Consider the following 227,982-nt stretch of genomic DNA (forward strand, 5'->3'; position numbering starts at 1 on the left):
ACGCTGATCTGCCCGGGGCACCTCGCCGGAGCCCCGCTGCTCACCTTCACCGCTCCCGAGCCGTCGTCGGCAGTACGGTGCCGGCCACCCGCGCCGATCTACCTCGGCATGATCGCCCGGGGGCTGCGCGAGTCGTACGGCTGGTCGGCAGAGCGGATCGCCGGCTACCTGGCACAGCGACCCGGGGTCGCCGAAGGCTGGACGCCCGGCGCCGTCGCGGCCCTGGTCACCGACGCGCTCACCGCCGACTGACCGGCGCTTCCGCACAACCGTGACGGGCCGCGCGGGTCGCGCCGAGCGCCCGGCTCGACCGGTCGGCGTTCGGATGAGAGGCTGTCGGAGAGCGGCGACCCCCGATGCGCCGCCATCCACGATCGACACTTCCGACGGCGTCGGTCGGCGACCCGGTCGACCCACAGGCCAGGCACCGCACACGCGCCGATTCTCACGAGGAGTCCCATGTCCATACCCGGGATGCGTCGGGCCGCCGCCGGCCTGACCGCGCTCGCGGTGGCAGCGCTCGGCGCGGTCGCCACCACCCCCGAGCAGGCGGACGCGCGACCGAAGCCGGTCGACGTCACACTGCTGGCACTCAACGACTTCCACGGCAACCTCGAACCGCCGAGCGGGTCCAGCGGCACGATCGCCGGGCAGACCGCGGGCGGCGTCGAATACCTCGCGACCCACCTGGCCGAGCTGCGCGCCGCCGCCAAGAAGAAGAACACCATCACCGTCGCCGCCGGTGACCTGATCGGCGCGTCTCCGCTGCTCTCGGCCGCGTTCCACGACGAGCCCACCATCGAGGCGCTGAGCATGGCCGGGCTGGACTACGCAAGCGTCGGCAACCACGAGTTCGACGAGGGCGCCGCCGAGCTGCTGCGGATCCAGAACGGCGGCTGCCACCCGGTGGACGGCTGCGCCGACGGGACCCCGTACCGGGGCGCCGGCTTCAAGTACCTGTCCGCCAACGCCTTCAAGACCGCCACCGGCAAGCCGCTGCTGGCGCCGTACGCGATCCACAAGGTGCAGGGCGTCAAGGTCGGCTTCATCGGGATGACCCTGGAGGGCACCCCGGAGATCGTCAGCCAGCAGGGCGTCGCCGGCCTCACCTTCGCCGACGAGGCCGACACCGCCAACCGGTACGCCCGTGAGCTGCGGCGCAAGGGCGTCGAGGCGATCGTCGTGCTGCTGCACGAGGGAGGCACCCAGGCCGCCACAGGCGGCATCAACGACTGCGTCGGCATGACCGGGCCCATCGTGGACATCGCCAACCGGATGGACCCGTCGATCGACGTGGTGGTCAGCGGCCACACCCACCAGGCGTACAACTGCGACATCAACGGCAAGCTGGTCACCAGCGCCAGCTCGTTCGGTCGCCTTGTCACCGACATCGACCTGAAGATCGACCGTCACTCCGGTGACATCATCTCCGCCAAGGCGGAGAACATGGTGGTCACCCGCGACGTCGCCAAGGACCCGAAGCAGACCGCCCTCATCGACCGCTACAAGACGGTGCTCGGCCCGGTCGCCGGCCGCCAGGTCGGCGAGACCACAACGGCGATCACCCGGAGCCAGGAAACCCTCTTCGGTACGACGATGGGTGAGTCACCACTGGGCAACCTGATCGCCGACGCGCAACTCGCCGCCACCGACGACGAGCAGAACGCTGTCGCCGCCTTCATGAACCCCGGTGGAGTCCGGGCCGACCTCGACGCCGGCCCGGTCACCTACGAGGAGGCGTTCACAGTGCAGCCGTTCGCCAACAACCTCGTGACACTGGACCTGACCGGCGCGCAGCTCTACTGCGTACTGGAGCAGCAGTTCGTCACCGGCCGGACGCTGTACCCGTCGTCGACAGTCGGCTACGTCGTCGACCCGGCCGGCACCACCGGCACCGTCGCCGACCCGTGCGCCGGCACCCGCGTGGTCCGGGGCAGCCTCACCATCGGCGGCACCGCCGTCGACACGGCCGCCACGTACCGGGTCACGGTGAACAACTTCCTGGCCGGCGGCGGTGACGGTTTCAGCGCCCTCACCGGCGGGACGAACCTGGTCACCGGCCAGATCGACCTGGACGCGTTCGTGGCGTACCTGACCGCGCAGTCGCCGGTCTCCGCCCCGACGCTCGACCGCATCCGCACCACCGCCGAGGTCCCCGCCGCCTGACGGCTGGCCTCTCGACAGTCGGGCCCTGGAGCAGCAGCTCCAGGGCCCGACCCGTCCCTGCGCCTGCTCCTGCCCGGCGTGCTCGTCGGGTCGTGCTCGATCCTGGTTTTTGTGGTCTCGACCTGGTGTGCAGGCCACTACAACCAGGATCGAGTCTGATCGTTCGGGGAGGGAGCGCTTGTCGTACCTCGGAAAGGTCGGCCGGCGGGGCGCGGCGGCTGTCGGTGTGCTCTGCCATGCTGGCTCGGTGAGTGTGACCTGGCGGCATCTGCCCGCATCGGCCCGTGAGATCGCCAACGCGGCCGGCGAAGCCGTCGCTGCAGTCCAGCAGCGCGACGCCGCGACGTACGAGGTGGCGGTCGAGCGGCTGACCGGTGCGGACCGGTCCGGCCTGGTGCTCGGCGTCGTCGTCCGGTTGCTGCTGGAGCAGACCCATCCGGACGGGCTCGACGGTGACGACGTCCGTCAGGTGCTGGAACGCTGCGTTCGCTCGGCGGCCGAATGGCGCGCCGACGTCGATCCGCACGTGGTGCTGGTGCTCCTCGCCGGGGCGCTCGGCGTGTACGACCCGGGCGACGACGACAACCCGCCCGGCCCGGCGGCGGTCGCCCGACACGCCCCGCTGCTCATCGCCGACCTGCTGTCGGCCTCCGGCCAGCCGATCGACGGCTATCTGGCTGCCGCGTTCGTCGAGATCGAGCGCACCGAACGGCACGACTGACCGGCAGGGGCACGCGGGGATTCCGCGCATGGGGAACACTGGCCGGCATGGCTGACCAGAGCGATGCGAAAATCGCGCTGCATTACTACCTTCAGCAGACTCGCGAAAACCTGATCTGGAAGCTTGACGGGCTCAGCGAACGCGAAGCCAGGCTGCCCCGCACCGCGACCGGCAACAACCTGCTGGGTGTGATCAAGCACTGCCTCAATGTCGAGGCCGGGTACTTCGGGCCCACCTTCGGACGCGAATTCCCCACCCCCGAGGAACTGGTTCCCCTGCAGGCGTTCGACGAGGACCCACAGGCAGACTGGTACGCGCGGGAGGACGAGACGAAGGACGGGCTTGTCGACCTGTATCGCCGTGTCGGGGCGTTCGCCGACCAGACGATCCAGGAGTTGCCGCTCGACGCGCCGGGGCACGTGTCGTGGTGGCCGCCCGAAGCACAGGCCGTGACGCTGCAGAGGGTCATCATCCACGTGACGTGCGACCTCGCCCGTCACGCCGGGCACGCCGACATCATGCGCGAGCAGCACGACACGACGATCGGCATGCGGCGGGAGAACTTCGGTGTCCCCGACGGCTATGACTGGACGGCGTACGTCACCAAGCTGACGAAGCTCGCCGACCAGTTCGAATAACCTCACGGGAAAACACCAGAGGGCACATCCATGGATCGGATGTGCCCTCTTAGCCTCTGGTTGCCCGCCCCCACCTCGCCCGCATCACGGACGCCAGTACCAGTTCTGCCGTACGTACAGGCGGGTCAGCCCGGCGCCCAGCATGTTGTTGAGAGACGGGTTGACCTGACCCTCGCCCGGCTGCACGACCTCCGTGACCACGTACCGGCAGCCGAGTGCGCGGGCCTGTACCAGGCGGGCGGCGATGAGCGCCCCCTGACCGCCGCGCCGCCGGTATCCAGGCAGGATGGCACCGGAGTTCAGCGACGCGACCTCGTCGTTGACGTAGAGGGCACCGCCACCGACGACGGTGTCGTCGGACAGGGCGGCGTACAGGTGGAAGTCGGGCTTCTCGGCACTCGCCTTCAACATGCCGGCGAGGCCGTCGTGTGGCATGCCGAAGGCGGTGAGGATGGACCGGCCCCACGCGTCGGCGAGGTCGGCGGTGACCGGGACGATGCCCAGGTCGGTCTTGCCCTTGATCACGACGTCCTCGATAGGGGCGGCGAGCTTGGCGATCCGGCCACCGGGCTGCAGTCCGTGCGCCGCACAGATGTCGGCCCAGTCAGTTGGCAGTACCTCGGGGGCGATCTGGAGCACCGCCACGGGTGCCCGCTCTGCGCGGTAGATGCCGATGATCTCGTCTATCAGGTCGGCGGTGACCGGTTCGGTGAATCCGAAGCCGAGAGCCTTGTTCCAGTAGCTGGTCACGTCGTTGCGCATGGAGAGCACGACGCCGCCGCCCACCCGGTGCGTGGTGATCCCGAGCAGCTCACGGTCGGCGGCCGGGGTGCCGGTCTCGTAGTCGCTCCCGACGCCGGCAGCCTCCGCTTCGGCGACTACGCGCAACGCTGGCTGAGCAACCGCAACGACGAGAGGGCGACCGTCGCCCGCGATGCCTCGATCATGGGCAATCACGTCGTGCCGAGGTGGGGTGCAGTACCGCTGGTGACGATCGATCACTCGCCCGTTCAGGAGTGGGTGACCAAGCTGGGGAGCGCCGAAAACGAATCAAGGCCCCTCGGTGGAGGGGCCTTGACCTGCTGTTACCTCTGGTCGGGGTGGCCGGATTCGAACCGACGACCTCTTCGTCCCGAACGAAGCGCGCTACCAAGCTGCGCCACACCCCGAGGCGTGCCGACAAATAGTAGCCCACCCGCCCCGATGGTCAAACTCGGTACCCCCGCTCCCGGAGCAGCCAAGATCCGCGCAACTTCAGGGATCTAGTGGCCTCGTGGCGCCCGGAGGGCACTACATCCCGGAAGTTGTGCGGATCTTGAAAGGCAGGCGGGACGAAGAGCCAGGGTCAGCGGGGGATCAGCGTGAGGATGCTTGCTTCCGGGGGGCAGGCGAAGCGGATCGGGGCGGTCGGGTGGGTGCCGAGGCCGGCGGAGACGTGCAGCCAGGAGTCCGAGCCGGGCCACCGGTGCAGCCCTCGCGCCATCGAGCGGGGCAGGCCGCAGTTGGTCACCAGCGCTCCGTACCCGGGCACGCAGACCTGCCCGCCGTGGGTGTGCCCGGCCAGCAGGAGCCCGAAGCGGTCGGCGGCCATCTGGTCGAGGACCCGCGGCTCGGGCGAGTGCGACAGCGCGATGGACAGGTCGGCCGAGGAGGAGACCTCGCCGGCCACCGAGGGATAGTCGTCCCGGTCGATGTGGGGGTCGTCCACGCCGACGAGGTCGATCTGGCGGCCGCCGGCTTTGATTGTGGTCCGGGCGTTGTTGAGGTCGGCCCAGCCGGCGCCAGTGAACACCTGCCGCAGCTCCTCGTAGGGGAGTTCGGCGCCTTCGGTGTACTCCCGGTCGGGCAGGAAGTAGGTGAACGGGTTCTTCAGCACCGGGCCTGTGTAGTCGTTGGAGCCGAACACGAACGCCCCTGGATAGTCCAGCAGCGGTTGCATGGCCCGCAGCACACCGGGCACCGAGTCCGGGTGCGCCATGTTGTCGCCGGTCACCACCACCAGGTCGGGGTCGAGGGCGGCCAGTGACGCCACCCAGCGCTGCTTGCGTGCCTGGTCGGGCATCATGTGCAGGTCCGACAGATGCAGCACGCGCAGCGGCTCCGAGTCGGCAGGCAGCACCGGCACGTCGTACCGCCGCAGTGTGAACATGTTGCGCTCGATGAGCGACGCGTACGCGAGGGTTGCCGCGCCGATCGTGGCGGTTCCGGCGGCGAGCCGGAATAGTGTGCGCTTTCGCATGGCGTTCAGGGTAGTTTCACCGTCCATGAGCACGCTGAAGGACCGCCTCACTGCCGACATGCGTTCCGCGCTTAAGGCGCGCGACGAGCTGACCACCTCCACGCTGCGGATGGCTCTGGCCGCCGTTGGCACCGCCGAGGTCGCTGGCAAGGCCAAGCGTGAGCTCACCGACGACGAGGTGCTCGCGGTGCTCACCAAGGAGGCCAAGAAGCGTCGGGAGGCGGCCACCGCCTTCGCCGACGCGGGCCGCACCGAGCAGGCCGCGAAGGAGACCGCCGAGGGCGAGGTGCTGGACCGCTACCTGCCCAAGCAGCTCTCCGATGCCGAGCTGACCGAGCTGGTCTCGGGGGCGCTCGCTGCGGGCGGCTTCACCGGCAAGGCCCAGATGGGCCCGGCGATGAAGGCGGCCCAGGCCGCTGTGGCCGGCCAGGCCGAGGGTGGCCGGGTGGCCGCCGAGGTACGTCGTCAGCTCGGCCTCTGACAGGTCCGCGCGTCAGCCGGATGGCTCAGCGATAGTCCGTACACGCGAACGGGCGGCACCCCGAGGGGTACCGCCCGTTCGCGTGTTCTACCTGGCGTCTCAGCCGCCCGGACGGCCGCCGCCGGGTCGACCGGGCCCGTTACCCGGCCCGCCGGGCTGCCCCGGCGTGGTCGTGCCCGGTGAGGTGCCGCCGCCACTGCTGACGTCGATGGACACCACACCGCCCTTGATCTGGCGGTTGCCCGGGTTGGTGCCGGCGGCGGTGCCCGCCGGGCAGCTCGAGGTCACCTTCGTGTCGGAGACGACGGGCAGGAAGCCAGCGCCCTTGAGTCGGGACTTGGCGGTCTCGATCGGCTGGCACTTGACGTCGGGGATGCTGCGCTGGTCGCCTTCGGAGATCTTCTGACCGGGCGGCTCGAAGTTGATCCGCGGCTTGCCCTTCATGGCGTCCCGCAGCGTCTCGTACACCGGCGGGTTGATGCCGTCCCGCTCCTTGTGCTTCATCTTGACGTTGGTCTGCGGCCAGTCCGGGTCGGCCATGATGCCGGCCACCGAGTACTGCTTGGTCATGGCGACCAGGGCGGCGGTCTTCTCCGAGTCGGTGGTGCCGGACTTGCCGGCCACCGGCGCGTCGACGAAGCCCTTCACGTTGCCGGCGGTGCGACTGCTGCCGCACTTGCTGGTCTTCGAGTTGTCGCCGACCGGGCAGCGGGCGGCGTCCACTGCGGCGCGGGCCACGTCGGTGCTGAACCGCTTCTCGCAGCGCGGGTTGGCGATGTCGAGCTTGTTGCCCTCCGGGTCGCGGATCTCCTGCACCGGGATCGGCTCGCAGTACTTGCCGTCAGCGGCGAGGGTGGCGTACGCGTTGGCCAGGTCGAGCGGGGTGACCGACGAGACGCCGAGGGTGAACGCTCCCCAGTCGTGGGCGGCCGCCTTGTTGTTGGCCCACTCGTTTTCCCTGCTGACCCGGAAGTTGATACCGGCCCGCTTGGCGGCGTCGACCACGTTCTCCGCGCCCACCTGCTGCTGAAGCGGCACGAAGTAGGTGTTCACCGACTGCGCGAAGGCGCTCCACATGTTCTGCATTCCGCCGGCCTTCAGGCCGGAGTTGGTCGGGCAGTACTTGTTGGTGCCCGGGCAGGCGGCGCTGCTGCCCGCCTCGACGATGTACTCCGACTTGAACTGCTGCGGCGCGTTGAACGGGTAGCTGAGCGGGATGCCCTTCTCCAGCGCGGCCAGGATGCTGAAGATCTTGAACGTCGAGCCGGCCTGGTAGCCGGTGATGCCGTCGCCGCCGGTGAGCAGCGGGTTGACGGTCGCCGGGTAGTTGCCCCGGATCTTCTTCTTGCTCTTGGCGGGATCGCTGGAGATCTTGTTCTTCGGGTTCTTCGGGTCGTCGAGCTTGAACTGCCTGTTGACGGCGAGCGCGCGGACCCGACCGGTGCCGGGCTCGACCACCGCGACCATTGCGGCTTCCTTGCTGTTCTCGCTCTTGGCCTTGCGGACCGCCTTGTCCGCACCCTTCTGCGCCTGGACGTCGATCGACGTGACGACTGTGTAGCCACCGCTCTTGAGCCGGCGCTCACGGTCGTACGACGTCGAGCCGAACGTCTCCTGCTGCATCCACCAGCGGTAGAAGTAGTCGCAGAAGAAGCCCCAGCTGTTGACGTTGGCGGCGACGCAGCCGTTCGGGGTGCGCCGGTCCTTCACGACCAGCTTGGTCGCCTTGGCCGCGTCGGCCTCCTGCTGGGTGATGGCCTTGGTCTTGACCATGTTGTCGATGACGTAGTTGCGCCGGTCCAGCGCGAGCGGGTAACCCGCCTTGGTGGTCGGGTCGTTGGTCGTCGGAGCCTTGACCATGCCGGCCAGCAGCGCCGCTTCCTCGATCTTGAGCTTGCTCGGCGGCTTGCCGAAGTAGACCTGGCTGGCGGCGTAGATGCCGTACGCGCCGTTGCCGAACGAGGCGAGGTTGAGGTAGCGGGTCAGGATCTCGTCCTTGGAGAACTCCTTGTCGACCTGCAGGGCCAGCCGCATCTCGCGGAGCTTGCGGGCGCTGGTGTCCTCGGTCGCGGCGACCACGTCGGCCGGGTGGGTGGCCGAGTAGGCGATGGCCAGCCGGACGTACTGCATCGTCAGCGTCGAGGCGCCCTGACGGCCGGCGCTCTCGTTCTGGTTGTTGACGAACGCGCGGGCGACACCGTTGATGTCGACGCCGTTGTGCTTGTAGAAGTCGTGGTCCTCGGCCGCGATGATGGCCTTCTGCATCGGCTGGGAGATGTCGGCGAGCTTCACGTCGCGGCGGTTCTCGTCGTACATCGTCGCGAGCGGTGTCTTGCCGTCCGACGCAAGCAGATAGCTGATCTGTGGCGCGCGGGCCACAGTCAACTCAGTGGGCAGGGCGCCGAATGTCTCGGCGCCGGCCTTCGCGGCAAGGCCGGACATCGCCACCGCGGGGAAGGCCGCCGCAGCGACCACCACGCCAGCCAACAGGCCACATACGAGCAGCGATGCGGCATTGGTCAGCACATTGTGGTCACGTTTCCGCATCCAGGTCACCTCGACAGGGTACGCGAGTAGGGAACGAGGGGCGCTGGGGCGTTCTTTCCCCATTTCCTGCGTGCGCTGCCCTCGTTGTGCTAAACGCATGACCCCCCGTACGAGGTTGCGTGTGACCTGGCGTGAGTCTCCTCCGATTGGAGGGAACGGCGCAGCGTTTTCACGGACCTCGGCGGGGTAACCGGCGGTCGAAGGCCCGGGAAGCCGGGAGTGTCCGGAATGATGGATTTCGCCGACAACGTTGCGTAATCGGTCGACTACAGAGCATGATGATGGCGGCGACAGCGCCACATGTCGTTCGTGCCGCCTTGGGGAAGGCAGGCCGGGCGACCGGGGGGAATTGCCGGCTGCCGTGCAACGAGGTCGGTAGGTATGCAAGGGGGGACGTGTACACATGGGCATGATCACTGACTGGCCGTCGCTGGCGGCGTGTCAGAACGGGGACCCGGACGCGTTGTTCGTACAGGGCGCCGAACAGAACGTGGCGAAGCGGATCTGCCGGAGCTGCCCAGTTCGGTACGAGTGCCTGGCCGACGCGCTGGACAACCGGATCGAGTTCGGTGTGTGGGGCGGCATGACCGAACGCGAACGCCGCGCGCTGCTGCGTCGTCACCCGCAGGTGACGAGTTGGCGCAAGATGTTCGAGGCGGCGATGAAGAAGAACAGCAAGGACAAGGCCGCCAAGGACAAAATCCTGGTCAGCGCGGCCAACTGACGCCGGTCACGGCCGGCTGATCGCCGCGCCGATCGTTCGTAGCCCGTCGACGTCGTGCACGTCGGCGGGCTGCGCCGTCACCGACACCGTGGGCACCCCGGGGAACGCCTCGGTGAACCGTGCGGCGACCTGCTGCTCGCGTACCGCCTGGCGGGCCAGCGCGGCGTGCGCCCGCAGCACGTCGGCGGTGGCCTCGTGCCCTCCCAGCTCGGTCAGCCGCTCCGCGGCGGCCCGGCTCTGCTCCGCGTCCAACTCCGGAACCGCCGGCCGGTGCACCCGGTTGAGCACCAGCCCGGCCAGCGGCATCTTCTCCTCCCGCAGCCGGCCCGCGAAGTAGGCGGCCTCCCGGACCGCGTCCGGCTCCGGGGCCGCCACCAGCACGAAGGCCGTCTCCCGTGCCTGCAGGATGCGGTACGTCTGCTCGGCGCGCTGCCGGAAGCCCCCGAACATCGAATCCAGGGCGGCCACGAAGCCGGACAGGTCGGTGAGCAGCTGCGCGCCGAGCACCTTCTGCACCACCTTCGAGAACATGCCGAACGAGGCCGTGACCAGGCTGAACATGCTCCGCCCGCCGGTGCGTGCCGGTGCCAGCAGAAGCCGCAGCATCCGGCCGTCGAGGAAACGGGAGAGCCGTGCCGGCGCGTCCAGGAAATCCAACGCCGAGCGGGACGGCGGGGTGTCGACCACGATCAGGTCCCACTCGCCCCGGGCGTGCAGCTGGCCCAGCTTCTCCATCGCCATGTATTCCTGCGTGCCGGCGAACGTCGAACTCATGGCCTGGTAGAAGGGGTTCGCGAAGATCTCCGCGGCCTTCGCCGGATCGGTGTGCTGAAGCACCACGTCGTCGAAGGTGCGCTTCATGTCCAGCATCATGGCGTGCAGCTCGCCGCCGCTGGCCTCGACGTCGATCCCCTTGACCTGGCGGGGCGTGTTGTCCAGCTCCGTCAGGCCCAGCGACTGGGCAAGCCGGCGGGCCGGGTCGATGGTGAGCACCACCGTTCGCCGCCCATGCTGCTCGGCGGCCCGCAGCGCCAGCGCCGCGGCAGTGGTCGTCTTACCCACCCCGCCGGCACCGCAGCACACGATGATCCGCACGCCGGGGTCGGCGAGGATCTGGTCGACGTCCAGCTGCGGCGCCGCGTCTTCGGAAGGCACCAATCGAGCGTATCGGGCCGGCTGGGTCCGTGCGCCTGTGCCGACGTGAGGTGCGCGTCAATCCGCCTGCACGAGGGCCTGCGCCAGGGTGGTGAGTCCGGCCCGGTCGACCCCCTCGGGCAACAGTGGCAACTCGACGATCGGGAGCCCCAGCTCCACCAGCTCGGCCCGCAGCGAATCCTCAAGCTCCCGCCGAATGGCCTGGTCACGTGCCTCGTCGTGCAGGCCAGCGACGATCTCCCGATCGGTCGGCAACCCGGCGGCGGCCAGTCCGCGCTTCAACTCCGCAGGGCTGACCGCCCGGCCGGCCGGCAGCGGCGGGCGGGTGCCGTTGACGATCACCTTGCCGACCCCGAAGCCGAGCGAGGTGAGGTCGGCGATGGCGTCCACCGTCTCCTGCACCGGCATCTCCTCCAGCAGCGTGACCACGTGCACCGCAGTGATCGGGGAGCGCAGCAGCGCGGCGACCCCCTCGCTCTGGGTCTTGATCGGGCCGACCTTTGCCAGTCGGGCCGTCTCGGCGGTGACGTTGAGGAAACGGCCGATCCGCCCGGTCGGCGGAGCGTCGAGCACCACCGCGTCGTACACGCGTCGTTGCCCCGAGGTGCGGGTGGTGGCCTCCTTCACCTTGCCGGTGAGCAGCACGTCCCGCAGGCCCGGGGCGATGGTGGTGGCGAAGTCGATCGCACCGAGCTTGCGCAGCGCCCGTCCCGCGGCACCCAGCTTGTAGAACATGTCGAGGTATTCGAGCAGGGCTTCCTCGGCGTCCACCGCGAGTGCTCGCACCTCACCGCCGCCGGGCACGTCGGTGAGGTGTCGCTCCTCGTACGGCAGCGGGTCGATGCCGAAGAGTTGGGCGATGCCCTGCCGGCCCTCGACCTCGACCAGCAGGGTGCGCCGGCCACCGGCGGCCAGCGCCATGGCCAGCGCCGCCGCCACGCTTGTCTTGCCGGTACCGCCCTTGCCGGTCACGACGTGGAGGCGGGCCGACCATCCGGTACCGGCCGGGTCGGACGGCCGCTCAGCTGCACGCACCCGTCGAGCCTATCCAGGCTCGGGGGTCAGGCGACCTCGCAGACCCACCAACCCGTCTTCTGCACCACAGTGAAACGCAGGTCCTGGTCGGCCACCTTCTCGTCGGCGGTGGTCATTGTGACGCGGGCGGAGACGGTCGCCCGGTCACCGGTCTGGTTGTCGACCTTCGGGGTGGTCCACTTGAAGCGCGGGTTCTGGTATTCGGCCGCGTACTTCTGCACCTCGGCCACCTTCGCGGCGATCTTCTTGTCGTCCCGGGAGGCGGCGCAGACGCGGTTGGCCGCCTTTGTGGCGTCGCGATCCTTGTAGACGGCGGTGAGGAACTCGTCGACGGCGACCGCCGGCTCCTTGGCGCCCTCGCCGGACTCGGCGTTGCGCAGGGTCAGGAACGTCACCACGCCGCCACCCACGCAGAGCACCATGATCACGACGAGAGCGATGGCAGCGATCAGCAGGCCACGCTTCTTCTTCGGCTCGGCCGAACCCGGGTAGGGCGGGTAGCCGGGCGGGGGCGGCGGGATCGCCCCCGGAGTCTCGGTCCCGACTGCGCCCGGTGCCTGCGTCGCCGGGTCGCCCGTCGGGCTGCCGAACGGCGGGGCGCTTGCGAACGGCGGGGCACTCGCGGGCTGGTTGGCGCTGTCGGGCTGGCCGGGCAGACCCGCCGGCGCGGGCACACCTGCCGACGCGGGCAGCGCCGCCGGGGTGGGCTGTGCGGGAAGAGCGAGCGGGCCGGGCTGCGAGGTGCTCCCCGGCTGCGCGGTGCCGGCCGGCTGGCCGGGCACTGTGGGTGCGCCGGGCTGCGGGGGGACGGCTGGATCGCCGGGTTGACCGGCGGGATCCGGGTGGCCCGCCGGGAGGGCGCGCGGGCCGGTCTGGTCACCGCTGGGCGGTTGGGTCATCTCGTTCCCCCGAGTGTGCGGCGCCCGGCCGCCACCCCGGGCGCCGAGCGTGATCGAGCGGGCGGCCGGGCGCTGCTCGCGACCGTCCGACGGGAAGGGTAGCGGTCAACCACCGTGTTGGTGTCGCCCGTATCGCGCCGCCCGGAGCGTGGATTTTGGCCAGTGGGCGACAGGGCGGACACCGTTGGGTCACTGCATACGATCTGTCGTATATGTGACTTTCGGGCTTGATGTGCGCGTCCTGTTGGCGGGACCGCCCCCACGCACCTACGTTCGTCCCGGTGCGGGGGCCGGAGAGGATGGCCGGGCCGGCCGGAGGCGTCACCCGAGAGGTACCACCGGAGGAAGTGCATGCGCGACGCGGACAACATCCCTCGCACCCAGTTTCCGGCCAACGACCGGCTGCGCCGATCCGGGTCGATGGGCGAGGCTGCCGGTGGACCGTTCGGCAACCCGCCGGTCAACGAGCGGTCGTACCGTCGGGTTCCGGAACCGCCCGAGGTGGTGCGCACGCCGAGCCGACCCGTCGAGCGGCGGGACGACGACGAGCCGGGCTTCGTCATCCACCTGCCGATCCGGGTGGCCGACCTGGGAGCGGCGACAACGCTTGCCGGTCGCGTCGCCGTGTCCCTGGGGTTCCTGCCGGAGCTGGACGCGGGCGAGACCACGGTGTCGAACGCCGACGACCAGAACAACAGGCACCGCGTCTTCTGCGACCTGCTGCAACCCGACCGGTCGCGGTGCCCCCAGAGGTACGGGCACGAAGGCCCCTGCGGGGAGTTGCCGGCACCGCCCGAACAGCGCACCGCACCTCGCCCGGCGAGCGGACCGTAGGCTGTACCTCGACGCCGTCCGCACCGAGAGGGAGCCCTCCAGCGATGCAGAAGTGGGAATACTCCACGGTCCCGCTGCTGGTCCACGCGACCAAGCAGATCCTCGACAACTGGGGTGAGGACGGGTGGGAACTCGTCGCAGTGGTCCCCGGCCCGAACCCGGACCAGCTGGTGGCCTACCTGAAGCGGCCCAAGGCATGAGCAACGGCCCGCACGCGAAGCTCGCCGAGTTGGGGCTCGAACTCCCCGAGGTGGTGCCGCCGGTGGCCAGCTACGTGCCGGCCGTGCAGTCCGGGCAGCACGTGTACGTCTCTGGCCAGCTGCCGATCGCCGAGGGCAAGCTGCTGGCGACGGGCAAGGTCGGCGCCGGTATCTCGGCCGAGCAGGCCAAGGACCTGGCCCAGCGCTGCGCGCTCAACGCCTTGGCCGCCGTCGACTCGCTTGTCGGCCTGGAGAACGTGGTCAAGGTGGTCAAGGTGACCGGTTTCGTGGCCTCCGCGCCCGGCTTCACCGGCCAGCCCGCCGTGATCAACGGTGCCTCCGACCTGCTCGGCACCGTCTTCGGTGAGGCAGGCCGCCACGCCCGCAGCGCGGTAGGCGTGGCCGAACTCCCCCTGGACGCCCCGGTCGAGGTAGAAGTCATAGTCGAGGTCGCCTGACCCGCCCCGCGATCTTGCACTTGGTGCCCGGATCAAAGCCCTGAAGAGGGACGAATCAGGGTCCGAAAGTGCAAGATCGCGGAGGGTGGCGAGCCGGGTCGTACGATCGCAGCCATGAGCGGGCACATGACGGCACCGGCGGCGGCACTCGCCGCTGAGTTGCCGGACTGGGTGACGCTGCTGCGTGCGCCCAATCCGGGGCCGATGACCCTCGACGGCACCAACACCTGGGTGCTGCGCGCGGCACCGGGCGAGCCGGCAGTGGTGATCGACCCCGGGCCGGCCGACGAGGGGCACCTGGCCGCGATCGCCGCCGCCGGCCCCGTCGGGCTCGTGCTGATCACCCACGGGCACCCGGACCACACCGAGGGCTCGGCCCGGCTGAGCGAACTCCTCGGCGGGGCGGCGCACGTCCTGGCCGTCGACCCGGCGCACACCATCGGCGGTGAACCCCTCACCGAGCCGGCCGAGCACCTGGGCGGCTTCGGCCTCGACATCCGCCTGCTGAGCACCCCCGGGCACACCGCCGACTCGGCCTGCTTCCTGGTGGAGCACGCCGACGAGCAGGTGGTGCTCACCGGCGACACCATTCTCGGCCGGGGCACCACAGTGGTGGCGCACCCGGACGGTCACCTCGGCAACTATCTGGGCAGCCTGGAGTTGCTGTCGACGTACCGGGGAATCACGGCGCTGCCCGGGCACGGCCCGGCGCTCGCCGACTGCGGCGCGGCGGCCGACTTCTACCTCGCCCACCGGCGGGCCCGGCTCGACCAGGTCCGGGAGGCGGTCGCCGCCGGTGCCCGCACGCCCGACGACGTGGTCGCCGCGGTCTACGCGGACGTGGACCGCTCGCTCTGGTGGGCGGCCGGCTGGTCGGTCCGTGCCCAGTTGGAGTATCTGGGTGTCGACACCGGGGAATCCGAGCCGGGGGTCAGTGGGTTGGAGCACATGTGACCTGCCCCGTGTGTGGAACCGTCGCCGTTCCAGGCGCGCGGTTCTGCCACAACTGCGGAGCCGCGCTGCCGGCCGCCGCGACGTTGCCGGCGGCCGAGCGTCGGGTGGTAACGGTGCTCTTCGGCGACCTGTCCGAATTCACCTCCTGGTCGGAGGATCTCGATCCGGAGCGGGTCGGCGCGGTGACCGACCGGGTGCTCGCCTCCCTCGCGGGGGCGGTGAAGACGTTCGGCGGGCACGTCGACAAGCTGACCGGCGACGGGATCATGGCGGTCTTCGGGGCGCCGGTGGCACACGAGGACGACGCCGAGCGGGCCGTCCGGGCCGCCCTCTCCATGCAGCGGGCCGTCCGCCGCGTGCTCGACGACGAGCGGGGCGGCGGTGCGCCGCTCGGGCTGCGGGTCGGGCTGAACACCGGTGACGTCATCGCCGGCATCCAGGCCGCGATCGAATACACGGTCATCGGCGACACTGTGAACACCGCCGCCCGACTGGCCGACGCCGCCGCTGTCGGTGCCGTCTACGCCGGTGGTCGTACCGCCGCCGCCACCAGGCACGTGGCCTCCTGGCGGGCGCTGCGCCCGCTGCGGCTCAAGGGCAAGCGTGAGCCCGTCGAGGCGTACGAGCTGCTGGGTCTGCTCGACGCGCCGGGCACCCGGTCGGGTCTCGGTGACGAGGCGCCCTACGTGGGCCGGGAGACCGAGATCGGCCGGGTCGCCGGCCGGCTCGCCGAGGTGATCGACCAGGGAGACCCCCGGGTGCTGCTGATGACTGCCGAGGCGGGCATCGGCAAGTCCCGGTTCGCCGCCGAGGTCGAACGCCTCGCCGCCGGATACGACGTGGGCGCCGGCAGGTACGCGGCGCACACAGGAGCCCGGGTGCTCTCGGTGCGCTGCGCCGCCTTCGGTGAGCGCCGCCGGCTCGCGCCGCTCGCCGACCTGGTCCGCGCCGCCGTCGGCCTGCCCAGTGACGCGTCCACAGCGCTCACCCGTCCTGCGGTCGAGGAGCGGCTGCGCCGGCTCGGCCAGCGGCTCGCCCGAGCCGGCGCCGAACAACCGCCGATCGTCACCGACCAACTGCTGGCACTGCTCGGCTATGCCGAACTCCCCGCGCACACCGGCACCGACAACGGCGAGTGGGGCAGTGCCGCTGCCACGGCGGCCGATGCCGAGGCGGTGCCGAACGCCGTCGCCGACCTGCTCAGCGGCCTCGCCTCGGAGGCGCCGCTGGTGATCGTGGTGGACGACCTGCACGACGCCACCGCCGAGACGATCCGTGCGCTCGGGCTGGCCCTGTCCCGTCTCACCGGCCCGGTCCTCGTGCTGCTGCTCGGCCGCCCCGAGCTGGTCCGTACCGCGGGTGCGCTGACCCGCGTCGCGGACGCCGAGGTGCACTCCCTGCCGCCGCTGCGCGGAGCCGACGCGGCCCGGTTGCTCACCAGCTATCTCGGCGGCGGGAAACTGCCCCAGACCGACACCGACAGGCTGCTGGCCACCGCCCAGGGCAACCCGTTCTACCTGGCCGAGCTTGTCACCCTGCTGATCGAGCGCGGTGCCCTCACGACAGTCGAACCGGGTCGCGGTGTCCGACCAGCCCCCGGCGAGCGGGACCAGAGCTCGACCGCGAGCTGGCGGCTGGTGCCCGGTTCGCTGGGCAGCCGGCTGCTGTCCCGCGATCTCGCGGCGGTGCTCGCCGCGCGTATCGACGCGCTGCCACCGGGCGCCCGTTCGGTGCTGCGGGACGCCGCGGTGGTCGGTGACACGGTGCCCGAGGGCGCGTTGGAGGCGCTGCTCGACAAGCGCGCCGGCCGCGACGGGCGGCCCTCGGCCGTGGTCGCCGTGGAACTCGACCGGGCGGTGGAGGAGCTGCTGCAACGCCGGATGCTGCACCGCACCCGCACCGGCTACGCGTTCGCCACCCCGCTCATGCGGGAGGCCGCGTACGCCGGTGTGAGCAAGGCGGAGCTGGCTGAGCGGCACGCCGCGCTTGCCCAGTGGGCGGCACCCGAGAACAACGCCGCGACAGCGACCCTGGGCGGGTTCACCGACGAGGCCCGGGACGACTTCGTGGCGATGCACGTCGAGCGGGCCGCCCGGCTTTCCGATGCGGTGAAGCTGCGCCCGGACGCCCCGGCCCGCGCCGTGGCCCCGCTCGGGGTCGCCGCGCTCGGCCGGGCCGCCCGCCGGTCGCTGTCCGCCGGGGAGCCGGCGCTCGCCGTCGAGTACGCCGAACGCGCCACCGAACTGGCCCGCGACGGCGTGCCGGCGGCCGATCGGGTGGTGCACGCCAGGGCGCTGCTCCAGATCGGTCGGGCCGTCGACGCGCTCGCCTACGCCGAGAAGATCGCTGCGAACGCCGGGGAGGAGGCCACCCGGGTCAGCGCCCTGCTGCTCGCCGGGCAGGCCCAGCAGACCCTCGGTGACCAGGGGCGGGCGGTGACCGCCTGGCAGGAGGCGCTACAGGTGGCCACTGCCGCCGGGCTGCCCACGTTGCGGGCGTCCGCGATGCGCCGGCTCGGCATGGCCGACTTCGTGGGCGGACGGTTGAGTCAGGCGAGCAGCCGGCTGGCTGCCGCGTACCAGGTCAGTCTCGGTGCGCAGGACCGGCGCGGGCAGGCGTGGTCGTTGCAGAACCTGGCGTGGGTGACCACCACCCGGGGTGACTTCGCCGGCACCGACGCGGTGCTCGGCCGGGCTGCTCGGTTGTTCGCCGAGCTGAAGGACCCGTACGGGCGGGCCTGGCTGCGGGGCACCACGGCGTTCGCCCGGCTGCTTGCCGGAAGGCTGCGCGAGGCGTGTCGCATGGCGCAGGTGTTCCTGCCCTTCGGGGAGCGGGTCGGGGAGGCGTGGGCGGTGGGCACCCTGCGGGCGGTGGCGGCGTACGCCACTGCCGAGCTGGGTGAGCTGGCCGAGGCGGACCAGGGGGCACGCCGGGCGTACCGCGAGTTCGCCGCCGCGTCCGACGACTGGGGTCGCGGGTTCGCGCTTGTGGTCCGGGCTGTTGTGGCGCGGGGCCTGGGCGAGCCGGAACACGCTGCCGATCTGCTCACCGACGCCCTGGCGGACGCCGAGCGGACCTCGCACCCGCTGCTCACCGGGATGGCTGGCACGTTGCGGGGGTTCGTGGCACTGGACATGGGCGACTGGGAGACTGCCGAGCGGGCGGCGCGCGGGGTGCTGACGGCCGTCGAACCGCACAACCCGCAGGCGCCGGCGCAGGTCGCGCCCCGGGTGCTGCTGGCCACCGCCCGGCTGGCCGCCGGCGACCCGGCGACTGCCGTCGGGCTGCTCGCGCCCGTGGCGACCACCGCCGCGAACGCGCCGTCGTTGCTGTTCTCCCGCCGTCAGACGATGGCCCGGTACGCGTCGGCGCTGCTCGCCCACGGTCAGCGGGAGCAGGCGTTGGACTGGGCCCAGCGTGCGGTCACGGTGCCTGCCGAGGACGTCCGCAGTCAGGTGATCGCGGCCGGCGTGCTGGCGGAGACGCTGGCGGCCTGCGGTCGGCAGGTGGAGGCTTTGTCCTGTGCGGACGAGGCGGTCCGTCTGGCGTACGCCACCGAGCAGCGCAGTGAACGCGCCGCCGCCGACGCCCTGCGGGCCAGGATCGCCGCTCAGGTCTAGCCATCGCCGCTTCCCGTCCGGTTCTGCCGGTTCCGGGGATGTGGTTGTCGGAGCGACCGGCTAGCGTGTCACCACCGTGCGCCGGTCCACAGTGAAGCCGTCGCCGTGCCGGGGAGGGCCATCATGAAGTTGCCGCGTTCCATCGCGGGCTGGACCATCGCTGTCTTCGGTGTGCTGGCGTTGCTGATGGGTGCGGTCGGGCTGCTCTGGCCGGAGGCGCTGCTGAGCATGCTCGGGCTGGAGGTGCCGTCGACCCGTACGGCCGGCGACCACACGGGCACGTTCCTGCTGGCGTCCTCGATGGCGTCGTTCAACATGGGCGTCTACTACCTGCTCGCCACTGTCACCGAGTGGCGGGCGTTCTACCGCTTCACAGTGGTCTTCCGGCTGGTCACCTTCACCGTGTTCACCATCGCCGTGCTCGCCGACATCGCCCCGGACCGGTTCTTCGGGGTTGCCGCCTGGGAGGGCCTGGGTGCACTGGCCACCGCGATCGGCCTGCGCGTCGACGCCCGCCGAAGTGCAGCCGGTGCCGCTTCGGCGGACGCGGCGCGCTGAGCCGCCGGCCGGGTTGGGTATTTTCGAGCAGTGACCGACACCCCGACCGGCCGTTCGCGGGTGCCGATCGTGCCCGGCCTGACCGATTTACGAGTTTTTGCCCGGGGCGGGTACGCGACCGTCTACCAGGCCACCCAGATCTCGGTGGGGCGTGAGGTCGCCGTCAAGGTGGAGAACCGCACGCTTGACAGCGAGCGCGACCAGGCCCGGTTCCTGCGTGAGGCGCGGGCCGCCGGGCGGATGTCGTCCCACCCGCACGTGGTGGACCTCTTCGATGTCGGGGTCACCGTCGACCAGCACCCCTACCTGATCATGGAGTTGTGCGACGGGTCGTACGCCGAGCGGATGCGTACCTCGCCGCTCGGCGCTGTGGAGGCCCGCGATCTCGGCATCAAGATCGCCGACGCGCTGGCCCACTCGCACGCGGCAGGGGTGTTGCACCGCGACGTCAAGCCGGCAAACATCCTCTACTCGCACTTCAACTCGGCGGTGCTCGCCGACTTCGGGCTGGCCGTGCTCGCGGAACACCGGGATCCCACAGTCACCCTTGAGGTGCTCACCCCGGCGTACGCGCCACCGGAGATGTTCAGCCACAGCCCACCGTCGCCGGCCGTCGACGTGTACGCGCTCTGCGCCACCCTCTACGCGGTGATGCACGGCCGGCCGCCCCGCTGGCAGTCCGAGCGCAACCCAAGCCTGGTCACTGTGCTGGAGATGTTCAACCAGCAGATCCCCAGCCTGCCCGGCGTACCGGACGAGCTGATCGACGTGCTGCGCGCCGGCATGGCCAACGACCCGGCCGAGCGGCCCTCCGCCCTCGAACTGCACGACCTGCTCACCCACCTGCCGTTCGGCTCGCCGCCGAAACCGGTCAGCGGCGCCCCGATCAGCGGGAGCCCGATCAGCGGCGGCCCGATCAGCGGCGGCGCGGCGCGGCCCGGCCCGTACGTCGCCGGCCAGCCGATACCTCGGCCGCCGGTCGAGGAAACCCAACCCACTGCACCCGACAGCCGGCGCTGGCGGCGGCGCTGGTTCCTCGGTGGCGCGGGAGTGCTCGCGCTCGCCGCCTCGGCGACCACCGGGGCGTGGGTGGCAAGCAGCGCCCCGCCGCCCAGCCCGTCTCCCCAGGTCACCCAGGTCGGAGCCCCGGCGACCGGCGCGCTGCCCGGTTGCACGACGGGTGCCGGTGCGCCGGCGGCCCTGCCCAGCGGTGCCCGGTGCCTGCCCCAACTGGAGTGCTTCGGTCCGATCCGGATCCGCGGCGACCGGGCCGAGGCCGTCCGGGTTCCCTGCGATGCCCGGCACACCTGGGAGACGTACGCCGAGGGGATCCTGCCGGTGTCGCTCGTCGGCGCCCCCCACCACGAGGTGGTCAGCGCCGAGCCCGTCCGGCAGGTGTGCGGCGCGACGACCTTCCGCGTGACCACCGGTATCAACGAGGCGACCGGATGGCGCCTGGAGGTGCTGCCGCCGGTGGACGGCAGCGTCGACCGGACCTACCGGTGCCTTGCCGGGCGGGGCGTCGACGCGCTCGCCGGCCCCACACTCACCGGTCGCTGAAGCCGCTGGGCGTCCCGCGTCGGTCCCGCACCGCGCGCAACGCGGCCCGGCTGTCCAGGGCGTCGAGAGTGTCGGCGTCGATCCCGTACGGCATCAACTCCGCGGGCCCGGCCGACCGGTCCGGCGGCTCCGGCTCGTCGTGCTGCCGGGCGGCGGACACGGCCACCCCGGCGATGATCGTCAGCAGTACGACGAGCAGCGCGAGGACCACGCCGAGGAGATCCTGACGGCGCCACACGACCAGTAGGACCAGCAAAACGAGGGCGCCCAGCGCGGCGACCGCCGCCACTATGCGCGGGTCGGGCCTGACCAGTCGATTCACCCCCCAAGCATGCCTTGACCTGGCCGGCTGTCAACCGGAGATGGCATTCCGCCGCGTCGATCTGGCCGGTTGGCCCGACATGGGCGGGCCGGACCGACACGCGGTGGGCCCGGGTCGCTACTCCCGGTGCCCTGCTCGCCGTGTCGAAGCCGGCCCGCGCCCGCCGCGGAGTTGATCTAGTAGGACTTGTCCTGGCCCAGGACGTGCTGGGCCACGAAGTTGAGGATCATCTCGCGGCTGACCGGGGCGATCCGACCCGCCCGGACCGCGCCGAGCAGGGTCGCGATCCCGTACTCGGTGGTCATTCCGGCCCCGCCGAGAGCCTGGACGGCGGTGTCCACGGCGAGCGCGGCGGCCTCCCCGGCGGCGTACTTGGCCATGTTGCCGGACACGCCCGCCTCCAGGTCGCGGCCGGCGTCGTACAGGGTGGCCGCCTTCTGGATCATCAGGCGAGCCAACTCCACCTGCACGGCCGCGTGCGCCAGCGGGTGCGACACGCCCTGGTGGGAGCCGATGGTCCGGCCGCCCCAGACCTTGCGGGTGGCTGTGTAGTCGGTGGCCCGCTCGATGGCGTACCGGCCGGTGCCGGCGCCCATCGCGGCCACCGTGATCCGCTCCGGGTTGAGCCCGGCGAAGAGCGCCGGCAGTCCGGCGTCCAGCGATCCGCCGAGCAGCGCGTCGGCGGGCAGCCGTACGTCGTCCAGGTAGAGCAGGAACTGGTTCTCCGGGGACAGGATCTCCATGTCCAGTTTGGACCGGGTCAGCCCGGGGGCATCGGTCGGCACGAGGAACAGCGCCGGCTTCAGCTTGCCGGTGGACGAATCCTCAGTACGGGCCACCACCAGGACGTGGCCTGCCTCGTCCACACCGGAGATGTAGCACTTGCGGCCGGATAGCAGCCAGTCGTCGCCGTCGCGGCGGGCCACCGTGGCGAGCCTGTGGAAGTTGGAGCCTGCCTCCGGCTCGGTGATCGCGAAGACGATCTTCTCGGAGCCGTCGGCGAGACCGGGCAGGTGCCGCTTGCGCTGCTCCTCGGTGCCGTGCCGGTGGAGCACCGTGGCCGCGATGGCGGGGGACACCACGAGCAACAGCAGCGGGCAACCGGCCGCCGCCAGCTCCTCGCAGACGATTGCCAGCTCGGTGATGCCACCGCCACCGCCGCCGTACTCGGTGGGGATGTTGACCCCCAGGTAGCCGAGCTGGCCGGCCTCGGCCCACAGCTCGGTGGTGTGCTCGCCGGACTTGGCCTTCTCCACGAAGTAGCTGTGGCCGTACCGGCGGCCCAACGCCCGCACGGCGTCGCGCAACTGGTCCTGCTCGGGGGTGAGGTCGAAGCTCATCGGGGGTCCTCCTCGGGGTTCGACGGCGCGGGGTCGACGCCGTCGATGACAGCCAGCACGGCACCGGTGCGCACCTGACCGCCGGCGGGCACCGGCAGCTCGGCGACGACACCGTCGGTCGGGGCGAGCACGGGATGTTCCAGCTTCATCGCTTCCAGCGTGAGCAGCAGGTCGCCGGCCGCGACCCGCTGGCCGACCTCGACGTGCACCTGGGTCACCGCGCCGGGCAGCGGCGCGAGCAACGACCCGGCCGCAAGCTGCGCCGTGGGCAGCGGGAAACGCGGCAGCTCGGTGAGGCTCGCCGACCCGTCGGGGCCGTCCACGAAGACCTCCGATCCCACCCGGTGTACGCGGTACGCGCCCCGCACACCGTCGACGTCGAGCACCACCCGGTCCGGGGTGGCCTCGACCAGTGCCACAGCGGGAGGGTCGGTGTTGGCGGGATCGGTCGACCATTCGGCGAGCCCGCCCCGGCGGTCCAGCCGGTAGCGGACCTCGATCTCGCCGTCCGGCCCGGTGAACCGGGCGACCTGCGGGACGGCAGGCACGTTGCGCCAGCCCGACGGCAGCCCGGCCAGCACCGTCGCGCCCGCACGGCGTCCAGCGGCCGACGCGAGCGCCGCAGCCAGCGCGGCAAGCGGCAGGCGGTCGGCGGGAAGCAGCGCCGTGAACACCTCCGGGTGCCGGTCCAGGAACCCGGTGTCGACGTCCGCCGCGCCGAACTCGGGGCTGCGCAGCACGCGGACCAGCAGATCCCGGTTCGTGGCCACACCGTGCAACTCGGCCCGCGCGAGCGCGCCCGCGAGAGCCCGGGCCGCCTCGGCGCGGGTGGGTGCCCAGGCGACAAGCTTCGCCAGCATCGAGTCGTAGTGGACGCCGACAACGGAACCGTCCACCACACCCGAGTCGAGCCGCAGACCCGCCCGCTGAAGACCACCGAACTCGCAGTCGACACCGGGGACGGCGAAGCGGTGCAGGACACCTGTCGCCGGGCGGAACCCCTGAGCCGGTTCCTCGGCGCAGAGGCGTACCTCGATGGCGCAGCCCTGCGCGGACGGAGACCTGGCCTCCTCCGGCAACGCCGCGCCCTCGGCGACAAGCAGTTGCAGCCGGACCAGGTCCAGCCCTCCGGCGGCGGTCAGCTCGGTGACCGGGTGCTCGACCTGGAGCCGGGTGTTCATCTCCAGGAAGTAGATCGCCCCGTCCGGCGCCAGCAGGAACTCGACAGTGCCAGCGCCCACGTAGTCGACAGCCCGGCCGGCCGCCACCGCCGCCTCGTGCAGGCGCTCCCGCACGTCCGCCGGAATGACCCCCGGTGCCTCCTCGACGATCTTCTGGTGTCGGCGCTGGATCGAGCATTCCCGGACACCGAGCGCGGCCACCGTCCCGTGCGTGTCACCGAAGATCTGCACCTCGACGTGCCGGCCGCGCTCGACGTACCGCTCGATGAAGACAGTGCCGTCGCCGAACGCCGCAGCCGCCTCGCGGCGCGCGGACGCCACGGCCTCGGCCAGCCCGGCGGTGTCCCGGACGATCCGCATGCCCCGGCCGCCGCCACCGGCGGACGCCTTCACCAGCACCGGGAAATCGGTGACGTCGGCGGCGTCGGTCCAGCTCGGCAGCATCGGCACGCCCGCCTCGGCGAGCAGCGACTTCGCCGCCAGCTTGTCGCCCATCGCGGCGATCACCTTGGCCGGCGGGCCCACCCAGGTCAGCCCCGCGTCGGTCACCGCCGCCGCGAACTCGGCGTTCTCGGCCAGGAAGCCGTAACCCGGGTGGACGGCGTCCGCGCCGCTGCGCCGGGCCGCGTCCAGGATCAGATCGACCCGCAGGTACGTCTCGGACGGCGTGTCACCGGGCAGCCGGACTGCCTGGTCGGCCTCGGCGACGAACGGCGCGTCGGCGTCCGCGTCCGAGTGCACGGCGACCGTCTCCACGCCGAGCGCCCGGCAGGTCGCGAAGACCCGGCGGGTGATCTCCCCCCGGTTGGCGACGAGCAATCGGTTGATCATTTTGGCTGAGCCTGCCTCTCGTTCGCCGGTGCGGGATTGCGGTTCGCTGCGTTCCTCATGCTCACGGGGCTACATCCGGAAGACGCCGAAGCCGTCGGCGCCCTTCACCTGTGCACTGTGGATCGCCGAGAGGCAGAGCCCGAGGACTGTACGGGTGTCGCGCGGGTCGATCACCCCGTCGTCGTAGAGCCGGCCGGAGAGGAACAGCGCGCCGGACTGCGACTCGATCTGCTGCTCGACCATCATCCGCATCGCCGCGTCGGACTCCTCGTCGTAGTCGCGCCCCCGCGCGGCAGCCGCCTGCCGGGCCACGATCGAGAGCACACCGGCGAGCTGCGCCGGACCCATCACCGCCGACTTCGCGTTCGGCCAGGTGAACAGGAACCTCGGGTCGTACGCGCGACCGCACATGCCGTAGTTGCCGGCCCCGTACGACGCGCCGAGGTTCACAGTCAGGTGCGGCACCGTCGAGTTGGACACCGCGTTGATCATCAGGGCGCCGTGCTTGATGATGCCGCGCTGCTCGTACTCAGTGCCCACCATGTAGCCGGTGGTGTTCTGGAGGAAGATCAGCGGGGTGTTCGAGGTGTTCGCGAGCTGGATGAACTGCGCCGCCTTCTGCGCCTCCTCGCTGAACAGCACACCCCGGGCGTTGGCAAGCACACCCACCGGGTAGCCGTGCAGCTCGCCCCAGCCGGTGACAAGCGCGTCCCCGTACGTCGGCTTGAACTCGTCGAAGTCGCTGCCGTCCAGGATCCGGGCCAGCACCTCGCGGGGATCGAACGGCACCTTCAGGTCGGCGCTGGCGATGCCGAGCAGCTCCTCCGGGTCGTACTTCGGTGGCTGCGGCACTGCCGTACGCGGCGACGGGCCGGACTTGTGCCAGTTGAGCCGGCGTACGCACTGCCGGGCCAACCGGATGCCGTCCCGCTCGTCGGAGGCCAGGTGATCGGCCAGCCCGGACGTGCCGGCGTGCATCGCCGCGCCACCAAGCGACTCGTCGTCGGTGACCTCACCGGTGGCCATCTTCACCAGCGGCGGCCCGGCAAGGTAGACCTGCGACCGGTCCCGAATCATGATCACGTGATCGGACATCCCCGGCACGTACGCGCCACCTGCAGTTGCGTTGCCGAAGACCACGCTGACAGTGGGGATCTTCGCCGCGGATAGCCGGGTCAGGTCGCGGAACACCCGCCCGCCCGGAATGAAGATCTCCGCCTGGGTCGGTAGGTCCGCGCCGGCCGACTCGACAAGGTTGACCATCGGCAGCCGGTTGGCGAGGGCGATCTCGCCGGCCCGCCGGGTCTTGGCGAGCGACCACGGGTTGACGGCGCCGCCGCGTACGGTCGGGTCGTTGGCCACGATCAGGCACTCCACGCCCTCGACCACGCCGATGCCGGTGACCACGCTGGCGCCCACCGGAAAGTCAGTGCCGTACGCCGCCACCGGCGACAGCTCCAGAAACGGGCTGTCCGCGTCGAGCAGCAGCTCGATCCGCTCCCGGGCCAGCAGCTTGCCCCGCTTGTGGTGCCGGGTCACGTACTTCTCGCCACCGCCCCCGCGGGCCTGATCCAGCGCCGCGTCCAACTCGGCGAGCCGCTCCAGCAGCGCTGCCCGGTTCGCCACGAAGCCTGGCGCTGACGGGTCGACCGAGGTGTCCAGTGTGGTCACAGGCCCATCCCCTTCACGATGATCTCATTCATGATCTCGGTGGCACCGCCGCCGATGCCGAGCAGCCGGGCGTCGCGGTAGTGCCGTTCCACCTCGGCGTCACGCATGTAGCCAAACCCTCCGTGCAGCTGCAATGCCTGGTCGACGACCTGGTCACAGGCGGCCACCGCCACGTTCTTGGCCATCGCCACCTCGGTCACCACCGGCTCGCCGGCCGCCACCCGGACCGCTACCTCGTGCACGTACGCCCGCGCCGCCTCGGCACGGGTGTGCATCTCGGCCAGCCGGTGCCGGACCACCTGCCGACTGGTCAACGGACGCCCGAAGGTCTCCCGGTCCCGGCACCAGCGCACGGCCAACTCGACGCAGCGCTGCGCTGTGGCGTACGCCTGGGTGGCGAGCGAAAGCCGTTCCGCGGCGAAGTTCTGCATGATCGCCAGGAAGCCGGTGTCCTCCTCGCCGATCCGGTTCGCCACCGGCACCCGCACGTCGACGAAGGACAGCTCGGCGGTGTCCGAGCAGTGCCAGCCCAGCTTCTCCAGTCGACGGCCGACGGTGAACCCAGGGCTGTCCTTGTCGATGACCAGCAGGGAGATCGAGCCGCTGCCGGGGAAACCGGTGCACACAGCAGTTGTCACGAAGTCGGCCCGATGCCCGCTGGTGATGTACGTCTTCGACCCGTTCACCAGGTAGTGGTCGCCGTCGCGGCGGGCTGTGGTGCGGATACCCGCCACGTCCGAACCGCCGTCCGGCTCGGTGATCGCCAACGCCCCGATCATCGTGCCGGCAAGCGTCGGCCGGACGTACCGCTGAACCAGGTCGTCGTCACCGGGCGTCGAGGTGCCGCCGAGCATGCCGCCCAGCGAGCCGCCGATGCCCACGCCTGCCGCCGCGACCATGTGCGGCAGCGCGATGCCGTGCGTGAACAGGGCCGCGATCAGGCCGGACGACCCGCCGGAGCGGATCACCTCCTCGGTCACGATTATCGAGTCGAGCAGGTCACCGCCGCTGCCACCGACCGACTCGGGGAAGCCGATGCCGAGCAGTCCGAGCTTCGCGGCGCTGGCGTGCAGCGCCCGGGGGACCTCGCCGGCCTTCTCCCAGTCGTCCAGGTGCGGCAGCACCTCCCGGGTCACGAACGACCGGGTCAGCTCGCGCAGTTGCCGCCGCTCCGGGGTGTCCACGATGCTCATGCCGCCGTCTCCCTGTCCGCTGCCGGGGGACCTGCCGGCACGCCCGCCGGCAGGTCGACGAGCCGGGAGCGCAGCAGCTCACCGAGCGCCTTGGCCTGCGGGTCGAACCGGGTGGACGCGGCCACACCCGCTCCGAGCAGGCCCTCGATCACGAAGTTGACAGCACGGAGGTTCGGCAGCTCGTACCGCCGCACCACAAGCGACGCCGTCTCCGGAAGCAGTTCCGCCAGCCGCTCGACGGTCAGCCAGCCGCGCAGCCACGCGTACCCGTCGTCGGAGCGTGCCCAGACACCAAGGTTGGCGTCGCCGCCCTTGTCCCCGGAGCGGGCACCGACCAGCTCTCCGAGCGCGCCTCGTCGGGTCGGGCCGTGGCCCGCCACCGCGTCGCCTGGCGAAGCCTCCCCATCCGGGGGCGGCGCGGGGACGGTGTGACTCGGGGGAGCGATCGGCACCCGCTCGCCTCCTGGCAGCACCGCCACGTGCGACACCTCGTCCTGCGGCACGGTGTCGGCGGTGAAGACCCCGTACGGTGTCGCGTCGCCCGGCAGGGTGGTGAGCGTGCAACCCGGGTACGACGCCAGGGCCAGCTCCACCGCGGCGGCCGAGAAGGCCCGCCCGGCCCGCGTCCGGTCGGTGTCGCGCAGGTGTACGTGGAGCAGGGCGCTTGCCGCCTCCGTGTCGACGGCGTCCGGGTGGTCGGTCCGGGCCAGTGTGAACTCCAGCCCTTCCTTGCCCACCGCCTCCACCATCTGCCCCCGGACCAGGGCCGCCTTGGCCTCGATGTCCAGCCCGCAGAGGACGAAGGTCATCGAGTTGCGGAAGCCGCCGAGGTTGTTGACGCCCACCTTCAGCGTCGCCGGCGGCGGAGTGCCCCGGACACCGGAGATGCGGACCCGGTCCGGCCCGTCGGGGCTCAGCCTCACCGAGTCCAGCCGGGTGACGACGTCCGGCCCCAGGTACGCCGGCCCGCCCACCTCGTAGAGCAGCTGTGCGGTGACCGTCTCCACGGTGACAGCACCGCCGGTGCCCTGGTGCTTCGTGAGCACCGCCGAGCCGTCCGGGTGCACCTCGGCGATCGGGAAACCGGGTCGGCGACCACCGTCGGGCAGCTCGGTGAAGAAGCTGAAGTTGCCGCCGGTGACCTGCGCGCCACACTCCAGGAGGTGCCCCGCGACGGTCGCCCCGGCCAGCTCGTCGAAGGCGTCGCGACCCCACCCGTACCGCGCGATGGCCGGACCGACCACAAGCGACGCGTCGGTCACCCGACCGGTGACCACGACGTCCGCCCCGGCGTCGAGGCAGGCGGCGATCCCGAACGCGCCGAGGTAGGCGTTCGCGGTAAGCGCGTCGGGCCGCTGGAGCGCGTCGCCCTCGACGTACCCGACCTTCACCGGCACGCCGAGCCGGCCGGCGAGGGTCTCGACGGCGGCTGCCAGGCCGGCCGGGTTGAGCCCGCCGGCGTTCGTCACGATCCGTACGCCCCGGTCGAGGGCCGTGCCGAGGCAGGTCTCCAACTGGCGCAGGAAGGTCTTGGCGTATCCCAGGTCGGGGTCGCGCAGCCGGTCGCGGCCGAGGATGAGCATTGTCAGCTCGGCCAGGTAGTCGCCGGTCAGCACGTCCAGGTCGCCGCCGTCGATCATCTCCTGCCAGGCGGTGAACCGGTCGCCGTAGAAGCCTGAGGCGTTGCCGATGCGGATCACGCGGCGGCTCCGTTCCGGCCGGCCGGCTCGCGGCCTGCGCCGGGCGGGCCGGCGAATGCCTGTGCCACGTCGAGCCACTCGTCGGCGACCGGGCCGGTGGCCAGGAGAGCGAGATCCGCGCGGTGCCGGCGCTGGGTGACGAGCAGGCAGAAGTCCCGGGCGGGACCGGTGAGCCGGTCGGCGGCGTCCGCCGGACCCCAGACCCACGTGTCGCCGTCGGGGCCGGCCAACTCGACCCGGACCGGCGCCGTCGGCACCGGTCGGCCCTGGGCGGCGAAGCCGTGCCCGAGGGTACGCACACCGAGGTGTGCCACGTGCCGGAGCCGGTCGGAGGCGGGGCGGACCACACCGAGCGCGTCGGCCACATCCTCGCCGTGCGCCCAGGTCTCCATCATCCGGGCGGTCGCCATGGAGGTGGCCGACATCCGGGTGCCGTACCACGGCACTTTTTCGCCGGCCGGGACCGCCGCGAGCGCGTCGGTGAGCGCGGCCCGGCCGGCCCTCCAGCGGGCGAGCAGGTCGTCGGGCGGAGCGAGGAACTCCTCCGCGCCGTCGTCGACCAGGCGGGACGGGTCCGGAGCGTTCATCACCGTCGCGTAGAACGCCTCGGCGTCGGTGGCGGCCAACACCGCCACGTGGTCGGTCCAGGCGAGGTGGGCGATCTGGTGGCCGATGCTCCAGCCGGGCGCCGGGGTCGGGCGTGCCCAGTCGACAGCCGGCAGCGGGGCCACCAGGGCGTCCAGGTGGGCGGACTCGTCGGCAAGATCCGCGAGCAGGTCGGTGAGGTCGACCATTGTGCCTCCGGTCGGTGCGGGCCGGTGCGGCCGGTGGTCAGGGCGTGAGCAGGGTGGCGAGCTGGCGCTTCCAGGTGACGAGGAGCGCGGTGCGGCGGGCCGAGTCGTCGCTGAGCAGGTTGGCCACGCCGAGCCCGCGGAGCAGGTCGAGGGTGGCCTGTACCGACTCCCGGACGCCGGGTCGGCGCTCGTCGACGCCGAGCAGCGAGACGGTGAGCCTGTGCATCTCCCGGCCGACCATCGCCTCAAGCGGCATCAGGGCGTCGCGAAGCTCCCGGTCGGTACGGGCGGCGACCCAGAGTTCGAGCGCGGCCACGAAGAGCGGCCCGGTGAACGCGGCGGCAAGCAGATCGATCACCCGGTCCAGCCGCTGCGGGCCGGCGGGCAACGCCTCCGCCTCGGTGCGCAACTCGTCGGCCCGGCGTTCGGCGAGGTGGGCGACAGCGGCGGTGACCAGGGCTGCCTTGGTGGGGTAGTGGTGCAGCTGAGCGCCCCGTGAGACACCGGCTCGGGCTGCGACGACGGTGGTCGTGGTGCCGGACCAGCCGTGCTCGATCAGGCAGTCGACCGTCGCCTCGAGCAGGCGGGCCTGGGTGGCGCGACTGCGCTCCTGCTGCGGGACGCGCGTCGATGCGGCGGACATGCGCCACAGCCTGCCGGCTCAGAAACAAACAGTCAAGACTGACTTTTTCTGTGCCAACTGGAGCGGGGCGGTGCGTCTGAGGCGCGCCTATGCGGGGTGTCTGTGTGGGGCGTCGGCGTGGGGCGCCTGGGTGGGGCGTCGGCGTGGGGCGCCTGGGTTGGGCACCTGCTGTAGAGCTGCCCCACGGATGGGGCAGGTGCCGACGTCACCGGCGGAGGGTGTGCCCTGCCTTCAGGCGAAGGTTCTGGTCGTCCTTGCCCACCCAGTCGTACTCAGGGGCCTGTCGGCCAGCGTGACCGGCCTGCCGTGGTCTCGAGGTGTCGGTGTTCACGACCTTTGGACACGACCGCATGGACTTGTGAGGGAGCCAGTCCGTCAACGGTTACTGGCGATGCTCCCGGCCATCTCGGCTGAATCGCGTCGCCCCAGATATGGGGCAGCTCTACAGGCAGCGAGGACCATTCCCTGTGCTCGACCTGCCCTTGAGCGTGGCCCGGCGACCCGTGGGCGGTGGCCCGTGGCCCGTTACCTGGTCGGGGCTGACCGGGTCAGCGGCCGTCGCGGGGGCCGAAGACGGCAAGCGCATCGGCGTCGCTGTGCTGGGAGCGCACGTACTCGTCGGCCCAGGCGGCAGCGTCGGGGAAGGCCGACTCGGCTGCTACCCGGGCGCAGGCCGCGTCCACGTCGAAGGCGGTACGGCGCAACTGCACGCCCGGCCCGAGCAGCGCCCACCAGGCGCCCACACCTCCGTACGGCATGCCGACGCTGCCCGGGTTGACCACCAGGCGGCGGTCGGCCAGCCGGGTGAACGGCATGTGGGTGTGGCCGCAGACCACTGTCGAAACCTCGGCCGGGAGGTCGGCGAAGACCTCCGCCCAGCGCTCCATCCGGGAGTCGACGAGCACGACCTCCTCGTCGTCGCGAGGTGTGGCGTGGCAGAACAGCGTCCGGCCGAGGCCGTCGATCTCCAGCGTCACCGTCGGCGGAAGCGCGGCGAGCCGGGCCGCCTGGTCGTCGCGGAGCTGCGCGGCGGCCCAGTTCGACACCTCGATCGACGCGGGCCGGCCGGCCCGCGCCTCGACCAGCTCGCGGTCGGCGTTGCCGCCCACCCAGCACGCGCGGTCGCCCAGGCCGGCGAGCACGTCAAGCACCTCGACCGGTTGCGGACCTGCCGCGATGTCGCCGGTGAGCACGATCAGGTCGGCGGTGGCGACGTCCGACTCGGCCAGCACGGCCTCCAGCGCGGGCAGCACCCCGTGGATGTCGGAGAGCACGGCGACACGGTTCAGCATGGCCCCACCCTCGCGCTGACGGCCCGCCGAGTCCAGGACTTCTGCGACGGGCAGACGACGTACCCGGACGTCAGGCACCTGGATGCGGCCACGCGTCGCGGCCCGGACCGCACGGGGCGGTCCGGGCCGGAAGGTCCGTCAATGCCGGGGCGTGCCCGGCGGTCGCTCAGACGCGGGCGCGGCGGGCCAGGCGCTCCGGGTCGAGGATGATGATGCTCTTGCCGTCCAGCCGCAGCCAGCCGCGCGAGGCGAAGTCGGCGAGTGCCTTGTTCACCGTCTCGCGGGAGGCGCCGACGAGCTGGGCGATCTCCTCCTGGGTGAGGTCGTGCGTCACCCGCAGGACGCCACCGTCGCGGGTGCCGAACCGGCCGGCCATCTGGAGCAGGTTCTTGGCGACCCGGCCCGGCACGTCCGTGAAGATCAGATCGGCCAGCGAGTCGTTGGTCCGGCGCAGTCGCCGCGCCAGCACCCGGAGCAGCTGCTCGGCGATTTCCGGGCGGTTGTTCAGCCACGGCCGCAGTGCCTGCTTGCGCAGCCGTACCAGCCGGGTGTCGGTCACCGCGGTGGCGGTCGCCGTCCGCGGACCCGGGTCGAAGAGCGACAGCTCACCGACCATGTCCGACGGCCCCATCACCGCGATCAGGTTCTGCCTGCCGTCAGCCGCACGGCGGCCAACCTTGATCTTCCCGGACAGCAGGATATAGAGACTGTCACCGGGCTCGCCCTCATTGAAGACGATCTCGCCCTTGCGGACCTCGATCGTCTCCATCTCCTTGGCGAGCGCCTCGGCAGCTTCCGGGTCGACACCCTGGAAGATCCCGCTGCGGGCCAGTACCTCATCCATCGCGCACCTCCGGTTGCGCGTGCCGTCCGTCGGCCGGGTCCGCCGTCCGCTGATCCCCTCGCGCGCCGCCAAGTCTAGGCGCACATGAGCATGAATCAGAGGTCGCCCCTGGAATCTTGAGCGGTGGGCGTAACCTGCCCGACGTGCTGACCGAGCCGACTCTGACCAGCCGCCCCGAGGACGGGCGGCATATTCCGCTGCTCGTCTGGCGCGCCGACGGCCCGCTGCGAGCGGTCAGCAGCGGCCCGCTCGGCGGTGGCATCGGCGTCCGGCACTGGGTGCTGAACGCGACAGTGCCCATGTCGTACGACCGGGATGACCCTGCCGCGCACCTGACCGCGCTCGCTGCGGACCTGGCCCTCGACGGACCCGGGGTCGGTCTGCTCACCGGCGTGGACGTGACCGAGGTGGTGGCCCGGACCGACACCGGTGTGCGGGCCTGGGCGACCGTCGGGCTCGGCACGCCGGTGCCCGCCGCCGCGCCGGCCGCCACCGCGCTCGCGCAGCACGTCGGCACCGTCAACATCGTGGTGTACGTGCCGGCGCGGCTCGCCGACTCCGCCCTGGTGAACGCCGTGGCCACCGCCACCGAGGCGAAGACCCAGGCGATAAGCGAGCTGGGACTGGCGGGAACCGGCACTCCCACCGACGCGGTCACAGTGCTCTGCCCGGTGGACGGGCCGGAGGCCGCGTACGGCGGGCCGCGCTCCACCTGGGGTGCCCCGCTGGCCCGAGCGGTCCACGCTGCGGTGCGTGCCGGCGGTGACCGGCCCGTCGTGCCCTGGTCAGACCGGCTGACGGGCTGAAATTCCGACCGATCGGCCCTCGTCTGCGAGTTTACGGGCCGGTAGCCTCGCGGACGATGTACGCTTCCGCCCCCCTCGCGCCCCGCCCACGCCGCCGCGTCGCCCTCGGCCTCGCCGCGCTGCTGGCCGCTCTTCTCGTAGCCGGCTGCGCCGAGACCGCAGAGGCCCCGGTCTGGCAGCCGGGCGTCGGCGGCGGTGGCACCGGAGCGCCGGTGACAACGGCCGGTCCGAAGGCCAGCGGTGACACCTCGGCACCCGGTGAGGACGCGATCTCGCTGTCCGCGACCGGCGACATCATCATGGGCAACGCGCCGAACCGGCTGCCCGCCGGTGGCGGTAAGGGCTTCTTCGACTCGGTGACCCGGGCACTCAAGGCGGACCTCGTCATGGGCAACCTGGAGGAGCCGCTGACCGTGGACACCGGCACCGGCAAGTGCGGCGCCAACTCGACGCGGTGCTTCCAGTTCCGGGCTCCGCCGGAGTACGCCGCCCACCTGCGTGACGCCGGCTTCAACCTGCTCAACCAGGCGAACAACCACGGCTACGACTACGGCCCGAAGGGCTACGAGAACACCCAGAAGGCGCTGGAGAAGTACGACCTGGAGCACACCGGCGCGCCGAACCAGATCACCGTGGTCGACGTCAAGGGCGTCAAGGTGGCGGTGGCCGGCTTCTCGTCGTACGTCTGGTCCAACAGCCTCGTCGACATCGCCAAGGCGAAGACTGTCGTCGCCAAGGCGGCCACCATGGCCGACCTGGTAGTGGTGCAGGTGCACATGGGCGGCGAGGGCGCGGACAAGACCCGGGTGAAGCCGGGCACCGAGATGTTCCTCGGCGAGAACCGGGGCGACCCGGTCAAGTTCTCGCGCGCCATGATCGACGCCGGTGCGGATCTGATCGTCGGACACGGGCCGCACGTGCTGCGCGGTATGGAGTTCTACAAGGGGCGCCTGATCGCCTACAGCCTGGGCAACTTCGCCGGTGGCGGCAACTCGCTGAGCAACGCCGGGCGCCTCGGCTGGGGCGGCGTGTTGAAGGTGTCGCTCAAGCCCGACGGCAGTTGGGCCGGCGGCACGTTCATCTCGACCTACATGAACTCCGCGGGCAAGCCGACGATGGACCCGGACGACAGGGGTCTGGGCCTGATCACCGAACTGAGCCGTACCGACTTCCCGAAGACCGGCGCCCGGTTCGACACCGACGGCAAGATCTCCGCGCCGACCGCCGGTTGACCCGAGCAGGAACGTCCGGGGGGCGACGTAGGCTGGCCGTCGTGACCAGTAGCCCTCCCGGTGCCAGCGAGACCGACCTCGGGCGCAAACGCCGTGCCCGCAAGGTCGGCCGGGTGCTGGCCGAGACGCACCCTGACGCGCACTGTGAGCTGGACCACTCCAATGCCCTGGAGTTGGCCGTCGCCACGATCCTCTCCGCGCAGTGCACCGACAAGAAGGTCAACGAGGTCACCCCGAAGCTCTTCGCCCGCTACCCGAGCGCAGCCGCGTACGCCGGCGCGGATCGGGGCGAGATGGAGGAGCTGATCCGGCCCACCGGCTTCTACCGAAACAAGACCGACTCGCTGCTCAAGCTCGGGCAGGCCCTTGTCGACAGGTACGACGGCCAGGTCCCCGGCCGCCTCGCCGACCTGGTGACGCTTCCCGGGATCGGTCGCAAGACCGCGAACGTCATCCTCGGCAACGCCTTCGACGTCCCCGGGATCACCGTCGACACGCACTTCCAACGGCTGGTCCACCGGTGGGGGCTGACCGCCGAGACCGACCCCGTCAAGATCGAGCACGCGATCGGCGCGCTGTACGAGAAGCGTGACTGGACGATGCTGTCGCACCGGATCATCTTTCACGGGCGACGGGTCTGTCACGCCCGCAAGCCCGCCTGTGGCGCGTGCACGCTCGCGAAGCTCTGCCCCTCGTACGGCACCGGCCCGACCGAGCCGGCTGCCGCAGCCAAGCTGCTCAAGGGCCCTCGGGCACGCGATCTGGCGGTGGCCGCCGGCGTCGACCCGGAGCTGGTGCCCGCCCAGGCGGTCGCTGCGGAGGTGCCGTGAACCGGCGTCTCGCCCTGCTCGCTGTGCCGCTGCTGCTCGCCGTCGCCGGCTGCACAAGTGGCACTACCGACGACAGCCCTGCGCCGAGGCCGGCCGCCGCCGAGCGCCCGTCGCCGTTCGAGGACTGCGCGGCGCTGAGCACGCCGCCCGGGGCCGGATCGCCCGGAGCCGGCACGACGAGCCCCGGTGCAACGGCCTCCGCGTCGCCGGCCTCTGGCGCGACGGCCGCTGCATCGCCTGGCTCGGGCACGACTGCCTCTGCATCGCCTGGCTCGGGCACGGCGGACTCCGCGTCGCCCGGCTCGGGCACGGTGGCGGCACCTGGCGGTGCGGTGCTGCCGGAGCTGACACTGGCCTGCTTCACCGGCGGCGCTCCGGTCGAGCTGCGGTCCGTCGCCGGCCCCGCCGTGATCAACATCTGGGCGTCCTGGTGTGGGCCGTGCCGCAAGGAGCTGCCCGCCTTCCAGCGACTCAGCGAACGCGCCAGCGGCCAGCTCCAGGTGGTCGGGGTCAACACCCGGGACAGCCGGCGCGGTGCCCAGTCCATCGGTGAGGACTACGGCGTACGGTTCCCGATCCTTGTGGACCAGGGCGACGCCCTGCAACGGGAGTTGAACCGCAACGCCTTCCCGCTGACCCTCTTCGTCGACGCCGACCGGCGGATCCGGCACATCGACGCCACGGGCGCGCTCGACGACGCCCAACTCGCCACGTTGGTCCGCAAGCACCTCGGCCTGAAGGTGTCGGCGTGACCCGTCGACCCCCCGAGTGGATCGAGCCGCTGCTGACCCGGCTGGGCACCGCCCGCGCGGAGGACTTCACCCGGCTGACCACCCCCGCCGAGGGTGGTCGGGAGAGCGCCGTGCTGGTGCTGCTCGGTGAGCAGCCCGGTGTGGGGCCCGACGTGCTGGTGCTGCAACGGGCCGCCAACCTGCGCAATCACGCAGGCCAGCCGGCCTTTCCCGGCGGCGCAGCCGACCCGGAGGACGCCGACGTACGCGCTACCGCGCTGCGCGAGGCGAACGAAGAGGTCGGCCTGGACCCGACAAGCGTGACAGTGCTGGCCGAGCTGCCGAAGCTGTGGATACCGGTGAGCGACTTCGTGGTCACCCCGGTGCTTGCCTGGTGGCACGATCCGCACCCGGTGCACCCTCGGGAACCTGCCGAGGTGGCGCACGTGGCCCGGTTGCCGGTAAGCGAACTTGTCGACCCGGCCAACCGGATGCGGGTGCGTCACTCCAGCGGTTGGATCGGCCCGGCGTTCTCGGCGCGCGGCATGCTCGTCTGGGGTTTCACCGCCGGGGTGCTTGCCACCCTGCTGGAGATGGGCGGCTGGGCCCGCCCGTGGCCGCGAAACCGGGTGGTGGACCTGCCGCCGACAGGGGTGACACCGGCGCCGTCGGCCGGCACCGACGAGGTCGACGAAACCGCCCTGCGCTGACCACGCGGTCACCTTCCGCAAGCGATGGTCATCTGGCGGGCGCACTGCCCGTACGCTTGACCCGTGTCCGTCGTGGATCTCGTCCTACTGCTGCTCATGCTCGTGTTCGCGATCAGCGGATACCGCCAGGGTTTCGTCATCGGCGTCACGTCGTTGTCCGGATTCTTCCTGGGTCTGCTCCTCGGCCTCCAGGTCGGCCCGCTGTTCGCCCGGCAGTTCGTGGATGCCGGCACCCGGGTGCTGGTCTCCCTGGTGGCGATCTTCGGACTGGCGGTGATCGGTCAGGCGCTCGCCGGCTGGCTCGGTTCGCACCTGCGCAAGACGATCACCAGCCAGGTTGGCAGGCGGATCGACGACGTCGGTGGGGCGTTCGTCTCACTGTTCGCTGTACTGCTGCTCGCCTGGCTGGTCGCCGTACCGCTCGGTTCGTCCTCGGTTCCCTGGCTCGCGGCCGCAGTGCGCAACAGCACCGTGATCACGGTGGTGAACGGGGTCCTGCCGGAGCAGGCACACCGGCTCTCCACGGCGCTCGAGGACACCGTAGACACCGACGGCTTCCCGGACGTCTTCGGTGACCTCGCGCCCACCCGGGCCCGGCAGGTCGACCCGCCCGACCCGGCGTTGGCCGGCTCCCAGGTGGTGGTCAACGGCCAGCGGTCGGTGGTCAAGGTGCTCGGTTCCGCGCCCAGTTGCTCGCGCCGCATCGAGGGCTCCGGTTTCGTCTACGCCGACGACCGGGTCATGACCAACGCGCACGTGGTCGCCGGCACCCGTTCGGTGGCGGTGGAGCTGGGCGGGGAGCGGTACGACGGTCAGGTGGTGGTCTACGACCCCAACCGGGACCTGGCAGTGCTGCTGGTGCCGGGGCTGCCCGGCCCGTCGATGCGGTTCGCCGCCGGAAACGCGGGCAGCGGCTCGGACGCCATCGTGCTGGGCTTTCCGCTCGACGGCCCGTACAACGCGCAGTCGGCGCGGATCCGGGACGTCGACAAGATCAAGGGACCGGACATCTACTCCTCCGGCGACGTCACCCGGGAGGTCTACACGATCCGGGCGCTTGTGCGCAGCGGCAACTCAGGCGGCCCGCTGCTCTCCGCCAACGGCCTGGTGCTCGGTGTGATCTTCGCGGCGGCAGCCGACGATCCCAACACGGGCTTCGCGGTGACCGCCGCCGAGGCTCGTCCGGTGGCGCTGGCCGGCGCCGAGCGCAACCGGGCCGTCTCCACCGGCGAGTGCACCTGAGCGGCGCGCGCCGGGTCAGGTACGTGCCGGGGTGGCGGCGGGGAGCTTCGCCCTGCCCCACTGCAGGGACCGGTCCAGCACCGCCCGCGCCATGATCAGGACGCAGGTGCCGCCGTTGACGAACGACGCGACCACGTCGCTCGGGTGGTGCATTCCCCGGTACATGCGGGTCAGCGCCACACCCAGCGGCACCAGCAGCAACGCCCACCAGGCGACCTTCGCGCCGGTGCTGCGGGCCCGCAACGCCATCAGCACGGCGATACCGACATAGAGGGCCACCGCTGCCGAGGTGTGCCCGGACGGGAAGCTGGACGTGGGCGGCGACGTGTCCATGTGCTCCACCGCCGGCCGCTGCCGGTCGATCGCCAGGGTGGTCAGCAGGAACACCAGCGCTTGGGCGGTCACCGCCGCGCACAGGAACAGCGGCTCCCGCCAGCGCTTCAGCCAGAGCCGCAGCGCCAGCGCCACCAGAACGGTGACCACGACGATCATCTGGGTGCTGGCCAGGGTGCTGAAAACCAGCGAGACGTCATTCCAACCGCCGGTGCGGTCGCCGGCGAGTTCCCGATTGACCGCGTCCTCCACGGTGAACGGCCAGGTCCTTGCGAACGCCCGGGTGACCAGCACCCCCAGCAGCACCATGACGCCGAGCAGGAGGGACACCGGCAGCAACACCCGCCGGATGATCTGGACCACGGTGTCGGACATGAGCCGGCCAGTACCCGCTCGGCTCCCTCGTCACGCCTCAGGTCGTTCCGGGTTGCCGCTCGACCTCCGGAGCGACGCCGTCGCGGGCCGGCCGGATCGACCGCAGGCCGGTCTGCGCCCGCCAACTCGTGAACGCGGCAGTGGTCGCCGCCACCACCGCAACGGCCAGCAGCCAGCCGCCGAGCACATCGCTGGTGAAGTGCACGCCGAGCGCGACCCTGCTCAACCCGGTCACCACGGTGACCAGCACGGCGGCGACCCAGAGCGCCACCCGCGACGCCGTCCGCCCGGCGTACGGCAGGAACAGCAGCAGCAGCACCCCGGCGGCGAGGGCGGCGTTGAGCGCATGCCCGGAGGGGAACGAGTAGCCGGCGGCCCGCGCCACCGGGTCGAGCAGCGACGGCCGGTCCCGGCCGACGAGGAGCTTGAGCAGCGGGCCCATCAACCCGCCGACCACCATCGTGGTGGTCACCCAGAGGGCCAGTCGCCGCGCCCTGCGGTGCAGCAGCCAGACCACCACCAGCAGGACGGCGACCCGCAGCGGCATGGGCGCGAACACCTCGGTCCAGATCCGCATCAGCGTGACCCAGGCCGGATGGTCGACCGCGTAACCGTGCAGCGCCTCGGTGACCGAAGTGTCCAGCCGGTGCAGCGGCGCCCAGGCCCCGAGCACCAGCAGCGCAAGCAGTGCGAATGGCACCAGCACCAGAAACGCCGCTGTCACCGCCAAGGTCAGCCGCAGACCCAGGGAGTGTTCCGGGTCGAGGCGGCGGCGCCGCCAGGACGGATGTCGGGCGGTGTCGGCGGTACCGGCGTCGGGCGCGCTCATGGAGTCGGTTCTACCCAGCCGGCCGGCCCGTCAGGCCTACCGTCGGCGACGATCAGTGGGTGCGCTGACGGAACCGGCGCACCATCAGGGCCGCGCCGGTGACCAGGGCGGCCAGCAGCACAGCTCCCGTCCACAGTTGCTCCGGCGGCGAGTCTTCGGCCAGACCCGCCGGTCGGGCCGTCCAGCCCGTCTGCTGCCGCGGGGCGGTGAATCCGAGGGGGTCGCTGCCGGCGCCCTCCACCGGGTCGTCGTCGGCGGTGCCCGGCGCCGGGCCGAAGCCGACCACACCCGGCGACGTCTGATCGTCGAGCGGATTGGCGGTCACCGGCGGCACCTGAGCGGTCAGCGCGGCCACCGGGTCGACCACCCCGTACCCGAAGCGGTCGTCGCGGCCGGTCGGGCCGAGGTCCCGGGCGGTGGCCAGCAACCGGTTGACCACCTCACCGGCGGGCATCTGTGGATAGCGGGACCGGACCAGCGCGGCGGTGGCCGCCACCAGGGGTGCGGCGAAGCTCGTGCCCTGCACCCGCCAGTAGCCCGTCGGAGGTCGGGCACCGACCAGGCCGGTCGCGGGGGCGGTGAGCACCGTCGCCCGACCGGTGATCGACCCGGACCACAGGTTGTCGCTGCCCCCGTCGAGGCCGGCGACCGCGATCACACCGGGCTCGCGGGCCGGGTACCAGACCTTCGAGTTGGTCGAGGTGGCCAGGTTGCCGGTGCAGGCGACCACCACCACGTCGCGGGCGAACGCGTAGTCGAGAGCCGCCGCCAAGGCCGGGCTGTCGCCGCTGCCACCGAGTGACAAGTTGATGACGCGGGCGCCGTTGTCGACAGCCCACCGGACCCCCTTGGCGACGATCAGCGCGTCGTCGTAGCGGTTGTCCTCGTCGAGAACCCGCACCGGCAGGATCCGGGCGTCCGGCGCAAGGCCTACCACGCCCCGCTTGTCGTCCTTGCGCCCGGCGATCAGGCCCGCGACGGTCGTGCCGTGCCCCACCGGGTCAGGGCCGGCGCCGCCTGCGGGACCAACCAGGTCCACACCGGTCAGCACCTGGCCGACCAGGTCAGGATGAGAGCCGTCCACTCCGGAGTCGACCACCGCGACTGTCACGCCCCGGCCGGTCGAGGTGCGCCAGGCCGTCTCGGCGCGCAACTCATCGAGCTGCCACTGCTCGTCGCGGACCTGGTCGGTGCGGGTGACGACATCGCCGGGAGCGAACGCCATCGGCGCGCCGGCGAGCTGTCCGCCGGCGGTGGAAGCCTCGACAGCCGCGGCGAAGGGCACGGCGGTCGGCGCCGCGACGGCGAGGGCCGCCACCACGCCGAGCAGCGCCCGGCCGGCGACCCGCCGGGCCGCAGCCGGACAGCTGTGCCGAACCCCAGTCACATCCCCAGCCATTCACCCCGACGGAACCATGACGATCGGAGATTACCGGTTTCCCCACCCGTCTCGGGAGGAACCGCGAAGACACGTCATGGCGGCGGCAGGTGGGCGAGCTGAACGAGGCGTACACCTTCCCGCCGGGTGACCAGCCGACCGCGGCCCGGCGGCAGCGGGCCCGGCCGCACCGGCCCGACGAGCGCGCCCTCGTCCGGACTGCCCGCCATCACCAGACCGGCTGTCGAGAGTTCCCGCAGCCGCTGCACGATCGGCTCGTACTGGGCCCGGCCCGCCCCGCCCGTGCGGCGGGCCAGCACCAGGTGCAGCCCGACGTCCCGGGCGTGTGGGAGGTGCTCCTCCAACGCCCGCAACGGGTTCGCCGGACCGGCCGCCACCAGGTCGTAGTCGTCGACGAGCACGAACAGCTCCGGCCCCGACCACCAGGACCTGTCGCGCAACTGCTGCGGAGTGACCTCCGGGCCGGCGGCCCGCCGCTCCAGATAGCCTGCCGCCGACTCGACCAGGTCGGCGGTGTGCGCCGCGGCGGTGCCGTACCCGATCAGGTGCGGCGTCTCGATCGCGTCCAGCAGGCTGCGCCGGTAGTCAACAAGGATCACCCGGGCCTCTTCGGGCGTGAACCGGGTGATGATCGAGGTGGCCAACGCCCGCAGGAACGAGGACTTGCCGCACTCCGCGTCGCCGAAGACCACGAAGTGCGGCTCGGTCGCGAAGTCGAGCAGCACCGGACGCAGGTCCGCCTCGGCGATCCCGATCGGCAGCCGCAGGCCGGTCGCCGCGGCGAGATCCAGTTCGGTGTACGGCAACACGGGCGGAAGGACCCGCACCCGGGGCGCCGCACTGCCGGTCCAACTGTCGGCGACCCGCTTGACCAGATCGGCGGTGTCCCCGCCCTCGGCGGTGAGCTGCGGCAGGGCGGTAAGGAAGTGCAGGCTCTCCGCCGTCACACCCCGCCCGGGCTGCTCCGGCACGTTCGCCGCCGCCCTCCGCGCCACAAGCGAATCCGCCGGGTCGCCCAGGCGCAGCTCCAGCCGGGAGCCGAACAGGTCCCGGATCGCCGGACGGAAATCCAGCCAGCGCAGTGCCGTGGCGACGACGTGCAGCCCGTACGACAGGCCGCGGGTGGCCAGGTCGGTGACCAGGGGTTCCAGGTCGTCGTACTCGCCACGGACGGTGCTCCAGCCGTCGATCACCAGGAACACGTCGCCGAACGGGTCGGCACCCGGCTGGCTCGCCGCGCCCACTGCTGCCCGACGCTGCCGGTACGCCGCCATCGACTCCACGCCCAGCTCGTCGAAGAGGCGCTCCCGCTCGGCCAACAACGTGGTCATCTCGCCGACGGTTCGCCGGACGGCGGTCGGGTCGGCGCGACCCGTCACCCCGCCCACGTGTGGCAGGTCCCGCAGTGCCGCCAGGCCACCGCCACCGAAGTCGAGGCAGTAGACCTGCACCTCGGCCGGGGTGTGGGTGAGCGCCAGCGCGCAGATCAACGTCCGCAGTGCTGTGGACTTGCCGCTCTGCGGTGCGCCGATCACCGCGAGATGCCCGGCCGCGCCGTCCAGCGCCAGCCAGAGCAGATCGCGGCGCTGCTCCAACGGACGGTCCACCACTGCCACCGGCACGCCGAGCGCGCCGTGCAGCTCGGGGTTGCCCACTGTGAGCCCGCGCGCCGGATCCACCTCGACCGGGCCGAGCAGTTCGTCAAGGGCGGGCGGCTCACCGAGCGGCGGAAGCCACACCTGGTGCGCTGGCGGACCCTGCCCGACGAGCCGGTCGACAAGCATGTCGAGCAGGGTCTCCCGGCTGCTCTCGTCCTCGGCCACCATGGGCAGCGCCAGAGTGGCCGGCTCCGGCAGCGGCACCGTGTGGGTGGTGAAGGTGAGCAGACGCGCACCCGCCCCGGCTACGGCACTCGCCGACGCGGCCCGACGACGGACCGCGCCGGAGACGTACGCGGCCTTGAACCGGGCCAGCGGGTCGGTGCCGGCGCGCAGGTAGCCGTGGCCCGGTGAGCGGGGCAGCTCGTGCGCGTCCGGCACGCCGAGGACCGTACGGGACTCCAGCGCGGAGAACGTGCGCAGCCCGATCCGGTACGACAGGTGGGTGTCGAGGCCGCGCAGCCGGCCCTCCTCCAGGCGCTGGCTGGCGAGCAGCAGGTGCACGCCGAGCGACCGACCCAACCGGCCGATCTGGACGAACAGGTCGATGAAGTCGGGCTTGGCGGAGAGCAGCTCGGAGAACTCGTCGCAGATCAGCAGCAGCGACGGCAGCGGGGCGAGCGGGGTGCCGGCGGCACGGGCACGCTCGTAGTCGCGCACGCTTGCGAAGTTGCCGGCCCGGCGCAGCAGCTCCTGCCGGCGTACCAGCTCGCCGTTGATCGCGTCGACCATCCGGTCGACAAGTGGCAACGCGTCGGCCAGGTTGGTGATCACCGCGGCGGTGTGCGGCAGTCTGCCGAACGGGGCGAAGGTGGCGCCACCCTTGAAGTCGACAAGGACGAAGTTGAGCTGCTCGGAGCTGTGCGTGGCCGCCAGCCCCAGCACCAGCGTGCGGAGCAGTTCGGACTTGCCGGAGCCGGTCGCACCGATGAGCAGGCCGTGCGGTCCCATCCCGTCCTGCGCGGACTCCTTGAGGTCCAACTCGATGGCACCCCCGTCGGCGCCCACCCCGATCGGCACCCGCAGGCGGTCCCGGGCCGAGCGGGGTGCCCAGCCCTGCTCGGCGGTGAAGCTCTCCGGGTCGCCGAGACCGAGCAGTTCCGGCAGGCCCAGCTCGGCCTGCAGCGGCGCGTCGGGACCGCGTGCCGTGCCGGCAAGCCGGAGCGGAGCCAACCGTCGGGCAACCGCCTCGGCATCGGTCAGATCGAGCTGATCGGCGACGCCCACCTCCGCATGACCCTCGATCGACAGGGAGTGCAGTCGCCGGCCGCGCAGCTCCAGCAGCAACGCGTACCTGTCGAGCAGTCGGGGTGGCGGGGTTTCCAGATCCAGAACGGTGACCGCGTCGATGCCGCCGTCGCCGGTCAGGTCGCTGGCACCGGTCAGGTCGCCGCCGTCGAGGACCACCACCACATGCGGGCCGTCGGTGGCCGTACCGGCCGGACTGAACCGGGAGCGGCTGGCCAGCACGTCACCGAGCAGCCGTTCCAGCTCGACCGCTGATGTGGTGACCAGCCGTACCGCGCCGAGCGCGTCGGTGCGGACGGGATGGTGGGCGTGCGGAAGCCACTTCACCCACTCCCACTCGGCTCGGCGTTCCGGCCCCGCGCAGATCGCGATAAGCAACTCGTCGGCGGCGTGGAAGACCGCCAACTGGGTCAGAACGGCCCGGACCAGGGACTGCGCCGCCGGGTCGCCGGTGTGCGGCCCGCTGGTAGCCGGCGTGCTGCCCGTACCGCTGCGCACGTGCACCCGGGCGAAGCTGCGCAACGACAGGGCCACCGGCAGTTCCGGCACCACCGAGTACGCGTCCAGGAACCGGCGCAGCGCACCGGCGGTCATCGGCTCCAGCTCCTCCAGCGGCCGGGTCACCGGTGGGACCAGCGGGGTGGCAAGGGTCTGCGGCCCGACGGCGACCCGTACGACCGCGAAGTCCGGGTCAGCGGGACGCCGCTCCCAGACCCGGTGGCTGTCCACTGTCGACCAGAGGCGGCACGGATCCGGGTGCCGGTAGTAGAGCCCTGCCCGCTGCTGCCCGGCCGTCTGTCGGACCCGGCGACGCAGGGTGGCCAGGTGGCGCAGGTACTCCCGGCGGGCAGCCATCATCTCCGACTTCTTCGGCATGCCCGAGGCGCTGCCCCAGGACGTCACGAGCATCGCCAGCGAGGAGAGCCCGAACATTCCGCCCACCACGTACGAGTAGGCGCCGCCACCTCGGCCGAACATCATCGCCATCGCGACTGTGCCGCCCAGCATGGGCAGCAGCATGAGCATCTGCTGCCAGCGTCCACCGGTGACCGCGGGGATCTCCGGCGGCGCCTCGACGGGCAGGTCACCGGCGGGGATCTCCGGTGCCGGCCGGCGCGGCGGTCGCTTGATGATGACCGTGGACACTCGGCCTCCTGACTGCGCTGGGTAACCCGAGCCTGGCTCATGGTAGGTAAAGTCCTGTCGTCCGCGCAGCCTCCGATCCCCCTCGATATGGAGATCAGTCGATGACAACAGGGCTGGCCCGCGTCACCATCAGTGCGCCGCAGCGTCGGGTGGACGTCGCACTGCCGGAGCAGACGCCGCTGGCGGAGTTGCTGCCCGACGTGCTTCGACACGCCGGTGAAGGCCTGGCCGACGACGGCGAGCGGCACGGCGGTTGGGTGCTGCGGCGCACCGACGGCGCGCTGCTGGCGACGGCTCAGGCGCTGCTGCCACAGGGCGTACGCGACGGTGAGGTGCTGCACCTCGTACCGGCCCACACGCACTGGCCCGAGCTTGAGTACGACGACGTGGTGGAGGCGATCGCCGACGGAGCCCGGCGTCGCGGCGGTGCCTGGTCACCTACCGCTACCCGGGTCGCCGGTCTGGCCGGCGCGGTAGTGCCGCTCGCCGTCGGGCTGTTCGCACTGCTCGTCAGCGGCCCGATGCTCCGCAGCGGCTGGCTCGCGGCGGCGATCGTGGCACTGCTGCTCACTGTTGCCGGCGCGGTCGCCTCCCGGGCCAACGGCGACGGCGCGGCCGGGGCGACACTCGGCGGGTACGCCCTGCCGTACTCGTTCGTCGCCGGTGCCCTCGCGGTCGGCTCGGGCGATCCGGTCGGGCCGCTGGGGCTGGCACGTTGGGTCGGCGCTCCCGAGTTGCTCGCCGGGTCGGTGGCGCTGCTGCTGGTGGCCCTGCTCGGGCTGCTCGGGGTGGCCAGTCGACTGCGGGTCTTCGTAGCCGGTGTCACCGTCGGCCTTGTCGGTGCCGGTGCGGCTCTCGGCGCGCTGCTGCTGACCCCGGCCGGCACGGCAGCGGTGCTGCTCAGCGCCCTGGCCTTCGCCGTCGGCGCGATCCCGCTGTTGGCGATCCGGTTGGGCAAGCTGCCGCTGCCGCCGATCACCCTGCCGGCGACCGCGTCCGGCGGCGAGCCGGAGCGGGCCCGGGACCTGCCGGATCGGGGCCGGGTGCACGCGGCCGTGGCCCGTACCGAGGAGATGCTCACCGGGATGCTGCTCGGGCACGCACTGCTCGTGGTTGCCGCGGCGGCGGTGCTCGGGACCGCCGGTGGTACGGCCGGCCGGGTGCTGGTGGCGGTGGTCTCGGCAGTGCTGCTGCTGCGGTCGCGCCTGTTCGTGGCGCTGCGGCACCGGGTGCCGACGGTGCTCGCCGGGCTGGCCGGCTACGCGGTGCTCGGCGTCGTACTCGTCGATCGGGCCGACGACACCGGGCGGCTGGCGCTGGCCGTGAGCGGTGCGGTGCTGGGCCTGGTGGCCGTGGCCGCCGGCACCGGATACGCCCGTCGGCCGGTCTCGCCGTACCTCGGAAGGGTCGCGGACCTCACCGACACGGCGCTCGTGGTCGCCGTGGTGCCGGTCGCCTGCGCGGTGCTCGACCTGTACGACAGGGCCCGAGGGCTGCTCGGCTGAGCGGCTCCCGGGCCCTGTGCGTAAGGGTGCGTCAGTGCAGCGTCTCGCCGCGCGCCTCAGCCTCGCGGGCACGCTGGTAAGAGGCGTGGATCTCGGCCTCGGCCTCGGTACGGCCGACCCAGGTCGCGCCCTCCACCGACTTGCCGGGCTCCAGGTCCTTGTAGACCTCGAAGAAGTGCTGGATCTCCAGCCGGTCGAACTCGCCCAGGTGGTGGATGTCGCGCAGGTGCTCCTGGCGGGGGTCCTCGTAGGGCACGCAGAGGACCTTGTCGTCCCCGCCCTTCTCATCGGTCATCCGGAACATGCCGATGGTGCGGCACCGGATCAGACAGCCCGGGAAGGTCGGTTCGGGGACCAGCACCAGGGCGTCGAGCGGGTCGCCGTCCTCGCCCAGGGTGCCCTCGATGAACCCGTAGTCGGCCGGGTACTGGGTGGACGTGAAGAGGGTGCGGTCCAGCCGGATCCGGCCGGTCGCGTGGTCCACCTCGTACTTGTTCCGGTGACCTTTGGGGATCTCAACCGTCACGTCGAAATCCATCTGCACGCTCCCTCGTCTGCCCACGCTGGCTAACGGAAACCACTGGCGGCTCCCCGGACAGGTGAATGCCCACCCGCCGACGCCGGCCGCCGCATAGTCTTCGGACCGAAGTAGTGTCACCCAAGCCGGTTTTCGCTGGGGGAGGAGGGGGTCGTGGGGAGGGAAGATTCACACTACCGCCCGGACGGGGGCGCTGCACGCGGTACCGGACGATCCGGCTCCGGCGGTGCCACCGGGCGTGTGCCGGTGCCCGAGGCCCACCTCCCGCAGCCTCCCGAACCGACATCTCCGGCACCGGGGTCGGTCCCCGATCGGCAGGCGCCCCTGCCGTGGAGCCCGCCCGGATCGGTGGCCGCCGGCCCGAACACCGGCCGCTTCCCGGTTCTCGGTGGCGACCGGCCCAGCGCCCCGGCGGCTGGCCGTGCCGTGGTGCCGACCAGTCCAGCCTCGGGGGGCAGCGCGCCGGCCTCGGGAGGCAGCGCGCCGGCCTCGGGTGGTGCCGCGCCAGCCTCGGGTGGTCCTGCCCAGGCCGGCCCTCCGCCTGCCGGTGATCGACCGCCCGCCCCCGGAGGCGTACCGCCGCTGGGCCCACCGATCTCCGCGCTTCCAGCTCCGGCCGGCGTCGAGCCGCCCACCACACCGGCCGGCCCGCGCCGCCGGGGACGGCTCCTGGCCGTGCTCGCCACGGTGCTGCTGATTGTGGTCGCCGGCGTCGGCGTGGTCGTGGCCCGACCTGGGCCGGTGGCCGGCTGGCTGGGCGAGGACGACGCGTCGACGCAGGTCGCGGCCGGCGCCACACCGGAACCCGACCCGTCGGAGGTGCTGGCCGGGCCGGACGCCAACGCTCCGCTGCCCACCCCGGACGGGGTCAAGGCCGCGCTGGGCCCGCTTGTCGGTGCCGCAGCCCTTGGTGACCGGGTGAACGTCTCGGTGGCCGACGTGACCTCCGGTCAGACACTTTTCGCCAAGGGCGCCGACGACGGGACGGTGCCCGCCTCGGTGACAAAGCTGGCGACCGGGGTGACAGTGCTTGCCGCCCGTGGCCCCGGTTACCGGATTCCCACCCGGGCCGTAGCCGGCGACAAGCCCGGCGAGGTGGTGCTCGTCGGCGGCGGTGACCCGACCCTCGCTGTGGACAAGAAGGGCTACTACCCGGGCGCGGCACGCCTTGACGACCTGGCCGCGCAGGTGCGTACCGCGCTCGGCGGCACGGCCCCGACGAGCGTCACCGTCGACGGGACGATCTACTCCGGCCCGGTGTACGGCCCCGGCTGGGACGCCGACATCCCCACCGGCGGCTACGGCGGTGCTGTCACCGCGTTGATGGCCGACGGTGCGCGGCGCGACCCGGGAGCCGACTCCGGTGGCGCCGAACGGGTCACCGAGCCGGACCTCGCCGCGGGCCGGTCGTTCGCCAAGCTGCTCGGAGTGCCCGCCGGCACCGTCAAGCGGGGTACGGCTCCGGCCCTTGCCGCTGCCGCGGGCGGCACCCCACCTCCCGGCACCGAGCTGGGTACGGTGCAGTCCCCGCCGTTGATCCGGCTGGTGGACATCATGATCAGCGAGAGTGACAACCTGCTGGCCGAGGCGCTCGCCCGTCAGGTGGCGCTGGCCCGCAGTCAGCCGGCCTCGTTCGACGGCGCCGCCGCCGCGATGGACGCGGAGGTGGCTGCGCTGGGCCTGCCCGCCGACGAGATCACCCTCTCCGACGGCAGCGGGCTGTCCCGCAGCAACCGGATCAGCCCTTCACTGCTCACCGACCTGATCCGGCTGGCCGCCAGCCCGGACCACCCGGAGTTGGCGGGTGTCTTCGGTGGCCTGCCGGTGGGCGGCTGGTCCGGCACCCTGGACGACCGCTACCGAGGCGCTCCCGGCACCGCCGCCGGAGCTGGCGCCGTCCGGGCCAAGACCGGCACGCTGACCGGCGTGCACGCCATCGCGGGCCTGGTCACCACGGCTGACGGTCGGCTGCTCACCTTCGCGGTGCTCACCGACAAGGTGCCCGGTGGCACGGACACCGCCCAACCGGCGCTGGACCGGATCGCCGCCGCGCTGGCGGGCTGCGGCTGCCGCTGACCGACCTGTCGAGAGCCGTCCACCGTCGCCGCTGACGCCTGTGAACGTCGAGTGCGGAAGCCCGCGACCGGCGTCTATCGCCGACGCGACCCCGGGCCGGGGTGTCGCGGCGCGGGTACGGTGGGTCCATGGCGCAGTTCGTGGACTGGGATCTGGCCGCTGCTACGGCGGGGGCGTTGAGCAAGTCGGGCCCTCGGGTGACGTACGCCGAGGCCACCGACGTGGTCGGCGACCTGCGTCGGCTTACCGACGAGGCGGCCGGGCACGTGGCCGACTACACGGGGCTACGGGCGCAGGTGGCGCATCCGCCGGTGCGGGTGGTGGACCGCCGGGACTGGGCGGCCACGAACATCGCGGGGCTGCGTGAGGTGATCACTCCGCTGGTCAGCCGCCTATCCGGTGACAAGCAGCCAGGTGTGCTGACCGAGGCCATCGGGTCCCGGCTCACCGGGGTGCAGGCCGGCACCGTGCTGGCCTACCTGTCCGGCCGGGTCCTCGGCCAGTACGAGGTCTTCTCCGCCGAACCGGGCCAGCTGCTGCTTGTCGCGCCGAACATCGTCGAGGTGGAGCGCAAGCTCGGCGCCGACCCGCGCGACTTCCGGCTCTGGGTGTGCCTGCACGAGGTCACCCACCGCACCCAGTTCACCGCCGTGCCGTGGATGCGTGGCTACTTCCTCGGCGAGGTGCAGGCGTTCGTGGACGCCTCGTCCAACGGCGGCGAGCACCTGGTGGAGCGGCTGCGGCGTGGCGTGGCGACGCTGTCCGAGGCGGTCCGCGATCCGGAGAGCCGCACCAGCGTGCTGGACATCGTGCAGACCCCGGGGCAGCGGGCCGTACTGGACCGGCTCACCGCGCTGATGACCCTGCTGGAGGGGCACGCCGAGTTCGTGATGGACGGCGTCGGCCCGCAGGTGATCCCGAGCGTGGAGCGGATCCGTGCGTCGTTCAACAGGCGTCGCGAGGCGGGCAATCCGCTGGAGAAGGCGATCCGCCGGCTGCTCGGGGTGGACGTCAAGATGCGCCAGTACGCCGAGGGCCGCAAGTTCGTGCACGGCGTGGTCGAGCGGGTCGGCATGGAGGGCTTCAACTCGATCTTCAACTCTCCGCTCACCCTGCCCCGGTTGTCGGAGCTTGGCGATCCGGACGCCTGGGTGGCGCGGGTGCACGGACCGGCCGGCCCCATCCCGGCCGCTGGCTGACCATCCGCAGGTGGCCGCGCTCGCCCCGCAGGTGGCCGCGATCCGGGTGGCGGTCCGCCGCGCGCTGAACGACCTGCCGCCCGGTGGTCCGGTGCTGGTGGCCTGTTCCGGTGGCGCCGACTCGCTCGCCCTGGCGGCGGCGACCGCCTTCGTGGCACCCCGGGTGGGCCGGTCCGCGGGGCTGGTGACCGTCGACCACGGCCTTCAGGCCGGCTCGGCGCAGCGGGCGGAGGCAGTGGCGGCCTGGGCACATGAGGTCGGCCTCGCTCCGGTGGCGGTGGCCCGGGTGGAGGTGGCCGGACGTCCGGGCGGCCCGGAGGCGGCAGCCCGGGAGGCCCGCTACCAGGCATTGACGGAGGCGGCTCGCGAGCACGGGGCTGTCGCGCTGCTCACCGGGCACACCCGGGACGACCAGGCGGAGACCGTGCTGCTCGCGCTGGCGCGGGGGGCCGGCCCGCGCGGGCTCGCCGGAATGCCGGCTCGACGGGACCTGGCCGGGGTGCCGCTGCTGCGCCCGCTGCTGGAGATCAGCCGGGAGCAGACCCGCGCCGCCTGTGCGGCGCTCGGCCTCGACACGTGGCAGGATCCGCACAACACCGACCCGTCGTACGCCCGCTCAAGGGTGCGGGCCGACCTGCTGCCGGCACTGGTACGGGCGCTCGGGCCGGGCGTGGTGGACAACCTCGCGCGTACCGCCCGGTTGGTGGCGGCGGACAACGCCGCGCTCGACGAGTTGGCGGTGGCGGCGCTGGCTGCGGCCCGGTGTACCGACGGTGGGCTCTCCGTGGCGGCGTTGGCGGGCCTGGTGCCCGCCGTGCGTGGCCGGGTGCTGCACACCTGGGCGCGGGAGTTGGGCGCCCTACCGGCTGCCCTGTCGTACCGGCACGTCAACGCGCTGGACGCTTTGGTCACCGAGTGGCACGGTCAGGGCCCTGTCGACCTGCCCGGAGGGATCCGGGTGCTGCGCCGCGCCGGCCGGCTGGCGCCGGTCGACCCCGCCTGACCGACCTCCTTTGCTCTGCTTCAACCGGCGCAACAGAAACGGCGCTCAACTGTTGCGTGGGTTGAAGCAGAGCAAAGGCTCTCCGAACCGTGCGCCGCCCGGCCTGCGTCACAGGCCCGCCCTGCCTGCCGGATCGTGCGTCGGGCCTGCGTCAGACGGTGTGCACGCGGTCCCGGAAGGTCGTCCGGTAGCTGTGCGGGGTGGCGCCGACGCGGCGGTTGAAGTGGTGGCGCAGCGCCGCCGCGTCGCCGAATCCGGCCCGGTCGGCCACCGCCTCCACGCTCAGCGGGGTCTCCTCCAGCAGCCGCCTGGCGAGCAGCACCCGCTGGTTGGTGAGCCAGTCGTGCGGGGTGGTGCCGGTCTCGGCGCGGAACCGGCGGGCGAACGTACGCGGGGCCATGCCGGCGCGCGCGGCCAACTCCTCGACGGTGATGGGGCGATCCAGGTGCCCCATGAGCCACTCCAGGACCGGCTCCAGGGTCGGCGCTTCGGGCACCCTCGGAATGGGCGCCTCGACGTACTGTGACTGCCCGCCGTCGCGGTGCGGCGGGACCACCATCCGGCGGGCCAGGCGGGTCGCGGTGGCCGAGCCGTGCTCCTGACGGACCAGGTGCAGGCAGGCGTCGATGCCGGCCGCGGTGCCGGCGCTTGTCAGCAGCCGACCGTCCTGGACGTATAGCGAGTTGCAGCGGACCCGGGCACGCGGGTGACGGTCCTGAAGCTCGTCGACGTACCGCCAGTGGGTGGTGCACTCGCGGTCGTCGAGCAGCCCGGCCTCGCCGAGCAGGAAGGCGCCGGAGCAGACGCTGAACAGGTGCGCTCCGCGTGCGTCGGCTCGCCGGAGCGCGTCCAGGACCGGGCCCGGAACGGTAGTGCCCTGGGCGTGCGCCGGTACGGCCACCAGGTCGGCGTCCTCAAGCGGCCCGAGGTCGGCGTTCGGGGTGAGGTGGAACCCGGCCGAGGTGCGTACGGGGGCGCCGTCCGGGCCGCACACGTCGAAGCGGTACGCGGGGAAACCGTCGGCGGTGCGGTCGGTGCCGAACACCTCCGCGAGCACTCCGAGCTCGAAGGGGGCGACCTGGTCCAGGACGAGGACGGCGACGGATCTGAGCATGTGACGAGGGTAACCCGAGCCGTGGCAGTAAATCGATGATCAGTGTCGTGACTGCCACTGTTCGGTAGGCGTGGGCCGTCGCAGACTTGACTCAGTCCGGTGCGCACCGGCGGCGAAAACGACAGCAAACACGCGAAAGTGAGCGCCGCCATGGAGTTCCTGTTCTTCCTCCTGTTCCTCGCCCTGCTCGTCGCCGCTTCGGCGGCCGGCCTCACTGCGGACAGCCGCGACTCGGCCGACTGGAAGCCCACTGAGGACGGCCGCCGGTGGCAGTCCCGTACCAGCTGATGCTTTTGATGCCCTTTGACCTGAAAATCCCGGGCGGGACCGCGCCGAAAGGTGCGGCCCCGCCGACGGAGGCCATGCGACGTACGGCAGGCTAGGAGACATGGCTGACGGCTCCTGGTACGACGCCGACATCGACCACGTGATCATCTCCGAGGCGCAGATCCGCGAGAAGACGGCGGAACTGGCCAAGCAGGTCTCCGCCGACTACGCCCACGTGGGTGACGGACTGCTGCTGGTCTGCGTGCTCAAGGGCGCGGTGATGTTCATGGCGGACTTCGCCCGGGCGTTGGGCCGCAACGGCCCCCCTGCCGAACTCGACTTCATGGCCATCTCCTCCTATGGCCAGGGCACCACCTCTTCCGGGGTGGTCCGCATCCTCAAGGACCTCGACCGGGACATCGCCGGCCGGCACGTCGTCGTCGTCGAGGACATCGTCGACTCCGGGCTGACGCTCTCCTGGCTGCTGCGCTACCTGGAGTCGCGCTCGGCGGCGAGCGTCGAGGTGGTCGCGCTGTTCCGCAAGCCGGACGCGGTCAAGGTGCCGGTCCCGGTCAAGTACGTCGGTTTCGACATCCCCACCGAGTTCGTGGTCGGGTACGGCCTGGACTTCGGCGAGCGCTACCGCGAGCTGCCGTACGTCGGGGTGCTCAAGCCCGAGGTCTACGCCCGGTCCTGAGGTCGGCCGGCCCGGTCCACCCGGGTTCGTGAGCGCAACTCGCATCGGTGTTCGTCAAGCCGACGTTCAGCGCGCTCTCAGTTCTTCCGGTTACCGTGGAGCCCGGTGGCGTGAAAAGTACCCTCGCGCCCGTCCCCTCGACCGCGTGACCGGGCGTTCGGGTGGTTCGGGCCGGAATTCCCGCCACGCCGGTTTCTGCCCGGGACCCGCCGTACGACCTCGGTGTGGGGCTGGCGAGGCCGCCCATGGTGCCCGCCGTCGATGGCGACGGTGCACCGAGTGCGGGGCTCGCGAGCTCACTCGTCGCGTACACGGTGTACCGTCGAATGACCGCGGCGCGGCAGTTTTCGCGCTTCGGGGTCGAGGCCGGCCCGCACGGCGGCTCCGGCCGCCGCTCACGCGGCGACACCATTCAGACGGTCAGGACGTCGATCAGGAGGATGCGGGCGCCTTGGCGCTCGACAACAGTATGGAACGTACGCGTTTCTTCCGCCGACCGGTGGTCTGGATCATCCTGGTCATCCTCGGCGCCGTTGTGCTCAGTCAGCTGTTCACCAGTGGTCCCAGCTACCACCGCGTGGACACTTCCGTTGCGCTCGACCAGCTCCACACCGCGAAGATCAATAAAGTCGTCTTCCAGGACAAGGAGCAGACGCTCCAGCTCGACCTGGCCGAGAAGACGAAGTTCGGCAAGACCGAGACCGACAAGATCGAGGCCCAGTTCCCGTACCAGGCTGGCGACCAGATCTGGAACGAGGTGTTGGACGCCAAGGCGGCCAACCGGGTCACCGGCCCGGCCGACGTCGAGGTCTCGTCGGACAGCATCTGGGTGAGCCTGCTGGTCAACCTGCTGCCCATCGCGCTGCTCGTGCTCCTGCTGCTGTTCTTCATGTCGCAGATGCAGGGCGGCGGCTCCCGGGTGCTCAACTTCGGCAAGTCCAAGGCGAAGATGATCACCAAGGACACACCGAAGACGACCTTCGCGGACGTCGCGGGTGCCGAGGAGGCCGTCGAGGAACTGCACGAGATCAAGGACTTCCTGCAGAACCCGGCGAAGTACCAGGCCCTGGGCGCCAAGATCCCGAAGGGCGTGCTGCTGTTCGGCCCGCCCGGAACCGGTAAGACGCTGCTGGCCCGCGCGGTCGCCGGCGAGGCCGGGGTGCCGTTCTACTCCATCTCCGGCTCCGACTTCGTCGAGATGTTCGTCGGTGTCGGCGCCAGCCGGGTCCGCGACCTCTTCGAGCAGGCCAAGGCGAACGCCCCGGCGATCGTCTTCGTCGACGAGATCGACGCCGTCGGCCGGCACCGTGGTGCCGGCATGGGTGGCGGCCACGACGAGCGCGAGCAGACGCTCAACCAGTTGCTCGTCGAGATGGACGGCTTCGACACCAAGGGCGGGGTCATTCTGATCGCGGCCACCAACCGGCCGGACATCCTCGACCCGGCGCTGCTGCGTCCCGGTCGGTTCGACAGGCAGATCCCGGTGGACGCCCCCGACATGGAGGGCCGCAAGGCCATCCTGCGGGTGCACGCCAAGGGCAAGCCGTTCACCCCCGACGTCGACCTCGACGCGGTGGCACGGCGTACCCCGGGCTTCAGCGGCGCCGACCTGGCCAACGTGATCAACGAGTCGGCCCTGCTCACCGCCCGCAAGGACCAGCGGGCGATCACCAACGACTCGCTGGAAGAGTCGATCGACCGCGTGATCGCCGGTCCGCAGCGACGGACCCGGGTGATGAGCGACCAGGAAAAGAAGATCACCGCGTACCACGAGGGTGGGCACGCGCTTGTCGCCTGGGCGCTGCCGCACGCCGCGCCGGTGCACAAGGTGACGATCCTGTCCCGTGGCCGCTCGCTGGGCCACACCCTGGTGCTACCGACCGAAGACAAGTACACCCAGACCCGGGCCGAAATGATCGACACCCTGGCGTACGCGCTGGGCGGCCGGGCCGCTGAGGAACTGGTCTTCCACGAGCCCACCACCGGCGCTGGCAACGACATCGAGAAGGCCACCCAACTGGCCCGCGCGATGATCACCCAGTACGGCATGAGCTCGAAGCTCGGTGCGATCAAGTACGGCACCAGCGGGGACGAGCCGTTCCTCGGCCGCAACATGGGCCACGAGCGGGACTACTCGGACTCCGTGGCCGCCGAGATCGACGGCGAGATGCGGGCACTGATCGAGCTGGCGCACGACGAGGCCTGGGAGATCCTGGTGGAATACCGGGACGTCCTGGACAACATCGTGCTCGAGCTGATGGAGAAGGAAACCCTCTCCACCGCCGACATGGCGCGGATCTGCGCCCGGGTGGTCAAGCGCCCGCCGCTGGCGCCGTACAACGGCTTCGGCAAGCGCCAGCCCTCCACCGAGCCGCCCGTGCTCACCCCCGCGGAAAAGGACGCGCTCAAGGCGCAGGCCCAGGCCGACGGCGCGCAGGCGTCCGTCGGTGGCGGCACACCGTCCAACAACTCGGACGGTACGCACTGAGCAACGACCCGACGGCCAGCTCCCCCAACCGGGAGCTGGCCGTCTCCGCGACCGAACCCGACGGCGACGACGCGTTGGACTACGTGGCCGCCCGACTGATCAGCGGCAGGCTCAGCGGCCGCCCGGTCGAGGACGCCATCGACCTCGGCCGGATCGAGAAGGCGGTCCGGGAGATCCTGATCGCTGTCGGCGAGGACCCGGATCGTGACGGGCTCCAGCAGACCCCGGCCCGGGTCGCACGCGCGTACGCCGAGCTCTTCGCCGGTCTTCGGGTCGACCCGGCGCAGGTCCTCAGCACCACGTTCGAGGCCAACCACGAAGAGCTCGTGATCGTCCGGGACATCGACGTGATGAGCCTCTGCGAGCACCACCTGCTGCCGTTCCGCGGCAGCGCGCACATCGGCTACATCCCCGGCCCGGACGGGCGGATCACCGGCCTGTCCAAGCTGGCCCGGCTGGTCGAGGTCTTCGCCCGCCGTCCGCAGGTGCAGGAACGCCTCACCGCGCAGGTCGCCGACCTGCTGATGAGCAAGCTCGCACCTCGGGGCGTCGTCGTGGTGCTGGAGTGCGAGCACATGTGCATGGCGATGCGCGGCATCCAGAAGTCCGGTGCCAAGACCATCACCTCGGCGGTGCGCGGCATCCTGCAGACGGACTCGAAGTCGCGGGCCGAGGCGATGGCCCTGATCATTCCCCGCTGACCCGTACGCTGCTGGTCGGCCGACCAACCCCGCTGTTCGCGGCCGGTCAGCCGGCCAGCAGGGCCAGCAGCAGACCCGCTGTCACCAACACCGCCGGCACCAGGCAGACAAGCGCGCCGAAGCGCGCAGTGCGGTCCAGTCGTTCACCGGGGCCGGCGCGGAACAACCTCCCGACGCCCACCCAACCGGCGACGAACGCGACCGCAGGCATCGGCAGCCCGCAGATCAACGCCGCCACACTTGCCGCGCCCGCCCCTGTCGACGCGTACACGATCACCTGGATCAGCGGCACGAGCAGCGCAAGCGGCCCGTACACCAGAAGGTTGCGTGCCCGCGCGGGCCAGGAACCCGGCCGGAACCCACGGCGGGCGGCCAGCGCCGCGTCCGCCGCCTCGGCCCGACCCCGCGCGGCCCGCAGCGCCGCCAACACGGCCGCCGGGCCGCCGGCCATCGACCGGGCCGCCTCGGTCAGCTCCGGCGGCGACGGCACCAGCGAGATCGCCGGCACGCCCAGCTCCCGCAGCCGCTCTTGCTGGCTCGCCAGCCCGGTGCGGACCACAGTCAGCTCCTCCCGGGCGGCCTCCGCCGAGCGGGCCTGCTCGCCGGCTGCCGCAGCCGCGCCGCGCCGCACCCCGTCCAGCTGACGCGCCGCCGCCAGGTACTCCGACCACGCGTTGGCGGGCTCCCCACCCGACCGCGCATCGTCCGGCCCGACCGTCCGCTGCCGGACCGGCCCGGTCACCGTCGCCTCCGCGCTCATCCCCGCACCTCCCGCGCGCACCGCCGGATCACCCCGCCTCGTCGGCGAACGGCACCAGCACCGTGCCCCGGTCGCCCGGACCGTCCCAGAGCGTCACCCGGTCGGGACGCGCCCGCCACTCCACCGGCCGGCCGAAGACGGCCGCGAGCTGCGCCGGCGGCACATCCAGCACCGCTACGGCGGCGAGCTTGTCCACCTCGCCGTCCGGCTCCAGCAGCGCGGCGAACGGCGGCACCGCCCGCCACCAGCCCAACAGGTGCCGGCCCGCAGGCGGGCCGTCCCGCAGCAGCGCACGCAGCCGATCCGCCGGCAGCTCCCGGGGACCGGGGCGATCCAACCCGAAGACCACGAGGTACGTCGGCAGCTCGTCGTCCGGATCCGCGAGCAGCGTCGGCAGGTCCACAATGCTGGCCGGATGACGATCGGCAAGCTCGGCCGTCAGCGTCTCCACAAGCGGCCGGGCACCCGGGTCCGGTGCCGCCAGCAGGAACCGCGCCGTGCCCGGCGGGTGGTGGGCCGCAGTGCTCCGGGCCGCCGTCGCCAGCAGCCCACCCGCCGCCGGACCCGACCCCAGCACCGCGAGGTTGCGGCCGGCCGCGGGCCCCAGCGGTACGGCAACAGTCGTGCGGGCCACGTCAACAGCCCGGCCGAGCAGGGCAGCCGGCCCGTGCGCCTGCCCCGCCAGTGCGGCCCGGTGCCGGGGATCGTTGCCCAGCAGTGGCCTCGCGTAGCCGGCGAACACCACGGGCGGGGCCGATCCCGCCGGCCGGGCGGCGAACAGTTCGTGCCGCAGCCGCTCCACCACCTCCGGATGGTCCTGCGGATCGGGGTGCCGGATCAGCCGCTCGTGGCCACGGATAGCGCCCCGAGGGCCGCCCAGCCCACCGGCGGTGTTCACCACCGCGCTGCCGACCGGTAGCCCTGCTGCCGAATCGTTCGTGGGCTCCAGCACCGGGCTGCCGCCCGGCAGCGCCACCCGTACCGGAAACTGCCCGAGCACCGAATCCCGGTGCCCGCCGTCCGAGCGGGCGCTCAACCCCAGCTCACCCGCCCCGGCAAGCACCAGGTGTACACCGTACGCCCGACCGGACCGGGCAAGCCCGTCCAACAGGGCGGCCACCTCGGCGGCCAGCCGGTCCCGCTCGGCGAAAACCGACGGCAGATTGTCCACCACACACACGATCCGTGGCAGCGGCCGGTGCTGGCGCAACTCGGCGAAGCGCTGACCACCCGCCCGCTCGGCCGCCTCCGTCCGGCGCCGCACCTCGGCCGTCAACTGTTCGAGCAGATCCCGCACGTACTCCCGGTCGGCAGCCATCGCCGCCGCCCGCACCTGCGGGATCCAGGACCGGTCCCGCTCGGTCTGGAGGAACTCCACGAAGGACTCACCGTCCCCGAGATCCACCAGATAGAGGGCGAGATCGTCCGGACCGTACCGGGCGGCAAGCCCGAGCAACGCCGTGGTCAGGAACGCCGCACGCCCCGCCTCGGACCGACCACTCACCAGCCAGTGCGGGGTCAGCTCCGTGAACCCCAGCGGCACCGGCCGACCCCCTGCATCACCGACCATCGTGGTCAGCCCGTCGGCCGAATCCGCCTCCCAGAGCAGCTCACCAGTCGCCGGCAGCAGATCCGCCAGCGCCAACCGGGAACCCGCCTCCACCTGCTCGGCCAGCCGCCTGCACACCGCGTCAACAAGGTCGGCCGGCGGGTCCGCCTCGACGAAGACAGGCGAGTTCAACCCACCCGGCGGCTCGGCACCGGGGCTCGCGAACGACGTCCCCGGCGGATCACCAAGCAGCGCGTACGCGTTGCGCAACACCAACGGAGTGGCCCGCGGCAGTGGCGCCCGAGCCGCGTACGGGCCGGCCGGAGGCCAACCCGTCACCACCAGGTGCAGCCCAGCGGCCGGACCCTGCTCCGCCAGCGCCTCGATCCGCGCCAGATCCGTCGGACCGGTCAGCTCCGGCAGCACCGCGATCACCAACAGCAGCGTCCGGTCGTGCCGGCGCCGCCCACTCGCCCCCGGGGCCACCCACTGCTCCGCCTCGGTCAGCACCGCGCGCAAGCCCGCCACGTCGACCGCAGGCGGCGGCAGCAGACCCGCATCGCCAAGCGCGCCGAACGGGCTGAGCACGGCACCCGTGGCATCCACCGAACGCACAAGCAGAGAACCCGCCGGCGCCGCACCAAGCAGCCGCAACAGCACGGCCCGCAGGAGCCCCGCCACCCGGGGTTCCCGGGCGTCGACGTCCACACTGAGGTGCCCCGCCCCGACCAGCGGTACCAGTGCGGGAAAACGGGCGTCGTCCAACGGCGCAGCCGTACCCACCCGCACGAACGGCGGCGGGCCGTCACCTGCCGGAGAATCCGCGGTCAGCGAATCCAGGGCGGTGCCCGACCAACCCGGAGCCAAGCGCTCGGCAACCACCCGTAGACGGTCGGCCAGCTCGTACTGGCGACGCTGATCAGCGGGGGCCGGGCGGGTCTCGTCGAGGATGCCTGCCGCGGCGGTCACGACAGCTGCGGCCCGGCGGTGCAGCGCTGCGGCGCGGTTCGTGCGTGCCTTCGGACCGGCCACCGCGTCCACCCCCTCTGCCCGAGGTTGGCAACCCCTCCCGAGCAGAGACGGTATCCCAGCCAGGGCCGCTCCACCGGGATGTGCCACGGCGGTGCGCCGGTGTTGTCGCGGATCTCACCAGTGGGCAGCGGTCCGTCACGATCCGCTCGATCTGAGGCATTGGCTCCGGAGCGTCCAGCCGTTAACGTCAGGAGGTGGAATCAGTGCAGCCCCCCGCCGGTTCCCAGGTCTCCCGCGTACCGGCCCAGCGGACACCGTCCGAGCAGTTGCCGCCGGCCCAGCCAGCGCCGACGCCGCAGCCGCCACGCCGCCGGTTGCGGACTGTGCTCATCGTGGTCGGAGGGGTGCTCGCACTGGTCGGCATGGGCGCTGCCATCACGGGTTTCGTCTGGTACAACCGGGCTGCTGCCCCGGACCGCAGCGCACCCGACGTGGTGGTGGACAACTATCTACGGGCCTTCCTCGTCGACCGCAACGACGTACGGGCGGACCAGTTCACCTGCAAGGACGGCGCGGACCTCCAGGCTTTGCGGGAGCTCCGTCTTGAAATGCAGCAGCGCGAGTCCAACTTCAACGTCACGGTGCGGGTCACGTGGGGACCGCTAACCAGAAACCCATCCGGTGACGGCGAGTCGGTCGGTACGACGCTCACCATTTCCGGCTCCGCGGATGGGGTCCCCAGGAGCAGCCGGCGGGAGGACTGGACGTTCGTGGTGATCGAAGATGATGAGGGCTGGCGTGTATGCGCTGGCGCCAAGGCGAGTTGACGTCACTCGATCCACAGCAGATGGACCGGAACCTCCAGGGTGGTGGGTGACTGGCCGCGCCAGGCCCAGCGGTACCACTCCACCTCGGGTGTGATCCGTACGCAGATGTCGCCCTCGGCGCCCGAGTAGGTCTCGGTGACCGCCCGCATGTCTCGATGTTCCACGCCGTCCTCGACGTGCACGACCCGGCGACCGGTGACCGCGTCCGCCTCGAAGATGGGGGTGGGCGACGGGTGGGACGGGCCGTCCAGTGACACCAGCCGGATCCCGGGTTCCCGGCTGCTGTCCGCCACGGGCCGCTCGCCCACCACCTCCACCCATACCCGCTCCACCGGCATCAGCGGCGCGAACACCTCGACCTGGTCGGCCTCGGCCCGGTACCACTCGTGCTCGGGGATCACCGGCACGTAGGTGCGTGCGCCCTGCACCACCCGGTCGTCGGCGCGCAGATCGCCTCGCCAGCCCAGCCCTGGCAGGCCGACTAGGACCCGCCGCCCGCGTAGCTCCACGGGCTCGGTAGCGGAGACGATGGCCAGCGGACGAGGCGGCCGAGGTGCCCAGTCGGGCTGGTCGGCGAAGGGGTCCGGCATTGGCCCGGTCATGCCCGTGGTGACCTCACTCCGCAGCGCGCAGCGGGGCACCCCGCTGCCGCATGAACGGAACCGGGTCGATCGCACCGCGGCTGGACCGGTCGTTGCGCCGGTGCACCTCGAAGTGCAGGTGCGGGCCGGACGAGTTGCCGCTGCTGCCGACCTGCCCGATGACCTCGCCCGCTGCCACGATCTGATCACGCGCGACGCGAGGGCGGGTCACCATGTGGCAGTACCTGGTGATGTAGCCGCCGGCATGCAGCATGTCGACAAACCATCCGCAGCCGCCCTTGCCGGGATAGCCGTCCACGTCACAGCTCTGCCGCCCTCGGTCGTCGGGGTCGCAACGGGCGACCAGCACCCGACCGGCGGCTGCGGCGCGGATATCGGTGCCCTTGGCCGCACCGATGTCCACCCCGTTGTGGCTGGGCCGCTCGGTGGTCCGGAAGCCGGAGCCGACGTCGCCGGGGATCGGCGCGGTCCAGCCGGAGGCGGCGATCTCACCACGCTCGGCGGCGTTGCAGACCGCCTTGCCGTTGATCTCGACGGTCCGGGCCGCACCGCCGGCCAGGGCATCCACGATCGTGCTGGCCAACTCCTCGTGCTTGGCGTACGCGTCCGGATATGCGCTGATCTGGACCTGCTGCGCCACCACGGTCAGCGGTCGGCGCTGCCAACTCCGTACCTTGACGAGTTTCTCGTAGAACTTCCGAGCCGTGTAGGCGGGATTCATCCGCTCGGCGACGGAGCCCCACCCCGGCCGTTGCTGGAAGAGGCCGAGCGAGTCGTGGTCGGCGCCCACACCTTCGTGCGGCAGGGCGAGAGACTCGGGTACGCCGGAGTTCGCGAGGTTGCGCAGTGCGGACTCCTGCATCGCGGTGGCCAGGGCGATCACCCAGCCACGCGAGGGCACTCCCATGTCCTGGCCGACCTTGATGATGATCGCGGCGTTACGGATCTGCGTGTCGCCGTACTCGGCAAACCGGGGCAGTTCCCCAGTGATGTCAACCGGCCGGACGGGGCCGCAGCCCCACCCGGCCAAGCTCTCCCCGTCCTCCGCTTCGCCGCCGAGCCCGCTGAGGAAGAACGCCGCCGTGCCGCCCGTGCAGCAGAGCAGGAGCAGCACACCGGTGAGAATGCTGGCGATCAGTCCGATCCGTATCGGCCGGCGGACGGCTGCCGAGGCACTGCCGGCGTTCATTGCCGCTCCCAGTCCAGGACGTCGACCAGCCAGCCGCCGTCGGCCATGACCAGCTCGAGCCGGAGCCGGCCGTTGTCGAGTGGCAGAAGCACCTCGACGAACGTCTCGGTGCCTGCCCGCATCGTCGACGTGCCGGTCACCTTCTCGGCCGGAACGCCGGCAGGCTCGGCACCGGCCAGCTTCTCGGTAAGCGTCGGCGTCGACAACGGCCGCAGCCCAGCGTGCCATTCCTCGGCGGTCATTCCGGGCCGGCCGAGCCAGGCCGCTGCGAACCGGTCGGCGGTCTGCTCAGGAGTACGGGCACCCACCGGGGTGACCGGCGACGGCGGTGCCTCGGTGGCGAGGACGCCATCGTCACCGGCCTTCGGGTCCACGGTGGTGATCGGCCGGCTCGGTCGGCTGCTCAGACCGTCCGTCGGGTCGAGCGGACCGGAGGCCAGACGGGCAACCCCGATCACGCCAAAGACGAGCACCGCGATCAGCAGCGCCACCCCCAGCCGGGACCGCAGCGCCCGGGTGAAGAGGAACTCCAGGGCACGTCGCATCGCTGTCACCGGGCCTCTGAACGCACCCGCGGTCCGGTGCGATCCGGCGCACGTTCGGTGGAGCCCGGCCGGTAGACCACGAACGACGGATTCTCGGCCGGCACGTCCGGTTCGGTCCAGGTCGCAGGCTGTCGCCGTCGAGGCTGGGGCGGAACCGGTCGACGCTTGCCGTCCGTCTCCGTTGTTGGCGTCTCGTCGGCGCGTTCCTGACCATCGGGCCGTGCGCTGCGGGTGCGTTGGCCCTCGGGCGGGGCGGCCGAGGTCGGCACCGGATCCTCCCTGCGTGCCTCCGGGCGCAGCCGGGTCTGCTCCGCGTCCGGCGACCGGCGGCGTCCACCCACCGGCTCCGCAGTACCCCCGGGCTCCGCTATGTCGAGCCGGGCCGCGACCCGCATGTCCCGGAAGAACCGGCGGTGCCAGGAGCCGGCCGAGCTGACCGCCTCGCTGCTGTCCTTGCCGCCCAGTTGGGTGATCCGTCGGTACGGCCGCAGCAGCAACCAACCGACCACTCCGCAGAGCCAGACCAGCACCACCTGGAGCCAGCCGGGCAAGGTGGGCGTACTCATGATCAGGTCGACCGCGAACAGGTAGATGGCCGCCCCGGTGCCGAAGATGGCGATGTTGAACACAGCGGCGACCACGGCGTTCGCAAGCCTTCGAAGGCCGGCGCTGGCTGGTCGGAGCAGCCCGACGGTGCCGAGGATGGGTGCCGCGATCACTGCCCACCGGAAGACAAGGAAGCCCAGTAGCACCAGCAGCGACGCGGTGAGATCGAACATGGCGAAGAGGATCGAGGCCAACACCGCGATGAAGCCCGCGCCGACCCGGTCCATGTCCCGGATTCCCTGGAGGTACTCGTACGCCTCCGGATCCTCGGTCTGGATCTGCTGGGCCACTCGCGCCCACTGCTGCTGCTTCGCCTTGATGGTCCCCTGCCGGGTAGCCGGGTTGGCGCGGAGCTTTTCGACCTCCTCCCACGACAGCGCCTTGGCGTCGTAGAGCGCAGGGCCGTACTTCCGCGCGGTCTCACTGTCGGCGGAGCCGAGCACCCCCCGTAGCCAATTCCGGTAGAGCATGGATTCGGTGGCAGTGTCGCTGGCCCGAACGGCGGGCGGCCGGTTGTCTTTGCAAGCTTCGGGATTGGGATCGTCGCACTGCTCCGGGGGCGTGTCTCGGGTTGCGGGACCCACTGCGTCGTGTACCACTCCCAGCGTGGTGACGAGCGTGCCGTCCGCGATGTTTGCCGACTTGACCGGCCAGGCGGCAAGCGCGGTGACCGCGACCATGACGAGCACAGCCCAGCCGGCGGTGGTCATCGCGTTGCTCATATCCGACTGACGGGACCGCCAGAGCAGGTAGAGCCCCACCACGCAGAGAGTGACGATGCCAAAGACGCTGAACACCTTCTGGTAGACAGCCTTGGTCGCCTGCTCGACCAGCGGATCCGCCCAGCCCCACATCGACCGCGGATCCCAGGCTCGCTCCCGGAGGGCGTTCGAGGCGCCGACGATCGCGGTGGCGACCATGAACTCGCCGTTCGCGACAGTGGTGGTGAACTTGTAATCGGGATGCAGGACCGACGACGCGCACCCGCCAGGGATGTCGTACGTCGGATAGCTGTATCCGGCGTAGCCGTAATCGCTGTAGAGCCCTTTCGGCCCGAGCTCCTTGGCGGAGTCCGGCCGGCCGGCGAACCAGCCGGCGAGGCCGGAGTCCGGGGTGCCGGGCGTCGGGGCGTTGCGGCAGGTGATCTCGTCCTCGCTGACCGCCTGGAGCTTTGCGACACAGGCCCGGAAGTCGGCCTGCCACTCCGGGGTCGTACACAGGTCGGCGCGGGCCTGGGCGACGGGCTGTGTGGCGGCGGACGGTGCGGCGGCGGCAGCCTCCGCGCCGATCAGCGGCCAGGAGAGGCTGGCCCCGGCCAGTACGCCGAGGGCGAGCAGGAACGACGCGATCCGTGCCCAGGCCCTCGCCATGTCACGCCTCCAGGTCCGGCAGGGGGATGCTCGGGAGCACTCCGGCCGCCGCGGCGATCGCGGCGGGCGTCGTGTCGAGGTGTTCCAGCAGGCCGTCGACGTACGAGACGTCGACCCGGACCTTCTGCACGCGGCCGTCGACGTCGCGCATCACGAACTCGCGGAAGCCGAGCCGGCTGGCCGAGTTGGTGTCGGCGGCGGAGAGCGAGGCGAGGGTGGCCTCGTACCCGTCGTTGACCGGTACCCGTAGCAGCCGCAGCGCCTCGGAGGCGATCTCGGCGTCCTCGGCGATCCGGCCGACGAAGACGGTGGAGACGAGGTTCTGCACGTCGAGGCCGAGGATGTCGCGGGGGTTCTGCGAGGCGACGAGCGCGGCGAGGTTCCACTTGCGGGAGTCGCGGGCGAGCCGGACGAGGAATGAACGCCCGGAGCGCCAGCCCTCCATGAAGTGCGCCTCGTCGAGACCGACGAGTTTGCGCGACGACATCGACCCGCCGTAGCAGCGGCGGACGGCGAGCCGGTGCGCGGTGTGCAGCATCGGCAGGGCGAGTGCCTCCTCGGCCGACCAGTACTCGCGTTCGATCTTGAGATCGGGCAGTCGTAGCCCGGCCATTGTGATGACCGTGAGCGCCGCGTCGGCACCGAGCAGGCCCTCCGGTGGCCTGCCGAAGAAGAGCATGGCCAACGGCATCTCGGCGGTGTCCAGCAGGAGGTTGGCCAGTTCCTTGCCGGCATCGTCGTCGAGCCGGCCGAGGCAGCTCACCACGTCGTCCAGGGTGGACGTCTCCTCGGCGGGGACCTGCCGGACCGCGTGCCGGAACAGGGTGGCGGTCGACGCCTCCCGGGCCACCTGCGGCGGCACCAACATCATGCAGATGTCCTGGACGAGCATCCGCCGCTCGGCGCGGGCGTTGGAGACCGCGATCTCGAACTCCCGGTCACCGGCGGCCCCGGCGGCGAACTCGCTGCGCAGGGGCGTGGGGATGAGCGAGTAGGGCGCCAGGGTGCCGTGCTCCGAACCGGTCAGGTTCAACACCCGGGAGTACGGCCGCAGCTCGGGCATGGCGCAGAGCCGAGCCAGTGGCCCGGACGGGTCGAGCAGGGTCACCTGGACGCCCCGGCGGGCGGCCAGATAACCCAGGGCGCCGAGCAGGGTCGACTTACCACCACCTGGTTCGGCCACGAAGACCGCGAGCCCGGAGCGTTCGCGGACCTCCATGGGGAAGTGCAGGTCGAGGAAGACAGGGCGGCGGCAGGTGCCGGCGGTCCGGCCGATCAGGTCGCCGCGCCTGTCGCCCACGTTGGACGCGGCCTGCGGGAGTGCGGCGGCGAGTAGCGGGACCGGCATCCGGCGGACGTAGCCGGTGTTGGCGATCGGCTCGCCGGGGATGAACTCGCGGGCCAGCCAGTCCTGGTTCTTCGGGTGCTGGAGCGAGATGCGCAGCTCGCGGGAGTAGAGCTGGATGAGCCGGCGGGCCCGCTCCAGGCATTCCTCCCTGGTCCGGCCGCCGACGGCGATCCGGTGCCAGCCGTGGGCGCGTGCCGAGTCGACGGGCAGCCCGGTGGTCATCTCGTCGCCGATCACCAGCGCCCGCTTGGCGAGCCGTTCCAGCTCGGGGGGCGCGTCGATGCCGTGCTCGGCGTAGTCGAGCTGCTGAGAGCGGATCATCCGCAGTCGGTGTTCGAGATTACGGAACGAGTCGCCGGAGCCGAGGATGTCGACCCGCGTGGAGATCTCCATGGGCCAGGGCAGCCGCTCGTGGAAGTGCAGCCAGGGCTCGTGCCGTTCGGGGATCTCCAGCGGTTCCATCCGACCGACGGCGAGCACCGCGACGTGTCGTTCCTCGCCGGTCATCCGGTTGACCAGCTTGAGAGTCGAGCCGTACGGGGTGCGGTAGCGCTCGACCTGCTCGGTGAGGGCGAGCAGGTCGCCGCGTTCCCAGTGCCCGTCGGTCACCGGGGAGAGCCGGCCCGGGGGCGCCATGCACAGCGCGACCGAGCGGTAGAGCAGCCACTCCAGCTCCTGGGCGGTGACCCGTCGGCCGCGCATGCCGAACGCGCCGAGCACCTCGTCGAACTGTTCGACGGTACGGCCCAGCTTGCGGCGTTCGCCCTCGGCGGTGCCCCGGCCGAACGTGCGCAGCAGCCGCTCGGTGAGCGAGTCGCCGAGTGAGCGCCGGGCGAAGGTGACGCCCAGGTAGGTCTGCCCCTCGGCGTGGTTGACCGCCATGAGGTGCCGTTGGGCGGCTACCAGGTGGTCGGCCCAGCCGGTGGTGCCGGGCACGTCGGCGAGCGGCGCGGGGGTGTGCGCGTCGATGGTGCGCGCCCACTCGTCGGCGGGGAAGGGCCGGGTGGTGCGGCGTAGGTGCAGCCGGAAGCCGGCCAGACCGGCGTACTGCTCGGAGATCGCCGACAGCAGTGCTTCCCGTTCGGCGTCGGGGCGGAAGGCCCAGCGGACCTCGGGCAGCCAATACCAGGCGGTGACCGTGTTGGGGGTGAAGGTCAGGTGGCCGGCGATCTCGGTGATGGCCAGCTCGACCGACGGATCCCGGTCGCCGAACTTGATCTTTGGTGCGCGGACGCGCGTCGGTCGGATCGGCTGGTCCGGGCGGTTCGCGGCGCGGCGTCGGGGCGTGGCGACCTCCCGGCCGGCCGGCTCGGTGCCGACGGATCCGGGTCGCTCCGCGTCGGGTTCGGGGGTGCGCCGCCTGGATCGCTCCAGTGCTGGCCGATCGGCAGTGACGGCCGGGCCCGCTGCCGTCGCCCGCTTCGATGGGCCTGCTGGTCGGTCGGACGGTGCCGTCGACCCGGCGGTCGGAATGGCGGCACCTGTCGCGCTGGTCGGGGCCGGCGTGTGCCCCGTGGCCGGCGCGGGCTCGTTCGGTGGGCGAAGCATGGGCAGCCGGTCGCCGGCCTGGTGCGGCACCCGGGACTCGACGGCCGGGCCGGCCGCGCCGCGCCGCGCTTCGACGGCATCTCCACGCCGCGCCTCAGCGGCAGCCCCGCGCCGCGCCGCGCCGGCATCTTCGCGCCGTGGCTCGACCGGACGGCCGTCGGGCTCGTCCTCGGGGGTCCACGGTGCTTCCAGATCGGGTGCGCGGTCGGGCACCCTCTGAGCCGGTCGGGTGGGCGCTGGCCCCAGGGCGGCGGGCTGCTGCGGAACCGCCGGCTGCTCCCGAACGGCGGGGCCGGCCGTCACGGCCCGCGCCGCACCGGGCCGGGCCGCGCCGAAGAGATCCAGGAACGGTGAGTCGATGTCGGCGTTCTCGCCGGCCGACACCTCGGCGGGCTCGGCGGGTGGCGTACGGCGGGTGACCGGCCGGGGAGCCTGGAAAACACCGACCGCCCCGTGACCAGGGGAGGTCACCAGCGCAGGATCGAGCGCCACCTCGTCCTCGGCGTCGGTGTAGTCGAATGACTGCGTACGGTGACCAGCCGGCACGGCCGGGCGGCCGGCCGGGGAACCCGGCGTGGAAGAGCGACTCATGCGGCAGCCTCACCCACAACGTGTGACAAACCCATCGGCGTACGCCCGGTCATGCCAGCTCCTCCCGGATCCTGATCCGGCTGCCGACCAGGCGTGGGTCACGCTGCTCGACCGCCGGCTCCCGGGTACGTCGCCAGTCGGTGAGCGCGGTGCGGATGACCACTCGCGCCGGCCGATCTGGGTCGACGTGCCGGAAGATGAACGACGTGGTCACGATGGCGAGCGCGATCTCCCAGGCCGGGAAGAGCTCGACCGTCAGCGTGAACAGCCAGTGGATGAACATGTAGAGGGGGACGAGCAGCATGAACAGCCCGTACTGGGCGTAGGGCAGGTGGACCGGAAGGGTGTAGCCGGGCGGCCCGAGGTAGACCAGGCGGGCCCGGTAGATGTCGTCGTCGGTGCGCAGCCGCATTTGGTGAACGCGCCTATTCGAAGATCAGATCGATCAGGTAATCGCCGACGAAGAACAGCGTGGCTGCGCCTGCGATGAAGGCCAGCCCGACGATGGCGATGGCGGAGCTCGTCAGCACCTTGGATATCTCGCCACGGCTGGCGCGGCCGATGAAGATGACGCCCAGCACGGCGAGCAGGATCGGCGCGATCTTGCTGGCGAAGAAGGTGACCACACCGTTGGTGTCGATCCCCTTCGGTGCCGGCTCGGCGAGCGGAGCCGACGCCAGGGTGGAGAGCGCGTGGGCGACGCCGGACGACGCCGTCTCCATGAGCTCAAAGGCGATCACTGGAACCTCCCCATATCGCGGCCGGCCGTGCCGCGGCGGTGCAGTAGCCAAGCCTGCGGGAAATGTGCTCACAGGGCGCAGCGAACTCGACCCTGTGTTCGTTACTCACCACGGAGAGTGGCGAGCTTTGGGCGGTTTTTCCCCGCTTCGGCCCTCCCTCCAGGCTTCGCCATCTCGATGCTGGCCAATTCCAAAGCGTACGGGCCGCCCCGGATTGCGACAAGCGCGAAGGGGCTGCCTGATTCTGCCCGGACGACCGATCGTACACCTGTTCCAATGCGCACGTCAGGGGTGGTGGTTCGGGGGATCACCCGGGCCGGAGGGCACCGCCGCCGCGACCGGTACCGTCTAGTCGTGACCGATCTGGTACGGGCTCCGGGCCCGGTGGTGATGGGCGTCCTCAACGTCACGCCGGACTCCTTCTCCGACGGCGGACGGTACGCCGACCTCGACGCGGCTGTCGGACATGGCGTCCGTCTGCGCGACGCCGGAGCGCACCTGGTCGACATCGGCGGCGAGTCGACACGCCCAGGTGCCGAGCGGATCGACGCGGCGACCGAGGCCGACCGGGTTCTGCCGGTCATCCGTGAGCTGGTCGCCGCCGGCGTGTCGGTCAGCATCGACACCAGCCGCGCCCGGGTGGCCGAGGCCGCGTTGGAAGCCGGCGCGGCGGTGGTCAACGACGTCTCCGGAGGGTTGGCCGACCCCGACATGGCCCGGGTGGTCCGGGACGCCGGCTGCCCCTGGGTGCTTATGCACTGGCGTGGCCACTCACGACAGATGCGCGAGCTGGCCAGCTACACCGACGTGGTTGCCGACGTCCGTGCCGAGTTGGGCAAGCGGATCGACGAGGCGCTCGCCGCGGGGGTGGCGGCGGACCGCATCGTCGTCGACCCCGGCCTCGGCTTCGCCAAGACGGCCACCCACAACTGGGAACTCAGCGCCCGCCTGCCGGAGCTGCTGGAGCTCGGGTACCCGCTGCTATTCGGTGCCAGCCGCAAGTCGTACCTCGGACGGCTGCTCGCCGCCGGGGACGGCACGCCGCGACCCACCGCGCAGCGGGAGGCGGCCACCGTCGCCACAAGCGTGCTGGCGGTTGCGGCGGGCGCCTGGGGAGTACGAGTGCACGACGTGCGGGCCACCGCCGACGCGCTGGCCGTCTGGGCCGCCACCGGCCGCCCGCGACTCGTCGCGACACAGACCAGCCACGGGCGGCCCGAATGAGCGGGTTCGGCGGAGCCCACGTGCCGCCGTGGCACCGACCGGTCGGATGGCCGGCCGGCGAGAGGGGAAGTGATGAGCGACCGCATCCAGCTGACCGGCCTGCGGGCGCGGGGCCGGCACGGGGTGTACGACTTCGAGCGGGCGCAGGGCCAGGACTTCGTGGTCGACGCCGTCCTGGAGTTGGACCTGGCCCCGGCAGCCGCCAGTGATGACGTCGCCGCGACGGTCCACTACGGCGAGTTGGCCGAGCGGCTGGTCGCGGTGGTGACCGGTGAGCCGGTCAACCTGATCGAGACACTCGCGGACCGGCTGCTCGCGGTCTGCCTGGCCGACGAGCGGGTCACCACCGCCACGGTCACCGTGCACAAGCCGGAGGCGCCGGTGCCGCACACGTTCACCGACGTGGCCGTCACCATGACCCGGAGACGTACCCCGTGACCCGGGCAGTGCTCTCTCTCGGCAGCAACCTGGGTGACCGGCTCGACCACCTGCGCACGGCCGTCGCCGCGCTCGGCGACGCGGTGCTGGTGGTGTCCGGCGTGTACGAGACTCCGCCGTGGGGAGACGCCGACCAGCCCGCGTACCTCAACGCGGTGCTGCTGGCCGAGGACGACGCCGCCACAGCGCGCGACTGGCTGGAGCGGGCGCGGGCCGCGGAGCGCGCGGCAGGCCGGGTCCGTGACCCGCAGCGGCGGTTCGGGCCGCGCACCCTCGACGTGGACGTGATCGCGGTCTGGGACGACGACGGCGAACCGGTGCTCAGCGACGACGAGGACCTGACCCTGCCGCACCCCCGGGCGCACCTGCGCGCGTTCGTGCTGCGGCCGTGGATCGACATCCAGCCGTACGGGCGGCTGCCCGGTCACGGCTGGCTGACAGACCTGCTCACCGCCGGTCCCGTCGCCGACGACGCGCTGGAACTGCGCCCCCGGCCGGAACTGGCGTTAGAGTCGACGGCATGACCGAGTGGAGCCGGCCGGCATGACGCAGGCGAAGACCCCACCACCGGGCGGGCCCGGCCAGGACCGGTCACGGATGGGCCCCACCCGCATCTCGACACTGGTCGTGGCGGCCCTGGCTGCGGCGGCGGTGGCCTGGCTGTTGATCAGCTCCTTCTACTACAGCAGCATCCCCGAACTGCCCTGGCTGCCGGTGGTGACACTTGCCGCGCTCGCGGTGCTGGAGGCGTATGCCGCCGTCAACACCCGGGGTCGCATCGACCGTAAGCCTGGCCGGGATCCGGTCAACCCGTTGCTGGTCGCCCGGTTCGTGGTGCTGGCGAAGGCGTCGGCGCTGGCCGGCGCCATCTTCGCCGGCTTCTACGCGGGCCTCACCGGATGGCTCTTCGTCGAGAACACCCGAGCCGCCACGGAGGATCGCCCGGCCGCAGCGGGCGGAATGCTGGCGTCGTTGGCGCTGGTCGGTGCCGCGCTCTGGCTGGAGCGTTCCTGCCGGGTACCGAAGCGGCCGGACGACGACCACGAGCCCGACCAGCGCGAGAGTCACCCAAACCAGCGCTGAGCCGAGGGGTTACGCCCGGCTCCGGGCGCGGGTACGGTGCCTGCGATCGGAGAGCAATGGCCGCCGCCGATCCGTCCGTGCGCGGGACCGAGGACGGCCGGCCACTGGGGAGGCGGCGCCATGGCGTACGAAGAATCGGGCCGGGACCGGCCGGTCGAACCCTCATCCGGGGTTCCCGCAGCCGTCCTGGAGAACGTTTTCGACGACCCCGCGCACGGTGAGCCCGGCCGGGACCGCCTCGGCGTGCACGTGGGTTGGGAGTTCCTGTTGCTGGCCGGCCTGGCAGCCCTGGGCTGGCTGCTCTGGCGGGCCGACCCGGACGTGTTGCGGGGCGCGGCCCTGCGCACCCTGCTTGTCAACGCGGTCGGGCTCGGCCTGCTCGCTCTATCCGCCGGTCTGAGCCTGCGTACCGCTGCCCCGAACCTGGCAGTGGGTCCGGTGGCGGTGGCCGCCGCGCTGCACTACGCGGAGCAGGGCGACCGGGGCCTGACGGCGTCAGTGGGGTCAGCCGCCGTGGTCGCCGCGCTGGGTGGGCTCGTCCTGGCGCTTGCCGTTGTGGTGTTGCAGGTACCCGGTTGGGCGGCGAGCCTGGCGGGGGCCGCCGCCGTGGTGGTGTACATCGAACGTCGTTCGGCACCGGTGCTGGTGCAGGGGGACTACGAGCCCACACGGTCGGCCGGCTACCTGTTCGCGGGCTTCGCCGCCGTCGCGGTCCTCGGCGGGGTGTTCGGTGCGATCCGGTCGATCCGCAAGCTGGTCGGCCGCTACCGGCCGGTCGCCGATCCGGCCCGCCGCCGGGGCGCGCTGGCCGCCGTGATCACCGCGTTCGCGCTGGTCTGCTCCACCGTGCTGGCCGCGCTCGCCGGCACGCTGCTGGCCGCCAACAACCCGGGGCCTGTGACACCCGATTCCGGACTGGACTGGACCCTGCTGGCGGTCGGGGTGTCCCTGCTGGGCGGCACCAGCGCGTACGGCCGCCGGGGTGGGGTGTTCGGCACCGTGCTTGCCGTCAGCCTTGTCACCGTCTTCCTGGCGTACGCGCCGGAGCGTGGCTGGACCGTGAGCCTCTGGGCGGTCGGCGGCGTGGCGTTCGGCGTCGGACTTGTGGTGACAAGGCTTGTCGAGACGTTCGGGCGGCCCCGGCCGGGCAACGTCGACAAGCTCGAGCCGGTCGGCGACGGCACGATCAGCACGGGCTGGACGATGGCCCGGTCACAGCCGGCCGACAACTGGCCCCCGACGTTGCCGACGCCACCCGCGCCGCAACCTGTCGACCCGTGGCGGGATCCGCGCTGGGAGGACGGCCCGCGCCGCTGGGACACCGACGACAGGTGAGCCACGCCGTCCGTCGAGCCGAAGCTGATCTCGACCGTTAGGCTCGGCGGCATGACCGACACACCTGCCGCCACCGCAGGCGGATCCTCGTTCGAAGAACTCGACGCGTTGTCCACCGAGGAACTACGGGAACGGGCGTTCGCCCTGGCCCGGGAGCGTCGCGACGTGGGTTTCTTCTGGTCGGTGCTGCGACACCTGCCGAACGCGGACGAGGCCACGGTGCTGGACGGCGCACCGAACTCGATCGGCCCGACCATCGACGAGGCGAACGCGCTGTGGCGGGAGCTGACCGGGCACGGCTACGAGGAGTCGGCGCCGCTGCTGCGGGCCGCCTTCATCGACTACCTGATGAAGCACTGAGCCGCTCGGTGCAGCCCAGGTCCACCCGACCGGCAGGTTCCGGGCCTGGGCGGATGAGAGGGCTCGTCAGCCGCTCCGGCCCGGTCAGCCGGTACGGGACGGCCGCAGGCACCGGGGCGCTCGCCGTCCTGCTGCTTGTCGGCATCTGCGGCAGCCCTGCGTACACAGGTTGGGCCGCCGACACGCTCAACAGCCCGGACTCGGCCGGCGGCTACTACCTCCGCCTCCTCGCGTGGCCGGCCTGGTCGGTGGACGCCGACGGGCAGGCCGGCGGGTTGTTCGCCGCCAACCTGCGGGCCGTCCTACTGGTGATCCTCGCCGTGGCGCTGCTGTATCTGCTGCCCGCCGCGCAGGTCGCCCGCGTGCCGGGCTCGATCAGCCAGTTCTTCTCCGGCTGGGCCGCGTACGTGCTCGCCGGTGGACTCGCCGCCGTGCTGGCGGCGCTGCTCGGCCCGGACCCGTCGATGCTCGGCGCGTTGCAGGGCGCCAGCGTGGGTGCCGGCTACGGCTTCCTCACCGGCTGGATCATCGGCACCGCCAGCCTCGGTGGTCGTGCCTGACCCGACCGGCGGTCGCTGCGGCAGTGCGCCGCTGCGGGTCAGCTCGTCGGGCGGCCGAGGTCGAGCAGACGCTGCCGGCTGAGCGCGCCGACCGGTCGGCCGCCGTCGGTCACCACGAGGTGGTCCCGTCCCGAGGTGAGCAGCACCGCCAGCGCGTCGTACGCGGTGCCGTCCAGTGGCACGGTGGGCAGATCGGTGTCGGCGTCGCCGGGCACCGGCTCCAACGCACCCCTGTCGAGCTGGGTGACCGCCAGCCGGCGGATGCCCCGGTCGGCGCCGACGAACTCGCTGACGAACGGGGTGGCAGGTGCGCCGAGCAGGGCGGCGGGCGTGTCGTACTGCTCCAGTTGCCCGCCCTCGGAGAGCACCGCGATCCGGTCGCCGAGCCGTACGGCCTCGTCAAGGTCGTGGGTGACAAGCACGATCGTCTTGCGGACCTCGGCCTGGAGGCGGAGGAACTCCTCCTGCAGTCGGGCCCGGACGATCGGGTCCACTGCCGAGAACGGTTCGTCCATCAGCAGCACCACCGGGTCGGCGGCGAGCGCGCGGGCCACGCCGACCCGCTGCCGCTGACCACCCGACAGCTCGTGCGGGTAGCGACCGCCGAACTGGGCCGGGTCCAACCCGACCAGGTCCAGCAACTCGTCGACCCGGGTCCGGGTCCGCTCGCGGGACCAGCGGAGCAGGCCCGGCACCGTGGCCACGTTCGCGCGTACCGTCTGGTGTGGAAAGAGGCCGACGTTCTGGATCACGTAGCCGATGCGGCGGCGCAGCCGCACCGGGTCGACGTCCGTGACGTCCTCGTCGCCGAGCATGATCCGCCCTGCGGTCGGCTCGATCAGGCGGTTGATCATGCGGAGGACTGTCGACTTGCCGCAGCCGGACGGCCCGATGAGCACCACCAGTTCGCCAGCCTTGACCTCCAGGCTGAGCTCACGGACGGCTTCGGTGCCGTTCGGGTAGCGCTTCTGGATGCCCTGCAGGGAGATCGATGCCGCGCGAGGGGAGCCGGCCACGCCGGGGGCCTCCGGGGTAACGTCCACGTATGTCCTTCCGCCTGAGCTACCGGGCAGACCCGGGTAACCCCTGGTTCTCCTGGCAGTACGTGCGGGACAACTCTGACACGATCGTCGCCGCCTTGCGTGAACACGCCTCCCTCACCGGGCGCGCGGTGCTTATCGCGGTGCTGATCGCCCTCCCGTTGTCGGTGCTCGCGTACTGGGTGCGCCCGCTGGCCGGCCCGATCCTCGGCATCACCGGCGTGATCTACACCATCCCGTCGCTCGCGCTGTTCGCGTTCATCGCGCCGTACCTGGGCACCGGCACCACGACAGTGCTCGTCGGCCTGGTCCTGTACGCGTTGCTGCTGATCGTCCGCAACGTGGTGGCCGGACTCAACCAGGTGCCACCTGAGGTCCGCGAGGCCGCCGAGGGCATGGGCTACGGCCGGTGGCGGCGGCTTTTCCGGATCGATCTGCCGCTGGCGATCCCGGGCATCCTGACCGGGCTGCGGCTGGCCACCGTCTCGACTGTCGCGCTGGTCACCGTCGGGGTGCTGGTGGGGCATGGCGGCCTCGGCCAACTGATATTCGCGGGCTTCCAGAACAACCTCTACAAAGCCGAGATCATGACCGGCACGGTGCTCTGCGTGGCGCTCGCGGTGCTGCTGGACCTGCTGCTGGTGCTCATCGGCCGGCTCGTCACCCCCTGGTCCGCCCGGGGTGCCCGGTGAGCGCCGCGGCCAACCCGGTACGCCAGGCGGTGCTCTGGCTCAACGACCCGCTGAACTGGACCAACCCCGGCGGCATCCTGGACCGGCTCGGCGAGCACCTGACGATCTCCGCCCTGGCGGTGGCGCTCGGCTGCCTGGTGGCCTGGCCTGTCGGCCTGTGGCTCGGGCACGCCGGGCGGGGCGGCGGCCTCGTGGTGCTGGTGTCCAACGCCACACTGGCCATCCCCACCCTGGCGCTTCTGACCATCCTGCCGCTGACGTTCCTCGGCTTCGGCCGTACACCCGTGGTTGTGGCGTTGGCCGTCTTCGCGGTCCCGCCGCTGCTGGCAAACGCCTACACCGGCATACGTCAGGCGGACGCCGAGGCGCGCGACGCGGCCCGCGGAATGGGTCTGTCCGGCGGGCAGGTGCTGCGTCGGGTGGAGTTGCCGCTGGCGGTGCCGTACCTGGCCGCAGGCTTCCGCACCGCCGCCGTGCAGGTGATCGCCACGGCGGCGCTGGCGTCGTTCGTCAACGGTGGCGGCCTCGGCGAGATCATCCGCACCGGGTTCGGGCTGAGCATCGCGGCCGGCGGAGGTCAGATCCTGGCCGGTGGTGTGCTGGTGGCCGGGCTCGCGTTGCTTGCCGAGTTGCTCCTCGGCATCGTCGAACGGCTGGTCACCCCACGCCCGCTGCGGCGTGGGCGGCAGCGCGCCGGTCGGCCCCTGCCTGCCGACGCCACCGGCCGCGCCTGACGCCCGCTTGCCGGTGGCCCGTCCGAGTGAGCAGAAGGCGAAGCGGCGACCGCCGGCGGGACGTTCGGTGACGATGCGGTGACGATGCCCATTTCAGGTTGTCGGTCGGTTGCGGACCATGTTGGGTGGATAGTCGCGGGCGGCCGACAGTCAGGATCGCCCGTCGGACACGCGGCCGGCCCGGGACGGGTCGCGCCGGGACACGGAAGGCGGGCACATGCGCGCACGTACACGTCTGGCGATGGGCGCGATCGGCGCCGTCGCCGGAGCAGCGCTCCTCACCGGCTGCGGTGATGCCGGTTCGTCCGGCACCGACGCGCCGCAGACGAGCGCGTCCGGCGCAGGGTGCGCCCCGGTCGCCGGCCAGCAGCTCGTGGCGCTGGAGGACGACAAGAAGCTCCAGAACTCCGACAACGTCATTCCGGCGGTCAACACCAAGGTGGCCACCCCGGAGCTGATCGCCGCTCTGGACAAGGTCTCCGCGGCGCTCGACACTCCGAAGCTGGTCCAGCTCAACAAGGCCGTCGACGTCGACCGCAAGACTCCCAAGGTCGCTGCGGAGGAGTTCGCCGCCGCGAACAACATCACCGCGGGCATCGCCAAGGGCCCGGGCGGCGAGATCGTGGTCGGCGCCGCTAACTTCAGTGAGAGCCAGATCCTGGGCGAGCTGTACCGCGTCGCGCTCACCGCGGCCGGCTACCAGGTCAAGGTGCAGCAGATCGGTAACCGGGAGCTCTACGAGCCGGCGTTGGAGAAGGGCGAGGTCCAGGTCGTCCCGGAGTACGCGGCGACGATGGCCGAGTTCCTCAACACCAAGGCCAACGGCCCGAACGCCCAGCCGGTCTCCTCGCCCGACATCAACGCCACGGTGACGGCGCTCAAGGCCGAGGGTGACAAGGTGGGCCTCACGTTCGGTGCACCGGCCGCCGCGCAGGACCAGAACGCCTTCGCGGTGACCCAGGCGTTCGCCGACAAGTACGGCGTGCGGACCCTCTCCGAGTTCGCCACGAAGTGCTCGGGCAACGCCACTGTGCTGGGTGGCCCGCCGGAGTGCCAGCAGCGTCCGTTCTGCAAGCCGGGCCTGGAGAAGACGTACGGGCTCTCGGTGGGCTCGTTCTCCTCGCTGGACCAGGGCGGTCCGCTGACCAAGAACGCGCTGCGTGAGGGCAAGATCAGCGTTGGTCTGATCTTCTCGTCGGACGGTGCCTTCGCCACCAGCTGACGCACTTACGGCGTGCCGGCGACGCCCCCGTCCCACTCGGGCCGGGGGCGTTCTCCGTCCGGTAGGGCCCGTTCCATCTGGTGGAAATCGTCGGTAGGCTGCACATCCATGTCAGCCCCGGCCACCTCCGACGCCCGGCGTCAACCGCTGCTGCTGACCGTGCTCTTCTGGGCCGGCGTGGGCCTCGCCCCGCTGGCTGCGCTGATCCTGCTGGTCGCCGACGGTAACGGTCCTCTGCGCTTCGCGGCGGTACTCGCCATCCTGGCCGTGGTGTTGATCGGTCTCTCCATCGCGTTGCGGCCGGACAACGCTGGCGCCTCGGCGCGGGCCGACGAGTTGCTGGACGAGATCGAGGAGGTCCGGCGGGAACTACGCGCCGAGATCGTCGCCGCCGCCCAGCGCGGCAACCAGGCTCTCGACCAGGCGCAGCGTGCGCAGGAGGGCGTCGCTGCGGTCCGCCGTCGCCTCGACGCCACGGGTGCCGCCCTAGCCGGTGCCACCCCGGCGGCCGAACCCGCAGGCGCGGGCCGTGCGCGGGTGCCTGCCGCCGACCCCGTCGACCAGGCACCGCCCGCCCGCAGCCGGGCCTCGGTTCCCGCCGACGCGCCGGCCGCTCGGGCCCGGGTTTCGGTAGCGGACGACGCCCCCGCCCGCTGGGGCGGCCAGGAGCGCCCCGACGACGACGAGCCCGCGTACCGCAGCCGCGCCGCCGCGGACGCCGGCCCCGAGCAGCCCGCCGCCGGCCGGCACGGGGCAGAGCCGCGCACCGGGTACGGCTCGGTCCCCGGCCCCCGCGAGCATGACCGCCCCCGCGAGCATGAACGCCTCGAGCCGGCGCCCCGGCCGGTCGGTGTGGTCCGGCACACCGAGACGGTCCACGTCACCACCCGGCACACAGTTGTCGACGGCGGGCAGGCCGAGCCGGACGGCCGCTACGGCAGCGGGTACGCAGGCCAGTGGACCCCGCCGGCGCAGGAATGGACCCGGGGCGGTGGCGGCGCGCAGGGGCGTGCACGGTCGGCCGAGCACTCGTGGGGCGACCAGGAGAACCCCCGGCCCGCGTACGACGACGACCGCCCCCGTGCCGCCCCGGCCGCCTGGAACGCGGACGACCACGCCCGTCCCGCCGACGACCGTTCCTGGGGTGGGCAGCCGGTGACCCGTGGTGAGCCGGCCCGACCGGGCGTACGGGACGGCTGGGGACCGGCCCCGGAGGCGGCTCCCCGCCGCGACGAGCCGCAGTGGACCGATCCGCGCGACGCCTACGCCCAGCCGGAGGAACCCGCCTGGAGTGCCCGGTCGCAGCGCGACGACAGTGGCTGGACGCAGTCCCCCCAGCCGGGCCGGGCCGGTGCCGCGGCACCGCAGTCCGGTCCTCCCCTGCGGGCTGACGACACCGGCGAGTACTGGTCGCAGTTGCGTGCCGGCGATCGGTGGGCGGCCGTCCGCGACGACGAGCACGGCCGTGAGCTGCACGTCGGCGAGCGCCGGGCCGAGGTGCACGCAGACGGTACGGGCACCGAGTACCGGATGGCCGACCGCTGGGCCTCCGTCCGCCACGAGGACCCGAGCCGTCGCGAGGACCCACGCCGGCCGGACGACTCACGCTGGTCCGACGACTCACGCTGGCAGGACGACCCGCGCCGGCAGGACGACCCGCGCCGGGGCGAGCCGGCGGGACGGGCGGCGCTGCCGGCAGGTGGGGTGCCCGTCCCGGACGAGTGGCGCCCGCCCCGCCAGCGTGGCCACGAGCCGGAACCCGCACCCGAGCGGGCCGGTCGGCGGCGGGTCGACGAGCGGTACGGCTACCCGCCGCAGGACGACGTGCCACGCGCAGGTGGCGCCCCGGTCACCGACCGCTGGCGCTGACTCCGCAACCGCAAGCAGCCACAACGGCCGCCGGGTCACTTGTCGATGTCGCCGACCACAAAGAACATCGAGCCGAGGATCGCGATCAGATCCGGCACGAGGCAGCCGGGGAGCAGGGTGGCGAGCGCCTGCACGTTGGCGTACGACGCGGTGCGCAACTTCAACCGCCACGGCGTCTTCTCACCCCGGGACACCAGGTAGTAGCCGTTGATGCCGAGCGGGTTCTCGGTCCACGCGTACGTGTGGCCCTCCGGAGCCTTCAGCACCTTTGGCAGCCGGGTGTTGATCGGCCCGGTGAGCTGGTCCACCCGGGCCAGGCACTGCTCGGCGAGGTCCAGCGACGCGTACACCTGGTCGAGCAGCACCTCGAAGCGGGCGTGGCAGTCCCCGGCGGTCTTCGTCACCACCGGCACGTCCAGCTCGTCGTAGGCCAGGTAGGGGTCGTCGCGGCGGAGGTCCAGGTCGAGCCCGGAGGCCCTGGCCACCGGGCCGGACGCGCCGAACGCGGCGGCGTCGGCTGCGGACAGCACTCCCACGCCCACTGTGCGGGCCAGGAAGATCTCGTTGCGTCGGATCAGGTTGTCCAGGTCGGGCAGTCGTCGACGTACCTCGCCGATGGCCGCCCGTGCCCGCCCGGTCCAGCCGTAGGGCACCTCTTCCTTGAGGCCGCCCACCCTGTTGAACATGTAGTGGATCCGGCCGCCAGAGACCTCCTCCATCACCGCCTGGATGGTCTCCCGTTCCCGGAAGGCGTAGAACATCGGCGTGATCGCGCCGATCTCCAGCGGGTAGGAGCCGAGGAACATCAGGTGGTTGAGCACCCGGTTCAGCTCGGCGAGGGCCATCCGCAGCCAGGTGGCGCGCTCCGGCACCTCCATGCCCATGAGGCGTTCCACAGCGAGCACAACGCCCAGCTCGTTGGAGAACGCCGAAAGCCAGTCGTGCCTGTTGGCAAGCACGATGATCTGCCGGTAGTCGCGGACCTCGAAGAGCTTCTCGGCCCCCCGGTGCATGTAGCCGACGATCGGTTCGCAGGCGATCACCCGTTCGCCGTCCAGCACCAGCTTGAGCCGCAGCACGCCGTGCGTCGACGGGTGTTGCGGGCCGATGTTCAGCACCATGTCGGTACCGAGTTGTTCACCGCCGGTCCCGGCGACCAGGCCGGCCCCGGTGCCGACGGTCAGTTCACGGAGGTCCCCGGCGTCGGTGGTCATGCCCGTCATCGTGCCACGGCCGGCGCGAGCTCGATGCCGACCGGTTGGCGCAGCCACAAGTGCCCGCCGAGTCCGGCCGGGTCGGTCAGCTCGGCCACCGCCGACGCGGCGGCCAGCGCCCGCACGTACCCTGCCGGGTCGGTGCCGGCCAGGCTCAGCGGCGGTCGGCCGCCGTCGGCCCCGAGCGCCCGCAGCGCCTCGGACTGCGAGACCAGGGAGTACGCGCACAGAGCCACAGCCGCGCCAGCGGATGCGACGGAGTCCATTGCCACGTGCGCTGTCACATCGCTCGACCCGTCCGGCACCGGAGGCACCTGCCGCCCACCTCGATACCCGGTCAACGTCCCGTCCACCGGCCTGCTCTCCCGCAGGTGCCCGTAGTCGACAGCGACCGCGAGCCCACGTTCGATCTTCTGCACCGCTGCCGCCCAGGCTTCGTCCCTGCTCCTACCTATCTCTGCGCGTGCGTTGCCGTTGGGGGTTTCCGGGCAGCCCGGCCGGCTCCGGGCGGTCAGGCTTGATCCCTGCGCCGGCCGGGCTGGCCGGAAACCCGACTCGCTTCCGCTTGTCGCGTCGGTCCAGGTCGAGGCCGGATCCGGGTCGCTGTCCGCACCTGATGACGGTGGGTCCGAGGGCAGGGGCCACCACGTTGTCAGCCACTCAAGATCAGCAGTGCTGACCAGCTCACCAACCGTCTCGGCGCCGCTGTCCGGGTCGACCAGCACGTATCGCCAGCCATCCCCGGTGAGCGCCGCCACGTCGAGCGGAACGTTGTCCAACCACTCGGTAGCGATCAACAGTCCGGTTATCCCCGCCGGAATCTCGGACACCCACTCGATCTCTTCAGGCAGGTGCTCGGGTCGAGGTGCCAACTCGACAGCCGTGAACCGCACCCGCTCCGCGAGAGACGTACGAGCAGCGGCGAATGACGGATCGCCGGGTGACCGGCGGGCGGAGGCCGTGGAAGTCAGGGTTTCCGGGGAGCCCGCCCACGCAGGGATCAAGCCTGACCGCCCGGAGTGGGTGGGCTCCCCGGAAACCCCCACCGCAACCCCGACGGCCTCGACGAGCCTCTGCAGGGTGAGCAGCAGTTCTCCCCGCCCGGCGCCGACGTCGACCACGGAGAGCCGAGCAGGGTGGCCGAGAGCAGCGTCGACCTGCGAGAGAAGGCGCAGCAGAGCGGCTGCGAACGCCGGGGAGGCGTGCACGCTGGTGCGGAAGTGGTCGGCCGGGCCGGTGCCGGAGACGAAGAAGCCGCCCGGCCCGTAGAGGGCCCTGTCCATGGCGTCCCGCCAGCGGATCGACATCAGTTCACTCCGGGGTCAGGGTGCGTCACCGTGCCGACCCTACGACCTGAGGCGGTGAACGTTTTCACACATCCTGTTTGGGTTCTGCGGCGCGGGAGCATACTTGCGATCGACCGGTACCCCTTCTCGAGGACTGGATCGTCGCCATGAGCGCACCGTTGCGCCCGCGTCCGGCCGCCCAGCTTGGGCCCGCCGTGCCGTGGGATCGCGCCGTCACCGGCGCCCCCGCCACATCCCGCCTGCTGACCGTTGGCGTCGTCGGCGCCGGCCGGGTCGGTGCCGTGCTGGGCGCGGCCCTCGCCGCAGCCGGGCACCGGGTGGCAGCCGTCACGGGTGAATCAGGTGCCAGTCGCGCCCGGCTCGCCCTGCTGCTGCCCGAGGTGCCCCGCCGCCCGGCCGCCGCCGTCGCGCACGCCGCCGCCGACCTGCTGGTGATCGCCGTGCCGGACGACGCGTTGGCCGGGGTGGTCGCCGACCTCGCCGAGCGGGGCGCGCTGCGCCCGGGCCAGGTGGTCGCGCACACCTCCGGCGCGCACGGGCTGGCCGTGCTGGCCCCGGCCGCCGCGGTCGGCGCCCGCCTGCTCGCCCTGCACCCGGCAATGACCTTCACCGGTACGCCTGACGACCTGGCCCGCCTGGCCGGCATCTCGTACGGGGTGACCGCCCCGGCCGAGCTGCGCCCGTTGGCTGCCCGGCTGGTGGCCGACCTTGGTGGCGTGCCCGAGTGGGTGGCCGAGACGGACCGCCCGCTCTATCACGCCGCGCTGGCACACGGTGCGAACCACCTGGTGACCCTTGTGAACGAGGCGGCCGACCGGCTGCGTGACGCCGGGGTGTCCCGGCCGGAGAAGGTGCTCGCCCCGCTGCTGCGGGCAGCCCTGGAGAACGCGCTGCGGCTCGGTGACGACGCCCTGACGGGCCCGGTCTCCCGGGGCGACGCCGGCACTGTCGAGCGGCATCTGGCCCGGTTGGCGGCCACCGCACCGGAGTCCGTCCCGGCCTACCTGGCTTTGGCCCGGCGTACCGCCGATCGGGCGATCGCCGCAGGCCGGCTGCGGCCTGTGGACGCGCAGTCGCTGCTGGGCGTGCTGGCCGACAGCGATCGGGAGGTGGCGGCATGACGCAGCTTGTGCACACGCGGGCCGAGCTGGCCGAGGCGCGGGCCGCGCTGAAGGGCACCGTCGGCGTGGTGATGACCATGGGTGCCCTGCACTCCGGGCACGAGACGCTGCTGCGGGCCGCCCGGGAACGGGCCGACCACGTGCTGGTGACGATCTTCGTGAACCCGCTGCAGTTCGGGCCGAACGAGGACTTCGACCGCTATCCGCGCACCCTCGACACTGACCTGGAGGTGTGCCGGCGGGCGGGGGCCGATCTGGTGTTCGCCCCGTCGGTGGCGGACATGTACCCGGACGGTCAGCCCCGGGTGCGCCTCGATCCGGGGCCGCTCGGCGCGGAGCTGGAGGGCGCCAGTCGTCCCGGCTTCTTCCACGGTGTGCTCACCGTGGTGCTCAAGCTGCTCCAGCTCACCCGGCCCGACCTGACGTTCTTCGGTGAGAAGGACTATCAGCAGCTCACCCTGGTCCGGCGGATGACGCGGGATCTGGACGTGCCGGTCGAGGTGGTCGGCGTACCGACCGTGCGGGAGCCGGACGGCCTGGCGCTGTCCAGCCGCAACCGCTACCTGAGCGAGCCCGAGCGGGCTGCGGCGCTGAGCCTGTCCGCCGCGCTGCGTGCCGGTGCCCGGGCCGCCGACGACGGCCTGGACGCGGGGGCGGTGCTTACCGCCGCGCACGCCGCGTTCGGTGCCGGTACGCCCGGCGCTCAGCTCGACTACCTGGTGCTCACCGATCCCGAGCTGGAGCCGGGGCCAGTGTCCGGGCCGGCGCGACTGGTGATCGCCGCCTGGGTGGGAAGCACCCGGTTGATCGACAACGCGGCCGTCCACCTCGCCCCTCGCTCCTGACCCGGCCGCACCCCTCCACCACCTTTCGAAAGGCCAGCCCCGATGCTGCGGACCATGCTCAAGTCGAAGATCCACCGAGCCACTGTGACCCAGGCGGACCTGCACTACGTCGGCTCGGTGACGGTGGACGAGGACCTGCTCGACGCCGCCGACCTGCTCCCCGGCGAGCAGGTCGCGATCGTGGACATCACGAACGGCGCCCGGCTGGAAACGTACGTGATCCCGGGTGAGCGGGGCAGCGGCGTGATCGGTATCAATGGTGCCGCCGCCCACCTCGTGCACCCCGGTGACCTGGTCATCCTGATCTCGTACGGGCAGATGGACGACGCCGAGGCCCGGTCGTACCGGCCCCGGGTCGTGCACGTGGACGCCGACAACCGGGTGATCGAGTTGGGTGCCGACCCGGCTGCGGTGGCCCCGGGCACGGCCGGCGACCCGGTGCCCAGCCCGCTAGCCGTGTCCGGCGTCTGACCCCACGCGACGCGATTCCGGTCTGTCACCGGAAGGTCATTTCCGGTTACCCTTGGCACGCCGTCGGAAGACGGTCGGTGCTGGGGGAGGCCGCGATGCGCCGTGCCATGACGCCTGTGCTCGCCTCTGTCGTCGCGGCGGTGCTGCTGGTCGGCTGCGGTGCGTCCGGTGACCTGGACGGTGACCTGACCGACGACTGGGCGGCGTTGCCGCCGGCCACGGCGTTCACGCCGGCCGCCGGTGTGTGCCAGGCCGCCGACTTCACCGAGGTGGTCACCCTGGCCAGCTACCAGCCGATCGACTGCGCCGGCCCGCACCGGGTGGAGACCGCGCATGTGGGGGCGTTTCCGGTCGAGCGGGCCGCCGTCCCGGCCAACGGGTCGACCGAGTTGCGCGGCGCGTTCGCCGAGTGCGACACCAGGGCCTCCGCGTACGTGGGCGACGACTGGCGGGCCGGGCGGCTGCGGTTGTCGGTGGCGCTGCCGTCCGGGCCGGGTTGGGCGGCCGGCTCCCGTTGGTTCCGATGTGACCTCACCGAGTTGACCACTGTCGAGGCGGCGGCCACCGTGGTGGTCCGGTCGGGCAGTCTGCGGGACGCGCTGAAGGCGCCCTCCGGGCTGCGGTTGGGCTGCCAGCAGACCCGTGGCGGCGCGGGCAGAGGTGTGCAGACCCTGGTCCCGGTGGAGTGCGGCAAGCAGCACGATGCCGAGTTCGTCGGGGTGTGGCGTGCACCGGACCGGCCGTACCCGACCCGGGACGCCGACTGGGTGCCGCTCTACGACGGTTGCCGCAGCATCCTCGGCCGGTACGTCGGCGTTCCGGACGACGCCGACCTGCGGTTTCGCAGCGGCGTGGTGGTGCGGCCACCGGGTGCTGGCCGTTGGCGGGTCGGTGATCGAGGCGTCCGCTGCTACCTGTGGCTCAGCGACCGTACGGTGACCGCCTCACTGCGCGGCGCGGGCGCTGCCGGCCTGCCGGTCCGGACGAAGTGACAAGCGGGGCCGGTCGGCGCGGCGGGGCGACCGCCGGACGGGGTAGCCCAAACCACTTGTCCCGCCCCCGTCGCCCCCGGACGAGGATGGTTCGGGTTGACTGGGGGGATGGATTTTCCGACCGTCGATCTGCCGGCCCTGCCGCCGTTGCTTGCCGCGCCCGCGCCCGGCTGGGTGGAGACCACCGACGTGATCGTGGTGGGTTCCGGGGTGGCCGGGTTGACCGCCGCACTGCACCTGCGCGAGGCGGGTCTGCACGTCACGGTCGTGACCAAGGTCAACATTGATGACGGTTCGACGCGGTGGGCGCAGGGTGGCATCGCCGCCGTGCTCGACCCGGCCGACACCCCGGCGGCGCACGCCCGGGACACCGAGATCGCCGGGGTGGGGCTCTGCGACCCGGCGGCGGTCCGGGCGCTTGTCGAGGAGGGTCCGACCCGGCTGCGGGAGCTGATGCGGATCGGCGCCGAATTCGACCGCCACCCGGACGGCTCGCTGATGCTGACCCGTGAGGGTGGGCACCGGGCGGACCGGATCGTGCACGCCGGTGGCGACGCGACGGGCGCCGAGGTGCAGAGGGCGTTGCACGCGGCGGTGCAGCGCGACCCGTGGATCCGACTGGTGGAGCACGCCCTGGTGCTGGACCTGCTGCGGGCGCCCGGCGACGGCCCGGACGGCCTCGGCCCGGCCTGTGGGATCACCCTGCACGTGCTGGGCGAGGGCAGCGAGGACGGTGTCGGCGCGCTGCTGGCCCGGGCGGTGGTGCTCGCCACCGGCGGAATGGGGCAGGTCTTCGCGGCCACCACCAACCCGGCCGTGTCCACGGGTGACGGGGTGGCGTTGGCGATGCGGGCCGGCGCGGCGGTCACCGACATCGAGTTCGTCCAGTTCCACCCGACCGCCCTGATCACCCCGCCCGGCGCGGGGGTGCCCGGCGCCGGCCACGCGCAGCAGCCGCTGGTCTCCGAGGCGTTGCGCGGCGAGGGCGCGCACCTGGTGGACTCCGACGGCAAGCGGTTCATGGTGGGCCAGCACGAACTGGCCGAGTTGGCTCCCCGCGACGTCGTGGCCAAGGGCATCCACCGGGTGCTGCTGGCCAGCGGCGCCGACCATGTCTTCCTCGACGCCCGGCACCTGGGCGGGGCTTTCCTGGCCAGCCGGTTCCCGACAATCGTTGCGTCCTGCCTGGCGATCGGCGTGGACCCGGCCACCGACCTGATCCCTGTCGCGCCGGCCGCGCACTACGCCTCCGGCGGCGTCCGCACGGACCTGCGCGGTCGCACCTCCATCCCCGGCCTGTACGCCTGCGGCGAGGTCGCCTGCACCGGTGTGCACGGTGCCAACCGCCTGGCCAGCAACTCGCTGCTGGAGGGGCTGGTCTTCTCCCGGCGGATCGCCGACGACATCGCCGCCGGGCTACCCGAGCAGGCGCAACCGGCGAACGTCGGCGCGTGGCGCGGCAGTGCGGGCTGGCTGCTGCCGGCCGAAGCGACGCCGACCCTGCAACGGGCCATGACGCGGGGCGCCGGGGTGCTCCGCTCGGCCGCGACGCTGACCGGCACGGCGGGGACGCTTACCGAGTTGGGCACCGCCCGTGGTTGGTCGAGGACCGCCGACTGGGAGGCGACGAACCTGCTCACTGTGGCGTCGGCGCTGGTGGCCGCCGCGTACGCGCGCGCCGAGACGCGGGGATGTCACTGGCGGGAGGACTTCCCGACTGTCGACGAGCGGTGGCTGGGCCACCTGGTCGGGTCGGTCGGGAGGCAGGGCGGGTTGACGCAGCAATGGGAGGGGCGGCAGTGAGCGCGAGGAGTGAGCCGAGTTTGCGAGCCCCGCAGTCGCGAATGGAGACGGAAATGACGGAGTCGACGCAGGCGGCGTTGCGGGCGGCCGGACTGGATCCGGCGCAGGTGCGGCAGGTGATCGAGAACGCGCTCGTGGAGGACCTGGGACCGGATTTCCTCGACGTCACGAGCGTGGCGACGATCCCGGCTGAGCAGAGCGACACGGCCGACCTGGTGGCGCGAGCGGACGGTGTGCTGGCCGGGCTGGCCGTGGCCACCGCGGTGTTCGAGCTGGTCGGCGAGGTGAGCGCGTTCGGGCGTACCGTCGAGGTGTCGGAGCTGGCCCGCGACGGTGAGCGGGTGGCGCGCGGCGACGTGCTGGCGACGGTGACCGGCCCGACCCGGCTGCTGTTGACGGCCGAGCGGACGGCGCTCAACCTGCTCTGCCGGATGTCCGGGGTGGCCACCCACACCCGCGCCTGGGCGGACGCCCTGGCGGGCACCAAGGCGATGGTCCTGGACACCCGCAAGACGACGCCGGGCCTGCGGGCGCTGGAGAAGTACGCGGTGCGGGCCGGCGGGGGCACCAACAAGCGGATGGGCCTCTACGACGTCGCCATGATCAAGGACAACCACAAGCTGGCCGCCGGGAGCATCACCGCCGCGTACCGGCGGGTGCGGGAGGCGTTCCCGGAGGTGCCGGTGCAGGTCGAGGTGACATGCGTCGCCGAGGCTCTGGAGGCTGTGGAGGCCGGCGCGGACTTCCTGCTCTGCGACAACATGACGCCGGAGGCGCTGGCCGAGGCGGTGGCCGCCGTGGGCGACCGGGCGGAGCTGGAGGCCACCGGCGGGCTCACGCTGGAGGTGGCTGGCCGGTACGCGGCCACCGGCGTGGACTTCCTCTCGGTAGGTGCGCTCACACATTCGTCGCCGATCCTGGACATCGCGCTGGACCTGCGCTCCGAGTAGTTGTCTAGGCTGCGTGCGTGCTGCTCTGCATCGACATCGGAAACACAAACACCGTGCTGGCGACCTTCGACGGTGACAAGCTGGTGCACTCCTGGCGGATCAAGACCGATGCCCGCTCGACGGCGGACGAGCTGGGCCTGAAGTTCCGGGGTCTGCTCGCCGGGGACAACGTCGAGATCACCGGTGTGGCCGCCTGCTCCACGGTGCCGGCCGCTCTGCGGTCGCTGCGGACCATGCTCGGCCGCTACTACGCCGACGTGCCGAGCGTGATCGTCGAGCCCGGAGTACGGACGGGCGTGCAGTTGGCGATCGACAACCCGAAGGAGGTGGGCGCCGACCGGGTGGTGAACACGCTCGCCGCGTACACCCTCTACGGGGGGCCGTCGATCGTCGTGGACTTCGGCACGACCACCAACTTCGACGTGATCAGCGGTCGGGGCGAGTTCCTCGGTGGGGCGTTCGCCCCGGGCATCGAGATCTCCTTCGACGCGCTGGCAGCCCGGGCCGCCCAGCTGCGCAAGGTCGAGGCGACCAAGCCCCGCTCGGTGATCGGCAAGAACACCGTCGAGTGCCTCCAGTCCGGCCTGTACTTCGGCTTCGCCGGGCAGGTGGACCGGATCGTCGAGCGGATGACCGAGGAACTGGGCGAGGTGAAAGCCGTTATCGCCACCGGTGGCCTCGCCTCCCTGGTGATCAACGAGTGCCGCAGCATCACCCACCACGAGCCGATGATCACCCTGATCGGCCTGCGGATGGTCTACGACCGCAACCGCTGACCCCGCCGGGCGTCAGCGCCGCCGGGCGCGCAGGACCATCGTGCGGTACGGCAGGTCGACTGTCGCGCGCCCGACCAGGTCCGGATGGGTGGCGAAGAGTGCTCGCAGCTCCTCGTCGATCGCCGCCCGCTGTTCCGCCGGGGCGGTGAGCCAGTACGAGCGGGTGTGCAGCATGGCGACTATCTCATCCGGCGTGAGCGTGGCGCGGTGGGTGAACTCGCCCAGCTCGATCGCCCCGAAGGCGGAGCCGAAGTCGGTGTACCTCTCGATCACGTCGCCGGCGTTGTCCCCCAGACGGGCGATCCGTCCCAGTTCGGCGACCCAGCCCACCTGATCGTCCCGGAGGTTCCAGATGGGGGCGAACGTCCCGCCCGGTCGCAGCACCCGCGCGATCTCGGCGTGCGCCCGCTCCCTGTCGAACCAGTGGTACGCCTGCCCCACCACCACGGCGTCGGCGGATCCGTCGGGCAGCGGCACCGACTCGGCGCCGCCGGCCAACGCGGTGCTGCCCGGCGTGGCGGCGTCCAGCCGGGCGCGCATCTCCGGGTCCGGCTCGACAGGGGTCACCCGGTGGCCGAGTGCGAGCACCCTGCGCGTGAGGATGCCGGTTCCCGCACCCAGGTCGACGACCCGGGCGGAGCCGCTGAGCCCGTCCAGCGCCCACCGCACGGCTTCGATCGGATAGCGGGGCCGGAACCGGTCGTAGTCGGCTGCGGCCATACCGAACGAGAGTGCCTGAGTGTGATCCGCCATGGCGGGCAGGCTATCCGGTAACGGGCACCTGAGCGCTTGAGTACGCTCGGGCCTGACCCCCAGTAGTCTTCGTGACGAGGAAGCGTGCCGTGAGCGAGCAGAACGCCGTGCCAGTGGACCCCGCCGACGACCTTCCGGAGCAGATGAAGGTCCGCCGGGAGAAGCGGGACCGGATGCTCGCCGAGGGCGTCGAGCCGTACCCGATCGGTTTTCCCCGCACCAGCACGCTCGCCGAGATCCGCGCGAAGTACGCCGACCTGGCGACCGACACCGCGACCGGCGACCAGGCCTCCGTCACCGGCCGGGTGATCTTCGTACGCAACACCGGCAAGCTCTGCTTCGCCACCCTGCGCGACGGTGACGGCACCGAGTTGCAGGCGATGCTCTCCCTGGACCGGGTCGGGCCGGAGCGGCTGGAGGCGTGGAAGCGCCTGGTCGACCTCGGCGACCACGTCGGCGTGACCGGCGAGGTGATCACCAGCCGCCGGGGCGAGCTGTCAGTGCTTGCCGACAGCTGGGAGATGACCGCCAAGGCGCTGCGCCCGCTGCCGGTGGCCCACAAGCCGCTCTCCGAGGAGGCGCGGGTCCGGCAGCGTTACGTCGACCTGATCGTCCGGCCGCAGGCCCGGCAGATGGTCCGCACCCGTGCCGCAGCCGTACGCAGCCTCCGCGATTCACTGCACGGGCAGGGTTTCATCGAGGTGGAAACTCCGATGCTGCAACTGTTGCACGGTGGAGCGGCGGCCCGACCGTTCGTGACCCACAGCAATGCGTTGAGCACCGATCTGTATCTGCGAATCGCCCCGGAACTGTTTCTCAAGCGCGCAGTGGTCGGCGGCGTCGACCGCGTCTTCGAGATCAACCGCAACTTCCGTAATGAGGGTGTCGACTCTTCGCACTCGCCGGAGTTCGCGATGCTGGAGACGTACGAGGCGTACGGCGACTACGACACGATGGCCGAGTTGACGCGCAATCTCGTGCAGCAGGCGGCGATCGCGGTCGGCGGGTCGACGGTGGTGACCCACGCCGACGGACGCGAGTTCGACCTCGGCGGGGAGTGGCGCTCGGTGACACTGTTCGGAGTCCTTTCCGAAGCGCTCGGCGAGGAGGTCACGGTCCGCACCGAACGGTCCCGCCTCGTGGAGTACGCCGACAAGGTGGGATTGGCCGTGGACCCGAAGTGGGGTCCGGGCAAGCTGGCCGAGGAACTGTTCGAGGAACTGGTCGTACCCGGCCTGGAGGCGCCCACCTTCGTGCGGGACTACCCGGAGGAGACCAGCCCACTGACCCGGGCACACCGCAGCGAGCCGGGCCTGGCGGAGAAGTGGGACCTCTACGTCCTCGGCTTCGAACTGGGCACCGCGTACTCCGAGTTGGTCGACCCTGTGGTGCAGCGCGAGCGGCTGCTGGCCCAGGCGCAGCTCGCCGCCCGCGGCGACGACGAGGCGATGCGTCTCGACGAGGACTTTCTCCGGGCGATGGAGTACGGAATGCCGCCGGCGGGCGGTATGGGAATGGGAATCGACCGCCTGTTGATGGCCCTGACCGGCCTCGGAATTCGGGAAACCATCCTGTTCCCGTTGGTTCGCCCTGAGTAGTCTCAGCTGGCTCTCAGCGTGCCGTAACCGCATCCTATTGACGGGCCAAGCGGCGCACGGGTTATTGTGCTCTCGTTAGCAGGACGACCCTGCTCGAAAGGAATGTGGGACGTGGCCAAGCAAATCATTCACAAGCTGGTCGATGACCTGGACGGTGGGGACGCTGACGAGACCGTCAAGTTCGCGCTCGACGGCGTTCAGTACGAGATCGACCTGTCCGGTGCCAACGCCGCGAAATTGCGCGACGTATTCGCGCCGTACGTGGGTGCCGGCACCAAGGTGGGTCGCGGTGGCGTGGTCATCGGCGGTCGGGCTGCCCGCGGCAGGGGCGGCGCAACCGCTGACCGGGAGCAGAACAAGGCAATCCGGGAGTGGGCCAAGAAGGCCGGCAAGGACATCTCGGATCGGGGTCGTATCCCGCAGGAGATCGTCGACGAGTACCACGCCAAGCGCTGACCCGTTCAGCAATCGGTGGCCGCTGGCCGCCGCAGGGCGACACCGACGCCGGGCCGGAGATTCTCCGGGCCGGCGTCGCCGTCTCCGCGCTGTCCCCGGCCCCGGGAAGCTTTCGGGTCGGACCGGCGTTGTCCACAGCCGGTGGAGAAGATATCCACAGCCTGTGGACGACCTCCCACAGGGCCGCGTGCGGCGTTCGTCGCCGGTGCCGGCCCGCCCTCCGTGGGCCCCGGAGACGCTCCGAGGGCCCGGAGAAGGCTTCCGTCGCGCCGGTCGGATTTCGCTCTGCGCGTAGCGACAGGGGTACCGGAACACCTCCTGAGCGCGGACGGTTGTGCAAAACGACGCGGAACTGACCCAGACCAGAGACACACGACCTCAGCTGAGTCGGTCAGCGACGATAGAGTAAGGAGGCACGGACGCCCGTCTTGGACGTTCGCGCACCGGCCCCGCCAAGATCTTGACCATCAAGGCGCACGGCACGTGAGGAGCACGAGGGCATGTTCGAGCGGTTCACCGACCGAGCGCGACGGGTTGTCGTCCTGGCCCAAGAAGAGGCCCGGATGCTCAACCACAACTACATCGGTACGGAACACATCCTGCTGGGCCTGATCCACGAAGGTGAAGGCGTGGCAGCCAAGGCCCTGGAGAGCCTCGGCATCTCCCTGGAGGGCGTCCGTCAGCAGGTCGAGGAGATCATCGGCCAGGGCCAGCAGGCGCCGAGCGGGCACATCCCGTTCACGCCGCGGGCCAAGAAGGTGCTGGAGCTGTCGCTGCGCGAGGCGCTTCAGCTGGGGCACAACTACATCGGCACTGAGCACATCCTGCTCGGGCTGATCCGTGAGGGTGAGGGCGTCGCCGCCCAGGTGCTTGTGAAGCTCGGCGCCGACCTCAACCGGGTCCGCCAGCAGGTTATCCAGCTGCTGTCGGGCTACCAGGGCAAGGAGCCGGCCGCCGCTGGCGCCGCGCCGGGTGAGGCCGCGCCGTCGACCAGCCTGGTGCTGGACCAGTTCGGCCGTAACCTGACCCAGGCCGCCCGGGAGGGCAAGCTCGACCCGGTCATCGGGCGCGAGAAGGAAATCGAGCGGGTCATGCAGGTGCTGTCCCGCCGCACCAAGAACAACCCGGTCCTGATCGGTGAGCCCGGCGTCGGTAAGACCGCCGTGGTGGAGGGGCTGTCCCAGAAGATCATCAAGGGCGAGGTGCCCGAGACTCTGAAGGACAAGCAGCTCTACACGCTCGACCTCGGTGCGCTGGTCGCCGGTTCCCGCTACCGCGGTGACTTCGAGGAGCGCCTCAAGAAGGTGCTCAAGGAGATCCGTACGCGCGGCGACATCATCCTGTTCATCGACGAGATCCACACCCTGGTGGGTGCGGGTGCCGCCGAGGGCGCGATCGACGCGGCGAGCATCCTCAAGCCGATGCTGGCCCGTGGTGAGCTGCAGACCATCGGCGCCACGACGCTCGACGAATACCGCAAGCACCTGGAGAAGGACGCCGCGCTCGAGCGTCGTTTCCAGCCGATCCAGGTGGGTGAGCCGTCGCTGGCGCACACCATCGAGATCCTCAAGGGCCTGCGCGACCGTTACGAGGCGCACCACCGCGTCAGCATCACCGACGCCGCCCTCGTGGCCGCTGCCACCCTGGCCGACCGGTACATCTCCGACCGCTTCCTTCCGGACAAGGCGATCGACCTGATCGACGAGGCCGGCGCCCGGATGCGGATCCGTCGGATGACCGCGCCGCCAGACCTGCGTGACTTCGACGAGCGCATCGCCCAGGTGCGTCGTGACAAGGAGTCCGCGATCGACGCGCAGGACTTCGAGCGCGCCGCCCAGCTGCGTGACAAGGAGAAGCAGCTCCTCGGTCAGAAGGCGCAGCGGGAGAAGGAGTGGAAGGCCGGTGACCTGGACGTCGTCAGCGAGGTTGACGACGAGCAGATCGCCGAGGTTCTCGGCAACTGGACCGGCATCCCGGTCTACAAGCTGACCGAGGAGGAGACCTCGCGCCTGCTGCGCATGGAGGACGAGCTGCACAAGCGCGTCATCGGCCAGGAGGACGCGGTCAAGGCCGTCTCGAAGGCGATCCGGCGTACCCGGGCCGGCCTGAAGGACCCGAAGCGCCCCTCGGGCTCGTTCATCTTCGCCGGCCCGTCCGGTGTCGGTAAGACCGAGCTGTCCAAGGCGCTTGCCGAGTTCCTCTTCGGCAGCGAGGACGCCCTCATCCAGCTGGACATGTCCGAGTTCCACGACCGGTACACGGTGTCCCGGCTCGTGGGTGCCCCTCCCGGCTACGTCGGCTACGACGAGGGCGGGCAGCTGACCGAGAAGGTGCGACGTCGGCCGTTCTCGGTGGTCCTGTTCGACGAGATCGAGAAGGCCCACCCGGACGTGTTCAACACGCTCCTGCAGATCCTGGAAGACGGTCGGCTCACCGACGGTCAGGGTCGGATCGTGGACTTCAAGAACACGGTCATCATCCTGACCACCAACCTGGGCACCCGTGACGTGGCCAAGGCCGTGTCGCTGGGCTTCCAGCAGTCGGAGGACTCCGAGTCGACCTACGACCGGATGAAGCAGAAGGTCAACGACGAGCTCAAGCAGCACTTCCGGCCTGAGTTCCTCAACCGGATCGACGACACCATCGTCTTCCACCAGCTGCGTCAGACCGAGATCCTCTCGATCGTGGACATCATGATCCGGCGGATCGAGACCCAGCTGCACAACAAGGACATGGGTCTGGAGCTGACCGACAACGCCAAGAAGTACCTGGCTGCGAAGGGCTTCGACCCGGTGCTCGGTGCCCGTCCGCTTCGTCGCACGATCCAGCGCGACATCGAGGACAACCTGTCCGAGCGCATCCTGTTCAACGAGCTGACCCCCGGTCAGATCGTGGTTGTCGACTGCGAAGGCGACCCGAACGACATCGACAAGTCCAAGCTCGTCTTCCGGGGTGCGGAGAAGCCGGTCGAGGTTCCGGACGCCGTGCCGGCCGACCTCGGTGGCACCGCCGCCGCAGGCGCGGACGAGTAGTAGAACCAGCAGCAAGAGGCGGGGCCCCGGTGGCGAAAGCCACCGGGGCCCCGCCTTTTTCCGTACCCCCACAAGCCACACCTCGCGAACCCCGGTGCCACCCACCTGCCCGCCTGCCGTCCGCGCGCCCGCCTCACCCGCCCGCCCGCCAGGCCGACGCGCCCGCAAGATCGCGCATCATCCTGGATGTAGTGGTCTCCCTCGACGTCGAGGCCACTACATCCAGGATCGAGCGCGATCCCGGCCCGGCGCGGCGCGGCGCGGCGCGGGCATGAGCGCGCGCGACGGCCAGGGCCGCGATGTGCTGGGGGCAGGAGCGCGAGGTGCGGGGTGGTCAGGAGACGATTGGGGTGGTTGGGAGGGGTGGGCCGTCGCCGACGAGGCGGAAGGAGTCCGCGTCGACCGGTTCGACAAGTCCGTCCTGTACGAGCCCGGCCAGGGCGCGGGCGCGCTGCACGTCGTCCGTCCAGACCTGGTCCAGGCGCTGGTGCGGTACCGGCCCGGTGGCCTCCCGGAGCACGCCGAGCAGCAGTCCGCGTACCTGCCTGTCAGTGCCCGCGTACCGCTGGGGACGGCGGGTTGGGCCCGCCGGCTGCTCCTGCCCGGAGGCCCGCCACGCGCAGATCGACTCGACAGGGCAGGCCGGGCAGCGCGGCGACCGGGCGGTGCAGATCACCGCTCCCAGCTCCATGAACGCGGCGCTGGCGAGGGCCGCCGCGGCAGGCTCCGCTGGCAGCAGCTCCTCGGCGGCGACCAGGTCGGCCGGGCGGGTGACCGGTCCGGCGTCCGGTTCGCCGGCAACGGCCCGGCAGACCACCCGCCGTACGTTGGTGTCGACGACCGGATGCCGTTGGCCGTACGCGAACGCGGCCACGGCCCGCGCCGTGTACGTGCCCACGCCGGGCAGCGCCAGTAGTTGGTCCAGTCGGTCCGGCACCTGGCCGCCGTGCCGCTCCACGATCGCGACAGCGCATTCGCGCAGCCGGACGGCCCGACGGGGATAGCCGAGGCGTCCCCACATCCGGATGGCCTCGGCCGGTGTGTCCGCAGCGAGCGCGGCGGGCTCCGGCCAGCGGGCCAGCCAGGCGTGCCAGGCCGGCACGACCCGGACCACCGGGGTCTGCTGGAGCATCACCTCGCTGACGAGGATCGCCCACGGGGTGACGTCGGGTTGGCGCCACGGCAGGTCACGGGCGTGCTGCTGGAACCATCGGCTGACCAGAGCGGCGAAATCGGGTTGAGTCATGGCGTCGTCGATGATGTCACGCGATGTATTCCCGCTGAGTGGGCGGCTCGGGCGGGGTGTCGTCGGGGCGGCGGGCGGATCGGGCAGAATGCGCGGATGAACGAGCTCGCGATCACCGTCATCGGCCGGGACCGGCCGGGCATCGTTGCCGACGTCGCCGAGGTCCTGGCCCGTCTCGGCGCGAACCTCACCGACAGCACGATGACCCGGCTTCGGGGGCATTTCGCGATGACCCTCATCTGCACTGGGCCGGCCGCAGCCGAGGTCGAGGCGGCGTTGGTGGCGCTGACCGCCGAGGGCCAACTGCTGGCGACCGTACGTGCTGTCACGCCCGACGCCGAGGTCGCTCCGGTGGGGGAGCCGTACGTGATGGCGGTGCACGGGTCGGACCGGATGGGCATCGTTGCGGCCATGACCCGGGTGCTTGTGGACGCCGGTGGCAACGTCACGGATCTGAGCACCCGGTTGGCGGGTTCGCTCTACGTGGTGCTGGCTGAGGTCGAGTTGCCTGCTGGTGTCGCCGACACGCTTGTCGAGCGGCTGCAACGGACGGCCGTCGAGTTGGGCGTGGAGGTCACGCTCCGGCCGGCGGACCCGGACCTGTTGTGAGCGGCGAGCAGGGGCCGGTCACCGGCCCGGACGTCGAGGCGTACGCCGGCCTTTGTGGTTGGACACCGGAGGCGTTGGCCGTGCCGGGTGAGGTGCGGGCGGTGGTGTCCGCCCCGCACCCGGTGTTGAGCCAGGCCGGCGGCGATGTCGATCCGACGGCCGAGGAGACCGTCCGGTTGGCAGCCGACCTGGTCGCCACGATGCGGGTCTCGCCGGGCTGTGTGGGCTTGGCGGCGCCGCAGGTGGGTGTTGGTGCCCGGGTGTTCGCTGTCGATGTGACCGGGCATCCGAAGGCGGTCACCGTGCACGGCACGTTCGTGCTCTGCAACGCCCGGGTGGTCGAGGCGACCCGGTGGAAGGCGGGCCGTGAGGGGTGCATGTCGGTGCCCGATCTGACCGGGGACGTGAAGCGGGCCAGTCGACTGGTCGTGGAGGGTGAGCTGCCGGGCAGCGGCGCGACGGTCCGGCTGGTGACGGACGGTTTCGAGGCGCGGGCGTTGCAGCACGAGATCGACCACTGCGCGGGCCTGCTCTTCCTGGACCGGGTGGCTGGCGCGCATGCCGTCTACCAGCGGAAGGTCTACCTCTGAGCGGGACGTGGGCGACCGCAGTGTCCGTCCCTAGTGGATTGTTGGTGGGTCGTCGGGATGACGTTCCGGCGCGTCGCGTCGGGCTGGTGGGCGCGGCGCGGCTACGGTGGGGGGCATCATGCGTCTGACGGTCGGCCCCCTGCCACCCGCCGTGTACTGGCGGCGTCGCGCCGTCGTACTCGGAGCGGGGCTTCTCTTCCTGATTGTCCTGCTCTATTCCTGCACCGGTTCGGGTCGCTCGGGCGGTCGACAACCGGAGGCGGGGGCGACCCCGACGTCGACAGCGGGCCCGTCGGCTGGGAGCCCGGGGCCGGCCGGTCCCGTGCTGACCCCGCAGACGGGGGTGCCGCCGGCGTCGGAGTCGGCCGCTCCGGAGGCCTCGCAGCCGACCCCCGAGATCACCAGCAACAACCCGCCAGCGAACTCGGGCGGCTCGTCGGACGACGGCACCTGCACCGACGCGGAGATCAGCGTGACCTCGGTGGTGCGGTCGACCTCGGTGCAGCGCGGAACGGTCGTCGACCTCCAGTTGAAGATCAAGAACACGTCGGACCGTACGTGTAGCCGCAACGTCGGTGCCGACCTCCAGGAGATCTTCATCAAGTCCGGTGCCGAGAAGGTGTGGTCGTCGGACACCTGCGGCAAGGCCCAGGGGTCGGACGTGCAGTCCTTCACGCCCGGGTTCGAGCGCTCCTACCAGGTGGGCTGGAACGGGCGGGACGCCACAAGGTGCGACGGCAGCGGGCTGGCCGCAGGCCCGTTCCCGCCGGTCGGGACGTACCAGGTGTTCGCCAGGGTCGGCACCAAACTCAGCGCACCCGTGAAGCTCACCATCACCGGCTGAGCCGGATCAGACGTACCGCTCCAGGATGGATGCCTCGGCGAGCCGGGACAGCCCTTCGCGGACACCTCGGGCGCGGGCATCGCCCACGCCCTCGACGGCCTGCAGGTCCTCCACTGTGGCGCCCAGCAGCCGCTGGAGGCTGCCGAAGTGCAGCACCAGACGGTCGACAACGGCCACCGGCAGGCGGGGCACCTTGGCCAGCAACCGGAAGCCACGCGGGCTGACGGCGGCGTCCAGCGCGTCCGAGGCGGCCGGATAGCCGATCGCCTTGGCGACCGACACCAGATCGATCAGCTCGGTGGCACCGAGCAGATCCAACTCGACAAGCGCCTCGTCCAGCGTGCGGGACTTGCGGCCGACGGGCAGGTAGTCCCTGATGACGAGCGTCCGGTCGGCGTCCACACCGGCCATCAGCTCGTCGAGCTGGAGTGCGAGCAGCCGGCCGTCGGTGCCAAGCTCGACCACGTAGCCGGCGATCTCGTCGGCGATCCGGCGAACCATCTCCAGTCGCTGCACCACCGCCACCGCGTCCCGCACGGTGACCAGGTCCTCGATTTCGAGCGCCGACAGGGTGCCGGAGACCTCGTCCAGCCGAAGCTTGTAGCGCTCCAGGGTGGCAAGCGCCTGGTTGGCCCGCGACAGGATCGCCGCCGAGTCGTCGAGCACGTGCCGCTGACCGTTGACGTAGAGGCTGATGATCCGCATCGACTGGCTCACCGAGATGACCGGGTAGCCGGTCTGCCGGGCGACCCGCTCGGCGGTGCGGTGCCGGGTGCCCGACTCCTCGGTGGGGATGGACGGGTCTGGCATGAGGTGCACGGCCGCCCGGACGATGCGCGTGCCGTCACTGGAGAGCACCACGGCGCCGTCCATCTTGCACAGCTCGCGGACCCGGGTCGCGGAGAACTCCACGTCGAGGGGGAAGCCGCCGGTGCAGAGACCCTCGACGACCTTGTCGTAACCGAGCACGATGAGCGCGCCCGTACGCCCGCGCAGGATGCGCTCCAGCCCGTCCCGCAGCGCGGTGCCGGGTGCCATCAGGGCAAGGTTGGCGCGCAGCGGATCCCCGGCGCCCCCGGCAGCGGCGGACACGCTCACGCTGATCGGGCGGGCCGGTGAGCCCACGGCGCCGGTGCGGGCCTGGGGCGGTGGCCCGGCAGGCTTGGTGGTATCGCGGTCGATCGGCACGGGCACAGTCTACGGACTGCCGTGCGGTGGGTGCTGTCGTGGTTACTGTGATGTGTCACGATGCTGCCCCTTCCACGCATTTCCGCTTGCGCCGTCCCTGTCCGGTATAGCCGTCCGCGCCGACACGGTGTGTCACTCGGCGGACGCGCGGGCCGCGTGGTGCAGCGCCGAACGTACGTCAGTGACCTCGGTCACGCGCATCTGCTCGGGCCCGGCGCCGGTGCTGGCCGGGCCGCAACCCGGCGGCACCAGGGCGACCTTGAACCCGAGCCGTGCCGCCTCGGCGAGCCGGCGCGGCACCGCGCCCACCCGGCGCACCTCGCCGGTCAGGCCCACCTCGCCGATCGCCACGAGGTGCGGCGCGATGGCCAGGTTCAGACCGCCGGACGCCACCGCCAACGCGACGGCCAGGTCGGCCGCAGGCTCCACCACCCGGATGCCGCCCACGGTGGCCGCGAAGACCTCCCTGTCGTGCAGCGTCAACCGCTCGGTGCGCCGTTGCAGCACCGCGAGCACCATGGCCAGGCGGGCGGAGTCGAGGCCGGAGACCGTACGACGGGGCGAGCCGGCCACCGTCGCGCCGATCAGTGCCTGCACCTCGGTGACAAGCGCACGTCGCCCCTCCATCGCCACTGTCACGCAGGTGCCGGGGACGGGCTCGGAGTAGCGGGTCAGGAACAGGCCGGACGGGTCGGCCAGGCTGCTGATGCCGCCCTCGTGCATCTCGAAGCAGCCGACCTCGTCGGCGGCGCCGAACCGGTTCTTGACGCCGCGCACGAGCCGCAGCGAGGAGTGCTTGTCGCCCTCGAAGTGCAGCACCACGTCGACAAGGTGCTCCAGCACCCGTGGCCCGGCCACCTGGCCGTCCTTGGTGACGTGCCCGACCAGCACTGTGGCGATGCCCCGCTCCTTGGCGACCGAGACCAGCGCGGCGGTGACCGCGCGGACCTGCGTCACCCCACCGGGCACGCCCTCGGTGCCGGTTGTGGAGATGGTCTGCACCGAGTCGAGCACCAGCAGGCCCGGTTTGACCGCGTCGAGGTGCCCGAGCACCGAGGCCAGGTCACTCTCGGCCGCCAGGTAGAGCTTGTCGTGCAGCGTGCCCATCCGCTCGGCCCGCAGCCGCACCTGACTTACCGACTCTTCGCCACTGACCACCAGCGAGGGGCTGCCGGCGCCGACCGCCCACTGCTGCGCCACATCCAGCAGGAGGGTCGACTTGCCGACGCCGGGCTCCCCGGCGAGCAGCACCACAGCGCCGGGAACCAGCCCGCCACCGAGCACCCTGTCGAGCTCGCTCACGCCGGTGGGCCGGGCGCGGGCCGGAGCGGCGCTGATGGTCGCGATCGGCCGCGCCGGCTCGGCCGGTAGCCGGGAGCTGACCACCCGGCCGGAGACGGTCGGGCCGGTCACCGTGGACTCGACCACCGAGCCCCACTCGCCGCATTCCGGGCAGCGACCCACCCACTTGGGGGGCTGGTGGCCGCAGGCGTCGCACTCGTACGCCGGGCGCGGCTCGCGGGCGGCGGACCGACCGCGGGCGGCACCTGCCGTGCCGCCGCGCGGTGAGGTCGATCGGGAGGTGGTCACATCAGGACGCTAGCCGCCCGGTGCGACGAAAACACCCCGGCGTGGTGGTTCCCACGCCGGGGTGTTCGTCGATGTCAAAGCCTGTCACTCGTGGTCGGTGCCGCCCTCGTCGTAGCCACCCTCGCGCTCGATGATCGGCGAGGGAACCGGCGGGGCGGTGAACGGCACAGCGATCGGGGCGGGACCGGTCACGGTGTTGCCGTTGCCGAAGTCGAAGGTCACGAAGACGTTCTGCCCGCTGCGCAGCGCCTCCTTCAGGCCGACCAGCCGGAGCTGGCTGGTCGCCTCGGAGTTGAGCTGGAGGTAGCTCTGCGGGGCCAGCTCGATCCGGGCCGGCTGACCGGGGGCGGCGGGGCTGGCGGAACCGGACGCCCGCGCCGACTCCGGGGCGGAAGGCGTGGACGGGGCGGCCGAGGCCGACTCGGTGGCGGAGGGGGTGGCCGACGGGCTGGCCGTGCTGGATTCGGTTTCCGACGGGCTGGCGGAGGGCGAAGCCTCGGCCGACGGCGTGGCGCTTGCCGAGCCGCTCGAGATCACCACCTCGCGGGCGCTGTCGGTGGTGATCGTGACCGTCACGGTGCTCTTCGAGTCGTTGTAGATCACGGCGTTGAGCAGGGCGTCCTGGCCGGCCTGGTAGCCCTCGGTGCCCGGGTAGTCGACAAGCAGGCCACGAACCGCGTACGCGCCGTTGGCGGTCGTGAGGCTGACGCCCTGGACCGACGGTTCCTTCTCGGCCGTCTCGGCGATCTGACCGGTGCCGCATCCGGACACCAGCAGGCTGGCAGCCGCAATACCGGACAGCAACAGGGCCGCCCGCCGGGATCCCCTGATCGAGCGCGTCACGTCGGTCCTCCTCGTTGCGATCCCACCCGGCCGCACGCCGGGCACGGTGGCCATACCCGCGCAGACCGCGCTCCAGGGTAGTTGGAGCTGATCGAGGCCCGCACAGGGACCCGGCAATGCCACCTTCCCGGGTGTCCCTCACACCACCCGACCGCTCGCCACCAGGAGAACCACGTCGATGAGGGCCACGAGCATCACCGCCCGGAAAGCGGACACCGGCCGCCGGCCGGCGCGGGCCGCCGAGCGCCCGGCGTACCAGCTCAGGGGCGGCACCACGGCGGCCGTGGCGATCGCCGCCAGGCCGACCACCGACGGCGGCCCGGGTGGTCCCAGCACCAGGGCCGCGGTCGCGGCGAGGAGGAGGCCCGCCGCGGCTGCCCGGCTGCCCGCCGCGCCGAGCCGGTGCGGCAGGCCGCGTACCCCGGTCCGGGCGTCGTCGGCCAGGTCGGGCAGCACGTTGGCGAAGTGCGCGCCGGCCCCCAGGCACGCCGCCGCCACCAGCAGCCAGGCCGGCGGGGTGGGTTGGCCGGGCAGCCCCAGCACCACGAAGGCGGGCAGCGCGCCGAAGGAGACGGCGTACGGCACCACCGAGAAGGCGGTGGCCTTCAGCGGCCAGTCGTAGAGCAGCGCGGAGACCAGCGCGACAGTGAGCCAGAACGCCGCCGTGGCGTTCGTGGTCAGCGCCAGCAGCGGGCAGGCCACAGCGGCCACCGCCGCGGCCCAGGCCGTGGCGCGCCGGCCGACCGCGCCGGCGGCGACAGGCTTGTCGGTACGTCCCACAGTGGCGTCCCGCTCGGCGTCCAGCGCGTCGTTGGTCCAGCCGACGGCGAGCTGGCTGGCGAGTACGGCGAGCACCACCGAGACGATTCCGGCCGGGCGGTGCCCGACTCCCCAGGCGAGCAGACCGGCGACAGTGGTCACCGCGGCGGCCGGCTCCGGATGGCTCGCTCTGACCAGCCCTAACACCCTCGACGACATAAGGGAAGTCTGGTCGTTACCGAGCAGTCGTGCCACGCTCGGTCCCATGCGAGACGTGGCTGCGGCCGCGGCGTCCACCAGCTCCCGGGTGCTGCCGCCCAACGATCCGCGCCAGTACGACGACCTGGTCGACGAGTGGTGGCGGCCGGACGGGGCGTTCGCGATGCTGCACTGGTTGGCCGAGGCCCGCGCGGCGCTGGTGCCACCGGCTGACCGTCCGGGCGTGGTCCTCGTCGACCTGGGCTGCGGCGCCGGGCTGCTCGCGCCGCATCTGGCCGGCAAGGGTTACCGGCACATCGGTGTCGACCTGACCCGCTCGGCGCTGATGCAGGCAGCCGAGCACGGCGTACGGGTGGTGCAGGGCGACGCCACGGCGGTGCCGCTCCCCGACGGCTGCGCCGACGTGGTCTCGGCGGGTGAGCTGCTGGAGCATGTGCCGGCGTGGCGACAGGTGGTGGCCGAGGCGTGCCGGCTGCTGCGGCCGGGTGGCCTGCTGGTGCTGGACACACTCAACGACACGGCGCTGGCCCGGTTGGTCGCGGTACGGATCGGCGAGCGACTGCCGACGGTGCCGCGCGGCATCCACGATCCACGGTTGTTCGTGGACGCTCGTGAGCTGGTCGCCGAGTGCGCCAGGCACGGCGTCGAGTTGCGCGTGCAGGGCGTGCGGCCACAGGTCGGCGGTCTGGTCGCCTGGTTGTGGCGCCGCGTTCGGGCGACCCGGACGGCGGGTGTGGCGCCTGGCGGCCGTGCCCCGCGCATCGTGCCGATCCGGTCGACGGCCGTGTTGTACCAGGGCTGGGGTGTCCGTAACGGATAGTCGGTCCGTGGCGGGGGTAAGGACGCCGAGGAGGGGGCGATATGACGGTGCACGCGCTTGAGGCGGCCCGCCGGTTGGCGCCGCGGTTCGCCGCGCGGGCGGCGGAGCACGACCGGGACGGCTCCTTTCCGGTCGAGGACTTCCGTGACCTGCGTGAGGCCGGCCTGTTCGGCTTGATGGTGCCGCGCGCGCTCGGAGGTATGGGTGCCACCTTCGCCGAGTACGCGGCAGTGGCCACCGAGCTCGCCCGGGGCAATGGCGCTACCGCCCTGGTGTTCAACATGCACGCCTCGGTGACCGGCGCGCTGGGCGCGGTGACCGAGGAGTTGGCCGAGGCGCTCGGTGTGCCCGACGAGGCGTTGGCCGCCCGGGACCGGCTGCTCACGGCAGCCGCGCAGGGCTCCTGGTACGCGGTGGCGATGAGCGAGCGCGGCGCGGGGGCCCGGCTGTCCCAGTTGAGCACCGTCTACGAGGCGACCGACGACGGTTGGCGCCTCAAGGGCAGCAAGACCTTCTGCTCCGGCGCCGGGCACGCCGACGGTTATCTGGTGGCCGCGCGCAGTTCCGCCGACCAGTCGGTGGTCTCCCAGTTCCTGGTGCCGGCCGGCGATGGTCTGACCGTCGAGCCGACCTGGGACGCGCTCGGCATGCGTGCCACCTCGTCGCACGATCTGCACCTGGACGTCGCGGTGCCGGCCGACCGGCTGCTGGGCGGGGTGGAGGGGTTGGCCCTGGTGGTCGCCCAGTTGATGCCGCACTGGCTGGTGGCCAGCTATGCCGCCGTGTACGTGGGAGTGGCCCGCGCGTCGATCGACGCGGCTGCCGAGCATCTCAACGCCCGCAACCTGGCAAGCCTGCCTGCGGTACGGGTGCGGCTGGGCCGGGCGGACGCGGCCACGGCGGCGGCCGAACTGGTCGTGGCCGAGGCGGCCCGCAGGGTGGACGACGCGCCCGGTGACGCGGAGACCAACCGCTGGGTGTGGCGGGCGAAGCTGCTGGCGGGCACCACGGCTGCCGAGGTGGCCGCGTCGATGCTGGAGGCGGCAGGCACCTCGGCGACCCGGCGCGGCCATCCGTTGGAGCGGCTCTACCGGGACGCCCGCTGCGGCTCGCTGCACCCGGCCACGTCGGACGTCTGCGCCGACTGGTTGGGCATCGCCGCGTTGGGCGGCGACCCGGATCGTGACGGATCGGCGCCACGTTGGTGAGCCGGCTGTGCGGGTTCGGCGCGGGGGATGTGCCGGCCGAGGCGGCCGGTGGGACGGCAAGGGGGAGGACAGCGTCTGAGGAGAGGTGGGGATCGTGCCCGTACCAGTGATCGCGGGGCTCGGGACGGCGCATCCGCCGTCCGCTTCGCAGGCCGAATTGTGGGAGGGCTTCTTTTCCCGGCACTTCTCCGGCACCACCCGGTCGTTGGCCCAGCGGATCTTCGCGAACTCGGGTGTGACCCGGCGCCAGGCCGCGGTCAACCCCCTGTTGGAGGACGTCTCGGACTGGCCGACCGAGCGCCGGATGCGTCGCTACCAGGTGGAGGCGCTGCCGCTGGGCAAGGAGGCGGTGGGCCGGGCGTTGACGGCCGCCGGGATGGGCGCCGGCGACGTGGGCATGTTCATCGTCTGCTCCTGCACCGGGTACGCCACTCCGGGCCTGGACATCCTGCTCGCCCGGGACCTCGGCATGGCGGCGGACACCCAGCGGATGTTCGTCGGCCACATGGGCTGCTACGCGGCGCTGCCCGGACTGGGCGCGGCGAGTGACTTCGTCACGGCACGGGGCCGCTCGGCGCTGCTGTTGTGCGCGGAGCTGACCAGCCTGCACATCCAGCCGTCGAGCGCCCGGGTGGACACCCAGCAGATCGTCTCGCACGCGCTCTTCTCGGACGCCGCCGTGGCCGCCGTGGTGGTGCCGGGTGGCCCGGGGTACGCGTTACGTGAGGTCGCCTCGGTCACCGACACCTCGACGGCCGACCACATGACGTGGGACGTCACCGACGCCGGTTTCCGGATGGGGCTGTCGCCGAAGGTGCCGCAGGTGCTCTCCCGGCACGTACGCGCTCTGGTGGACGATCTGCTGGCCCGGCACGGTGGCACCATCTCCGACGTGGATGGTTGGGCCGTGCATCCGGGCGGTCCGCGGATCCTCAACGTGGTCGAGCGGGAACTGACCCTTCCGCCGCAGGCGCTGGCGGCGAGCAGGGCGACGCTCGACGAGCACGGCAACTGCTCCTCGCCGACCGTGCTGTTGATCCTGGACCGACTGGCGCGCGCGACGCCTGCGGCGAGGCGTGTCGTCATGCTTGCGTTCGGTCCCGGCCTCACCCTGTACGCCGCTCTGCTCGATCGACAGGACTGACCCTCCACGACCCGGCCGGTACGCTCAGCCGCATGGATTCGGGGGCGAACGATCGGGTGCGGTCGGCGGTGCTGGCCGGTGTTGCCGTGGCCGCCCTGGTGGTCGGTGGCTGGTGGTGGCAGGTCACCGCTCCTGAGCCGACGGCCGGTCCGGCTCGCCCGACGGCCGAGCCGAGCGTGGGGCCGTCCGTCAGCACCGCCGTGGAACGTGTCGTGGCCTCCGGGATGTCCGACGGGCCGGTGCGGGTGCGGATCGATCCCGAGACGGGCGAGGTCAGCGAGGTGCGGACCAGGCCGAGAGTGGTGATGGACCCGGCGACCGGCATGATCACTGACGTCGAGGGCCCGCCGGGCGACAGCTTCGGCACGGGTGACCTGCCGCTGTTCAAGGAGACGGTCTGGCGGGAACGGCGGGAGCTCACCCCGGGAGAGGCCGTGACCCGGCAGTCCGCCGACAATGGCGCCCGCCACCTGCTCCAGGTCCAGTGCACAAGGCGCGGCTCCCTGGCTGTGACGGTCACCGGCGCCCGGCTGGGCGGCCCGTCCCGCATCGTCTGCGACGGCACGATCGCCACGGCCGTGGTGGTTTCCGATGGCGGGCGGATCCGGGTGTCGCTGGTGTCGACGGCCGGGCAGCCCGTCGACGTCCAGGCGCAACTCGTCACGGTGCCCTGAGCGGGGCTCCGGTCACGGGGCGAGGGCGGCCAGCTCATCCTGGTACGTCTCGACCGGCCCGAGGTCGGGAAGCACCTGGGTCACCACGCCCGTGCGGTCGACAAGTAGCGCGGTGAGCGCGCCGGGTCGCCCCGGCTGACCCAGGAACGAGCGCAGCCCGCCAGCGGGGTCGGCCAACGTCCGGACTGATCCGCCGGCCTGCGGCGTGGCCGTGACCGAACGCCCGGCCACGGTGATCACGGCGACCCCGGCGGGGGCGGCAGCCGCAGCCTGGGCTACCCGTTCGGGGCAGGGGCAGCCGTCCACCAGGATGATCATGGCAGGAAGCAGGCCGCGCAGCGGCACGGGCGCCTGAGCGGCGTCGACGAGATCAAGCGCGGGCAGCGCCTGCCCGGTGACCGTCGCGGGTGGCAGGTACGGGCTCGGGCTCGGGGCCGGTCGGTCGGCGGTGCCCCGGGTTGCGCGCGGCCAGGTCACGGCCAGGAGGCCGGCGAGCGTGGTGAGCACCGCCACGAGCAGCACCAGCAGGGGGAGGGCGAAGGTCGGGTGCCCGGCGTGCTGGCCGGCGGCCTGGCGCAACTCGCGGCGGATCTGGGCTGCCTCGCCGGCGAGTGCCGACGCGTCGCCGGGGACCACGATGCGGCCCCACTCAGGTGGCAGGTCGGGCAGCCCGTCGGACGACCCGTGGCCCTCTGCATCCGGCTTGCCCATCGGACCCCCTGGAAGCGTCTCGAGAGCGGAGTGTGGCTCGTACTCAAGGGTCCCGCACCGGGGGCGCCTCCCGCTACATCTGGGCGGAGTCCCGCCGGGCGGGATACCATGGGAGGAGCGCATAGCCCTTGATCTCGGCGTTCCGTTCACCCGTACCGGGAGGTTATCCCACGGTTACGGAGAGTGTTCGAACCATCAGCTTGACTGCCTGTCAAGCTGAAGAAAGACCTCTCACAGGGCCCCTGAGCTGCGCCAACGGTCAGGACATCGGTGAGACATCGTTGCCTGAGCGTGTTACCCTAGACACAGCGAAAGGGGTTTCGAACCTATGGTTTTCAGTGTCGGCGAGACCGTTGTCTACCCCCACCACGGGGCCGCACTCATCGAGGCAATCGAGACTCGGGTCATCAAGGGCGAGCCTAAGCAATATCTCGTCCTGAGGGTCGCGCAGGGTGACCTGACGGTCCGGGTGCCGGCCGAGAACGCCGAGATCGTGGGTGTCCGCGAGGTGGTTGGCGAAGAGGGCCTCGGCAAGGTCTTCGACGTTCTCCGGGCTCCGCACACCGAGGAGCCGACCAACTGGTCGCGGCGTTACAAGGCCAACCTGGAAAAGCTGGCCTCCGGCAACCCGCTGAAGGTCGCCGAGGTCGTGCGCGACCTGTGGCGTCGGGAGCGGGAGCGGGGCCTTTCCGCGGGCGAGAAGCGGATGCTCGCCAAGGCCCGCGACATCCTCGTCGGCGAGGTCGCGCTGGCGGAGAAGAGCACCAAGGACGAGGCGGAGACGCTGCTCGACAAGGTGCTCACCGAGGCCTAGTCAACAGCATCGTCGTACCCACTTCGTAGCGAAGAAACCACCGAGGACCCCGACGTGACCGCGCAGCTCAATCCGCGCGGTGACGTCGCGGTCCTCGTGCCTGCGGCAGGCGCTGGCGTACGGCTCGGCCCCGGCCGACCCAAGGCGCTGCGCCTGCTAGCTGGCGAGCCGCTGCTGGTGCACGCCGTGCGTCGGCTGGCCGCAGCCGCGTCGGTGCACACGATCGTGGTGGCCGCGCCGCCAGCCGAGGTGGCGGCCGTGCGTGACCTGCTGGCCCCGGTGGCACCGGTGATCGTGGTGCCCGGCGGCGTCGAGCGGCAGGCGTCGGTGGCAGCCGCGCTGGCTGCCGTGCCCGACGGTCCGACGATCATCCTGGTGCACGACGCCGCCCGCGCGTTGACCCCGCCGGAGCTTGTCGAGTCCGTCGCGGCGGCCGTCCGCAGCGGCCGGGACGCCGTGATCCCCGTCCTGCCGGTCGTCGACACGATCAAAGAGGTCGGTGCCGGCGAGGTGGTGCTCGGCACCGTCGACCGGTCCGCCCTCCGTGCGGTGCAGACCCCGCAGGGCTTCCGCCGGGCCGTGCTCGCCGCCGCGCACGCCATCGGCGGCGACGCGCTCACCGACGATGCGGGGCTCGTCGAGAAGCAGGGCGTCGCGGTGAGCTGCGTGCCCGGCTCGGAGTACGCCCTGAAGATCACCCGCCCGTTCGACCTCGCGCTCGCGGAGCATCTGCTTGCCGCCGGCGGCTGACGCGTACCCTCGGATCATGATCGTTCCTCGGGTTGCCATCGGGACTGATGTACACGCGTTCGCGCCGGGCCGCCCCTGCTGGGTGGCCGGTCTGCTCTGGCCCGACCAGGACGGTCTCGCCGGGCACTCGGACGCGGACGTCGCCGCGCACGCTGCCTGCAACGCTCTGCTCTCCGCCGCCGGTCTGGGCGATCTGGGCGCCATCTTCGGGGTCGGGGAGCCGGAATGGGCGGACGCCTCAGGGGTGGCCCTGTTGACCGAGACGGCCCGCCGCGTACGCGCCGCCGGCCTGGAGATCGGCAACGTGTCCGTGCAGATCGTCGGCAACCGGCCCAAGATCGCCCGGCGTCGGGAGGAGGCCCAGCAGGTGCTCTCCGCCGCCGTGGGCGCGCCGGTCACCCTCTCGGCCGCGACGACCGACGGGCTCGGTTTCACAGGCCGTGAAGAAGGGCTGACAGGCATCGCGGTGGCCCTGGTGTACGACGCGCCAGCCGCCTAGGCTCGCCGCGATGTCCAGCGACCCCGCCCCCGACCGTTCCGCCGCCGACGGCTACCTCGATCGGGCTCAGCTTCTCGCCGAACTCGGCCGCCACGACGAGGCCGCCACCGAGCTGACCTATGGGCTCGCCCTGAAGCCGGCCGATCCGGAGGCGCTCACCATGCTGGCCCGGGTGCACCTGGCCGCGGGCCGGCCTGCGGACGCGCTCACCGCCGCCGACGCTGCCATTGCTGCCGCCCCGGAGGCGCTGCCACAGTTGGTGGTCCGGGCCATGGCGCTTGCCGACCTGGAGCGCTACGCCGAGTCCGCCGAGGCAGCCGACCGGCTGTTGGCGCTCGGCCCGGCCGACGCGTACGCCCAGCGCAGCGCGGCGGCGATCCTGGCCGACGCCCGCAACGGCCAGCCGGCGCTGAACGCGGCCTGGCGGGGGGTCGAGCTGGCACCCCAGGAGCCGCAGGCGCACCTGGTGCTCAGCCTGGTGGCCGCCCGGCTGGGGTTGTTCGACCTGGCCGAGCGCGCCTACGGCGAGGCGCTGCGGCTGGACCCGCGTCTCGCCGACGCCCGCCAGGACGTCGGTGTCCTCCGGTTGGAGCAGCGCCGCTGGTCGCAGGCATTGGAGCAGGTAGCCGAGGCAGTACCGGTCGGTCCCAGCCGGATGGATTCGGGCCGTACCGTCGCCCAGGGTCTGCACCGGCTGGTGCTCTACGGTGCCGGCTGGTCGCTCGTCGCGGCGGTGGTGGTGGCGTTCGCGGCCGCCGCGAACGGCGGGTTCTCGCGCATCGTCGCGGTCCTTGCCGCGCTCACCGGCGGCGTCGTGGTCTGGCAGCTCGCGGCGCGGCTGCCGGGCCTGACCCGGACCATCCTGCCCACCCTGCTGCATTCGGACCGGACGCTCGCCCTGGCGGTCTACGCGGTGGCCGCCGCGCCGGTGCTGCTGCTGGTGTACGCGATGGTCGGCTCGCCGTGGCCGCTGGTGCTGGCCATCGCCGTCACCACGATCGCCGAGTTCGCAGTGTTCACCCGCACCGCGATCCGGTGACTAGCCGCGACGCGCCCAGGTCCAGGCGTAGCCGTCGTCCTCGCAGTTGCGGGCCGCGTCGCAGAGGTCCAGCGGGCGGAACGTGTCGACCATGACGGCCAACTCGTCGAAGTAGTCCGCGCCGATGGACCGCTCGGCCGCACCCGGCTGGGGGCCGTGGGTGAACCCGGACGGGTGCAGCGAGATCGAGCCCTGCTCGATGCCGGAGCCGCGCCGCGCCTCGTAGTTGCCGCCGGTGTAGAAGAGCATCTCGTCGGAGTCGACGTTGTGGTGGTTGTAGGGCACCGGGATCGAGTCGGGGTGGTAGTCGACCTTGCGGGGCACGAACGAGCAGATGACGAAGTTGGGGCCCTGGAAGGTCTGGTGCACCGGCGGCGGCTGGTGGATGCGCCCGGTGATCGGCTCGAAGTCGTGGATGGAGAACGCCCACGGGTAGAGGTGCCCGTCCCAGCCGACCACGTCGAACGGGTGGTTGGCGTAGACGTAGCGGGTCCAACCGCGCCGGTGGCGGACCAGCACCTCGACCTCCTCGCCGTCGACGAGCAACGGCGCGTCCGGACCGCGGACGTCCCGCTCGCAGTACGGCGAGTGCTCCAGGAACTGCCCGCGTACGGAGAGGTAGCGCTTGGGCGGGCCGATGTGACCGGACGCCTCGACGGCGAGCAGTCGAACGGGCTGCTCGCCGGTGGGCACCAGCCGGTGGATGGTCGAGGTGGGGATCACGACGTAGTCGCCGGCCACCGCCTCCAGCACCCCGAACGGGGACTCGACCCGCAGCGTGCCCGCCTCGACGTAGAGGCAGTGGTCGCCGGTGGCGTCGCGGAACAGCGGCGACGGGCGGTCGGCGAGGACGTACCCGATGCGGACGTCGTCGTTGGCGAGCAGGTACTGCCGGCCGAGGATCGGGTCGGCGCTGCCGGCGTCGAGCTTGTGGGTGCGCAGGTGGCGGGGCTTGAGTGGCAGGTTGGGCGCCCGGGTGAAGGCGGGCGGGGTGAACTCGTCGGCGGCCAGGATCGCTGTGGGCGCGTGCCGGTGGTAGAGCAGGGACGAGTCGGACGAGAAGCCCTCCTGGCCCATCAGCTCCTCGGCGTAGAGGCTGCCGTCGGGCTGGCGGAACTGGGTGTGGCGCTTGCGCGGCACCTCGCCGACGCTGCGGTAGTACGGCATCTTCGCCTCCCGATAAGTCCCGTCCACCGGCCGAAGACGTCCGATAATCGGACGCTGTTGTCCGTTCCTTGTAGCGTCCCGTACATTCTTGTTCCGTGTCAACGCAGGTGCCCGCACTCCTCGACGGCCTGGTGGACGACGCTGCCGTCTTCCCGCCGGGCAGCGCCGAGCTTCACGACGCGCTGACCGCCCATCGCCGGCACCGCGCCGCCTGGTACGCGGATCTGGTCGGCCCACTGCTCGTCCCCGCCTCGACAGTCGCCGCCGGTGAGCTGAGCGGTGTCGTCGACCCGGGCGAAGGGCTGGTGATCGGCCTGATCGGTGACACCGGGATCGCGGCCCTGCCGTTCGCGCTCTCGTTCCTGCCACCGGACGGTGTCACGGCCCGTCAGGTGGAGGTGGCCGTCGCCAAGCGCGGTGAGGACCCGCTGCCCGGCATCGCCGAGCTGCTGCGGCTGACCGACGAGCTGCCGGGCGTCGAGGCCGTCTACGCCGAACTGCCGCTGACCTTCGGACTGATGGGCGCGCTCGACGCACTGGCCGCCGCCCGCGCCGACGGGGTGCCCATCGCCGCCAAGTTCCGCACCGGTGGCCTGGCCGCCGAACTCTTCCCCACCCCCGCCGAGCTGGCCGCCGTGATCTGCGCCTGCCGGGACCGGGAGCTGCCGTTCAAGCTCACCGCGGGGCTGCACCAGGCCGTCCGGCACCTCGACCCGGAGACCGGCTTCACCCACCACGGCTACGCCAACGTGCTGGCCGCGACGCTGGCAGCCGCCGCCGGGGAGAGCGTCGGTACGGTCGCCGAGCTGCTGACAGTGCTCGACCCGCGCCCGCTGCTGGAGCGCGCCACCGTGGGGCTTGACGCGCCGCGTCCACTCTGGGTCGGCTTCGGCTCGTGCAGCATCCTGGAACCACTTACCGATCTGATCCGGCTGGGGCTGGTGAACGGGGGCTACGACGCATGACCTGGGTGACAGGCGTTGACGGTTCGCCGTACGGGGTGACGAACCTGCCGTACGGGGTGTTCCGAACCGACGGGGGGCAGGCGCGCATCGGCGTACGGATCGGGTCGTGGGTGTTCGACCTGGCCGCAGCGGAGGCCGGTGAGCTGGTGCTGGCCGCCGGAGCGCTGGGTCGACCCACACTCAACGACTTCATGGCACTCGGTCGTCCCCAGTGGACGTCGGTGCGGCAGCGGATCACCGAGCTGCTGACCGACCCGGAGCACCGCGCCGCCGTGGAGCCGCTGCTGGTGCCCCTGGACGTGGTGGAGATGCTGCTCCCGTTCGAGGTGGCCGACTACGTCGACTTCTACTCGTCCGAGCACCACGCCTCGAACGTCGGGCAGATATTCCGCCCCGGCCAGCCACCGCTGCTGCCCAACTGGAAGCACCTGCCGATCGGCTACCACGGGCGGGCCGGCACCGTCGTCGTCTCCGGCACGCCGGTGGTCCGGCCCACCGGTCAGCGAGCGTCCGCCGAGGGTCCGGTCACCGGCCCGTCGGTACGCCTCGACATCGAGGCCGAGGTCGGCTTCGTGGTCGGCGTACCCAGCGATCTGGGCGCGCGGGTCTCCGTCGACGACTTCGCCGACCACGTGTTCGGTGTGGTGCTTGTCAACGACTGGTCGGCCCGGGACATCCAGGCGTGGGAGTACCAGCCTCTCGGCCCGTTCCTCGGCAAGTCGTTCGCCACCTCAGTCTCGGCCTGGGTGACGCCGCTGGACGCGCTGTCCGAAGCTTTCGTGCCGGCCCCCGACCAGGACCCGCCGGTGGCCGCCTACCTGCGCGACGTACCGCACCTGGGGCTGGACCTGCGCCTGGCCGTCGAGTGGAACGGGGAACGGGTAAGCGAGCCGCCGTTCGCCGGCATGTACTGGACGCCGGCACAGCAGTTGGCGCACCTCACCGTCAACGGCGCGTCAGTGCGAACCGGCGATCTGTACGCCTCGGGCACCGTCTCCGGCCCCGACCGTACGCAGGTCGGTTCGTTCCTGGAGCTGACCTGGGGTGGGGCGGAGCCGGCGAAGGTCGGCGTCGAAAGCCGCACCTTCCTCGCCGACGGCGACACGGTGACCATCACGGCCACGGCGCCCGGCCCGGACGGCACCACCATCGCTCTCGGCGAGGTCACCGGAACCATCCACCCGGCCCGCTGAGCGGCACCGGCAGCCTCGGCCCCGTTGCCTTGGTGGCTGGCGCGCTGCTGTCTGGCGCGCTGTGCGTGTGGCTTGGGCCTGTCCGCCGAGCTCCCTGTCACCCTGCCTCGGCTCCTTTGCTCTGCTTCACTCCACGCAACGCTTGCGGCCCTTTTCTGTTGCGTCAGTTGAAGCAGAGCAAAGGTGGGTGAGTGGCGCCTTCCTCCGCCCTGGCGGTGGTCCGATTCCCCGCCCATCGGGCCGTCTCGCCGATGCGACTCGTGATCGCACCGGCTGTGCGATCACCAAGCCTCGTTACCGCGTTGGGTGACGCGGATCATGTCGCCCCGCCGACCGGTACGTATCGGGTCTACGCCCTACCGCCGGCGGTGGGGCAACCCATCGCACACGGAGGTAACGACGATGCACGATCTTGCGGGAGCCATCTGGCGTACCAGCAGCCGCTCAAACGACCAGGGGCTCTGCGTGGAGGTGGCGGACAACCTGGTCGACGCCCTCGGCGTAGTCGGGGTTCGCGACTCCAAGGACCAGTCCGGTCCCACACTGGCAGTCAGCCCGCCGGGGTGGACAGCGTTCATCGGCGCCATCCGGGACGGTCGCTTCGACCGCTGACCGGCGCGCCGGTACCGGTCGACGACCGGTCCCAAGCGAATGCCGAAACGGACAGCGTGGCCTCCGGGTGGTGGAAATTCCGTCCCGGGGGCCTCGTCCGGCCCTCACCGCGCGTACCGTCGACGACACGGGAGGGTGGCATGTCGACGGTGACGGTTTCCGGTCTCATCGAGGCGCACGCTGTCGATGTCTGGCGTCTGCTGATCGACCTGCCCGGCCGGGCGGAGCGGCTTACCGTTGCCGGGCCGGTCGAGCTGCTCACCCCGGGTCCGTTCGGGCCGGGCACCGCCTGGCGTGAGGAGCGCGCCCAGCCGGGCGGCGGCACGCTCACCGAGGAGTTCCTGGTGGTGGAGGCGCTCGCTCCGCAGCGACTGGTGCTCTGCTCCTCCGGCGCGGGTGCCGACTACCGCATCACCTGGACTTTGCGGCCGGTCCGCCGTCGCCGCCGGGCTCGTACAGCGGTCACCATCACCCAGGAAGCGGTGCCGACCGACCCGTACGGCCGGGTGGTGGCGCTGCTGCTCGGCGGGCTCGCCGCACGGGCGGTGGAGGTGGCCCTCCGGCGTGATCTCGCCGACCTGGCCGTGGCGGCGCGGGCGACAGGCTCGGCCGAAGCCGCCTGACCGGCAGCCGGGCCGGGCGCCGGGCGCCGGCCTTTGGCAGCCGCGAGCCGAGAGCCGGCACCGCCCGCGCTCGGTGCGACCGTGCCGACCTGACCGGGGTTTGGCAGGTTCCGCTGGGTAGGGTGCCGGGCGGAGGTGCGGCATGGGGTTCCCGAGAGGTCGGCGACGGTTCGCGTTGGCTGTGGTGGCGTTGCTCGCCACGGCGGCCACCGCGGTCATCGTCCACCGGGTGCTCGCGCCGGCCGAGGTGAGCACGGTGGCGCGGGGTGAATATCCGGCGGCGGCCCAACCGGCCGCCGGCGTGATCGGCCGGCTGCCGGTCGCCCCGCTGATCGTGGACGAAAGACTGCGGGTGTACGCCGCGCACCGCCAGGTCTATGCCGATCGGCCGGTCGACGGACGGCACCGCACCAGCCCTTACTGGTCGTACCGGCGGTGGCCCGCGGAACTCACCGGGGTGGTGGCCACCGGCGGCACGGTGGTCAGCCGCTGGTCGGACGGCCAACTTGTCGCGCTGGACGCACCCACCGGGCGGGTGCTGTGGCGGGCCGACGGTCCGGTGCCCGCCAAGAGCGCGACTGTGGTGCGGCGGACCGGAGCCGCCACCGTTTGGGAGCCACGCGGGCTCTACCTCGCCGACCTTGCAGACGGTCGTACGGTGCTGGTGGCCACCGGCGACACCCAGGCGGGTGCCGTGGAGGTGGCCGGCGGACGGGTGCTGTGGCGGGTCGACCTGCCCGGCGGTTGCCGTCGTGACATCGGCACCACAGCGTCCGGACAGCTGATCGGCCTGGACGGCTGCGCCGGACCGGCCACAGTCGAGTTCCGGGACGCGGCGACGGGCGCGGTGGGTACGCGCTGGCGACCGCCGGGCGGCTCGGACGAGTTGGTGGCGACTCCGCTCGGTTGCCGTACCGGCCGTTCGGACTGTTCGGGGCTGCGGACCGCCGGGCCCGGGGATGCGGGAGGTCGGGGCTGGCTTCTGGGCGCTGGCGAGCCGCTTGCCGCTCCCGCGCTGGACCCGGCCGGTGCCACGCTTGTCGACGAGCAGGCTGTCGCAATTGTCGACGACGGGGTGGCGGTAGGTCGCTCGGCGCGCGACGGCAGCGAGTTGTGGCGGTCGCCGGCGCTCGGAGGGGCGCAAGTGCTCGCGGCGCAGCCCGGCCTGGTGCACCTGCTGACCGAGGCGAACGACCTGGTGACACTGGATCCGGCGACCGGCAGGCAGCTGTCCCGCTTTTCGATGAACGTCGGCTCCGATGGCACGGGCTGGGCGCCCGGTGCGGTGTCCGCCGAGGACGGCTACGTCGCTGTGGAGCGGCTCCGGAAGCCGGTCGATCCGGAGGGCGACGACCAGCGCTACTACCTGACGGCCGAAGCTGTGATCCTGGCCGCCGCCCGTCCCCGATAACCGAACCTCGCGGTGCTCTCACCGCCAGGCCGCGACGCGTCCCCGGCGCTGCCCGGCAGGGTGCCGGCGGACGCGGAACGCCAGCACGAGACCGGCGCTCAGCAGTACGACCACGATGCCCACACCGATGCTCCAGGCCGACACCACTCGGGACACGACGCTGGCGCGTGTGCCGACCTGACCGGGGTCGGGGAACTGGACCTGCACTGTGACGCTGCGCTTCACCAGGCCGCTCTCCAGGTTCACCTCGGCCTTCCACGGGCCGTTGGGCAGCTCGACCGGCAACCGGGCGACGACCTGCCCGGAGTGCCCCGGCGCCAGCGTGACGCCCTGCCCGATCGGGAACGGTCCGGCCCGGCTGCCGGCCGGCCCGTCGGTCAGGGTGATAGTGCCGGTGAGGTCGACGGCGCGCCCGCCGGTGTTGGTGACCTGGGCGGTGATCGACGGTTCGCCCTCCGGGCCACGGGCCGGGTGTACGTCGCCGATCGTGAAGTCGGAGGCCGGTTCGCCGCCGGGGCCGATGTCGAGATACATCCGGACGCCGACCCGGTGGACCTGGTTGATCTCGCCGGTGGCACTGGACGCAGGGGCGGTGGCCCTGGGCGCGGAGGCGGTGGCCGCCCAGAGCACGCCGTACCGCTCGCCGCGTGAGGCGTCCGGCGGCACAGTGATTGTCGCCCGAACCCGAGCTTCACCCCAGGGCTCCAGCGTGAACGCGGCGCGGTCGAGGGTGACCCAGGAGGTCAGCTCGTTGGCTTCGCGGTCCCCGCCGAACTGGAAAGCCGAATCGTTCAGGGTCGCCGCAGCCGGGTACACGTCGATGTGGCGGGTTCCGGCTGTTCGGTTGACGATCAGCAGTTGCCGTTTGATTGTCGTTCCCGGCGGTAGGTGGTCGACGATGTAGCGCAGCGCCCGGGGGTCGGTGCGGCGGTCGGTAGGGGCCTCCAGTAGACGGATCCCGATGCTGCCCTCGTCCGATGCCGGTTCGGCCGCGCCGGCCCGGGTCGACTGTCCCGGACCGGCGAGGCAGAACAGGGCGAGCGCGACCGCGATGGTCGACCGCCCCCGGCGGCTACGCCACCGAATGTGTCACCGTGCCGGTGTAGGTGCCCGCGATGTTGTCCAGCGGGACGTTGACCACCAGGGTGGGGTTCCAGGTTGCGCTGTTGCCGCCGGTCCCGCCGGAGTGGGTGAACGCGGTGAGCTGGGTGCCGCTGGACAGCGCCGCTGCGTCGCCGGTGGTGGCCTGCCCTGGCGTGAAGGTGCCGTTGCCGCTGGTCGCCGTCGCCGCGCCGGACCAGTAGTCGACCTCCTCGGGGAGGACCGTCTCGGCTGGGGAGCCGCCGCCGGCCTGGAAGACCGTGGCCGTCACCGAGGCGATCCAGGAGGCGTCGTCGGAGGCCCGGGAGTCGGTGACCGTCACGTCGCCGAGCTGGCCGGTGATGGTGCCACCGGGGGCGCCGGAGCCCAGATCGGCGGTGGTGGGCGCAACGACGTCGAGCGTGCCGGCGAGCACCTCGAAGGTGGTCGTCGTGGTGTCGTCGGGCGCGGCGGCGGCCGGCGCGGCGAGGAAGCCCACCATCGCGGCGGCGGCCGCTGCGGCGAGACAAGTCTTGGCTGTACGCACTGTTCGTTACCCCGTTCCTCGAAGTGAGCCGGCGTGCGTCCTCGGCACGACCGGCTTACTTCGGAAGTTAGGGCAGAAACTACGCAGAACTGCACAAACCACACTTATGTCGCATATCGGTCACTTGGTCAAGCTAGTGCCGTCTCCGCGACCGCGAGGAAGGCGTCGTTCTCGGCTGGCGTGCCGATGGTGACCCGGACCCCGTCGCCGGGGAACGGTCGGACGATCACGCCGCGCGCCTCGCACGACTTGCCGAAAGCCACGGCCCGGTCGCCCAGCGGCAGCCAGACGAAGTTGGCCTGGCTGGTCGGCACGTCCGGCACGAACTTGCGCAGTGCCTCGGTGACCCGGTCCCGTTCGGCGATGACCAGCGCGCAACGGCGCTCCATCTCGCTGACCTGGGTCAGCGCGGCGAGCGCCCCGGCCTGGGCGGCCGTGCTCGTGGAGAAGGGGGTCGCCACCTTGCGGATCGCCGACGCCACCGCCGGCTGGGCGACCAGCCAGCCGATCCGCAGCCCGGCCAGGCCCCACGCCTTGGACAGCGTGCGCAGCACCGCGACATTCGGCCGGTCCAGGTAGTCCAGGCCGTCCGGCACCTCGGGGTCGGTGACGAACTCCCGGTACGCCTCGTCGATGACCACCAGCACGTCGTCGGGCATCGCGTCGAGGAACCGGTCCAGCTCGGCTCGGCGTACCGCAGTGCCCGTGGGGTTGTTCGGGTTGCAGACCAGGACCATCCGGGTCCGGTCGGTCACCGCCGCGGCCATGGCCGCCAGGTCGTGCCCGTGCCCGGCGTCGTTGGGTACCCGCACGCTTGTGGCGCCGCTGGTCGCCGCGATGATCGGGTACGCCTCGAACGACCGCCACGAGTAGAGCACCTCGTCACCGGGCAGGCAGGTGGCCCGGACGAGGTGCTCGGCGAGCGCCACCGACCCGCAGCCGGTGGCGATCCGGTCGGCGTCCACCCCGTACCGCTCGGCGAGCGCGTCGCGCAGCGCCACGACGCCCATGTCCGGGTAGCGGTGCGAAGCGGTGATCGCCTCGGTGACCGCCTCGACGACGCCGGGCAGCGGCCCGTACGGCACCTCGTTGCTGGCCAGCTTGATCGCTTCCGGCAGGCCCAGTTCGCGAGCCAGGTCGGCGGGGCTGCGCCCGGGAACGTAGTTGGGCAGCGCGTCCAGGTCGGCGCGGGTCAGGCGCAGCGCCGGCTCGTGACGTCCGGGATCGGTCATGGGGTGTCTCCCGAGGGCTGGGGGTGGTCGTCAGGGGTGGCGGAATCGGTGCGGTCGGGGAGCTGCACGACCACCGTCTGCGCGCGCTTGTCGTGCAGCGCCTGGCGGAGCGGATGGTCGAAGAGCGGGGAGAGCGCGCCGATCAGTTGCAGCACCAGGCCGAGGCCAGCGCAGTACCAGAGCAGTGTGGGCAGGCCCATCGTGCTCCACCGGCTGAACGCCCGACCGAGGCCCAACGGTTGGTCGGCGGCGATCGGCACCGCACGGATCCGCATGACGCGTTTGCCGAAGGTCTGCCCGTTGGCGCCCATCGAGGGCACCTCGTACGCCAGCCAGAGCGCCGCGGCGATCATGACGATCACCAACTGGAGGAGCCCGGTCTGCTCGCTGATCGGCGGCATCCCCTCGGTGGAGGTGTTGCCTTCCAGGCCGCGCCGGAACGCCTCCCGCCAGTACGGCAGCATCTCGCTCAGCCACCGCCAGACGAACCAGCCGTTGACCACCGCGTTCAGGGCGAAGACGATGCCGAAGTCGATCAGCCGGGCGGTGAACCGGCGGCCGTAGCCGGCAAGCGGCAGCCCGTGCGGACGCGGCTCGGGTGGCCGGCCGGTCCAGCCGGCCGGCGCACCGGGCGGCGCCCAACCGGGAGGGCCGGCCTGCGGCGTCCAACCGGGCGGCGGGCCTGCCGGCGTCCAGCCCGGGGGGCCGGCCTGCGGAGGTGTCCAGCCGGGAGGGGCACCCTGCGGGGGCGTCCATCCCGACGGGCCGCCCTGCGGCGCCCAGCCGGGCGGGCCGGACGGTGGCGTCCAGCCTGAGCCCTGGCCGGCCTGCGGGTCGTGCCCAGGCTGCGGTGTCGTGCCAGGCGGCGGTGTCGCGCCGGGCTGTGATGTCGTGCCGGACTGCGGCGACCAGCCCTGCGCGCCGGTCACCTCGTTGGTCGCGGCGGGCGCGCCCTGGGTGGCCGGCACGGGAGGCGGCTCGACCGGGGGCGGCCCGTCCGGCGGGGTGGCGTCGACGGGGATGGGAGCGCCGAGCCAACCCTCACCGTCCCAGTAGCGCCGGGTTTCGGGGTCGGCGGGGTCGACGTACCAGCCGGGCTGCACGCTCACGCCGCCGCTCCGCTTCGCCGCGCGCCGGAGGTAGACGCCACGCTACTGAGCCTGATGGGTCGCTCGCTGTGCTCACTCACGAGGCAACCTTAACGACGACGGTTCCGGCGAACTTGTCGTGGAGGCACTGCTGCCAGGGCTTGTCCCAGAGCTGCCAGAATCCGTCCGCGTAGCTCACGCCCGGGATCAGCGTGGCCGCCAGGTACTGCACGAGCCACCGCCGGCCGGCCATCCGCCGGTCGAGCGTGCCGTTCGGATCGAGCGGCACCACACGCAGCTTCATGATCTTCTTGCCGAGCGTCTGGCCGCCGCGCTTGAGGTACTCCACGTGGTAGAGCCAGTAGATCCCGAGCAGTACGACGACCAGCGTGAACTGCAGCAGCAGGACCGGCAGGAAGAAGCCGGTGAGGAACGTGACAGGGGTGGGCTCCACGAGCGTGCCGTCCGGGTCGAGCTGGGTCATCTCGGTGAACATCCACCACCAGAGGGCGAGGAAGGCCGGCATGAACAGCACCATCGCCACGACGCTCGCCAGCGCCGTGTCGATGATCCAGGCGATCAGCCGGTCGCCGAAGCTGGCCAGCGGCTGCCCGGCCGGGCTGAGCGCCGGAGGGGCGACCGGCCACTGCGGCGGGTACCCGGGTGGGGCGTACTGCGGCGGCACGGCGTACCCGTGGGGGATCTGTCCAGGCTGCGGCGCGAAGCCGCCGGCGGCGGGCGGGGGCCCACCGGCCGGCGGCGTCGGGTACGTCGGAGGCTGCGTCACGCTCGCAAGTGTTACAGGTTGCCGCGCGCTTCCTGCTCCCGCTCGATTGCTTGAAATAGCGCCTTGAAGTTGCCCTTGCCGAAGCCGAGCGAGCCGTGCCGCTCGATCAGCTCGAAGAAGACTGTCGGACGGTCCTGCACCGGCTTGGTGAAGATCTGCAGCAGGTAGCCGTCCTCGTCGCGGTCGACCAGGATCTTGCGGGCCTTCAGCTCCTCGATCGGCACCCGGACGTTGCCGATGCGGGCGCGCAACTCCGGGTCCTCGTAGTACGAGTCAGGGGTGTCCAGGAACTCCACACCTGCGGCCCGCATCGCGTCGACGCTGGCCAGGATGTCGTTGGTGGCGACGGCGATGTGCTGGGCACCGGGGCCCTGGTAGAACTCCAGGTACTCGTCGATCTGCGACTTCTTGCGGGCGATGGCCGGCTCGTTGAGCGGGAACTTCACCTTGCGGGTGCCGTTCGCCACGACCTTGCTCATCAGCGCCGAGTAGTCGGTGGCGATGTCGTCGCCGATGAACTCCGCCATGTTGGAGAAGCCCATCACCCGCTTGTAGAACTCCACCCACTCGTCCATCCGGCCCAGCTCCACGTTGCCGACCACGTGGTCGACGGCCTGGAAGAAGCGCTTCGGCTGGAGGCCGGCGGCGATCATCGGCTGCCGGTCCACGATCGGGCCGCGCGCCACGAAGCCGGGCAGGAACGGGCCGGTGTAGCGGGACCTGTCGACGAGCGTGTGCCGGGTGTCGCCGTACGCGCCGATGGCGGCCATCCGGACGGTGCCGTGCTCGTCGCTCACCTCGTGCGGCTCGACGATGCCGGTGGCGCCCTGCGCGACGGCGTGCGCGTACGCGGCGTCGACGTCGGGCACCTCGAGCGCGATGTCGCTGACCCCGTCGCTGTGCCGGGCCACGTGCTCGGCGCCGTCTGCGTCGGGGCGCACCGCGCCGGTCAGCACGAACCGGGCCGAGCCGCTGGTCAGCACGTACTGGGCGTGGTCCCGGTAGCCCTGCTCGGGACCCCGGTACGCCACGCAGGTCATGCCGAACGCAGTGGAGTAGTAGTGCGCGGCCTGCTTGGCGTTGCCGACCAGGAAGTGCACGTGGTCGAGGCCCCGCACCGGGAACGGGTCGTGGCTGATGTCGTGGTCGACCGCGCCGACGAGCTGGTCGATGTCGACGTCCTCGGTCGACTGGGGTCGGTCGATCGCCTGGGTCATGGTGGCCTCCCTCGCGTACCGGCCGGCCTCGTGGGCCGCCGTGGTCTCTGTCTTGTGGCGAGGATCGCGGTGTGGGCCATGGCTGAGCAACCGTTGGGATAAATGCTGGTCAGGTTGCGCATTCGGTATGGTGTCAACCCATGAATGGTGAGCAGAATGTACAGCTCGACGTGCTCGACGTCCGCTTGATCGAACTGCTCACCGAGGAGCCGCGGATCGGCGTGCTGGAGTGCTCCCGCCGGCTCGGCGTCGCCCGGGGCACCGTGCAGGCCCGGCTCGACAAGCTCGTCGACAGGGCCGTCATCGGCGGCTTCGGGCCGGAGATCTCACCGGCGGCCATCGGGTTCGGGGTGACAAGCTTCGTCACCCTGGAGATCAGCCAGCGGCACGGCCACGACCCGGTCACCGCGCACCTCGCGGCGATCCCCGAGGTGCTGGAGGCGCACACCATCACCGGCTCCAGCGACGTGCTGTGCCGGATCGTGGCCCGCTCCAACACCGACCTCCAGCGGGTCATCGACCAGATCGTGTCCTCCGCCGGGATAACCCGCGCCTCGACGATCATCGCGCTGGCCGAGCAGATTCCCTACCGCACGCTTCCGCTGGTGCGCAGCGCCGTCCGCACCGACGGACGATCCACCACGTAACACCTCGACGCCCAGAAAGCGCGGCGACACGGCGGCGCGGGCGTACGGAAGATCCGTGATCGTGGCTACGGTGTGCGGTGTGGCGAAGGGGAGCGTGCGCGGTGGGCTGCTGGTCGGCCTCGCCGTGGTCGTGGCCCTCGCCGCCACGGGTGTGTGGAACCCTTTCCCGGCCGTGTGGGACTGGGTGGACCGCAGCGAACCCATCTCCGAGCCGGACGTCGTCTGGCAGCAGCGGGTCGGTGGCACCCCGCGCAGTGTGACGATCGCCGGTGACGCCGTCGTGGTCGAGCAACGTACCCGGGTCGAGGCCCGCAGCCTGGCCACCGGCACCCAGCTCTGGGAGCGCAAGGCCGACTGGTCGGCGGTCGCCGGCGGTGACCGGGACCCTGTCGTCGCAGTGGGCAAGCTCCTGGTCAAGGGGTACGAGCTGCTCGACCCGACCACCGGCGCGACCCGGCGACGCGACGACGACGCGGTGGCCGTGTGGACGTACCGCAACCTGCTGCTCGACGCCCGCTGCACGGATGCCACCGACTGCACCCTGAGCGCCTGGGACCCGCGCGGCACCAAGCCACTGTGGACGGCATTCCTGCCCGGGGTGCACAGCGGGCTGCTCGCCGACAACCCGGGCCTGCGGGGCACCCGCCGGCTGACCGCCACCCGCATCGACGACGGGGTGGCCGGGCCGGAGCCGGTGCCACCGCTGCTCGGCTTCCCGGTCGACGGCCGCGTGCACGTCGTGGACACCGCCACCGGACGGGTGCTCCAGAACGTCGAACCGGGTCGGGAGGAGCGGCTCTCCGTGGTGGGCGGCCGGATGCTGCGGATCGCCGCCCGATCCCAGGACGGCACCTGCTACTACGCCATCTCCGCCCGGGACCCGGCGACCGGGCAGGAGGCGTGGCAGCGGGCCGGGGTCAACCTGCGGACCGCCGACTCCGCAGGCTGCGTGCAGCGCGAGGACCCGCAGGGCGCCCGGAACGTACTGATCGGGGTCGGCGCGGACGGCCGCGAGGCGGTCATCGACGGGTACGACGGGCGGCTGCTCTGGGTCGGCGACGCGGCCACCAAGCTGATCGCTGTCGACGACCGCTACGCGGTGTTCCGCAGTGCCGACAAGCGCTCGGTGGTGTCCCGTGAGCTGGGCACCGACCGGGTTCTGTGGACCCGCTCCGCCAGCGCCAAGGCCGGCGCGGCGCTCACCCCGTACGCGGCGGTGCTCGGCGACGAGAAGCCGTCCCGCCTGGTCGCGGTGGACCCCCGCAGCGGTCGGGAGTTGGCAGTCCTGCGTACCTCCGCGAACGCCCTCGCGGTCGGCCCGCAAGGCATGATCATCGGTGAGGGGCGGGAGATCGGGTACGTCCGCTTCGGCGCCACCGGCGGCGGCCCCGCTCCACGGCCCGGCGACGGCGGCGTCCCCGGTCCGGGTGGCACCGGTCCGGGTGGCACCGGCCCCGGCGGGCCGGGCGACGACAGCACCTGCGGTCCGAAGCGGGAGCTCTGCCCCGACGGCAGCAAGGACGGCTGAGCCGGGCCCGTCGACCGGCCGTAAGGCGGGGTGAACGGCGGTGTGCCAGGGCCTCGTCGGAGCCCGATCGGCGCGGCGGATGAGAGCACCGTCCCAGCAGCAGCCCGGCGGGTGGGAATGATCGACCCGTCTGCCCTAGGCTTGCCGCTCATGAGCAGTGCCGCCGGATTCTCGTACGCCCCCCTCCTGCCGACCGGCCCCGACCAGACGGACTACCGCCTGATCACCGACGAGGGCGTGGACGTCGTGCACGGCCCGGGAGGCCGCCGGTTCCTCACCGTGGAGCCGGCCGCGCTCACCGCGCTGACCGCCGAGGCGATGCACGACATCGCACACTTCCTACGCCCGGCGCACCTGGCGCAGCTCCGCGCCATCATCGACGATCCGGCCGCGTCGCCGAACGACAGGTTCGTCGCGCTGGACCTGCTGCGCAACGCAAACATCGCCGCAGGTGGTGTCCTGCCGATGTGCCAGGACACCGGCACCGCCATCGTGATGGGCAAGCGCGGCCGGCACGTGCTCACCGACGGTACGGACGCCGAGGCGATCTCCCGAGGTGTCTACCAGGCGTACACCCGGCTGAACCTGCGCTACTCGCAGCTGGCCCCGCTGACCATGTGGGACGAGCGCAACACCGGCAGCAACCTGCCCGCGCAGGTGGAGCTGTACGCCGAGGACCCGGACGGGCACGCCGACGCGTACAAGTTCCTGTTCATGGCCAAGGGCGGCGGCTCGGCCAACAAGTCGTACCTCTACCAGGAGACGAAGGCGCTGCTCAACCCCACGCGGATGATGCAGTTCCTGGAGGAGAAGCTGCGGCTCATCGGCACTGCGGCGTGCCCGCCGTACCACCTGGCCGTCGTCATCGGCGGCACCTCCGCCGAGTACGCGCTGAAGACCGCGAAGTACGCCAGCGCCAAGTACCTCGACGCGCTGCCCACCTCCGGGTCGATGAGCGCGCACGGCTTCCGCGACCTGGAGCTGGAGGCGGAGGTGCTGGAGTTGACACGCAACTTCGGCATCGGCGCGCAGTTCGGCGGCCGGTACTTCTGCCACGACGTACGGGTGGTCCGGCTGCCCCGACACGGCGCTTCCTGCCCGGTGGCGATCGCCGTCTCCTGCTCGGCGGACCGTCAGGCCGTCGCCAAGATCACTCCGTCGGGTGTCTGGTTGGAGCGCCTGGAGACCGACCCGGCGCGTTTCCTGCCCGACGTCACCGACGACTCGCTCGACGCCGAGACGGTCGTCCGGGTCGACCTGAACCGGCCGATGGACGAGATCCGCGCCGAGCTGTCCAAGTACCCGGTGAAGACCCGGCTGTCCCTGTCCGGCCCGCTGGTGGTGGCCCGCGACATCGCACACGCCAAGATCGCCGAGCGGCTGGACGCGGGTGAGCCGATGCCGCAGTACCTGCGCGACCACGCGGTCTACTACGCTGGCCCGGCGAAGACCCCCGAGGGGTACGCGTCCGGCTCGTTCGGCCCGACCACCGCCGGCCGGATGGACGCCTACGTGGAGAAGTTCCAGGCCGCCGGCGGTTCACAGGTGATGCTGGCAAAGGGCAACCGGTCGGGCCAGGTGACCCGCTCCTGCCAGGAGCACGGCGGCTTCTATCTCGGCTCGATCGGCGGCCCGGCGGCCCGCCTCGCCCAGGACTGCATCCGGCACGTCGAGGTGCTGGAGTACGCCGAGTTGGGCATGGAGGCGGTCTGGAAGATCGAGGTGGAGGACTTCCCCGCCTTCATCGTTGTCGACGACAAGGGCAACGACTTCTTCGCCGAGGTCACCAAGCCGGTGCTCACCGTCGGCCGCCGCTGACCGACACGTACGCGAAAAGGGGGTGCCGGGCGATCCGCCCGGCACCCCCTGTGTCGTCGGTGCCCCACCGACATCGGTGCGCCCGCCCCGCTGGGGTTGGGCAGGCGCAACCGCCCCCGTCGGGCCCCGTCACCGACCACCTGAAGATCTTCCGGTAGGCCGCCCTCGATCCGCTCTCAGATCACTATCGCCGCCGCGGACAGGGTCAGTTCGGGCGAGGTCATCGACGCGCCGCCCGGCTCGGGTGTTGCCAGAACGCGACGGACTTTCCGTTGTCGCCCCCCGAACGACCTGGTACTGACTAGATCGACCGGCACCACGGCGATGGGAAAACGACCTGTGGACGTGCAATTTCTGGTCCTGGGACCGGTACGGGCCTTTGTGGATGGTCAGGAGTTGGACCTACCGCGGCGGCAGGTCCGGCTGCTGCTCGGTCTCCTGCTGCTCGAACCGGGCCAGCCGATTCCGGTGGACCGGCTGGCCCAACTTCTCACAGCGGACCGACACGTCTCGAACCCGAGGGGAACCGTGCAGACCGCCGCCGCCCGACTGCGCGGCTGCCTGGCCTCAGCCGGGTCCACGGCCCGACTGGTCCGGGAGGGCCAGAGCTACGCCCTGCTCACTGAGCCCGAGTCCATCGACGCCCAGCGCTTCCGGACCCTGGCGGACCGTGCCCGCCGTGAGCAGCTACCCGCCGACCGCGTCCGGTATGGACGGGAAGCCCTGGCGCTGTGGCGCGACGATCCGCTGGCGGACGTCGCCTCGGACGAGCTGCGACGCCGGGTCGGCCGGCCGTTGATCGAGATTCATCGGCAGCTCCTCGAACTGTGTGTGGCGGCGGACCTGGAGATGGGCCGCCACGAACAGGCGGTCATCGAGCTGACCAGGGTGACCGAGGCGCAGCCGCTCAACGAGCAGCTCGTCAAGTTGCTCATGCTCTCCCTCTACCGGTGCGGGCGTCGACAGGACGCGCTTGCGGCATACCGCCAGCATCGGGATTCGATCAACCGGGACCTGGGTCTCGATCCCGCCCCCGAGCTGCGGGACCTCGAGGTGGCGATCATCCGCGAAGACCCCGATCTCGACCTCCGGGCGAACCCGCCAGAGGAAACGGGGACCAGCCTGCCCGCCGCGCAGCCCTGCGACCAGTGTCTGGACGCGGAAGAGCAGATCCGGTTCGGGATCCTGGGCCCCCTGCACGTCGGTGGTGGCGAATCCACAGTCACCGCCGGTCGGGACCGGATCGTGCTCGCCATGCTGCTGCTACGTCCCGGTCGGATGGTGCCGGTGGAGGAGTTGGTCGACGCGGTCTGGGAGGAGCACCCGCCGGCCACTGCCCGAGCCCAGTTGCAGACCTGCGTGTCTCGGCTGCGGGGGCGCCTGGCCGAGCTGGGGATGGCACCGGAGACCATCGTCACCGACCCGGCCGGGTACGGCATCCGACTTGCCCCGGACGAACTCGACTCCGAGGTGTTCGCCAGTGACGTGGAGTCCGCGCGGAGCGCCGCCGCAGCCGGCCGGTTGAGCGAGGCGGCGAAGTGGTTCCGCTCGGCCCTGGCGCTCTGGCGCGGGCCGGCGCTCGCCGGCATCAGCTGCCGCAGCGTCCGCCGACGCGCGCAGACGCTTGACGAACAGCGCCTCACCGCCCTGGAGGAGTGCGTCGACATCGAGCTACGCCTCGGGCGGGCCCTGGAGCTGATCGACGAACTCACCGAGAGCGTCGATCAGCACCCGTCGCGGGAGCGACTGCGCGGCCAACTGATGCTCGCCCTGTCGTCGGCGGGCCGGCAGGCGGAGGCGTTGGCCGTCTACCGGGAGGGACGGCGGTTCTGCGCCGAGGAGTTGGGCATCGAGCCGGGCGCCGAGTTGCAGGCGCTGCACCAGCGCGTACTCGCCGGTGACCTGGCCCTGGCCAGGCAGGCCCCCCGGCTGGTCGGCCCGGTCCGCTCGCTGCCCCGGGCGATCGGCGACTTCACCGGCCGGCAGGAGACTGTGGCCCGCCTCGTGAAGGAGGTACGCGAAGGCGCCCGGATCCAGCTCATCGACGGCATGGCCGGCAGCGGCAAGACCACCCTCGCGGTGCACGTCGCCACCGCCCTCAGCGACGACTATCCCGACGCCCAGCTCTACATCGACCTGCACGGGCACAGCGAACGGACCCCGTTGACGCCGACTGCGGCGGCGGCCACGCTGCTGCGGCAGCTCGGTGTGCCAGCGGACCGGTTGCCGGGAAACCCGGAGGACCGGTTGGCGCTCTGGCGGACCGAGCTGACCGACCGGCGTGCGCTGGTGGTGTTGGACAATGCCGCCACCGCCGACCAGGTGGCGCCGCTGCTGCCCAACAGCTCGCAGTGCCTGACGCTGGTCACCAGCCGTCGTCGGCTCGTCGGGGTGGACGAGGGACGACCGTCGTCGCTTCCGGTGCTCGACCCCGACGAGGCTGTCGAACTGCTCGGGCGGGTGGCCGGCCCGGAGCGGGTCGCGGCAGAACCGGAGGCCGCGAACGAGGTGGTCCGCCGCTGCGGTCACCTGCCCCTGGCCATCCGGCTGGCCGGGGCCCGGTTGGCCCACCGCCCCCGTTGGCGGATCGCCGACCTGGCCGAGCGCCTGACCTCGCGGCCGGATCCGCTTGCCGAGTTCGAGGCGGGCGAACGGTCCGTCGGCCGCGCCTTCGCCCTGTCGTACGCGCAGGTGTCACCCGCCGCGCAGCGCACGTTCCGGCTGCTGGGCCTCTATCCCGGCGTACGGTTCGACGGCCTGGTAGCCGCAGCTCTCACGGAGTTGCCGGTGCCCGATGCGCAGGACCTGCTGGACGAGCTTGTCGACGCGAACCTGGTGGACGAGGTGGGGTCCGGCCGGTACCGACTGCACGACCTGGTGCGGGAGTACGCCCGCACGTTGGTCGCCGCACCGGAACGTGCGACCGAGCGGCGGGACGGCATCGAACGTCTGCTCGACCATCACCTCCAGGTCGGCGCGATGATCGCCCGGAAGAGGGAAATCTCCGCCACTTGGACCCTGATGTCACTGCCCGAGCCGGTCCGTGCGGACCTGGTCGCGTCGGCCGCCGAGCAGGGGCGAGCCTGGTTCGACGAGAACCTGGCCGAGTTGACCGGCCTGGTCCGGCTGGCGTACGCCGAGGGTTACCGCAGCCACTGTTGGCAGCTTGCCCGGGCCTGCTGGCACGCCCAGTACGACGGCGGCCACCTGGAGGAGTTGATCGAGACGCACACCTTCGGTCTGAGCGCCGCCGAGGAACTGGGCGACGACACGGGCACGCGAATCATGTTGAACTACCTCGCGTCGGGCTATTTCCGGATGGGCCACCTGTCGGAGTCGATCCGCCTCATGGAGCAGGCGGTCGGCGTGTACCGCAGACTCGGGTTGCGTCGCGAGGTGTGCAACGCCCTGGGCAATCTGGGCGCCGTGTACGGCCTGAACGGTGACTACCGCCGTAGCCGTGAGTGCTATGACGAATCGTTGGCGCTGGCGCGACGCCTACAGGCGATGGGGGAGCTCACCAGCGGGCTCAACAACCTGTCGGTCACCCTGCTGTACCACGGCCGGCTGGACGAGGCGCTGATCGTCTGCCGTCGGCACCTGTTCCTGACCCGGGTGACCGGCGACCTGCGCCACTTCGGCAGGGCCCTGGGGCACCTGGGCATGATCCGGCACCGGATGGGGGACGTGGAGCCGGCGCGTCGGTTACTGCGGCACGCGCTGCGCCTCAGGCGGCAGGAGGGTGCCCGGGTCGGCGAGGGTGAGGTGCTCAACGAGATCGCGATGATGGAACGCGAGGCCGGCCGGCCGGAGCGCGCCGCCGACCTGCACCGCAAGGCCCTGGTCGCGATGACCGAGGCGGGGGACCGGATCGAGCAGTGCACCTCGCGCAACCTGCTGGCCAGGGCGATCCTGGCGCAGGGCGACGCGACAAGCGCGCTCGACCTGTATCGGCGGGTGCTCGCGGACGCCACCGTGCTGGGCGCCCGCTACGTGCAGGCCCAGGCGCTCGTGGGTATCGCCCGCTGCGTGCGCGCCACCGACCCGGCGGCGGCCCGTACCCACCTGCTGCGGGCGCTTGCCCTGTTTGAACAGATCGAGTTGCCGGACCGGCACGAGGTGGAACGGCTGTTGGCCGAGCTGGGTTGAGGGCCGCGCCACTTTCCCTGCACACCGGCGGGTGGCGCGGCAGGATGGTATGCGTGACGACTCCAGAGGCGACCGGCTACCGAATCGAACGCGACTCGATGGGCGAGGTGGAGGTGCCCGCCGAGGCTCTGTGGCGGGCGCAGACCCAGCGCGCGGTGCAGAACTTCCCGATCTCCGGCCGAGGCATCGAGCCGGCGCAGATCAAGGCGCTCGCCCAGATCAAGGGTGCGGCGGCCGAGGTCAACGGCGAGCTTGGTGTGATCGACGCGAACGTGGCCTCCGCGATCTCCGCCGCCGCCGCGCACGTGGCCGACGGCGGCTACGACGACCAGTTCCCGATCGACGTGTTCCAGACCGGCTCCGGAACGTCGTCCAACATGAACGCCAACGAGGTGATCGCCACTCTGGCCAGCCGGGAGCTGGGCTCGCCGGTGCACCCGAACGACCACGTCAACGCATCCCAGTCCAGCAACGACGTGTTCCCGTCCTCGATCCACCTGGCCGCCACCCAGTTCATCGTGGAAGATCTGCTGCCGTCGCTGACCCACCTCGCCGAGACGCTTGAGGGCAAGGCGGCCGAGTTCGAGACTGTGGTCAAGGCGGGCCGTACCCACCTGATGGACGCCACGCCGGTCACCCTCGGGCAGGAGTTCGGCGGGTACGCGGCACAGGTCCGCTACGGCGTGCAGCGGCTGGAGGCGGCGCTGCCCCGGCTTGCCGAGCTTCCGTTGGGCGGCACCGCCGTGGGCACCGGGATCAACACCCCGCTGGGTTTCGCCGCCGCAGTCATCGAGAGGCTGCGCGCGTCGACAGGGCTGCCGCTGAGCGAGGCGCGCAACCACTTCGAGGCGCAGGGCGCCCGGGACGCGCTGGTCGAGACCTCGGGGCAGTTGCGCACCGTCGCCGTGGGCCTCTACAAGATCGCCAACGACATCCGTTGGATGGGCTCCGGCCCCCGCGCCGGCCTGCGGGAGCTGCGCATCCCCGACCTCCAGCCCGGCTCGTCGATCATGCCGGGCAAGGTCAACCCGGTGGTCGCCGAGGCCATGCGGCAGGTCTGCGCCCAGGTCATCGGCAACGACGCGACGGTCGGCTTCGCCGGCTCGCAGGGCGACTTCGAGCTGAACGTGATGCTCCCCGTGATGGGCCGCAACCTGCTGGAGTCGATCCGGCTGCTGGCCGCCGCGAGCCGGCTGTTCGCCGACCGTCTGGTGGCCGGCCTGGTCGCGGACGCCGAGGTCTGCCTGGCGTACGCCGAGGGGTCGCCGTCGATCGTCACCCCGCTCAACCGCCACCTGGGGTACGACGAGGCCGCGTCGATCGCCAAGGAGGCGCTGGCCAAGCAGACCTCCATCCGCGAGGTGGTGATCTCCCGAGGTCACGTCGACTCCGGCAAGCTCACTGAGACCCAGCTGGACGAGGCCCTCGACCTGCTCCGGATGACCCACCCCTGACCTGCGGGTCGCCGCGCGGTGCCGCCCAGGCGAGAAAGCGGGCGTAGAGCGCGGCGGGGTCCGGGCCGTCGTACGGGTTGAGCCGGTACAGATCGGCGGCCGCGTCGTACAGGACCGTGCACAGGTAGACGCTCAACGCGATCCGGTCGTGCGCGTACTCCTGCCGCAGTGTGAGCCGCGCGACCGGGCACGGCCAGGGTGCGGCGCAGACCCGGCAGAGCCAGAGTGGACGCAGCGGCAGGTGCTGCCGGCGCGGCGTAGCCGAGCGGTCGTCCGGTGCGCTCCGGGTCATGGTGCGGCCTCCCTTGGAGCCGAACGCCACCGTCAAGATCGCGCTCGATCCTGGATGTAGTGGTCTCCGCCCGCCAGGAGCCCACTACATCCACGATCGAGCACGCTCTTCCGGGGCCGGTCGGCGTGGTCTGGGGTGGGACCGCCCGACCGGGGAGCGGGCGGTCCCCTGCGGCGCCTACAGGCCCGGGGGACGGGGAGCGGTGCCGCACCTCACAGTCTGGTGATCGGGCGACTACGGTCGGAAGGGTTTGGTCGCGTCGTCGTAGTAGCCCTGTTTCGGGTGGTACCCGCCGCTGGCGGCCGACTGGAGTTGATCGTCGGCGGGGTGGAGGGCGGCAGGCATGGCCGATGGGCAGATGACGGCGGCGGCGTTCCTGATCGCGGAGCTTCGTCGGGCGCGAGCCCGGCGCGGTTGGAGTCAGGAGGAGCTGGCCAAGGCGGTCAACTACTCGGCGTCGATGGTCAGCGCCGTCGAGTTGGGCCAGCAACCGCCCACCGGCAAATACCTGGAACTCGTTGACCGTGCCCTGGACACCGGCGGCCTCTTCGGCCGCATGTCCACCGAGCTGGTCAGCCTGGACCGGGCCCAGCCGTGGCTGCGCGGCTGGCAGGCGATCCTTGAGCAGGCGCGCACGGTCCGGTGGTACGAGCCCCGCTACGTGCCCGGTCTCTTTCAGATGGAGGACTACGCGCGGGCGGTCTTCGAGGCGGGTGGCCTGCTCGACTCCGATGAGGTTGACCGGCGAGTGACCGACCGGATGAACCGTCAAGAAGTGCTGCACAGCGAGCGATCCCCACACATCGTGGCAGTGCTGGACGAGGCGGTGCTGCGCCGACGGGTGGGCGGGCGCAAGGTGATGCGCGAACAGACGCTGCATCTGGCGAGCATCGCCACCGGACACCCTCGGGTCAGGCTGCACGTGGTGCCGCGATCCGCAGAGGAGTATCCGGGGCTCGGTGGGCAATTTGCGCTCGCTGCCCTGCCAGACGGCACCGTACTGGCCTATCTGGACAGTCAGGTTCGGGGTCAGGAGCTGGATCGGCCTGCGGATCTCGCGCGGTTGCAACGGGTCTGGGAGGCTACCTTGGGGGAAGCCCTGCCCCCGCAGGCTTCCGTCGAGTTGATGAACGAGGTGGCCGAGTCATGGAGCTGATCGGCGCTGACTGGCGCAAGAGCAGCCGCAGCAACCAGGACGCCAACTGTGTCGAGGTGGCTACGAATCTGGGGGACGTGGTCGGGGTGCGTGACAGCAAGGACCCGGACGGACCCGTGCTCGCCGTCGACGCGTACTCCTGGCGGCTCTTCGTGGCGGCGATCCCGCGCTGACGCGACCGCCTGCCGCGCGGCGGTGGTCGGGTTTCCCCGCGCGGATCGCGCGGGTGGGCGGCGGCCCGGGTAATCGGCTCGACCTGCGTCGCGTCGCGGCGGGATGATCCGGTAATGGATGGCGATGGCCTGGAGGGTCCTGCGGGGACCGAGCGGTTGCGGTTCCGGCGGTTCACCGCGGCGGATGTGGATGCGCTTGTCGAGTTGGACAGCGATCCCGAGGTGATGCGGTTCCTTACCGGTGGCGTCGCCACACCGCTGGCCACGGTCCGGGACGAGCAGTTGCCGAGGCTGTTGGGCCAGTACGACAGGTACCCCGGGCTGGGCCGCTGGGCGGCGCTCGATCGGGCGAACGGCGAGTTCGTGGGGTGGTTCGCGCTCGACCCGTCGGCCGATGGTGACGAGGCGGAGTTGGGCTACCGGCTGCGTCGCGCGACGTGGGGGCGTGGCCTGGCCACCGAGGGTTCCCGGGCGCTGGTGCGGCACGCCTTCGACGTGGTCGGGGTGCGTCGGGTGTGGGCCGAGACGATGGCGGTGAACGACCGGTCCCGGCGGGTGCTGGCGAAGGCAGGGCTGCGCCACGTGCGCACCTTCCACGTGCAGTGGGACGACCCGATTCCGGGGACCGAGCACGGCGAGGTGGAGTACGAGTTGCGGGCGCAGGATTGGGCGGCGGCTCAGGGGCGGCCGGCGGCCCGACGGGCACGGTAGGCGGTCACCGCCGCCCGGTTGCCGCAGCCGGAGTCGCAGAACCGCCGCGACCGGTTGCGGGACAGGTCGACGACCACGTTGTCGCAGTCCGGGTATTCACAGATCCGCAGCCGGCTCAGCTCGCCCATCCGGACCAGGTCGGCGATCGCCATCGCCGCCTCCACTGCCATCCGGGACGCGAGCGGTGCGTCGCGGGGCACGGCGTGCAGATGGTACGGCTGGTCGTCGTGCTGGATGAGCTGCGGCAACGCGCGGTGTTCCAGCAGCAGGCTGTTGACCACGGCGACGACCTCGGGTGGCTCGGCGTACCAGATGCGGCGCAGGCGAGGGCGCAGGTCCCGGACGGCCAGCAACTCGGCGTCGTCGCACTCGTGCCGACCTGTGTAGGAGTGCCGTTCGAAGTAGTTGTTGAGAGCGGCGACGTCGGGCAGAAGTTCGCCCTCCCGCCCGTCGGTGTTGACGAGTGCTGCGGCAGAGATCAGCGAGTGTTCCGTGTCATGAGCGAATAGCAACTTGACTCCTGTCACAGGTGCCACTTAGCGTCATCAGCGCAAGGGTAGTTTGCTCATGACATCTTTGCCGTCCCGAGGAGAGCGAAATGCACCAACGACCCGCCGCGGGCGCCATGCTGGCGGTGCTCTCCGCGGTCACCTTCGCCACCTCGGGCACCTTCGCACGTTCGCTCATCGACGCCGGCTGGTCGGCCGAGGCCGCGGTGATCTGCCGGGTCGGCATCGCCGCCCTCGTGCTCGCGATCCCCGCCCTGCTGTCGCTGCGAGGCAAATGGCACGTGCTGCGCAGCAACCTCACAGCGGTCGGGATGTTCGGTCTGCTCGGGGTCGCCGTGGCCCAGGTGTGCTTCTTCAACGCCGTGCGCTACCTGCCAGTCGGCGTCGCGCTCCTGCTGGAGTACCTCGGCATCATCCTCGTCGTCGCGTGGATGTGGCTGCGGCACGGGCAGCGCCCCCGCCAGCTCACACTGATCGGCTCGGCGGCAGCCCTGTGCGGCCTGGCATTCGTGCTGGACGTCACCGGCAGCGGCACCTTCCACCCCGTGGGCGTGCTCTGGGGACTGGGCGCCGCAGTCGGCCTGGCCGGCTACTTCGTACTCGCCGGCCGCGCCGACCCCCGGCTGCCCTCCGTCGCCCTGGCCAGCGGCGGGATGGCCGTCGGCGCCGTCGCGCTGCTGCTTGTCGGGCTTACCGGCCTGCTGCCCCTGCACGCCACGTTCGGCGAGGTCACCTTCGCCGGACAGCGCACCAGTTGGCTGCTGCCCATCGCCGGGCTGTCACTGATCGCCGCCGTCGTCGCGTACCTCACCGGGGTCGCCGCCGCCCGCATCCTCGGCGCCCGGCTGGCGTCCTTCGTCGGGCTGACCGAGGTGCTCTTCGCTGTGCTTATCGCGTGGCTGTTCCTCAACGAACTGCCGACCGCCTGGCAGTTGTTCGGCGGCACGCTGATCATCGCCGGAGTCGCGCTGGTACGCCTCGACGAGCTGCGCGCAACGCCGCCGGCCCTACCCGTACCGCCCAGGCCCGCGCTGGCCGTCGACGGACGGTGAGGCGGTGTGTCGTGCCTGTCGCGCCTGGCCTCCGATTGCGGTGAGACAGTGGGCAGCGTGCTGACAACCGTGGTGTTCGACGCCGACGAAACACTGCTGGACCTGAGACCGGCGGTGACCGGCGGACTGATGGCAGTCCTCGACGACATGCGGCGGCGGACCCCGGCCGCAGCCAGCGTGACACTCGCGGAGTTGGAATCCGACTGGGGTGCGGTCTTCGGCGAGCTCAGCGCCGCCCCGGTGACGGAGATCCGCCGCGCCGCGTTGGCCCGATCGTTGGCCCGCGCCGGGCTTGACGACCACCTGGACGAGATCGCCGACCTCTTCTTCGCCCGCCGGTTCGCCCTCACCCGCCCCTACCCGGACGTACTGCCGGCGCTGGCCATGCTTCGCTCCCGGTACACGCTGGGCTTCGCCACGAACGGCAACAGCCGCGCCGAGCGTTGCGGGCTCGCCGGTGAGTTCACCTTCGAGGTGTACGCCCACGAGAACGGCCTACCCAAGAAACCCGCCCCGGAGTTCTACGCGGCGGTGGTAGCGGCGGCCGGCGTCCCGGCCAGTCAGATCGTGTACGTCGGTGACTCGTGGGTGCACGACGTCGTCGCACCTCGCACCGCCGGCCTCCGCTCGGTGTGGCTGAACCGTACCGGCCGGGCTCGTCCCGATGGATTCCCGCCCACCGCCGAAGTGTCGACGATGGCCGACCTGCCGGCGGTGCTCGCCGACCTGCCCGCGGTGGCGGGTGGCTCGCCTACGGTGCTCGCCGATCTGCCTGCGCTGCCGGTTGAAGCCGCCGGGCTTGCGGCTCTGACGGCCGATCGTCCAGCGATTTCCGTCGATCAGGATGGAGTGGCTGCCGACCTGGCCGGATCCGGCAGAGAATCACCGTCATGACGGACGCTCGTCTGGCGGAATCCCGCTAGGTGTTGTGTGATGACGCCACGTCCCTCAACGAGAGGATCCGATGTGGTGAGCAAGCGCTTCACCGTCGGCGCTGTCGCAACCGCGGCAGTGCTGGCGCTCACGGCAGCGGGACTGGGTGTACCAGCCAGTGCCGCGCCTACCAGCTCCCGAACCTTCACCGTCGTCGCCGAGGACGGTGTCGCGGCCGAGACGGCCGTCGCCGCCATCAAGGCAGCCGGTGGCACCGTGGTGTCCCGGTCCGACGAGGTCGGGATGTTCCAGGTGACCAGCGACCGGGCCGACTTCGCGGCCAAGGCGACCGCCGCCCCCGCGCTCGTTGGCGCCGCCGAGCAGAAGGCGATCGGCCGCAAGCCGAAGCTGGACCGCGTCGAGCAGGAACACCTGAACAGCGCCACCAGGGCCGCCGCCGGTAAGGCGGCCAAGAAGGGCGCCAAGCTGGACCCGCTCGACGACAAGCTCTGGGGCCTCAAGATGATCGGGGCCGACAAGGCCCGCAAGGTCGAGCCGGGTGACCGTCGGGTGACCGTCGGCGTACTGGACACCGGCGTCGACGCCAGCAACCCGGACATCGCGCCGAACTTCAACTGGGCGCTGTCGCGCAACTTCGCACCGGACCTGGTCGACATCGACGGTCCCTGCGAGGTCCCGAGCTGCCTCGACCCGGTCGGCACCGACGACGGCGGGCACGGCACCCACGTGGCGGGCACCATCGGTGCCGCCGCGAACGGCTTCGGCCTCTCCGGTGTCGCGCCGAACGTCTCGCTCGTCGAGCTGAAGGGTGGCCAGGACTCCGGCTACTTCTTCCTGGACCCGGTCGTCAACGCCCTGGTGCACGCAGGCCGGTCCGGCATCGACGTGGTCAACATGTCGTTCTACGTCGACCCGTGGCTCTTCAACTGCACCGCCAACCCGGCCGACTCCCCCGAGAACCAGGCGGCGCAGCGGGCCACCATCAAGGCCATGAAGCGGGCCCTGAACTTCGCCCACAACAACGGCGTCACCCTGGTCGGCGCGCTCGGCAACAGCAACATGGACCTGGGTGCGCCGCGCACCGACACCAGCAGCCCGAACTACGGTGACACCGCCCCGTACCCCCGGCCGATCGACAACAACAGCTGCTGGGACCTGCCCGTCGAAGGCCCGCACGTCATCGGGGTGTCGTCGGTCGGCCCGTCCGGTAAGAAGTCGGACTTCTCCAACTACGGCACCGAGCAGATCTCGGTGGCGGCACCGGGCGGCTGGTTCCGGGACGGCTTCGGCACCGACACGTTCCGCACCGACGCCAACATGATCCTCTCGACGTACCCGAAGCACGTGCTCCAGGAGGAAGGCTCGGTCGACGCCGACGGCAACATCGTCGCCGGTTTCGAAGAGTCGGTCTTCAAGCAGTGCAAGGCCAACGGCGAGTGCGGCTACTACACCTACCTCCAGGGCACCTCGATGGCGTCCCCGCACGCCGCCGGCGTCGCCGCGCTGATCGTCAGCCGGCACGGCAAGCCGGAGCGTCGCGGTGGCTTCGGCATGTCGCCGAACCTGGTCGAGCAGCACCTCTACCGGACGGCTGCGGAGCACGCCTGCCCCGAGCCGCGCCTCCAGCAGTACCGCAACGAGGGCCGGGACGAGACCTACGACGCGTACTGCGCCGGTGGGGTCAACTTCAACGGCTTCTACGGCTACGGGATCGTCGACGCCTACGCGGCGGTGAAGACCCCGCTCAAGCCGAACGCCCGCCCGTAACGCACCACGTCGGGGCCCGGAGACACCTGTCACCGGGCCCCGACCCGCGTCCCGGCGTGTTCCGGCGTGTGTCCGGCGTGGTCCGGCCCGTGGCCCGGGGTTGTCCAGCCCGTGCCGCGGTTGTCCGGGGCGGCCGGGCGCTTGATCGACTCGGCTTCCTGGAAACCGGGGTGTCGAGGCGAGTGGGATAGCCCGATTTCCAGGAACCCGTGATGCTCTTGGCCGGTCGGGGCGGTCGGGGCGGTGGCTCACCGGCGCCAACCGCGGGCGACCAGCGCAGCGCGTACCTCACGGAGCACCGCGGGGAACTCGACGTGCAACCGTCGGCTGGTCACGTGCAGTACCAGCCAGCCCGCCCCGACGAGTAGGTTCAGCCGGCGGCGGTCGCGGTGCAACTGTTCGGCGTCCGCATGCCACTGCCCGTCGTACTCGACAGCTACCTGGTATTCCGGCCAGGCCAGGTCGGGATGCAGGACGATCCCGTTGGGCAGGCGTACCGGATGTTGAACGGCCGGTCGCGGCAACCCGCCCAGCACCAGGCGGACTCGAAGTTGCGATTCCGGCGGGGATTGAGCCCCGCCGTCGGCCAGGCCGAAGATCCAGCGCGCCCGACGCGCACCGAAACGGTCCGCATTGTGGGCTGCCATCTCGGCAAGCGTGTCGCTGTCGGTCAGGCCCTGCCCGAGCATCGTGTCGACGATGGCTACCGCCCGGATCGGATCGAGCCACACTGCCGTCTCCCAGGCGGCCCGCCCCGGGTCGGAGCGGGGGATCGCACCTCGCTGCCCCCGGAACTCCCACCCCGGTGGGGAGTCGGCGACCGACGTGCCCGGCCTGCGGACGGGCTCCACCCTGGCGACGCTCATCCGCCTGTCGCCCGGCCCGGTTGCCCGCGTGTCGCCTGAGCTGACCCGCACCGCGCTGCCAGGTGTGGTTCCGGATCGCTCATCGGCACTGGTTTCGGGGGACGGAACGCCGACGTCGATGTGCACGCGGAGGCCGCGCTGGGCGCCGACCCGCAGCGGTCGGGGCACGAGGACGTGGACGTCGTCGGTGAAGGCGGCGGCGTGTTCGACACCGTGCAGGTAGGCGGCCGAGGGGCCACCAACGACCACCCCGGGAGGTAGCCGGAGAAGAACGGCGCGACAGGCAAGGGCGTGGTCGCGGTCCAGTCGTGCGTCGGCGTACACGTCGTGGCGCACCCGCACCCAGGCGGCGCTGCGCAGCTGATGTTCGGTGAGCAGGCCGTCCCGGACAGCGTCGGAGCCGCGGAAGACCTGCCAAGCCAGGGCATCGGGTCGATGTGGACGTGGTGGCATGACGAGCAGCCTGCCGACCGCCCGACGCCCACGGATACCCCTGTGGATAACCCGCCAGGCCGCCCGGCCGGCCCCTGTGGACGGCCGCCACGGCGTTCGCCGGCCGTGGTATGGCCGTCGGGCTGGAGATCGACTCGCCTTCCTGGAAATCGCGGTATCCGAGCGGCGGCGACAGCCCGATTTCCAGGAAGCCGAGTCGATCAACCGGCGGCGTCAGCGGCGGCGTCAGCGCAGGGCGGTCGAGATGGCGGTGGCGGCGGCGAGCACCTGCGGGCCGACCGTGTCGACGTCCAGCGGGGCGAGCGCGACCACCCCGACGCTCGCCTCAAGGCCTGGTACACCGAGTACCGGTGCTGCCACCCCGAACGCCCCGGACTGCAACTCGCCACTGCTGCTCACCGGCTCACTCGCCCCTGCCCGGCCTGCGAGGATCGCCCGACCCGCAGCGCCCCGGTCCAGTGGATGCCGTGCCCCGGTCCGGTACGCCACGTGGAACGACGTCCAACTCGGCTCGACCACTGCCAGGGCCACTCCGTCTCCGCCCTCGACCACTGTCAGGTGCGCGGTTGCCCCAGCCTGCTCGGCGAGCCGGCGCAGGGCGGGCAGCGCCCCCTCGGCGAGCAGTGGTTGGGCGCGGCGGGCAAGGTGCAGTACGCCGACACCGAGCCGGAGCCTGCCGTCGCTGTCGCGCCGCAGCATCCCGTGACCGATGAGCGGAGCCACCAGCCGGTAGACGGCCGCCCTTCCGATGCCGAGCCGGGTCGCCGCCTCGGTGACTGTCAGTCCGCCCGGCGCGTCGGCGACCAGGTACAGCAGCCGCAGCCCGCGGTCCAGCGTCTGCGCCGTCTCCCCGCCCCGCCCCGCGACCGTGCCGGCACGCCCAGCGACTGCCTCGGCCTGCCCAGGGCTGGTGGAGGTGGCGGATGGCTCACCGGGGTGTGCGGTCGGATCCACGCAGGCAGCGTACGACCCGGCACCGGCGGACCCGGACAGACACGGACGGCTACCCTTGTACGGTGACGCTACGCCTGTATGACACCGCCACCCGATCGGTGCGGGACTTCGTCCCGCGGGAAGCCGGCAAGGTGGGGGTCTACCTGTGTGGTCTCACTCTTCAGGCTCCGCCGCACATCGGCCACCTTCGCTCCGGCGTCAACTATGACGTGCTGCGCCGTTGGCTGCTGTCGGCAGGTTACGAGGTCACGTTCATCCGCAATGTGACCGACATCGACGACAAGATCCTGGTCAAGGCGGGGGAGCAGGGTCGGCCGTTCTGGTCGATCGCGTACGCGAACGAGCTGATCCTCGCCGAGTCGTACCGGGCGTTGAACGTGCTGGCGCCGACCTATGAGCCGCGCGCCACGGGGCACATCCCCGAGATGCACGAGCTGATCATGAAGTTGATCGCCGCCGGGCACGCGTACCCGGCGACCGACGGCTCCGGCGACGTCTACTTCGACGTGGCGTCCTGGCCGACCTACGGATCGTTGTCGGGTCAGTCCCCGGACGCTATGCAGTCGGCAGGTGACGCCCCCGACCGGGGTAAGCGGGACCCGCGTGACTTCGCGCTCTGGAAGGGCGCCAAGCCGGACGAGCCTGCGGATGCCTACTGGCCGTCGCCGTGGGGGCTGGGCCGCCCTGGCTGGCACATCGAGTGCTCGGCGATGTGCTGGCGCTACCTCGGCCCGGAGTTCGACATCCACGGCGGTGGACTGGACCTGACGTTCCCGCACCACGAGAACGAGATCGCCCAGTCCAAGGCTGCCGGGCTGCCGTTCGCCCGTTACTGGGTGCATCACGGGCTGCTCAGCATCGGCGGCGCCAAGATGGGCAAGTCCGCCGGCAACGCGCTGGGCCTGGCGTACGTGGAGTCGCTCGGGGTGCGGCCGGTCGAGCTGCGGTACTACTACGCCGCCGCCCACTACCGCTCGGTGATCGACTACTCGGAGGACTCGCTGCGCGAGGCGGCCACCGCGTACCGGCGGATCGAAGGTTTCGTGCAGCGGGCCGCCGAGCGGGTGGGCGCCGGGCAGCCCGGCGGACTTCCGGCCGGCTTCGTCGCGGCAATGGACGACGACCTCAACACCTCCGCCGCGCTTGCGGTGTTGCAGCAGCACCTCCGGGACGGCAACACCGCGCTGAGCGTCGGCGATGATGTGACCGTCCGCACCACGCTGGCCGAGGTACGGGCGATGCTGGATATCCTCGGCATCGACCCCCTCGACCCGGCGTGGACCGGTGGCGGCAGTTCGAACGATCTGCGCGCCGTGGTGGACTCCCTGATCGCGCTGGCCCTGGAGCAGCGCGCGCAGGCCCGGGGCCGCAAGGACTGGGCCGCCGCCGACGCGGTACGCGACCAGCTCAAGCTGGCCGGCGTGGCGGTCGAGGACACCCCCCAGGGCCCCCGTTGGACTATTGGAGAGCAGGACTGATGGCCGGCAACTCGCAGCGCCGTGGCCGGCGACTGACGCCGAAGGCGGGTGCCCCCAAGGGCTCCGGCGGCAAGAACAAGGACTCCCTGGCCGGGCGGGGCCGCACCCTGCCCGCCGACGAGCGGCCCTGGCACAAGGGTTATTCGGGCACCGAGAAGCTGCCGCAGCGCACCGCCTGGAAGCAGGACAAGGAGCGTCGCGCGGCGGCCGAGGAGGGGCGTGCCCCGAAGATCGGTCAGCCGGGCAGCAAGGACACCACCTGGGGCAAGGGCGGCGGTCGTGGCGTACCGGGCGGTCGGGGCGGTGCCGCCGGCCGAGGTGGCGCGGGCGGTCGCGGTGGTGCTGCCGGTCGTGGTGGCGCTCCCGGTCGGTCTGGCCCCCGGGTCGCGCCGGGCCGCAAGTCCAACCCGGCCAAGGACACGCCGGAGCTGCTGGTCGGGCGCAACCCGGTGCTGGAGGCGCTGCGCGCACAGGTGCCGGCGACGGCTCTGTACACGGCCCAGGGCATCGACATGGACGACCGGATCAACGAGATCATCCGGACGGCCGCCGACCGGGGCATCGCCATCCTGGACATCAGCCGGGCCGAGCTGGACCGGATGACCGGCGGGGTGCTGCACCAGGGCGTCGGATTGCAGGTGCCGCCGTTCGCGTACCAGTCTTTCGAGGACATGGTCGTCGCGGCCCTGGAGCAGCCGGCGCCGCTGCTGGTCGCGCTGGACGGGGTCACCGACCCGCGCAACCTGGGTGCGGTGATCCGTTCGGCCGCCGCGTTCGGCGCGCAGGGTGTCTTCGTACCCGAGCGGCGGGCCGCCGGTATCACGGCGACCGCCTGGCGGACCAGCGCCGGCGCGGCCGCGCGGGTGCCGGTGGCCCAGGTCACCAACCTGACCCGGTCGCTGAAGGCGTGCCGGGACGCCGGCTTCATGGTGGTCGGCCTGGACGCCGACGGCGACACCGACCTGTACGACCTGGAGGCCGCCGTCGGCCCGCTGGTGGTCGTGGTGGGCTCCGAAGGGCGCGGGTTGTCCCGGCTCGTCGGGGAGACCTGCGACCTGACCGTCAGCATCCCGATGATCTCCGAGGTGGAGTCACTAAACGCCAGCGTGGCCGCCGCGGTCACCCTCGCCGAGGTGGCCCGCCGCCGCTCGGTCGAGCTGTAACCACGCGGACGAGGCTCCTCCCGGTCCGCCGGGAGGAGCCTCGTCGCGTGTCCAGGCCCGGTAGGCCCAGGCGTCGGTACGACGAAAGGGGCGGTCCGCCGTAGCGGACCGCCCCCATCGGTACGGCGTTACGTCAGATCCGGCTGCCGGTGGCGGCGTGGAAGACGTGGCTGCGGCCGGTGCGCGGCTTGACGAACACGGTGTCACCCATGTTCGGCATGGTGCGCCGGTCGGTGCGGACGACGAAGCGCTCCGAGTTGCCACCCAGCGCGGCGTGCCCGTAGACGTTGGCGTCCGACCCGAGGTCCTCGACAAGCTCGACCACGACCGGCATGCCGCCCTCGGTCGGGCTGACCAGGTCGCAGTCCTCCGGGCGGAAGCCCACAGTCACCTTGCCGTCGCCGCCCTCGGCGCGGGCAGCGGCGACCTGCTCACGGCTCAGCGGGATGTGCAGCTCGGCGAACTCGGCGCCCTGCTCGTTCAGCGGAACGGTCTTGATGTTCATGGCGGGGGAGCCCATGAAGCCGGCGACGAACACGTTCGCCGGGGTGTCGTACAGCGCCCGGGGGGTGTCCACCTGCTGGAGAACACCGTCGAGCAGAACCGCAACCCGGTGACCCATGGTCATGGCCTCGACCTGGTCGTGCGTCACGTACACAGTGGTGACGCCCAGCTTGGCCTGCAACGACGCGATCTGGGTACGGGTCTGCACGCGCAGCTTGGCGTCGAGGTTCGACAGCGGCTCGTCCATGAGGAAGACCTGCGGCTCGCGGACGATCGCCCGGCCCATCGCGACACGCTGACGCTGACCACCGGAGAGCGCCTTCGGCTTACGGCTGAGGTACTCCTCCAACTGGAGCAGCCCGGCCGCCTCCTTGACCCGCCGGTCGATCTCCGACTTGGAGGTCTTGCGCAGCTTCAGGGCGAACGCCATGTTCTCGTACACCGTCATGTGCGGGTAGAGGGCGTAGTTCTGGAAGACCATCGCGATGTCGCGGGCCTTCGGGGGGAGGTGGGTGACGTCGCGCTGGTCGATGTGGATCGAGCCGGCGTCGACGTCCTCCAGACCGGCGAGCATCCGCAGGCTTGTGGACTTGCCACAACCGGACGGGCCGACGAGGACGAGGAACTCGCCGTCGCCGATTTCGAGGTCCAGCTCGTTGACGGCGGGACGCTCGGTGCCCGGGTAGATCCGGGACGCCTTGGAATAGGTGACCGTAGCCATGGTGAAGCGCTTCCTTTCACCGGCAGGAACGTGCCGGACGATCCGAGTGAAGGAGCGACCGGTACGAAGCCGTACCGGTCAGCGGACGTCGGGTCGCCACGAGGGTGGCTGATCGTCATCCGTGTCACTGCACCGTAAACGTGTTTAACCCCGCTGCCAAGATGGGGGGTCGCCGGAAGTGAGTCAGCGGTCAGGCATTCCGGTCACTCGGGCACGGTAGGACATCAATCGACACGTCCGATCGGCCACCTGGAGACGTACGGGCGTCGGGTTGTTGACGTTTCCCGTGCTCGGGAGCCCTCGCGAGCGGGATATCCGGACGGCAGTCGCTATGCTGACCTCGACGCACGCGCCCCTGTAGCTCAGCTGGCCAGAGCACTCGCCTTGTAAGCGAGATGTCGCCGGTTCGATCCCGGCCGGGGGCTCCAATTCCATCAGGCTTTTTCCGAGCGCCGCCGCCGCGCGGCGACGTAGCGGCGCATCTTCTCGGCAGTGCCGCAGTCGTCCATGCTGCACCAGCGGCGACTGCGGTTCTTGCTCTCATCGTGGAAGAGGAAGCGGCAGCCTCCGCAACCCTTGATCCGGTCCAGCGGCCCTGCGGTGAGCAGTTGGACCGCCGCATGCACCACCGGCCGGAGAGGTCGGGCAAGCGTCTGGTCATCTCGCCAGACCCACGCGAACGTGCTCCCGCCTTCGAGCTGTGCGTGGCTGAGGGCGTCCGCTTCGTCGTCCCGCAGCCGGGCCAGGGCGGCCGTGCTCGGTGCGCCTCCGGCGGCCAGCGATCGGAAGATTTCGTCGAGGTAGTCGCGGGTGTCAAGCGCTCGTGAAAAGGCAGCATGAGCGCCTTCTGGGTCGTTGCGTGACAGCCGGCGTAGCGCTGTCGCCTCAGTTTGGGTAAGGGTGCCCGCGTGCACGCCCCAGGCGACCAGTTCCGGATAGCCCGTGAGCACGTCGTCGTCCGAGGGCCCGACGGGTGGGCCGGTGCGGGTGTTGACGAAGTCCAGGGCGAGGTTGCCGCCCACCAGGTGCATCCGCGTCACGTCCTCGGCTGTTTCCATCAAAACCGACTTTACCAGTTGACCCTCATCGGAGGCATCGCTAGCTTGTTTCTAGTGTAAGGAACTTAGCCGGTAACAGTTGGAGGGGTGGATGGGCCGCTGGCGAGCAGTGGGGGCACTGATCGGCTTGTCCGGCGGGACGTTCCTCTACACCACAGCCGAGGCGCTGCCGATCGGCCTGCTGCTCCCGATGGCCGCGGACCTCGCCGTCACACCGTCGCAAGTGGGCATGCTCGTCACCGCGTACGGCGCGGTGGTGGTTGTCGCCTCGATTCCGTTGACGGCCCTGGCCAGGAGGATTCCTCGCCGACGACTGCTGTCGGCGCTCCTGGCCGGCTTCGTCGTCAGCACCGCGATCACTGTGTTCGCGAGTACGTTCGCGTTGCTGCTGGCGGCCAGGATGGCAACCGCTGCGACGCATGCGTTGTTCTGGGCCGTTGTGGTGCCGGCCGCTGCCGAGTTGTTCCGACCCGGGCTGCGCGGTCGGGTGGTGTCGATCGTGTTCGCCGGCGGCAGCGTCGCCCTGGTCATGGGGGTGCCTGCGGGCACCTGGCTCGGCGAACGCGCGGGCTGGCGGGTGTCGTTCCTGGCGGTGGCCGGGCTCGGCGCGGTCGTGCTCGTCGCGGTGGCGTCACTGCTGCCCTCCGCGCCGCCCGATCAGGGACACGCCGCCCGAGGTGCGACACCCGACGTCCGCCGCTTCTGGCTGCTGGTGGCCGTAGCGATCCTGACGACCGCAGGTGCCATCGCCGCCTACACCTACGTCGCCCTCTTCGTCACCGAGGTCAGCGGGTTCCCCGCCTCGGCGGTCGGGGTCATCCTGTTGGCGCGCGGTGTTGCCAGCGTGGTCGGGATCCTCGCTGTCGGAGCGGTAGTGGACCGCAACCCGTGGCTGGCCCTGGTCGCGACAGTCGCGCTGCAGTCGGTGGCACTGCTCGGGCTGTACGCGATCGGCCACCGCCCGGCGGCTGCGGTGGGCCTGCTCGCTCTGGCCGGACTGGCGTTCGCGGCATTCACAGCTGTGCTCGGTGGCGTCGTCCTCCAGGTGGCGCCAGGGCGCTCCGACCTCGCGGCCGCCACCGTTTCCGCCGCCGTGAACGTCGGCATTACCGGCGGCGCCCTGGTCGCCGGTCTCGCGCTGCCGGGCCACGGCGTGCGCAGCACGGTGCTGCTCGGCGCCCTGCTCGGCGTCGTCGCTCTGATGGTCATCGGTGCTGGCCTCACCGGGCGGGGTCGCCGCCGGCGCATACGCGCAGCAGCGCCGACTGCCGCAGCCCCAGTTCGGCTGACCGAGCTGTCCAGTCCTGGCGGTAGCCTGGGGTCGGGCAACGAGCCGAGCGGGACGGGGGTCCGATGAGTCGCGCGGTGGAGCAGTCGAACCGGGCGATGCTGCGCGCCAGGGACGCGATGGACCGGGCGTACGCCCAGCCGTTGGACATCCCGGCGTTGGCCCGGATCGCGCACGTGTCGGATGCCCACTTCATCCGGACGTTCCGGGCCACGTTCGGCGAGACTCCGCACCGCTACCTGCAACGTCGTCGGGTGGAGCGGGCGATGTCGCTGCTCGTGGAGACCGACCGGGACGTCACCGACATCTGTTACGCGGTCGGCTTCAGCAGCCTGGGCACGTTCAGCCGCACGTTCCGGCAGATCGTCGGGGAGTCACCCACGAGCTTCCGTCAACGGACGACACCGACAAACGTGCCGTCCTGCTTCACCAAGGCGTGGACCAGACCTGTCAGTTTTGGATAAGCAGCAGTTCAGGGGCGACCTCTACCGTCATGGGCATGACGATGAACGCGATCAGCCGCTCCCAGATCTACGTCCTGGACCAGGACGAGGCACTCGACTTCTACGTGAACAAGCTCGGCATGGAGGTCAACACCGACCAGGACCTCGGTTTCATGCGGTGGTTGACCGTCAACCTGCCCGGCGACCCGGAGCGGGAGATCCTGCTGGAGAAGCCGGGCCCGCCGGCACTGGACCCGGCCACCGCGGAGCAGGTCCGTGAGCTTCTCACCAAGGGCGCCCTGGGCGGATACCTCTTCATGACCACCGACGACGCCCGCAAGACACACGAGGATCTGGTGGCGAAGGGTGTCGAGATCACCGACGAGCCGACCGAGCGTCCGTACGGGATCGACTTCGGTATCCGGGACCCGTTCGGCAACCGGATCCGCATCGGCCAGATGTTCCCCCGATCGTAGGGGCGAGCCACAGCGGAGGGCGCGGGCGATCCCGCGCCCTCCGCTGTGTTGAGGTGTGGGCATGCGGACGCGGCTGCTGTACTTGACCCGACACGGCGAGCAGGATCTGACCGGGCCGGGCGAGCCGGACACCGGCCTGTCGGAGCGCGGTCGGCGGCAGGCCGCGTTGCTCGGCGAGCGGCTGCGGGGCCGCCCGTTCGCCGCCGTCCACCACGGGCCGCTGCTCCGGGCCGCGCAGACCGCCGAGCTGGTCGCGCAGTCGCTGCCCGGGGTCCCGGTGTACGCCACGGAGCTGGCCGGTGACCACCTGCCGCACGACACGGATCCGGCTGGCCTGCCGCAGGCGTACGCCGAATTCCTTGCCCGGTTCTCGGCGGCCGAGAGGGCCGACGGGCCGAAGGTGACGGCGGCGGCGGTGCGGCGGTTCGCCGGCCCGGTCAGCGCGGAGGCCGCCGGTGACGAACCGATTCGCGAGCTGGTCGTGACGCACAACTTCCTGATCGCCTGGCTGGTGCGGCACGCCCTCGACGCGCCGGAGCACCGGTGGCTGGGTTTGAACCTGCACAACGCGGGTCTGACCGTGATCCGGTACGGCCCGGCGGGGCCGCCGAGTCTGATCGCTGTCAACGACGTTGCCCACCTGCCTCTGGAGTTGCGGGGCACCGGCCTGCCGGTGGACTACCTGGTCTGAGTGTCGGTGGCGCGCAGCAGCAGTTCGACGAGCGCGCGAGTTGCCGGCGGCGGTGCGGGGTCGGCGGGGCAGTCGACGTACCCGGTCTCGATGGTGCCGACGGTCAGCCGGTAGCTGAAGGCGTCGGCGCAGCTGGTAGTGCTCGTTCCCTGGCGGGCCTCGGTGGTGAGCCGGGGGTCGGCGGCGAGCCCGCGTAGGCGGCCGAGGTCGGCGGGGGCGAGTTGGCCGGTGCGCCGGCTGCCGGCCCGGTCCACCGCAGTCCACCTGCCGTCCGGCTCGACTGTCACCTGGTCGCCGCGGCCGGCGAAGCCGCCGGAGCGGAACAGCAGCACGCGCGCGGTCGAGCTGTCGGTGGCGCCGGAGGCGGTCGGCGTGGGTGCCGAGGTGGCGGGGACAGCGGACGGCGGGGCGGCGGTGGCCGAGGTGCCGTCGGCGGTGGCCGACGGCTGGGCCTGGGGGGTGTCGGCCTGGTCGGTGCTGGTGCAGCCGACCAGGAAGGCGGCCAGGAGCGCGATCGTGGCACCGGCTGTCGAGGCGGGTCTCATGTCCGTCGGACGCGCGATGCCTGCCGTTGGTTCCCTTGTCAAGGCACTCATCCGTTCGGCCAATGTCGATGTCTGGGAACGGTTCAGCCCTTCTCTTTTCGTCAACACATGGCTATATCTACATGCGTGACTACCCCCGTCACACTCTTTCTCCTTCCAGGAGGGCACGTGAAACGATCCGTCGCCGCCGTCAGCGCAGCGCTGCTCACCAGCGGCCTGCTGACCTGTGTCGCCACCGCGGCACAAGCGGCCCCACCCACCGCCCCCGCGCCGGGCGCCTCCGCCGCGGCCCAGGCGGCGAGCGTCCTGCGAACGAACCCCGGCGCGGTCCAGGGTTCGAGCGCCGAGTCCTACCAGGTGCAGAGCACCAAGGTGGACGCCTCCGGCGCGGCGCACACCCGTTACACCCGGACCTACCAGGGCCTTCGGGTGTACGGCGGTGACTTCGTCATCCACACCGCGCCCAACGGCACCTACGCCGGCAGTTCGGTCGGACTCGCCGCACCGCTTACCGTCGCCACCACGGCCAAGGTCACCGCCGACGCGGCAAAGAAGGCCGCCCGCGCCGAATTCACCGGCAAGGCGGAATCGGTGGGCGCACCCGAGCTGTTCGTCGACGCCAGCTCCGGCAAGGGTCGGCTCGCCTGGGAAACTGTGGTCAGCGGCTGGCAGCCCGACGGGCAGACCCCGTCCCGGCTGCACGTCATCACCGATGCCGTCACCGGCGCGGCAGTGGGGTCGTACGACGAGATCGAGTCGGTGGTCGGCAGCGGCCAGGGCATCTACAGCGGCTCGGTAAGCATCGACACGACGCTCTCCGGCAGCACGTACCAGATGATCGACCCGTCGCACGGCAACGGCCGTACCTGCGACATGAACAACGGCACGTCCACCTGCACCACGTTCACCGACGCCGACAACGCCTGGGGCACCGGCGCCGCCTCCAACCGGCAGTCTGCCGCCGTGGACGCGCACTTCGGTGCCGCCAAGACGTTCGACTACTTCAAGAACGTGCACGGCCGCAACGGGATCTTCGGCAACGGCCAGGGCGTGCCCAGCCGCGTGCACTACGGCAACAACTACGTCAACGCCTTCTGGGACGGCGCCCAGATGACCTACGGCGACGGCTCGGGCAACTCCCGGCCGCTGGTGTCGCTGGACGTGGCCGGGCACGAGATGAGCCACGGCGTCACCGAGGCGCTTGCCGGCCTGGTCTACTCCGGCGAGTCCGGTGGCCTCAACGAGGCCACGAGCGACATCTTCGGCAACATGGTGGAGTTCTACGCCGCCGCGCCGAGCGACCCGGGCGACTACCAGGTCGGTGAGAAGATCAACATCAATGGCAACGGTACGCCGCTGCGCTACATGTACAACCCGTCGCTGGACGGCTCGTCCGACAGCTGCTGGTCCACCAGCACCCGGAACAAGGACGTGCACTACTCCTCCGGCGTCGCCAACCACTTCTTCTTCAACCTCGCCGAGGGCACGGGCGCCACGTCGTACGGCACCTCTCCGGTCTGCGGCTCCGCTCCTGCGGTGACCGGCATCGGCCGGGTCAAGGCCGAGAAGATCTGGTACCGGGCGTTGGACGTCTACTTCACCTCCAACACGTCGTACGTCAACACCAGCAACCCGGCGAACACCTCCCGCGCCTACACCCTGCGCGCGGCCACCGATCTGTACGGCAGCTGCTCCACCGAGTACAAGGCCGTTCAGGCCGCCTGGACCGCTGTGAACGTGGCCGGCAGCGACTCGACCTGCTCGACCGGCAACGACTTCTCGGTGTCGCTCTCGCCGACCTCCGGCGCGGTCAACCCGGGCAGCTCGGTCTCCACCACTGTGGCGACCGCCACCACCAGCGGTACGGCGCAGACCGTGACGTTCTCCGCGTCCGGCCTGCCCAGCGGGGCGACCGCCGCGTTCAGCCCCGCCTCGGTGACCTCGGGCGGCTCGTCCACCCTCACCATCAGCACCTCGGCGAGCACCCCGCCCGGCACCTACTCGATCACCGTCAACGGTGCCGGCGCTGTCACCCGCAGCGCCACGTACTCGCTGACAGTGAACGGCACCGGTGGCGGCTGCACCGCGCCGGGTCAGAAGCTGGCCAACCCGGGCTTCGAGTCCGGTGCGACCGGCTGGACGGCCAGCTCCGGCGTCATCACCAACTCCAGCACCCGGCCGGCCCGCACCGGGTCGTACAAGGCGTGGCTGAACGGGTACGGCAGCACCCGCACCGAGACGCTGGCCCAGTCGGTGACTCTGCCGGCCGGCTGCTCGTCGTACGCCCTCAGCTTCTGGCTGTACGTCAACTCGGCCGAGACGACCACAAGCGTCGCGTACGACAAGCTCAACGTGCAGGTGCTCAACTCGAGCGGAACGGTGCTGGCCACGCTGGCGACCTACTCGAACCTGAACAAGGGCACCAGCTACAGCCAGAAGTCCTTCTCCCTGGCCGCGTACGCCGGTCAGACCGTCAGCCTGAAGTTCACCGGCACCGAGGACTCCTCGCTGCAGACGTCCTTCGTCATCGACGACACGGCGCTCAACGTCTCCTGACCTGAGCTGACACGCCAGGACCCGGCGGCCACCCCTCACGGGCGGTCGCCGGGTTCGCGCCGTTATGGTCGCCGCACCGCCGTGTGCCGGCGGGTCGGATCGGCGGCGTACGCCCCCGGACGGCTGACGCGGAAAGGGGGCGGACGTGTCGGACGCGGAGTTGACCGTCGACGTGACCGGGCCGGTGGCGACCGTGGTGATCCACAACCCGGCTCGGCGCAACGCGATGACGGCGGCCATGTGGCGGCAGTTGCCCGAGCTGCTCGATCGGCTGGAGCCCGACCCCGACGTACGCGCGTTGGTGCTGACCGGCGCGGGCGACGCCTTCTGCGCCGGCGCCGACCTCGGTGACCTGGCCGAACTGCTGGACGCGGGCGACGCCAGCATCGCGGTGACCGCCGAGGAACGCCTGGCCAGTTTCGCCAAGCCGACAGTGGCGGCCATCCGGGGTGCCTGCGTCGGAGGTGGCGCCCAGCTCGCGGTGGCCTGCGACCTGCGGATAGCGGCGGACGACGCCCGGTTCGGCGTACCGCCGGCCCGGCTCGGCCTGGTCTATCCGGCACCCACCACCCGCCGGCTGGCCCGGCTGGTAGGCCCGTCCGCCGCCAAGCACCTCCTGTTCACCGCCGAGCTGATCGACGCCGAACGCGCCCTGCGGATCGGTCTGGTCGACGAGGTGCTGCCCGCCGACCGGCTCACCGCGCGGGTGGACGAACTCACGGCCACGATCGCCAAGCGTTCGCCGCTGAGCGTCGCAGCGGCCAAGGAGATCGTCGACGACCGTGCCGGGCCGGCGCGGATCGCCTGGTGGCACCGGAAGGTGGTGACAACTGGCGAGGCCCGGGAGGGCGTGGCGGCGGTCGCCGAACGCCGTACGCCCCGCTTCGCCTGGCGAGCGCCAACCGGCGGCTGATCGGCAGCCGCTGCGGCCCGGCAGCCGGGTGGCCCGCCTACCTGTCAGTGCCCCCTTTGCTCTGCTTCAACTGACGCAACACTTACGGCTCGTATCTGTTGCGTGGGTTGAAGCAGAGCAAAGGGTGTGACGGGGCACCTGCCGGGCCGCGTGAGCCCAGCCGGACCTGACCGCCCCACGGTCGTTGTCGATTTCATGTATGGCAAGACCTCGATCCCGGGTGGTGTCGGCCCGGGGCCGTACGGCAGGCTGTCCGTCGTGCAGCGTGATCGGGTGCTTGCGGGCCGCTACCGGCTCCTGGAGCGTCTCGGCGAGGGCGGCATGTCAGCGGTGCACCGGGCGTACGACGAGGTGCTCGAACGCGACGTGGCCGTGAAGGTGCTGGTCGTCTCGGGTGCACACGGCAGGCGGCGGATCCGGGCGGAGGCCAAGGCGGCGGCCCGGCTGTCGCATCCGCACGTCACAAACGTCTACGACTACGGGGAGTCGCCGCTCGACGGTGTCCTGGTCCCGTTCGTGGTGCTTGAACTGCTCGACGGCCACACCCTCGAACAACGGCTGGCCGCCGGGCCGCTGCCGCCCCGCGCCGGATTGCGGGTCTGCGCCGAGGTGGCGTCGGCGCTCGCGGCAGCGCACGCCCAAGGGCTGGTGCACCGCGACATCAAGCCGGGCAACGTCATGCTCACCCCCGCCGGGGCGAAGATGCTCGACTTCGGCATCGCGGCCGCGATCGGCGACCCGGAGATCGACTTCGAAGGGCGGCTGCTCGGTACGCCGGCCTACCTCGCCCCGGAACGGCTGGCCGCCGGCGAGGTGCTGCCGGCCTCCGACGTGTACGCCCTCGGATTGCTCCTGCACCGGGTGCTCACCGGCCGGCTGCCCTGGGCCGCCGAAGCGCAGGTCGGGATGCTGCGCGCGTCCGAGCACGTCGAGCCGGACCCGCTGCCCGATATCGATGGCGTGCCAGCCGAGGTCCAAAGGTTGTACCGCTGGTGCCTGGCCCACGATCCGACCGACCGGCCGCCGGCCACCGAGGCGGCCCGCATCCTGCTGGTCGCCTCCGGAGCGGTGGATCCCGTCAGCGCCGCGGTCGGGACGGCTGTCAGCGCCGCCCAGCCGGCGTCGACCACTGCTGCCCAGGGCGGCGATTCCGCCGAGCCGAAGCGAGCTGCGGCAGCCGAGTCGGGCGGGCGGGTTGAGTCGGGCGGGCGGCAGGGGGCGTGGCGTCGGCGGCGGGCGATCCTGGCTGTCGGTGGCGCGCTGATGGCCGCCGTGGCGATGGCAGGGCCCCTTGGCGACTCGAACAATCGTCGACAGGGGCAGGACGCGCCGCCGACAGGCGTCGGCCCGGGCACCACGTCGGTGGGGTTTCCCCGTACCGCCGAATCGGCCGCTGCGACGGACCCTCGACCGTCTGCGGCTCCGTCGGCCAGAGACACCTCGCCCGTCCCCCGGCCCGGCCCTCCGAGCAGACCGGGACGGACGTCCACCCCGAGCCCGACCGCCACCATCCCCGGGCCCGCACCGACCGGGGCCGCCTCGCCGCCCAGCTCGTCCTCCGGCGTACCGGTGGAGGCGCGTGGCGGAACGGTAACCGTTCGCTGCGTGGGAAAGCTGGTCGAGGTGCTCGCGGTGACGCCAGCGCCCGGCTACCGGGCGGAGACGTACGACCCGGGACCGGCCAAGCAGGTCCGGCTCGGCTTGGGGTCCGCCGGGAACCGCAGCGAAATACGGGCGCACTGCCCCAACGGCCGTCCGAAGTCGACTGTCAAGGAACGCGCCTCCTAGCCGAGAGCGCATCCCTCACCAGCGGCTGCAGCGACGGCACGCACCCTGGACCAGGGGCCGGCGGGTGCCGCGCCGGGACGCACCCCGATGCGGCCCCCCGTTCCCGCCGGCCCGGTCGGTCACCGCGCGGCCAGCGCCGACCAGCCCGGGGTCACCGGCTCCCGGCGCAGCGGCATGGCCGCCTCCGCCGGCGTCCGGTCGCCCTTGCGCTGGTTGCAGGCGTAGCAGGCGGCGGTCGTGTTGCGCCAGGTGTTCCGGCCACCGCGCGAGCGGGGCAGGATGTGGTCGATTGTCGACGCCGGGCCGCCGCAGTACGCGCAGCAGCGGTTGTCGCGGCGCAGCACCCCGGCGCGGGACCAGGCCGGCCCGGCGCCGAACCGCCACCGGGTGACCACGTAGCGGACCAGCCGCACCACCCGGGGCATCGGGAAGACACCGATCACCTGGTCCGGCTCGGCCTCGTGGATCTCGGCCACCCGGCGGCAGAGCATCCGGACGGCGTGTTGAACGGTGACCCGGTGCAGCGGGCCGAGGTCGGCGTTGATGACGAGGACGGCGTCCACCGGGATCTCCTTCCAGAGGCGGACTGATCCGGACAGCGAAGAGCCGCCCGGTCCGGCTGTCGGACGGGGCGGCTCAGCGCGTTCGGGTACGCGTCAGTCGGGCCGGCCCGCCCGGGGACCTTCCGCTCGGCAACCGCCGCCGGGCAGCACCGACGACGACACGGTGGTGACGTGCCACATCGTCATTGCCTGCTCCCGCGGTGGTGGTTGACCTTGCGCGATCACGGTAGGTCGGCGGGGGAGAGAGGGGCAACGTATTTCGATCGGCTCTCGGGCGACTCGGGGCGTCGCTGACGACGGGTCCGGGGAGCGGTTCCCACCGAGCGGCGGGCGATGGCCAGCGGCCGGTCCAGTCGGAGTGCCATCCGCGCGGTGAGTTCGCTGTCCAGCAAAGGCCGGTTGACCTCGGCGGCGACCGCCAGGGCCGGGCCGGACACGGAACGCCAGATGGCGGCCAGGCCGGCGCCGAGGCCGAGCAGTGCGACGGCGGCCCGGGTGGTGGGCGAACCGACCGCCGCGGCGGCGCTCACCCCGACCACGGCGAACAGCACCACAAGCAGGGGCACCAGCACCGGCCAGAAGATGCCCCGGGCGGCCTGCGCCACGAGCCGCCGGTCGCGGATGATCAGGTTGCGGGCGACCACCGCGTAGTCCTCCTCGTCGAGCAGGTCGCGGGGGTGCAGGCCACCGGTGAGTACGCCGCGCCACAGGTCACCCTGGTTGCGCAGCTCGCGACTCAGCTCGGCGGCGTCGGGCTCGGTCGGGTCACCCCGCCCGGCCCGCTCCACCACTACCGCCCAGGCTGCCAGCGAACGGCGTACCACGGCAGCCGAGTACGGCGGCAGGACGCTTGCCAGCTCGTCCAGCCAGCGACTGAGCTGGATCTGGCGGCCGCTGAAGCGGCGCAGCAACTGGGTGGCGTCGCCGGGCCGGACAGTGTCGGCCAGCGACCGGCCGAGCCGGTAGGCCAACCCGATCCGGAGGTTGGTGGCCATCGCCCACCGCAGCACCTCCACGTTGAGGTCGTCCAGGGCGAGCAGCAGCGATTCGAGGTCGAGGGGTCCGGGCTGGTCCAGGTCGGGCAGCCGGTCCAGCTCGGGGAGTCGGGCGCGGGCGGCGGACGTGTCGGGCAGTTGCCCGGTGTGCCGGGTGAGCGCGGCGATCTGGGCCAGCGCGACGTCGACCCCGTCCAGGTACATCCGCATCCGGCGCGGTGTCGACATCTCGGTCAGGTTGGAGAGCTTGGCCGGCGGGTGGGTGGCGACGGCGGGTGAGGACTCGGCGTGCTGGCCGTGGTGGTACGCGTCGGCCATCCACCAGCCCAGCCGCAGGGCGGTGACGACGCAGGCACGCTCGTCGCGCAGTAGGGGGTACGCGTCGTCCCGGCCGGACTCCTCGGCCAGCGGGAGGCTGCCGGCGCGGTGCAGTGGTGACATCTCCGCTGCCCTCCCGCCCGGTCGATCGACGGATGATCATTCGAGCGTACGGCAGCGGGCTGTCGGTTATGTAGGTTTTTGTCGGTTTGGGGTCTGCCGCCCGGCGAGCAGCCCTCGGGGGCGGATCGACCGCACCGGCTCGGCAGCAGCGCCCTCGGCGCGCAGGATGTGGTTCGCCGCGATGATCCCGGTTGCCGCGGAGCGTTCCATGAGGGCGCTCGGGAAGTCCGTGGCGATCCCGTCGCCGGCCAGGTAGACGCCTGTCGCCTCGGTGCGTACCCCCGGACGCCAGGCGTGGCTGCCCGGCGTGAACGCCGGCGCCTGTGCCTCCACCCGGGCGCGCAGCTCGCGGACCCGCAGGTCGGCGGCCTCCGGCCAGAGCGTCACCAGCTCGCGGCGCATCCGCTCGGCCAGCTCGTCGGCAGGCACGTCGGGTTCGCAGGCGTACGCGTGCAGCTCGACGACCGAACCGCCGGTCTGCCGCGCCCAGCGGCGTGACTCGTTCTCCAGCCGGTGGTAGAGCGTCACCGAGTCCAGTGTTGGTTGACGGGACACACCGCTGAACACCGCCCGCTCGGCGGACACGTCCCCGTCGCACCAGTACCGGGCCACCGCGTACGGCGGGCCGGGCGTGCCGAACGCGGGCATCCGCTCCGCCAACTCCGGTGCCTGCTCGACCAGGTCGGGAGAGGCCGCCACCAGCGCGGCGAGAGCCGGCGGATCCACCGCTAGCACCACGTGGCCGGCCGAGTGACTGCCGCCGTCGGTGGTCGTCACCCGCCAGCCGTCGGCGTCACGGTGCACACCAGTCGCACCGGAGCCGACGCGCACCTGGCCGCCGTGCTTCTCCACGTGCCGGGTCAGCGGCTCCCAGATCGCCGTCGCGTAATCCTCGTCGGGGCAGTCGAACGCCAGCCCTTCCGGGTTGCCGAGCAGATAGAAGTGGAACTGGGCGACCATTTCGGCTGCCGACATCTCCGCCTCGTGGTTGAAGAACGAGTGCGAGAAGACCTCGAACAGCATTGCCCGCGCCCGGTCCGGCAGCCGCAGTGACGCCAGCAACTCGTCGGCGGTGCGGTCGTCCAGCTCGGCGTAGGTGCGTACCGGGTCGTAGCTGAGCAGCGGCAGCGCGGCGTCGCGGTCCATCGACCGCAGGTCGGAGAGGCGCAGGCTGGGACTGCGCAGCAGCAACGCCAGCAGGTTGGCCGGCGGTGCCGGCGGCAGCTTGCCGAACTCCTCCGTCGGCCACTGTTCACTGAGGATCGGATAACCCGGAATGGGCTTGAGAAACCCCAGGTCGGCGTCGACGCGGCGGAGGATGGACCGCCAGTTGTAGTACTGCCGGAAGAACGCGTGGAACCCGTGCTCGTTCTGCTGGCTGCCGTCGGCGAGCGCCTCCGGCCACGCGCCGAGCCGGCCACCCAGTGTCGGCGCGGCCTCCAGCACCGTCACCGCCACACCCCGCTCGGCCAGCACGACCGCCGCCGACATGCCGGCGATCCCGCCGCCCACCACCACCGCCGACACCGGTCGCGGTACGCGGTCCGCGCCATCGCCGCCCGGGTCCACCACGTGCTGACGTACGCCGATGAGCCGACCCACCACTCGCGACAGCGCCACGGGCACCTCCCTCTCCCCGCCAGTCTCTCCTAAGGCAGGCAGCGGCGCTCTCTGTCGGAGGCCGGCCAGACGTACTCCAGGTCCGTCGGCACGTCCGGGCCGAAGATCGAGCCGTAGTGCTCCGGGTCCTTGCGCAGCAGCGACGAGCGGTGGCTGAGGTGCAGGTCGTCGCGACCCAGCCAGGGCGGCAGCTCGCCGGCCCGGGTCAGTTCGTCCTGGGTACGGATCACCCCGGGGCCGCAGGCGGCGGCGAGGTCCACGGCCAGCGTGGCGGCACACGTGTCGGCCCGACCCGGCTCGGTCCAGACCGCGCACATGTCCAGCCCGTAGCGGGTGAGCGCCTCCTCGTACCCGGCCCACATCTTCACGGCGGGGTGGTTGCGCCAGCCGTACCCGGGGCGGGTCAGCCCGCGCAGCACCTGGATGGCCTCCACCCGCTGCTTGCCCAGCCGCCTCTGGTCCAGCGCGCGGGCGCTGGCCAGAAAGTCCGGATACGGGAGGAAGGTCTGCATGGCAGTGCTCTACCCGCCGCGTGGGGCCGGCATGCCTGGCCGGGGATGATCCGGACGGGGTCGCCCAGTGTGGTGGTGCTGACTACGATCCGGACATGGCTGAGCCGTGGCGGGACCGGGCGCGACGGGCGGTCGAGTGGAACTGGCGACTACGGGCCGCCGGGGATCCCCGCCCGCACTACGTGATCTGCGGCCGGGACGCACTCGCCTACTACGTCGCCCACGCGATCCTCGAAACCGAACTGCCGGTCGGCGGAGCCCGGGTGACAGTCGTGGTGCCGGAGCGCTACCCCCGCAACGCCCCGGACGTGGCAGCGTTGCGCGGGGTCCGGGTGGTCCGCTCCGACCGGCTGGACGTGGCCACCTTCGAAGCCGCCGGGCTGGCCGGTGCGACCGGGCTGGCCCTGCTGCACCAGGACGACGTGGGCAACCTGCACGCCGCGCTGTGCGCACAGGCCGTCGACCAGCGGGTCCGCCAGGTGCTGCGCATGTTCAACGGCACCCTCGCCGACGGCGTACGCAAACTGCTCAAGGCGCCCGTCGAGGTTCTCTCCGACGCCGAGATGGCAGCGCCGGCCTTCGTGGCCGCCGCGCTCGGCGAGGTCGACCCCAGTTCCTTCCAGCACCGGGACAAGACGCTGCGGGTGGCTCGGCGGGCCGACGTCCGCCCGCAGGACGTGGTGTGCGCGCTGGCCCACGTCAGCGAGGAGCAGGGCGTCAAGCTGCTGCCGGCCGAGCAGGCCGGCGCGGACCTGGTGCTGGCCGAGGCCACCGGTCAGCCGCCGGGCACCGAGGTCGCCGCCCGGCGGCTGGTCCGCGCCCGACGGCGGCGTCGTCCGGTGGCGGTGCTGATGCGCGCGGTACGCGGCTTCGCCACCCGCAAGATCGGCATCGCGGTGATGCTGGTGCTCGCGCTCATCGCGGTGCTGGGGGCACTGATCTCCCGCGCCGAGAACGTCTCCCCGCTGGAGGCGCTGTACCTGACGCTTGTCACAACGCTCAGCGGCGCCGACCCGGACACCGCCAAGCCACCGGACGCGCAGATCATGCAGGTGGTGCTCAACCTGGCCGGGCTGGCGCTGATCCCGCTGATCACCGCAGTGGTGGTCGACGGCATCGTCAACGCCCGGCTGGCCCTGCACACCGGCCGGCAGCAGCCGGCCCGGGCGGGGCACGTGGTGGTGATCGGCCTGGGCAACGTCGGCACCCGGGTGATGGCACGCCTGCGCGAGTACGACGTCGAGGTGGTCGCCATCGACAAGGACCCGGAGCCGCGCGGCGGTGCCCTGGCCCGGCAACTGGAGGTGCCGTTGATCGTCGGTGACGCCGCCCTGCCGGAGACGCTCATCGCCGCGTCGGTGGCCGACTGCCAGGCCTTGGTGGTGGCGTCCACCGACGATGTGGCGAACCTGGAGGCGGCACTGACCGCCCGGGACCTCCGCGACGACCTGCGGGTGGTGCTGCGCCTGCTCGACGGCGACTTCGCCGCACGTGTCGAGGAGACCCTTGCCCTAGGCGTGTCCCGATCGGTCTCCTATCTGGCCGCGCCGGCCTTCATCGGTGCTCTCACCGAACGCGCTGTCATCACCACGATCCCTGTCGACCGGCACGCGCTGCCGGTAGCCGAGGTGCCTGTCGCCGCCGGCTCCGAGTTGGACGGCCGTCCCCTGAGCTCGGTCAGCCGGGACGGGCAGGTCCGCCTTATCGCCCGGACTCCGACCGGTGGGGGCAGGACGATCTGGTGGAAGGACCTCGACCCCCGTCAGGTGATCTTCGCGGGTGACCGGCTCACAGTTGTCGCCCGCCGACGCGGCCTGGACTGGCTGACCGGTCAGTGCGCCCCGCCCGCGCCGGTCTCCCGGCCGGCCGACTCGGTCCACGGCGGAGTGCACAGCCTGGCGGCGGCGGCCCCCGTGGTGCCGGGCCAGGCAGGTGCGGGGGTCGACACGACGCACCCCGTTCGTCCGGCGGGAGATCTGCCCTCGACGACCAACGGCGGTCTACCTGACGAACCCGAGGTGACCCCGTCGACATGACGGGACCGGCAAGGTGAACTGACGGCGTCCGGTGAGCCCGGGCCGACGTTGTCCAGCTACCCGAGTTGCGGTGGCGTACGCTGTGCGTACACTCGGGCTGTGAGTGCCAAGGCAGAGCGACTGCACCTGCGGGTCGACGAGCAGCAGAAGGCGTTGCTGGAGGCGGCGAGTCAGGCGTCCGGGGACAGCGTGTCGACGTTCGTGTTGAAGGCGGCGACCGAAGCCGCGGCGGATGTGCTCGCCGACCGGCGGGTGTTCGTGCTGGACGAGGACGCCTGGCGGGTCTTCGACGAGGCGTTGCAGGAGCCGGCGCAGGACGTCGCCGGGCTGCGGGAGCTGTTGACCGGTCCAACGGTGCTCGATCCGCCGGCAGATGGTGCGTCGCGGTGAGATCCCGCTTCTCGGCGGTCGAGCCGCTGTCGGCCGAGTCCGCAGTGACCGGGTTCGACTGCGGCTCCCGCGCACAGTCGGTGTGGCTGGTCGAGCATGCCCTACAAAGCCACCGAGCGGGCTTGTCCCGGGTGTACGTGGTGCGTGACAACGAGCACCCGGATCAGCGAGTGGTCGGCTACTACGCGCTGGCTGCCGGGAGTGTCGCTCCCGCCGATGCCTCACCTCGCCTACAGCAGGGGGCCGGCCGCTACCACCAACCGGTGGTGATCCTGACTCGGCTCGGAGTCGACCGCAGCGCCCAGGGCGTCGGTCTTGGTCGAGCGCTGGTGGTCGATGCCCTGCGGCGTATCGCCTCCGCCGCCGAGGTCATCGGCGTACGCGCCGTGCTCATTCACTGTGAGACAGAAGCTGCCCGCGACTTCTACCAAGGGCTGGCCAAGTTCGAGGCCAGCCCAACCGACCCCATGCACCTGCTGTTGCTGATGAAGGATCTCCGCCGGGCGCTGAGCGGCTGACCGATCCGCAGGAACCGGTCGACACTGAGCGACAATCCATGGCATGCGTTTCCGCGTCCTCGGGCCGACCAGGGTGCTGCTTGCCGACGGGCGAGAGCTTCCCGTGGGCGGCCCTCGGTTGCGCACGCTCCTGGCGCTCCTCCTGCTCAATGCGGGCCGCATCGTTCCCGCCGAGCGGCTGATCGACGGCCTGTACGGCGAGCACCCACCCCGTGGACCGGCCAACGCGCTCCAATCCCAGGTGTCGCGGCTGCGTCAGGCCCTGCCCGCAGAGGACGCCCTGGTTGAGTTTCACCAGGCCGGCTACCGCCTGGCGGTGGATCCCGAGGACGTCGACGCGCACCGGTTCGAACGTCTCGCCGAGTCGGGGCGCCGCGCGCTCGCCGCTGGTGACTGGTCCCACGCGGCGGCTGTGTTGCGCGAGGCGTCGGAGTTGTGGCACGGCCCTGCTCTGGCCGATGTGCTGAACGCACCAGCGCAGGCGGCACGGCTGGACGAGCTGCGGCTGGCCGCCGTCGAGGACCGGATCGAGGCGGAGCTGGCGTTGGGCGGGCACAGCGCGCTGGTTGCGGAGCTGCGGGAGCTCGTCGTCGCGCATCCGCTGCGGGAACGGGCGCGAGGTCAGCTCATGCGCGTCCTGTCCGGGCTGGGCAGGCCGGCCGAGGCGCTCGCCGAGTTCGAGGACGCGCGGCGCACGCTCGCCGAGCAGCTCGGCGTCGATCCTTCGGTGGAGCTTGCCGCGATCCATCTGGCGGTGCTGCGCGGTGAGGAACGCCCGGCGACCGAGCAGGCGCTCCCGAGCCAGCTCACCACGTTCGTCGGACGTGAAGAAGAACTGAAGCGCGTCGGTGACCTGCTCGGCGAGCGGAGACTTGTCACCCTCACCGGCCCCGGGGGAGCGGGCAAGACGCGGTTGGCGATCGAGGCGGCGGGCCGGGCCGGCGGGGAGATCCGTTTCGTCGAGCTGGCCGGGCTGACCGACGGGTCGGACGTACCGCAGGCGGTGTTGAGTGCGCTCGGCCTGCGCGACGCGGGTCTGCGCGCCCCGGCCGAGCACGGCCGACATCCGACCGACCGGCTGGTCGAGGCGTTGGCGGAGCGACGGCTGCTGCTCGTGCTCGACAACTGTGAGCACGTCGTCGCCGACGTGGCCCGGCTTGCCGCACAGATGCTGAGCGCCAGCCCGTCGCTGCGCGTCCTGGCCACCAGCCGCGAACCGCTCGGGCTGGCCGGCGAGGCATTGTGCCCGCTGTCCGGGCTCACAGTGCCGCCGCCCGACGTCCCGGCGCTGGCCGTCGACGACTTCGCGGCGGTGCGGCTGTTCGCCCAGCGGGCCGCCGACGTCGTACCCGGCTTCGCCGTCACGCCCGACAACGTCGAGGCGGTGCTGTGTATCTGCCGCACCCTCGACGGCCTGCCGTTGGCCATCGAGCTGGCCGCCGCGCGGCTGCGGGCGCTGCCCGTCGCCGAGGTGGCCGTCCGCCTCGACGATCGGTTCCGGCTGCTGTCGGTGGGCAGCCGGGCCGCCCCACCGCGGCACCGGACGCTGCGCGCGGTCGTCGAGTGGAGCTGGGACCTGCTCGACGACGACGAACGGAGGCTGGCCCGCCGGCTGGCTGCCTTCGCTGGCGGTACCACGCTGGAGGCGGCCGGGCGGGTCTCCGGCCTGCCCACCGCCGAGCTTGTCGACGCGCTTACCGGTCTTGCCGACAAGTCCTTCGTGGAGCTGGCCGGCGGCCGATACCGGATGCTCGAAACGGTGCGCGCTTTCTGCGCCGAACGCCTCGCCGAGGCCGGCGAGACCGAGCAGTTGCGGCGCGCGCACACCGCGTACTTCCTGGAGTTCGCCTGGAAAGCCGGTGACCACCTGCGCGGGCCGGATCAGGTGCGCTGGCTGCGACGGCTCGACGCCGAACGGGACAACCTGCACACGGCGCTGCGTCGCGCCACAGCTGCCGGTGACACGGCCGAGGCGGCCGGGCTTGTCGCGGCCCTGTCGTTCTACTGGTGGCTGCGCGGCATGCGCGGTGAGGGTGCCCGGCTGGCTGCTGCCGTCCTCGACCTGCTCGGCACCGAGGCACCGCCAGGGCTGGGCGAGGAGTACGCCCTCTGCGTCTACAACGCCTCGCTCGGAAGGTTCGGCCAGTTGTCGTCCCTCGGCTCGGAGCAACCGCTGCTCTACGGCCTCGACAGGCTGCCTCGACAGCCCTTCCTGCTGTATCTGTCGGGGATCTCGAACGGACCGCCGGCCGGCGGTGTCGAGGACGTCGACGACCTCATGCGGCACCTGCGGCGGCTGGCCGGCACGGATGTCTGGATCAACGCGCTCGGCACGATGGGGCTCGGCTCTGCGCAGATGTCGACGGGTCAGTGGGAGCGGGCCAGGACCTCGCTCGGCGTCGCGCTCGACGGTTTCCGGGGTGCCGGAGACCGGTGGGGGTCCATGATCACACTCGGCGCGCTTGGCGAGGTCGCTGCCTGGCAGGACGACCCGGACACGGCGAGCGATCTGCTGGACGAGGCAATGGGCCTGGCCGAGCAACTCGGGTCGGTCGTCGACCGGGCCGACATGATGCGTACGCGTGGCGAGATCCGGCTGCGCGCCGGTGACCTCGTGGCGGCGCACAACGACTTCGCTGACGCGCTGCACCTCGCCCAGCGCAGCGGCGCGCCGGAGTTCGTGTCCGCCTCCCGGCTCGGCCTCGCCCGGGTGGCACAGCTGCGCGGCGACCTCGCCGAGGCCAGGCGGCTCTGCGAGGCGGCGCTGGTCGGCGGACTCACCGGCTGGTACGTCGGCGAGGCCACCCGTACGGAGATCATGCTGGTGCTCGCGCAGATCGCCGAGGCGGAGCAGACCACCGTGACAGTGCCTGAACAGCAGCCGTCAGCGGACGGTGCGTGATCGGTCAGCGCTGCCATGCACCGTCGTGGCATGACGACATTCGAAGTGGTCGCCGAGGGGCTGGGCAAGCGGTACGGCCCGACCCTCGCGCTCGACACGTTCGACCTGGCAGTGCCGGCCGGTACGGTCCACGGGCTGCTCGGTCCGAACGGCGCGGGAAAGACGACTGCGGTACGGATCCTTGCCACGCTGCTGCGGTTCGACACCGGCCGGGCAACGGTGGCCGGCTTCGACGTGCTGCGTCAGCCCGACGAGGTGCGTGCCCGGATCGGGCTGACCGGGCAGTACGCGGCGGTCGACGAGATCCTCACCGGCCGGCAGAACCTGGAGTTGTTCGGTCGACTGTTCCGGCTCGGCCCGAAGGCAGCCCGTCGACGCGCCACCGAACTGCTGGAACGGTTCGGGCTCGACGAGGCTGCGGGGCGGTCCGCCGGTGAGTATTCGGGCGGGATGCGCCGTCGGCTGGATCTGGCCGCCAGCCTGATCCGTACGCCGCGTGTGCTGTTCCTCGACGAACCGACGACAGGCCTGGACCCGCGCAGCCGCAACCAGGTGTGGGACCTGGTCCGCGCCCTGGTGGCGGAGGGAACCACTGTGCTGCTGACCACGCAGTACCTGGAGGAGGCCGATCAGCTCGCCAACCGGATCTCGGTGATCGACGCCGGGCGGGTGGTCGCCGAGGGCTCGCCGGACGAGCTGAAGTCGATGACCGGCGGTGACCGGATCGAGGTGGTGGTGCGGGACGCGGCGCAGTTGGCCGGGGCCGAGCAGATCGTCGCCCGGGTGTGCGGCGTGCAGCCCGAGCGGGATGCGGAGATCCGGCGAGTGAGCGCGCCGGTCGCCGACCGGGTCGCCGGTCTGATCGACGTGGTGCGGGCGTTTGACGACGCCGGCATCGCTGTCGAGGACATCGGTCTGCGTCGCGCGACGCTCGACGAGGCGTTCCTGCACCTGACCGGGCACCTGTCGGACGGGGTGCGCGGGTCGGCCGCACGAGAGGCGGCTGTGGCATGACGACGGCGGTGACCGACGGCTGGACGATGACCAGGCGGAACATGACCCACGTGATCCGCGCGCCGGAGGAGCTGATCCTCTACTTCTCGTTGCCGATCATGTTCGTGCTGGTGTTCGGGTACGTCTTCGGCAGCGGCATGCAGGTGCCAGGTGGCGGCAACTACCGGGAGTTCCTGCTCCCGGGGGTCTTCGTGATGACGATGCTGTACGGCCTCGGCGCCACCGCGACGGGCGTGGCGCTGGACCTCAGCCGGGGCGTCGTCGACCGCTTCCGGTCGATGCCGATGGCGCGTTCCGCCCTGCTGGCGGGCCGTAGCGCCGCCGATCTCATCCGTGCCCTGCTGGAGATGTCCACACTGCTGGTCTGCGGCCTGCTCGTCGGCTGGCAGTGGCGTGACGGCGTGGGCCGGGCGCTGCTCGCTGTCGGGCTGCTCCTGCTGCTGCGCGTCGCGATCACCTGGGCCGGCATCTACCTCGCGCTGCTGGTTCGCAACCCGGACACGGTAGGCGTCATCGTCTTCCCTGCGGCGTTTCCGTTGACCGCCCTGTCCAACGTCTTCGTCGCGCCCGAGTTGATGCCGCGGTGGCTCGGTGCGATAGCGGAGTGGAACCCCCTGTCGGCGACCGTGGCGGCGATCCGCCACCTGTTCGGCAATCCGGGTCTGGGTGGCGATTCCTGGCCGGCGGAGAACGCCATACTGCTGGCGGTGCTGTGGCCGGTGGTCCTGATCGCGGTGTTCGCGCCGCTGGCGGTGCGCCGCTACCGGCGGCTGAGCCGCTGACAGTGGGCGCTACTCCGGTCGGCGGCGGGCACCAAGCGCCAGGTACCCGACGACACCGGCGGCGAGCACCCCGAAGCCCGCGACGACGCTGCCCAACGGCAGGTTGACAGCGAGCAGCAGGCAGCCGACAAGCCCCAGACCGGCGAGGACGCGGACCGGCAGTCGCCGGTCCGCGTCCCGGCCCAGGGTCAGCGCCGCCGCATTGGTGATCGCGTAGTAGACCAGCACCGTGCAACTGGAGAAGCCGATCGCGTCGCGTACGTCGCCGAGAAGCACCACCACGATCACCACGGCGGCCACGGCCAGCTCGGCGCGGTGCGGCACCTGGTGCACCCGGTGCACGGCGGCCAGCGCCCCGGGCAGGTCGCGGCGGCGGGCCATCGCGAGCGTGGTCCGGCCGACCCCGGCGACCAGGGACAGCAGCACGCCCACGACAGCGATGGTCGCCCCGGCGCGGACCACCCAGGCAAGGCCCGGCAGCCCGGCGGCGGTCACCACGTCGACAAGGGGCGCTGCGGAACCGGCAAGGCGGTCGGCGCCGAGCACGCCGAGCGTGACCACTGCCAGCACCAGGTAGATCGCGAGCACCGCGCCGAGCGCCAGCGGCACCGCGCGGGGAATGGTCCGCCGCGGGTCGCGGACCTCCTCGCCAAGTGTGGCGATCCGTGCGTACCCGGCGAACGCGAAGAACAGCAGCCCGGCGGCGGTGAGCACACCTCGCGCGGAGCCGCCGGAGTCGGTCAGTCGGTCCAGGTGCACCGGCCCGCCCGCCACGCCGACGACAGCCACCAGGGCCAGCACCGCGAGCACCACAGCCACCAGCACCTTCGTGGCGGTGGCCGTCTTGCCGATCCCCCGCAGGTTCACGGCGGTCACCGCGAGCACCGCGCCGACTGCGACAAGCCGGGCCTGCCCCGGCCACAGGTACGCCCCGATCGTCAACGCCATCGCCGCGCAGCTCGCCGTCTTGCCGACCACGAACCCCCAACCGGCAACGAAGCCCGCGAGCGGGCCGAGGCGTTCCCGTCCATAGACGTAGGTGCCGCCGGACTCCGGGTAGCGGGCCGCCAACCGCGCCGAACTCGTCGCGTTGCAGTAGGCGATGAAGCCTGCAAGCAGCAGCGCGGGCAGCAGCCCGGCGCCGCCGGCCGCCGCCGCGGCCGGGCCGAAGACCACGAAGACGCCCGCGCCGAGCATCGAGCCCAACCCGATGACAACCGCATCGGGTACGCCGAGCCGCCGCGCCAGTTGATCCACGAGCCGAGACCCTAGGGGTACGAGGTGAACGGCCGGTCCCATTCGCGTAGCCGGCCGGGGAGCGGCAGGTCGTCCCAGGGCACCCGGTGCAGCAGCCGGTCCAGCAGCAGCCCGAGCAGCAGCCCGGCCACCGAGTCGGTGAGCCAGTGCCAGCCCAGGTAGGTGGTGGTGGTGAGGACGACAAGCGGCGGCACCACCCGGATCACTGTGACCAACCGGGCCGGGAGCTGCCGGCCGAAGCTGCGCGCGAGCGGGGCGAGCAGCAGAGCGATGACGCCGTACCAGACGATGGCGTTGGCGACGTGGCCCGACGGGTAGGACTGGGCGAACCGGACCGGCAGGTCGTCGTGGAACAGCGGCAGCGTCTGCTCGGGAGGCAGGAACGGCTCCTTGACGCTTGCGCTCGGCGCGGCGCGGGCGGTCCACACCTTGAGTGGACGGATCGTCAGGTAGGTCAGCACGAACCCGACGACAGGCGGCAGCAGGGGGCGTACCGAGCGGAGCCGGACGGCCAGCAACACGCCCAGCCCAGCGGCGATCAGGGTCAGCGGGGTGCCCTGGCCGAGCAGGTTGAACACCCGCGCCACCCAGTACGCGACAGTCGGCCGGTGCCCGTCGGCCCAGTCGGCGACCGCACGGTCCAGCCCGAACAGTTGGTCGGCGGCGAGCGCGACGGTCAGCCCGACCAGTCCGGCAAGCAGCAGGGCGTCGAACCACCAGCCGGCCGGCCGGACGGGACGCAACCGCAGCTCACGTCGTACCCCCGAAGTTTTGAGCACGCGACCACGCTACCGGCCCGGCGTGCGGTGAGGTGTTCAGCGCTGTGGGCCGAGCCACGATGTGCGGCGGATGCGAGGGCGAACCGTCATGCTTGTGCCCGTGCGGATCACCTCTGCCCTCGTCGACCCGGCGCTGCTCGACCTGCCCTGGTCGACACCGCTGGAAGAGTGGCCTGCCCAGCACCTGGTGGCCCTGCCGCAGGGCATCTCGCGGCACATCGTCCGGTTCGTCCGGCTCGGCGACTACGTGTACGCGTTCAAGGAGACCCGCGAGCGGATCGCCGAGCGGGAGTACGACCTGCTGCGGGCGCTGGAGCGGATCGACTTCCCGTCGGTGGAGGCGGTGGCGGTGGTCGCCGACCGGCAGACCGACGACGGGGAGCCCCTCGAATCGGTGCTGATCACCAGGCACCTTCAGTTCTCCCTGCCGTACCGGGCGCTCTTCTCGCACACCTTGCGTCCGGAGACGATGAGCCGGCTGTTGGACGCCCTCGCCGCCCTGATCGTGCGGATGCACCTGACCGGTTTCTTCTGGGGCGACTGCTCGCTGTCGAACACGCTGTTCCGCCGGGACGCTGGCGCGTTCGCCGCCTACCTGGTGGACGCGGAGACGGGCGCCCTGCACAACTCGCTCTCCAACGGCCAGCGCGGCGAGGACCTGGAAATCGCCAGGGTGAACATCTTCGGTGAGGCGCTCGACCTCCAGGCCGCCGGCCTGCTGCACGAGTCCATCGACCCGGAGGTGGTCTGCGAGGAGGTCGTGCAGCGCTACGAACGGCTCTGGCACGAGATCACCTACGAGCAGGCGATCGAGCGGGAGGCCCGGCACGACATCGAGGGTCGCATCCGCCGCCTCAACGAGCTGGGCTTCGACGTGGCCGAGGTGGCCATGTCGACGATCGAGGGCGGGCGCTACCTGGTCCGCCCGAAGGTCGTCGACGCCGGCTACCACACCCGGCGGCTGCTGCGCCTCACCGGCCTGGACGCCGAGGAGAACCAGGCCCGCAAGCTGCTCAACGACCTGGACGCCTACCGGGCGGAGAGCGACCTGATCGACGAGCAGCAGGCGGCGCACCGCTGGCTCACCGAGGTCTTCGAGCCGGTGGTCCGGGCCGTGCCCGCGCACCTACGCCGCAAGTTGGAGCCGCAGGAGCTGTTCGCGCAGATCATCGAGCACAAGTGGCTGCTCTCCGAGCAGGCCGGCCGGGACGTCGGGATGCGTCACGCCGTCCAGTCGTACCTGGCCGACGTGCTTGTGCACCGTCCCGACGAGCAGGCAGTCCTCGGCGTCGAGGTTCCCACCGCAGGCTGATCCCGCCCGCTGTTCGCGGCAGGCAGCACCCGCGTCGGCGATCACTCCACCCAGGAGCCGCCGCGCAGCACGCGCACCACGTTCAGGTCATCGTCGAGCACCACCAGGTCGGCACGGAGGCCGACCTGAAGGGCACCCACCCGGTCGCCGAGACCGATGGCGCGGGCCGGCGTGGTGGCCACCATCCGGGCGGCGTCCGCCATCGGGATGCCGGCGTCCACCGCGTGCCGCAGCGCCGCGTCCATCGTCAGCGTGCTGCCGGCGATCGCGCCGTCACGGGCGAGCCGGGCCACCCCGTCGGTCACGGTGACGGCCTGGCCGCCCAGCTCGTACTCGCCGTCGGCCATTCCGGCTGCGGCCATCGCGTCGGTGATCAGCGCTGCCCGGTCGGGGCCGGCGGTCGTCGTGGCGAACGTCAACATTCCGTCGTGCAGGTGCACCCCGTCGGCGACCAGCTCGCAGATCACCGTTGGCGCTTCGAGCAGCGCCACCACCGGGCCGGGCTCACGGTGGTGCACCGGCCGCATCCCGTTGAACAGGTGGGTGCCGACGCTCGCGCCCGCGGCGATCGCGGCGCGGGTCTGCTCGTACGTGGCGTCGGTGTGGCCCACGGCGGCCACCACCCGCGCGGCGGTGAGCAGCTTGATCGCCTCCAGCGCGCCGTCGCGCTCCGGGGCGAGGGTGACCATCCGGACCGTGCCGTGACCCAGCTCGATCAGCTCGGCCAGCTCGTCGGTGGAGGGGTCGCGCAGGTGCTCCGGGTTCTGCGCGCCGCAGCGGGCGTCCGAGAGGTACGGGCCCTCGAAGTGGACACCTGCCAGCACGCCCTCCTCGACAAGGGGTGCGAACGCCTCGGTGGCCGCCCGCATCACCGGAAACGGCGAGCTGACCAGGCTGGCCAGCAGGGTGGTGGTGCCATGTCTCAGGTGGAACCCGGCCGCCGCACGGGCCTGGTCGGCGTCGCCCGTGGTGAAGGTGTGCCCGCCACCGCCGTGCGTGTGCATGTCGACGAAACCCGGCAGGATCCAGTGCCCGTCCCGGACCGACGGGTACTCGGCCACGGCGGTGATCCGCTCACCGTCCCACTCGACGCAGCCCTGCCGGATCACACCGGTCGGGGTCACCACCCGGCCGTTCACCCGTACCGTCATCGTTCCTCCTGAGGGTCACCGACGCCTGCGGCGTCCAGGGCTAACAGGGCGGCACCGAGGCAGCCCGCCTCGTCGCCGAGAGCCGCCACCACCAGTCGCGGCTCCCGGTGAAAGGTCAAACGCTCGCGCAACGCCACCCGCAGCGGGTCGAGGAGCAGATCCCCGGCCTGGGCCAGGCCACCGCCGAGCACTATCGTCGCCACGTCGAACAGCGCCTGACCGGTGGCCAGGCCGTCGGCGAGCGCCTCGACCGCCTCCCGCCAGACCTGCGCGGCGAGCGGCTCGCCGGCCGTAGCCCGCTCGACCACCCCCGCCGCCGTCACCTCGGGCGTTCCACCGGCCAACTCCGCATACCGGCGGCCGATCGCGGAGGCCGAGGCCAACGCCTCCAGACAGCCCGGCCGGCCGCAGCCGCAGCGCGGGCCGTCGGGGCGTACCAGGATGTGGCCGATCTCGCCGGCGGCGCCGTGCGCGCCGGTAGCAGCCACACCGTCGACGACGTGGGCGGCGGCGATGCCTGTGCCGATCGCCACGAAGAGCACGTGGCCGGTGCCGCGCCCGGCGCCGAGCCGCGCCTCGGCCAGGCCACCGACGCGCACGTCGTGACCGAGCGCCGTGGGCAGGCCGAGCCGCATCGCCACAAGATCCCGCAGCGGTACGTCCCGGAAGCCCACATTCGCCGACCACACAGCGACCCCACGCGCCTCGTCGACGACCCCCGGCACGGCGACGCCCGCCGCGACAGGGGTGAGCCCGTCGGCGCGCGCCTTGGCGGCCAGCCCGTCGGCGACGTCGAGGATTGTGGCGACCACTGCGGACGGGCCGCGCCCGGCGTCGGTGGGGTGCCGCTCGGCGCGGACCACGACGCCATCCGGCCGGACCAGCGCGCACTTCATGCCGGTACCGCCGACGTCCAACGCAACGACCACCCGGTCGGCGACGCCGTCGGTCACGGTGTCAGCCCGGTTCGCGACTGCGGGGCTCGCAAACCCGGCTCACTCCTCGCGCTCACGGCGCTATCTTGGTTCGCGACTGCGGGGCTCGCAAACCCGGCTCACTCCTCGCGCTCACGGTGCCACCTCGGTTCGCGACTGCGGGGCTCGCAAACCCGGCTCACTCCTCGCGCTCACGCCAACACCACGGACCGGGTGAGGTGCCGGGGCGCGTCCGGGTCGAGGCCGCGGCTTGTCGCCAGCGCGACGGCGAAGCGCTGGGCCAGGATCAGGTCGGCCATCGGATCGACAGGCGTACGACCAGCCGACCAACTGCCGAGCACAGTGCGCCAGCCGTGCGTACGGCTGTGCACGAAGGCCGCGCCGGTGGCCGCAACGTCCTCGGGCAGCCCGTCGGGCAGCTCGCCGAAGGCCCAGACCAGGCGGCCGGGGCCGGCGATCGAGATGGGCCCGTGGCGGTAGTCCATTGCCGGGTACGCCTCGGCCCAGAAGGTGGCCGCCTCGCGGCACTTCAGGGCGGCCTCCTGGGCCAGCCCGACCGTCCACCCCCGACCGAGGAAGGTGGCCTGCTCGATGGTTGTCGGGTCGATCGGCAGCGGGGAGCGCACCGCCACTTCGGCGTCGGCGGCGAGCGCGGTCACCGGGTCGCCGAGGTGGGCGCGCAGCAGGGCCAGAGCGGTGGTCGCGAAGCGGGTCTGCACTACCGACCGCTCGTCGGCGAAGGGCATCGTCACCGCGGCGGTGGCCAGGTCGACCGCCGGGGACGCCGGGTCGCCGACGATGACTGTGGTGGGGGTGACCCCGCGCAACGCGGCGAGCAGCTCCAGCACCTCCGTGGTGGTGCCGGAGCGGGTGATGGCGATCAGCCGGTCGTAGCGGCGGCCGGCGGGGAACTCGGACGCCTGGAACGCGTCGGTCTCGCCCTGGCCGCTCTGCTCGCGGCGGGCGGCGTACGCCATCGCCATGAACCACGACGTGCCGCAACCGACGACGGCGACCCGCTCGCCGGGGCGCGGAAGGTCGCCGTGTACGACGCCGGACAGCCGGGCCGCTTCCCGCCAGCAGTCGGGTTGGCTCGCGATCTCCGCGTCCACGTACGTCATGGGAAACTCCCTCGCAGCCGAGCTGTGCGCAATACGGCTCGTTACATCCGTATTTCGCGCGTCATTCTGCGCGAACCGGGGTGGCTGTGGCAACCGGCCGGCCGTTCGCGCAGGTCTGTCTTTTGCGCCCACCTAGTTTCGCGCACTAGTGTGCACGCAATCAATCACCGTTCGTGCAGTCAGTGGAGGGCCCTCGGTGGACCGGTACGCCAGATGGAACGCCCTGCTCGAGATGCTCACCGACAACGGCCGGGTAAGCGTCGAGGCGGCAGCCGAGCGGCTGGACGTCTCCCAGGCCACCATCCGGCGTGACTTCGACCAGCTCGCCCAGCAGCAGATGATCACCCGCACGCGGGGTGGCGCGGTCGCCAACGGGGTCTCGTACGACCTGCCGTTGCGCTACAAGACGGCGAAGCACTCGGCGGAGAAGCAGCGGATAGGCGCCGCTGCCGCCGCACTCGTCACGCCCGGCACCGTGGTCGGCCTGAACGGTGGCACCACGAGCACCGAGGTGGCCCGGGCGCTCGCCGTACGGCCGGACCTGAACACCAGCGCGGAGGGCGCCCAGCTCACAGTGGTGACCAACGCGCTGAACATCGCCAACGAGCTGCTCGTGCGGTCCCGGATGAAGGTGGTGGTGGCCGGCGGGGTGGTGCGCCCGAAGTCGTTCGAACTGGTCGGCCCGCTGGGTGGGGCGCTGCTGCGCGAGGTCACGCTTGACGTCGCGTTGCTGGGCGTCGACGCGATCGACCCGCAGCTCGGCGCGGCTGCCCACCACGAGGGGGAGGCCGCCATGAACAACCTGATGGTGGCCCGCGCCAAGCGAGTGGTGATCATCGCGGACTCGTCAAAGCTGGGTGGTCACGCCTTCGCCCGGATCTGTCCGGTCGAGCGGGTCGAGACCCTGGTCACCGACTCCGGTGCCGCACCCGAGGTGGTGGACGCCTTCCGGGCGGCGGGAGTGCAGGTCGTCTGCGCCTGAGCAGTCACGCTCCGTCAATGGAATACATCGATCGGCGCGTCGATGCATACCGGGTATTGCGCGCGCCTGCATACCGCGTATGGTGTCGGCTGTCACGCCCACCATCGGGGGAGGTGCAGCTTGCCAGCTGTCCTGGAGATCGAAGGTCTACGTAAGACGTACAAGAGTCGTCGACGAGGCACCCGCAACGCGCTCGACGGCTTCGACATGCGGGTCGAGGCAGGGCAGGTGCACGGCTTCCTCGGCCCCAACGGGTCCGGTAAGACGACTACCCTGCGCACACTGCTCGGCCTGATCCGGCCCGACGGTGGCCGGATGGCGTTGCTCGGTCACGAGGTGCCCCACGCGCTGTCCACAGTCGCCAGCCAGGTCGGGGCGATCGTCGAGAGCCCGCAGTTCTTCCCGCACTTCACGGCCCGCGACACGCTGTCCCTGCTGGCCGGCGCGGGCGAGGTGCCCGCCGTCCGCGTGGACGAGGCACTGGAGATGGTCGGGCTGCGCGACCGGGCCGGCGAGCGGGTCAAGACGTACTCGCTTGGAATGAAGCAGCGGCTCGCCGTCGCCTCCGCCCTGCTGAAGGACCCGAAGCTGCTCATCCTCGACGAGCCGGCGAACGGCCTCGACCCGGGCGGCATCCGCGAGATGCGCACGCTGATGCGGACACTCGCCGAACACGGCATGACGGTGGTGCTGTCCAGCCACATCCTCGGCGAGATCCAGCTGATCTGCGACTCGGTCACCATCATCTCGCTCGGGCGGCGGGTCGCCTTCGGCCCGGTCGACGAGGTGCTCGCACAGCACTCGTCCGGGGGAGTCCGGGTCCGGCTGGAGGCGGTGAGCGACCTGCCGGCGGCCAACGACGCGCTCACCCGGGCCGGCGTCCGGGTCACCGCACACCCGGACCACCTGATGCTGGCCGGCGTCGACAAGCCGGCAACCGTCACACGTCTGCTCGCCGAGCAGCACCTATACGTCAGCGAGCTGGCTCCGATCGCGGTCGACTTGGAGAGCGTCTTCCTGGAACTCACCGCCACCGCGCCGGTCCCCGGTCAGAACCGGCAGGTCGACCAGTCCACAAAGGTCGGTGGGACGGGCCAGCCCGGCGCCGCCGCAGGAGGGTGGGGCGCGTGAGCCTCTATCGTACGGAGCTGCGCCGGCTCGCCAAGCGGCGCTTCACCCGCTACATGTCGCTGCTCGGCCTGCTGGTGCTGGCCGCGGTGGTGGTCGGTGTCTTCTTCACCAACCAGAAGATCGACGCCGCTCAGCTCGCCAAGGCCGAGCGTCAGGCCGACCAGCAGCACCAGGAGCAGGTGCGCTGGAGCGAGCAGGAGCGTGTCGAGTGCGAGCGGGCCAAGGCGGCCGGCACACCGAACGACGGCCGCTACCCCGCCGACTGCTCGGTGATCACGGCGCCGAGCCGCGACCAGATCGAGGCGAAGTGGTTCCTGCCCTCGACCTTCAACTTCCGCGAGACGTTCGACGAGACGCTGGTTCCGTTCGCGGCGATCCTCGCGCTTGTCGGGTTCGTGATCGGCGCGTCCTTCATCGGCGCCGAGTGGAGCACCGGCGGCATGATGAACCTGCTGCTCTGGAGACCGAAGCGGCTCACCGTACTGCTCACCAAGCTGGCCGCGCTGCTCACCGGCGTCCTGGCGGTGACGCTGCCCGCCGCGGTGCTCTGGTTCGCCGGGTTCTGGGCGGTAGCGACATTCCGCGGCAGCACCGAGAAGATGACCTCCGGAGCCTGGCAGTCGTTCGCCCTGACCGGGTTGCGCGGCGTGGCCCTGGTGCTGGTCATCACCACCATCGGATTCGCGCTGGCCTCGCTCGGCCGGCACACGGCGATGGCCCTCGGTGGTGTCGTCGCGCTCATGGTGGTCGGCCAGTTCGGGCTGGGCATCCTGCTGTCGATGGCGAGCGTACGGTTCGCCGAGGCGTGGCTGCTGCCCACGTACGCGTTGGCGTGGATGACCAAGAAGATCACCCTGGAGGACTGGAACTCCTGCAACGCGAACTACTACGGCGAGTGCAACCCGGCCACCATGGACATCACCTGGCAGCAGTCGTCTGTGCTGTTCTCGGTCGGCGTCGTGGTGATCCTCGGCGCGGCGCTCTGGGCGATGCGGCGGCGCGACATCTCCTGACCGGCGTCAGCCCGACAGGCGACGACAGCGGCGGGGCCGGTCCGGCCGTCGGTCATCCGACGAGCGGGGCCGGCCGTGCCGGCTGCTGCGACCTTGGTCGTCCCTGGTTAGGCTGAACGTCATGCCCGCCGACGCCTCCCCGGCCGCCCCCGAGCCGTCCATCGACGCTCGTCCGGGCGACACGACCGGCGTCGGCTCGCCGAGCGTTCCGACGCCCCGGCCGGCGCCACAGGTCGAGAGCACCGACGACGCCGGGCTGGACGACGACATTGGGCTGGACGACGAGCTTGCGGCCGAACCGGCCGAACCGGCCGCTGCGGGACTGACCGCGCGGGAGCTGGCGATCCTCGCCTTCGAGCAGCAGTGGTGGCGGCACGCCGGTGCCAAGGAGCAGGCCGTCCGGGACACGTTCGGGCTCTCCTCGACGCGCTACTACCAGCTGCTCAACGGGCTGTTGGACAATCCGGCCGCGCTCGCGGCCGACCCCGTGCTGATCGGCCGGCTCCGCCGGCTGCGCTCGTCACGCGCCCGTAACCGCCGCCGCTGAGCGGAAATCCGTCCTCCGCGCGCGCCCCGAAGCGGCCGTCGCGCCCGTACCGACAATGCCCTGTTGAGTACGGCGTCCCCGGTGCCCGGTCCGCCGCAGTCGGCCAAAGCATGTCGCCAGGCCCGACGGGTAGGCACCGGGGACACCGAGCCGCTGCTCAGCGGCTGCGGTCCGACGGGGGGAGGGATCATGACGGGTGCCAACCCGAGCCGGCCATCGCAAGGTGCGACCGGCAGGGCCCAACAGGCACGGCAGGAGGCGTCCCAGGTCGGGCACCAGGCTGCCCAGGCCAGCGGCCAGGTTGCCCACACCGCCGCCGAGCAGGGTGGGCAGGTGGCCGCCGAGGCGCGTCAACAGGCCCGGCACCTGACCGGAGAAGCCACCGACCAGCTTCGGGAACAGGCCCGGTCGCAGCAGCAGCGGGCCGTCGACGGTCTACGCGACCTGGGACAAGGGTTCCACTCCATGGCCGAACGGGACGGCGACTCCGGGCTGGCCGGGCAGGCGGTCCGGCGGGCAGCCGACGCCGCCGAACGCGCCGCCGGTTGGCTCGACGGACGGGAGCCCGGTGAGGTGCTTGACGACGTGCGGACGTACGCCCGGCAGCATCCCGGCACCTTTCTCGCTGGCGCGGCGGTGGCCGGGCTGCTGGTCGGACGGCTGACCCGAAGCCTGACCGGCGGTGGCAGCAGCGTGGCGATGTCCAGCGGGCCACCACCACAGGGCGAGACAGCCGGCGCGCGACCGCAGCCGTACAGCGGGATGGCTCGGGCGCAGAACGTCTCGCCGCCTGGCCAGCCGGAACGGGACGTGCCGGGTGGGGTGGCACCGTGAGCGCCCCGGAGAAGGAGCGGACCCAGGCGTCCGTCGGCGACCTGATGGGTGACGTGACCAGGGATCTCTCCACGCTGGTGCGCAAGGAGATCGAACTGGCCAAGGCCGAACTCCGCGAGGAGGCCACCCAGGCCGGCAAGGCGGGAGGCATGTTCGGCGGGGCGGGGCTGGCCGGGTTCCTGGCCGTGCTGTTCGTGTCGTACGCCGTCTGGTGGGGTCTGTCCAACACGATGGACGAGGGCTGGGCCGCGCTGATCGTCGCGATCATCTGGGGCGTCATCGCTGGTGGCCTCTTCGTCAACGCGCGGAACCAGGCGCGCCAGTTGCGTGCCGTGCTGCCACGGACGAAGCAGAGCGCGCAGGAGATGCCGGACGCCCTGCGGGGCCGGTGACCACGTCGCGAGGGGAGCAGGTCATGTCGAATGATCCGGATCGGATCCGGCGGGAGATCGAGACGACCCGCAACGAGTTGAGCAACGATATCGACGCGTTGACCGACAAGATGAACCCGCGTCGGATCGCCGGTGACCGCGTGGGCGAGGCGCGTGGCGCGTTCACCCGAGCGAAGGAGAAGGTGATGGGCAGCACGAGCCACAACCGTCAGCAGTCCAGCGAACGGATGTCGCACATGGCCAATTCGGTGCGCGACGAGGCCCGGTCGTTGGGGCACCAGTCGCAGGGTGCGGTCTACTCGGCACGCAACGAGGCGCGGTCACTCGGGCGGCAGTCCCGTGAGCAGGCGCAGGGAAATCCACTCGCGGCAGGTCTGGTCGCCTTCGGAGTCGGGCTGCTGGCCGCGTCCCTGGTCCCGCCGAGCGGGCGGGAGCGGCAGTTGGCCGGACGGGCCCGCGACATGGTGAGCGAACACTCCGATCAGCTGCGCGACCAGGCGAGCCAGGTTGGCCACCAGGTCCGGGACAACCTGCGGGAGCCGGCGCAGCAGGCGGCACAGTCGGTGCGGTCCACCGCCGAGCAGGGGATGTCCGAGGTCCGGGAGCAGGGCCGGTCCGCCGCCGGGAAGGTGCAGGGGCAGACGCATGCGGCCGTCGACGACCTCCGGCACCGGTGACCCGGTCGGCCGGGCGGGGACCGCGCCGATGATGCGGGTCCGCACCGCGTCCGCGCCGGCCCCCGGCCGCGAGGTCAACGAGGATCTTGCGTTCCAGGTCGGCCCGCTTGTCGGCGTCCTGGACGGCGCGACAGTGCCGGACGGCTTCGACACCGGATGCGTGCACGGGCCGGAGTGGTACGTCCGGCACCTGGCCGCCCGGATCGCGGTGGCCGAGGCGGTACGCCCGGCGGCCCGGCTGACGAGCAACCTGGCCGCCGCCATCCTCGCCGTCCGCGCCGACCACGGCGGGCAGTGCGACCTCGACCACCCTGGTACGCCGTCCAGCACCGTGTGCCTGCTGCGGGACCGTGGTGACCAGGTGGACTACCTGGTGCTCTGCGACAGCCCGCTTGTGCTCGACGAAGGCGGTCACATCAGGGTGGTGACCGACGACCGGCTGGAGGTGGCGATGACCGAGCTGCGGCAGATGGTCGCGACCGTACCGGCCGGGCCGGCGGACCCGGTCACCCGGTTCCGGCACGCGGTGGGCGTCCAGCGGGAGCGGATGAACCGTACCCACGGCTACTGGGTCGCGGCGGCCGACCCGGATGCTGCGTTCCACGCGGTGACCGGGACGGTGCCCCGGCGCGGCCCGGGGGCGCTGCGCCGGGCGGCGCTGCTCAGCGACGGCGCGTCCAGCGCGGTCGAGCAGTTCGGGTTGACCGACTGGCCGGGGTTGCTGGACGAGTTGAGCGCCGACGGGCCGGCGGCGCTCATCGACCGGGTCCGGGCCGCCGAGCGCGACCACGCCGACCGGCTACGCCGGCACAAGGCGACCGACGACGCCTCGGTGGTGTTCTGCGAGTTCGAGTCCGCCGTCTGAATCCCTGTCACCTCGAAGGGCGGCAACGGAGCGTGAGGAGGAACACCCCGAGCGCCCGACCGGCCGGTACCGGTGACCGGACCGCCAGTGCAAGGCCAATGGGGTGGACTTCAGCCGATGGGAACGGCAGACTGCGGCACGTGCCAGGTGCGGTCCGGCTGGAGCCGGTGGACGAGCGGAACCTTGAGTCGTTGCTCTCAGTAGCGGCTGCTGAAGCCGAACCCGATGACGTGATGCCCCCGGTCGAGGCGCCCGCCGGCTGGTCGCTCGCCCGTCGGGAAGCGTTCCGCAACTACCACCGGGGAAGCTTCGGCGGTCTGGACGGCCCGACCGGCTCGCAGATGTACGCCGTCACCGTCGGCGGCGAGGTGCTGGGCATGATCAGGATGACTCGCTGTGACGAGCCGGGCACGGTGGAGGCCGGGATGTGGCTCGGCAGGTCCGCGCGCGGGCAGGGGATCGGCGCCGCCGCCCTGCGCGGGCTGCTCATCGCCGCGGCCGGGGCCGGCATGCGAAATGTGGTGGCCGAGACGACCCCTGACAACGCCGGCGCGATAGCGGTCCTTCAGAAGTGCGGTGCGACGCTGCGCGAGGCCGGCGGCAAGGTGCACGCCGAGATCTGCCTCGACTCTACGCCGCCCGCGCGCTGAAGCTCTACGTCGTCCGCGCCCTGAAGCTCGTCTGACCGGTCGCCGAGCCGGTCAGCCCCGCTCGGCGGCGTACTTGGCGAGCCATTCCACCTGAGCCGGGTCCAGCGACGGGCGGACCCGTTCCCGCGCGATGGCCACGTGCGCGGCGGTGACTGTGGCGGCGGCAAGCGACTCCCGCATCGCCGCGAGCGCCGCCTCCCGGACCAGCGCCGCGCAGTCTGCCGCCGAGAAGCCGGTCAATTCCTCGCCGAGGGAGGCCAGGTCGACGTCCGGTGCCAGCGGTACGTGTCGGGACGCGGCCCGCAGGATCTCCGCGCGGGCCTCCGCGTCCGGTGGCGGCACGTAGACAAGCCGCCCCAACCGGCCCGGCCGCAGCAGCGCCGGGTCGACCAGGTCCGGCCGGTTCGTCGCGCCGATGACCACCACGTTGCGCAGGGTCTCCACCCCGTCCAGTTCGGTGAGCAGGGCGGCGACCACCCGATCGGTCGTGCCCCCGTCGGTGGCCTGCCCGCGTACCGGTGCCAGCGCGTCCATCTCGTCCAGGAAGATCAGCGTCGGCGCCGCCTCCCGGGCACGGCGGAACAGCTCACGTACGGCCCGTTCGCTCTCACCCACCCACTTGGAGAGCAGTTCCGCGCCCTTGACCGACAGCACGTTCGCCCGCCCCGATCCGGCCAGAGCCGTCACCAGGTACGTCTTGCCGCAGCCGGGCGGGCCGTAGAGCAGCACACCGCGGGGCGGCTGCACGCCGAGCCGGGCGAAGGTGTCCGGGTAGGTGAGCGGCCAGAGCACCGACTCGGTCAACGTCTGCTTGACCTCGTCGAGCCCACCCACGTCGTCGAGCGTCACCGAGGCCAACTCCAGGGTCGACGCGGCCATCGTCGTGGGCCGTACCACCTCCAGGGCGGCGGTGAAGTCGGCCATCGACACGGTAGGAGTCTGGGCGGACTTCTGCCGCAGCGCGGCGCGTACCCCGGCCTCCCGGACCAGCGCGGCCAGGTCCGCCGCGACGAACCCGGGGGTACGCCCGGCCACCTCGTCGAGCCGGACGTCGTCGGCGAGCGGCACCTGCCGGGTCAGGACGCCGAGCTGCTCGCGGCGCAGGGCGGGGTCGGGAAGCGGGATGCTGATCCGCAGCGACAGCAGGTCGGGTGCGCGCAGCGCCGGGTCGACAGCCTCCGGTCGGCTTGTGGTGCAGACCACTGCGACGCCGGCCCGGACGCTCTCCGCGAGCACCTGCCGGAACACAGTGGCCAGCGGGCCGGGTTCGTCCGCCGGGGCCAGCGCCTCCAGGTCGGTGACGAGCAGCACCGCCGGCCCGTCGGCGCGGGCAGCCGTCGCCACGGACCGCAGCCGGTCGGCGGCGGCCTGGTTGCTCAGCGCTGCCACCTCGGGCGCCCACAGCGGGTGTACGCGCGCACCGACCTTTGCCGCGACGGCCCGGACCAGCGCCGACTTGCCGGAGCCGGCCGGCCCGCCGAGCAGCACACCGAGCGAGATCGTGGTGCCCAACCGGCCCAGCACCTCCCGATGGTGGAAGCCGAGATCCAGGAGTTCGGTCAGCTCCTCGGCCTGGGCTCGCAGCCCCGGCAACTCGTCGACGTCGGGCGCGTCGTCCACGTCGTCCGTCTCCGGCGCGAGGGTGGCGTCACGCCGGGCGGCCGGGCTGGCGTCGGCCGGAGCGGAGGAACGGCCGGCGGTCGGGCCGTGGGTGGCCCGGCCGTACTCCCAGCCGACCTGCGTGTCCATGGTGACCAGCGACCCGGCGGACGGCTCGACGGCGACAACGGTGAGCAGGGTGCTGGTCCAGGCGAACCCGATCGTTGTGGACAGGCTGCGGCGGGCCGCCTCGACCAGGCTGCGCACCGAGGCGTCCGGCAGCACGTCCTGCGGCAGCAGCGACACGTCGTCGCCGACCGTGAGCACCTTGCCCAACAGGGCCAGCCGGAGCATCTCCGGACTGACCGCCGCGACCACCTCCACAGGCCCGGCCAGTGTGACCCGGCCCGCCGGGGTCAACGGCAGCGGCGACACCCGCACCTGACCGCCGTCGCGCAGCCCGAGGTTGCCGAGCGTCAGGTCATCGGCGTACAGCAGGGCACTGCTCGCGCCCGCGTCGGCCGCCGCGACGATCCCGGCGGTCTCCCGGCGGCCGGCCAGCCGGACCGGGTCACCGGGGCGTAACCCCAGCGCGGTCAGCGCCTCCGGGTGCAGCCGTACGATGCCCCGTCGGGCGTCCAGCGCCGCGGGCCGCAGGCTCGCGATCAGAGTCAGGTCGGGTTGCGCCACCGCCCGACCGTAGCCGCCGTCGGCCAGCCGTGGCGATCAGCGCCCCGGATCCACCTCGTCCAGCAGCGTCGGATCGCGCCGGATCAACTCTGCCAGGCGGGCCGCCGGGTCCGGCGTCAACCCGTGTGGGCCGGGTGTCCAGGCCGCCACCGTCCGACCGGACAGCGGCCAGGACGGTGGCGGCTCCACCGGTGCCACAGCAGGTGCCGCCGGTGCCGGACCGACAGTGACGTCTTGGCCGTCCCAGTCGACCCGCAGCGGGTACGTCCGGCCGTCGTGCTCGACGTGGACCGTCACCGCCAGCCCCGGGTGGGCGCTTACGACCTCGCGTACCGCCTCGGCCACCGCCTCGACCGGCCCCCATCCGGCGGCGTCGGCGGGTTCGTCCCGCCCAGCGTGTCGCGCGTCATGGCGGCCCGACCCGCTGGTGTCGACCCGGCCACCCGGGCCGTGCTCCGGGCCACCCGCCGGACGCGGCGTCGAGGTGTCGTCACGGTCACTGGTCCTGCGGCGCAGCGCCTCCTCGCGCCGGGCCAGCCGGGCCAGCGTCTCGCCAAGGTCGCCCCTCACCCGATCACCCCTTCCCGCCACGACCGGAGCCGGTCGGCTCAGGCCCTACCCTTCCCGGTCGCCCGGTCCAACGCGCGGTCCAGGACGACCAGCAGGGCGTCCCGCACCGAGAGCCGGTCCCGGGCGTCGAACTGCACCAGGGGCACGTGGTCACCGATGGCAAGCGCCCAGCGGATCTCACCCAACTCCAGTGCCAGTCGACCGTCGAACGCGTTGACGCCGACCACGAACGGCAACCCGGCCTGCTCGAAGAAGTCGATCGCCGGATAGCAGTCGTCCAGCCGGGCGCTGTCGACCACCACCAGCGCACCGAGCGCGCCCCGGGCCAGGTCGTCCCACATGAAGCCGAACCGCGCCTGCCCCGGCGTACCGAACAGGTAGAGCTTCAGGCTGCGGTCGATGGTCACGCAACCGAAATCCATCGCCACCGTGGTGGTGGTCTTGGCCGACCGGATGCCGGGGTCGTCCACGCCGATCCCCGCGCTTGTCATCTCGGCCTCGGTGGTCAACGGCGCGATCTCGGAGATCGCCCCCACTGTGGTGGTCTTACCCACCCCGAAACCGCCGGCGACGAGGATCTTCACCGGTATCGGTGGCGTCGCGGGCGGGCGGCCGGACGGCAGCGACGGCGCGGCGCTCGGCGTCGGCCGGTACGGCGGTGGCGGAGGCGCGGTCGGCGGCGGGCCGATGCGCCCGAGCATGGGATCAGTGCCCGGCGACGTGCCGTAACGGGCAGCGGCGCTGTTGCCGGCGAGACCCCCGATCGGGGCGACCGGCCATTCAGGAGATCGCACGGAGTCCATCAATCACTCGCAGGATGAGGTCGGGGTTGAAGGCGTCGTTGCCATCGGTGACATGCACGTCCAGGTGACCGGCGGCGCGCAGGTCGCCGACCAGGACACGGGTCACGCCGAATTGCAGCCGGGTCCGGGCCGACAACTCGGCCACGGAGATCGGCTCTGCGCAGAGCGCGAGGATCGCCTGAAGCTCCGGCGCCAGCAGGGCTGTCGACGTACCGGTCCACCGGCCGTCGTCGGCGCGCAGGGTCACCTGCGTCTCCAGCCCGATCGCCGGGTCCACGCTCTCCACCCGTCCCGAGGTGAGCACGAAGGGGCGTGGACCCGCCGGACGGCCGTCGTCCGGCTCCGGCGCCGCCGGCGTGCCGCCCCCACCCGGGTGCGGCGTACGCAGGTAGGGGCGGATCCGGACCCGCGGGTCCGGATCCGGATCGTCGCCGGGGACCTCCGGCGTCATTGCTGGACGGAGTTCTTCAGCTCGACGATCAGCCGCGGGGTGAGCGCCCCACCGGCCCGCCCCGCGAAGAGCGTCATCTCGTAGGCGACGGTGCCCAGGTTGGCCGATCGGTCGGCGACGACGCCGAGCACCGACCCGCTGCTGATCGCGCTGATCAGCAGGTAACCGTCGGCCATGTCGACGATCACCCGGTTCAGGCCGCCGAGCGCGTACCAACTGGCCGCCCCACCGGCGAGGCTGGTCATGCCGGAGACCACGGCGGCAAGCCGCTCGGCGTTGGACCGGTCCTTGATGGCCGACATGGCCATCAGCAGCCCGTCCGAGGAGACGGCGATCGCCTCCAGGACCCCGGCCGTGCTGGAGGTGAAGGAGTCCAGCAGCCAGTTGAAGGTGCGGGCCTCAGGGCTGAGGTCCCCCGCGGCGCCGGGCTGGCTCTGGTCGACGTTTTCGTGCAGGAAGGGGCTGGTCACCGTGATGATCCTTCTTCGTTCCGGCGGTCTGGACTGACTTCACGGAGGGCGCGGGCAACGCCCGCCTCGAACTCGGTGATGAGGTTGCGAACCTCGGCCGGGTCGCCGGGGTGCGGGCTGGTCGGCGGGCAGGGCGGGGTGACCGCGAGGTTCGCTCCGGGCACCCGCCTGTTGAGGTGTGGACGGTCCAGTGTGGTGTCTGCGGGGGCGCCGGTGCCCACTATCGGGTGGATGGGGTCGCCCGGCGTCGCGGGCAGGTCGATTGTGACGGTCTGCTCGGCTCGGCGTACGCCGGCCTGGACCGCCTCGACCAGGGCCCGGGCGGCGGTCGGGTCGGCGGCCGTGGCGTCGACCGGCCCGACCGGCGCGGCCGTGGCGCCCAGGCTGGCACCGGGTACCCGTTGCCGGACCCGGGGTCCGCTGGGGGTGCCCGACGGTTCCCGGGTCTCCGGCGCGGTGGCCGGGCGCTGTTGGCCGATGTCTACGCGCGCCGTTCCCTGGGCTGGCCGACGGGGCAGACCTGTGCTGGGGTCCGTCAGGTCGGCCGGTGCCGACGGTGCCGGTGCGTGCGCCGCGTCGACGGTGACCGGGGAGTCGCCGGGCTCCCGGGCCCCGAACGCGTCCCAGGACTCGCCGGATTCCAGGCTGCGCGTGGCCCGGCTGAGGAGGTCCGTCTCCAGGCTGGCCGGCGCGGCGGTGGCCGCCGCAACGGTGGCGGCACGGGAAGGGGCACTCGGAGCCGGGTCGATGGCGGCGGAAGGGCGTCGGCTGCGGTCCGGCACCGCGGCCCGGGCCACCGTGGCCCCGGCCCGGTCGGCACGGCGCACCACCAGCGACGCCGACGGGATCTCCACCTGGGCGGTCACCCCACCGCCCACCGTGGCGGTCAGCTGCACCGTCCAGCCGTGGCGGCGAGCCAACCGGCCCACCACGAAGAGGCCGAGCACCTCGGTCGGTGCGAGGTCGAGGCGTTCCCGCCGGGTGAGGCGTGCGTTCTCCTCGAACAGCCGCTGCTCGCTCATGCCGATGCCGCGGTCCACAACGGTGATCCGGGCACCGAACTCGGACGGCTCACCGGCCACCAGCACCCGGGTGTGCGGCGGGGAGAACACGGTCGCGTTCTCCATCAGCTCGGCAAGCGCCAGGACGAGGTCGCCGACCACTGCCGGTGCGGCCGAGATGCCCGGTGGCACCTGCACCTCCACCCGGGTGTAGTCCTCGATCTCACCGAGCGCCAGCCGCACCACGTCCGCCAGCGGCACCGGCGCTGTGTGCGCGTCGGCTCCGGCCGAACCGGAGAGCACCACGAGGCTGCCGGCGTTGCGCCGCAACCGGCTTGAGATGTGGTCGAGCCGGTACAGGTGCTCCAGGCGGCCCGGGTCGGCCTCCTGCTGCTCCAGCCGGTCGATCAGGGCGATCTGCCGGCCCACCAGGTTCTGCGTACGCCGCCCGACGTGGCCGAACATCTGTGCCACGTTGCGCCGGCCGGCGATCTGCCGCTCGACCAGCTGCGCCGCCGTGTTCTGCACCCTGTCGAAGGCGCGGGCCAGGTCGCCGATCTCGTCGTTGGCCCGGATGTCGACAGGTTCCAGGCGTACCGACTGGGCGCTCTCCGCCTCGTCGTCGGTGACCCGGACCAACTCCGCCTCGGCGATCCGAGCGACCCGGTCGGCTGACTGGGTGAGCCGGGTCAGCGGCCGGGCGACAGTCCGCGCCACCGCCACGCTCAGCAGCACCACGAGCGCCAGGATCAGCGCCGCGGCGCCACCGACAAGGTACGCGGCGGTAAGTGCCCGCCGCTGCTCGGCGGTGACCTCGGCGACCACGTCGGCGACCAGCTTCTTCTCGACGAACTGCCCGAGCCGGATCATCGAGCGGACGGACGGGAAGAGCGCGTCGAGCGGCACGTCGCGGACCGCGCCGGCCGGGTCCCGGGCACTGGTGACCAGGAAGTCGGGGCTGGTACGCGCGGCGACAGCCGAGTCCAGGAGCCGGGCGACCTTGAGCTGATCGGGTGTGATCAGGCTGCGGAAACGCCGACTGTCCACCTGGAGGGCGGCGATGCACGCCACGTACGCCGCGCTTGCCTGCGGTGCGCCTGTCGCCTTGACCAGAAGGCTCAGCGTGGCGCAGGCGCCCAGACCCTCGTCGGCGCGCAGCAGCCCGTCCAGTGCGAGCACCTGTCGGCCGGTGAGCGTGTCGGTGTCCACGCCGAAGTTCAACCGGAGCGACTCGATGAGCCCGGTGTTGACAGGGCCGAACCCGTCCATCACCTGGATCGGGTTGGCGGTGCCGGTCAGGACCGCTGTGCGCAGGTCGACGAGGCCCGACACCGCGGCGAGGGCGCGCTCGACCTGGTCGGTCGGTGCCGCACCGGCTCCGGATCGCAGGTCGGCGACCCGGTCGTCCACGTCGGCGGACTTCCGGATCAGTTCGGAGCGGTCGACCCGGCGGAGCAGGAAGCCGATCGAGAGGACGCGTTCCTGCTGGAGGTCCTGGATGAGACTGCCGACCTGGCTGGCGAGCCGTACGCGGTCGGTGATGTCGCCGGCGCGTTGCGCGGCGGCAACCCGGTCGAGCACCACGGGCACGGCGAGGCCGACCATGCTGAGCAGGGGGATCACCACGAGCAGCGCGAGCTTGCCGCGGATTCGGAGCCTACCGAGAAGCATCGAAGGGCCCCCACTGCGCGATCTCCGTGTGCTGGGGCGCGCCGACGGGTTGCAGCGCTCGCTGGTCGGCGGGTCTGCCCGTGCCGCCCGGCGGCTGCCACGGGTCGCTCTGCGCCAGGTCGCTGGAGCTGTCCACGTCCGTGGTCAGCGTGGCCGCCCGACGGTGGGCCCGGCGGGCGGCGGCGATCAGCAGCGTGGCGAGCCAGCCCAGCAGCAGGACGGCGACGGCTGCCGCGCCGACTGCGGTCCAGCGGTCCCGGTCCAGCCCGTCGATCCGTTCGACGAGCAGGGCGTCCAGTTCGGTGAGGATTACCGGCTGAAGTTGCCGTGCGGCGTTGCGCGAGTTGAGCGCGGCGGCGGCCAGTCGCCCCGGGTCCACCGCGCCGGTGCCGGGGGCGGGGGCGGAGTACGCGGCGAGCGCCTCCACCGAACGCTGGTAGGCGTCGAGTGGAGTCAGCACGTTAGCGCCGAGGTCGGTGCTCTCCGAGCTGTCCACCGCCGAGCGCAGGTTGTCCACCACGTCGTTGGCGGGAGTGAGGGCGGACACCCGCAGGCTGGTCAGTTCCATGAGGCCGCGGGTCCGTTCGGCGGCGGGCCGGCGGCTGACGAGCGTGGCCAGGTCGGCGAGCCGGCCGGCGCCCACCAGTGCCTCGGGCAGTTCCTGGCCGGCGGCGTCCTGGAGGAAGTACGAGTCGGCGCCGGGATCGCGGACCAGCCCGGAGCTCTCCCGGACCTTGTCGTGCAGGTCGAGCAGCAGGTCGGTGACCTCGCCGTACGCGGTGTAGGCGGATTCCGGGTCGGCGGGGCGGCGGTCGCGCAGCGCCTCCAGCTTGGCCCGGAGCCCGGCCCAGCGTTCCTGGCTGCGTAGTTCGCCGCCGATGCGGGCGTCCATCGCGGCGGCCTGCTCGACGGCGCGGGTCAGTGGCTCACCGGGGACGGGCCGGCCGCTGACGGTGGCCGACTGGGCCTCCACGAGGGCTTCGGTGATCGGGGCGAGGGCGCGCAGGTACTCCACGCCCAGCCGTGCCCGGGAGGCCTGATCGCGATCCTCGCCGGTGTGCTGCCAGCTCTGGGTGAGCAGTATGCCCACCGGGACCAGAAGCGCGGCGATGAGCAGCAGCGGCAGCATCCGGCCCAGCGTGGACGTCCGTCGACGGGCCCGCGGCGCGGGAACTGTCATGGTGTGTCTCCTCCGGCGTCGGGCGGGGGTCGACGCGCGTTTCGGGTTCATCGATGAGTCCCGTCCGCCGGACCGGAAAACTAACCGAAGCAGCCGAGGTGGAGTCGCTGGCGCAGAGTCAGGTTTGCGTCAGTTCGAGCGATGTCACCATTCGTCCGGGTTATAGACACGCTGCGTGGCATTGGCAGGTGTGACATGGAAGGATCGAGGTGGATTTCCGACGAAGATCGGAATTCACGGGATGCGAACTCAACTCACTGGCCAGCGCTGGACGATGCGCGGTCGCACCCGTCTAGATCACCGATCGGAGTAACCGGACGGACGTACGGCGGATCTCAGCCAGCGCTCAGGCTTGGGGCCGTACCGTGTGCCGCATGAGATCGCCGTCGCCGGCCGCGTGGTTCCGGCGTGCCCTGCCCACCCGCCGTCGCGCGATCGCCGCGACGGCGGTCGTCGTCCTGCTGGCCGCCGCCGTGACCTGGGCGGTGTGGCCGCAGGGATCGGGGGTGCGCACCGAGAGCGCGATGCTCACCGTCCGCTCTGGACCCTCCGGTGACCAGCCCGTCGACCTGGACACCACCCTGTACCTGCCGGACGATGCCTCGTCCGGACGGAAGGTGCCAGCAGTGCTGTTGGCACACGGGTTCGGCGGCACAAAGGATTCGGTGCGCTCCGACGCGGAGGAGTTCGCCGGACGCGGGTACGCGGTGCTCACCTGGACAGCGCGGGGCTTCGGCCGCAGTGGTGGTCAGATCCACCTGGACAGCCCGGACTACGAGGTACGCGACGCGCAGCGGCTGCTGGACTGGCTGGCCGACCGGCCCGAGGTGCGCACCGACGCTCCCGGCGATCCGAAGGTAGGCGTGGTCGGCGGCTCGTACGGCGGCGCGCTGGCGTTGCTGCTGGCCGCCCAGGACCGGCGGGTGGACGCGATCGTCCCCATGATCACCTGGAACGACCTGTCCCGCGCGTTCCTGCCGGAGAGCACCGGCGCGTCGCCGACCGAGGGCGTGTTCAAGAAGGGCTGGGCGGGCCTCTTCTTCGGCGGGGGCGGCAACGTGGGCAGCGGCCCGGCCGGGCTCTCCGGCACGACCGCCGCCCAGCCGGAGGGCGCACCCGCGTCGGCCGGCCCGCCCAGCCCGGGGCCGGGCAGCGGGCCGGGCACCGGTCCGGGTGGCGCACCCGCCGGAGCGGCCGACCCGGCCTGCGGCCGGTTCGCCGCCGATATCTGCGCCGCGTACCTGCGGATCGCCACCACCGGCCAGGCCGACCAGGCCGCCGTGGACCTGCTGCGCCGGTCCAGCCCGGCCGGCGTGCTGGACCGGATCACGGCACCCACCCTGCTGGTGCAGGGCGAGGCGGACACGCTCTTCCCCCTGGGCGAGGCGGACGCCAACGCCAAGGGCATCGCCGCCGCCGGCACCCCGGTGCGGGTCGCCTGGTTCACCGGCGGCCACGACGGCGGTGCCGGCCCCCGCTCGGATTCGGACCGGGTGAAGTTCCTGACCGCCCAGTGGCTCGACCACTACGTCAAGGGCGAAGGCGACGCGCCTGGTGACGACTTCACCTGGTCGCGCATCGCCGGCTTCGACGCGCTCGATCGAGGTCTGGTCGCCACCGGCTTCCGTACCACCGACTACCCGGGTCTGGACGGCGACAGCCGCCGGGAGGTCACCGTCGCCGGCCCGCCGCAGCCGATCGCGAACCCGCCGAACGGCAATCCGGCGGCCATCTCCTCGGTCCCGTTCGCCGGCGGGCTCACCTCACTGCTCGGCGGAGTGGCCGGCGACGTGCCGGGCCAGCACGCCCGGTTCGAGTCGACGCCGCTGACCGAGGCGGTCGACGTGGCGGGCGCGCCCACCGTCACCCTGCGGGCCGCGTCGCCGACCGGCGAGGCCGTGCTCTTCGTCAAGCTCTACGACGTCGACAAGGACGGCGCCGCGACCCTGTCGAACGGGCTTGTCGCGCCGGTCCGGCTCACCGGTCTGCCGGAGCAGGTGCAGGACGCCCGCCCGGTCACCGTGACGCTGCCCGGTATCGTCCACCGCGTCGAGGCCGGACACCGGCTGCGCCTTGTGGTCGCCACGTCCGACCAGGCGTACACCACGCCTGCCGAGCCCACCGTCTACACGGTGGCGGTGGACGGCGCGGTGAGCCTGCCCACGATCGACGGCGAGCCCATCCCCACCGCCGCGACCGTGTGGCGTTGGGTGCTCGCCGGCCTGCTCGCGGCCATCGCGATCGGGCTCGTCGTGGTCGTCGCAGTGGTCCGCCGCCGCCATCGCCGCCAGGACCGCTCGGTGCATCCGGAGTACGCGGACACGCCGCTCGCCGTGCGCTCCCTGCGCAAGGAGTACGCGGACGGCTTCGTGGCCGTGTCGAACGTCGACTTCGAGGTGCACCCGGGTCAGGTGGTGGGTCTGCTCGGGCCGAACGGCGCCGGTAAGACCACGACCCTGCGGGTGCTGATGGGGTTGACCCAGCCGACCGCCGGTGAGATCTACGTCTTCGGTCGGCGGCTGGTGCCCGGCTCACCGGTGCTCTCCCGCATCGGCGCGCTCGTGGAGGGGCCCGGTTTCCTGCCGCACCTGTCCGGCCTGGACAACCTGAAGGCGTACTGGCGGGCCACCGGACGGCCGTGGGAGGACGCGCACTTCGACGCGGCGTTGGAGATCGCCGGGCTGGGCGACTCGGTGCACCGGAAGATCAAGAACTACAGCCACGGTATGCGCCAGCGTCTGGCGATCGCCCAGGCCATGCTCGGCCTGCCCGAACTGCTGGTACTCGACGAACCGACAGACGGGCTCGACCCGCCGCAGATCGCCGAGATGCGCCGCGTCCTGCAGCGGTACGCCACCGACGGGCGCGCGGTGCTGGTCTCCAGCCACCTGCTGGCCGAGGTGGAGCAGACCTGCACGCACGCGGTGGTGGTGAACAAGGGTCGGATCGTGGCGTCCGGGCCGGTGGAGGAGATCGTGGGCGAGTCGCCGAGCGTGCTGTTCGACGTCAGCGACCCGGTGGCGGCGCGGGCGGTGCTGGACCAGTTGCACGGCGTTCGGGTGCTGCCGGAGAGCGACGGTCAGTTGGTGGTCGACACCAACGGCACGACCCGCAGCGAGGTGGTGGCCGAGCTGGTACGCGCCGGCATCGGAGTGGACCGGGTGGTGCCCCGGCGGCGCCTGGAGGACGCGTTCCTCGCCCTGGTGGGCGAGAACTCTCGGGGAAGCGGTGACCGGTGATGGCTGGCTCTTCCGTCGACACGCCGTCGGGCGTCACCGATCCGGCCGGTGCGGCCCGTGGCTACCGGCCGTCGGCCACCATGCCGTTCGCGGCGGAGTTCCGCCGGCAGGCGTCGCGGCGGCGTACCCAACTGGCGCTCGGGTTCATGGTGCTGCTGCCGCTGATCATCCTGATCGCGTTCCAGTTCGACTCGGGCGGCGACGACGACAACGGCCGCAACGAGTTCTCCAGCCTGGTCGAGCTGGCCACCTCGGGCGGGCTCAACTTCACCCTGTTCTCGATCTTCGTGTCGGCGTCGTTCCTGCTGGTGGTGGTCGTCGCGCTGTTCTGCGGCGACACGGTGGCAAGTGAGGCGAGCTGGGGGAGTCTGCGCTACCTGCTGGCCATCCCGGTGCCCCGCGCCCGGCTGCTCACAGTGAAGCTTGTGGTCGCGCTCGCGTACTCGGGGCTGGCCCTGCTCCTGCTGGCCGGCACCGCCCTGCTCGCCGGCACCCTGCGCTACGGCTGGTCGCCGCTGCGCAGCACTGTCGCCGCCGAGCTGGAGCCGACCGAGGGGCTGCTCCGGCTGCTCGCCGTGCTCGGCTACCTGGCGGTCGTACTCCTGGTGGTGGCGGGGCTGGCGTTCCTGCTGTCGGTGACGACGGACGCCGCGCTCGGCGCTGTCGGTGGCGCCGTGCTGCTGTGGATCCTGTCGAGCATCCTGGACCAGATCACCGCCCTGGGGGCTCTGCGCGACTTCCTGCCCACCCACTTCAGCACCGCCTGGCTGGGGCTGCTCTCCACACCGGTGCAGACCGACGACGTGGTGCGCGGCTGCATCTCGGCAATCTGTTACGCGACGCTGTTCTGGGGGCTGGCGTTCTGGCGGTTCACCCGCAAGGACATCACGTCGTAGCTGCTGCCATCTGACGCCACCGCCCGATCGGTTTCCTGGAAAGCGGGGCACCGGTCGGGCGGAATGGCACCTTTTCGTGGGATCCCGGAAAGGTGCCACCGCAACTATCGACGAGGCAACAGGGTGTACTGGCTGCTTGCGGGGCGGTACCGTCGGTTGCGGGAGCGCTCCCATGGGAGGCGACCAGGTGGAGGCGAATCCGGCTCTTGTTCCGGCAGGGATTTTCCCACTAGCAAGGATTTTATTAACTTCGATTGATTCATGCTCCATGATGGGTGAACATCGACACCTATCTATGGAGGTCCCATGAACGTCTCTCGGCTCGGCGGGCCGATCCTGTCCCTGTTCCGCATCGTGACCGGCCTGCTGTTCGCGCTGCACGGCCTGTCCTCGATCTTCGGGTTGTTCGGCGGCAACCCCGTGACCGGCAAGGCGATACCCATGGGCGTGTGGCCAGGCTGGTGGGCAGCGCTGATCCAGCTGGTCTGTGGCGCGCTGGTGCTGGTCGGGCTCTTCACCCGGCCGGCAGCGGTCCTCGCCTCGGGTTCGATGGCGTACGCCTACTTCGTCGTCCACCAGCCGGAGGGCCTGCTGCCGCTACAGAACGGCGGTGAGCTGTCCGCGATCTTCTGCTGGTCCTTCCTGCTGGTCGCGGTGCTCGGCCCAGGGTCCTGGGCGCTCGACGCGCTGCTGGCCCGGCGTCGCCCCGCCACTTCGACCGCGCCGATCGCCGAACCCAGGTCGGTATCGGTCTGACCGCACTCTCACCGCGTCGCCGGGGCCTCGACGAGGAGGCCCCGGCGACGCGCCGCGCGTTGATCACCCGTTCTGGCCTGGTCGTTTAGCTCACAGCGTGGGATCAGCGCTGGATGCGACGGCCGGCGGTGCCTAGACTCGGCGGCACAACTGAATACCTCATCCAGAGGGGCTGAGGGATACGGCCCGACGACGCCCCGGCAACCACCCCGCGCGCTCACCGCTGAGCGACCCGTGGGGCAGGTGCCAATTCCGTCCCTGCCGCACGGTGCGATGCGGGGAAAGATGAGAGGACTCTCGACATGACGTCGACGCTCGCCGCCTCCGGCATCGACACCTCCGCCAGCCCCGCCCGCGCCCTGGTCTGCCGCGCCTGTTCGGCCCGCTACCCGCTCGCCGCGCAGCACGCCTGCTACGAGTGTTTCGGCCCGCTGGAGGTCGACTACGACACCGCCGCCCTCGCCACCGTCACCCGCGAGCAGATCGAGGCCGGCCCGAACAACATCTGGCGGTACGCCGCGCTGCTGCCCGCCGGTCAGGACCCGGCCACCCGGGTGACCGTCGACCCCGGTCTGACGCCCCTTGTGGCGGCCCCGCACCTCGCCGCCGAGCTGGGCATCACCGCGCCGCTCTGGGTCAAGGACGACAGCGCCAACCCGACCCACTCGTTCAAGGACCGCGTCGTGTCGGTGGCGCTCACCGCCGCGAAGGCGCTCGGCTTCACCCGGTTCGCCTGCGCGTCGACCGGCAACCTGGCCAACTCGGTGGCCGCGCACGCCGCCCGCGCCGGGGTGCCCTCGGTGGTCTTCATCCCCAGCGACCTGGAACAGGGCAAGGTCATCACCACGGCCGTCTACGGCGGCGAGCTTGTCGCCATCGACGGCTCGTACGACGACGTGAACCGGCTCTGCGGCGAGTTGGTCGAGACCGACGAGTTCGAGGACACCGCGTTCGTCAACGTAAACGTCCGGCCGTACTACGCGGAGGGCTCCAAGACCCTCGGCTACGAGGTCGCCGAGCAACTCGGCTGGCGGATCCCCGCCCAGGTGGTCATCCCGATGGCCAGCGGCGAACTGCTCACCAAGATTGACAAGGCGTTCTCCGAGCTTGTCGAGATTGGCCTGGTCGAGGCGCCGGCCGGTGGTTGGAAGGTCTTCGGCGCCCAGTCGGCCGGCTGCAACCCGATCGCTTCGGCGCTGCACGCCGACACCGACACCATCACCCCGGTCAAGCCGACAGGCATCGCCAAGTCCCTCAACATCGGTGATCCGGCCGCCGGCCTCTACGCGTTGGAGGCGGTCCGTCGCACCGGCGGCTGGATGGAGTACGTCGACGACGACGAGATCCGCGCCGGCATCCGCGACCTGGCCCGCACCACAGGGGTCTTCGCCGAGACCGCTGGCGGCGTCACAGTGGCGGTGCTGCGCAAGCTCGTCGAGTCCGGTCGGCTCGACCCGACGGCCGAGACGGTCGTGTTCAACACCGGCGAAGGGCTGAAGACCATCGACGCGGTGGCCGGTCAGGTCGGCCCGACCCACCACATCAAGCCGTCGCTGCGCGCTGCCCGCGACGCCGGCCTCCTCTGATCCAGCGGCGTCGAGCCGTCCGTCGAGGGCGAGGGATCGCCCGGACGGGGGATCGGGCCGATCCGCCGGGTAACTGGCTTTTCGCAGTGAGTGTAGAAAACCCGCCGCTGCGGACTTGACGACAGGAACCGGACGGCGCAAGATGCTCCGTGCGGGAGGGCATTTCGCCGGAGACTTTTGAAGTTCTTGCGACCCAACGCCGGAGGCGTTGTGCGAGTGTCCCTCCCGACCACGTCCGATCGGGCCACCGGATTAATTCGGTGGCCCGATCGCTTTTTCCGGTGACAGGCTCGCCGGCATGAGCATCACGATCGCGTCCTTCGACGGCGCCGACCAGGCCGCGGTCGACGAGGCGTACCGGATCGGCGCGGCCGCCAGCACCATCGACCTGCCGGACTTCCCGCCGTTCTGCCGGCGACGCTTCGACGCGCTCCTGCACACGCCGATGCCCGGCACCGAGTCGCTCTGGGCACTGGCCCGGCTGGACGGCGTACCGGCCGGCTACCTGCAACTGGACCTGCCCCAGCTCGACAACACCGACAACGCGACAGTCGAGCTGACGGTGCATCCCGAGCTGCGGCGTCGCGGCGTCGGCAGGGCACTGCACGAGTACGGGGTACGCCTGCTGCGCGAGCGCGGACGCAAGCGGGTGGTTGGGATGACCGTCTCCACGATGCCCGACGGGCCGCCCCGATCAGCGGCGGGTGACGCGTTCGCCGCCACGACCGGGGCCCAGGCCGCGCTTGTCGACGTGCGTCGCCGGCTCGACATCGACAGCATCGACCGGGTCGCGCTGCGCGCTGCGCTCGCCGAGGCCCACGCGCTGGCCGAGGGCTACCAGTCCGTCACCTGGCAGGGTGCGACCCCGCCGGAGTACCTGGCGGACATCGCCTATCTGGACGGCCGGCTGCTCATGGACGCGCCGATGGGCGACGTGCAGTGGGAGCCGGAGCAGGTCGACGCCGAACGCATCCGGGGCACCGACCGGGCGTTGGAGGCCAGGGGCCGGCGGCGCTACCACCTCGGGATGCGGCACGAGGCGTCCGGTCGGCTGGTCGCCTGGACCCTGCTCGACGTGGGCGCCAGCGCAGACTGGCACGCCTTCCAGCAGATCACCATCGTCGACCCCGCTCACCGTGGGCACCGACTGGGCCTGCTCGCCAAGATCGAAAATCTGCATCACCTGCTCACCCACGAGCCGGCGGTACGCGTCGTCGACACCTTCAACGCGGCAAGCAACAGCTACATGGTGGCGATCAACGAGCGGCTCGGCTTCCGCCCCGTGGACTCCTGGAACAACTGGCAGCTCACCCTCTGACGGGCAATCGGCGCTACTGCTCGCGCGGGGTCCTCAGGCATGATGGCGGCATGACGGAGACCCCGCATCCCCTGTACGACAGGCACGCCGACACCCTCAACCGTGCGCTGACCGCGATCACGGAGCGGGGCTACTGGTCCGCGTACCCAGAATCCCCAAGCCCCCGGGTGTACGGCGAGACCGCCGCCGCCGACGGCAAGGCCGCCTTCGAGGCTTACCTCGGTGGGGACTTCCCCCTCGACCAGCCCGGCACGGGTGAGCGGATCGCCACCGAGGCGAGCCCGTTCGGTGTGGAGTTGGCCGTGCGCTACCCGCACGCCGGCACCGACGAGCTGATCAGGGCTGCCTCGGCCGCGCTGCCGGCCTGGCGCGACGCCGGCCCGCAGGCCCGGGTGGGCGTCTGCCTGGAGATCCTCGACCGGTTGCACAAGCACATCTTCGAGCTTGCCAACGCTGTGCAGTTCACCAGCGGGCAGGCGTTCGTGATGGCCTTCCAGGCCGGCGGCGCGCACGCGCTGGACCGGGCGCTGGAGTCGCTGGCGTACGCGTACGCCGAGATGACCCGGCACCCGCAGACGGCCGGCTGGGAGAAGCCCGCGGGCAAGGGTGACCCGCTGCGGATGACAAAGACCTTCCACGTGGTGCCCCGTGGAGTGGCGCTGGTGATCGGCTGCAACACCTTCCCGACGTGGAACTCGTACCCCGGGCTGTTCGCCTCGCTCGTCACCGGCAACCCGGTGATCGTCAAGCCGCACCCGCGCGCGGTGCTGCCCCTGGCCGTCACCGTGAAGTACGCCCGGGAGGTGCTCGCCGAGGCCGGCTTCGACCCGAACCTGATCCTGCTGGCTGCCGAGGCGCCCGGCGAGAAGCTCGCCAGCGACCTGGCCCTGCACCGGTCCGTGAAGATCGTCGACTTCACCGGGTCCACCGAGTACGGCGACTGGCTGGAGACGCACGCCCGGCAGGCGTCGGTCTACACCGAGAAGGCCGGGCTGAACACGGTGGTGATCGACTCCACCGACGACTTCGCCGGCATGTGCCGCAACCTCGGCTTCACGCTGACCCTCTACAGCGGCCAGATGTGCACCACCTCGCAGAACATCCTCATCCCGGCCGGCGGGATCGAGACCGACCAGGGGCACAAGAGCTTCGACGAGGTGGCAGGCGGCATCGCCGCGGCGGTCGGCAAGCTCACCGCCGACCCGGCGCGGGGCGTCGAGCTGACCGGCGCCATCGTCAACGACGGTGTGCTTGAGCGGCTGGCCGATGTGACAAAGGTCGGCGAGCCCATCCTGGAGTCGCGGACCGTTGCCCACCCGGCGTACGCCGACGCGGTGGTGCGTACCCCGACGATCGTGAAGCTGGCCGCGGACGACGCGGACACCTACGGCCGGGAGTGGTTCGGGCCGATCTCGTTCGCCATCTCCACCGACTCCACAGCGCACAGCCTGGCGCTGATGCGCCGGACCGTCGGCGAGAAGGGCGCGCTCACGGCGGCTGTCTACTCGACCGACGAAGCGGTGCTGGACGCCGCCGAGGCAGTGGCGGTCGAAGTCGGGGTGCACCTGTCCTGCAACCTGACCGGCGGGGTCTTCGTGAACCAGTCGGCGGCGTTCTCCGACTTCCACGGCAGCGGTGCCAACGCGGCGGCCAACTCGGCGTTGACCGACGGGGCTTATGTCGCCAACCGGTTCCGGGTGGTGCAGTCGCGGCGTCACGTCTGATTGTTCTTGCTGTTTGGGGTTTCCGGGGCAGCCCGACCCGCTCCGGGCGGTCAGGCTTGATCCCTGCGCGGGTCGGGCTGCCCCGGAAACCCTTTGTGGGCACTCTTGCTGGGGCGCCGCCGGCTTTAGGCGGATCAGCATGGTTTTGCAGTGGCAGTTAGGCAGGGCGGCGCATCTGTAGTTCGTTCAGCGCCGGGATCGTGGGGTGGGGCACGCGTACGCCGGTGTCCTTGAAGCCCAGCCGCTGATAGGCGCGACAGGCGCGGTCGTTGCCGACCACCACCTCAAGCATCAACTCCGGCCGACCGCAGGCCAGCGACCAGGCCGCCACCTCGTCGATCAGATCGCCGAGCAGGCCGCTGCCCCGCCAGGTCGGCGTGACGTAGACCGCGTAGATGACTGTCAGGTCGGCCTCGCGCGGCGCCACGGTGCCACCGGCGTGCCCGACCAGCCGACCGCCCGGGTCGGCGACGAACTGCGCGGTGTCGGACCCGATCGAGGTGTACGCGATCCGGGCCGCGTACTCGGCGTGCGGCCGGGCCGCCGCTTCCGCCAGGGTCTCCAGGAAGGCCAACGGCGCGTCGGCGAGCATCTCCAGGCGCAGGGCCCGCATCCGGGCGGCGTCCTCCGGCCGGACCCGACGGATCTTCGCCTGTCGAACGGCGGCCGAGTCGGTGTCGGTGGTCATGTCTGCATGCCTACCACAGGGGCAGAAGACGTTCTCCGGGCCGCGCCCGACCCGCTCCCACCCGGATCCTGGACAAGGCCACGCGCATCCCAGGCGGTGGATGATCAGGGTCGGCAGCGGGCCACGTGGACAACGACGGGCGTAAATCAAGACAGGGTTGTCGCCGCAGCCAGGTGTGCTGAGGGGAGGGTCAGGAATATGCCCGATTTGTGGTCGTGCGCGGCTGTCACTCCTCGTGTAGCGTGCGATTTCGGTCACCCTCTTCAGCGGCCGTCGTCGATCGCTGAAGCGGTGGCCGGAGGCGTCCGGCCCTGCCGTGCGCCGGGGCCAGGCAACGCCGCAGAGTGAGGAAGTGCACCGTGGCACAGGGCACCGTGAAGTGGTTCAACGCCGAAAAGGGCTACGGCTTCATCGCCGTCGACGGCGGTCAGGACGTGTTCGTCCACTTCTCCGCGATCGAGATGGACGGCTACAAGGCGCTGGACGACGGTCAGCGGGTGGAGTTCGAGATCGCCCAGGGTCAGAAGGGTCCGCAGGCCGAGCACGTACGCGTCGTCGCCTGAGCGCAGCCCCGCACCCATCCGCCCGGCCGGTAGCCGAATCGTGTCCGGTCGTCGGCGGGTCGGGGCTGCGCCGGCGAAGCCCACCCGGGAAGATCGTGAACCGTTCCAGCCATTGCTGAGGAGGGTTCATGACCGACCAGCCGCCCCCGTCCAACCCGCCGATCGGGCCGGGGGAGCAGGGTCCGTCCGATCCGCTTCCGCCCGGCGCGACGCCCGCGTCCGGCCCGTACCCCGGTCAGCAGCCCGGATGGGACGCCGCCCAGGGTGGCTGGGGCCAGCAGGCAGGTCAACTGCCCGCCGGCCCGCCGCCAGGGTGGGGTGCCCCGCAGGGTGGGTGGGGTCAGCCGGGTGGTCCGCCGCCGGGCTGGGGTGACCCGCAGGCCGGCTGGGGTCAGCAGGCCGGTCCGCCGCCGCAGGGCTGGGGTGACCCGCAGGCCGGTCCGCCCCCGCAGGGCTGGGTCTTCCCGCCCACCGGCGGCTACCCGCCCGGCGCTGGTCCCTACGGCGGTCAGCACTGGTACCCGGGGCCGCAGGTCGGCTGGTACCCGCCCGGCCTCGACCCCAACGACCCGCTTGTCACGCCGCCCGGTGCCGGTTTGCCGGGCTGGCTCGACCGGTTCAACGGCGCACTGCGGCGAGGCTGGCGGCAGTTGGTGCCGATTCTCCTGCTCACCCAGGTGCTGCCCGCGGCCGTCCTGGCGATCATCTCGCTGGCCCTGGACCCGACGGCAAAGTGGGATACGCAGCCCGTCGACCCGGTGGCCGGGCTGCCGGACAACTTCGGTGCCGAGCTGTTGACCTTCGTCGTGGTGCTGATCGTCGGCAGCCTGCTCATCGGTGCGGTGCAGGCCGTCGGGTGGGCCGCAGGCAGTTGGGTGATCACCCAGCAGGCCGCGGGCAGGCCGGCCAGCCTCGACGGGGCGCTGCGGTACGGCGTACGCCGGGCGCTCGGCCTGTGGGGCTGGACGCTGGTGATGGGCCTGCTCGTCGGCGTGGGTATCTGTCTCTGCGTACTGCCGGGCATCTATCTGGCGTTCGCGCTGAGCATGGCCGGCCCGGTCTACCTCTTCGAACGGCACAACCCGATCGGCCGGTCGTTCCGGATGTTCCACGACCGGTTCGGGATGATGCTCGGCCGTGTGGCGCTGGTGGGCGGCGTGGTGCTCGTCATCAGCTTGATCTCCGGCGCCCTGGAGTCGGTGGGCACCGTCCCGTTCGGTACGGATCCGCTCGGCGCGCCGGGCTCCGCTGTGGGCGTGGTGGCCGTGATCGTGGTCACCTCGGTCCTGGCCCTGCCGGCCTACCTCGTCCAGCTGGCCGGCCTGCTGGTCACGTACACCGAGCAGCGGGCCCATGAGGGGCCGGTGAACAGCGCCGGACTGGCTGCGGAACTCGGCTGAGCGGCCCCATCGTGCTTGCACTCGGCAGGTGAGAGTGCTAAAAAAGGCATTGGCACTCGCACACTGTGAGTGCCAATGGTCGGGACGGTGGGGCCAGGTCGCACCGGTGTGGAGACACCGGAGCGGCACATGGCCGGTCGTCGCGGGCTATCCGGCCCGGCCGAAGGACGTCGTCGTCGCCAGGTGGCGACGTCCCAAGGTGCGTACACCAGGCGGCCCATCCGGGGCACACATCTCGGGTGGCCCGTGAGTGTCCAGGAGGACAACGCCGTATGGCCAAGATGATCGCGTTCGACGAAGAGGCTCGCCGCGGCCTCGAGCGAGGCATGAACCAGCTCGCCGACGCCGTGAAGGTGACCCTCGGCCCCAAGGGCCGCAACGTGGTGCTCGAGAAGAAGTGGGGCGCCCCCACCATCACCAACGATGGTGTGAGCATCGCCAAGGAGATCGAGCTCGAGGACCCGTACGAGAAGATCGGCGCCGAGCTGGTCAAGGAGGTCGCCAAGAAGACCGACGACGTTGCCGGTGACGGCACGACGACGGCGACCGTCCTGGCCCAGGCCCTGGTTCGCGAGGGTCTGCGCAACGTGGCCGCTGGCGCCAACCCGATGGCCCTGAAGCGGGGCATCGAGGCTGCTGTCGCGAGCGTCTCGGAGGAGCTGTCCAAGCTCGCCAAGGACGTCGAGACCAAGGAGCAGATCGCCTCCACCGCCTCCATCTCCGCCGGTGACAGCACCGTCGGCGAGATCATCGCCGAGGCGATGGACAAGGTCGGCAAGGAAGGCGTCATCACCGTCGAGGAGAGCAACACCTTCGGGCTGGAGCTTGAGCTCACCGAGGGCATGCGCTTCGACAAGGGCTACATCTCGGCCTACTTCATGACCGACCCGGAGCGCATGGAGGCCGTCTTCGACGACCCCTACCTCCTGATCGTCAACAGCAAGATCTCGTCGGTCAAGGACCTGCTCCCGATCCTGGAGAAGGTCATGCAGTCCGGCAAGCCGCTGCTGATCATCGCCGAGGACATCGAGGGCGAGGCCCTGGCCACCCTGGTCGTCAACAAGGTCCGGGGCACCTTCAAGTCGGTCGCCGTCAAGGCGCCGGGCTTCGGTGACCGCCGCAAGGCCATGCTCGCCGACATCGCCATCCTCACCGGTGGCCAGGTCATCAGCGAGGAGGTCGGCCTCAAGCTGGACGCCGTCGGCCTCGACATGCTGGGCCGCGCCCGCAAGGTCGTGGTGACCAAGGACGAGACCACCATCGTCGACGGTGCCGGTGACGCCGAGCAGATCCAGGGCCGGGTCAACCAGATCCGTGCCGAGATCGACAAGAGCGACTCCGACTACGACCGCGAGAAGCTGCAGGAGCGGCTGGCCAAGCTGGCCGGTGGCGTCGCGGTGATCAAGGTCGGCGCGGCCACCGAGGTCGAGCTCAAGGAGCGCAAGCACCGCATCGAGGACGCCGTTCGCAACGCGAAGGCCGCCGTCGAGGAGGGCATCGTCCCGGGTGGTGGCGTCGCGCTGGTGCAGGCCGGCAAGACCGCCTTCGACAAGCTGGACCTGGTCGGCGACGAGGCGACCGGTGCCAACATCGTCAAGGTCGCGCTGGACGCCCCGCTGCGGCAGATCGCCGTCAACGCCGGCCTTGAGGGCGGCGTCGTGGTGGAGAAGGTCCGTAACCTCGAAGCGGGTCACGGCCTCAACGCCGCCAACGGCGAGTACGTCGACCTGCTGGCCGCGGGCATCATCGACCCGGCCAAGGTGACGCGCTCGGCGCTGCAGAACGCGTCGTCGATCGCCGCGCTGTTCCTCACCACCGAGGCCGTCGTCGCGGACAAGCCGGAGAAGACCCCGGCTGCCCCGGCTGGCCCGGGTGGCGGGGAGATGGACTTCTGAGTCCAGTTCCGACACACCGAACGGGGCGGGCCGCTGATGCGGTCCGCCCCGTTCGTCGTGTGGCCCTTTTGTCGTCAGGTGGGCAGTGGCCGCTGGTTGCGCCGTTTCTTCGCCTGGTCGTACGGCGGAGGCAACTGGATCGGCGCGTCCACCATCTCGTGTGACTCCACCGCCGACGCGTCGTCGGTGGTCATCTCGGCAAGCTGCTCGGCGTCGCCGTAGTCGAGCCTGTCGAACGGCAGTTGGTCGGGCAGTTCGGCGACCGGCTTCCAGGTGATCGGCGGGCCGTCCTCGGTCTGGTCATCATCCGTGGTCATGGCTGCCTCCTCTTACCGAAACGGTAGGGGGCGCCGATCGGCGATGCGGGCGAATCGCGTTATATGGATCTATATCCTGTTCGCCCTTTAACCGACGTCGAGTGTCCGCCGGTACAGGAAGAAGACCCGCTCGATCCGCGCACCAGCGCTGCCCGAGTAGAACGGCACCGGCCCCACCCAGCCGATCTGCGCCCGGTCCAGCCCCGCCGCCCGCTGGTCACGCAGGCAGCGCCGCAGCAGCACCCCGCCGATGCCCGTCCCCGCAGCAACCGGTGCGGTGCCCATCGGCCCGAACCAACTCGGACGGGACGACCCGTACGCGGCGAAACCGAGCACCTCGCCGTCCCGCTCCGCAATGTGGCAACCGGCGCCCTCGCGACCCACCGACCCCGCCAGCTCGCCGTCCCACGTGCCACCGAAGGTGGACCGGGCGAACTCGGTCAGCGTCGGCAGATCCGCAGGCTCCGCCCGGCGTACGGTGACACCCTGCTCGGCAAGCCGCCGCTCCGCCGCCTCGGTGGACCGCAGGGCCGGCGAACCGTCGTACGACAGGTCGGCCGTCATGTTCCAGGCGGTCCGGTCCTGTCGGTAGCCAAGCGCGAGGGCGGCACAGACCGCCGGCGTGTAGCGGACGTCGATGCCCGGCCACGCGTAGTACGGCGGGTTGCCGGCCAGCAGCACCTCGGTCGCGCCGCGTTCGGCCAGCACCCGTTCGGCCCGCCCCAGCAGTGCCCGACCGACACCTTGGCGGCGGTGGTCCGGCAGCACGGCCACCAGGTCGACGTGCCCGACGGTCGGATCGCTCGACGACACCGAGCAGAGCAGCACGCCGACAAGGTCAGCACCCTGGTACGCGCCCAGCCCGACCACCGGCCGCCCGGCGGTGGCGGCCCGGGGCCACAGCACGTCCACGATGGCTGCCGCCTCGGTGGCGTCCTCGGCCAGGTCGAGAGCCTGTGCGCAGAGGCGTACCACGCTGGGCGCCAGGTCGGGGGTCAGCTCGGTGACGACGATCTCGGCGGTCATGGTGGCCGACCCTAGATCACCACGCGTCGTGCCGCGTTCCCGCCCGCCGCGTTCCCGCCCGCCGCGTTCCCGCCCGCCGCGTTCCCGCCCGCCGCGTTAGGAAGGGCCCCTTCCTATACACGAGGCGTTAATAAGGTGCCCTTCCTTACGGCTGGGCGGCGCGGACGGCGGCGTAGGCGTCGACCTGGCCTGCGCCTGTGACGTTGGCCGGGCCGCCGCAGGTGTCGGCCGGGTTGCCGGAGCGGTACGTCGGCGTCACCGGTGTGGCCGTGTCACGCAGGATCTGCCGGGTCCGGGGCAGGTCGCCGATCAGCGCCGGGTTCGCCGACCACATGAGCGCGACCACTCCGGCGACCTGCGGGGTCGCCATCGACGTACCGTCCAGCGCTGCGTATCCGCCGCCGGGCATTGCCGACACCACACCGACCCCCGGTGCCACCACGTCCGGCTTGCCCGCACCGCCCGGAACCGGCCCGCGCGAGGAGAACTGGGCCACCCGCCCCTGCGCGTCGACAGCGCCCACTGTCAGCACGCTCACGTACGGCGCCGGCGGGTCGTCGATCGACGCGCACCACGGGCCGGTGTTGCCGGCGGCGGCGACCACGAAGATGCCGGCGGCATCAAGCGCCGTGGCGGCCGGCAGCAGCGCTGCCGGGTCGCAGCCCTCGATGGGTGGGCAGCCCCACGAGTTGGTGAGCACCTGCGGTGCGCGTTCCGGTCGGCCGTCGGTGAACGGGTCGCCGCCGGCCGGAAAGGGGGCAAGCATGAACTGGAGGCAGTTCAGGTAGTGCCCCGGGCTCCCCAGGTTGCGGTCCAGGTTGACGCATCCGACCCACTGCGCGTCAGGGGCCACCCCGACGCCGGCCCGGCCCACAGCGCTACCGGTCGTGTGGGTGCCGTGCCCGCCCTTGTCGGTTGGGGCGCGGGTGCCGTTCCACGGGTCGTACCAGGAGTCGTCCCCACCACGGAACCCGGCTCGCAGCGCCGGATGGTCACCGTCCACCCCGGAGTCGGAGCTGCCCACCACGATGCCCGAACCGGTCACCCCGAGCTGTGACCAGACCTTGTCGGCGCCGATCTGCTTGATGTTCCACTCCGGGCCGGTGGGCGTCGGCGCGGTGCCCCGGGTCTGTCCTGCCGGAGCGGGCAGCGGTCGCAGTTGTTGGCTGACCAGCACCCGGGCCACCTCGGGCCGGCGGGCCAGCCAGGCCCGCACGAACGGGCCGCCGTCCACCTCCACGGCGTTCACCAGGTAGTACGGCACCGGGTCGAGTCGTAGCCGGGTCACGTCGCGGCGCAGGTCGGCCTGGGTCCGCTCGGCGGTGGCCACCAGCCGCCGGTAGACCTCCGCCGCCCGCGCGTCCCGCCCGGCCCGCCCAGGTGTGGCGGTCGGCAGGTCGCTCAGGTCGGCCTGTTCACGAAGCACCACCAGCAACCGCTCGCCGTGCAGACCGGGCTGGCCGGGACCGACGTCCACGACGACCGTGGTCACCAGCAGCACCAGGGCTGCCACCGCCGCGACCCGGCGGCTCGGGGTGCGTGCCTTGGGCCGGGCGAGCAGCACCGCGTACCCGATGGCGACCAGGACCGCGACGGCGAGCCCGGCACCGGCGGCTACCGCCACCCAGTACGGCACGTCGCGGGTGCCGACCAGCAGCAGGCTGATCTCCTCCGGGTCCGTGAACGCCAGCGGGCCGAGCACGGCCAGGCCCACCAGCCAACCCGTCGCGGCCCGACCGGCGCGTGTGGCGTCGGCCGGATCGGCTGTGGGTCGCCAGGTCGCCGCCCACAGCGCGGCGAGCGCGAAACCCGCCGGTGGCAGGGTCAGCAGGGCGGGCAGCTGCGCGCCGGACTGGCCGACGCCGGCAGCCAGCAGCAGCAACGCCACCCCGGCGACCAGGCCACCGACAAGCACCAACCGGGCCGGGCGGGGCGGCCTACCGACAGCGAACGTCGACCAGAACGTTGCGTCGAACAGGGTCGCGGCCAGCACACTCACTGCGGCTGCCGCCAGCACGGCGAGCGCCGTCTCCAGCAGCCCGCCGAGCGCGCCCAGCCAGACCCACGGCAGCAGGAGCGCCAGGCCGGCGGCGACCGCGAGCAGCGGCACCGGACCGGGGCGGGACGACTCCCGCCGCCGCCCGACCGGCTCCGCGACGCCGCCTACCTCGGGCCGAGCGGTGTGGCCGTCTCCGTGGGGAGCGGCGTCGCCGACCTCGGGCCGCGCTGCGTCGCTGTCTCCGTGGGGCGCCGCGCCGACGACAGGGTCGGAAACCTTCGGGTACGCCCGTCGGCGCGCTGACAAGCGCACGGCGAACGCGCCGAGCAGCGCCAGGCCGGCAAGCCCGGCGAGATACGCCTCGTGGTGCACCGGTGGCACGACCCGCAGCACCGTGAACACCCCACTGGCCAGCGCGGCGACCAGCCAGACCCACCCGGTGGCCCGGACCGCGGCAGAGCGGGGCAACAGGGCCAACAGCAGGGCGGGTGTGCCCACCAGCACGACTGTGGCAAGGCCCAGCACCGGCCAGAGCCAGCCGACCCGGTCCAGCCCGAAGGCCAGCAGCACCTGGTCGGTGACCCAGCCACCGGCCTGGGTTCCCACGGTGACCGCCACCGTCCAGCAGCCTGCCAGCACGGCCGCGACGACCGGCCACGGGCTGGGCCGGGGCGCGGCCCACGGCTGGTAGGGCGGTGGTTGACCAGCGGGTGACGCAGAGCCGACCTGCATGACTCGCACAGTACGGGGCGAGCGCCGCATGTCGACCGGTGACCAGGGCGGTTACGGTGGACGGGTGCGTGACCCCAACATCTCCCGATCGGTCGCCGGGCAGCTCTCCCCGGCCCGCCGCGCTGCTGACCTGCGCCGACTGCGCGCGGAACGCTTCGACGTGCTGGTCATCGGAGGCGGAGTGACAGGTGCGGGCGCGGCTCTGGACGCGGCATCCCGAGGGCTGAAGGTCGCCCTGGTCGAGGCACGCGATCTCGCCTCCGGCACGTCAAGCCGTTCCAGCAAACTCATCCACGGTGGGCTTCGCTACCTGGAGCAGTTGGAGTTCCACCTGGTCCACGAGGCGCTTACCGAGCGGGGTCTGCTGGCGACCCGGCTCGCGCCGCACCTCGTTCGCCCGGTGCCGTTCCTGGTGCCGCTGCCGGCGGGTCGGGGCCTGCGGGACCTGCCCGCCCGGATCTTCCGCCGCTCGTACTACGGCGCAGGTGTGGCCGCGTACGACGCGTTCGCCGGTCTCTTCGGCGGTGGCCGGGGCATGCCGCTGCACCGGCACCTGACCCGGGAGAGTGCTCGGCGGATCTTCCCGAGCCTGCGGGCCGACGCGCTGGCCGGGGCGATCCGCTACTACGACGGGCAGGTCGACGACGCCCGGCTGGTGGTCACCCTGGCCCGTACCGCCGCCAGCCTCGGTGCCACTGTGGTCAGCAGCACCCGCGCCGTCGGGCTGATCCGGCAGGCGCGGGAGGTCACCGGCGTCCGGGTGCGTGACCTGGAGGCGCCGGCCGGGTCGCCGGATGCCGAGTTCGAGGTGCAGGCCCGCACGGTGATCGCCGCCACCGGTGTGTGGAGCGACGACATGTCCCGGATGCTCAACGACGTGGGGCTGCGGCCCGGCATCCGGGTACGCGCCTCGAAGGGCGTGCACCTGGTGGTGCCGCGCTCTGCGATCACAGGTGAGACGGGGCTCATCCTGCGTACGGCGCGTTCGGTGCTCTTCGTCATCCCCTGGGGCGGGCACTGGATCATCGGCACCACCGACACCGATTGGCGACTGGACAGGTCCCATCCGGCGGCCTCGGCCAGCGACATCGAGTACCTGTTGCAGCAGGTGAACACAGTGCTCGACAGGCCGTTGACCACTGCCGACATCGAGGGCGTCTACGCCGGGCTGCGTCCGTTGCTGGCCGGTGAGGCCGACTCCACCTCGAAGCTCTCCCGCGAGCACGCCGTGTTCGAGCCGATGCTCGGGCTGATGCTTGTCGCCGGTGGCAAGTACACGACGTACCGGGTGATGGCCTCGGACGTGGTCGACCGTGCGGTGCGCCGGTTGGGCGGCGGCCGTGCGTCGCGTACCGCCGATCTGCCGCTGCTCGGCGCGGACGGCTATCCGGCGCTGTGGCGCGACCGTGCCGACCTGGCCCGCCGGCACGGTGTGCCGGTGGGTGTCCTGGAGCACCTGCTGGAGCGGTACGGCAGCCTCACACTGGACCTGCTCGCGATGATCGACGCCGATCCTCTGCTCGCGTCGCCGCTGGCCGGGGCTCCGGAGTACCTGGCCGCCGAGGTCGTGTACGCGGCTCGGGCCGAAGGTGCGCTGCACCTGGAGGACGTGTTGACCCGGCGGACCCGGATCTCCTTCGAGACCAGTCACCGTGGCCTGGAGTCGGCGGAGCATGCCGCCGAGTTGATGGGCGGTGTGCTCGGTTGGGACGCGGCGACCCGGGCCCGCGAGGTCGAGCACTACCGCGTGCGGGTGCAGGCGGAGCGGCAGTCCCAGTTGATGCCTGACGACGCCGCCGCCGACGCGGCACGGTTGGGCGCACCGGACGTCAGGGGTTACGCCGCCGATCGGGGCGGCGATGATCAGGCAGAGTTGCGTCCGTCCGCTCGGTGATGAAAAATACGTTACCAAGGGGTAACTATCGATTCTCCCCTCAATGGCGGTTTCGGACCCTACCTACGGTGGGGTAGGTTCCGCGCGTGCCTTACCGTGCGCACTCCCGCCTACTTCCGCTCTTGCTCGCTGCGGTGCTCACCAGCGTCCTGACCGGTTGTTCGCTGTTCGACGGGGATGCCGCTGTCGAGCCGGCCGCGCAACCACAGGCCGGTACGGCGGCCGGCGGGTCCGAGCCCGAGATCCCGACAACGGTCGCCGTGGGGCAGGTGAGCCTGCTGCAACGGCTCGGCACGGACGGCCCGCTGCGTACCCTGAGCGTCGAGCGGGACGGCAGTTGGCGGTGCCTCGACTGCGCCGGTGACGGGGTCACCTCGCGGGGCAGGCTCGCCCCGGAGCAGACCGCACGGCTTCAGGTGCTGCTGGCCGACCCGGCGCTGGCCAACGAGACCGACCAGGTCCGGCGGTACCGGACGACCTGCATCGACGCGCTCACCTCCAGCCTGCTCACGTCCTCCGGGCTGATCACCTCGCAGGACTGCCCGGGTGAGGAGCGCACGACGGTTGCGGGGGAGATCCTGCTGCTGCTCACCCAGGCGACCCCGGCCGAGGTCGAGGGCTGACCGGCCGCGCTGGCGCGGGTCAGAGCACCTTGCCCGGGTTGAGCAGGCCCGCCGGGTCGAGGGCCGACTTGATCGCCTGGTGCACCCGGACGCCGACCGGCCCGATCTCCGCCGCCAGCCAGTCCCGCTTGAGCAACCCCACTCCGTGCTCGCCGGTGCAGGTGCCACCCAGCTCCAGGCCGAGCCGCATGATCTCGTCGAACGCCCTCCGGCCCCGCTCCACGCTCGCCGGGTCGGCCCGGTCGACAACGATGTTCGGGTGCATGTTGCCGTCCCCGGCGTGCCCCACCACGCCGATCGGCACCGCGCACTCCGCAGCGATCCGGGCCACCCCGTCCAGCAGCGCGGCGAGCGATCCGCGCGGCACCGCCACGTCGTCGATCACCAGGCCACCGTTGCCGCCCGGGTACGCGTCGGCCGCGAACTTCTCCATCGCCGGGTGCGCCAACCGTCGGGCCTGGAGCAGGGCCGCAGCCTCCACCGCGTCGGTGGCCGCGTACACCTCGTCGGCGCCGGCCGCCTCGCACACCTCGGCCAGGCCGACCAGGTCGTCGGCCGCCCGGCTGCCGGTGTCGGCGGCGGCCAGCAGCAGGGCCTGCGCGTCGGTCCGCAACCCCATCGGCTGGTACGCCTCGATCGCCCGCAGGTGCGTCTGGTCCAGCAACTCCAGCAGGCTGGGGGTCAGCCCGCGGGCCGCGATCTCGGCCACCGCCGCGCCGGCCGCCGCAGTGGACGGGAAAACCGCTACCAGGGTCAGCGACTCCGCCGGGGCGGGCCGGAGCGCGACGGTCACCTCGGTGATCACCCCGAGGGTGCCCTCCGAGCCGACGAAGAGCCGCGTCAGGTCGTAGCCGGCCACCCCCTTTGCGGTACGCCTGCCGGTGCGCAGCACCTCGCCCGAGGCGAGCACCACCTCCAGACCGAGCACGTACTCGGTGGTCACCCCGTACTTGACGCAGCACATGCCGCCCGCGTTCGTGGCCACGTTGCCGCCGATGGTGGACGACTCCCAGGAGCCGGGGTCCGGCGGGTACCAGAGCCCCTGCTTGGCCACCGCCGCGGCAAGCATCGCGTTGACCACCCCCGGCTGGACCACGGCGATCCGGCTCACCGGGTCGATCTCCCGGATCTCGTTCATCGCGACGGTGCTGAGCACCACCGCGCCGTCCACCGCGTTCGCCGCGCCGGCCAGGCCGGTCCGCGCGCCCTGCGGCACCACCGGTACGCCGTACCGTGCCGCCGCCTGGACCACAGCGACCACCTGCTCGGTGCTGCTCGGGCGGGTCACCACGAGCGGCATGCCGGCGGCGCAGAGGTCGGCCTCGTCGCGCTGGTGCATGCGCAGCAGGTCCGGGTCGGTGAGCACGGCGTTCTCGCCCAGAGCGGCGCGCAGGTCGTCGAGGAGTCCGGTGGTGGAGGCCATGCAGCCGAGGCTAGGTCGCCGGTGGCCGATCATCAACATGATCAACTCTGCGGGATAACTTGGGCACATGCTCTACCTGGACCAGCCCGCCTGGCCATGGCGCGGCCGACTCTGGTCACACCTGATCAGCGACGTCTCCTACGCCGAGTTGCACGCCTTCGCCGAGGCGTTGGGCGCACCTCGACGCGGGTTCGACCGTGACCACTACGACATCCCGGCCGACCGGTTCGAGTCGGCGGTGTGGCTCGGAGCCCGGGTGGTGCCGAGCCGGGAGCTGGTCCGGTTGCTCCACGACGCCGGCCTGCGCCGCCCGAAGCACCTTGTCAGCCCGCGACCGTCGACGGCCCGCTGAGGCTTGCCAACTCCCGGCGCAGGTTGTCCCGGGCCTGCTGCTCCCAGCGGTCGGCGAGAGGGGGCAGCCGGAACAGCTCGGGCAGCGCCAACAGGGCGGTGAGGACGCCGGTCCGACCCGTCCGGAAGGCCGGCTCGGGTACGTGCGCGTACTCCTGCCGGATCGCCGCCGCGTAGCGGTCGTAGGCGGCCGGCGGCGCGCCCAGCACGGAGAGGTCCGCGTCGCAGAGCAGGGCGCCGTCGGAGTCGGCGGGCGCCACCGCGTGCCCGCCGGTGAGCAGCACGAGCCGCCGTACCTCGGCCGTAGCCGCCTCCGGCACCCCGAGACCGCTGAACAGGTCCGCGGCAAGCTCGGCGCTGGCCCGTTCGTTGCTGTCGCCGGTGGCCCGGGGATCGTAGATCGCGTCGTGGCACCAGGCGGCCAGGCGGACCAGGTCGGCCCGCTCGGCCAGCGCCGCATGCCGGTCCACCACATCGAGTACGGCCCTCAGGTGCGCCACGGTGTGGTAGCGCCGGTGCGGCTCCCGCCACCGGGTGAGCAGTTGCTCCCCGGCCCGGGTCGCGGCATCGTCGAGCGTCACCCCGGCACCCCGGGCTGCCGCCCGCCACCGCTCCAGCAGGTCGGTCACCGCCCGAGTCTGCCGCATTCGTCCCGCGCGCGTGGGGCGGGAGGATTCAGCGGGCCCGCCTCGGGTAGTCGCGCCCATGGCAGCGGCCCGCGACAAGAAACCACCGATGGTGCGCCGTGCCCCGTTGCGGGAAGGACTGGTGGACGTCGACGGCGCGCGCATCGCCGAGGCCACCGAGGAGCTGCGCCACCGCGGGCGGGCGACCCTGCACGACCGGCTGCACCGGGTACGGATGGCTGGTGGACTGGCCGTCCAGGCCGGGCTGGCCGCCGGGCTGGCGTACCTGATCTCGCACAAGCTGCTCGGCAACCCGCAGCCGGTCTTCGGGCCGATCTCCGCGGTCGGCACCCTGGCCGCGTCGGTCGGGCAACGATTCCGCCGGACCGTGGAGCTGATCCTCGGAGTGGCGTTCGGGGTGGCGATCGGCGACATCCTGATCTACCTGGTCGGCACCGGGGCGTGGCAGCTCGGCCTGGTGGTCACGGTGGCGATCCTGCTCACCATCTTCGCCGGGGCCAGCGTGGCAATCGTCATCCAGGCGGCGGCCACGGCGGTGCTCATCGTGACGCTGAGCCCTTCCACGGAAGATCTGGAGATCCCGCGCTTCATCGACGCGTTCCTCGGCGGCGGGGTCGCGCTGCTGGTGACGGCGGTCCTGCTGCCGCTCAACCCGCTGCGGGTGATCAATCGCGCCGCCCGGCCGGCGCTGGACCTGCTCGCCGACCAGCTCGACGCCGCCGCCGACGGGTTGCGCAAACGGGACCGCGACGCCACCCAACGGGCACTGGACCGGATGCGCAACAACAAGGAGGAGTTGGCCACCCTGGCCGAGGCGATCGAGGGCGCGAAGGAGACCTCCACCCTCTCCCCGGCCCGCTGGCACCGCCGTGGCGAGCTGACCCACTACGCGGAGGCGGCCGATCCGATCGACCGGGCGATGCGTAACACCGGCACGCTGATCCGCCGGTCCGTCACACTTATCGAGGACGAGGAGCCCGTACCGGAGCCGATGCCGGACGGGATCGCGCACCTCGCCGAGGCGGTCCGGCTGCTCAAGCAGGAATTCGCGTCCGGCCAGGAGCCGCAGAAGGCACGGGAGCGGTCGTTGCGGGCGGTGAGCGAGGCCGGCCGGGCGTACAGCGCCGGGGTCGGCTTCTCGGGCAGCGTGGTGGTCGCCCAGATCCGTACGACGGCGAGTGACCTGCTGGTGGCCTCCGGGATCGAGCAGGAGGAGGCGAACCGGTGGATCCGCACCGCCTTCGGGGAGCAGGAGAGGCCGGTCGGTGAGCCGGCCGAGCCGGGCGAGGCACCGAAGCCGCCCACCGCGCCGCCCATCGGCTGAGCGCGCAGCCCAGCGTCAGTGCCGACCGCATGGCTGTGGATGCGACCGGAACAGCAGGCGGCGGATGGCTACGCTGACCGCATGGCCGACACCTCGCCCGGTGCACCCCTGCCGTCGTTGCCGCCCCCGCCCGCGACCCAACCCGGCGGCGAGGCGCCCCGGATGCCGTTGCGCCGACTGGGTTGGCGACGGTTCCTGGTGCTGGCCGGGGTGGTGCTGCTCATCGCCGCGTGCGCGGTCTTCATGCTCTTCACGCTCGGGCAGTCCCTCGGCGCGGAGGCACTGCTGATCGGTGTGGTCGCCGCGATCCTGCCGGTGCCGGTGCTCGTCGCCTGCTTCCTCTGGCTGGACCGGTACGAGCCCGAACCACTGAAGTACCTGATCTTCTGCTTCACCTGGGGAGCCTTCGTCTCCACCGCCGCCTCGCTCACCGTTAACGAGTTCTCGGCCGCCCAGTTCGCCGACAGAGGGCTGCCGGTCGCGCTCACCGGGGTGCTGGTGGCGCCGTTCATCGAGGAGCTGACAAAGGCCCTCGGCCCGATACTGCTGCTGGTGTTCCGCCGCCGCGAGTGGTCCGGGATCACCGACGGCCTTGTCTACTGCGGGCTCTCCGCTGTCGGCTTCGCCATGGTGGAGAACATCCTCTACCTGGGCGGGCACGGCTATGCGGCAGGCGCCGACCAGTACGGCCCGGCGACCGGCACCCAACAGGTAATCGCCATCTTCATCGTCCGGATCCTCCTGTTCGGGTTCGCCCATCCGCTCTTCACCTCGATGGCCGGTGTGGGGCTGGGCATCGCGGCCCGCACGGCCGACCGTCGGGTCCGGGTGCTCGCCCCCGTCGCCGGCCTGCTGCTGGCGATGATCCTGCACGGCACCTGGAACCTGCTGCCCACGCTGACCCAGGCCACCGGCGAGGTGGTGATCATGTTGTACGGCTTCCTCAGTCTCATGGTCCCGGTGTTCTTCGGCATGGTCGGGCTCGCGTTGTGGCTGCGCGCGTGGGAGGGCCGGCTCACCGAGCGCAGATTGCCTGACTACGTACGCGCGGGCTGGCTCAGCCCACCCGAGGTGGCCGCGCTCAGCAGCCTCGGCCGTCGCCACGCGGCCCGCAGCTGGGCACGCCGGGTCGCCGGAGACGCGGGTGTACGGGCGATGCGGGGGTACCAGTTCGCCGCCACCCGACTGGCTCTGCTGCGGGACGGCACATTGCGAGGCCTGGACCGCAAACCCGCCGACCAGGAGCGGACCGCCGCCGAGGAGCGGCAGTTGCTGGAGCAGATCACCGCGTACCGGTCGTTCTTCGTGGGCCGGGACCCGCAGGCACCGGTCGGGGTCTGGGACGGAAGCCGCTACCACCTGCGCTTCCCGGACGGTACGCAGCGACCGGTGGACGCTCCCGACGAGCCGGTGGTGCCGATTCCGGTGGTGCTGGCCCCGCCGCCACCCCCGCCTGGATACGGACCGCCTGGATACGGACCGCCCGGATACGGACCGCCCGGGTACGCGCCGCCCGGCTGGCCCGGTGCACGTCCGCCGGCGCCCTGGCCGCCTGCTCACCGCTGACAGCCGTCCAAGCGGCGGCTGGTCGCCGAGGCGGTGAGCAGCGAGGCGGCGGGACGGCGGACGGCGCTCAGGTCATCAGGGTGGTGAGGAAGTCACCGAGCCCCTGGGCCATCGCCATCAGCGCGGCCCCGATCGCCTTGAACAACTGCGCGGCGCCATCCGGCCGGAACGCCATGAAGTAGATCAGGAACGCGACGCTGCCCCAGGTCAGCAGCTTCTTTACGAATACCGGCATCGTCCCTCCCCAGGGCAACGGTCGCCGGCTGGCTTCCCGTCGTGGGGCCGGGCAAACGGTGCAGGGTGCGGCGGATAGCCAGGGAGGTGACTAGAGGTAGAGGCCGGTCGAGTCGTTCTCGATGCGCTCGGCCGCCACGGCGTGCACGTCGCGCTCCCGCAGCAGCACGTACCCGCGCCCGTGCAGCTCGACCTCGGAACGGTCGTCGGGGTCGAAGAGCACCCGGTCACCGGAGACGATGGCGCGGACGTTCGGCCCCACACCGACGGCGGTGGCCCAGGCGAGACGCTTGCCGACCGCCGCTGTCGCAGGGATGACGATGCCAGCGGTGGAGCGCCGCTCGCCCTCGCTGCCATCCATCCGTACCAGCACGCGGTCGTGCAGCAGGCGGATCGGCAGGCCGGAGTCGAAATCCTGGTCGGCGGTCACGGGGAGACGCTACCGTGTCGCCGGCGACCGGCCGCCGGTGGTTACGCCAGAGGTGGTGGGGGCACTGTGTGGCGGAACTGTCCTAGGGTGTCGGGACGGACGTATGCTGTGCGACCTGTCACCGTGGGCGGGCCGGACTCTTCTGCCAGGAGGTGCGCTTGAGCCGCTTCGAGCAGGTACGCGGGCGACTGCGCCGCGCGTACCAGTCGAGCCGGGATTCCGTACGCTCCGACCAGCAGAAGCCGAGCGACGTGCCGGAGACCGCCGGGGTGGCCTCGCCCGCCGTACCGGGGCCGGTCGCGCCGCCGGCAGCCACTGTCGTCGGTGCCGAGCCCGCGATGGACCTGCACAGCTCGACGTCCAGTCGCGATGACGCGGATGTGCCGCACGGGCTGCGGATCGCCGCGGCCTGGTGCTGGCGCCTGATCGTCATCGGGGTGGTGGCCTGGGCGCTGCTCCGGGTCGTCGGCACGATCAAGATCGTGATTATTCCGCTGGCCATCGCGTTGCTGCTGTCGGCGCTGCTCGCGCCGGCGGTGGGCTGGCTGCTGCGGGCCCGACTGCCCCGCTCGCTGGCGACCGCAGTGGTGCTGGTCGGCGGCCTGGCGGCTGTCGTCGGCACGCTGACCCTCGTGGTCAACGAGTTCATCCAGGGTGTGCCGGAGTTGAGCGCGAAGTCCTCCGAGGGCGTCCGGCAGATCCAGAACTGGTTCAAGACCGGCCCGCTGCACCTCTCCGACAGCCAGTTCGACCGCTACATCGCCGAGGCGCAGAGCTGGATCAACGACAACACCTCGAAGTTCACAAGCGGCGCGCTGAGCACCGCCGCGACGCTGGCGGAGGTGCTGACGGGTGCCCTGCTGGTGCTCTTCGCCACGTTCTTCTTCCTGCGTGACGGCAACCGCATCTGGCGTTTCCTCGTACGGCTGCTGCCGGTGGCCGCCCGCTGGAAGGTCGACGACGCCGGTCGGGCCTCCTGGCAGACCCTCGTGGCGTACGTCCGCGCGACAGTGCTCGTGGCGTTCATCGACGCGGTCGGCATCGGCATCTTCCTTGTCGTCTTCGACATCCCGTTCGCGTTCCCGCTGGCGGCGCTGGTGTTCCTCGGCGCGTTCATCCCGATCGTCGGTGCCACGCTCTCCGGCGGTGTGGCGGTACTGGTGGCGCTTGTCGACAGCGGGCCGGTCACCGCGCTGATCATCCTGGGTGTGGTGATCGGTGTGCAGCAGGTGGAAGGGCACGTCCTCCAGCCGCTGATCATGGGTCGGGCGGTGGCCATCCATCCGCTCGCGGTGATCATCGGTATCGCCGCCGGCGTGGTGCTGGCCGGCATCACCGGCGCGCTGGTCTCGGTGCCTCTGATCGCCGTGCTCAACACGGCAGTGCGCCGACTGGCGGCCCGCACCGTGCCCGACACCCCACCGGACGCAGTAGTCGTCGCCTCACAAGCTCCCTGAGGCCGGCGCCGCCGCCACACCTACGCGGCGTGGGGTGCCGCCCTCCGCCAAGGTCGTGCAGTTTCCTGGAAGTAGTGGTCTCCCATCCGTCGGTGACCACTACTTCGTTGTTATTGCGCGATCTTGGGAAGCGTTGGCGCGGGCGCAGCGAGGCGAGAGTGGGGTCGCAGCCGGGCGCGGGTCAGGAGCTGGCCAGGCGCTCCAGGGCACCGCGGGCGACCTCTGGTCGTGTCGTGTACCAGAACGGTGGCAGCGAACGCCGCAGGAACGGCCCGTAGCCCCGGGCCGTCTCCAGCCGGGAGTCGAGCACCGCGACGACCCCCCGGTCGCCTGTCGCCCGGATGAGCCGGCCCACGCCCTGAGCCAGCCGGACCGCCGCGATCGGCACGCTTACCGCGGCGAAGCCGGAACCGCCGCCCGCGTCGACTGCTGCGGCACGCGCCGCCGCCAGGGGCTCGTCCGGCCGGGGGAAGGGCAGCCGGTCGATGACCACCAGTTGGCAGGCGTCGCCCGGCACGTCCACCCCCTGCCACAGCGACATCACCCCGAACAGGCAGCTGGAGCGCTCCTCACGGAACCGGCGCACCAGCAGCGGCAACGCCTCCTCGCCCTGCAACAGCACCGGCAGGTCGGTGCGCGCGCGCAGCAGCTCCGCCGCCTGCTGCGCGGCCCGCCGCGACGAGAACAGCCCGAGGGTACGTCCACCGAGCGCCTCGACGAGCCCGAGCAGCTCCTCCCCGGCGGCCTCCGGCAGCCCGGAGACGCTGGGTCGGGGCAGGTGCGCGGCGACGTACAGGATGCCCTGCCGGGCGTAGTCGAAGGGCGACCCCACGTCCAGCGATCGCCAGCCGGGCCCCTCGGTGGCCGGCACTACCGCACCCGGGTTGGTGTCCCCGGCCAGGCGGCGGCCGGGTGCCTCGGCGGCGGGGCGGCCCGGTGCGGTGCGGGCGGCCAGCGCGGCGGCGGCCGGCGTCGGCGGTGCGGGCGGGGGCGCGTCCAGGCCGAGGGCGCGAGCCACGGTGTCGAACCGGCCGCCGAGCGCCAGTGTGGCCGACGTGGCGACAACTGTGCGCTCGTCGTACAGGTGGGTGGCGAGCGTGCCGGCCACCGACAGCGGCGCGACCACCAGGGCCCGGCGGCTGCCGCTGTCGTTCTTCTCCACCCATGCCACGTCGTGGTCGGCTTCCTCCAGCAGCCGCTGGGCGGTCGTCGACAGGTCGTCCAACGCGGCCTTGGCCTGCTGCTTGCGGACCGGGTCGGGGTCGTCGGACTTGACGTCGCCGATCGCGTCCAGGGCGGCGCGGGTGGCCGCGTCGAGCAGCGTGCACGCCTCCCGCAGCGGCGTCGGCAGCCCGGCGGTGAGTCGCCCGGCCGGCGCCTCGGCCAGCCCGACGGCGAGCGCGTCACCGGCCGCGGTGAGTGCCTCGGCAGTCTCCGGTCGCAGCAGCGGGCGGGCGCGGCGGGTGGACCTGTCGATCAGCTCCGGGACCAGCTCCGCCTGGGCGGCCGAGGAGACCCGGTCGGCCAGCTCGTGCGCCTCGTCGACGATGAGCAGCTTGTGCGGCGGGACGATGTGGCGTTCGGCGAGCATGTCGACAGCGAGCAGGCTGTGGTTGGTCACCACGATGTCGGCCTCGCGGGCGCGCGCCCGGGACGCCTCGGCGAAGCACTCCTGCCCGAACGGGCAGCGGGTCGCCCCGACACACTCGCGGGCCGGCATCGACACCAGCCGCCAGGCCTGATCGTCGACGCCCGGGTCCAGTTCGTCGCGGTCGCCGGTGGCGGTCCGCTCGGCCCAGCCGCGCAACCGCTCGATCTGCTTGCCCAGCCGACTCGCCTCGCCCAGCCATTTCGTTCCGCCGCCGGGCCTGGCAGGTGGGGCGTCGAAGAGGGTGTCCTCCGGCTCGTCCTCGGTGGAGTTGTCCAGTCGGGCCAGGCAGAGGTAGTGGTGCCGCCCCTTGAGCACCGCGAACGTGGGCCGGCGGCCGAGCAGCGGCTCGACCGCGTCGGCCAGCCGGGGCAGGTCGTGGTCGACGAGTTGGGACTGCAACGCCAGGGTGGCAGTGGAGACCACCACCGGGCCGTCCAGGGTGAGGGCCGGCGCGAGATAGGCAAGCGACTTGCCGGTGCCGGTGCCGGCCTGGACGAGCAGGTGCTCGCCGCTCGTCACGCACTCCTCGATAGCGGTGGTCATCTGCTGCTGGCCGGGGCGCGCCGCGCCGCCGGGGACCGCGCCGACCGCCGCCGCCAGCAGTTCGGTGCCGCTGGGCCGGGCACCCCGCCGCCGGCTTCCGGCACGGGCCGACGGGGTGGCGGAACCGGTGGCGGTGCGGGGCGGAGTCACCGTGCGACGGTACCCGCCGCGCCCGACACCGGCTGCGCCCATCCGCCCGCGTGGCGCGCAGCCGGCCGGTAGGTCGTTTCGGTGGTAGCCGTCCGGTTACGGCGGCACTACGAGGCGTGGGCGGTATCGGTTAAGGTGCGAATCATGCCGAGCGACGTGGTCCGAGTGATCTACCGCAAGTACGACGGCAGAGCGCACCGTGACTACCCGGCTCGTCGCCTCGCAGAGGACGACCTGGGCATCTGGCTCGGCGTCCCGTTCGGCACCGAGTCCGTCTACCACGGCCGGCCGTCGGTGGAGAAGATCCCCTTCGTCCTGCTGGTGCCGCACCACGCCTGGTGGACGTGCATGTTCAACCCGCCACCGCGCACCAGCGAGGTCTACTGCGACATAGCAACCCCGGCCCGCTGGGAGTCCGACGACACGGTCCACCTCATCGACCTGGACCTGGATGTCGTCCGGCGGCGCGCCACCGGCGTCGTGGAACTGCTCGACGAGGACGAGTTCGCCGAACACCGGGCGCGCTTCGGCTACCCGGAGGACCTGGTCGTCGAGGCCGAGGCAGCCGCCCGTTGGCTGTTCGGGGCGCTCGGTGACGGCACCGAGCCGTTCGCCACCGCGTACCGGAAATGGCTGGCGCTTGTGGTCTGAGCCGGCACCCGGCTCACAGGCGTGGCGGCCACGGATCGTCGTCGCCAAGCGGCGGCACGTCGCCAAGCTTCTCCGGGTTGAGCTGGTTGAACACGCCGGTGATCCGGCCTTCGTGTACGGCGAAGGCGACGACGAGGCGGATCGGTCGGCCGTCGCTGTGCAGCGTCTCCATCTGGAGGCCGAGCACACCGTCGACAAGCACAGGCCGGGACGTCACCCGCTGCCCGTAACGGCCGGCCCGACCGAACAGGCCGAGCGTGAAGCGGCCCACAGCGTCCGCGCCGACGACCGGGCGGCGGGCGGCCGGGAAGTGCCCACCCGAGTCGCCGAGGAGGATCACGTCCGGGGCGAGCACCCGCAGCAGTTGATCAAGCTCGCCGGACTCGGTGGCGGCAACGAACGCTTGCAGCACCCGCCGTTGCTCGGCCGGATCGGCGGTGTGCCGTGGCGCGTCCGGTGCGGTGACCGCCCGCCGCGCCCGGGAGGCGAGCTGCCGGGCGGCCGCCTCGGTGGTGCCGAGCACGTCGGCGATCCCGGCGAACGGCACCGCGAACACGTCGTGCAGCACGAGTGCGACCCGCTGTTCGGGGGCGAGCCGCTCCAGCATCACCCGTATCGCGGTGCCGACCTGGTCGGTGCGCACCGCCCGCTCGGCCGGGTCGGGGGCGTAACCGTCGGTCGGCGGCTTGGCCTCCACCGGGCTCACCACAAGCTCCGGAAGCCACTGCCCGGGGTACGCCTCGCGGCGGACCCGCGCCGAGCGGAGCACGTCGAGGCAGATCCGGGCGCAGGTCGTCGTCAGCCATGCGGAGAGATCGCGGATCTCGGCGCGGGCCGTCGGATCGGCGAGCGCCCCGGCGTAGCGCAGCCAGGTCTCCTGCACCGCGTCCTCGGCCTCGCTGCGGCTGCCAAGCATCCGGTTGGCCACCGCGAGCAGGCGGCGTCGCTCGGCCTCGAACTCCGTCGCCAGGTCCCGCACGACCCACCACCCTCCCCGACCGGTACGTGTCCCGGACACCATCCTCCCGCCAACCGGACGAACGGGCAGCCCCGCCGCCGGCGCTGACGGCGGCACGGCGAGAGGCGCGGTCCTTGCGGCCCGGCCGTGGTGCGCTGGCGACTCCGCCGGTCCCGGCCGGCGGGCGGGTGGCCCTCCACGGGCGGGCGGAGGGCGGGGTGGCCTTCGACGGGTGGCCGGAGGGCGGGGTGGCTCCTCGACGGGCGGTCGGCCGGCGGGTGGGCGATGATCCGAGGATGAGCGCACCCCAGCACGGGCAGATCGTGGCGCCGGACGGCGGATCCGTGCGGAAGCTGTTGCGGGTCACCGCGCCGGTGGACCTCGCGGCGATCGACCCCCGGTCCACCCCCGGCCTGCCGCCGACCGAGGTGACCGGGGAACGCCCCAAGGCATGGGCCCGTGACCAGGTCGAACTCGTCGGCGGTGAGTTGGGCCGGCAGCAGGAGATGCTTTACGCGATGGCCACGGCAGCCTCGGACCGCCCGGCGGGCCGGGTGCTGCTGGTGCTCCAGGCGATGGACTGCGGCGGCAAGGACGGCACGATCAAGCGGGTGGCCGGCGCGATGAACCCGCTGGGCCTGCACATCCGGTCGTTCGGTCCGCCGACGCCGCAGGAGCTGCGGCACGACTTCCTGTGGCGGATCCGTCGGGCGCTGCCGCCGCCGGGGTACGTCGGGATGTTCAACAGGTCACACTACGAGGACGTGCTTATCGCCCGGGTCGGCTCACTGGTCCCGGAAGCCACCTGGCGAGCCCGCTACGACGAGATCAACTCCTTCGAGCGGGAACTGGTCGACGGCGGGGTGACGTTGGTGAAGGTGATGCTGCACATCTCGTACGCCGAGCAGGGCGAGCGCCTGCTGGAGCGGCTCACCGACCCCCGTAAGCACTGGAAGTACAACCCGTCGGACGTCGATGCCCGGGCGCAGTGGGACGACTACCAGGCTGCGTACGCCGAGGCACTGAGCCGGTGCGGCACGGACGCCGCGCCCTGGTTCGTGGTGCCGGCGGACCGCAAGTGGTACCGGGACTGGGCGGTGGCCCACCTGCTGCGAGAGACGTTCGACACGCTGGATCTGGGGTATCCGCCTGCCGATTTCGACGTGGCGCACGAGCGCGACCGATTGAGTGTCGGGGGCGCGGGGCGGTCGGGACCGCAGATGAACAGCAGGTGAACGAGCGGTGAATCAGGTCTGACCAGGGGTGGGCCGACGCATTCGCGCTTCGAGCGTTTCCTAGCATTCACCGGGCGGACGCCGATGGACGCCGCCACCTTCCACCGACACGACGAGGTCTGTGCTGTGAAGTTTTCCTTCCGCCCCACCGAGGGCGCCTTCTACGAGCTCTTCACCAGGGCTGCGCAGAACCTGGTCCGGGGCACGGCGCTGCTTAACGAACTGGCCCTGCCAGGTGTCGACGTCCAGTCGGTCAGCGAGCGGCTGACCGAGGTCGAGCACGACAGCGACCAGATCACGCACGATCTCTACAAGAAGATCAACTCGACGTTCATCACGCCGTTCGACAGGGAGGACATCTACCGGCTCGGCTCGCTGCTCGACGACGTGATGGACCACCTCGAGGCAGTCGGCGACCTGCTCTACCTGTACGGGCTGACCGAGCTGCCGGCGCTGCCCCGCGAGCTGCACGAGATGGTCAACGTCCTCGACCAGCAGGCGAAGCTGACCGCCGACGCGATGCCCCGGCTGAAGTCGATGAAGGACCTCGAGGACTACTGGATCGAGTGCAACCGGCTGGAGAACGAGGGCGACCGGATCAACCGGCAGTTGCTCGTCCGGCTCTTCTCCGGCGAGTACGACGCGTTGACGGTGCTCAAGATGAAGGAGGTCGCCGACGAACTGGAAGCCGCCTGCGACGCCTTCGAGCACGTGGCCAACACCGTCGAGACCATCGCGGTCAAGGAGTCCTGAGCCGGTGACTCTGACGCCCGAACTCATCGCCGTGCTGGCGGTGATCGCGGTGGCCCTGGTGTTCGACTACACCAACGGCTTCCACGACGCTGCCAACGCGATCGCGACAAGCGTCTCCACCCGGGCGCTGACACCGCGGATCGCCCTCGGCCTCGCCGCGGTCGGCAACTTCATCGGCGCCCACTTCGGCGCCGGGGTGGCGAAGACCGTCGGCGATGGCCTGGTGACCCTGCCCACCGGGGTGAGCAGTCTCGGTGTGGTGTTCGCCGGGGTGCTCGGTGCAATCGCCTGGAACCTGATCACCTGGTACTTCGGCCTGCCGTCGTCGTCCTCGCACGCGCTCTTCGGCGGTCTTGTCGGCGCGACCCTGCTGTCCACCGGCGGCATCGTCCAGTGGGTCACCATCGGCGAGAAGGTCATCCTGCCGATGGTGCTGTCGCCGATCGTCGGTCTGACCCTCGGTTACCTGATGATGCTCGCCATCCTCTGGCTGTTCCGTAAGGGGCAGCCGGGCAAGCTCAACCGGGGCTTCCGCTGGGCGCAGACCGCTTCGGCCGCCGCCATGTCGGTCGGCCACGGCATGCAGGACGCCGCCAAGACCATGGGCATCGTGGTGCTCGCGCTCTACACCGGCGGTTTCCAGGAGAGCAAGACGCACATCCCCGGCTGGGTCTTCTGGACCTCGGCCACGATGCTGGCCCTGGGGACGTACGCCGGTGGTTGGCGGATCATCCGCACGCTCGGCCGCAAGATCATCGACCTTGGCCCGCCGGAAGGTTTCGCCGCCGAGACGGTGGCCAGCGCGGTGCTCTACTTCAACGCGCTTGTGTTGAAGGCGCCGATCTCCACGACCCACACGATCACCTCGGCGATCATGGGTGTGGGTGCGACCAAGCGGCTCTCCGCGGTCCGCTGGAACGTCGCCGGCAACATCGTGCTCGCCTGGATCATCACGTTCCCGGCGGCCGCGCTAATCGCCTGCATCGCCTACCTGCTGGTCCGGCCGATCTTCGGCTGATCCCCGCCGCTCGTGAAAGGAAGGGCCCCCTATTAACGCCAGGCGTTAATAGGGGGCCCTTCCTTTCACGAGCTCACTCGTAGCGGACGCCGATCTGCTCGCGGATCGCGTCCAACAGGGCCATCACCTCGAGGGTGGTGGCGTGCGGCACCAGCGGGCTCTCGGTCAGCCCGGCGGCAAGGCAGCGCTGCACCTCGATCGCCTCGTGCTGGTAGCCGTTGCCGACGATCTCGGTGGTGATCGTCTCCGGCTCGACGCCGTCGCGGTGCAGAGTCAAGAAGCCCGGCCGGAAGAAGGGCTCCGGCAGGTCGATGCGGCCTGTGCTGCCGGTGATCGAGGCGGTCAGCTCACTCGCGCCGACCATGCCGCAGCTCAGGGTGGCAAGCGCCCCGCTGTCGTAGCCGAACAGGATGCCGGTGTTCTCGTCCGTCCCCTCCGGGCCGAGCTTCGCCCACGAGCGGACGTGCTGCGGCACGCCGAGCAGCAGGTGAGCCAGGCTGATCGGGTAGATCCCCAGGTCGAGCAGCGCACCCCCGCCCAGCGCCGCGTTGCGCATGCGGTGCTCAGGCGGGAACGGCCCGGCCACCCCGAAATCGGCCCGGACATTGCGCACCGTGCCGATCGCCCCGTCTGCGATCAACTGCACCGCCCGCAGGATCAGCGGATTCACCCGCATCCACATGGCCTCCATGAGGAAGACCCCGGCGGCGCGGGCAGTGTCCACCACGTCGGTGCTGGTGGCGAGATCGAGGGTGAACGGCTTCTCCAGCAGCACCGGCTTGCCGGCGGTCAGGCAGGTCAGGGCCGCCTCGTGATGAGCGGCATGCGGAGTCGCCACGTAGATCACGTCGACCTCCGGATCGGCGGCCAACTCCACCCACGAACCGTGCGCGCGCTGCGCGCCGTACCGCTCGGCGAAGAGCTTGGCGGTCTCGACGCTGCGGGAGCCGACGGCGACCAGTTCGGCGTCCGGCACCAGTCGGAGGTCTTCGGCGAAACGGCTGGCGATTTGGCCGGTGGCCAGGATGCCCCAACGAGTCATGCCAGCAACGCTAGTCGAGCCAGCTCAACCGCCCGACGCCCGGCCCGCCCAGGGGCTCACGGCCGAGGTGGCCCGCCAAGGCCGGCGATCACCTCGTCGCATCGATTGCTCGTCGCCATGCTCGTACCGTGCCGAGTCGCGCTCGTACCGTGCCGCGTTCGGCCCGGGGCCGTGACGCTGTGCGCGCTGTTCCTGGGCCAGGTCGGGCTGCCACAAGCGTGATGACTCTCAGACATCAATATGTCTCACAGTCATCACGCTGAAATGAGTGACCGGACCATCGCCCATCTCGCGAGAGGTGCGGCACGGCGAGACGCGCGGCATGGCCAGACGCGCGGCATGGCCAGAGGCGCGGCATGCATTGCCGGCACGCGGACAGCGCCGCGCGGACCGACGGTGGCGTCGCTGTGTCGAACGTTCCTGCCGGCCGCCCGCACGGCCGTCAGCGCCCGGGCGCGCATCCGTGCAGGTGCCGTCGGCAACTAGGCTCGCGCCATGACGATCGACAGCGACGGCTTCGCCGCACCGGCCGCCCTGGTCGAGCACGCCCGCCGGTTCCAGGCCGAGGGTGGCACCCCGGCGGTGCCGCGGGTCGCGGCCACAGTGCTGCTGCTGCGTCCGACCGACACCGACTTCGAGGTGTACGTCATCCGCCGGGTCGCATCGATGACCTTCGGCGGTGTGTACGCCTTCCCCGGCGGTGGGGTCGACCGCTCCGACTCCGAGGCGCACCTGGACTGGGCGGGCCCGCCGCCGGCCGGATGGGCGCAGCGGCTGGGGGTCGACCCGGACGCCGCCCAGGCGGTGGTCTGCGCAGCGGCCCGCGAGGTCTTCGAGGAGGCCGGCGTGCTGCTCGCCGGCCCGGACCCGGCGACGGTGGTGGGCGACGTCAGTGGAGATGACTGGGAGGCCGCCCGGCAGGACCTGGAGGGGCGACGGCTGGGCTTCGCGGCGCTGCTCGCCGACCGTCGGCTGACGCTGCGATCGGACCTGCTGCTGCCGTGGAGCCGGTGGATCACGCCTGAGTTCGAGCCGCGCCGCTTCGACACGTACTTCTTCGTGGCCCTGCTGCCCGAGGGGCAGCGGACCCGGGACGTCTCCGGCGAGGCCGACCACACCCTCTGGATCCGCCCGGCGGACGCGCTGGCCCGCCACGCGGCCGGCGAGTTGACCATGTTGCCGCCGACCCTCGTCACGCTGGCGCAGGTAGCGGCCGCCGGCGACCTGGCCGGGGTGGCGCGTGCGGCGGCCGACCGGGACGCCGCCACGCCGATCACCCCACGCCTGGACCTTCCGCCCGACGGCGAACCCCGCTTCGTGCTCGGCTGACACGCAGCTCGCCGGTTGCCGGCGAACATCTGCTCGATCCAGGAAGTAGTGGTCTCATCGTGCGGCCGAGACCACTGTTTCCAGGATCGAGCACGATCTTGAGCGTCCAGCGCAGGCGCGGGGTGCGCGCACGGCGGGAGGCGGACGTCGGTGACCGGATCGGGTCAGCTCAGCCGAAGCGGCCGGTGATGTAGTCCTCGGTCTTCTTCACGCCGGGGTTGCTGAAGATCTTCTGCGTGTTGTCGTACTCGATGAGGCGGCCCGGGTCGCCGGTCTTCTCGATCGAGAAGAAGGCAGTCCGGTCCGACACACGAGCGGCCTGCTGCATGTTGTGGGTCACGATGATGATCGTGAACTTGTCCTTGAGCTGGAACATCAGGTCCTCGATCGCCAGCGTGGAGATCGGGTCCAGGGCCGAGCACGGCTCGTCCATCAGGACTACCTGCGGCTCGACAGCGATGGTCCGCGCGATGCACAGTCGCTGCTGCTGACCACCGGAGAGGCCCGCGCCGGGCTTGCCCAGCCGGTCCTTGACCTCGTCCCACAGGTTCGCCGAGCGCAGGGCCTTCTCGGCGGCCTCGTCCAGGATCGACTTCTTCCGGACGCCGTTGAGCTTCAGCCCGGCCACCACGTTCTCGAAGATGCTCATCGTGGGGAACGGGTTCGGCCGCTGGAACACCATCCCGATCATGCGCCGGACCGCTGTGACGTCCACGTCCCGGTCGTAGATGTCCTGGTCGTCGACGGTGAGGCTGCCCTCGACCCGGGCACCCGGCAGCACCTCGTGCATCCGGTTGATCGACCGCAGGAACGTGGACTTGCCGCAACCGGACGGGCCGATCAGGGCGGTGACCGTCTTCGGCTCGACTGTCAGGTTGATGTTCTCGATCGCCTTGAAGCCGCCGTAGTAGGCGGTGACGTTCGAGGCTTCGACACGCTTGGCCATTGTGGTGGTACCTCCGGGGTTCATCGGCTGAGCCGGTTGCGACGGGCCAGCAGCTTCGCCGCGATCGTCAGGACGAGTACGAGGGCGACAAGCGTGAGCGCAGCGGTCCACGCCCGCGCCGGCGCGTACCGCGACGCGTCACTTGCCTGCTGGTAGACGAAGAGGGACAGCGACGACTGGTTGTTCTCGAACGGGTTGACGTTGATCGCGGCACCGCCGCCGGCGACCAGCAGCACCGGCGCGGTCTCGCCGGCCGCGCGGGCGATGGCGAGCATGACGCCGGTGACGATGCCAGGCAGCGCGGTCGGCAGGACCACCTTCAGGATGGTCTTCCACTTGGGTACGCCGAGCGCGTACGCGCCCTCGCGCAGCGGCGCGGGAACGAGGCGGAGCATCTCCTCGGTGGACCGCACGATGGTGGGCAGCATCAGCACGCTCAGCGCGAGCGCGGCGGCGAAGCCGGAGAAGCTCGGCCGGCCGTCGTTGAACCACGGCGACACGATCAGCACCCAGAACGCCAGCACGAAGAGGCCGGAGACGATCGACGGGATGCCCGTCATCACGTCCACGAAGAACCGGATCGCGAAGGCGAACTTGCCCCGGCCGTACTCGACGATGTAGATCGCGCAGAGGATGCCGAGCGGCACGGTGATCAGGGTGGCGATGCCGACCTGCTCAAGCGTCCCGACGATCGCGTGGTACGCGCCGCCGTTCGCGTCACGCGCCCCGATGTTGTTCATCGAGGTCTGGAAGAAGTTGACGTCCAAGCGTTCGGCGCCCTTGCTGACGAGCGTCCAGACCACCGACACGAGCGGCAGCAGCGCCAGCACGAACGCGGAGTGGATCAGCGCGCTCCAGGTGCGGTTGCGGGCCGATCGGCGCCCCTCGACAGCGTTGGCGGCGGCGAAGAGCCCCACCAGGTAGAGGATCGCGCCGAGGACGACAACGAGGACCGGGCCGCCGATGCCGGCGCCGTAGACGATCACGGCGGCGAGGGCC

204 protein-coding genes, 2 tRNA genes, 2 pseudogenes and 1 riboswitch (2 of these 209 cut by a window edge) are annotated in these 227,982 nt (G+C 71.7%); of the genes and pseudogenes, 123 read left to right on the forward strand and 85 right to left on the reverse strand.

Translation table 11 applies throughout. The features are described 5' to 3' along the window. The 4 genes from ACLQ23_RS06630 to ACLQ23_RS06645 form a co-directional block, all read left to right on the forward strand. On the forward strand, positions 1–252 hold the end of the coding sequence (locus ACLQ23_RS06630; RefSeq protein ID WP_355627914.1) for a histone deacetylase. It extends 459 nt beyond the left edge of the window; only the last 252 of its 711 coding nucleotides appear in the window; its start codon lies off the left edge, out of view; its stop codon occupies positions 250–252. 207 nt (positions 253–459) lie between these two features. Next, complete coding sequence (locus tag ACLQ23_RS06635) at positions 460–2,166, forward strand: bifunctional metallophosphatase/5'-nucleotidase (protein ID WP_355590226.1); 1,707 nt, start codon at positions 460–462, stop codon at positions 2,164–2,166. 226 nt (positions 2,167–2,392) lie between these two features. After that, positions 2,393–2,887, forward strand: a complete 495-nt coding sequence (locus ACLQ23_RS06640; protein WP_355590401.1) for a hypothetical protein — start codon at positions 2,393–2,395, stop codon at positions 2,885–2,887. A 47-nt stretch (positions 2,888–2,934) separates the two neighbouring features. Continuing rightward, the gene (locus ACLQ23_RS06645) at positions 2,935–3,525 is read left to right on the forward strand and encodes a DinB family protein (protein WP_355590223.1); all 591 of its coding nucleotides are present in this window, start codon (positions 2,935–2,937) and stop codon (positions 3,523–3,525) included. An 84-nt stretch (positions 3,526–3,609) separates the two neighbouring features. On the opposite strand, the gene ACLQ23_RS06650 is transcribed toward ACLQ23_RS06645, so the two are convergent. The 3 genes from ACLQ23_RS06650 to ACLQ23_RS06660 all read right to left on the reverse strand — a co-directional run bounded on the left by ACLQ23_RS06650 (position 3,610) and on the right by ACLQ23_RS06660 (position 5,764). Beyond that, positions 3,610–4,413 carry a GNAT family N-acetyltransferase gene (locus ACLQ23_RS06650; protein WP_425880446.1) on the reverse strand — a complete coding sequence of 268 codons (804 nt, stop codon included), beginning with the start codon at positions 4,411–4,413 and terminating at the stop codon, positions 3,610–3,612. A gap of 204 nt (positions 4,414–4,617) precedes the next feature. Then, a tRNA-Pro gene (locus ACLQ23_RS06655) sits at positions 4,618–4,694 on the reverse strand. A gap of 176 nt (positions 4,695–4,870) precedes the next feature. Beyond that, positions 4,871–5,764 carry a metallophosphoesterase gene (locus ACLQ23_RS06660; RefSeq protein WP_355627911.1) on the reverse strand — a complete coding sequence of 298 codons (894 nt, stop codon included), beginning with the start codon at positions 5,762–5,764 and terminating at the stop codon, positions 4,871–4,873. Positions 5,765–5,789: 25 nt separating this feature from the next. On the opposite strand from ACLQ23_RS06660, the gene ACLQ23_RS06665 reads away from it, so the two are divergent. Further along, the gene (locus tag ACLQ23_RS06665; protein WP_355590215.1) at positions 5,790–6,245 is read left to right on the forward strand and encodes a GatB/YqeY domain-containing protein; all 456 of its coding nucleotides are present in this window, start codon (positions 5,790–5,792) and stop codon (positions 6,243–6,245) included. 99 nt (positions 6,246–6,344) lie between these two features. Here ACLQ23_RS06665 and ACLQ23_RS06670 read toward each other — a convergent pair whose 3' ends face one another. Then, positions 6,345–8,792 carry a penicillin-binding protein gene (locus ACLQ23_RS06670; protein WP_355590213.1) on the reverse strand — a complete coding sequence of 816 codons (2,448 nt, stop codon included), beginning with the start codon at positions 8,790–8,792 and terminating at the stop codon, positions 6,345–6,347. Between the two features lie 403 nt (positions 8,793–9,195). Here ACLQ23_RS06670 and ACLQ23_RS06675 point away from each other — a divergent pair, with 403 nt between their 5' ends. Further along, positions 9,196–9,516, forward strand: a complete 321-nt coding sequence (locus tag ACLQ23_RS06675) for a WhiB family transcriptional regulator (protein ID WP_053654856.1) — start codon at positions 9,196–9,198, stop codon at positions 9,514–9,516. A 6-nt stretch (positions 9,517–9,522) separates the two neighbouring features. Here the strand turns inward: ACLQ23_RS06675 and ACLQ23_RS06680 are convergent, their stop codons facing one another. The 3 genes from ACLQ23_RS06680 to ACLQ23_RS06690 are packed head-to-tail and all read right to left on the reverse strand — an operon-like array spanning position 9,523 to position 12,362. Further along, positions 9,523–10,671 (reverse strand): ArsA family ATPase, encoded by a 1,149-nt coding sequence (locus tag ACLQ23_RS06680; RefSeq protein ID WP_355590210.1) that lies wholly within the window; start codon positions 10,669–10,671, stop codon positions 9,523–9,525. A gap of 57 nt (positions 10,672–10,728) precedes the next feature. After that, complete coding sequence (locus tag ACLQ23_RS06685) at positions 10,729–11,706, reverse strand: ArsA-related P-loop ATPase (protein WP_355590207.1); 978 nt, start codon at positions 11,704–11,706, stop codon at positions 10,729–10,731. A gap of 26 nt (positions 11,707–11,732) precedes the next feature. After that, positions 11,733–12,362, reverse strand: coding sequence for a hypothetical protein (locus ACLQ23_RS06690; RefSeq protein ID WP_425735142.1), 630 nt, complete (start codon positions 12,360–12,362; stop codon positions 11,733–11,735). Between the two features lie 594 nt (positions 12,363–12,956). On the opposite strand from ACLQ23_RS06690, the gene ACLQ23_RS06695 reads away from it, so the two are divergent. The 7 genes from ACLQ23_RS06695 (at position 12,957) to ACLQ23_RS06725 (ending at position 20,789) form a co-directional block, all read left to right on the forward strand. Next, on the forward strand, positions 12,957–13,439 hold the full coding sequence (locus tag ACLQ23_RS06695) for a hypothetical protein (protein ID WP_355590204.1): 483 nt from the start codon (positions 12,957–12,959) through the stop codon (positions 13,437–13,439). Between the two features lie 44 nt (positions 13,440–13,483). Next, complete coding sequence (locus ACLQ23_RS06700; protein ID WP_007466198.1) at positions 13,484–13,639, forward strand: DUF4177 domain-containing protein; 156 nt, start codon at positions 13,484–13,486, stop codon at positions 13,637–13,639. Continuing rightward, a complete protein-coding gene (locus ACLQ23_RS06705; RefSeq protein ID WP_355590201.1) occupies positions 13,636–14,097 on the forward strand; it encodes a RidA family protein in 462 nt (153 codons plus the stop codon). The genes ACLQ23_RS06700 and ACLQ23_RS06705 overlap by 4 nt, the downstream gene beginning before the upstream one ends. A gap of 114 nt (positions 14,098–14,211) precedes the next feature. Next, on the forward strand, positions 14,212–15,051 hold the full coding sequence (locus ACLQ23_RS06710; RefSeq protein WP_355590198.1) for an MBL fold metallo-hydrolase: 840 nt from the start codon (positions 14,212–14,214) through the stop codon (positions 15,049–15,051). Then, positions 15,048–18,671, forward strand: coding sequence for an adenylate/guanylate cyclase domain-containing protein (locus ACLQ23_RS06715; protein ID WP_355590196.1), 3,624 nt, complete (start codon positions 15,048–15,050; stop codon positions 18,669–18,671). The genes ACLQ23_RS06710 and ACLQ23_RS06715 overlap by 4 nt, the downstream gene beginning before the upstream one ends. 123 nt (positions 18,672–18,794) lie before the next feature. Then, positions 18,795–19,229, forward strand: a complete 435-nt coding sequence (locus ACLQ23_RS06720; protein WP_355590193.1) for a hypothetical protein — start codon at positions 18,795–18,797, stop codon at positions 19,227–19,229. A gap of 30 nt (positions 19,230–19,259) precedes the next feature. Then, positions 19,260–20,789, forward strand: coding sequence for a serine/threonine-protein kinase (locus tag ACLQ23_RS06725; RefSeq protein WP_355627908.1), 1,530 nt, complete (start codon positions 19,260–19,262; stop codon positions 20,787–20,789). Here the strand turns inward: ACLQ23_RS06725 and ACLQ23_RS06730 are convergent. The 10 genes from ACLQ23_RS06730 to ACLQ23_RS06775 form a co-directional block, all read right to left on the reverse strand. After that, positions 20,776–21,111: a hypothetical protein gene (locus ACLQ23_RS06730; protein ID WP_355590187.1), complete on the reverse strand. Its 336-nt coding sequence runs from the start codon at positions 21,109–21,111 to the stop codon at positions 20,776–20,778. The two genes, ACLQ23_RS06725 and ACLQ23_RS06730, sit on opposite strands and share 14 nt — an antisense overlap. 176 nt (positions 21,112–21,287) lie before the next feature. After that, positions 21,288–22,451, reverse strand: a complete 1,164-nt coding sequence (locus tag ACLQ23_RS06735; protein WP_355590184.1) for an acyl-CoA dehydrogenase family protein — start codon at positions 22,449–22,451, stop codon at positions 21,288–21,290. Beyond that, positions 22,448–24,463: a biotin carboxylase N-terminal domain-containing protein gene (locus ACLQ23_RS06740; RefSeq protein WP_355590181.1), complete on the reverse strand. Its 2,016-nt coding sequence runs from the start codon at positions 24,461–24,463 to the stop codon at positions 22,448–22,450. Before ACLQ23_RS06740 ends, ACLQ23_RS06735 begins: the two co-directional genes overlap by 4 nt. Before the next feature lie 69 nt (positions 24,464–24,532). Continuing rightward, positions 24,533–26,134 carry an acyl-CoA carboxylase subunit beta gene (locus ACLQ23_RS06745; protein ID WP_355590178.1) on the reverse strand — a complete coding sequence of 534 codons (1,602 nt, stop codon included), beginning with the start codon at positions 26,132–26,134 and terminating at the stop codon, positions 24,533–24,535. After that, a complete protein-coding gene (locus ACLQ23_RS06750; protein WP_425735053.1) occupies positions 26,131–27,327 on the reverse strand; it encodes an acyl-CoA dehydrogenase family protein in 1,197 nt (398 codons plus the stop codon). The genes ACLQ23_RS06745 and ACLQ23_RS06750 overlap by 4 nt, the downstream gene beginning before the upstream one ends. Beyond that, positions 27,324–29,027: an acyclic terpene utilization AtuA family protein gene (locus ACLQ23_RS06755; protein ID WP_355590171.1), complete on the reverse strand. Its 1,704-nt coding sequence runs from the start codon at positions 29,025–29,027 to the stop codon at positions 27,324–27,326. The genes ACLQ23_RS06750 and ACLQ23_RS06755 overlap by 4 nt, the downstream gene beginning before the upstream one ends. Continuing rightward, a complete protein-coding gene (locus ACLQ23_RS06760; RefSeq protein ID WP_355590168.1) occupies positions 29,024–29,821 on the reverse strand; it encodes a TIGR03084 family metal-binding protein in 798 nt (265 codons plus the stop codon). Before ACLQ23_RS06760 ends, ACLQ23_RS06755 begins: the two co-directional genes overlap by 4 nt. 37 nt (positions 29,822–29,858) lie before the next feature. Further along, positions 29,859–30,464, reverse strand: a complete 606-nt coding sequence (locus ACLQ23_RS06765; protein ID WP_355590165.1) for a TetR/AcrR family transcriptional regulator — start codon at positions 30,462–30,464, stop codon at positions 29,859–29,861. Between the two features lie 548 nt (positions 30,465–31,012). Next, a complete protein-coding gene (locus tag ACLQ23_RS06770) occupies positions 31,013–31,756 on the reverse strand; it encodes a metallophosphoesterase family protein (protein WP_355590162.1) in 744 nt (247 codons plus the stop codon). A gap of 166 nt (positions 31,757–31,922) precedes the next feature. Then, the gene (locus ACLQ23_RS06775) at positions 31,923–32,600 is read right to left on the reverse strand and encodes a Crp/Fnr family transcriptional regulator (RefSeq protein ID WP_007466162.1); all 678 of its coding nucleotides are present in this window, start codon (positions 32,598–32,600) and stop codon (positions 31,923–31,925) included. 143 nt (positions 32,601–32,743) lie between these two features. Between ACLQ23_RS06775 and ACLQ23_RS06780 the strand changes: the two genes are divergently transcribed. The 6 genes from ACLQ23_RS06780 to ACLQ23_RS06805 all read left to right on the forward strand — a co-directional run bounded on the left by ACLQ23_RS06780 (position 32,744) and on the right by ACLQ23_RS06805 (position 38,151). After that, positions 32,744–33,406, forward strand: a complete 663-nt coding sequence (locus tag ACLQ23_RS06780) for an adenosylcobinamide amidohydrolase (RefSeq protein WP_355627905.1) — start codon at positions 32,744–32,746, stop codon at positions 33,404–33,406. A gap of 56 nt (positions 33,407–33,462) precedes the next feature. Then, complete coding sequence (locus ACLQ23_RS06785) at positions 33,463–34,638, forward strand: CapA family protein (RefSeq protein WP_355627902.1); 1,176 nt, start codon at positions 33,463–33,465, stop codon at positions 34,636–34,638. A gap of 41 nt (positions 34,639–34,679) precedes the next feature. After that, positions 34,680–35,468 carry an endonuclease III gene (gene nth / locus ACLQ23_RS06790; protein ID WP_355590153.1) on the forward strand — a complete coding sequence of 263 codons (789 nt, stop codon included), beginning with the start codon at positions 34,680–34,682 and terminating at the stop codon, positions 35,466–35,468. After that, on the forward strand, positions 35,465–36,220 hold the full coding sequence (locus ACLQ23_RS06795; RefSeq protein WP_355627899.1) for a TlpA family protein disulfide reductase: 756 nt from the start codon (positions 35,465–35,467) through the stop codon (positions 36,218–36,220). The genes nth and ACLQ23_RS06795 overlap by 4 nt, the downstream gene beginning before the upstream one ends. After that, a complete protein-coding gene (locus tag ACLQ23_RS06800; protein WP_355590147.1) occupies positions 36,217–36,909 on the forward strand; it encodes an NUDIX hydrolase in 693 nt (230 codons plus the stop codon). The genes ACLQ23_RS06795 and ACLQ23_RS06800 overlap by 4 nt, the downstream gene beginning before the upstream one ends. A gap of 63 nt (positions 36,910–36,972) precedes the next feature. Beyond that, positions 36,973–38,151, forward strand: a complete 1,179-nt coding sequence (locus ACLQ23_RS06805; RefSeq protein WP_355590144.1) for a MarP family serine protease — start codon at positions 36,973–36,975, stop codon at positions 38,149–38,151. Positions 38,152–38,166: 15 nt separating this feature from the next. Here ACLQ23_RS06805 and ACLQ23_RS06810 read toward each other — a convergent pair whose 3' ends face one another. The 4 genes from ACLQ23_RS06810 to eccCa form a co-directional block, all read right to left on the reverse strand. After that, positions 38,167–38,859, reverse strand: a complete 693-nt coding sequence (locus ACLQ23_RS06810) for a phosphatase PAP2 family protein (protein WP_355590141.1) — start codon at positions 38,857–38,859, stop codon at positions 38,167–38,169. Positions 38,860–38,896: 37 nt separating this feature from the next. Further along, positions 38,897–39,688 carry a phosphatase PAP2 family protein gene (locus ACLQ23_RS06815; protein WP_355590138.1) on the reverse strand — a complete coding sequence of 264 codons (792 nt, stop codon included), beginning with the start codon at positions 39,686–39,688 and terminating at the stop codon, positions 38,897–38,899. 52 nt (positions 39,689–39,740) lie between these two features. Next, positions 39,741–41,087: a type VII secretion-associated serine protease mycosin gene (gene mycP, locus ACLQ23_RS06820; RefSeq protein ID WP_355590135.1), complete on the reverse strand. Its 1,347-nt coding sequence runs from the start codon at positions 41,085–41,087 to the stop codon at positions 39,741–39,743. A gap of 74 nt (positions 41,088–41,161) precedes the next feature. Next, positions 41,162–45,139: a type VII secretion protein EccCa gene (gene eccCa, locus ACLQ23_RS06825; protein WP_425735054.1), complete on the reverse strand. Its 3,978-nt coding sequence runs from the start codon at positions 45,137–45,139 to the stop codon at positions 41,162–41,164. Positions 45,140–45,240: 101 nt separating this feature from the next. Between eccCa and eccD the strand changes: the two genes are divergently transcribed. Next, positions 45,241–46,644: a type VII secretion integral membrane protein EccD gene (eccD, locus tag ACLQ23_RS06830; protein ID WP_355627891.1), complete on the forward strand. Its 1,404-nt coding sequence runs from the start codon at positions 45,241–45,243 to the stop codon at positions 46,642–46,644. 31 nt (positions 46,645–46,675) lie between these two features. Here eccD and ACLQ23_RS06835 read toward each other — a convergent pair whose 3' ends face one another. Then, a complete protein-coding gene (locus ACLQ23_RS06835; protein WP_355590127.1) occupies positions 46,676–47,182 on the reverse strand; it encodes an inorganic diphosphatase in 507 nt (168 codons plus the stop codon). Between the two features lie 582 nt (positions 47,183–47,764). Between ACLQ23_RS06835 and dacB the strand changes: the two genes are divergently transcribed. The 3 genes from dacB (at position 47,765) to tilS (ending at position 51,460) form a co-directional block, all read left to right on the forward strand. Further along, positions 47,765–49,258 carry a D-alanyl-D-alanine carboxypeptidase/D-alanyl-D-alanine endopeptidase gene (gene dacB, locus ACLQ23_RS06840; RefSeq protein ID WP_425735143.1) on the forward strand — a complete coding sequence of 498 codons (1,494 nt, stop codon included), beginning with the start codon at positions 47,765–47,767 and terminating at the stop codon, positions 49,256–49,258. A 128-nt stretch (positions 49,259–49,386) separates the two neighbouring features. Continuing rightward, on the forward strand, positions 49,387–50,457 hold the full coding sequence (locus tag ACLQ23_RS06845; RefSeq protein WP_355627888.1) for a zinc-dependent metalloprotease: 1,071 nt from the start codon (positions 49,387–49,389) through the stop codon (positions 50,455–50,457). 10 nt (positions 50,458–50,467) lie between these two features. After that, on the forward strand, positions 50,468–51,460 hold the full coding sequence (gene tilS, locus ACLQ23_RS06850; protein ID WP_355627885.1) for a tRNA lysidine(34) synthetase TilS: 993 nt from the start codon (positions 50,468–50,470) through the stop codon (positions 51,458–51,460). A 151-nt stretch (positions 51,461–51,611) separates the two neighbouring features. On the opposite strand, the gene ACLQ23_RS06855 is transcribed toward tilS, so the two are convergent. Continuing rightward, positions 51,612–52,574, reverse strand: coding sequence for a GlxA family transcriptional regulator (locus tag ACLQ23_RS06855; protein ID WP_355590119.1), 963 nt, complete (start codon positions 52,572–52,574; stop codon positions 51,612–51,614). A 99-nt stretch (positions 52,575–52,673) separates the two neighbouring features. On the opposite strand from ACLQ23_RS06855, the gene ACLQ23_RS06860 reads away from it, so the two are divergent. The 4 genes from ACLQ23_RS06860 (at position 52,674) to folE (ending at position 56,727) form a co-directional block, all read left to right on the forward strand. Beyond that, positions 52,674–52,862 (forward strand): hypothetical protein, encoded by a 189-nt coding sequence (locus ACLQ23_RS06860; RefSeq protein WP_355590421.1) that lies wholly within the window; start codon positions 52,674–52,676, stop codon positions 52,860–52,862. Between the two features lie 100 nt (positions 52,863–52,962). Next, complete coding sequence (hpt, locus tag ACLQ23_RS06865) at positions 52,963–53,538, forward strand: hypoxanthine phosphoribosyltransferase (RefSeq protein WP_030328005.1); 576 nt, start codon at positions 52,963–52,965, stop codon at positions 53,536–53,538. A 469-nt stretch (positions 53,539–54,007) separates the two neighbouring features. Next, positions 54,008–56,026 (forward strand): ATP-dependent zinc metalloprotease FtsH, encoded by a 2,019-nt coding sequence (gene ftsH / locus ACLQ23_RS06870; protein ID WP_355590116.1) that lies wholly within the window; start codon positions 54,008–54,010, stop codon positions 56,024–56,026. 35 nt (positions 56,027–56,061) lie between these two features. Beyond that, a complete protein-coding gene (gene folE / locus ACLQ23_RS06875) occupies positions 56,062–56,727 on the forward strand; it encodes a GTP cyclohydrolase I FolE (RefSeq protein ID WP_355590392.1) in 666 nt (221 codons plus the stop codon). Positions 56,728–56,773: 46 nt separating this feature from the next. Here folE and ACLQ23_RS06880 read toward each other — a convergent pair whose 3' ends face one another. Both ACLQ23_RS06880 and ACLQ23_RS06885 read right to left on the reverse strand, forming a co-directional pair. Continuing rightward, complete coding sequence (locus tag ACLQ23_RS06880) at positions 56,774–57,487, reverse strand: hypothetical protein (protein ID WP_355590113.1); 714 nt, start codon at positions 57,485–57,487, stop codon at positions 56,774–56,776. 28 nt (positions 57,488–57,515) lie between these two features. Then, positions 57,516–60,077 carry an FtsK/SpoIIIE domain-containing protein gene (locus tag ACLQ23_RS06885; protein WP_425880447.1) on the reverse strand — a complete coding sequence of 854 codons (2,562 nt, stop codon included), beginning with the start codon at positions 60,075–60,077 and terminating at the stop codon, positions 57,516–57,518. Between the two features lie 194 nt (positions 60,078–60,271). On the opposite strand from ACLQ23_RS06885, the gene ACLQ23_RS06890 reads away from it, so the two are divergent. Next, complete coding sequence (locus tag ACLQ23_RS06890) at positions 60,272–60,835, forward strand: hypothetical protein (RefSeq protein ID WP_425880498.1); 564 nt, start codon at positions 60,272–60,274, stop codon at positions 60,833–60,835. Between the two features lie 2 nt (positions 60,836–60,837). On the opposite strand, the gene ACLQ23_RS06895 is transcribed toward ACLQ23_RS06890, so the two are convergent. Genes ACLQ23_RS06895 through ACLQ23_RS06925 form a run of 7 tightly spaced genes read right to left on the reverse strand, consistent with a single transcriptional unit; the run spans position 60,838 to position 69,374 of the window. Continuing rightward, on the reverse strand, positions 60,838–61,437 hold the full coding sequence (locus ACLQ23_RS06895; protein ID WP_425880448.1) for a hypothetical protein: 600 nt from the start codon (positions 61,435–61,437) through the stop codon (positions 60,838–60,840). 13 nt (positions 61,438–61,450) lie between these two features. Next, positions 61,451–62,626: a M23 family metallopeptidase gene (locus tag ACLQ23_RS06900; RefSeq protein ID WP_425880449.1), complete on the reverse strand. Its 1,176-nt coding sequence runs from the start codon at positions 62,624–62,626 to the stop codon at positions 61,451–61,453. Continuing rightward, positions 62,623–63,180 (reverse strand): hypothetical protein, encoded by a 558-nt coding sequence (locus ACLQ23_RS06905; protein WP_425880450.1) that lies wholly within the window; start codon positions 63,178–63,180, stop codon positions 62,623–62,625. Before ACLQ23_RS06905 ends, ACLQ23_RS06900 begins: the two co-directional genes overlap by 4 nt. Then, positions 63,177–65,147: an MFS transporter gene (locus ACLQ23_RS06910; protein WP_425880451.1), complete on the reverse strand. Its 1,971-nt coding sequence runs from the start codon at positions 65,145–65,147 to the stop codon at positions 63,177–63,179. The genes ACLQ23_RS06905 and ACLQ23_RS06910 overlap by 4 nt, the downstream gene beginning before the upstream one ends. A 1-nt stretch (position 65,148) precedes the next feature. After that, entirely contained in the window at positions 65,149–68,634 is a 3,486-nt protein-coding gene (locus ACLQ23_RS06915) for an ATP-binding protein (RefSeq protein WP_355627870.1), read from the reverse strand. A 49-nt stretch (positions 68,635–68,683) separates the two neighbouring features. Continuing rightward, positions 68,684–69,046, reverse strand: coding sequence for a hypothetical protein (locus ACLQ23_RS06920; protein ID WP_053654782.1), 363 nt, complete (start codon positions 69,044–69,046; stop codon positions 68,684–68,686). A gap of 13 nt (positions 69,047–69,059) precedes the next feature. Then, positions 69,060–69,374, reverse strand: coding sequence for a hypothetical protein (locus tag ACLQ23_RS06925; protein WP_053654780.1), 315 nt, complete (start codon positions 69,372–69,374; stop codon positions 69,060–69,062). 354 nt (positions 69,375–69,728) lie between these two features. Here ACLQ23_RS06925 and folP point away from each other — a divergent pair, with 354 nt between their 5' ends. From folP to ACLQ23_RS06960, 7 genes are all read left to right on the forward strand, one after another. Beyond that, positions 69,729–70,598: a dihydropteroate synthase gene (gene folP / locus ACLQ23_RS06930; RefSeq protein WP_355627867.1), complete on the forward strand. Its 870-nt coding sequence runs from the start codon at positions 69,729–69,731 to the stop codon at positions 70,596–70,598. Between the two features lie 72 nt (positions 70,599–70,670). Then, positions 70,671–71,036: a dihydroneopterin aldolase gene (gene folB, locus ACLQ23_RS06935; RefSeq protein ID WP_355590090.1), complete on the forward strand. Its 366-nt coding sequence runs from the start codon at positions 70,671–70,673 to the stop codon at positions 71,034–71,036. Further along, entirely contained in the window at positions 71,033–71,560 is a 528-nt protein-coding gene (folK, locus tag ACLQ23_RS06940; protein WP_425735056.1) for a 2-amino-4-hydroxy-6-hydroxymethyldihydropteridine diphosphokinase, read from the forward strand. Before folB ends, folK begins: the two co-directional genes overlap by 4 nt. 19 nt (positions 71,561–71,579) lie before the next feature. Beyond that, complete coding sequence (locus ACLQ23_RS06945) at positions 71,580–72,119, forward strand: DUF3180 domain-containing protein (protein ID WP_355590084.1); 540 nt, start codon at positions 71,580–71,582, stop codon at positions 72,117–72,119. Positions 72,120–72,239: 120 nt separating this feature from the next. Further along, entirely contained in the window at positions 72,240–73,454 is a 1,215-nt protein-coding gene (locus ACLQ23_RS06950) for an ABC transporter permease (RefSeq protein WP_355590081.1), read from the forward strand. A 51-nt stretch (positions 73,455–73,505) separates the two neighbouring features. After that, a complete protein-coding gene (locus ACLQ23_RS06955; protein ID WP_053654772.1) occupies positions 73,506–73,814 on the forward strand; it encodes a hypothetical protein in 309 nt (102 codons plus the stop codon). 53 nt (positions 73,815–73,867) lie between these two features. After that, the gene (locus tag ACLQ23_RS06960; protein ID WP_355590078.1) at positions 73,868–74,374 is read left to right on the forward strand and encodes a hypothetical protein; all 507 of its coding nucleotides are present in this window, start codon (positions 73,868–73,870) and stop codon (positions 74,372–74,374) included. Positions 74,375–74,412: 38 nt separating this feature from the next. Here the strand turns inward: ACLQ23_RS06960 and ACLQ23_RS06965 are convergent, their stop codons facing one another. Next, positions 74,413–75,417 carry an ABC transporter ATP-binding protein gene (locus ACLQ23_RS06965; protein ID WP_425880452.1) on the reverse strand — a complete coding sequence of 335 codons (1,005 nt, stop codon included), beginning with the start codon at positions 75,415–75,417 and terminating at the stop codon, positions 74,413–74,415. Positions 75,418–75,419: 2 nt separating this feature from the next. Here ACLQ23_RS06965 and ACLQ23_RS06970 point away from each other — a divergent pair, with 2 nt between their 5' ends. The 4 genes from ACLQ23_RS06970 to ACLQ23_RS06985 all read left to right on the forward strand — a co-directional run bounded on the left by ACLQ23_RS06970 (position 75,420) and on the right by ACLQ23_RS06985 (position 79,931). Next, entirely contained in the window at positions 75,420–76,106 is a 687-nt protein-coding gene (locus ACLQ23_RS06970; RefSeq protein ID WP_355590072.1) for an ABC transporter permease, read from the forward strand. Then, positions 76,103–76,840: an ABC transporter permease gene (locus ACLQ23_RS06975; protein WP_355590069.1), complete on the forward strand. Its 738-nt coding sequence runs from the start codon at positions 76,103–76,105 to the stop codon at positions 76,838–76,840. Before ACLQ23_RS06970 ends, ACLQ23_RS06975 begins: the two co-directional genes overlap by 4 nt. 217 nt (positions 76,841–77,057) lie before the next feature. Continuing rightward, complete coding sequence (locus ACLQ23_RS06980; RefSeq protein WP_425880453.1) at positions 77,058–78,062, forward strand: glycine betaine ABC transporter substrate-binding protein; 1,005 nt, start codon at positions 77,058–77,060, stop codon at positions 78,060–78,062. Positions 78,063–78,170: 108 nt separating this feature from the next. Beyond that, on the forward strand, positions 78,171–79,931 hold the full coding sequence (locus tag ACLQ23_RS06985; protein ID WP_355627860.1) for a hypothetical protein: 1,761 nt from the start codon (positions 78,171–78,173) through the stop codon (positions 79,929–79,931). Between the two features lie 35 nt (positions 79,932–79,966). On the opposite strand, the gene ACLQ23_RS06990 is transcribed toward ACLQ23_RS06985, so the two are convergent. Then, a complete protein-coding gene (locus ACLQ23_RS06990; protein WP_355627857.1) occupies positions 79,967–81,154 on the reverse strand; it encodes an NADH-quinone oxidoreductase subunit D in 1,188 nt (395 codons plus the stop codon). Further along, positions 81,151–82,452 (reverse strand): SAM-dependent methyltransferase, encoded by a 1,302-nt coding sequence (locus tag ACLQ23_RS06995; RefSeq protein ID WP_355590060.1) that lies wholly within the window; start codon positions 82,450–82,452, stop codon positions 81,151–81,153. The genes ACLQ23_RS06990 and ACLQ23_RS06995 overlap by 4 nt, the downstream gene beginning before the upstream one ends. Positions 82,453–82,598: 146 nt before the next feature. Between ACLQ23_RS06995 and ACLQ23_RS07000 the strand changes: the two genes are divergently transcribed. The 7 genes from ACLQ23_RS07000 to ACLQ23_RS07030 all read left to right on the forward strand — a co-directional run bounded on the left by ACLQ23_RS07000 (position 82,599) and on the right by ACLQ23_RS07030 (position 89,410). Next, positions 82,599–83,573 (forward strand): Rossmann-like and DUF2520 domain-containing protein, encoded by a 975-nt coding sequence (locus ACLQ23_RS07000; protein WP_355590057.1) that lies wholly within the window; start codon positions 82,599–82,601, stop codon positions 83,571–83,573. Beyond that, positions 83,570–84,418, forward strand: coding sequence for a pantoate--beta-alanine ligase (gene panC, locus ACLQ23_RS07005; protein WP_355590054.1), 849 nt, complete (start codon positions 83,570–83,572; stop codon positions 84,416–84,418). The genes ACLQ23_RS07000 and panC overlap by 4 nt, the downstream gene beginning before the upstream one ends. 42 nt (positions 84,419–84,460) lie before the next feature. After that, positions 84,461–84,889 (forward strand): aspartate 1-decarboxylase, encoded by a 429-nt coding sequence (gene panD / locus ACLQ23_RS07010; protein WP_355590051.1) that lies wholly within the window; start codon positions 84,461–84,463, stop codon positions 84,887–84,889. 107 nt (positions 84,890–84,996) lie between these two features. Beyond that, positions 84,997–85,881, forward strand: a complete 885-nt coding sequence (locus ACLQ23_RS07015; protein ID WP_425735145.1) for a septum formation family protein — start codon at positions 84,997–84,999, stop codon at positions 85,879–85,881. A gap of 108 nt (positions 85,882–85,989) precedes the next feature. Continuing rightward, the gene (locus tag ACLQ23_RS07020; protein WP_425880454.1) at positions 85,990–87,684 is read left to right on the forward strand and encodes an L-aspartate oxidase; all 1,695 of its coding nucleotides are present in this window, start codon (positions 85,990–85,992) and stop codon (positions 87,682–87,684) included. A 53-nt stretch (positions 87,685–87,737) separates the two neighbouring features. Beyond that, positions 87,738–88,634: a carboxylating nicotinate-nucleotide diphosphorylase gene (gene nadC, locus ACLQ23_RS07025; RefSeq protein WP_425735061.1), complete on the forward strand. Its 897-nt coding sequence runs from the start codon at positions 87,738–87,740 to the stop codon at positions 88,632–88,634. Between the two features lie 17 nt (positions 88,635–88,651). After that, positions 88,652–89,410 (forward strand): type III pantothenate kinase, encoded by a 759-nt coding sequence (locus ACLQ23_RS07030; RefSeq protein WP_355590039.1) that lies wholly within the window; start codon positions 88,652–88,654, stop codon positions 89,408–89,410. Between the two features lie 12 nt (positions 89,411–89,422). Here the strand turns inward: ACLQ23_RS07030 and ACLQ23_RS07035 are convergent, their stop codons facing one another. Then, positions 89,423–90,163 carry a class I SAM-dependent methyltransferase gene (locus ACLQ23_RS07035; protein WP_355590036.1) on the reverse strand — a complete coding sequence of 247 codons (741 nt, stop codon included), beginning with the start codon at positions 90,161–90,163 and terminating at the stop codon, positions 89,423–89,425. Positions 90,164–90,252: 89 nt separating this feature from the next. On the opposite strand from ACLQ23_RS07035, the gene lysS reads away from it, so the two are divergent. The 3 genes from lysS (at position 90,253) to ACLQ23_RS07050 (ending at position 95,249) form a co-directional block, all read left to right on the forward strand. Further along, the gene (lysS, locus tag ACLQ23_RS07040; protein ID WP_355590033.1) at positions 90,253–91,761 is read left to right on the forward strand and encodes a lysine--tRNA ligase; all 1,509 of its coding nucleotides are present in this window, start codon (positions 90,253–90,255) and stop codon (positions 91,759–91,761) included. Between the two features lie 111 nt (positions 91,762–91,872). After that, positions 91,873–92,217 (forward strand): histone-like nucleoid-structuring protein Lsr2, encoded by a 345-nt coding sequence (locus ACLQ23_RS07045; protein ID WP_007466057.1) that lies wholly within the window; start codon positions 91,873–91,875, stop codon positions 92,215–92,217. Between the two features lie 500 nt (positions 92,218–92,717). Beyond that, positions 92,718–95,249, forward strand: coding sequence for an ATP-dependent Clp protease ATP-binding subunit (locus ACLQ23_RS07050; RefSeq protein ID WP_355590030.1), 2,532 nt, complete (start codon positions 92,718–92,720; stop codon positions 95,247–95,249). A 334-nt stretch (positions 95,250–95,583) separates the two neighbouring features. Here ACLQ23_RS07050 and ACLQ23_RS07055 read toward each other — a convergent pair whose 3' ends face one another. Beyond that, entirely contained in the window at positions 95,584–96,495 is a 912-nt protein-coding gene (locus ACLQ23_RS07055) for an A/G-specific adenine glycosylase (RefSeq protein ID WP_425880455.1), read from the reverse strand. 96 nt (positions 96,496–96,591) lie between these two features. Here ACLQ23_RS07055 and ACLQ23_RS07060 point away from each other — a divergent pair, with 96 nt between their 5' ends. The 3 genes from ACLQ23_RS07060 to ACLQ23_RS07070 all read left to right on the forward strand — a co-directional run bounded on the left by ACLQ23_RS07060 (position 96,592) and on the right by ACLQ23_RS07070 (position 98,538). Continuing rightward, on the forward strand, positions 96,592–97,104 hold the full coding sequence (locus ACLQ23_RS07060; RefSeq protein ID WP_053654731.1) for a glycine cleavage system protein R: 513 nt from the start codon (positions 96,592–96,594) through the stop codon (positions 97,102–97,104). Next, positions 97,101–97,694, forward strand: coding sequence for a peptide deformylase (locus ACLQ23_RS07065; RefSeq protein WP_425735062.1), 594 nt, complete (start codon positions 97,101–97,103; stop codon positions 97,692–97,694). Before ACLQ23_RS07060 ends, ACLQ23_RS07065 begins: the two co-directional genes overlap by 4 nt. Positions 97,695–97,812: 118 nt before the next feature. Continuing rightward, positions 97,813–98,538, forward strand: coding sequence for a hypothetical protein (locus tag ACLQ23_RS07070; protein WP_425880456.1), 726 nt, complete (start codon positions 97,813–97,815; stop codon positions 98,536–98,538). Between the two features lie 6 nt (positions 98,539–98,544). Here the strand turns inward: ACLQ23_RS07070 and disA are convergent, their stop codons facing one another. The 4 genes from disA to ACLQ23_RS07090 form a co-directional block, all read right to left on the reverse strand. Then, entirely contained in the window at positions 98,545–99,726 is a 1,182-nt protein-coding gene (disA, locus tag ACLQ23_RS07075; protein WP_355590019.1) for a DNA integrity scanning diadenylate cyclase DisA, read from the reverse strand. 132 nt (positions 99,727–99,858) lie between these two features. Continuing rightward, positions 99,859–101,316 carry a DNA repair protein RadA gene (radA, locus tag ACLQ23_RS07080; RefSeq protein WP_425735063.1) on the reverse strand — a complete coding sequence of 486 codons (1,458 nt, stop codon included), beginning with the start codon at positions 101,314–101,316 and terminating at the stop codon, positions 99,859–99,861. An 84-nt stretch (positions 101,317–101,400) separates the two neighbouring features. Then, positions 101,401–102,159, reverse strand: a complete 759-nt coding sequence (locus ACLQ23_RS07085; protein WP_355590013.1) for a hypothetical protein — start codon at positions 102,157–102,159, stop codon at positions 101,401–101,403. Positions 102,160–102,297: 138 nt separating this feature from the next. Further along, positions 102,298–103,137, reverse strand: a complete 840-nt coding sequence (locus ACLQ23_RS07090; protein WP_355590010.1) for a UbiA family prenyltransferase — start codon at positions 103,135–103,137, stop codon at positions 102,298–102,300. Between the two features lie 46 nt (positions 103,138–103,183). Between ACLQ23_RS07090 and ACLQ23_RS07095 the strand changes: the two genes are divergently transcribed. From ACLQ23_RS07095 to ACLQ23_RS07110, 4 genes are all read left to right on the forward strand, one after another. Further along, entirely contained in the window at positions 103,184–103,957 is a 774-nt protein-coding gene (locus ACLQ23_RS07095; protein ID WP_425735065.1) for a methyltransferase domain-containing protein, read from the forward strand. A gap of 41 nt (positions 103,958–103,998) precedes the next feature. Beyond that, positions 103,999–105,165 (forward strand): acyl-CoA dehydrogenase family protein, encoded by a 1,167-nt coding sequence (locus ACLQ23_RS07100; RefSeq protein WP_425880457.1) that lies wholly within the window; start codon positions 103,999–104,001, stop codon positions 105,163–105,165. Between the two features lie 85 nt (positions 105,166–105,250). After that, positions 105,251–106,309 carry a type III polyketide synthase gene (locus tag ACLQ23_RS07105; protein ID WP_425880458.1) on the forward strand — a complete coding sequence of 353 codons (1,059 nt, stop codon included), beginning with the start codon at positions 105,251–105,253 and terminating at the stop codon, positions 106,307–106,309. A 32-nt stretch (positions 106,310–106,341) separates the two neighbouring features. Then, complete coding sequence (locus tag ACLQ23_RS07110) at positions 106,342–106,983, forward strand: hypothetical protein (protein WP_425880459.1); 642 nt, start codon at positions 106,342–106,344, stop codon at positions 106,981–106,983. 12 nt (positions 106,984–106,995) lie between these two features. Here the strand turns inward: ACLQ23_RS07110 and ACLQ23_RS07115 are convergent, their stop codons facing one another. After that, the gene (locus ACLQ23_RS07115; protein ID WP_355589995.1) at positions 106,996–107,694 is read right to left on the reverse strand and encodes a hypothetical protein; all 699 of its coding nucleotides are present in this window, start codon (positions 107,692–107,694) and stop codon (positions 106,996–106,998) included. 328 nt (positions 107,695–108,022) lie between these two features. Here ACLQ23_RS07115 and ACLQ23_RS07120 point away from each other — a divergent pair, with 328 nt between their 5' ends. The 4 genes from ACLQ23_RS07120 to ACLQ23_RS07135 are packed head-to-tail and all read left to right on the forward strand — an operon-like array spanning position 108,023 to position 110,796. Continuing rightward, complete coding sequence (locus ACLQ23_RS07120) at positions 108,023–108,508, forward strand: CarD family transcriptional regulator (protein WP_007073334.1); 486 nt, start codon at positions 108,023–108,025, stop codon at positions 108,506–108,508. Positions 108,509–108,562: 54 nt separating this feature from the next. Beyond that, positions 108,563–109,258 carry a 2-C-methyl-D-erythritol 4-phosphate cytidylyltransferase gene (gene ispD, locus ACLQ23_RS07125; protein WP_425880460.1) on the forward strand — a complete coding sequence of 232 codons (696 nt, stop codon included), beginning with the start codon at positions 108,563–108,565 and terminating at the stop codon, positions 109,256–109,258. A 13-nt stretch (positions 109,259–109,271) separates the two neighbouring features. Next, positions 109,272–109,757, forward strand: coding sequence for a 2-C-methyl-D-erythritol 2,4-cyclodiphosphate synthase (ispF, locus tag ACLQ23_RS07130; protein ID WP_355590383.1), 486 nt, complete (start codon positions 109,272–109,274; stop codon positions 109,755–109,757). A gap of 10 nt (positions 109,758–109,767) precedes the next feature. Further along, on the forward strand, positions 109,768–110,796 hold the full coding sequence (locus ACLQ23_RS07135) for a tetratricopeptide repeat protein (RefSeq protein WP_355589989.1): 1,029 nt from the start codon (positions 109,768–109,770) through the stop codon (positions 110,794–110,796). Here ACLQ23_RS07135 and ACLQ23_RS07140 read toward each other — a convergent pair whose 3' ends face one another. Next, complete coding sequence (locus tag ACLQ23_RS07140; RefSeq protein WP_355627842.1) at positions 110,797–111,963, reverse strand: homogentisate 1,2-dioxygenase; 1,167 nt, start codon at positions 111,961–111,963, stop codon at positions 110,797–110,799. 95 nt (positions 111,964–112,058) lie between these two features. Here ACLQ23_RS07140 and ACLQ23_RS07145 point away from each other — a divergent pair, with 95 nt between their 5' ends. The 5 genes from ACLQ23_RS07145 (at position 112,059) to ACLQ23_RS07165 (ending at position 116,767) form a co-directional block, all read left to right on the forward strand. After that, the gene (locus ACLQ23_RS07145; protein ID WP_355589983.1) at positions 112,059–112,928 is read left to right on the forward strand and encodes a hypothetical protein; all 870 of its coding nucleotides are present in this window, start codon (positions 112,059–112,061) and stop codon (positions 112,926–112,928) included. Continuing rightward, a complete protein-coding gene (gene fahA, locus ACLQ23_RS07150) occupies positions 112,925–114,121 on the forward strand; it encodes a fumarylacetoacetase (RefSeq protein ID WP_425880461.1) in 1,197 nt (398 codons plus the stop codon). Before ACLQ23_RS07145 ends, fahA begins: the two co-directional genes overlap by 4 nt. 402 nt (positions 114,122–114,523) lie before the next feature. After that, positions 114,524–114,733 carry a DUF397 domain-containing protein gene (locus tag ACLQ23_RS07155; RefSeq protein WP_355589977.1) on the forward strand — a complete coding sequence of 70 codons (210 nt, stop codon included), beginning with the start codon at positions 114,524–114,526 and terminating at the stop codon, positions 114,731–114,733. A gap of 140 nt (positions 114,734–114,873) precedes the next feature. Further along, complete coding sequence (locus tag ACLQ23_RS07160; protein WP_355589974.1) at positions 114,874–115,356, forward strand: SRPBCC family protein; 483 nt, start codon at positions 114,874–114,876, stop codon at positions 115,354–115,356. Between the two features lie 142 nt (positions 115,357–115,498). Continuing rightward, positions 115,499–116,767 carry a PQQ-binding-like beta-propeller repeat protein gene (locus ACLQ23_RS07165; protein ID WP_355589971.1) on the forward strand — a complete coding sequence of 423 codons (1,269 nt, stop codon included), beginning with the start codon at positions 115,499–115,501 and terminating at the stop codon, positions 116,765–116,767. Positions 116,768–116,785: 18 nt separating this feature from the next. On the opposite strand, the gene ACLQ23_RS07170 is transcribed toward ACLQ23_RS07165, so the two are convergent. The 6 genes from ACLQ23_RS07170 to hppD all read right to left on the reverse strand — a co-directional run bounded on the left by ACLQ23_RS07170 (position 116,786) and on the right by hppD (position 122,718). Further along, positions 116,786–117,583, reverse strand: coding sequence for a hypothetical protein (locus ACLQ23_RS07170; protein WP_355589968.1), 798 nt, complete (start codon positions 117,581–117,583; stop codon positions 116,786–116,788). 256 nt (positions 117,584–117,839) lie between these two features. Then, a complete protein-coding gene (locus tag ACLQ23_RS07175) occupies positions 117,840–118,394 on the reverse strand; it encodes a hypothetical protein (RefSeq protein WP_425880462.1) in 555 nt (184 codons plus the stop codon). A gap of 128 nt (positions 118,395–118,522) precedes the next feature. Next, positions 118,523–119,626: a histidinol-phosphate transaminase gene (gene hisC / locus ACLQ23_RS07180; protein WP_355589962.1), complete on the reverse strand. Its 1,104-nt coding sequence runs from the start codon at positions 119,624–119,626 to the stop codon at positions 118,523–118,525. Beyond that, entirely contained in the window at positions 119,623–120,735 is a 1,113-nt protein-coding gene (locus tag ACLQ23_RS07185; protein ID WP_355589960.1) for an RDD family protein, read from the reverse strand. Before ACLQ23_RS07185 ends, hisC begins: the two co-directional genes overlap by 4 nt. Before the next feature lie 76 nt (positions 120,736–120,811). Continuing rightward, complete coding sequence (locus ACLQ23_RS07190; RefSeq protein ID WP_425880463.1) at positions 120,812–121,501, reverse strand: RDD family protein; 690 nt, start codon at positions 121,499–121,501, stop codon at positions 120,812–120,814. Between the two features lie 11 nt (positions 121,502–121,512). After that, complete coding sequence (gene hppD, locus ACLQ23_RS07195) at positions 121,513–122,718, reverse strand: 4-hydroxyphenylpyruvate dioxygenase (protein ID WP_377672963.1); 1,206 nt, start codon at positions 122,716–122,718, stop codon at positions 121,513–121,515. A gap of 140 nt (positions 122,719–122,858) precedes the next feature. Here hppD and ACLQ23_RS07200 point away from each other — a divergent pair, with 140 nt between their 5' ends. The 6 genes and pseudogenes from ACLQ23_RS07200 (at position 122,859) to ACLQ23_RS07225 (ending at position 132,314) form a co-directional block, all read left to right on the forward strand. After that, a complete protein-coding gene (locus ACLQ23_RS07200) occupies positions 122,859–123,365 on the forward strand; it encodes an Lrp/AsnC family transcriptional regulator (RefSeq protein WP_355589951.1) in 507 nt (168 codons plus the stop codon). A 70-nt stretch (positions 123,366–123,435) separates the two neighbouring features. Next, positions 123,436–124,893, forward strand: coding sequence for a PQQ-binding-like beta-propeller repeat protein (locus ACLQ23_RS07205; protein ID WP_425880499.1), 1,458 nt, complete (start codon positions 123,436–123,438; stop codon positions 124,891–124,893). Positions 124,894–125,043: 150 nt separating this feature from the next. Further along, a complete protein-coding gene (locus ACLQ23_RS07210) occupies positions 125,044–126,711 on the forward strand; it encodes a fumarate hydratase (protein WP_355589945.1) in 1,668 nt (555 codons plus the stop codon). Positions 126,712–127,035: 324 nt separating this feature from the next. Next, a pseudogene (locus ACLQ23_RS07215) lies at positions 127,036–127,761 on the forward strand (AfsR/SARP family transcriptional regulator); the annotation flags it as partial. A gap of 120 nt (positions 127,762–127,881) precedes the next feature. After that, positions 127,882–130,860 carry an AfsR/SARP family transcriptional regulator gene (locus ACLQ23_RS07220; RefSeq protein ID WP_355590380.1) on the forward strand — a complete coding sequence of 993 codons (2,979 nt, stop codon included), beginning with the start codon at positions 127,882–127,884 and terminating at the stop codon, positions 130,858–130,860. A gap of 44 nt (positions 130,861–130,904) precedes the next feature. Further along, positions 130,905–132,314, forward strand: a complete 1,410-nt coding sequence (locus tag ACLQ23_RS07225; protein ID WP_355589942.1) for a class II fumarate hydratase — start codon at positions 130,905–130,907, stop codon at positions 132,312–132,314. Here the strand turns inward: ACLQ23_RS07225 and ACLQ23_RS07230 are convergent. After that, entirely contained in the window at positions 132,259–132,606 is a 348-nt protein-coding gene (locus ACLQ23_RS07230) for a hypothetical protein (RefSeq protein WP_355589939.1), read from the reverse strand. The two genes, ACLQ23_RS07225 and ACLQ23_RS07230, sit on opposite strands and share 56 nt — an antisense overlap. A gap of 343 nt (positions 132,607–132,949) precedes the next feature. Here ACLQ23_RS07230 and ACLQ23_RS07235 point away from each other — a divergent pair, with 343 nt between their 5' ends. The 3 genes from ACLQ23_RS07235 (at position 132,950) to ACLQ23_RS07245 (ending at position 134,646) form a co-directional block, all read left to right on the forward strand. Beyond that, complete coding sequence (locus ACLQ23_RS07235; RefSeq protein ID WP_355589936.1) at positions 132,950–133,762, forward strand: helix-turn-helix domain-containing protein; 813 nt, start codon at positions 132,950–132,952, stop codon at positions 133,760–133,762. Next, positions 133,753–133,935 carry a DUF397 domain-containing protein gene (locus ACLQ23_RS07240; protein WP_355589933.1) on the forward strand — a complete coding sequence of 61 codons (183 nt, stop codon included), beginning with the start codon at positions 133,753–133,755 and terminating at the stop codon, positions 133,933–133,935. Before ACLQ23_RS07235 ends, ACLQ23_RS07240 begins: the two co-directional genes overlap by 10 nt. A gap of 114 nt (positions 133,936–134,049) precedes the next feature. Continuing rightward, positions 134,050–134,646: a GNAT family N-acetyltransferase gene (locus ACLQ23_RS07245; protein WP_355589930.1), complete on the forward strand. Its 597-nt coding sequence runs from the start codon at positions 134,050–134,052 to the stop codon at positions 134,644–134,646. Here ACLQ23_RS07245 and ACLQ23_RS07250 read toward each other — a convergent pair. Then, complete coding sequence (locus ACLQ23_RS07250) at positions 134,613–135,158, reverse strand: CGNR zinc finger domain-containing protein (RefSeq protein ID WP_355627826.1); 546 nt, start codon at positions 135,156–135,158, stop codon at positions 134,613–134,615. The genes ACLQ23_RS07245 and ACLQ23_RS07250 overlap by 34 nt on opposite strands. Before the next feature lie 86 nt (positions 135,159–135,244). Between ACLQ23_RS07250 and ACLQ23_RS07255 the strand changes: the two genes are divergently transcribed. The 3 genes and pseudogenes from ACLQ23_RS07255 to ACLQ23_RS07265 all read left to right on the forward strand — a co-directional run bounded on the left by ACLQ23_RS07255 (position 135,245) and on the right by ACLQ23_RS07265 (position 138,868). Then, positions 135,245–136,207, forward strand: coding sequence for an EamA family transporter (locus ACLQ23_RS07255; RefSeq protein WP_355589925.1), 963 nt, complete (start codon positions 135,245–135,247; stop codon positions 136,205–136,207). A gap of 57 nt (positions 136,208–136,264) precedes the next feature. Then, positions 136,265–136,936: pseudogene (locus tag ACLQ23_RS07260) on the forward strand (HAD family hydrolase); the annotation flags it as partial. A 240-nt stretch (positions 136,937–137,176) separates the two neighbouring features. After that, positions 137,177–138,868, forward strand: coding sequence for a S8 family serine peptidase (locus tag ACLQ23_RS07265; RefSeq protein WP_355589922.1), 1,692 nt, complete (start codon positions 137,177–137,179; stop codon positions 138,866–138,868). A gap of 248 nt (positions 138,869–139,116) precedes the next feature. Here ACLQ23_RS07265 and ACLQ23_RS07270 read toward each other — a convergent pair whose 3' ends face one another. Both ACLQ23_RS07270 and ACLQ23_RS07275 read right to left on the reverse strand, forming a co-directional pair. Continuing rightward, entirely contained in the window at positions 139,117–140,187 is a 1,071-nt protein-coding gene (locus tag ACLQ23_RS07270; protein WP_355589919.1) for a hypothetical protein, read from the reverse strand. Positions 140,188–140,412: 225 nt separating this feature from the next. Beyond that, positions 140,413–141,141, reverse strand: coding sequence for an IclR family transcriptional regulator (locus tag ACLQ23_RS07275; RefSeq protein WP_355589916.1), 729 nt, complete (start codon positions 141,139–141,141; stop codon positions 140,413–140,415). Between the two features lie 62 nt (positions 141,142–141,203). Here ACLQ23_RS07275 and cysS point away from each other — a divergent pair, with 62 nt between their 5' ends. Continuing rightward, positions 141,204–142,619 (forward strand): cysteine--tRNA ligase, encoded by a 1,416-nt coding sequence (gene cysS, locus ACLQ23_RS07280; protein ID WP_355589913.1) that lies wholly within the window; start codon positions 141,204–141,206, stop codon positions 142,617–142,619. Next, the gene (gene rlmB, locus ACLQ23_RS07285; RefSeq protein WP_355589910.1) at positions 142,619–143,782 is read left to right on the forward strand and encodes a 23S rRNA (guanosine(2251)-2'-O)-methyltransferase RlmB; all 1,164 of its coding nucleotides are present in this window, start codon (positions 142,619–142,621) and stop codon (positions 143,780–143,782) included. Before cysS ends, rlmB begins: the two co-directional genes overlap by 1 nt. Positions 143,783–143,915: 133 nt before the next feature. On the opposite strand, the gene ACLQ23_RS07290 is transcribed toward rlmB, so the two are convergent. Then, on the reverse strand, positions 143,916–145,007 hold the full coding sequence (locus ACLQ23_RS07290) for an ABC transporter ATP-binding protein (protein ID WP_355589908.1): 1,092 nt from the start codon (positions 145,005–145,007) through the stop codon (positions 143,916–143,918). Between the two features lie 351 nt (positions 145,008–145,358). Between ACLQ23_RS07290 and ACLQ23_RS07295 the strand changes: the two genes are divergently transcribed. Next, positions 145,359–145,435: transfer RNA gene (locus ACLQ23_RS07295), tRNA-Thr, on the forward strand. 6 nt (positions 145,436–145,441) lie between these two features. Here ACLQ23_RS07295 and ACLQ23_RS07300 read toward each other — a convergent pair. Further along, positions 145,442–146,065, reverse strand: coding sequence for a CGNR zinc finger domain-containing protein (locus ACLQ23_RS07300; RefSeq protein WP_355627823.1), 624 nt, complete (start codon positions 146,063–146,065; stop codon positions 145,442–145,444). Between the two features lie 91 nt (positions 146,066–146,156). Here ACLQ23_RS07300 and ACLQ23_RS07305 point away from each other — a divergent pair, with 91 nt between their 5' ends. The 4 genes from ACLQ23_RS07305 (at position 146,157) to ACLQ23_RS07320 (ending at position 148,963) form a co-directional block, all read left to right on the forward strand. Beyond that, positions 146,157–147,422, forward strand: coding sequence for an MFS transporter (locus tag ACLQ23_RS07305; RefSeq protein WP_355627821.1), 1,266 nt, complete (start codon positions 146,157–146,159; stop codon positions 147,420–147,422). After that, positions 147,419–147,817 (forward strand): AraC family transcriptional regulator, encoded by a 399-nt coding sequence (locus ACLQ23_RS07310; RefSeq protein ID WP_355589899.1) that lies wholly within the window; start codon positions 147,419–147,421, stop codon positions 147,815–147,817. Before ACLQ23_RS07305 ends, ACLQ23_RS07310 begins: the two co-directional genes overlap by 4 nt. A 35-nt stretch (positions 147,818–147,852) precedes the next feature. Continuing rightward, positions 147,853–148,272 carry a VOC family protein gene (locus ACLQ23_RS07315; RefSeq protein ID WP_053655034.1) on the forward strand — a complete coding sequence of 140 codons (420 nt, stop codon included), beginning with the start codon at positions 147,853–147,855 and terminating at the stop codon, positions 148,270–148,272. 61 nt (positions 148,273–148,333) lie between these two features. Further along, entirely contained in the window at positions 148,334–148,963 is a 630-nt protein-coding gene (locus ACLQ23_RS07320) for a histidine phosphatase family protein (protein ID WP_355627818.1), read from the forward strand. On the opposite strand, the gene ACLQ23_RS07325 is transcribed toward ACLQ23_RS07320, so the two are convergent. Further along, the gene (locus ACLQ23_RS07325; RefSeq protein ID WP_425880464.1) at positions 148,951–149,508 is read right to left on the reverse strand and encodes a hypothetical protein; all 558 of its coding nucleotides are present in this window, start codon (positions 149,506–149,508) and stop codon (positions 148,951–148,953) included. The genes ACLQ23_RS07320 and ACLQ23_RS07325 overlap by 13 nt on opposite strands. 168 nt (positions 149,509–149,676) lie before the next feature. On the opposite strand from ACLQ23_RS07325, the gene ACLQ23_RS07330 reads away from it, so the two are divergent. The 3 genes from ACLQ23_RS07330 (at position 149,677) to ACLQ23_RS07340 (ending at position 154,765) form a co-directional block, all read left to right on the forward strand. Then, positions 149,677–152,064, forward strand: a complete 2,388-nt coding sequence (locus ACLQ23_RS07330; RefSeq protein WP_425880465.1) for a M4 family metallopeptidase — start codon at positions 149,677–149,679, stop codon at positions 152,062–152,064. A gap of 145 nt (positions 152,065–152,209) precedes the next feature. Next, positions 152,210–152,977, forward strand: coding sequence for an enoyl-CoA hydratase/isomerase family protein (locus tag ACLQ23_RS07335; RefSeq protein WP_425880466.1), 768 nt, complete (start codon positions 152,210–152,212; stop codon positions 152,975–152,977). A gap of 258 nt (positions 152,978–153,235) precedes the next feature. Next, positions 153,236–154,765: a protein kinase domain-containing protein gene (locus ACLQ23_RS07340; RefSeq protein WP_425880467.1), complete on the forward strand. Its 1,530-nt coding sequence runs from the start codon at positions 153,236–153,238 to the stop codon at positions 154,763–154,765. A gap of 119 nt (positions 154,766–154,884) precedes the next feature. Here the strand turns inward: ACLQ23_RS07340 and ACLQ23_RS07345 are convergent, their stop codons facing one another. From ACLQ23_RS07345 to ACLQ23_RS07360, 4 genes are all read right to left on the reverse strand, one after another. Further along, positions 154,885–155,328: an HNH endonuclease gene (locus tag ACLQ23_RS07345; RefSeq protein ID WP_425880468.1), complete on the reverse strand. Its 444-nt coding sequence runs from the start codon at positions 155,326–155,328 to the stop codon at positions 154,885–154,887. Positions 155,329–155,549: 221 nt separating this feature from the next. Next, a complete protein-coding gene (locus ACLQ23_RS07350; protein WP_355627807.1) occupies positions 155,550–156,764 on the reverse strand; it encodes a hypothetical protein in 1,215 nt (404 codons plus the stop codon). 66 nt (positions 156,765–156,830) lie between these two features. Then, positions 156,831–158,384, reverse strand: a complete 1,554-nt coding sequence (locus ACLQ23_RS07355) for an FAD-dependent oxidoreductase (RefSeq protein ID WP_425880469.1) — start codon at positions 158,382–158,384, stop codon at positions 156,831–156,833. Positions 158,385–158,413: 29 nt separating this feature from the next. Next, on the reverse strand, positions 158,414–158,896 hold the full coding sequence (locus ACLQ23_RS07360) for an MSMEG_6728 family protein (RefSeq protein ID WP_355589875.1): 483 nt from the start codon (positions 158,894–158,896) through the stop codon (positions 158,414–158,416). Between the two features lie 95 nt (positions 158,897–158,991). On the opposite strand from ACLQ23_RS07360, the gene ACLQ23_RS07365 reads away from it, so the two are divergent. The 6 genes from ACLQ23_RS07365 (at position 158,992) to ACLQ23_RS07390 (ending at position 166,538) form a co-directional block, all read left to right on the forward strand. Further along, the gene (locus ACLQ23_RS07365; RefSeq protein ID WP_355627804.1) at positions 158,992–160,932 is read left to right on the forward strand and encodes a potassium channel family protein; all 1,941 of its coding nucleotides are present in this window, start codon (positions 158,992–158,994) and stop codon (positions 160,930–160,932) included. A 99-nt stretch (positions 160,933–161,031) separates the two neighbouring features. After that, the gene (locus ACLQ23_RS07370; protein WP_355627801.1) at positions 161,032–161,322 is read left to right on the forward strand and encodes a DUF1778 domain-containing protein; all 291 of its coding nucleotides are present in this window, start codon (positions 161,032–161,034) and stop codon (positions 161,320–161,322) included. Further along, positions 161,319–161,840: a GNAT family N-acetyltransferase gene (locus ACLQ23_RS07375; RefSeq protein WP_355589866.1), complete on the forward strand. Its 522-nt coding sequence runs from the start codon at positions 161,319–161,321 to the stop codon at positions 161,838–161,840. The genes ACLQ23_RS07370 and ACLQ23_RS07375 overlap by 4 nt, the downstream gene beginning before the upstream one ends. A 43-nt stretch (positions 161,841–161,883) precedes the next feature. Then, positions 161,884–164,742, forward strand: coding sequence for a BTAD domain-containing putative transcriptional regulator (locus ACLQ23_RS07380; protein WP_355627798.1), 2,859 nt, complete (start codon positions 161,884–161,886; stop codon positions 164,740–164,742). Between the two features lie 30 nt (positions 164,743–164,772). Further along, positions 164,773–165,756, forward strand: a complete 984-nt coding sequence (locus ACLQ23_RS07385; RefSeq protein ID WP_355627795.1) for an ATP-binding cassette domain-containing protein — start codon at positions 164,773–164,775, stop codon at positions 165,754–165,756. Next, on the forward strand, positions 165,753–166,538 hold the full coding sequence (locus ACLQ23_RS07390) for an ABC transporter permease (protein ID WP_355589857.1): 786 nt from the start codon (positions 165,753–165,755) through the stop codon (positions 166,536–166,538). Before ACLQ23_RS07385 ends, ACLQ23_RS07390 begins: the two co-directional genes overlap by 4 nt. Positions 166,539–166,547: 9 nt before the next feature. Here the strand turns inward: ACLQ23_RS07390 and ACLQ23_RS07395 are convergent, their stop codons facing one another. Together ACLQ23_RS07395 and ACLQ23_RS07400 are read right to left on the reverse strand one after the other, a co-directional pair. Next, positions 166,548–167,795 carry an APC family permease gene (locus ACLQ23_RS07395; protein ID WP_425880470.1) on the reverse strand — a complete coding sequence of 416 codons (1,248 nt, stop codon included), beginning with the start codon at positions 167,793–167,795 and terminating at the stop codon, positions 166,548–166,550. An 11-nt stretch (positions 167,796–167,806) separates the two neighbouring features. Beyond that, complete coding sequence (locus tag ACLQ23_RS07400) at positions 167,807–168,544, reverse strand: phosphatase PAP2 family protein (protein WP_425880500.1); 738 nt, start codon at positions 168,542–168,544, stop codon at positions 167,807–167,809. A gap of 118 nt (positions 168,545–168,662) precedes the next feature. On the opposite strand from ACLQ23_RS07400, the gene ACLQ23_RS07405 reads away from it, so the two are divergent. Next, positions 168,663–169,886, forward strand: coding sequence for a DUF4032 domain-containing protein (locus ACLQ23_RS07405; RefSeq protein ID WP_053654390.1), 1,224 nt, complete (start codon positions 168,663–168,665; stop codon positions 169,884–169,886). Positions 169,887–169,927: 41 nt separating this feature from the next. Here ACLQ23_RS07405 and nagA read toward each other — a convergent pair whose 3' ends face one another. The 3 genes from nagA to ACLQ23_RS07420 form a co-directional block, all read right to left on the reverse strand. Then, complete coding sequence (nagA, locus tag ACLQ23_RS07410) at positions 169,928–171,037, reverse strand: N-acetylglucosamine-6-phosphate deacetylase (RefSeq protein ID WP_425880471.1); 1,110 nt, start codon at positions 171,035–171,037, stop codon at positions 169,928–169,930. After that, positions 171,034–171,990, reverse strand: a complete 957-nt coding sequence (locus ACLQ23_RS07415; RefSeq protein WP_425880472.1) for an ROK family protein — start codon at positions 171,988–171,990, stop codon at positions 171,034–171,036. The genes nagA and ACLQ23_RS07415 overlap by 4 nt, the downstream gene beginning before the upstream one ends. Positions 171,991–172,163: 173 nt before the next feature. Continuing rightward, positions 172,164–173,093, reverse strand: coding sequence for an SIS domain-containing protein (locus tag ACLQ23_RS07420; protein WP_425880473.1), 930 nt, complete (start codon positions 173,091–173,093; stop codon positions 172,164–172,166). 196 nt (positions 173,094–173,289) lie between these two features. Here ACLQ23_RS07420 and ACLQ23_RS07425 point away from each other — a divergent pair, with 196 nt between their 5' ends. The 9 genes from ACLQ23_RS07425 to ACLQ23_RS07465 all read left to right on the forward strand — a co-directional run bounded on the left by ACLQ23_RS07425 (position 173,290) and on the right by ACLQ23_RS07465 (position 180,184). Continuing rightward, complete coding sequence (locus tag ACLQ23_RS07425; protein ID WP_053654382.1) at positions 173,290–174,075, forward strand: DeoR/GlpR family DNA-binding transcription regulator; 786 nt, start codon at positions 173,290–173,292, stop codon at positions 174,073–174,075. 120 nt (positions 174,076–174,195) lie between these two features. Further along, entirely contained in the window at positions 174,196–175,206 is a 1,011-nt protein-coding gene (locus ACLQ23_RS07430; protein ID WP_425880474.1) for an ABC transporter ATP-binding protein, read from the forward strand. After that, positions 175,203–176,219, forward strand: a complete 1,017-nt coding sequence (locus ACLQ23_RS07435) for an ABC transporter permease subunit (RefSeq protein ID WP_355630397.1) — start codon at positions 175,203–175,205, stop codon at positions 176,217–176,219. Before ACLQ23_RS07430 ends, ACLQ23_RS07435 begins: the two co-directional genes overlap by 4 nt. Before the next feature lie 121 nt (positions 176,220–176,340). Next, positions 176,341–176,766, forward strand: a complete 426-nt coding sequence (locus tag ACLQ23_RS07440) for a DUF3263 domain-containing protein (protein WP_355589836.1) — start codon at positions 176,341–176,343, stop codon at positions 176,764–176,766. Between the two features lie 189 nt (positions 176,767–176,955). Beyond that, on the forward strand, positions 176,956–177,600 hold the full coding sequence (locus tag ACLQ23_RS07445; protein ID WP_355630400.1) for a hypothetical protein: 645 nt from the start codon (positions 176,956–176,958) through the stop codon (positions 177,598–177,600). Then, on the forward strand, positions 177,597–177,992 hold the full coding sequence (locus ACLQ23_RS07450; protein ID WP_355589830.1) for a phage holin family protein: 396 nt from the start codon (positions 177,597–177,599) through the stop codon (positions 177,990–177,992). Before ACLQ23_RS07445 ends, ACLQ23_RS07450 begins: the two co-directional genes overlap by 4 nt. 23 nt (positions 177,993–178,015) lie before the next feature. Further along, positions 178,016–178,669 carry a DUF3618 domain-containing protein gene (locus ACLQ23_RS07455; protein ID WP_355630403.1) on the forward strand — a complete coding sequence of 218 codons (654 nt, stop codon included), beginning with the start codon at positions 178,016–178,018 and terminating at the stop codon, positions 178,667–178,669. Beyond that, complete coding sequence (locus ACLQ23_RS07460) at positions 178,638–179,534, forward strand: hypothetical protein (protein ID WP_355589824.1); 897 nt, start codon at positions 178,638–178,640, stop codon at positions 179,532–179,534. Before ACLQ23_RS07455 ends, ACLQ23_RS07460 begins: the two co-directional genes overlap by 32 nt. A 140-nt stretch (positions 179,535–179,674) precedes the next feature. Then, positions 179,675–180,184 (forward strand): GNAT family N-acetyltransferase, encoded by a 510-nt coding sequence (locus ACLQ23_RS07465; protein WP_306273322.1) that lies wholly within the window; start codon positions 179,675–179,677, stop codon positions 180,182–180,184. Positions 180,185–180,235: 51 nt separating this feature from the next. On the opposite strand, the gene ACLQ23_RS07470 is transcribed toward ACLQ23_RS07465, so the two are convergent. From ACLQ23_RS07470 to ACLQ23_RS07500, 7 genes are read right to left on the reverse strand one after another with little or no spacing between them, the layout of a single operon-like run. Then, positions 180,236–182,473 carry an AAA family ATPase gene (locus ACLQ23_RS07470; RefSeq protein WP_355589821.1) on the reverse strand — a complete coding sequence of 746 codons (2,238 nt, stop codon included), beginning with the start codon at positions 182,471–182,473 and terminating at the stop codon, positions 180,236–180,238. Between the two features lie 36 nt (positions 182,474–182,509). Beyond that, positions 182,510–183,043, reverse strand: coding sequence for a hypothetical protein (locus ACLQ23_RS07475; protein ID WP_355589819.1), 534 nt, complete (start codon positions 183,041–183,043; stop codon positions 182,510–182,512). A gap of 38 nt (positions 183,044–183,081) precedes the next feature. After that, on the reverse strand, positions 183,082–183,846 hold the full coding sequence (locus ACLQ23_RS07480; RefSeq protein ID WP_355589816.1) for a GTP-binding protein: 765 nt from the start codon (positions 183,844–183,846) through the stop codon (positions 183,082–183,084). Beyond that, complete coding sequence (locus ACLQ23_RS07485; RefSeq protein ID WP_355589813.1) at positions 183,824–184,297, reverse strand: DUF742 domain-containing protein; 474 nt, start codon at positions 184,295–184,297, stop codon at positions 183,824–183,826. Before ACLQ23_RS07485 ends, ACLQ23_RS07480 begins: the two co-directional genes overlap by 23 nt. Further along, positions 184,294–184,767 carry a roadblock/LC7 domain-containing protein gene (locus ACLQ23_RS07490; protein WP_053654358.1) on the reverse strand — a complete coding sequence of 158 codons (474 nt, stop codon included), beginning with the start codon at positions 184,765–184,767 and terminating at the stop codon, positions 184,294–184,296. Before ACLQ23_RS07490 ends, ACLQ23_RS07485 begins: the two co-directional genes overlap by 4 nt. Beyond that, positions 184,764–187,439 carry a sensor histidine kinase gene (locus tag ACLQ23_RS07495; protein WP_425880475.1) on the reverse strand — a complete coding sequence of 892 codons (2,676 nt, stop codon included), beginning with the start codon at positions 187,437–187,439 and terminating at the stop codon, positions 184,764–184,766. The genes ACLQ23_RS07490 and ACLQ23_RS07495 overlap by 4 nt, the downstream gene beginning before the upstream one ends. After that, complete coding sequence (locus ACLQ23_RS07500; RefSeq protein WP_355630408.1) at positions 187,426–188,619, reverse strand: hypothetical protein; 1,194 nt, start codon at positions 188,617–188,619, stop codon at positions 187,426–187,428. Before ACLQ23_RS07500 ends, ACLQ23_RS07495 begins: the two co-directional genes overlap by 14 nt. A 374-nt stretch (positions 188,620–188,993) precedes the next feature. Between ACLQ23_RS07500 and ACLQ23_RS07505 the strand changes: the two genes are divergently transcribed. The 6 genes from ACLQ23_RS07505 (at position 188,994) to paaN (ending at position 198,138) form a co-directional block, all read left to right on the forward strand. Further along, positions 188,994–191,858, forward strand: a complete 2,865-nt coding sequence (locus tag ACLQ23_RS07505; protein ID WP_355630411.1) for an alpha/beta fold hydrolase — start codon at positions 188,994–188,996, stop codon at positions 191,856–191,858. Then, on the forward strand, positions 191,858–192,754 hold the full coding sequence (locus tag ACLQ23_RS07510) for an ABC transporter permease (RefSeq protein ID WP_355589800.1): 897 nt from the start codon (positions 191,858–191,860) through the stop codon (positions 192,752–192,754). Before ACLQ23_RS07505 ends, ACLQ23_RS07510 begins: the two co-directional genes overlap by 1 nt. Before the next feature lie 306 nt (positions 192,755–193,060). Next, the gene (locus tag ACLQ23_RS07515) at positions 193,061–193,510 is read left to right on the forward strand and encodes a DoxX family protein (protein ID WP_355589797.1); all 450 of its coding nucleotides are present in this window, start codon (positions 193,061–193,063) and stop codon (positions 193,508–193,510) included. Positions 193,511–193,666: 156 nt separating this feature from the next. Beyond that, positions 193,667–193,802: riboswitch (SAM riboswitch) on the forward strand. Between the two features lie 10 nt (positions 193,803–193,812). Beyond that, a complete protein-coding gene (thrC, locus tag ACLQ23_RS07520; RefSeq protein WP_355589794.1) occupies positions 193,813–195,096 on the forward strand; it encodes a threonine synthase in 1,284 nt (427 codons plus the stop codon). Between the two features lie 298 nt (positions 195,097–195,394). Next, entirely contained in the window at positions 195,395–196,414 is a 1,020-nt protein-coding gene (locus tag ACLQ23_RS07525; RefSeq protein ID WP_355589791.1) for a GNAT family N-acetyltransferase, read from the forward strand. Between the two features lie 50 nt (positions 196,415–196,464). Then, positions 196,465–198,138 (forward strand): phenylacetic acid degradation protein PaaN, encoded by a 1,674-nt coding sequence (gene paaN, locus ACLQ23_RS07530; protein WP_355630413.1) that lies wholly within the window; start codon positions 196,465–196,467, stop codon positions 198,136–198,138. Positions 198,139–198,295: 157 nt separating this feature from the next. On the opposite strand, the gene ACLQ23_RS07535 is transcribed toward paaN, so the two are convergent. Then, positions 198,296–198,826: a GNAT family N-acetyltransferase gene (locus tag ACLQ23_RS07535; protein WP_355589785.1), complete on the reverse strand. Its 531-nt coding sequence runs from the start codon at positions 198,824–198,826 to the stop codon at positions 198,296–198,298. Positions 198,827–199,185: 359 nt separating this feature from the next. Here ACLQ23_RS07535 and ACLQ23_RS07540 point away from each other — a divergent pair, with 359 nt between their 5' ends. The 3 genes from ACLQ23_RS07540 (at position 199,186) to groL (ending at position 202,684) form a co-directional block, all read left to right on the forward strand. Beyond that, positions 199,186–199,389 carry a cold-shock protein gene (locus tag ACLQ23_RS07540; protein ID WP_053654337.1) on the forward strand — a complete coding sequence of 68 codons (204 nt, stop codon included), beginning with the start codon at positions 199,186–199,188 and terminating at the stop codon, positions 199,387–199,389. Positions 199,390–199,517: 128 nt separating this feature from the next. Further along, positions 199,518–200,789: a hypothetical protein gene (locus ACLQ23_RS07545; protein ID WP_355630416.1), complete on the forward strand. Its 1,272-nt coding sequence runs from the start codon at positions 199,518–199,520 to the stop codon at positions 200,787–200,789. A gap of 272 nt (positions 200,790–201,061) precedes the next feature. Then, positions 201,062–202,684, forward strand: coding sequence for a chaperonin GroEL (gene groL / locus ACLQ23_RS07550; protein ID WP_355589779.1), 1,623 nt, complete (start codon positions 201,062–201,064; stop codon positions 202,682–202,684). A 74-nt stretch (positions 202,685–202,758) separates the two neighbouring features. On the opposite strand, the gene ACLQ23_RS07555 is transcribed toward groL, so the two are convergent. From ACLQ23_RS07555 to ACLQ23_RS07565, 3 genes are all read right to left on the reverse strand, one after another. Then, entirely contained in the window at positions 202,759–203,001 is a 243-nt protein-coding gene (locus ACLQ23_RS07555; RefSeq protein ID WP_355630419.1) for a hypothetical protein, read from the reverse strand. Between the two features lie 87 nt (positions 203,002–203,088). Next, positions 203,089–204,027 carry a GNAT family N-acetyltransferase gene (locus tag ACLQ23_RS07560; RefSeq protein WP_355630421.1) on the reverse strand — a complete coding sequence of 313 codons (939 nt, stop codon included), beginning with the start codon at positions 204,025–204,027 and terminating at the stop codon, positions 203,089–203,091. A gap of 145 nt (positions 204,028–204,172) precedes the next feature. Then, complete coding sequence (locus ACLQ23_RS07565) at positions 204,173–206,758, reverse strand: S8 family serine peptidase (protein ID WP_355630424.1); 2,586 nt, start codon at positions 206,756–206,758, stop codon at positions 204,173–204,175. Positions 206,759–206,837: 79 nt separating this feature from the next. Between ACLQ23_RS07565 and ACLQ23_RS07570 the strand changes: the two genes are divergently transcribed. Both ACLQ23_RS07570 and ACLQ23_RS07575 read left to right on the forward strand, forming a co-directional pair. Next, complete coding sequence (locus tag ACLQ23_RS07570; RefSeq protein WP_355590374.1) at positions 206,838–208,652, forward strand: glycerol-3-phosphate dehydrogenase/oxidase; 1,815 nt, start codon at positions 206,838–206,840, stop codon at positions 208,650–208,652. Between the two features lie 86 nt (positions 208,653–208,738). Then, positions 208,739–209,275: a hypothetical protein gene (locus ACLQ23_RS07575; protein ID WP_355589767.1), complete on the forward strand. Its 537-nt coding sequence runs from the start codon at positions 208,739–208,741 to the stop codon at positions 209,273–209,275. Positions 209,276–209,294: 19 nt separating this feature from the next. Here the strand turns inward: ACLQ23_RS07575 and ACLQ23_RS07580 are convergent, their stop codons facing one another. After that, a complete protein-coding gene (locus ACLQ23_RS07580; RefSeq protein WP_355589764.1) occupies positions 209,295–210,698 on the reverse strand; it encodes an FAD-binding oxidoreductase in 1,404 nt (467 codons plus the stop codon). 67 nt (positions 210,699–210,765) lie between these two features. Between ACLQ23_RS07580 and ACLQ23_RS07585 the strand changes: the two genes are divergently transcribed. After that, the gene (locus ACLQ23_RS07585; protein ID WP_355589761.1) at positions 210,766–211,050 is read left to right on the forward strand and encodes a DUF4031 domain-containing protein; all 285 of its coding nucleotides are present in this window, start codon (positions 210,766–210,768) and stop codon (positions 211,048–211,050) included. Here ACLQ23_RS07585 and ACLQ23_RS07590 read toward each other — a convergent pair. After that, on the reverse strand, positions 211,022–211,678 hold the full coding sequence (locus ACLQ23_RS07590) for an HD domain-containing protein (protein ID WP_355589759.1): 657 nt from the start codon (positions 211,676–211,678) through the stop codon (positions 211,022–211,024). The two genes, ACLQ23_RS07585 and ACLQ23_RS07590, sit on opposite strands and share 29 nt — an antisense overlap. A 106-nt stretch (positions 211,679–211,784) precedes the next feature. Between ACLQ23_RS07590 and ACLQ23_RS07595 the strand changes: the two genes are divergently transcribed. After that, a complete protein-coding gene (locus ACLQ23_RS07595; protein WP_355589757.1) occupies positions 211,785–213,020 on the forward strand; it encodes an FUSC family protein in 1,236 nt (411 codons plus the stop codon). A gap of 39 nt (positions 213,021–213,059) precedes the next feature. Further along, the gene (locus ACLQ23_RS07600; RefSeq protein WP_355630435.1) at positions 213,060–214,586 is read left to right on the forward strand and encodes a PrsW family intramembrane metalloprotease; all 1,527 of its coding nucleotides are present in this window, start codon (positions 213,060–213,062) and stop codon (positions 214,584–214,586) included. Between the two features lie 67 nt (positions 214,587–214,653). Here the strand turns inward: ACLQ23_RS07600 and ACLQ23_RS07605 are convergent, their stop codons facing one another. Together ACLQ23_RS07605 and ACLQ23_RS07610 are read right to left on the reverse strand one after the other, a co-directional pair. Further along, positions 214,654–214,821 (reverse strand): hypothetical protein, encoded by a 168-nt coding sequence (locus ACLQ23_RS07605; RefSeq protein ID WP_167946833.1) that lies wholly within the window; start codon positions 214,819–214,821, stop codon positions 214,654–214,656. Between the two features lie 90 nt (positions 214,822–214,911). Beyond that, positions 214,912–215,250: a GroES family chaperonin gene (locus tag ACLQ23_RS07610; protein ID WP_355589753.1), complete on the reverse strand. Its 339-nt coding sequence runs from the start codon at positions 215,248–215,250 to the stop codon at positions 214,912–214,914. A gap of 152 nt (positions 215,251–215,402) precedes the next feature. On the opposite strand from ACLQ23_RS07610, the gene ACLQ23_RS07615 reads away from it, so the two are divergent. Beyond that, positions 215,403–216,707, forward strand: coding sequence for an AI-2E family transporter (locus ACLQ23_RS07615; protein WP_355589751.1), 1,305 nt, complete (start codon positions 215,403–215,405; stop codon positions 216,705–216,707). 181 nt (positions 216,708–216,888) lie between these two features. Here ACLQ23_RS07615 and ACLQ23_RS07620 read toward each other — a convergent pair whose 3' ends face one another. Further along, complete coding sequence (locus tag ACLQ23_RS07620; protein WP_425880476.1) at positions 216,889–219,093, reverse strand: ATP-dependent DNA helicase; 2,205 nt, start codon at positions 219,091–219,093, stop codon at positions 216,889–216,891. Between the two features lie 102 nt (positions 219,094–219,195). Between ACLQ23_RS07620 and ACLQ23_RS07625 the strand changes: the two genes are divergently transcribed. Further along, the gene (locus tag ACLQ23_RS07625; protein ID WP_167946837.1) at positions 219,196–219,702 is read left to right on the forward strand and encodes a DUF402 domain-containing protein; all 507 of its coding nucleotides are present in this window, start codon (positions 219,196–219,198) and stop codon (positions 219,700–219,702) included. Positions 219,703–219,715: 13 nt separating this feature from the next. On the opposite strand, the gene sigJ is transcribed toward ACLQ23_RS07625, so the two are convergent. Beyond that, on the reverse strand, positions 219,716–220,681 hold the full coding sequence (gene sigJ, locus ACLQ23_RS07630; protein ID WP_355589746.1) for an RNA polymerase sigma factor SigJ: 966 nt from the start codon (positions 220,679–220,681) through the stop codon (positions 219,716–219,718). 275 nt (positions 220,682–220,956) lie between these two features. On the opposite strand from sigJ, the gene ACLQ23_RS07635 reads away from it, so the two are divergent. The 3 genes from ACLQ23_RS07635 (at position 220,957) to ACLQ23_RS07645 (ending at position 223,666) form a co-directional block, all read left to right on the forward strand. Beyond that, a complete protein-coding gene (locus ACLQ23_RS07635; protein WP_355589744.1) occupies positions 220,957–221,895 on the forward strand; it encodes a PPK2 family polyphosphate kinase in 939 nt (312 codons plus the stop codon). 126 nt (positions 221,896–222,021) lie between these two features. Next, the gene (locus ACLQ23_RS07640) at positions 222,022–222,648 is read left to right on the forward strand and encodes a DUF47 domain-containing protein (RefSeq protein ID WP_053655020.1); all 627 of its coding nucleotides are present in this window, start codon (positions 222,022–222,024) and stop codon (positions 222,646–222,648) included. A 10-nt stretch (positions 222,649–222,658) separates the two neighbouring features. Then, positions 222,659–223,666: an inorganic phosphate transporter gene (locus ACLQ23_RS07645; protein ID WP_355590372.1), complete on the forward strand. Its 1,008-nt coding sequence runs from the start codon at positions 222,659–222,661 to the stop codon at positions 223,664–223,666. Positions 223,667–223,739: 73 nt separating this feature from the next. Here the strand turns inward: ACLQ23_RS07645 and ACLQ23_RS07650 are convergent, their stop codons facing one another. Further along, complete coding sequence (locus tag ACLQ23_RS07650) at positions 223,740–224,708, reverse strand: Gfo/Idh/MocA family protein (RefSeq protein WP_355589742.1); 969 nt, start codon at positions 224,706–224,708, stop codon at positions 223,740–223,742. Between the two features lie 495 nt (positions 224,709–225,203). Here ACLQ23_RS07650 and ACLQ23_RS07655 point away from each other — a divergent pair, with 495 nt between their 5' ends. Continuing rightward, positions 225,204–226,037 carry an NUDIX hydrolase gene (locus ACLQ23_RS07655; RefSeq protein WP_355589740.1) on the forward strand — a complete coding sequence of 278 codons (834 nt, stop codon included), beginning with the start codon at positions 225,204–225,206 and terminating at the stop codon, positions 226,035–226,037. A gap of 169 nt (positions 226,038–226,206) precedes the next feature. Here the strand turns inward: ACLQ23_RS07655 and pstB are convergent, their stop codons facing one another. Both pstB and pstA read right to left on the reverse strand, forming a co-directional pair. Beyond that, positions 226,207–226,983: a phosphate ABC transporter ATP-binding protein PstB gene (gene pstB, locus ACLQ23_RS07660; RefSeq protein ID WP_306273337.1), complete on the reverse strand. Its 777-nt coding sequence runs from the start codon at positions 226,981–226,983 to the stop codon at positions 226,207–226,209. Positions 226,984–227,003: 20 nt separating this feature from the next. Beyond that, a protein-coding gene (pstA, locus tag ACLQ23_RS07665; protein ID WP_355589737.1) for a phosphate ABC transporter permease PstA crosses the window boundary here: on the reverse strand, positions 227,004–227,982 show its 3' portion. Its footprint extends 110 nt past the window's final position; only the last 979 of its 1,089 coding nucleotides appear in the window; its start codon lies off the right edge, out of view; it ends in the stop codon at positions 227,004–227,006.

Origin of the sequence: Micromonospora sp. DT41, assembly GCF_049841715.1 — a bacterium.
GTDB lineage: Bacteria > Actinomycetota > Actinomycetes > Mycobacteriales > Micromonosporaceae > Micromonospora > Micromonospora profundi.

What these genes read in the sequence shown, in the direction of transcription:
- ACLQ23_RS06635 (WP_355590226.1), top strand. Translation starts at nt 460, where the DNA reads ATGTCCATACCCGGGATGCGTCGGGCCGCCGCCGGCCTGACCGCGCTC.
- ACLQ23_RS06645 (WP_355590223.1), top strand. Translation starts at nt 2,935, where the DNA reads ATGGCTGACCAGAGCGATGCGAAAATCGCGCTGCATTACTACCTTCAG.
- ACLQ23_RS06660 (WP_355627911.1), bottom strand. Translation starts at nt 5,764, where the DNA reads ATGCGAAAGCGCACACTATTCCGGCTCGCCGCCGGAACCGCCACGATC.
- ACLQ23_RS06665 (WP_355590215.1), top strand. Translation starts at nt 5,790, where the DNA reads ATGAGCACGCTGAAGGACCGCCTCACTGCCGACATGCGTTCCGCGCTT.
- ACLQ23_RS06670 (WP_355590213.1), bottom strand. Translation starts at nt 8,792, where the DNA reads ATGCGGAAACGTGACCACAATGTGCTGACCAATGCCGCATCGCTGCTC.
- ACLQ23_RS06675 (WP_053654856.1), top strand. Translation starts at nt 9,196, where the DNA reads ATGGGCATGATCACTGACTGGCCGTCGCTGGCGGCGTGTCAGAACGGG.
- ACLQ23_RS06695 (WP_355590204.1), top strand. Translation starts at nt 12,957, where the DNA reads ATGCGCGACGCGGACAACATCCCTCGCACCCAGTTTCCGGCCAACGAC.
- ACLQ23_RS06700 (WP_007466198.1), top strand. Translation starts at nt 13,484, where the DNA reads ATGCAGAAGTGGGAATACTCCACGGTCCCGCTGCTGGTCCACGCGACC.
- ACLQ23_RS06705 (WP_355590201.1), top strand. Translation starts at nt 13,636, where the DNA reads ATGAGCAACGGCCCGCACGCGAAGCTCGCCGAGTTGGGGCTCGAACTC.
- ACLQ23_RS06710 (WP_355590198.1), top strand. Translation starts at nt 14,212, where the DNA reads ATGAGCGGGCACATGACGGCACCGGCGGCGGCACTCGCCGCTGAGTTG.
- ACLQ23_RS06720 (WP_355590193.1), top strand. Translation starts at nt 18,795, where the DNA reads ATGAAGTTGCCGCGTTCCATCGCGGGCTGGACCATCGCTGTCTTCGGT.
- ACLQ23_RS06735 (WP_355590184.1), bottom strand. Translation starts at nt 22,451, where the DNA reads ATGAGCTTCGACCTCACCCCCGAGCAGGACCAGTTGCGCGACGCCGTG.
- ACLQ23_RS06740 (WP_355590181.1), bottom strand. Translation starts at nt 24,463, where the DNA reads ATGATCAACCGATTGCTCGTCGCCAACCGGGGGGAGATCACCCGCCGG.
- ACLQ23_RS06750 (WP_425735053.1), bottom strand. Translation starts at nt 27,327, where the DNA reads ATGAGCATCGTGGACACCCCGGAGCGGCGGCAACTGCGCGAGCTGACC.
- ACLQ23_RS06760 (WP_355590168.1), bottom strand. Translation starts at nt 29,821, where the DNA reads ATGGTCGACCTCACCGACCTGCTCGCGGATCTTGCCGACGAGTCCGCC.
- ACLQ23_RS06765 (WP_355590165.1), bottom strand. Translation starts at nt 30,464, where the DNA reads ATGTCCGCCGCATCGACGCGCGTCCCGCAGCAGGAGCGCAGTCGCGCC.
- ACLQ23_RS06770 (WP_355590162.1), bottom strand. Translation starts at nt 31,756, where the DNA reads ATGCTGAACCGTGTCGCCGTGCTCTCCGACATCCACGGGGTGCTGCCC.
- ACLQ23_RS06775 (WP_007466162.1), bottom strand. Translation starts at nt 32,600, where the DNA reads ATGGATGAGGTACTGGCCCGCAGCGGGATCTTCCAGGGTGTCGACCCG.
- ACLQ23_RS06785 (WP_355627902.1), top strand. Translation starts at nt 33,463, where the DNA reads ATGTACGCTTCCGCCCCCCTCGCGCCCCGCCCACGCCGCCGCGTCGCC.
- ACLQ23_RS06810 (WP_355590141.1), bottom strand. Translation starts at nt 38,859, where the DNA reads ATGTCCGACACCGTGGTCCAGATCATCCGGCGGGTGTTGCTGCCGGTG.
- ACLQ23_RS06815 (WP_355590138.1), bottom strand. Translation starts at nt 39,688, where the DNA reads ATGAGCGCGCCCGACGCCGGTACCGCCGACACCGCCCGACATCCGTCC.
- mycP (WP_355590135.1), bottom strand. Translation starts at nt 41,087, where the DNA reads ATGGCTGGGGATGTGACTGGGGTTCGGCACAGCTGTCCGGCTGCGGCC.
- eccD (WP_355627891.1), top strand. Translation starts at nt 45,241, where the DNA reads ATGACAACAGGGCTGGCCCGCGTCACCATCAGTGCGCCGCAGCGTCGG.
- ACLQ23_RS06835 (WP_355590127.1), bottom strand. Translation starts at nt 47,182, where the DNA reads ATGGATTTCGACGTGACGGTTGAGATCCCCAAAGGTCACCGGAACAAG.
- ACLQ23_RS06845 (WP_355627888.1), top strand. Translation starts at nt 49,387, where the DNA reads ATGGCGCAGTTCGTGGACTGGGATCTGGCCGCTGCTACGGCGGGGGCG.
- ACLQ23_RS06855 (WP_355590119.1), bottom strand. Translation starts at nt 52,574, where the DNA reads ATGCTCAGATCCGTCGCCGTCCTCGTCCTGGACCAGGTCGCCCCCTTC.
- hpt (WP_030328005.1), top strand. Translation starts at nt 52,963, where the DNA reads ATGGCTGACGGCTCCTGGTACGACGCCGACATCGACCACGTGATCATC.
- ftsH (WP_355590116.1), top strand. Translation starts at nt 54,008, where the DNA reads ATGGAACGTACGCGTTTCTTCCGCCGACCGGTGGTCTGGATCATCCTG.
- ACLQ23_RS06880 (WP_355590113.1), bottom strand. Translation starts at nt 57,487, where the DNA reads ATGAGCGCGGAGGCGACGGTGACCGGGCCGGTCCGGCAGCGGACGGTC.
- ACLQ23_RS06895 (WP_425880448.1), bottom strand. Translation starts at nt 61,437, where the DNA reads ATGACCGGGCCAATGCCGGACCCCTTCGCCGACCAGCCCGACTGGGCA.
- ACLQ23_RS06900 (WP_425880449.1), bottom strand. Translation starts at nt 62,626, where the DNA reads ATGAACGCCGGCAGTGCCTCGGCAGCCGTCCGCCGGCCGATACGGATC.
- ACLQ23_RS06910 (WP_425880451.1), bottom strand. Translation starts at nt 65,147, where the DNA reads ATGGCGAGGGCCTGGGCACGGATCGCGTCGTTCCTGCTCGCCCTCGGC.
- ACLQ23_RS06915 (WP_355627870.1), bottom strand. Translation starts at nt 68,634, where the DNA reads ATGAGTCGCTCTTCCACGCCGGGTTCCCCGGCCGGCCGCCCGGCCGTG.
- ACLQ23_RS06920 (WP_053654782.1), bottom strand. Translation starts at nt 69,046, where the DNA reads ATGCGGCTGCGCACCGACGACGACATCTACCGGGCCCGCCTGGTCTAC.
- folB (WP_355590090.1), top strand. Translation starts at nt 70,671, where the DNA reads ATGAGCGACCGCATCCAGCTGACCGGCCTGCGGGCGCGGGGCCGGCAC.
- ACLQ23_RS06945 (WP_355590084.1), top strand. Translation starts at nt 71,580, where the DNA reads ATGACGCAGGCGAAGACCCCACCACCGGGCGGGCCCGGCCAGGACCGG.
- ACLQ23_RS06950 (WP_355590081.1), top strand. Translation starts at nt 72,240, where the DNA reads ATGGCGTACGAAGAATCGGGCCGGGACCGGCCGGTCGAACCCTCATCC.
- ACLQ23_RS06955 (WP_053654772.1), top strand. Translation starts at nt 73,506, where the DNA reads ATGACCGACACACCTGCCGCCACCGCAGGCGGATCCTCGTTCGAAGAA.
- ACLQ23_RS06960 (WP_355590078.1), top strand. Translation starts at nt 73,868, where the DNA reads ATGAGAGGGCTCGTCAGCCGCTCCGGCCCGGTCAGCCGGTACGGGACG.
- ACLQ23_RS06970 (WP_355590072.1), top strand. Translation starts at nt 75,420, where the DNA reads ATGTCCTTCCGCCTGAGCTACCGGGCAGACCCGGGTAACCCCTGGTTC.
- ACLQ23_RS06980 (WP_425880453.1), top strand. Translation starts at nt 77,058, where the DNA reads ATGCGCGCACGTACACGTCTGGCGATGGGCGCGATCGGCGCCGTCGCC.
- ACLQ23_RS06985 (WP_355627860.1), top strand. Translation starts at nt 78,171, where the DNA reads ATGTCAGCCCCGGCCACCTCCGACGCCCGGCGTCAACCGCTGCTGCTG.
- ACLQ23_RS06990 (WP_355627857.1), bottom strand. Translation starts at nt 81,154, where the DNA reads ATGACGGGCATGACCACCGACGCCGGGGACCTCCGTGAACTGACCGTC.
- ACLQ23_RS06995 (WP_355590060.1), bottom strand. Translation starts at nt 82,452, where the DNA reads ATGTCGATCCGCTGGCGGGACGCCATGGACAGGGCCCTCTACGGGCCG.
- ACLQ23_RS07000 (WP_355590057.1), top strand. Translation starts at nt 82,599, where the DNA reads ATGAGCGCACCGTTGCGCCCGCGTCCGGCCGCCCAGCTTGGGCCCGCC.
- panC (WP_355590054.1), top strand. Translation starts at nt 83,570, where the DNA reads ATGACGCAGCTTGTGCACACGCGGGCCGAGCTGGCCGAGGCGCGGGCC.
- panD (WP_355590051.1), top strand. Translation starts at nt 84,461, where the DNA reads ATGCTGCGGACCATGCTCAAGTCGAAGATCCACCGAGCCACTGTGACC.
- ACLQ23_RS07015 (WP_425735145.1), top strand. Translation starts at nt 84,997, where the DNA reads ATGACGCCTGTGCTCGCCTCTGTCGTCGCGGCGGTGCTGCTGGTCGGC.
- ACLQ23_RS07020 (WP_425880454.1), top strand. Translation starts at nt 85,990, where the DNA reads ATGGATTTTCCGACCGTCGATCTGCCGGCCCTGCCGCCGTTGCTTGCC.
- nadC (WP_425735061.1), top strand. Translation starts at nt 87,738, where the DNA reads ATGACGGAGTCGACGCAGGCGGCGTTGCGGGCGGCCGGACTGGATCCG.
- ACLQ23_RS07035 (WP_355590036.1), bottom strand. Translation starts at nt 90,163, where the DNA reads ATGGCGGATCACACTCAGGCACTCTCGTTCGGTATGGCCGCAGCCGAC.
- ACLQ23_RS07050 (WP_355590030.1), top strand. Translation starts at nt 92,718, where the DNA reads ATGTTCGAGCGGTTCACCGACCGAGCGCGACGGGTTGTCGTCCTGGCC.
- ACLQ23_RS07055 (WP_425880455.1), bottom strand. Translation starts at nt 96,495, where the DNA reads ATGACTCAACCCGATTTCGCCGCTCTGGTCAGCCGATGGTTCCAGCAG.
- ACLQ23_RS07060 (WP_053654731.1), top strand. Translation starts at nt 96,592, where the DNA reads ATGAACGAGCTCGCGATCACCGTCATCGGCCGGGACCGGCCGGGCATC.
- ACLQ23_RS07070 (WP_425880456.1), top strand. Translation starts at nt 97,813, where the DNA reads ATGCGTCTGACGGTCGGCCCCCTGCCACCCGCCGTGTACTGGCGGCGT.
- ACLQ23_RS07090 (WP_355590010.1), bottom strand. Translation starts at nt 103,137, where the DNA reads ATGTCGTCGAGGGTGTTAGGGCTGGTCAGAGCGAGCCATCCGGAGCCG.
- ACLQ23_RS07095 (WP_425735065.1), top strand. Translation starts at nt 103,184, where the DNA reads ATGCGAGACGTGGCTGCGGCCGCGGCGTCCACCAGCTCCCGGGTGCTG.
- ACLQ23_RS07100 (WP_425880457.1), top strand. Translation starts at nt 103,999, where the DNA reads ATGACGGTGCACGCGCTTGAGGCGGCCCGCCGGTTGGCGCCGCGGTTC.
- ACLQ23_RS07110 (WP_425880459.1), top strand. Translation starts at nt 106,342, where the DNA reads ATGGATTCGGGGGCGAACGATCGGGTGCGGTCGGCGGTGCTGGCCGGT.
- ACLQ23_RS07115 (WP_355589995.1), bottom strand. Translation starts at nt 107,694, where the DNA reads ATGGGCAAGCCGGATGCAGAGGGCCACGGGTCGTCCGACGGGCTGCCC.
- ACLQ23_RS07120 (WP_007073334.1), top strand. Translation starts at nt 108,023, where the DNA reads ATGGTTTTCAGTGTCGGCGAGACCGTTGTCTACCCCCACCACGGGGCC.
- ACLQ23_RS07135 (WP_355589989.1), top strand. Translation starts at nt 109,768, where the DNA reads ATGTCCAGCGACCCCGCCCCCGACCGTTCCGCCGCCGACGGCTACCTC.
- ACLQ23_RS07140 (WP_355627842.1), bottom strand. Translation starts at nt 111,963, where the DNA reads ATGCCGTACTACCGCAGCGTCGGCGAGGTGCCGCGCAAGCGCCACACC.
- fahA (WP_425880461.1), top strand. Translation starts at nt 112,925, where the DNA reads ATGACCTGGGTGACAGGCGTTGACGGTTCGCCGTACGGGGTGACGAAC.
- ACLQ23_RS07155 (WP_355589977.1), top strand. Translation starts at nt 114,524, where the DNA reads ATGCACGATCTTGCGGGAGCCATCTGGCGTACCAGCAGCCGCTCAAAC.
- ACLQ23_RS07160 (WP_355589974.1), top strand. Translation starts at nt 114,874, where the DNA reads ATGTCGACGGTGACGGTTTCCGGTCTCATCGAGGCGCACGCTGTCGAT.
- ACLQ23_RS07165 (WP_355589971.1), top strand. Translation starts at nt 115,499, where the DNA reads ATGGGGTTCCCGAGAGGTCGGCGACGGTTCGCGTTGGCTGTGGTGGCG.
- hisC (WP_355589962.1), bottom strand. Translation starts at nt 119,626, where the DNA reads ATGACCGATCCCGGACGTCACGAGCCGGCGCTGCGCCTGACCCGCGCC.
- hppD (WP_377672963.1), bottom strand. Translation starts at nt 122,718, where the DNA reads ATGACCCAGGCGATCGACCGACCCCAGTCGACCGAGGACGTCGACATC.
- ACLQ23_RS07200 (WP_355589951.1), top strand. Translation starts at nt 122,859, where the DNA reads ATGAATGGTGAGCAGAATGTACAGCTCGACGTGCTCGACGTCCGCTTG.
- ACLQ23_RS07210 (WP_355589945.1), top strand. Translation starts at nt 125,044, where the DNA reads ATGAGCAGTGCCGCCGGATTCTCGTACGCCCCCCTCCTGCCGACCGGC.
- ACLQ23_RS07225 (WP_355589942.1), top strand. Translation starts at nt 130,905, where the DNA reads ATGGTATGCGTGACGACTCCAGAGGCGACCGGCTACCGAATCGAACGC.
- ACLQ23_RS07230 (WP_355589939.1), bottom strand. Translation starts at nt 132,606, where the DNA reads ATGACCCGGAGCGCACCGGACGACCGCTCGGCTACGCCGCGCCGGCAG.
- ACLQ23_RS07235 (WP_355589936.1), top strand. Translation starts at nt 132,950, where the DNA reads ATGGCCGATGGGCAGATGACGGCGGCGGCGTTCCTGATCGCGGAGCTT.
- ACLQ23_RS07240 (WP_355589933.1), top strand. Translation starts at nt 133,753, where the DNA reads ATGGAGCTGATCGGCGCTGACTGGCGCAAGAGCAGCCGCAGCAACCAG.
- ACLQ23_RS07245 (WP_355589930.1), top strand. Translation starts at nt 134,050, where the DNA reads ATGGATGGCGATGGCCTGGAGGGTCCTGCGGGGACCGAGCGGTTGCGG.
- ACLQ23_RS07255 (WP_355589925.1), top strand. Translation starts at nt 135,245, where the DNA reads ATGCACCAACGACCCGCCGCGGGCGCCATGCTGGCGGTGCTCTCCGCG.
- ACLQ23_RS07270 (WP_355589919.1), bottom strand. Translation starts at nt 140,187, where the DNA reads ATGCCACCACGTCCACATCGACCCGATGCCCTGGCTTGGCAGGTCTTC.
- rlmB (WP_355589910.1), top strand. Translation starts at nt 142,619, where the DNA reads ATGGCCGGCAACTCGCAGCGCCGTGGCCGGCGACTGACGCCGAAGGCG.
- ACLQ23_RS07290 (WP_355589908.1), bottom strand. Translation starts at nt 145,007, where the DNA reads ATGGCTACGGTCACCTATTCCAAGGCGTCCCGGATCTACCCGGGCACC.
- ACLQ23_RS07300 (WP_355627823.1), bottom strand. Translation starts at nt 146,065, where the DNA reads ATGGAAACAGCCGAGGACGTGACGCGGATGCACCTGGTGGGCGGCAAC.
- ACLQ23_RS07305 (WP_355627821.1), top strand. Translation starts at nt 146,157, where the DNA reads ATGGGCCGCTGGCGAGCAGTGGGGGCACTGATCGGCTTGTCCGGCGGG.
- ACLQ23_RS07310 (WP_355589899.1), top strand. Translation starts at nt 147,419, where the DNA reads ATGAGTCGCGCGGTGGAGCAGTCGAACCGGGCGATGCTGCGCGCCAGG.
- ACLQ23_RS07315 (WP_053655034.1), top strand. Translation starts at nt 147,853, where the DNA reads ATGACGATGAACGCGATCAGCCGCTCCCAGATCTACGTCCTGGACCAG.
- ACLQ23_RS07320 (WP_355627818.1), top strand. Translation starts at nt 148,334, where the DNA reads ATGCGGACGCGGCTGCTGTACTTGACCCGACACGGCGAGCAGGATCTG.
- ACLQ23_RS07325 (WP_425880464.1), bottom strand. Translation starts at nt 149,508, where the DNA reads ATGAGACCCGCCTCGACAGCCGGTGCCACGATCGCGCTCCTGGCCGCC.
- ACLQ23_RS07350 (WP_355627807.1), bottom strand. Translation starts at nt 156,764, where the DNA reads ATGTCACCACTGCACCGCGCCGGCAGCCTCCCGCTGGCCGAGGAGTCC.
- ACLQ23_RS07360 (WP_355589875.1), bottom strand. Translation starts at nt 158,896, where the DNA reads ATGCAGACCTTCCTCCCGTATCCGGACTTTCTGGCCAGCGCCCGCGCG.
- ACLQ23_RS07365 (WP_355627804.1), top strand. Translation starts at nt 158,992, where the DNA reads ATGGCTGAGCCGTGGCGGGACCGGGCGCGACGGGCGGTCGAGTGGAAC.
- ACLQ23_RS07380 (WP_355627798.1), top strand. Translation starts at nt 161,884, where the DNA reads ATGCGTTTCCGCGTCCTCGGGCCGACCAGGGTGCTGCTTGCCGACGGG.
- ACLQ23_RS07385 (WP_355627795.1), top strand. Translation starts at nt 164,773, where the DNA reads ATGACGACATTCGAAGTGGTCGCCGAGGGGCTGGGCAAGCGGTACGGC.
- ACLQ23_RS07390 (WP_355589857.1), top strand. Translation starts at nt 165,753, where the DNA reads ATGACGACGGCGGTGACCGACGGCTGGACGATGACCAGGCGGAACATG.
- ACLQ23_RS07405 (WP_053654390.1), top strand. Translation starts at nt 168,663, where the DNA reads ATGCTTGTGCCCGTGCGGATCACCTCTGCCCTCGTCGACCCGGCGCTG.
- nagA (WP_425880471.1), bottom strand. Translation starts at nt 171,037, where the DNA reads ATGACGGTACGGGTGAACGGCCGGGTGGTGACCCCGACCGGTGTGATC.
- ACLQ23_RS07420 (WP_425880473.1), bottom strand. Translation starts at nt 173,093, where the DNA reads ATGACGTACGTGGACGCGGAGATCGCGAGCCAACCCGACTGCTGGCGG.
- ACLQ23_RS07440 (WP_355589836.1), top strand. Translation starts at nt 176,341, where the DNA reads ATGCCCGCCGACGCCTCCCCGGCCGCCCCCGAGCCGTCCATCGACGCT.
- ACLQ23_RS07445 (WP_355630400.1), top strand. Translation starts at nt 176,956, where the DNA reads ATGACGGGTGCCAACCCGAGCCGGCCATCGCAAGGTGCGACCGGCAGG.
- ACLQ23_RS07455 (WP_355630403.1), top strand. Translation starts at nt 178,016, where the DNA reads ATGTCGAATGATCCGGATCGGATCCGGCGGGAGATCGAGACGACCCGC.
- ACLQ23_RS07460 (WP_355589824.1), top strand. Translation starts at nt 178,638, where the DNA reads ATGCGGCCGTCGACGACCTCCGGCACCGGTGACCCGGTCGGCCGGGCG.
- ACLQ23_RS07480 (WP_355589816.1), bottom strand. Translation starts at nt 183,846, where the DNA reads ATGGACTCCGTGCGATCTCCTGAATGGCCGGTCGCCCCGATCGGGGGT.
- ACLQ23_RS07485 (WP_355589813.1), bottom strand. Translation starts at nt 184,297, where the DNA reads ATGACGCCGGAGGTCCCCGGCGACGATCCGGATCCGGACCCGCGGGTC.
- ACLQ23_RS07495 (WP_425880475.1), bottom strand. Translation starts at nt 187,439, where the DNA reads ATGCTTCTCGGTAGGCTCCGAATCCGCGGCAAGCTCGCGCTGCTCGTG.
- ACLQ23_RS07500 (WP_355630408.1), bottom strand. Translation starts at nt 188,619, where the DNA reads ATGACAGTTCCCGCGCCGCGGGCCCGTCGACGGACGTCCACGCTGGGC.
- ACLQ23_RS07505 (WP_355630411.1), top strand. Translation starts at nt 188,994, where the DNA reads ATGAGATCGCCGTCGCCGGCCGCGTGGTTCCGGCGTGCCCTGCCCACC.
- ACLQ23_RS07510 (WP_355589800.1), top strand. Translation starts at nt 191,858, where the DNA reads ATGGCTGGCTCTTCCGTCGACACGCCGTCGGGCGTCACCGATCCGGCC.
- ACLQ23_RS07515 (WP_355589797.1), top strand. Translation starts at nt 193,061, where the DNA reads ATGAACGTCTCTCGGCTCGGCGGGCCGATCCTGTCCCTGTTCCGCATC.
- thrC (WP_355589794.1), top strand. Translation starts at nt 193,813, where the DNA reads ATGACGTCGACGCTCGCCGCCTCCGGCATCGACACCTCCGCCAGCCCC.
- ACLQ23_RS07525 (WP_355589791.1), top strand. Translation starts at nt 195,395, where the DNA reads ATGAGCATCACGATCGCGTCCTTCGACGGCGCCGACCAGGCCGCGGTC.
- paaN (WP_355630413.1), top strand. Translation starts at nt 196,465, where the DNA reads ATGACGGAGACCCCGCATCCCCTGTACGACAGGCACGCCGACACCCTC.
- ACLQ23_RS07535 (WP_355589785.1), bottom strand. Translation starts at nt 198,826, where the DNA reads ATGACCACCGACACCGACTCGGCCGCCGTTCGACAGGCGAAGATCCGT.
- ACLQ23_RS07545 (WP_355630416.1), top strand. Translation starts at nt 199,518, where the DNA reads ATGACCGACCAGCCGCCCCCGTCCAACCCGCCGATCGGGCCGGGGGAG.
- groL (WP_355589779.1), top strand. Translation starts at nt 201,062, where the DNA reads ATGGCCAAGATGATCGCGTTCGACGAAGAGGCTCGCCGCGGCCTCGAG.
- ACLQ23_RS07555 (WP_355630419.1), bottom strand. Translation starts at nt 203,001, where the DNA reads ATGACCACGGATGATGACCAGACCGAGGACGGCCCGCCGATCACCTGG.
- ACLQ23_RS07560 (WP_355630421.1), bottom strand. Translation starts at nt 204,027, where the DNA reads ATGACCGCCGAGATCGTCGTCACCGAGCTGACCCCCGACCTGGCGCCC.
- ACLQ23_RS07565 (WP_355630424.1), bottom strand. Translation starts at nt 206,758, where the DNA reads ATGCAGGTCGGCTCTGCGTCACCCGCTGGTCAACCACCGCCCTACCAG.
- ACLQ23_RS07580 (WP_355589764.1), bottom strand. Translation starts at nt 210,698, where the DNA reads ATGGCCTCCACCACCGGACTCCTCGACGACCTGCGCGCCGCTCTGGGC.
- ACLQ23_RS07585 (WP_355589761.1), top strand. Translation starts at nt 210,766, where the DNA reads ATGCTCTACCTGGACCAGCCCGCCTGGCCATGGCGCGGCCGACTCTGG.
- ACLQ23_RS07595 (WP_355589757.1), top strand. Translation starts at nt 211,785, where the DNA reads ATGGTGCGCCGTGCCCCGTTGCGGGAAGGACTGGTGGACGTCGACGGC.
- ACLQ23_RS07600 (WP_355630435.1), top strand. Translation starts at nt 213,060, where the DNA reads ATGCGACCGGAACAGCAGGCGGCGGATGGCTACGCTGACCGCATGGCC.
- ACLQ23_RS07605 (WP_167946833.1), bottom strand. Translation starts at nt 214,821, where the DNA reads ATGCCGGTATTCGTAAAGAAGCTGCTGACCTGGGGCAGCGTCGCGTTC.
- ACLQ23_RS07620 (WP_425880476.1), bottom strand. Translation starts at nt 219,093, where the DNA reads ATGGGCGCAGCCGGTGTCGGGCGCGGCGGGTACCGTCGCACGGTGACT.
- ACLQ23_RS07625 (WP_167946837.1), top strand. Translation starts at nt 219,196, where the DNA reads ATGCCGAGCGACGTGGTCCGAGTGATCTACCGCAAGTACGACGGCAGA.
- ACLQ23_RS07635 (WP_355589744.1), top strand. Translation starts at nt 220,957, where the DNA reads ATGAGCGCACCCCAGCACGGGCAGATCGTGGCGCCGGACGGCGGATCC.
- ACLQ23_RS07650 (WP_355589742.1), bottom strand. Translation starts at nt 224,708, where the DNA reads ATGACTCGTTGGGGCATCCTGGCCACCGGCCAAATCGCCAGCCGTTTC.
- ACLQ23_RS07655 (WP_355589740.1), top strand. Translation starts at nt 225,204, where the DNA reads ATGACGATCGACAGCGACGGCTTCGCCGCACCGGCCGCCCTGGTCGAG.
- pstB (WP_306273337.1), bottom strand. Translation starts at nt 226,983, where the DNA reads ATGGCCAAGCGTGTCGAAGCCTCGAACGTCACCGCCTACTACGGCGGC.